Below are 230,686 nucleotides of genomic sequence, written 5' to 3'. Positions count from 1 at the left end.
GAAGGATCTTTCGAACGGGCCTTCTCGCGCACCATCATCCATCAATTCAATGAGGAGCAGAACTAGATAATGGCCTTCCGAAAACGCCAACGAACGATGCCCACGCGGACACCCGGAGAACTCGATGCGATGCAGGCCGCAGGGGAGATCGTGGGGAAAGCGCTCCAAGCGGTCCGTGCTGCGGCCGCCCCCGGCGTCAGCACTCTGGAACTGGATGCGATCGCTGAGGCGACGATCCGGGAGCATGGGGCTCATCCCACGTTTCTCGGGTACCACGGCTTCCCGGGATCGATCTGTGCCTCGGTGAATGAGGTCATCGTTCATGGCATCCCGAAATCGCAGACGGTCCTGGCACCAGGTGACCTTGTTTCGATCGATTGTGGTGCAACACTCGACGGGTGGGTGGGTGATTCTGCTTGGACCTTCGGAATCGGGGAGCTCGATGACACCTCTGAAAGGCTCAACGATGCGACGAGATGGGTTCTCGACGAAGGGATGAAGGCGATGATCCCGGGCAATAGGCTGACCGATGTGTCCCATGCGCTCGGCCGGGCCACCGCCGTCGCCGCCGAAAAATTCGGGGTCACGCTCCATATCGTGGACGGGTACGGGGGCCACGGAATAGGGCGGGAGATGCATGAGGACCCGTTTCTCGCTAACGAGGGGAGGCCCGGAAGAGGACCCGTCATCGGCGAGGGGAGTGTGCTCGCGATCGAACCAATGCTCGCGGTCGGTACGCCGGACTCAGCGGTGCTGGAGGATGACTGGACGGTGGTGACACTCGATGGTTCCCGTGCCAGCCATTGGGAGCACACCGTTGCTGCGACTTCCGGGGGACCCCGGATTCTCACGCCCCGGTACTGATTAGAGTGGTGGTATCGGCGGGGGAATTCCACGTTTACACGGTTACGGACTAGGATAAGCAGCCATGTACCCAGCTATCACCAGCAGAACCGCGGGGACGTCAGTGCCGCGCCGTCGAATCGCCGCTGTCGTTGTCACCGTCGCCCTCGGTTTCCTGTTCTCCCCGGCAACGGCGATTGCCGCTCCAGATGTGGGGTCATCGGGGGGGTCCAGTAATCTCAATGATGACGCCTGGAACGTCCGTAATGATATTCATCAGCGTTCCGCCGGATTGCCTCCGGTCATCGGAGATGGGGTCCGGGCTTTGACCGACGGTACCGTCGATGTGTTTTTCCCCGGTCTGATCGCTCAGCGCGAAGCGGAGCAATCTGCACGGCAGGAACCCGCTCCGGCCGTTACTGAACCCGCTTTCGACCGGGGATCCTGCCCGCCGGCGGCGCGTGCGTGTATCGACCTGACGAAACAACGGACGTGGCTGCAGGAGAACGGTCGCGTCACGCATGGTGCTGTACCGATGTCCTCGGGGGCCTCGGGCTGGGAGACTCCGAAGGGCACACATTACGTGAATCGTAAGGTACGGCACGAGATCTCCCGCGAGTTCAATAATGCGCCGATGCCTTATTCAGTGTATTTCACGAACACCGGAATCGCTTTTCATGAGGGTGATGTGAACTTGTGGTCGCACGGTTGCATACACCTCAATCACGATGATGCCGTCCGATATTTCGATACCCTTCAGGTCGGGGACATGGTGTACGTCTACTAACCTGCGGTGTCTCTCCAGATGGGTCTACCCCGGTGATTCACTGAATCACCGGGGTAGACCCATCTGTGCCGGGATTGCGCTACTGGACTGTTCCGCGTATTGTCAGACGTTGGTGTGCACCATCATGCGCACCGCTTGTCGGAATAGGCAATGCAGTCAACTATCTACCGGAGAACGCCTCACAATATGTGCGGTACCGGAGAAACGTGGAGGATATGGCTAAGAAGGAAGGCGCCATCGAGGTTGAGGGCCGAGTAGTCGAGCCTTTGCCGAATGCGATGTTCCGTGTCGAACTCGACAACGGGCACAAAGTTCTTGCACACATCAGCGGCAAGATGCGCCAGCACTACATCCGTATTCTGCCGGAGGATCGCGTCGTCGTGGCTCTGAGCCCCTACGATCTGACCCGCGGACGCATCGTCTACCGCTACAAGTAAGAAAAACATCAGCCTCCACACTCACCGCACGTGTCCTGCGCTGTACTGATTCCCTGGATCAGTCATCATGCGCTCCGTGACACGTGCATCATGCACCTTCGGCATCGGTGGCCGAAGCCCCGTGTACCCCTGATCCACTTTCCGGCATCCGCCCGGATGAAGCATCAGCAGACGGGGACGGGTGTGGGGAAAACCACCGGACCAACCGGAAGGAAACTGCCATATGGCACGCCTTGCTGGAGTTGACCTCCCGCGCAACAAGCGCATGGAGGTAGCTCTGACCTACATTTACGGCATCGGGCCCGCCCGAGCCAAGAAGCTGCTGGAAGAGACCGGCGTCTCTCCGGACCTGCGCACCGACAACCTCACGGATGAGCAGATCGCTGCTCTCCGTGACGTGATCGAAGCAACCTGGAAGGTCGAGGGTGACCTCCGCCGCCAGGTTCAGGCGGATATCCGCCGCAAGATCGAGATCGGTTGCTATCAGGGGCTGCGCCACCGTCGTGGTCTGCCCGTCCGTGGCCAGCGCACCAAGACCAACGCACGTACGCGTAAGGGTCCGAAGAAGACGATCGCCGGAAAGAAGAAGTAACTCATGCCTCCTAAAGCACGCTCTGGCGCGCGCCGCACTGGCCGCCGCGTCGTAAAGAAGAACGTGGCGCACGGCGCCGCACACATCAAGTCCACCTTCAACAACACCATCGTGTCCATCACGGATCCGAATGGTGCGGTCATCTCGTGGGCCTCGTCCGGCCACGTTGGCTTCAAGGGGTCACGTAAGTCGACTCCCTTCGCTGCCCAGATGGCTGCCGAAAACGCCGCCCGTAAGGCGATGGAACACGGAATGAAGAAGGTCGACGTCTACGTCAAGGGCCCGGGCTCAGGCCGCGAAACCGCTATCCGTTCCCTCTCGGCCGCCGGCCTTGAGGTCGTCCAGATCACCGACGTGACGCCTCAGCCGCACAATGGCTGCCGTCCGCCGAAGCGCCGCCGCGTCTAGCAGGGAAAGGAAACAGACACACTATGGCTCGTTATACCGGCCCAGTCACCCGTAAATCCCGTCGCCTCCGCGTCGACCTCGTCGGCGGAGATATGGCCTTCGAACGCCGCCCCTACCCTCCGGGGCAGGCTGGCCGTGCTCGCATCAAGGAGTCCGAGTACCTGCTCCAGCTCCAGGAGAAGCAGAAGGCTCGCTTCACCTACGGCGTCATGGAGAAGCAGTTCCGTCGCTACTATGCTGAGGCGAACCGACGCCCCGGTAAAACCGGCGACAACCTGGTCATCCTCCTCGAGTCTCGTCTCGACAACGTGGTTTACCGCGCTGGTCTCGCTCGGACTCGTCGTCAGGCACGTCAGCTCGTCTCCCACGGACACTTCACCGTGAACAACAAGAAGGTCAATGTACCGTCTTACCGGGTTTCGCAGTACGACATCATCGACGTGCGACCGAAGTCCCGCAAGATGGAGTGGTTCGAAGACGCACAGGATCGACTTGTCGATTCCGTCGTCCCGGCCTGGCTTCAGGTTGTTCCGGACACCCTGCGCATCCTCGTGCACCAGTTGCCCGAGCGTGCTCAGATCGATGTTCCGCTGCAGGAGCAGCTCATCGTCGAGTACTACTCGAAGTAATCGGCTTGTCCTCGGCTTCTCGGCACCGGGAAGCCGGTCACAGGACAGTCGTCGCGTGGCTTTTGCCACACCGTCATCTGTCTGCCTATTGACGTCAAATAGTGGGCGTCACCAAAGGAGATCGTCACCACATGCTCATTTCAACGCGTCCGGAGCTTCACGAGGAGTACATCGACTCGTCTCGTTCCCGGTTCACCATTGAACCCTTGGAGCCCGGCTTCGGGTACACCCTCGGCAATTCCCTGCGCCGTACGCTGCTGTCGTCCATCCCGGGTGCAGCGGTCACGAGCGTCAAGATCGAGGGTGTCCTCCACGAGTTCACCACGATCTCGGGTGTCAAGGAGGATGTCAGCGACATTATCCTGAACATCAAGGGTCTCGTACTGTCCTCGGATTCCGAGGATCCCGTCGTCATGTACCTCCGCAAGGAGGGGGCTGGTGTGGTTACCGCAGCGGACATCGAGCCTCCGGCGGGTGTTGAGGTCCACAATCCGGACCTCCACATCGCAACGCTGAATGAGCAAGGCAAGATCGACATCGAGCTGGTCGTCGAGCGTGGGCGAGGTTATGTGCCCGCCACCCTGACCAGTGATTCCGGAGAGATCGGTCGGATTCCGGTGGATCAGATCTACTCTCCGGTTCTCAAGGTGAGCTACAAGGTCGAGGCAACCCGTGTCAAACAGCGCACGGACTTCGACAAGCTGGTCATCGATGTTGAGACGAAGAACTCAATCACCGCCCGTGACGCCCTGGCGTCAGCAGGCAAGACACTGGTTGAACTGTTCGGGCTCGCGCGCGAACTCAATACCAATGCGGAAGGCATTGATCTCGGTCCCTCAAACCAGGAGACCGAGATCAACGCCAACTACAGTATGGCCATCGAGGACCTGAACTTCTCCGTTCGTTCCTACAACTGCTTGAAGCGTCAGGAGATCCACACCGTCGGTGAACTCGCGGAGTGCACTGAATCGGATCTGCTCGACATTCGGAACTTCGGTCAGAAATCGATCAACGAAGTGAAGATCAAGCTGGCCAACCTGGGTCTGACGTTGAAGGACGCACCGGAGGACTTCGATCCCTCGACCATTGAGGGATATGACGCCGAGACCGGTGACTTCATCGATATCGACGGCGACGATTCCGAGTAATACCCGGGTAGCACGCCCAGGCGGCCACCGATGGTCCACGGATCGAAGGACAGTGGTCGCCGCGCTCACACACACGTACACGAGGAGTACCCCCAATGCCCAAGCCCAAGAAGGGCGCCCGTTTCGGCGGTTCGGCGCAGCACCAGAAGAAGATCCTGGCGAATCTCGCTGCCCAGCTGTTCGAGCACGGCGCTATCAAGACCACCGACGCCAAGGCGAAGCTACTTCGCCCGTACGCGGAAAAGCTCATCACCAAGGCGAAGAGCGGCACCGTCGCTGACCGTCGTAACGTCCTCAAGCTGGTCAACCAGAAGGACGTCGTCGCTTACCTGTTCAATGAACTGGCGCCGAAGTTCGCGAACCGTGATGGCGGCTACACCCGCATCATCAAGCTCGAGAACCGGAAGGGCGACAACGCCCCGATGAGCCAGATCTCACTCGTCCTCGAGGAGACCGTCTCCGCGGAGGCTACCCGTGCCGCCCGCGCCGCCGCTTCCAAGAAGACTGAGGAAGAGGTCGTCGAGGTCGAAGCTGACGAGTCCACCGACGCCCAGGCGGCTGAAGAGGCCGCTGAGGCGGAGCAGGATGACGTCCCCACCCCGGCTGAAGCGGAAGCTGAGCCGGAGAAGGTCGAAGACGAGAAGTAATTCTCGCGTGAGGTTCATCATCCTGAGGGATTGAACCGAAACGAGAACCCACCGCACGCATCTCCTCGTGGGAGAAGAGCGTGCGGTGGGTTCTCGTCGTTTTTCGGGCGCAACCGGGACATAGAAGAATCGCCATATCGCCGTCCACAGGGGCCGGTCTGTAGACTGATCCGCTGTGAAAGCTCCCCAACGCGCCCCGGATCATTCCGGGTACATTCGGCTTCGTCTCGATCTGGCCTATGATGGTACGGACTTCCATGGCTGGGCGAAACAGGTACCACGAGATGGCGAAGAGCTACGTACGGTTCAGGGAACCGTCGAAAAGGCTCTGTCGACCATACTGCGGTGTCCCGCCATGTTGACAGTCGCAGGGAGGACTGACGCGGGAGTGCATGCTAACGCCCAAGTTGCGCACATTGATGTCCCGGCCACCAGTCTGGACACCCGTTCGATCGGCAACGATCCCTCAGCTCTTGTGCGCCGACTCGCCCGACTTCTTCCCCCCGATGTTCGGGTACACCGTTGCACGAGGGCCCCCGAGGGTTTCGACGCCCGTTTCTCCGCGCTTCGGAGGCATTACGCCTACCGCGTGACCACGCATCCCCGGGGGGCGCTACCGACACGATCCAGGGACACGGCACACTGGCCGAAACCGGTGGATCTGGACGCCATGCGTGAATCGGCGCAGGTTCTCACCGGGCTCAACGATTTCGCGGCGTTCTGTCGGGCGAAACCTGGCGCGACCACAGTTCGTGATCTCCAGGCGTTCACGTGGCGGGACATCTCCACCGCTGAAGAACCTGAACTCTATCTCGCTGAAGTTACCGCGGATGCATTCTGTTGGTCCATGGTGCGATCCTTGGTTGGGGCGTGCCTGGCGGTCGGAGAAGGACGTCGTTCCCCCGGATTCACGGGTGGATTATTGAGTGAGCGTACCCGTTCCCAGCAGGTACCGGTGGCACCGGCGAACGGTTTGTCCCTCGTCGGAGTTGATTACCCGGATGACAGTGAATTGGCTCGACGGGCTGAGGAAACGCGGGGAGTTCGGATCCTGAAGGGCGAGGAACACCGGGCCCGGGGAAAGGGATGTCCGGAAGGTAACCCCTACTTCGAAGAGATATTCTAGGAGATCCCATCTGTGCAGACCCGGAGAACGGCGCGAGTCCTGCATGCGAGGGCCGCTCGGACGGTTAGACTCTTGTAGTCGAACAGTGTTCGGTTGGGTGAACCGGAACATCCCCCGTGGAAGTACACATTCGGTTCTGGCAGGGGCCGTGATCCGGTTGGCGTGGAGGTGAGGAAATTCTCGTGGACGTGTACCAGGCAGCTCTCATCGCTGTAGCTGTATTCACATTGCCTGGATTCCTTGTCTGCAGGGTCTCCGGGCTCCGGGCCCCCTGGGCTGGTGTGGCATCTGTTCCCGCGAGTTTCGGAATATACGGACTCGCCGCCTGGTTCTACGGACTCACTCCTTATGCCTATGATTTCCGTAGCGTCGGAGTGTTCACCGTGTTTATCCTCGTGCTCGCGACTGGGTGGAGACTAGCGGCGCTAGCCATGGACCGGAGGCGACGTGACCGATTCCGGGAGGTCCCGGACTGTGGTGAGGAACCGGCATCGTCAGATACCGGGGAGGATGCTGGTGGCGCGTCCGATATGTCCTGCGATGTACCACCGATCCCAGACTCTCCTCCGGAAGCCGGTCCTGAGCAGGTCGTTGCTGTGGCGCCGGACCGTTCTTTCGCACGCACCGTGGAGATGGCGTCCCATCGGGGACAGGAGCCGGATTCTCCCGCGGAAGGTTTGAACGGTAACCCGGTTCCGCGGCATCGGGTTCCGAAGGAGATTCCTCCGGAATCGGGATCCGTGGATGCGGAAGTGGCTTTGGCGAGATCGAAGCAGCGTGAGGAGCGCTGGCTTGCAGGCTCGATTCTCGATCCTGTGTGGGTCCTTCCGCTGTCCGGCGTACTGGTCGCTTTTGTCCTGCTGCTCTCACGTAGCTTGGATCTGCTGCGGCAGACCCGGTACGGAATGGAGAACATCTTCCAGGGCTGGGACGTGCACTGGCATGCGAGCGTTGTCCGGTTCATCGAGGAAACCGGGGTTGCATCACCGACGCGGATGGGGGAACTCCAGAATATTGAATCCCGTGAGGTTCTCTTCTATCCGACCGCGTGGCATGCCGGGGCGGCTCTCGTTCGGGAACTGACGGGGATGTCCGTGATCGCGTCGATTAATCTGGTTTCGGTCGTCCTACCGGCGATCCTGCTTCCGATGGCCGCCGCTGTTCTGGCCTGGCGGTTGGTCGGCAACCGGGGCGTCACGGCACAGATCGCGGCGGGGTTTGCGGCGATCATAGTTGTCCCTATGCCGGTTCTCTATTGGGTGGGTTACTACGTCGGCGCATGGCCCTATCTCGCGGCGATCGGTATGGCTTTCATCGTTCTTGCCCTGTTCATGTCGGTACCTGCTGTACCTGTTCGAGCGTTCGCCACCGTCCTTGTTTTCGTCGGGATGGTGGAGACTCATCCGTCGGCGGCAACGATTGTTGTGATCGGGCTCGGCTTGTGGTGGTTGCTGGCCCTGGTCTGGCGGCCGTCGAGGAAACCGTCGAATCGGCGGGAGGAGATATGGTTCCGGGTACGGGACTTCCTCATTCTCGCTTCGACGGGTCTTGTCGGAACACTTGTCTTGCTGCCTCAGATTCTCACTGGACTCGGGCAGAGTGAGGAGGTCAAGTCTTTTGTCGCTTATGAAGATTTGACCCGGAGTGAGGCCTGGTGGGTTGCAATCCAGATGCAGACGCGGCACGCCGGTGACTTCGGGGTTCATGAACCCCTGTTGTGGGCGGCCGCAGTGGGCGCAGTCGTGCTTATCGTGTGGCGGCGCAATTTTTGGGCCCCGTTGTTCTGGTTCCTCAGTGTCGTTGTCACCGTGAACTCACTTCTTCCTTTCGGAGATTCGTGGTGGAGTGGCTTGGCTACGCAGATCGGATCGCTGCATTACAACACGGGGCATCGCCTCGTTATGCCGGTTGCGCTACTTACCGCTGCTGCGGCGGCGGTGGCACTCGCTGCTGTCGGACGGCTGATACTGCTGGGACCGATACGTCGTTACGTGCGTGTCTCGGTGCCGTTGTCGGTTGTGGCTGCGCTGGTGGGCGGGTTCTTTCTCATGCAGGAGGCCGAGGATGAGATGCGTGTCGTCTCTGATTTTGCGATCGGGGCTGCCCGGGACGGGCGCATGGTCGATGATACGGATCTGAAGGCGTTCCGCTGGTTGGCGAAACAGCCGTTGGCCTACAGTGGAACGATCATGAGCAATCCGGCAGACGGTTCCGGGTGGATGTACGCGTACAATTCGCTGCCCAGTGTTTTTCGGCATTACCTGTGGCCAACTATTCCACTGACCAGTGCGACGAATCGGATGTACTGGAACCCGAATCGGATTGGTACCGGTAACTATGATGACCCGGATATGGAGAATGAGCTGGATCTCGCGGCGCGGGAGCTGCGCGTCCACTATATCTATGTGTCGCCACCTAGCTTCTGGGCGTTCCAGGAACCGGTCCCGGAGATGGAGGTTGAACTCTGGCATACCCCGGGTGTCACGCCGGTGTATAAGGACCGACAGGTGTCAATCTACGCCGTTAACGAGTGGTTCACCGATTCGGAGCTGGATTTGATGCGCCGTCCCGGTAATTCTCCCGAGCCGCTGCCGCCGCTTCCGACCCGCGCGGAGGTCGGGGTCGCACCGGTAGGTTCCGGTGATGGCCTACGCCCGTATCACCATCGTCCTAGTAAACCCCTGCAGGGGCCTGTGGAACATTTTGAATCGGAGCTTGAGAGAGCGAGAGCTGCGGAGGAAGGCCCGTTCGCTGACGCAGCGTGACAACGCCTGTGCTTGCCCGAGAACAGAAGATGCCTTCAGGCTTCATGTTCGATACAATCGTGGGGGAGGCATCGGTGAATGGGGTCGAGAATCCTCGGTCTCGTTCTGGCATACAAGGGATGAGCCGGGGGTGGAACGGTGGCCGCGTGATCAGGGGCGCGTGGGCCGCGTGTACACCCACACCGATGTTTATGTTTCTCTGTCCCTTCTGTTTTTCAGACACCGGAGCCCTTGATGAACCAGTTCCCGCTGCCCACCACCCGCGCACAGGTCACCGGCCACAAGTTTCTCGCCAGACGCCTCGAACATGGTCTGGTCACCGGGGATACGCGGCTGATCCATGATCCACTCGGCAGACGTCGGCGGGGCATGCTCGTCGGGGTTGCGGGATGTGTGCTCGCAGGTCTTGTTGCGGGGGCGATGGCGTTTTTCATCCCAGAACCGGATCCCGGTGATGCTCCGGTGATTCGTGCGGAATCGGGAGCGCTCTATTCCCGTATCGACGGTCGGCTCCACCCCGTGAGCAACCTGACCTCGGCCCGGTTGATCGTGGGCTCGAATGTCGACCCCGTCGATGCTGCGGACTCTGTTCTGGCGGAGCTGGATCGGGGGGTTCCCGTAGGAATACCAGGCGCTCCGGGGATGGTGGCCCGTACGGTTCCGGAGGGCCTGATGTGGAGTGTGTGCCAAGTGGATACTGACGTGACGGTGACGGTCGGGCGACCGCCTCCGGAGCCGTCATCTCACACGGCGGTTCTGGCCACCGTCGATGGTGTGGATCATGTGATCACAGCCAGAGGTCGGGTGACGTTGCCGGATCCCACCACGCGGTTCGGCAGGGTGCTGCGCAGGCGCCTTGGAATCACTGTGGGGACACCAGCCTGGTCTCCACCACATGAGATCCTCAACGTGATCCGTGAACTGCCGGGCTACGAACTTCCTCCGAATTCCGGAGTGCTTCTCGGAAACGGGAGGGAGTCCTGGCTGCTGCGTCCTGACGGAATCCTCCGGGTGACGCCTCTCCAGCGGGGAATACTCCTCGATCTCGGGGCCACTGAGCGTGCGACCCCCCAGGATGGCCCGGCAGCACGACCGGACGCTTCTCCGGAAGAAATCAGGCTCCCCGAGACAAGATTCACCTGGGTTGATCCTTCCACTACGACAATCTGCGCAGTAGGGGCGGATGGACGTCTGGGAATCATCGAGGAGGCAGCCGATCGAGGTATTTACGCACGGGGAGCGGGTGTAATGCTCTCCGGAGACTCTATCGCCACCCGCTACGCACCGGTCACCGCCACCGGAATCGGTACCGACACCGGGAACGGTTACTACCTGGTTTCCGACACAGGACGCCGACATGCTGTCGGTACCGTGGAGGAACTCGCGGTCATCGGGGTGGAGAATCCGGTGTCTGCGCCCTGGTCGATTCTCCGGTTACTGCCTGCCGGTGAGTCGCTGACCCGTGAGCGGGCAGTGGAACCCCGCTACTGACCGTTCCGAGAACGTCGTTGTCTCCGGCTGTGCATGATGATGAAGGCCGGGCCGATGAAACACAACAGTGAGATGAAGGTCGTGATTGTTCTTCTATGGAGTGCGGTGGATGGCGGATCGGGTGCTGTGATCGTGACTGGATGGGGAGTGCCCCGATAGTCCGCCGCCAGGTGAGTCACGACCTTGTCCGGATTGACGGCTCCGGTCGCAGGGTCGACGGCGGATGCCAGTCTGGCTCTGATTCCGGCTGCAGAATCAGTGGGATGCAATTCCATCAGCAGCGCTGCGGTGCCACTGACCACCGGTGCCGCAAAGCTGGTCCCCTCGAATGCTCTGACACCGGTACCGTCTGTGAGACCAGCAGCCAGTCCGGTTCCTTGGGGTGAGACAGCCACGGGGATACGACCGGATGCTGATAGCAGGGGACCGGGGCCTTCAACCGAGTACCCGGAGATGTTGTGCGGAGTGTCGAGAGCCGCGACAGACACCACCGTGGGCCGATGTGCCGGGAGCACGGTGCTGCCCGGTGGGCACTGGGCACTGACGTTGCCAGCGGCGGCGACAACAACCACCCCGAGTTCCTCCGCACGGTTGAGGACGGAGTCGAAGTCGCGGGTGTCAACCTTGTCGGCGAGCGCGGGATGTAGGCAACTCGTCAAGGAGACGTTGATGATCCGGGCACCTTGATCAATAGCCAGGTTGAGCGCCGAAGTGAGCGTAAGGAGGTTTCCTCCGGAGCCGGGGGACTCGGCGGCACGGCTCCGACTGGTCTGGCGGATGCTGAGCAGCTCGATCCCGGGAGCGACTCCGAGGACGCCGTCTTCGGGAGATGGTTGTGCGGAGAGGACTCCAGCGACGATGGTCCCGTGTCCGTCGCAATCATCCAGAGCGCCGTCGGGAAGAGGCGGAGCCTCGGGTCGACGCTCGCGGGGAACCACGAGATCGCCACCTGCGACGGGAGGTGGCAACCGGGGATGCGGTGAGATCCCGGTGTCAATCACCGCCACCCTGACACCAGCTCCTGTGGCGAACCGGTGTGCCCTGGTCAGGGAATCGGGAGGAGGTCCGAGTTCCATGATGAGCGACGGTGTCGCGGGTACCGGGACGGCACAGTCTGGGTCGAATTCTGGTGGGGCGGCGAAGATCGGGGTTGGGATCACCATCATGAGAACGATGATCGCTCCGGTGCAAGTGATGTGATGCCACCTCATCAGAGACCCCTGATCAGGATGAAGACACCGAGGATGTGTGCGGCCAGGGGAAGCACCACTGCGACGGCGAGTGTTTCCAGCCGCTCCAGCCAGTTGACCGCGACGGGCCGGAGTTCACCGACTCTCGGCCCCCACAACGGAAGGGTGAGGATGGTGAGCGCGACAACCGAGCTCACGGATGCCACGCCGACTGAATCATCTAGGACCCCGGATAGCACCACTCCTACCGCGGCACACAGTGACCAGACCCATAGTGCCCACACCGCGAGCGGATTCCGGTGGCGGAGTGCGTGCAGGACAGTGGCGACGGTCGTTGCAAGACACAGAGCCGCAGAAAAAACACCGCCGGACCATCCGACGATCAGGACACAGATACCGGCAACCACCGAGGTTCCGGCGAGCGCTCCGGAGAGCACTGAACGGGCGAACCTGGCACGCTCATCGATGTCCGGTGCCGGGTCCTCTGGTAACCCGATGTCCTCCCCGGCAGGTGGCAGCCGAGGAACCGTCAACCCGGCCACACGGACGGCCACGGAGGGAAGGACCGCCACCACAATCAGTGCCAGTGCCAGTGTCGCTGCGGCTGCACCCGGATACCCGCCGGGGAATGGCAACGTGCATGCGCCCAGGGATACGAGGAAGAGACTGTTTCCGAGTGCAGCGGTGAGCGCCGGAGTCATCCGACAACAGAACCAGCAGACGGTGAGTACCACCCCTCCGGTGAGGCATCCGCCGACAACCGCGGCACTCACCGCGGGATCCGGACCTGCTGTGAGCTCTGCTGCGCCGCGGAGGATGCCCGAGATCACGGCGACGCTGACCGACGCGACAGCGCCGACCACCAGCACTCCGGTGGTGGAGACCACGTCGTTGTCATTGTCCCAGCGCCGAGCGCTGAGCCGGGAGGCGACCACGACGCAGAGAAGGGCGAGCATGGCCAGGCGGAGAGCGGGTGGTACACCATCACTCCCGGGTACGGTTCCCGTCACCGCGAGGAGAGTGCAGGCGATCAGTCCCCCAGCTACGGCGACTGTTCCGAGGCCTCGGAATGATCCCTGTTTCTCTCCGTCCGCGAGTACCTCGGCGGCATCTCGGAGAACCGGGGCTTCCGGAACGGTACCTGGAGAGAGTACGAGGATTCCACCCTGGCGGAGGGCGGTGTGGGTTAACGGGACAGCGGTCTCCACAGGTACACCCACTGCTGTGGACGCCACCCACGGGCCGGGGTGCCCGGGGAGACCTGCGAGATCAAGGATGTCCGGAAGAATCTCGGCGATACTGGCCCGCACCGGAAGCGCGAGTTCGATCTCCGGCGGTGGGAGTCCCGGTGCGTCCGGGTGGAGATCGACGGCGTCCGGAGCGATCCGGACGGTGATACGGAGAGCGTGGTCGATGGCCACTATATCCCCCTGTGCGGTGGTTGCGAACGGCATGGTCAAATCACCTCACCGCTTGACCCGGATACCGGACGGAGTGGCGGAGAGGGTGATGTAGAACCTGTGCAACCTTCTCAAGAATGACCTAGAATCGTCTTCGTGTCCAACCGGATGTGGGGATCCGGGTACGTTTTTCCGTCGGACACCGTTTCTGCGTCATTCATCCTCCGGTCCGCCAGGACGGGGGTGAGTCTAGGTGTGCAGAAGATCGGTGCGCCTTCGGAACCGACCCCGGAAAGCACGAGGAACAGCCGTGCCCGCTCCCCGCAGTGACGGAATCGTCGTACCCCGAAGCCCTGCTGAACGCGAACCCGGGCCACCTCCACCGGTGGGCGAACTGACGGTCGATCCGGTTCCACCGGTGGCCAGGCCTCGACCGGTCCCCCTCGTACGTTTGCTAATGCCGCTGATCATGGTGGTCGTTGTCGTGGCGATGGTGGGGGTGATGATGATGAATGGCCGCGGGCTGAATCCGGGGCTGTTGGTTTTCCCGTTGATGATGATGGTCAGCGTGTTCGCCATGGTGAATCCCCCCGGCGGGGATGATCCCGATGAGCAGCGGAGGGTTTACCTCCGTCATTTGGCGGCCGTGACGGACCAGGCACGTCGCAACGCGAGGGAACAACGGGCGTATGAATTTCACCGGCACCCGGACCCGGGGACTCTTCACAGTCGTGCCGGGTCGTCGCGGATGTGGGAGCGGCGTGCAGTGGACCCCGATGCGCTGGAGATCAGGCTCGGGCTCGGTCCCGTTCGTTTGTGCACTCCGGTTGCCGTCGCGGATTCGGGGGCTCCGGAGGATCTCGATCCGGTCTGCATGGTTGCCCTACGACAGATGATGCATACTGTCGGCGTCGTGCGGGACGTTCCGTTCTCCCTTCATCTGGGGGCCTTTCCCGTGATCGGGGTCCATGGCCCGGATGCGGAGGGGCTCGTGCGTGCGATGGTCGCGCAGATGGTTTTCCATCACGGCCCCGAGGCCGTCGGGGTCACCTCGACTCTGCCGCAGTTCGAATGGATGAAATGGCTGCCCCATTCGCGGAGTCCGGGTAATGCAGACTTCCGGGTTCTGATCACGGGCCCCGGACATCGGGGAGGAGTGTCTGTCGGTGGTGCGGGAACCACCGTCATCGACATCGACTCACGTCCCGGTACCGAACTCGGGAACATCGCCAGGGCTGAGGGGATCCTCCTGCACGTCGATGGTGTCGTCAGCGTCGATTCAGTCGTGGGGAGGGAAGAACTCGGGATCGCCGACATACTCACAGTGGACGAGATCACGGCGCTGGCGCGTGCCATCACTGGCTATCGACGTCCCCTTTCTGAGGCGACGTCTGACACAGGCTCCGACCTGCTTTCGCTACTGGGGATCGGTTCGGTTTCCGAGCTCTCTCAGTCGCCCGTCTGGGAGAAACGGCGGGAGAACCGACTCTCGGTACCCATCGGGGTCGACGATAACGGGACGCCACTGGTGCTGGACATTCGGGAAGCAGCTCACGGGGGTGTTGGTCCGCACGGACTCTGCGTTGGAGCTACGGGGTCCGGGAAGTCAGAGTTGTTGAGGACGCTTGTCGTTGCTCTCGCAGCCACCCACAGTCCCGTGGAGCTCAACCTGGTGCTCGTGGATTTCAAAGGCGGGGCGACGTTTCTCGGACTGGAAAGGTTACCGCACACCTCGGCGGTGATCACGAACCTGTCGGATGAGGCACATCTCGTGGAGCGCATGCACGACGCGATCTCCGGCGAGATCAACCGACGTCAGGAGGTGCTACGTCGTGCCGGTGGCTTCGCGAATGTGACCGAGCACAATGCGGCGGCGGAAAAGCGTGATGATCTGGAGCCGTTGCCCGCGCTGCTCATCATCGTAGATGAATTCTCTGAGCTGCTAGGTCAGCATCCTGACTTCGCGGATCTGTTCACGGCTGTCGGGCGTCTCGGGCGGTCGTTGCAGGTGCATCTGCTGCTGGCCAGCCAGCGGCTCGATGAAGGGAGGCTGCGTGGACTGGAGTCCCATCTGTCGTACCGGATCGGGCTGAAGACCTTCTCCGCTGCTGAATCACGGCAGGTACTGGGAGTACCGGACGCCCATTTTCTCCCGTCACGCCCAGGCACCGGATATCTCCGGGCGGAAGCTGCACAGCTCACCAGGTTCCGCGCCGTTTATGTGTCCGCTCCGATCTCGGTGGGACAGACGGGGCTTCCAGCGACGGTTGCTTCCGTGCCTGTGGTCCGGAAATTCGATTCCTGGGCGGATGTGGATACTGACCCGGGACAGGAGGAGAACGGGGATCCCGATGTCTCGGCCGCACTCAGGGGGGATGGGCCGACACTTCTTGACGTTGTGGTCGGGGCTGCGGTGACGGCCGCCGCAGATCAGGAAATGTCGGCGCACCGTATCTGGTTGCCTCCGTTGCCATCCTCGCTCGGCCTTGGGGAGGTGCACCGGACGGCGGGGCTGTCGGACGTGTGTCACCGCCCCGGTACCGTGGGTTTCCTGGCCTGCGTACTCGGAGTGATCGACAGACCGTTTCTGCAGCGCCAGGATCCGCACCGCGTCGACTTCACGGGTACTGGTGGGCACATTGCGGTGTGTGGTGGGCCACAGACCGGTAAATCGACGGCGCTGCGCAGCATCGTGCTCTCCCTCGCCGCTACGCATGACTCCGCGGACGTTCGTTTCTACGTGCTTGACTATGGTGGGCGCAGTCTCGGTGACCTGGCTGTTCTCCCCCATGTGGCAGGGTGCGCGGGTAGAGGTGAGCCGGAGAAAACCCGGCGCATCGTCGATGAGGTACTCGGGTTGCTCGATGGGTACGAACACCGTCACACATTCCTGGTCGTGGATGGTTGGCAATCGGTTTCCGAGGTGTCGGAGGACCTCCGGGACTGCTTCGCGCGGATTGCGGCGGAGGGGCCGGGCAATCACGTCCATCTTGTCGTGTCCACACAGCGATGGACATCGATTCGTCCTGCGATTCGTGATCTGATCAGTCATCGCCTGGAATTGAAACTCACCGAACCCCTGGATTCCCTCATCAACCGGAGGACCCAGGAGAATCTTCCGGCATTGCCCGGGCGTGGTGTCACAGGGGACGGGGAACCGATGCTCGTGGCCAACTCGGGGGCACAGGATCTCGCCCATGTACTCCGGGTATCCCAAGCGGCGGGGTTCGTACCGGTGCCCCGGCTCCGTGAACTGCCGAGGGACGTCCTGCTCACAGATCTGCACCCCGGGGGACATGCGCAGGATGCTCCAGCCGGGATCATCATTGGGGTGGGTGGCCCGAGACTGGAGACTGTCACGTGGGATCCGGAGGTCGACGGTCATCTGGTGTGTCTCGGGTCCCGGGGATCTGGGAAATCGACCCTTGTTTCGACGGTTGCCGCGGGTGTCACGGCGCTTGGCCCTGCCACGGCAAGAATGGTGATGATCGATCCGCGCCGCACTCATCTCGGTGAACTCGACGAGACGATGGTCGCCTCCTATGCAGCCACGACGGATGCCATAGCGGCAGCGGTGGCGAATACTCTCGCGACTCTCACGGGACGCCTTCCCGGTACCGAGATCACTCCGCAGGAACTGCGGGCGAGATCCTGGTGGTCAGGCCCGGACATCTTCCTCGTCATAGACGACCACGACCTCCTCGTGGACGGTGTCCTGTCACCCTTACGGCCGTTGATTCCACACGCACGAGACATCGGGCTCCATGTCGTTCTCGCCCGTAAAGCGGGAGGTGCTGCACGAGCGATGTATGACCCGTTCATCGCCGAGCTGCGGGATCAGTCTCCGGCGGTGCAGCTTCTCGACGCAGACCGTGAGGAAGGCTCCCTCTTCGGTATCCGTCCGCTTCCCCAGCCTCCGGGGCGGGGTACCTGGATGACCGGAGGCAGCGTTCACGGTATCTGCCAGATAGCCCACCCCTAATTCCAGGGCATCACCGACCCGACAGAAAGGCATCCCATGCGTATCACCATCCTGGATACCGCCACCGTTTTCGAGATGACGGACCCCAACGGGGAACCAACCACGATCTGCCGAAACGATCTGGTCCCCGATGACAGCACACTCTGGCTCGATGCCGTTGTTGATCAGGCGAGAGACCTCGTCGGTGGAGATTGGAACGACAACCCGGTCACCGTCGTTGCTACCGACCCAGGATCGGCCACACTACTCGCCGATATCCTCGTCGCCGATGGTGCTGAGGTTCAGTTCGGCCGACTTGCCCGGCCGGATGATGAAGGAATCGTCGGTTCTGAGTCTGGTGCGCCCACGGAGGTGGCATTCCGGATCAGGAGACCTCGTACGGGTAGGCGACACCGCTCCACGTTCCGCCCGACGCTCTTTCATATCGCGGTCGTTGTCATTGTGCTCTGTGTTGCGGGTGTCGCATGGTGGAGTGCGGCTCCTGATGCGGAGGACACGGACACCGTCGGGGGCACCGGAGTTCCCACGAGTTCCGTGACACGTCCAAGCGCTGCGGCGGAAAAGATTCTCCGGGGGCAGCCGATGGAACCGACTCCTGACCCCCCTACACCGGTACCTGCGCCGGTGGGCGGCGTTGTTCTCGAAGCGGGCAACATACGGGTGATGACACCGGCCGGATATGTCCTCAACCCGGGAGACCGGGGCGGAGTCACAGCCACCGGTCCTGATCCGGATCTCCGGATACACCTCTCTGCGGATCCACTGCTCGGAACTCCCCCGGGGATCGTTCTCGAGGAGGTGTCGATGCAAGTGGAGACAGACCCTGTTTTGCACCGTTCCGACCGTGCGGGACGGAGACCCGGAGCTGAGGTGGTCACCTACCGGGAGTCCCCGGGGGACGGGTCTTTCGTGGAGTGGATCACCTGGGTCGAGGACGGGCACCAGATGAGTGTGGGCTGCCATACCCGTATCTCCTCCACAGTCTCACAGCGGGCGATCTGCCGTATGGCCACGGACAGCGTTGGCCTGCGAAAAGAAGAAATTCCTGAATTTTCTCCTGAATGAGGGAACCGTGAAGGCCTCGGACGGGTCTCACCATGGTGAAAGAGCAGAACAGGCCCGCCATGGTGGACAACGGACTGCTTTTTCCCCGGACTCCGGGTGACAACGGAGAACGCATGGGTCGTGTTCCAGGCAACCCACACAACCAGGAAGGCTAGAAGTGAGTCAGATATTCCGTACCGAAGCCGCTGTGATGAAACAGGCGGCAGCCAACGTCGATGCGACGAATGACGACATTCGTAATGAGCTTGGGCGACTCCGCTCGGTGGTCGAACAGGTTCGTGGATCATGGGACGGCGCTGCGCAGGTGTCCTTCGATGAGCTCATGGGTCGGTGGAACACCGCAGCCGTAAAACTCCAGGAATCCCTGGGGAGCATCTCCGAGAACCTCCGCGGTAACGCCGGAGCCTTCGAGAACGTCGAAGCCCAGAACGCAGATGCCCTCCGCCGAACCGATGTCGCCGGATTGCAGCTCTAGGTACCCGGTCGAACACGAGACAGACAAAGGAAACAAGTATGGAATCCATGATCCGTTACCAGTTCGGTGAGATCGCGACTGTTGTCGGGGACATCCGCGCGACATCCGGCCGTATCAGCCAGCAACTGGAAGAGATCAAACGTCAGATCCGCCCGATGACCGAGACCTGGGAGGGAGACTCGGCCGCTGAATACCAGGCCGCCCAGCAGAAATGGGACAACGCCGCCCATGAACTCACTGTCATTCTCGATACGATTGCGCGAACAGTGGGGGAGGGGAATGACCGTATGAGTGACATTAACCGTCGTGCGGCCGCGAGCTGGAGCTGACGGTGTTTCTTTCTGGTCCCCGGGGTGTTGAGGGAGGTGACGCCACGAAAAATCTGTTCAACCCATGAAATTCCCGTCCATCGGATCCGATGAGTTCCTGTGCAACCACACGTCGCCCGTCGGATCCCCGATACCGAATCTGCGTCACCGATGGTTCTCGTCCCTTGATTAGTCTCCACGAACATCCGTGGAGCGGAGAACCGCTCCGGTGCTGCTCCCCGTTCCCGGTCGCGGTCGCGGTGCATCCGTGGCCCAGCTTTGCACCCGTCTCATCCTGGCCCGGGAGAGAGGTCCTGACCACGTCCGGTCTCCGGTGTCCCCCAGCACTGTCATGGAGACCTCGTGGGCGTGGGCGTCTCATCCGGTCCCGCAGTCGGGATGGGTGGCTGCTCCTGTGTCCGGTGTAACCGGGAAGAGATGATGACACCGCGCCACGATCGGCTTCTTTTTCTTTCGTGTGCGGGTATGCCCGGACCACCTGCCTGGTGTCGGCATCGTCAATGGTGGTACGACGTTAGGGGTTGGAGATTCTGCTTCCATCCCCTAAGCTGATGTGTCTGTGTGTGGAGTCCCCTGTTGACATCATCGCGTTCCTCCTGTTCCGGTTTCGCCGGAGGGATACGGGATTGCTGTTCGGGGGACAGCGGGTCGCTACGGGTCTCCACCGGCCGCCGTATCCGATCATCCGCATGTTGATTCGTGGCCGGCAGTTTTCGACACAACGCTCTTCAAAGGAGTCATTTTGTCTACTTACCACCCGAGAAGCGGTGACATCACCCGTAAGTGGTATGTCATCGATGCCACCGACGTGGTGCTCGGCCGTCTGGCCACGCACGTCGCTGACCTGCTGCGCGGCAAGGGCAAGCCCCTTTACGCGCCGAACGTCGACTGTGGTGACTATGTCATCGTCATCAACGCCGACAAGGTCCACATCTCGTCGAACAAGCGGGACCGTGAGTTCCGTTACCGCCACTCCGGTTACCCGGGTGGTCTGAAGACCATGACCCTGGGGCGCTCCATGGAGCTGCACCCCGAGCGCGTCGTCTTCGAGGCGATCGAGGGCATGATGCCGCACACCAAGCTCACCCGTGCGTCGGTCAAGAAGCTGCGCGTTTTCGCCGGCTCCGAGCACCCGTACGCTGCCCAGAAGCCCGAGACCTACGAGATCAAGCAGGTGGCCCAGTGACCGAGAACAACACCAACGAGCCCCAGGCCGCTGAGGCCTCCGACATCGCCGCCGCGCAGGCAGCGACCGAGGAGTTCACCACCACGATCGGCGACGCGATCGCTCCCGAGGCGACCGAAACCGACATGGATGCCCCGGTTGCTCCCGCTGAGCTGGATCACCAGATCCAGACCGTCGGACGCCGTAAGCGCGCCATCGTGCGTGTGCGTATGACCTCCGGCTCCGGCCAGTTCTTCTGCAACGGCCGCTCCCTGGAAGAGTACTTCCCGAACAAGCTGCATCAGCAGTTGATCAAGGCCCCGCTCGCCCTGATCGACCGGGAAGGTCAGTTCGACATCCACGCCAACCTGCACGGTGGTGGCCCCACCGGTCAGGCGGGTGCTTTCCGGCTGGGCATCGCTCGTGCGCTCATCGCCTACAACCCGGCTGACCGCGATGCGCTGAAGAAGGCGGGCTTCCTCACCCGTGACGCCCGTGCCGTCGAGCGCAAGAAGGCTGGTCTGCACAAGGCCCGTCGCGCTCCGCAGTACTCGAAGCGCTGATCTTTTCCCCGGATCCATGCCCCGTCTACCGAGGGTACGGTGCGAGCCGTCGTTTCCTTTCCCGGGAACGGCGGCTTTCGCCGTTCCCGGTGCAGGGCGTCGCAGGAATCAGGGGAGGGCTGGCTGTGCAGCACCACTCTCATCTGCGGTGATCCGTGCCTTCTGATGGCCTGTTCGCCGGAGAAAAACCCCGGCTGACCTTCCGGTGTCGGTGGGCGGGCATAATGGACACATGACTCGACTCTTCGGAACTGACGGCGTACGCGGACTCGCCAACAAGGCGTTGACGGCTCATCTGGCCCTGCGCCTCGGTGTTGCCGCAGCACATGTCCTCACCAAGGAAAACCGCACCTCCAAAAGGCGCCCGATGGCCATTATCGGACGGGACCCGCGGGTGTCGGGGGAGATGCTCGCCGCAGCTCTCGCGGCGGGCATGGCGAGCCAAGGAGTCGACGTGCTCAGGGTCGGTGTCCTGCCGACCCCGGCCGTGGCTTTCCTGACCGATGACTACGGTGCCGATATGGGCGTGATGATTTCGGCCTCGCACAACCCCATGCCGGACAACGGAATCAAGTTCTTCGCTGCTGGCGGGCACAAGCTCGCAGACGAGGTTGAGGATGAGATTGAGGCGGCCATGGCACGTCTGCCGGAAGGTGGCCCCACCGGGCACGGGATCGGTCGAGTTCTCGAGGAGGCGCATGACGCCCAAGAACGGTATCTGCAGCACCTGTCGCGGTCAATCGCCCGTGATCTATCGGGCATCAAGGTCGTCGTCGACTGCGCCAACGGCGCAGCACACGAAGTCACGCCGCTGGCTTATGGAACCGCTGGTGCTGAAGTCATCGCTATCCATGATGAACCGAATTCCTACAACATCAATGACGGATGCGGTTCCACACACATCGACCAGGTGCAGCAGGCCGTGATCGAGCACGGAGCGGATATTGGTCTCGCTCACGACGGTGATGCGGATCGTTGTCTCGCCGTCGATGCGGAGGGGACCGTCGTGGACGGGGACCAGATCATGGCTATTCTCGCCATTGCCATGAAGGAGAACGGTGAGTTGCGCAAGAACACGCTCGTCGCCACGGTGATGAGCAACCTCGGTCTGAAGATCGCGATGGAGGAAGCCGGTATCACGTTGCGTACCACCAAGGTGGGGGACCGGTACGTTCTCGCTGATCTCAATGCCGGCGGATTCTCACTTGGCGGTGAACAGTCCGGCCACATTGTCCTCCCCGACTACGGGACCACCGGTGACGGAACCCTGACGGGCCTCGCACTCATGGCACGGATGGCGGAAACCGGAAAGTCCCTCAAAGATCTTGCCGCTGCGATGAAGGTACTACCGCAGGTTCTCATCAACGTTCCCGTGTCGGACAAGACCACGATTTCCGGGAACACACGGGTCTCGGAAGCGATTACGGCCGCAGAGGGGGAACTCGGAAGTACCGGGCGTGTTCTCCTTCGTCCTTCCGGGACTGAGGAACTCTACCGGGTCATGGTTGAGGCTGCTGATGCGGAGACAGCGCGCCGGGTGGCTGGGCGACTGGCCGCAGTCGTCGCCGAGGTCTGATCAGTTCCACTTGAGGTGGTCGTTCCGCCACTGGCCGAGAATACCCCTGAAAATACCCCCACGCTGAGGAGATATATTTCCTTTTGTGCAGGTCACTGTATTTTTCATGGTTTCTCGTACCAGCGTGTCCGCAAACCGGATCCCTGTGGGAACCATTCGGTGCTCGTTCCCGGTCTAAGAATCAACAATGATGATGGGAACCCCTCGCCCTCCCCGACGAGCTTCTCCGGCGCGGAGCAGGGCACCGAAGAATGAGGTCTGAACGTGGAAAACGGTTACTCTCCCGGTGCGCAGGTGACGAGCACCACGGCATCTGTGTACGTCGACAGCAGTACCGTCGAAAAGCTCAGGGAGCTCCTGGACGAGGTAGTCAAGCAGCAGCAGGAGCACATGTCAGCGTCGCCCGCACCGGTGGGGGGGAACCTGGGCCGGGGGTTCGGGGACTTCGCGGGGGAACTGGACCGGCATCTTACGGCGCTGCACCAGGCTACCGCCTACCGGCTGGAGGCCATCAGAGCGGCTACAGTGGCTGCTCTGGAACAGATCGATTTGATGGTGGCCGAGGACGAGGCATTCGGTGACCAGTTGAAGGGACGCCTCCAGTGAAGGACGGAACGGCTACTACGTTCGAGGATGCCGGTACCGGTGCACGTATGCTCCAGGTGGCGGTGGAGAATTACTGTGAGGTGGTCGCTGATCTTCGTACCGCAGCACGGGGCACCTGGTCCGGGCCGCAGGTGACACCGGAAGAACTGGCGGAGAACACCGGAACCATCGCAGGTTTTGAGCCGCAGGTTGTCCTGGACACTGCCGCAGCGGTCCGAGGGAAGACAGATCCGGGAGCAATCGTCGCCAGGTTCGCTACGGCGGCGAGTGTACTCGGGGAGGAAGGACTGGGTGGAGTCATCGCCCGACATCTCGGGCTTCTCGTCGATGACTTTCGGGCGCACTGCGTCGCACAGGATGAGATACTGGCCAAAACCTTGCGGGCGATGTCGGCGAACGCGACACTGTGCCGGATGTCCGGTGAAGTAGCGGGGGTGACTGTGCGGGCGACGCTCTCTGCCATCAGGGCGCAAGTCAACATGATTGACATCGCACATGGTGACGGGGACTGGGAGTGTTTCCGGGAACTCGTGGGAGCAGCAGCGGTACTGGTCGATGAATGTGCCCGTGAGATCTGGGCACTCTGCGTCGATCGTGATGAGACGATGTGCGAGGGGCTTAACCATCTGATGACCGGGCAGGCAGCCGTCGCGGGTGCGCCCCCGGTTCCGCTGCCACCGGCAGCGGAGGCACACTTCGACAATGACCACTATTGTGCGGGTTCACACGAAGTCGATGAGGTGCAGTCGAGTTCCGTGGTAACCGCTGAGTCATCTGTGGGAGCTTCTGGAGGGTTCTCCGCCACCGCACCGGAAGTCAGTGTCACCCCGGAACCGTGTGTCGGAATTCTCGGTGCGGTCGGTCTGGGAATCGCATTGATTAGTGTCGGGATACTCGTCGAACTCGCGCACTGCGCGGTGGAAGAATGTGGTGATGTGGCGTGCGGGCCGGAGCCGGATCCCGTCGCGGAGAGTGAAACTGACACGACCCCCTGCCCTGAACCCCGGGAAGTGCCGGAGCCGGTGTCCGCCCCAGTCCCGGAAACGGTACCGCAACCCGGACCGATGTCGGCGTCTGAACCGGAGCCGGTGCCTGAGAAGAAGCCTCAGCCGGTGCCAACTCCCGAGCCCCCCGCACCAGGGTCCAAGCATGACGGTGGTTTCCGATCCGGTGAGGGAACATCAGGTACCACCCGGAAAGCGGGGCAGTGGTGAGTGACGAATTCGACCGGTTCATCGCACAGTTCGAACAACGCTCCATACAGCGGTTGACCGAATTTGAGAAGGCGCTCGACCGGGTCCACCGCTCGGCGCGTGAAGCGGCAGAAAAGAAAGCGCGGGAAAGGCACCGGGACGGGGAACCGCCATCCGGCATGCGGAGCGCCGGTGGCCCCCGGGTACCGGATCCTGCGAAAAAGACCGTTCCCGCTGCCATCCCCCGGTCACGGGCTGCAACCAGGGGCGTGCTCCGCCGGGGATGGAGCTGACACCTCCGGGATCGGGTGCTTGAGTTCGGGAAACCTGCAGAGCGCTCGGGCCTGCAGCGGTGGACACATGCCCCCGATGATGGTGTAGCGGCGGCGCGGGTGCTCTTGAGTGAGTTGATCCCTAAGAGCCGTGTTCCCGAACCACCCGGCTGAAATGTGCCTGTGGTCCGCGTAGCTGGTTCTGGGTAGCTCCACTGCTATAGTGTGGGAGGCGCGCAGTGCTGTCAATACTGGGGGTGCAGCCCACCTCCCCGTGCAATTGGGTAGATCAACCACAACCACCACGGAAGGCTGACGATGCCGCTAGACGAGACCTTCGACAGCGTGCTCTCCGAATACACGGTCAGCATCCCGAACAGGGAGTACCCAGACGGCCCCAGGATTCCAGTCAAAGGGGCGGGCTCGCTCCTCGATCTGCTCGGCAAGCTCGCGCAGGAAGCCACGACAGTGAACGGGGTTCCTCCCCTGGCGGAGGAAGTGCTCGCAGCCAGGGTCGATGGAAGATATCTCAATGCTGACGTGTACGAGCGGGCGATCCGCGAGACGGCTGCATCCCTGTACCGGGTGAATGCGGACGACGTCGTCGTGAAGCAGTGGGGTGTTCCACCGGTGGAGAATCGGAAACGGGAGCGGCGCAGAAGCTGGTTCCGTGGGATCACCATCGTCATGGCCGGTCTACTCATTCTCGAGGCCCTCAAGGTGCTCGGGGGACTCGGGATGATGGTGTTGTTCTTCTTCTACTGACGGGAGCGCGCCGAACCGAGGTCGACGGGATGTGGCGTTTCCATCGGAGGCTGGCGCGCCCACCCTGTGTACCGTACCGGGTGGGGATGACGGTTTTCCGGATCACCACCCGACGATCAGGAGATCGGGGACTCGGCTTCCTCCGCTACTTCCTCTGCGGTGTACCCGGTGACACGCTTCCCGGGGTCAGCCTCCGGGTCGGAGAACTCGGCGAAGTTCTTGTCGCCGCCCAACTGGTGGAGAAGGAAACCGGTGAGTAGTGCACGGGCCGCCTCCTGCGCGGAGAATTTCGGAAGACCAACCCCGATCAGAAGATTGGTGCGGATGCGCTCAGGGAAACTGAACTGGGTTCCTTTGTCCACCGTCCTGTACACGACATCGTCACTGCCCCAGTTCGCGGCGATCTTTGCGGGGCTTCCGGCGTCGATGAGGAATGCCCGCCCTGACCCGACGATGAGACCGGGGACGGTCATGGCTTTCGCCGCTTCCTCACAGGATGGACTCGTGGCGGCGGGATAGAGTGCACCCACCGCATGTACTGCGGAACGGTCCACGGCCGCGAGGATCGCGCAGCCGGCCCCCATTCCGTGCCCGGCCAGGCCGAGTTTTCCGGGGGCGACGGTCACTTTTCCGGCGCCGAGCTTCACTCCGCCGAGGATCTGGAGGCAGGTCTCCATGTCGGCGACCAAGCCACGGTGATCCGGGATCATCCCCCGTTCGGTGTCGGGCGCGGCCACCGCGATCCCCCAACTGGCGAGGTGCCGCAATGTCCGGTGGTACTTGTCGACACCGGTCATCCAGTCATGCCCGAACACGACACCGGGGATTCCATCTCCCTCGGCGGGGGTGTATAGCTTGCCAGGGACACCCGCGACGTCGAGATTACCGACCATCACTCGGTGCGGTCCGCGCCTAGACAACTTGGACATCTGCTTCTTCAGTTTCTGAGCCACGCTCCCCAGGATAGTTCACGGTCGCACATCACCATATTCTTCACATTCACAATGTTCGGCCGAGGTCGGGTGATGCACGGAGACGGCGAGGGGACGCCAGGGTGACAGAAGAAAGGGGCATTGATACACATGCGGGCCAGACCGGGGACTGTTCTCCACTACTGTTGATCGCATGTGTGGAATCGTTGGATATGTAGGTAAGCAGCAGGGGCTCGATGTGGCGCTGGAGGCACTGCGGCGGATGGAGTACCGCGGGTACGACTCCTCCGGGATCGCGGTCATCGGCGACGACGGCGGCCTGCAGGCCGTCAAACGCTCCGGGCAACTGGCGAATCTGGTGGACAAGATTGCGGAGACCGGGCGCGATCATTTGGGAGGTCATACCGCCATCGGGCACACTCGGTGGGCCACACACGGGCGCCCCACCGATGAGAACGCCCATCCTCACGTCTCCTTCGACGGTCGGGTCGCCATCGTGCACAACGGCATCATCGAGAATTTCGCCCCACTCCGGGAACAGCTTGAGCGCGATGGCATCGAGATGCTCTCCTCCACCGATTCCGAGGTCGCCGCGCACCTACTTGCACAGGCGTACAACAACGGGGAAACCGCCGGTGATTTCCGGGCCAGTGTCCTGGCGGTGCTGAACCGTCTGGAGGGTGCGTTCACCCTGCTTTTCACCCACGCGGACCACCCGGGTGAGATCATCGCTGCACGCCGCTCGACCCCGCTGATGGTGGGAGTCGGGGAAGACGAAACCTTCCTCGGCTCCGACGTCGCCGCATTCATCGAGTTCACCCGTGAGGCCGTGGAACTCGGGCAGGACACCGTCGTCGTCATCAACTCCGATGGTTACGAGCTTCTCAACTTCGACGGTAGCCCGGCAGAAGGCAAGCCCTTCACCATCGACTGGGACCTAGCCGCAGCGGAGAAGGGCGGATACGACTCCTTCATGATCAAGGAGATCCACGAGCAGCCCGCCGCTGTACGCGACACCCTCGCCGGGCACTTCGTCGACGGGCGCATCCGGCTTGACGAGGACGGCCTCACGGACGATGATCTACGCAACCTCGACAAGGTGTACGTCGTCGCCTGCGGTTCGGCCTACCACTCCGGCTTACTCGCCAAGTACGCCATCGAGCATTGGGTCCGCATCCCCGTCGAGATCGAGGTAGCCAGCGAGTTCCGCTACCGCGACCCGATCCTGGACAAGCGGACCCTCGTCATCGCCGTTTCCCAGTCCGGGGAGACCGCCGACACCCTCGAGGCCGTGCGTCACGCCAAAGCTCAGGGCGCGAAGGTCCTCGCCGTCTGCAACACCAACGGCGCGCAGATCCCTCGCGAAGCCGACGCTGTGCTCTACACCCACGCCGGGCCAGAGATTGGTGTCGCCTCGACGAAGGCGTTCCTCGCGCAGGTTGCCGCGAACTACATCGTCGGCCTCGCCCTCGCCCAGGCACGCGGCACGAAGTACCCGGACGAGATCACGGACATCTGGGAGGATCTCGAAGCAATCCCCGCGAAAATCGAGAAACTACTGAGTTGTGATGAGAAGGTCGCGCAGATCTCAGACGCTCTCGGAGCGATCCGCACCATGCTGTTCCTCGGGCGTGGTGTCGGATTCCCCATTGCTCTGGAAGGCGCACTCAAACTCAAGGAACTCGCCTACATCCATGCGGAAGGGTTTCCCGCCGGTGAACTCAAGCACGGCCCGATCGCGCTCATCGAGGAGAACCTGCCCGTTGTGGTCATCGTCCCCAGCCCCAGCGGGGTGAAGGTCCTGCACTCCAAGATCGTGTCCAACATCCAGGAGATCCGTGCCCGGGGCGCGAAGACCATCGTCATCGCCGAGGAAGGGGACACCGCCGTCGAGCCGTTCGCGAACTGGCTCATCCGCATTCCCGAAACCTCATCAATTATGCAGCCGCTGCTCGCCACCGTGCCGCTGCAGTTCCTCGCCGCCGACATCGCCCGGCACTGCGGTAACGATGACATCGACAAGCCACGGAATCTCGCGAAGTCCGTCACCGTGGAGTAGTCTCCCCCTTCGTCACCGACCGTCGCGGCTCACGCGGCGATGTCACGGTACGCCCCGCGCCACCTCTGGCCGCGGGGCGTACTCGCGCGCGATCCAGCCGAGGAAAGGAATCGACAACGTTGTCCGACACCGCCGACCGCACCCCCTGGGCGGGAATCGTCATGCTGGGTCTGGGAATCTTTGTGATGACCACGATGGAAGAACTGCCCATCGGTGTCCTGACCCTCGTCGCCGATGACCTCGGCACCTCCCACGGCACGGTCGGTCTGGGCGTCACCATCCCCGGAATCCTTGCGGGAATCGTCGCGATCTTCGCCCCGAAACTCGTCGGGCGCACCGACAGACGGTTCATTCTCGCCGGGGCACTGGCCGCGAACGCGATCTCGGGAGTGCTCTCGGCGCTCTCTCCCACCGCCGGATTCTTTCTGGCCTCCCGCATCCTCGTCGGGGTGGCTCTCGGCATGTTCTGGGCGCTCCTCGGTGCCACCGTCGTCCGCGTTGCCGCGAAAGAGGACGCCGCGAAAGCACTCACGGTCGCTTTCTCCGGCGCGGCGGCCGCCATCGTACTCGGCGTCCCCCTGGCGACCTGGCTGGGGGAACGCACCTCCTGGCAAGAAGCATTCCTCGTTGTGGCGGGTGCCGCCCTCCTCATCGCGGTTGGCCTGATCCTGCTCGTCCCAGCGGCCACGACCACCACTGCGGTCAGCCTGGGCGACATCGCGGCGACCGCCCGCCTGCGTGGTGTCCAGTTCGGAGTGGCTTACACGCTCATCCTCGTCACCGCGCACTTCACCGCCTACACCTACGCCTCACCGCTACTCCAGGACCTCGGTGAGGTACCCGTCACCGGGATCAGCACCCAACTGTTCATCTTCGGGATCGCCGGACTCACCGGAAACTTCCTCGCCGGGCCCCTGATGAAACGCTCCCTCAACGCCACCGTCGTCATCATCCCCGCCGGAGTCGTCGCTGCCCTGCTCGCCTTCGCTCTGTTCGTCGGCTCACCGCTGTCCGCCGCGCTCGTCATGCTCGCCTGGGGGTTGTTCGGCGGCGCGATCTCCGTGGTCTCCCAGGCATGGGTGCTCCGCGCCGCAGGAGATAACGCCGAAGCCGGATCCGGCCTCAACTCCGGGGCCTTCAATATCGCCATCGCGTCGGGGGCATTCATCGGGGGACAGGTGGGCGAACATCCCCTGCCTTTGTTCACCGGCGGTACCTCCGGTGGGAGTGAGACGATCCTGCTCGTCGCCGGAGTCGGTGTCGCCGCGGCCTGCGCACTCGCCGTCACCGGGGCGCGCGTCACGCGGAAGCGGCGACGGGCTCGGGTGCAGGTCGGATGAACAGTTCTACCATGGATTTCATCGCCGTCACCTTCCAGGAGATGAAACCATGATCCCCGTCCACATCCCGGACACCGTCCGTGCCGCCGAGCGACCGCTGCTGGAGAAACTTGGTGGGGGCCTCATGAGGCGTGCGGCGCACTCTCTGGCGGTGGACTGCGACCGTATCCTGCGCGGCCGTCGAAGCCCAGGTGCCGCCGGCGCGAAGGTTCTGGTCCTCGCAGGCTCCGGGGGAAACGGCGGTGACGCGCTGTTCGCCGCCGCCGAACTCGCCCGCCGTGGTGCGGGTGTCACCGTGTGGCCCGTCGGCTCGACACTGCACGGGGAGGCGTCCACATTCCTCGGAACCCGCGCCCGCTGGCGTGCCCCCGGGGAACAACCGGCCGGAGACGTTCGGGATGCCGACCTCATCATCGACGGGATCGTCGGAATCGGCGCATCCGGCGGTCTGCGGGGGCACGGTGCGGACGCGGCCCGGATCATCCGCGGCTGCGACACCGGAGACCCGGACACCGGTCCGACCGTCGTCGCCGTCGACATCCCCAGCGGTGTCGACCCGATGACCGGGTACGCCCACGACGACCATCTCCCCGCCACCCACACCGTCACCTTCGGGGCACTGAAACCCGTGCACATGTTCGGCGCGGAACACTGCGGAACCGTCATCTGCCACGGCCTCGGGATCGACCGGGAACTGGAGAACCACACCCCGTACGCCCGCCTCGTCGAACGTGGGGACCTCGCAGCCTGGCCGCGGCCCGGTCGTACCTCGGACAAGTACACCGGGGGAGTGGTGGGCATCCACGCCGGGTCCGGGCAGTACCCGGGGGCGGCGGTGCTCGCCACCACCGGGGCGCTACGTGCCACCTCCCCGATGGTTCGCTTCGCCGGAAGCTGCCACGACGCGGTGATCACCGCCCATCCGGAGATTATTGGCACACCGACGATCGCCGAAGCGGGCCGGGTACAGGCGTGGGCGGTGGGGCCCGGAACCGGAACCGGGGAGGATGAGGCCACGATTCTCGCGGACCTCCTCGCCACCGACCTACCGGTGCTTCTCGACGCCGATGCACTCACCCTCGTCTCCTCCCGCGCGGAGCTCGCCGACATGATCACCACCCGCGGGCACCGGGGTGTATTCACCGTGCTCACCCCGCACGATCGGGAGTTCGAACGCCTCACCGGTACCGCCCCGGGGTCCGACCGAATCGCCGCCGCCCGAGCTCTAGCGGAGAAACTGAACTGCTGCGTCCTGCTCAAAGGGCGGGTCACCGTTGTCGCCACCGCCGAAAAGTGTTTCCTCGTCGACGCCGGATGCTCCTGGGCCGCCACACCCGGCTCCGGGGACGTACTGAGCGGGATCATTGGCGCCGCCATCGCCCACCGCGCCGACCCAGAGATGGTCGCGCTCGCGGCGAAGGTCCACGGGGAGGCGGCACTGGCCTGCCGCGGTCCCATCCCATCCAGCGATATCGCCGATGCCGTCCGGGATGTTGTCCGGATGGCAGTGAATCCCGTTAGATAACGGGCAGCATCGGGCACGGACGGGCGTCGACAAGTGGGGCGACGTGAACGCGAGAGCCAGTTTCCCGCGTGGCAGAATGGACAACCATGAACTTGCTCACCGCCCGTATCGACCTCGCTGCCATCGCGTACAACACCAGACTGCTCAAGAAGCGTGCGGGTGCGGCGCAGTTGATGGCCGTGGTCAAAGCGGACGGATACAACCACGGCGCAGCGAAAGTCGCACAAACCATCGCCGACAACGGCGCCGATCAATTTGGTGTGGCCACCCTCGCCGAGGCACACGAACTACGGGCGGCAGGCATCACGCAACCGGTACTGTCCTGGATCTGGACGCCTGAGCAGGATCTCCGGGCCGCGATCTCTGACGGCATCGACCTCGGCGTCAGCTCCGTGGAGCAAGCCCACGCCGTCGTCGCCGCCGCCCGCGCGTGTGGGCGTACCGCCCGGGTCACCGTCAAAGCCGACACCGGCCTCCACCGCGCCGGAGTACCCCGATGCGAATGGAACGGAGTATTCGGGCTGCTCGCCGACGCGCACGATGCCGTCGACGTCACCGGGATATTCTCGCACCTGGCGTGCGCCGACGAACCCGGAAACCCCGAGAACAATGCCCAGGCACAACGCCTCAAAGACGCCATCGCGGCCGCCCGGGAAACCGGACTCAACCCGAGCGTCAACCATCTGGCGAACACCCCGGCAGTACTGACCCGGGATGACCTCGGTTTTGACATGGTACGACCGGGACTGGCGCTCTACGGCCTGGAACCCGTTGCGGGATGGGACAACGGACTACGCCCGGCGATGACACTCGCCGCGACCGTCACCGTCGTGAAACCGGTCGACAAAGGTGAAGGAGTGTCCTACGGGCTCACCTGGCGCGCCGGGCACAAAGGCGTACTCGCCGTCGTGTCCATGGGATACGCGGATGGGCTCGCCCGCGGTCTGGCCGGCACAATAGAGGTCACCATTAACGGACACCGGTACCCGCAGGTCGGCGTCGTGTGCATGGATCAGATCGTCATCGACCTCGGATCGAACCCGCACGGGGTCACTATGGGGGACGAAGCCGTGATCTTCGGCCCCGGTACCTCGGGTGAGATGACCGCCTACGATCTCGCACGCGCCCTCGACACCATCCCCTACGAGATCATCTGCCGCCCGCACGGGCGCGTGGTCCGCGAGTACGTGGGGCAGTGACCGTGTCCCTCATGCAGCACACAGTGGGAGAAGACCGATGAAGTCCACGTTCCCGACCACCGGAACCACCCGGCTGGAGACCGCTGCCGACACCCGCGCGTTCGCTGCGGAACTCGGCGCAGTGCTCGAAGCGGGGGATGTGGTGATTCTCGATGGTCCGCTCGGCGCGGGCAAGACGACCTTCACTCAGGGCCTGGCGGAGGGGATGAAGGTGAAGGGCCGGGTCACGTCCCCGACGTTCGTCATCGCCCGCGTGCACCGCTCACTCACCGGAGGCCCCGACCTCATCCACGTCGACGCCTACCGGTTGTTCGGGGAGGACCCCGACGCCGAGGTCGATGCCCTCGGGGCCCTGGACTCTCTCGACCTGGACACTGAACTCGACGATGCTGTCATCGTCGCCGAATGGGGCGGGGGGCTGGTGGAACAACTCACCGACACCTGGCTCGAGGTCACCTTCGACCGGGAGAGCGCCGTGCGGGAGGACCCGGAGTCGGAGGCACGGATTGTGGAGTGGCGGCTGCGTTAGTTTCCGGCCCACCGGTGGCGGTGGTCCTGGAGGACCCGGATACGCAAGTGGGATTTCTGGAAAAGGGGTGGTAGCAAATAGTCTAGTCGTGAAAATATAGTGCCATGAAATCTCGTACCCGGGTGAAGATCTTTGATGCACTGCATAGGTCTCGTATGCAGCCGTATCTTGTTCAGACCGGTGGGAACGAGAAAGACGCGTTGCGTCTCTACCGGTGGAATCTGGAGCTGACTGCGGCGGTGCACGAGGTTCTCGGTGTCACGGAAGTGGTCCTGCGCAACGCTATGGATCGGGAACTCCAGGCATGGAATGTGAAGCGCACCGGCAGGAACGGGAGTTGGTTGCTTCAGGAGCCAGCCACCCCGCTACGTGGTCTAACTGCTGGTAAACGGCAGAGTGCGCTTAATCGTGCGCAGAAAGAAGCTGGTAGGCGGGCGGTGGATCATCCCCGTCACGGAGTTCCCGTCAGTCACGATGATGTCCTGGCGCAGGTCATGTTCGGAATGTGGAAAGACCTGTTGCCCAACCACCATCCCCAAGCCTCCCGATCATCTCTGGATAACAGTAATCGTCGACTCCTGTGGGATGACGCTCTGAAAAACTCATTTCCCAACGAGGTTGACCCAGAGGGGGAGAAGGCCTACTGGAGAGTCGTCCATATTCATCATTTACGGAACCGTGTTTCCCACATGGAACCATTGCTGGGAATTGACGTGGGGGATCGTATGCGAGAGGCCTTCGCACTCGTTCGTAGTATCGATCCTGCTGTTGCAGAGTGGGTGAGCGGGATCAGTCGAGTTCAGGATGTCGCCGGTAGGCGCCCTGGAAGATGAAAAAAGCCCATGGACGCTCTGGGTTCCATGGACTTTCTTCACTCGTGATGAGGGATCTTGTCCTCACCTTCTGTGTATCTCAATCTAGTGAACACGGTCATTGCCTGCAAGTTGTGCCAGCTACCTGGCCACCACGCGGATTTCTCACGATAGGTTGTGCCGATCCATCCACTACAGTGTCCCCCGTGCACATCCTCGTCATCGACACGTCCACACCGACCATCGTCACCGGTATCGTCGCCGCCTCCGACGCGCCGGTCGACGGAACCACCGCCCCGACTGCCCGCTCCGTTGCCGAGCGCATCCTCCCGGACTGCCGCCAGCACGGTGAGCGTCTGACGCCGTCGATCCTGGAGTGTCTCGACGAGGCCGGTGTGAAGCCTGCGGATCTCGGCGCGGTGGTCGTCGGATGCGGGCCGGGGCCGTTCACCGGTCTGCGGGTGGGGATGGCGACCGCGACCGCCTTCGGGGAGGCGCTCGGTATCCCGGTGCACGGTGTGTGCTCGCTGGACTCGATTGCGATCCAGCTTGCGGAAAAGAATCCCGGACAGCCCCGGCTTCTCGTCGCCACCGATGCGCGTCGGCGGGAGGTCTACTGGGCCAGCTACGAGTGCACTGACACCGGTGCGGTACCGGTCCGGGTCGAGGGCCCGGCGGTGAACAAGCCCGCCGACGTCGCTGAACTCGTCGGTTCCGTCGATGCGCTTAACGTTCCGGCCAGTCTGGCCGAAAAACTCTGCGTTGGTACACTCGCCGAGGTCCCGGCGTTCGACCTCTCGCCGTCGCCGGTGTCGCTCGTCCGCGCCGCCGATCTGACCCGTGAACCGGAGCCCATCGTCCCGCTCTACCTGCGGCGCCCGGACGCGGTGCCGCCGAAGCCGAAACCGATCAGCCCGGCCGTACCGGACGTGGAACTGTGATGGGTTCCGTCATTATCCGGCGTCTCTCCCCGAGCGACGCGCAGCGGTGCTCCGAGCTTGAGCGGATCCTCTTCCCCGGGGATGATCCGTGGAGTGCTGCGGCGTTCCGTTCGGAGATGGGCAACCCTTTCTGCCTCTGTCTCGCGGCGGTGGAGACCGGGGGCGCGGATCAGTCCGGTGGTGCGGGCGCCATGTCTGAGGGAACGGGCGAGCTCGTGGGCTACGCGATCCTGGCCATGGTCGGCCCTCCGGATGACCCGGAGTTTGAGGTGCACACCATCGGTGTGGACCCCGCACACCAGCGCCGGGGAATCGGCCGCCAGTTGCTGGAGGCCATGCTCGCCGCCGCTGATGAACGCTCCGGGCCGGTGTTCCTGGAGGTGCGGTGCGACAATGAACCGGCCATCACCCTGTACGAGCGGTACGGTTTCGTCCGCCTGGGTGTGCGCCGCAACTACTATCAGCCGTCCGGTGCGGACGCGTACACCATGCGCCGAGATCCCGTATCAACGTGGACGGCCACCGAAGACAACCTGTGAGGACACGACCTGTGAACACGTCGACCATTCCGGAACCGGCACAGAACGGTGACGACACGATCCGCCGCACCATCGTCATGGGCGTCGAGAGTTCCTGTGACGAGACGGGCGTCGGCATCGTGCGCATCACCCACGGTCCCGGGGTGACACCTGAACTGGAGATCCTCGCGGACGTCGTCGCCTCGTCGATGGATCAGCACGCCCGTTTCGGCGGTGTCGTGCCCGAGATCGCGTCGCGTGCGCACCTGGAGTCGATCGGTCCGGTCACCCGGGAGGCACTCCGGCAGGCGGGCATCGACCGCCCGGATGCCGTGGCCTGCACCATCGGCCCCGGGCTCGCCGGTGCGCTGCTCGTGGGCGCGAGCGCGGCGAAGGCCTTCGCGGCGGCGTGGGGGGTGCCGTTCTACGCGGTCAACCACCTCGGCGGGCATGTCGCGGTGGCGACACTCGATGGCCGGGACCTGCCGCATTCGGTGGCGCTGCTGGTCTCCGGTGGTCACACGCAGTTGCTCGAGGTTGACGGCGTCGGGCTGCCGATGCGTGAGCTGGGATCCACGCTTGACGACGCCGCGGGTGAGGCCTACGACAAGGTGGCGCGTCTGCTCCGCCTGGGGTATCCGGGTGGCCCGGTCATTGACAGGTTGGCGAAGCAGGGGAATCCGAGGGCGGTGGACTTCCCGCGGGGCATGATGCGCCGCGATGATTCCCGCCACGACTTCTCCTTCTCCGGGTTGAAGACGGCGGTGGCCCGCCACGTCGAGGCCGCCGAGCGCGAGGGGCGGGTCATCGACGTGCCGGACGTGTGCGCGTCCTTTCAGGAGGCCGTGGTCGACGTGCTCACCCGGAAGGCGGTGCGCGCGTGCGGGGATGTCGGGGCAAAGGTGCTGCTTCTCGGCGGGGGAGTGGCCGCGAACTCCCGGCTGCGGGAACTGGCGGAGGAACGCTGCCGTGCCGCTGGTGTCGAGCTGCGGGTTCCGGAGCTGAAGCTCTGCACAGATAACGGCGTGATGATCGCGGCTCTCGCCGCGCACCGGATCGCTGCGGGTGCTGGGCCGAGTGAGCTGTCGGCGGGGACGGACCCCGGCCTCGATGTTGAGATCCCGCAGGTGTAACCCCGGGAAACAACCGGGTACGCGCCGGTGAATTGTCGGGGAAGATGTCCCGACACCGCCGTTTCCGGTGCGTCGGACGGGATACCGTGGCTTCGTTGAACTTTTGTCTGTCCCGACGAAACCCCTGGAGTATCTCCCGCATGAGCATCGGTTACCTGGTCTACCCCGATCTGACCAGCCGCACCCTGACCTTCGAGATCGAGGAGGCCGCCCGCTTCCTCGGAGACTTGGAGAATGACCGCGTCTATGTCGCGTTCCAGGATGACGGCGAGACTTTGGCTGCGCTGTACTCGGCGGGGGCGAAAGCGAATGGCGCCGAGCCGAATCCGGTGGCGTCGATGGCCCGGAACCAGGCCGCGACAGGAAACTCCCGATTCCTCACCGATCCGGTGTCGGCAATCTGTGGGCCGGTCATCTTCATCGGCGCGGACGGCGCGGATGTCACGGAGAAGGATATCGCGAAGGTTGAGCGCGGTATCCAGGCGGTGCGCAACTATCGGGAGGATGAACCCGATGAATACGCCCTCTGGCGCGGTGCGGTACTGAACATCGCTCGCCGGGATGTTGAGGCGGGGAACGGGTAGCCCGGCATGGCGTGGTTTCCCCACTAGTATCGCGGGGGAATGATTCGCCATCCCGAGGAGGTTTCCGTGTCCCGCAGTAGAGTGATCCGTTCGGTGTGCGCGGTGTTGGTGGCCTGGGGGATGGTGGGGGCCGGGAGTCCCGCAGTGGCTGGTACCGTGTCGGATCCGGTGGTTCCGTTTTGTCCGGACCCCATGGTCTTGGCAGCCCGGGGTTCGGGGGTCGGAAACACAGGTTCGCGTGAGTATCCGGGTGCTGCGGGCCCGTCGACGGGGTGGGAGGGCACGGGAATATCCCGGCTGCTTGAACGGGCTGATCTTCACGGGTTCACCGTGTCTGCTCTGGATTTGGATGAGTATCCGGCGGTGGAGGCGTGGCGATTCGATGAACTGCTGGAATCCGTTGAACGGGGCAGAAGATCGGTGGTGCGGCGTGTCGGTGATCTCCAGCGTTCCGGCTGTCAGCCGGTGGTGATTCCTACCGGTTATTCACAGGGGGCGATGGTGCTCAATGCTGCTGAGCATGCGCTGTCGAACTCCGTGTATCTTCCGGGTGTGTTTTACCTGGGCAATCCGCTTCGTGATGGCCAATCGCCTCGCGCTGTGGGCAGTGCGCCCCTGCTTCCGGGGAGGGCGGTGCTGTCGCAGACGCCGTGGGAGGCTCCCGTGCCGGGGTTGAGCGTACCGGGGCAGGACGGGATCGACTACTGCTACCGGAATGATATCTTCTGTGATCCTGGTGGGCTGTCGGTGCAGACGCATCTCAGTTATTTCACGGATCTTCCCGGTGAAGCGAGCGCGGACCGTGCTGTCGTGGATGCCTTCTCCGATTGGACGGCGCAGGCGCAGGAGCGAATCTCCGGGGCTGGACGGGCGTCGGTGACACGCCCGGTGGAGGGCGTACTGATCTTGGATACGGAGGATCCGGTGGTGCTCGCTGATCTTGCGCGCGGGGCATCGCGGATTGTGCGGGAAGTGTCCGATTCGCATCCGGATGCGCGGATCGGGATCGCGGTGCGTCGGGATGGTGAGGTTCGGTGGCTTGTGTCCCCGACCCGGGACACTTCTGAGTTGCTGTCCGCCCTGCTGCACCCGTCTGGTCTGCTTACGGGGGATAGCGTTGCTGTTTCCGCGCCGGATTCCAAGCTGGTGCGGGAGATGATCACGGTCGGGGATGCCACCGTCTCGGTGGGGGAGCGCACTTTTTCATATTCGTTGGCTGGGGTGTCCGGTGCGGTGCTTGCGGCCTTCGAGACTATTGCGATGGCCCCCAATGCGGTCCTTGATGCTCCGGGGATTTGGTTCTCCGGCAGAACCGCGGGGTTGACGGGAATGCTCTCCCGGGTGTTCACAGGGGGGCCTGTACGCCAGTATCTGGATTTCGGGGACGGCACTGGCGCGGTCATCCCGGCGGATGACTACGTTGAGCATGTGTGGCAGCGCCCCGGAACGTATGAGGTGACGTTGACGGTGACGGACTCCGCCGGGCGAACCGGTACTGATCGCAGGTGGGTTCGGGTTTATCCCGGGGATGGTGTTGAGTTGTCGGCTGGAGTCGGGTCTTCGTCTGGGAGTGCGTGAGGTGGGTGATCGAACCACGGTGGCACCCCACACGGTTGAGTGCTGGCACTCGCGAGGGTAGAGTGCCAGTAGGTTGTTTGACACACAGTTGTTCACCCGCGACGACGGCTGTGCTGGGCAAGCTCAACCGGCACAATCACATTCAACTTCCCGAGCACATGGAGGAATTCATCGTGGCGAACGTCAACATCAAGCCCCTCGAGGACAAGATTCTCGTCCAGATCAACGAAGCTGAGACCACCACCGCATCCGGCCTGGTCATCCCGGACTCCGCCAAGGAGAAGCCGCAGGAAGCCACCGTCGTGGCCGTCGGCCCGGGCCGCTTCGATGACAAGGGCGACCGCATCCCGCTGGACGTCAACGAGGGTGACACCGTCATCTTCTCCAAGTACGGCGGCACCGAAATCAAGTACGCGGGCGAGGAGTACCTCATTCTCTCGGCCCGTGACATTCTCGCCGTCGTGACCAAGTAAGAGGGTTTTTTCATGGCTAAGCTGATCGCATTCAACGAGGAAGCCCGGAAAGGCATCCAGGCCGGCGTGGACACTCTGGCTGACGCGGTCAAGGTCACCCTCGGCCCGCGCGGCCGTAACGTCGTGCTGGACAAGCCCTTCGGTGGCCCGACCGTGACCAATGACGGTGTGACCATCGCCCGCGAGATCGACGTCGACGAGCCTTTCGAAAACCTCGGAGTCCAGTTGGTGAAGTCCGTCGCGGTCAAGACGAATGACATTGCCGGTGACGGTACGACCACTGCGACGCTGCTGGCGCAGGCCCTCATCAGGGAGGGGCTGCGTAACGTCGCGGCCGGTGCCAACCCCATCGAGCTGAACCGCGGCATCGCGGCCGGTGCTGAGCGCACCGTCGAGCTGCTGCTGGAGCGTGCGAACGAAGTCGCCTCCACATCGGACATCGCGAATGTCGCGACGGTCAGCTCCCGTGACCCGGAGGTCGGCGAGATGGTTGCCGGCGCGATGGAGAAGGTCGGCAAGGACGGTGTCGTGACCGTTGAGGAGTCCCAGTCGATGGACACCACCCTCGACATCACCGAGGGCATCTCCTTCGAGAAGGGCTTCCTCTCTCCGTACTTCATCACCGACATCGATGCGCAGAAGGCGATCCTGGATGACGCACTGATCCTCCTGGTACGCAACAAGATCTCCTCCCTGCCCGACTTCCTCCCCGTTCTGGAGAAGATCGTCGATTCCGGCAAGCAGGTCCTCATCGTCGCCGAGGACATCGAGGGTGAGCCACTGCAGATGCTGGTGGTCAACTCGATCCGGAAGACGCTGAAGATCGTCGCCGTGAAGTCCCCGTACTTCGGTGACCGTCGCAAGGCGTTCATGGATGATCTCGCCGTCGTCACTGACGCGACGATCGTCGATCCGGAGGTCGGCATCAACCTCTCCGAGATCGGTCTCGATTCGCTGGGGTCCGCACGCCGCATCACGGTGACGAAGGACTCCACCGTCATCGTTGACGGCGCGGGTAGCTCGGAAGCGGTCGAGAATCGTCGTGGCCAGATCCGTCGAGAGATCGAGTCCACGGACTCGTCCTGGGATCGGGAGAAGGCACAGGAGCGTCTGGCGAAGCTGTCCGGCGGTATCGCCGTCATCAAGGTCGGCGCCGCCACCGAGACCGAGGTCAGCGAGCGCAAGCTCCGCGTCGAGGACGCCATCAACGCCGCTCGTGCGGCTGCGCAAGAAGGTGTCATCGCTGGCGGTGGTTCCGCACTCGTGCAGATCGCCCACGAACTCAAGGTCTACGCTGAGGAGTTTGAGGGGGACGCCAAGGTTGGTGTCTTGGCGCTGTCCCGGGCACTGGTGAAGCCTGCCTTCTGGATCGCAGAGAACGCCGGTGTCGACGGTTCCGTCGTCGTCGCCAAGACCACCGAACTGCCGAATGGTGAAGGCTTCAACGCCGCCACCCTCGAATACGGAAACCTCATTGAGGCGGGCATCATTGATCCCGTCAAGGTCACCCACTCCGCAGTGGTCAACGCCACCTCCGTCGCCCGTATGGTGCTCACCACCGAGGCATCGGTCGTGGAGAAGCCCGCCGAGGAAGAGGATTCTCAGGCAGGTCATCATCACTAGGTCGAACGCCTGACACCGGCAGAGGCCCGGCCCCACTACACCGAACGTCCGAAGTTCGGTGAAAGGAGGGCCGGGCCTGCTGCATTCCATGGGGAAACCGTATTCTTGGTTCAGTCAACAGAGACCGTCCGAGAAAGGTATCGAACGATCCATGAGTCAGCCCGATGACGTACGCGCCGAAAGCCACAACTTCCAGGTTGATCTCGGCGGGATCGTCGAGATCCTCAGCCGGAACCTCTATTCCGGGCCCCAGGTCTTCATCCGGGAGCTTCTGCAGAATGGGGTCGACGCGATTACCGCGCACCGGGCCATCGACCCGGACTGCCCCGCAGAGATCCGTGTGATTACCGACGGCACCACGATCAGCGTCACCGACACCGGCGTCGGCCTGACCCCGGAACAAGCGGAGGGGCTGCTCGCCACCATCGGTGCCTCATCGAAACGCGATGAATGGGGGATGTCCCGCAGCGACTTCATCGGGCAGTTCGGTATCGGACTGCTGTCCTGCTTCATGATCTCCCCACAGATCACCGTGCACAGTCGCTCCGCGACGACTCCGGGAAAACCGGTGCGCTGGTGCGGGTCCAACGATGGAACATGGTCCTCGACCGTGGTCACCGACGATGAAATCCCACCCGAGCTCGTCGGCCCTGGCACCACCGTGACTCTCGAAGTCATGCCGGGAGAACGGCACGCCGAGCATGAGGTACTGCGACGCAGGATCGTGTCCTACGGCAGTCATCTTCCGGTCACCGTCACGCTCGCCCGCAGAGGAGCGGAACCGGAGTGCCTCAGCGAGACCACCGCGCCCTGGGAGATGAGTCATGCCGCCGCCGCACGCTGGTGCCGCGACGAATTCGGCTTCGACCCCTTCGACCAGGTTCCCCTCGACGTTCCCGCGGCAGGTCTCCACGGGATCGCGTTCGTGTCCGCACGAGCGGGGCATCCTGGCCAGGAACAGCACCACCGCGTGTACCTCCGCAGGATGCTGCTGTCCGACCGGGCCTATGATGTCGTGCCGGAGTGGGCGTACTTTGTCCGTGTCGTCGCCGACGCCGAGCATCTCAAACCGACGGCCTCCCGGGAGGGGCTGTTCGATGATGAACTGCTGGAGGAAACCCGGGACGGTATCGGCGCTGCGGTCCGGAACTGGATGAACACCCTCGCGGATAAGGAACCCGCGCGATTCCGGGAGTTCCTCGCCCTCCACCTCACCGGTCTGAAGGCGCTCGCCGTGACCGACGCGGAGACCCGGACGCTCGTCGCCTCCAGCGTCCCCTTCACCACTTCTCTCGGGATGCTCACCCTCGATGAGGTTTTGGACCGATACGGGAGGATTGCGTATACCGCCACCGATGATCGTTTCCGCGCACTACGCCCAGTGGCCGAAGCTAATGATCTCTGTATCGTCAATGCTGGTTTTTCCTACGATGAAGAGGTCATCGATCAGGTCCGGCTAGATCGCCCGGAGGAGGACATCGCTGAACTTGATCCCCGCGATGTTCTCGGTGTGCTCGAGAATGTCGAGCTGGGGACGGAGGCGGCGTTGATCCCCCTGGTTGATGCGGCGGAGCAGGCACTTGAGGGACAAAAGTTGAATATCGTGGTACGGAAGTTCCTTCCGGCCACGATGCCTGTGCTTTTCCTGCCGCATCCGGACGCCGCAGGTCGGGCGCTTGAGGAGCGTCAGCGCCGTACCGAGGGGTTGTTCGCGGGGTTGGTTGATCTCATGCATCCGGAAAAATCTGACGATCATGCGCCCCAACTGATCCTGAACGCCAATGCCGCGATCATCCACCAACTTGCGGGTGCCGCGGTTGGTGGCGGACGATCTGTCGTCGTTGAATCCTCGGTCAGAGGATTCTACGTCCAGGCTCTGTTGAGCGGCAGACACCGTATGGACGCCCAGGTGCGGGCCTGGTCCTCCAATCTCTTCACCGAGTTGATCAGTGCATCACTCGGTGACGGCGGCAGTGTATGAATCAACTACCCGACAATACAGGAGAAAACCCATGACTGACTCTGATAATCAGCATGATGAACTTCGCCTTCTCATGCACCGTGCCGACAGCACACCGTGGGGAAGTACCTGCAGTGAGCTCTGGGCGGAGGCAGCTCAACTTGCCGTCGACAGTGAGCGGCTTGAAGAAGCGCTGATTTGTCACGCCGAACTGTGTACGGCCTATTGCATGGACGGGCGGAACTACCGCTGTATCGCCCCGTTCTCCTACGTTGAGGAGATGCGGTCCCACCGCCCCGACCTGTTCAGCACCGAACTCCATCACAAGCACGCCTGGAATCTGAAGTACGTGTTGTCTGCGGTGGCGAACAACCCTGACGTACCCGTGGCACAGTACCGCTCTCTCCTGGATCTGATGGCGGAATACTACCGGGAACTGGGGGATCCGGGGCGTGCGGTCGCGATGCGGCGCCTGGGTTTCCTCCGGAACACCGGCGGGAGTGGAGTAGAAGATACCTACGCAGAGTGGCTGGACCTCCCTGACTCCGAACTCGCTGATTGTGTCGGCTGCAGCCCAGAACAGCGGGTCGAGTACCACGCCAGTCGTGGTGAGTGGGAGACCGCCCGGGAGATCGGCGAGGCTGCTCTCCCCGAGATGGAGAACAGTTGCTCGTCACAGCCCGAGGGGCTGTTGACCGAGATGCTTGAGCCGTGGCTGCGAACAGGGGCGGATGACCGCGCGTGGTCCGCTCACGTCCGTGGATATCGCCGTTACCGCAGAAACGCGAGTGATCTTGCGCAGCATTCTGACCACATTCGTTATCTGGCGCTTTCCGGTGCGGCTGGCCGCCCGGAACGATTGGAGCGGGCGGAGAGCATCCTGATCCGCCATCTTCCCTGGTGGGAACGCGCCGAGGACCACCGGGACCTGCTGAATCTCGCCGCCGCCGCCGTCGTACTCATTGACCGGTTGCCTGGTGCCACGGACCGCAGACTGGACGTCACGCTGGCGGGTGAGAACCTGCCGTGGGTGACCGGCATCGAGACACTCACTCGCCCGACCCTCTCCGAGGCGCGAGCCTGGTTCCTCACTCTCGCAACGTCGATCGCCGAACACTTCGACGCCCGCCCGGGCATGGAACACGCCGTGCACGTCGCGTCGCTGCAGAGGCTCATCAACCCGGAACCCGTCGCCCCACTGCCCGCACCGGCAGAGGGGGCTGTCGCCGATGTGTCCGGCATGTTCACCCCAGATGAAGCCGACTACAGGGTCGTTACCCCCACGGAGGCCACCGCCGGTCCCGCTGCGGACGTGGCACCCGGCCCGGATGGTGACGAGGATGGTGAGCCTCCCGTGGTCCCCATCGATATCACCGGCTGGTGGCGTGGCAACGATCTCGCGGAAGCCCTCGCCGCGAACGCCGCGGTGGGGAACGAGATCGAGACCGTCCACTGGCACCACGCGGTCCACCTGCTCCTCGACCATCCCGGGCTGCGCACCTCAGCGGAGGCCGCCGGTGTACCAGGGGAATTGGAGCATGCTTGGCGGCGTGCTGTCCAGGATGCCGAATGGTTCCTCGGTGTCGATCTCGACGCCGAGTCTGAGGAACTCCCGGGTACGACCGGGGACCCCGCGTACCGGTTGATCGAGGATGCAGCGGCTTCCCTCCGTTCGGGGCAGGTCATGGAGGCCTGCCAAGCCGCGGACACCGCGATGCGAACCGGGTCGGCTGAACCCGTCGGTGTCCGACTGGCGGCGTTGCAGTTCCTCGCGAGAGGTGCACATGACGCAGGCTACGTCGACGAAGGCATCGACTGTGCCCGGCAAATGCTCAATCTCTGCGCTGCCGCGGAACTGCCCGGACTGACGTTCATCGCCGCACAGACACTCGCGGAACTGCTGATCTCCGCACGTCGGTACCATGAGGCCGCGGAAGTTCTCGAGACCTCGCTGATGAAGATCTCTGAGTATCCCGGATCGCGTGCCGAACTGGATCTGCGGCATTCGCTGGTCCGGGTTTTCGCCAAACTGGAGTTCCACGACGAAGCGGGAGAGGAACTGCTCAAGATCGCTGCACACATGGTTCGTAGGAATGAACGGGAGCGGGAGCTCGGGGCACTGCAACAGGCGGCCGTCGCGTTCGACCATGCCCAGGAAACCCGCCGCGCGGTGTCGACCTGGCATCGGATCATCGAGGTGTCCCACTCCATGTGGCAGGACGCCGTTAACGGTCTCTCGGTGGGGGACAGTGTGGACGGGCAGATGCAGGAGCAGGTGGACAAATACCGAGAGGCATACGCTCTGGCGCTCTACAAGTGCTGTGCCACGGCGGTGAATCAGCCAGGATATGTCGGTGACGCCGACATGGCGGTGGTTGACGATCTTCTCGACACCCTGCGTGCCCTGGTCAACGATCCCGAACACCCTGGGCCGAAGACCCAGGCATGGCGGGAGGCTGATTGGTTGGTCGACAAAGCATACATGAATCTCTGTGCTATGCGGTTCCTCTCCGCAGTGGACTATGCGAATGCGGCGGCCACCGGGTTCGAGAGCCTGGAAGAACCCGCCGATCAGGCGAGGGCGCTGATGATCGCGTCTGACGCCCGGTTCTACGGGGGTGAACCGGAAGCTGCGGCAGAGATTGCCCGTGACGCTGTGCGGGTGCTGTCAGCGAGGCGTTTCATCGGGCACCCCGTGCGCCGTGCCGCCGAACACCGGATTCGGGAGGCTGGCACGGCCTGATTTTCCATCTTTCCGGACAATGCGACATCTAGATTTGCTGCGGCAAACTAGAGTGGACTCTGTATGAATGACCCCGGCTTTTCGATACAACGACCGGGAACCGCATGAAAGGAAATACCATACATGGCGTTACCCAAGGTTACCTTCACCCGGGTGGAGAATTTCCTGAAATCCGAGGAGCTCAATTTCGGCAGGGATGATGACAATGACATCGTCGTCGGTTTTGATGGACTCACCTTCTTCATTACCGTCCAGGAGGATCTCCTCCGCCTGTCCGGTTGGTGGCACGCACAACTGGGAAATGATGATGCGGTGGGACGGGCAGTTTCTGCAGCCAACTCGCTGAATCAGGATCTCGTGATGCCCAAGACCGTTGTCGCCGGAAGCGGCCCGAGCATCATTTTCGAGAATTCACTGAAAACCGCCACGGGGATGACAGACGAGCAGCTTGGTTCATTCATTGTCACGTCATTCCAGTCAAGTTTCATGGCGGCAGAGAGACTAGCTGCCGATCTGCCCGATCTCGCGCCCGTCGTCGAAGAGGAGAACAACTGATGGCATGGTTCAAGTCCAAGGGCGCGGTGGACGCGCCCACACCGGTCACCCCGGAACGCCTGGAAGCGGCCCTTTCGCGCCAGGAGATCACAGCGGATCGGGCGGATGATGGTGCTCCTCGCTTTTACTGTTTTATCAACGGTTTCCCTGTCGTGTTCGATGCCTCCTTCGATTTCTCGGTGGTGGTCAGTGCAGCTACGTTCGAGCGCCTGTCGGAGTCTCGGGAAGAAGAGGTTCTCGGCTGGGTCAAGTCCGTGAATGCCGACACCCACTTTGTTACCACCGTGCAGAATCGTGACGAGAACGGTGTTTTCGTGGCTGCTGATGGTGCCATATTCACGAGCCAGGGGCTCACCGATGAACAACTCGATGATCAGCTTGAACTCATGCTCGTCGGTGTATTGAGTACCATGAGCCGTTTCTACGAGGAGTTTGACATCACTCCCGAGGACCCCGGGAACGACAACTGATCCCGGTAACGGATTCCGTCATCCCCGGGTACAGGTCGGGTGGGACATTCCTGTGGATGGAACGGTGATCTGTGAGTATGCGTCCCTCCCCTGGATGGTTCACCCGACGGGATGTGATCGGGAGATGGCTGAATTGGGGACCCCGGTGGTGAACGACGCTGGTGGGGTGCGTAAAAAGTCTCATCTCATGCGTCTCGGGCGGTACCTGTTTTCCACCGATCTCCGGTAAGACTGGCTGCGTCGGGCCCCTTCGTCCGCTTCGTGAACTAGAATGACCAGACAGAAAACTCCGGTGGGGTTTCAGGCAGCTTCTTCCTCTGGTCCATTCGGGGTGGCTGGTGTCCAGATTTTCGATGAAGCAGGGGTCTACGGCGTGAATGATGCGGAGAGCGAACTGGCGGCACTCGTGCCGTTGGCGGCCGGTGGTGACCGGTCTGCTCTGCAGCGGATCATGGAGATTATTCACCCGATGGTCCTGCGCTACGCTCGCGCCCGGATCGGGGGTGGGCGTCATCCTGCGCCGGAGGACGTTGCCCAGGAGATCTGTCTGGCGGTGGCGACCTCGGTGGCGAACTATGTGGATCGGGGGCGTCCATTTATGGCGTTCGTCTATGGTATCGCCTCCAATAAAGTGGCGGACGCTCACCGGTCGTTGTCGAGGGATCTGTCGAATCCCACCGATGATGTTCCAGATTACGTGCGCGATGGGGATACTCCGGAAGACTATGCGCTGGTCAGCGATGGTAGTAACAGAGTGCGTGAACTTCTCGATTCATTGAGTGACAAGGCACGCGAAATTATCACCCTACGGGTGTTCGTGGGTTTGTCTGCGGAAGAAACCGCGCGAATTGTGGGGAGCACCCCAGGCGCAGTCAGAGTGGCCCAGCATAGGGCGCTTGCAGCACTGCGGAAGAAGCTGAATGAGCAGGAGCATCAGGCATGAGTGACCGCCGATCCGAGGGCGCAGGTGCGCATGGGGGACAGGGAAATGACCGGTTCCTCGTTGACGCCTACCTTGACGACCTCGCCCGGGGTATCGATCCTTCCGGAGGGGAGGACGCCCTCGCCGGGCTTTTGCTTGGCCTCAAAGCAGAGGTTGATGAACCGATGCCTCCAGCGCCGAGGCTCCCTGAGTGTGGGGTACCGGGGGCTGGACCTGTCACGACCCGATTCGCTCCCGTTACCGCTGCTCCCGTTCAGGAGAGCCCTGTTGTGGAGGGGGGCGCCCGAGTGATTGATCTTGAGGAGCGTCGGAGAATTGTGCCGGGTTTCGTCCACGGAATGATCGGCGCGGCTGCGGCGACCCTCGTTATCGCAGGTGGTGGAACGGCCATCTACAATGCGGAACCCGGTAGCGCACTGTGGGGGGTCAACGCCGCGATGTTCGGAGACCATGCCTCCGTCGTGGAACTCGCCAGTACTCTGGAAGAAGCCGACAACCGTAACGCGAACGGTGATGTCGCCGGAGCGCTCGAACTGCTGGAGCAGGCGAAACTCATGGCGAAGGAGATCAATGCACGCAACACTGACAAAATCGACGCGGACAAACGTCCTCCGGCTCCCCGCACCGTGACGGTCACTGTAACACCGGAACCGCAGCCCCCGGTGGAACCGGAGACGGTCACCATCACCACCACGGTCGGTACTCCTCCGCAGCTCCCGAGTAGTACTGTTCCACCGGTATCGTCGGTCATTCCGTCTCCGTCGGTGACCCCTCCGACGACATCACCGCTGCCGGTGCCTGATGACGTTGGTGAGGTCACCGAGACTTTCTCAGTTCCTGATGGTGACGGGGAGAACGCCGATAACGTCGGAGCTTCAGTGAATGAACGGGGAGGCTCCCGGCAAGCGCCCGGTGCGGGCGAAGATCGATGAGCTGATTTTTGGAGAAGGAAAAGCCCCGTACCTATTTCTAGGGTACGGGGCTTTTCCGTGCCCGTGTATCGGACGCGTGTGCGTGCGGAAGTACTACTTCGCGTCCATTCCGTCGAGGAAACCGAGGCAGTAGTCCCAGGGGACGTATGCGGCGGGATCAGGGCGTGCGGATGGTTCGTGTACCGGCGACAGCTCCCCGGCGAGCGTGGCGCGCATGTTGGCAGCCATGATGTCCCAGTCGTAGTAGTGCTGCTCGTCGCAGTCCTCGCACATGAAGAACACCCCGAGGACACCTCGGGGTTCCAGAGCCCGACGGAATTCACCGACGAGTTCCAGGTCCTCGCGGACGCGCTCACGGTCTTCGGCACTGAGTGGCGGCATCGGTTCATCCGCCTCAAGGAACGACGCGGGATCGTTCGGGTCACCCGCGAAGGGGTCCGGCGGCATCATCGAATCAAAGTTCACACAGGCCACACTAAGGGTGCAGCCGGTAAACGGCAACCAAAGACAGGTGAAATGACCCTGCGGCCGGTGACCCCCGTGACCGCCCCGCGCGCTACTGTTGTATGTTGTGACACCCTCCCGTCCGATGACGCCCCGGGGTCTCGTTCCTCGCTGCGGGGATTCCGGGGTTTCCGGGGCGGGTGGATGCGACGTGTCGATCCAGCTCCAGTTCCACCCTAGATAAAAAGGATGACCCACCTTGACTGACAATCACGTCTCCACCGGGGGCGACGACCCGAACAAGGTCGCACTCATCGGCCTCACTTTCGACGATGTTCTGCTGATCCCGGATTCCTCCGACGTGATCCCCAGTGAGGTGGATACGTCCTCACAGCTCACCCGGAATATCCGGCTGAATATTCCGTTGATTTCCGCTGCGATGGACACGGTGACGGAAGCGCGCATGGCCATCGCCATGGCGCGGCAGGGTGGCATGGGTGTTCTGCACCGCAACCTGTCCGTGGAGGACCAGGCTCAGCAGGTGGAGATGGTGAAGCGATCCGAGTCCGGTATGGTCACCGATCCGGTTACCTGCACCCCGCACATGACGATCGGTGAGGTGGATGCACTCTGCGCCCGTTACCGGATCTCTGGTCTGCCGGTGGTGGATGAGGCGCGGCGGCTCGTCGGTATCTGCACCAACCGGGACATGCGTTTTGAGCAGGATTACTCTCGGACGGTTGCCGAAGTGATGACGGCGATGCCGCTCGTCGTGGCGAAGGAGGGCGTGAGCAAAGAGGATGCTCTGCAACTCCTCAGTGCGAACAAGGTGGAGAAGCTCCCGATCGTCGATGATGAGGGGCGTCTGGTTGGACTGATCACCGTCAAGGACTTCGTCAAGACCGAGAAGTACCCGGATTCATCCAAGGATTCTTCTGGCCGGCTGCTCGTCGGTGCTGGTATCGGTACCGGTGAGGATTCATGGGGCCGTGCCGCCGCGCTCGTCGATGCGGGGGTCGATGTCCTTGTGGTGGACACCGCACACGCTCACAACCGGGGTGTTCTGGAGATGGTGTCCCGGGTGAAGAAGGAGTTCGGGCACAAGGTCGACGTGATCGGCGGCAACCTCGCCACCCGTGCTGCAGCGCAGGCCATGATCGATGCCGGTGCGGATGCCATCAAGGTCGGCATCGGCCCCGGTTCCATCTGTACCACCCGCGTCGTCGCGGGTGTCGGTGCGCCGCAGATCACCGCGATCATGGAGGCCGCAGTACCCGCCAAAGCGGCAGGTATTCCGATCATCGCGGATGGTGGCATGCAGTTCTCCGGTGACATCGCCAAGGCACTGGCAGCCGGCGCATCCACCGTGATGCTCGGTTCCCTGCTCGCCGGAACCGCTGAAGCACCGGGTGAGACGGTGGTCGTTAACGGGAAGCAGTACAAGATGTACCGCGGCATGGGTTCTCTCGGTGCGATGCAGGGGCGTGGCCTGAGCGGAGAGAAGCGGTCCTTCTCCAAGGACCGCTACTTCCAGGCGGACGTCAAGAGCGAGGAGAAGCTTGTCCCGGAGGGTATCGAGGGGCGTGTCCCGTTCCGTGGCTCCATCGATGCGATCACCCACCAGCTCGTCGGTGGTCTGCGCGCAGCCATGGGCTACACCGGTTCCGCTACCATTGAGGATCTGCAGCATGCGCGCTTCGTCCAGATTACGGCGGCTGGTCTGCGGGAATCCCACCCGCATGATATCCAGATGACCGTTGAGGCCCCGAACTACTACCAGCGCTGAAGCCACCGCTTCGCCCACCGGGAGTTGATTGCCCGGTGGGACCCAAAACATCCAAGGAGCATCACCCATGCGTGACATTGTCGAAATCGGAATCGGGCGCGAGGCCCGCCGCAGTTACGAGCTTGCGGACATCCAGATCATCCCCTCCCGTCGGACACGGTCCTCGAAGGACATCGACACCTCCTGGCACATCGACGCCTATACCTTCGATAACCCGTTCCTGTCTCACCCGACGGATGCGTTGGCCTCACCGGAGTTTATCGTGGAGATGGGGCGTCAGGGTGGTCTCGGAGTCATCAACGCCGAGGGACTGTGGGGGCGTCATACCGATCTCGATGCCGCAATCGCCAAGGTCGTGGAGGCCGGTCGCATGGAGTTGACGGAGATGTCCGATCCGCTGGGCTTCGGTTCCCCGAGCACCAGGGTCCTGCAGGAACTGCATGCTGCACCGATCGACGAGGAACTGCTCTCCGCGCGGATAGCCGAGGTACGCGCCTCCGGAGCTACCGTTGCCGTCCGGGTCACTCCGCAGCATGCTCGGGAACTCGCGCCCGTAGTCATCAAGGCGGGTGCTGAACTGCTGTTCATCCAGGGCACGATGATCTCCGCAGAGCACGTCGCAACGGGTGGTCAGCCACTCAATCTCAAGGAGTTCATCGGTTCACTGGACGTTCCCGTCATCGCTGGTGGGGTTGCGGACTATACGACCGCTCTGCATCTCATGCGCACTGGAGCTGCGGGGATCATCGTCGGGGGCGGGACGAACACCAACGACCTCGCGCTGGGCATCGGTTGCCCGATGGCCACAGCGATCGCGGACGCCGCTGCAGCCCGACGTGACTACCTTGACGAGACGGGCGGCCGCTACGTGCACATCATCGCCGATGGGGAACTCGATTCCTCCGGGTATGCGGTCACCGCAATTGCCTGCGGTGCCGACGGGGTTATGCTCGGCCGTGCACTCGCCCGGGCCCGCGAAGCCGCTGCGGGTGGCTACTTCTGGCCACACACGGCGGCACACCCACGGTTCCCCCGTGGCGCTGTCGAGCCCTCTTGGGCGCACATCGTCGAGTCAGCGGAAGAGTCCGGTGACAACCTCGACCAGATGGCGCGGCAGCCCTCCCTGGAGACGGTGCTGCACGGCCCGTCCACCGACCCCAATGGTTTGCTCAACTACGTCGGCGGGTTGCGCCGGGCGATGGCCAAGTGCGGGTACACGGACCTGAAGAGCTTCCAGAAGGTTCAGTTGTCCGTCCGTTCCACCGTTTTCTGATCACCGACGTTCTATCCATTGGTGCGGCGCAGTACCGGAGAAGCAGAGCGCGGCTCTGGGTGCGGTAAAGTACGTCCCGTGACTGACTCAAAGCAAGCTACCGCAACGAATCACCGCCCGGTGCTCGTCGTCGACTTCGGCGCCCAGTACGCGCAGTTGATCGCACGCCGGGTGCGTGAGGCTCGGATCTACTCCGAGGTTGTCCCGCATACCGCCACGGTCGAGGAGATCAAGGCAAAGAACCCGGCCGCGCTGGTACTCTCCGGCGGCCCGGCGTCGGTCTATGCGGATGGTGCGCCGGAGCTACGCGCTGAGCTGCTCGATCTGGGTGTCCCGGTGTTCGGCATCTGTTACGGATTCCAGGCCATGACCCACGCCCTCGGGGGCACCGTTGCTAACACGGGTGACCGTGAATACGGCCGCACCGACCTGAGCATCAGCGGCGGTACCCTGCACAAGGGGCTTGAGGCGACGCACAAGGTGTGGATGAGCCATGGTGACGCCGTGCACGCCGCACCGGAGGGATTCACCGTTACCGCCACCTCTGCGGGTGCCCCGGTTGCGGCCTTCGAGTGCCCCGAACGCTCGATGGCTGGGGTCCAATATCACCCGGAAGTCTTGCATTCCCCGCACGGCCAGGAGGTGCTCACCCGCTTCCTCACGGAGATCGCAGGGCTCGAACAGAACTGGACCGCCGTGAACATTGCCGACGAGCTCGTCGAGTCGATTCGTGCGCAGATCGGCCCGGAGGGGCGTGCTATCTGTGGTTTGTCCGGCGGCGTTGATTCCGCCGTGGCCGCAGCGCTAGTGCAGCGTGCCATCGGTGACCGGCTGACGTGTGTGTTCGTCGATCACGGTCTGCTGCGGGCGGGGGAACGGGAGCAGGTTGAGCGGGACTTTGTTGCAGCGACCGGAGCGACACTTGTCACCGCCCACGAACAGGACGCTTTCCTGTCGAAGCTGGCCGGTGTGACTGACCCCGAGGCCAAGCGCAAGGCCATCGGTGCGGAGTTCATCCGCTCCTTTGAGCGTGCCGTCACTGGTGTACTCGAGTCTGCACCAGAGGGATCGTCGGTGGACTTTCTGGTGCAGGGCACCCTTTACCCGGACGTCGTTGAGTCCGGTGGTGGATCCGGTACCGCGAACATCAAGAGCCACCACAACGTCGGTGGTCTACCCGACGACGTCGAGTTCGAGCTCGTTGAGCCGCTCCGACTGCTGTTCAAGGATGAGGTCCGTGCCGTGGGCCGGGAACTGGGGCTGCCACAGGAGATCGTGGGACGTCAGCCGTTCCCGGGACCGGGTCTGGGCATCCGCATCATCGGTGAGGTCACAGCCGAGAGATTGGAAACGCTGCGTGCCGCTGACCTGATCGCCCGCACTGAGCTCACTGCAGCAGGTCTGGATGAGGAGATCTGGCAGTGCCCCGTGGTGCTGCTCGCGGACGTCCGTTCCGTCGGAGTCCAGGGGGATGGTCGCACCTACGGGCACCCGGTCGTGCTGCGCCCCGTGTCCTCCGAGGATGCGATGACCGCTGACTGGACCCGAATTCCCTATGACGTGCTGGAACGTATCTCTACCCGTATTACCAACGAGGTCGCCGACGTCAACCGTGTCGTTCTCGACTGCACCTCGAAGCCCCCGGGAACGATCGAGTGGGAGTAGGCTCCGGCCTGCCCCCCTGACAGAGAGGGCCCCATGCGTAGCGTGGGGCCCTCTCCCGTGTGTTGCCTGCAGTGGAAGATTATTCGCAGGCGATGCCATCCCCGTCACGATCGAGTTTGCGGCTGTACCCCGGGTTGCCCGCGTAGAGTGGTGCGGCACCGGCGGCGCGAGCCTCGCCGCAGTTCGCGAAATAGGTGGCTGCGGGTGCCGGTGCAGTGGCCGGCACTGGTGTGGGGGCCGGTGCTGGTGCGATGAAGCCTTGCATCTGATTGTTGCTTTCCTCCACGGGTGCTGGGGCGGGAGGCTCTTCTGAATTCGTCGTTTCCGTTGTCGTCGTTGTTGTTATCGAGTCGGTTGTGCGCTCTGTGGTGGTTTTGCTGGATGTTGTGGTGATCTCTTTGTCGCTTCGGGTGGACTCATCGGAGTCGCAGGCGGTGAGCATGCTGATCGCCATGATGGCGCCGAGAACGGCGGACGTCATTTTTGCGGTGTGTGTGCGGGTGGGCACAGTTTTCCTCTTTTCGGGTCGGCGCATCGGAGTGACAGGAGGGAACGGTGAGAGCGTCAGCTCTCTACCGTAGGGGACGGGGAGACCGAGTTTTTGTTTTTTCCTGGAAAGGGGAGTAACTCGGGGGTATCTTCTCCGTAGCCGCGGGATGATCGGGATAGATTCTTGGACGTCGGGCATGGGTTACTATGGAGAAAAAGCCACCGTTCGAGGTGGTCAGCTCTGATCCCGGGCGCCGGATTGGTGTATGCCTGGGCCGATACCCGTCGAAGAAGAGGTGGCAGTCAGCGTGGACAGAAACCCCGCACGTATCGTCCTCCCCGGTGTGATCAGTGCTCTGATCGCGGTCGTCGTGATGATCTTCATGCTCCTGGTGGTCGAAGGTGGCTCGATCGCCACCGCGATGCGGCTGGGGTATTCCGGGCCGACGCTCCAGGCGACGGCAACAGGTACCGGCGACCTCGATCCGGAGGAGCAGGTGGAGCTGCAGCGCGAGATCGCCGACCTGGCGGATTCCCGTGGGGTGTCGGTGTTGGCATCTCGTAGTGATGGTTCGGGGGTGTTCGCGGTGCATGACCCGGACGGTCGTTTCCACGTCGAGGGGGCGGGTGAGCTGGATGCTGCGCTTGGGAAGGATCGCACCCTGGTCTCCACCGCACTACCGGAGAACTTGAAGGATGCGCCGTTCAACTCGGAGCTGTCGGGTGTGTGGTTCATTTATGTGGCGGTGTTCAACGGACTGCAGGACGATCCGATCGCGGGAACATTCCCCGCCGGTGCCCTGGTGGGCAAGACCCCGGTCGTGGCGCTGCAGGGCTTCGAGGTCCCGGGCCCCCGGGACACGTGGCTGTTCGCCGGTGACGGGGCACCCGAGCTCGCAGGCACCGTCGGGGATGTTCTCCGGTCCGCCGGTCTCGACGACGTGGAGACCACCGTGGCGCTGCCCCGTTCCGGCAGTGACTTCGCCGGTTCCACGTTCGGGAAGTTCAGTGTCGCGACGATGCTGCTCCTGCTTGCCGTGGGTGTCGCTCTCAGCGTGAGCCAGCTACGTCGTGTCGACGGCCGGGCAGGGCTGATCCGGTTCGCTTCCGTGCTCGCCGCGGGTGCCGGGGCCGGGGTGCTCGCGGTGTGGCTGGTGTACCTCGTCAGGCTCAGTGCGACGACACTCGTCGGTTTCGGCACGGTGTTCACCGTCGGGCTGCTGTCTCTGCTGTTGTGTGCCGTGATTTGGGCGGTGATCATCGGGGCCGTCCTGATCATCCCCGCGAAGATCTCCCTCGGCGACCTCGGGAAGGGGAGAGCTGTGGTGGACCGGAGGCGTGGTCTGCCCGGGGACCTGGCGTCTGTTCCGGGATGGGCGGTGCTCTGTGTCGTCGGTGGTCTCGTCCTCGGTATGGCGCTCACCTTCGCGACCGCCCGCAGTGGCGGGGAGATGAGGGAGCTGGGGGTCGTAGCGAATGAACCGGACCGGCCCGTCAGCGTGCTGCGGACATCCGACGTGGATCCCGAATTCCAGGCCCAGATGGAGGAGATTTCGAAGGCGTTCGAGGTACGCCCCGATCTACGGGTGCTCGCCGGGGAGATGGAGGAGGATCCGCGGCTCACCGCACAGATCCCCGTCGCCGACGACAGAGTCCTGCTCATCGTCGGGCAGCCGGAGGCGATCCCGGCCACCGGCCAGCTCCGCCAGGGGGTCGCCGTGGTGTGGGGGGACACGGAGGCCATCACCGATTCCGGTGTCACCGACGGCCTCACCGTCATCCGGGAGGGGAACGATCCCGCGGCGGTGTCAATGCTGGACGGCACCGGTGCACCGAACCGTCCGGACAACCGGCCCATCGTGGCCCTCACCCCGCGAGACTTCGAGCGTCTCGACCCCGACCTGCTCCCGGGGACACGTGAACTCGCCGAATCCGTCACGTGCCTCTGCGCCCCGGAGGAACTCGACCGGGTGGCGTCTCCGCTCACGGCCCTGGCAGGCGGCGGGCTATCGGACAGCTATATCTATCCCATCGCGCGTGACGGCGTGTACACCGATGTCCAGCGGTCCTCGGCCACGGCGGCCCTGCTGACCGCGCTGCTGTTCGCGGTGGCCCTCTCCGTGTTCTACCTGCTGACACTCACCGCCGGTGCCCGGATGTGGGAACGCCGTCGTGCCGACTACGCGGCGGACCGGGACGCGGGGGTCAGTGGTTTCGTGCTGCACCTGCGTCGTCAGTTGTTCACCGCCGTGCTCATCACGGTTCCCGTCGCCGCTGGTTTCATGGTGGCCTACCGGCAGATCGCGGGCGGTGATCCTGCCCCCACGTTGTACGGTGCGCAGCTCGCGGGAGTGTGGGTCGCTGTGTTCGTCGCGCATCTGCTGGTCGGTCTCCCGGGGTTCGTCCGGGTCAGAGAGCTGCTCCGTATGGAGGGCGGTGACTCGGAAACCGGCCACGACGGCCGAGACCGTGGTAGCCGGTTCGACGGTCTGCGGGAGCGGTTCCGGGCCGTTCTCCGTGGACGGGAGTGACCCGCCGGTTATTTGGTGTGGACCACGACCGTGCCGATTCCGTTGCTGATGTCGAGGGTGAGTCGTTCGCCCTCGGCACCGGGGTTGTAGTCACCCGGGGTGCACACCAACTTGCCGACCCCGTTCGAGCAGGTCACGGTGACTGGCACATCGGTCGGCAACCACACGGTGGTCTTTCCTACCCCGTTGGACACCTCCACCTTCCGGCTTTCGGCCAGGGGTTGCAGTCCGCGCAGGTCCAGTTCGGTTTTCCCGACGCCGTTGTCCACGTCAGCGGGGAGAGTAGCCCCGGACGTTGGGGCGATGCGGGTCGATCCGGTGTCACCTCCGACCTTGAAGTTGATCCTGGGGGTATTGCCGACTGTGATGGTCAGGGCCACGAGGGCGCCGATTCCCAGGATCAGTGCGGATTTTCGTAGACCTCCTCGGGAGAGGAGCCCCACGCCGATCCCGGTTCCCCCGATGAGTGCCCCGAGACAGGACGTCCAGGCCAGAGTAGGAATGGCAAGAGCGAAGAATGCCGTGCCGACGCTGAGCGAGATCAGCCCGATCCCGCCCGCAGCCCCGATCATGAGGGCGATGATCCCGCCTGCGGTGAGCCACCGGCTCCTGGTGGGTGGCGGTGTCGGGACGGGACCCGGCTCCGGGAGGTTCCACAGCTCGGGTACCGTGCCCAGCGGATCCCAATCGGGCGGCACCGGCTGTGCGTCCGGAATGTCGTAGCCCTTGGCAGGCTTCAGGTGCACGAGACCGGGGTTCGGCGAGACCTTTATCCGACTGTCTCCGGAGTCCGGTGACGGGTTTCCGGTGGCAGGGCCTGCTTCGGTGTCGGAGGTTTCGGGGGAAGTGACGAGCAGCCCCTCCGGGGGGACCGGTTGACGGCTGTGCAGCAGCCACCATATGGCGAAACCGATGAGCGTCGTGAGCAGAGTCGACGAGGACAACAGGTCGGAGGAACTGGCAGGCCAGGCGATCAGTAGCATCACGATGATCAGCGTGTAACCGAGTGAACGTTCGCTCTTCAAACGGGGATCGGAACTCGCTCGGACGATCGCCTCGACCGGGGACACCGGGACGGACCAGCGCGGCATGATGAGCCATGCCAGGAGATAGAGCAGCACTCCACCACCGCACAGGGCGGCGACGACGAAGGCGATACGAATGAGCGTGGGATCGACGTTGAAACGGGTACCGATTCCCTCGCAGACGCCGGCTATCTTTGCGTTTCCACCCTGGTCGGAGGGAATACGGGGCGGGCGTGTCGTCCACATGTCGCGCAGGGTGTCGCTGAGGTCACGGGAATCGGGGGCCGTGGGGGGAGGTGTGCTGTCCATGTCTTCATTTTGATCCCCGGCCCGGTGGCGGCACATCGGGGACCACCCTGAAAAACAGGAAATCAGGGTGGTCCCCGATGCCCTCTGACGGGGCCGGTGCGATCATTGACATCATGGCGACGCCCCCTGCTCCGGCCCAGACACGACCACGGCCTTATCCCCGTTTCACCCGGGTCCGTCAGGGGCGCGTCATTGGGGGAGTTGCGACAGGGCTGTCCCGGCATTTCGGGGTCGATGTTCGGATCGTGCGGTTGCTGCTCGCCCTCAGTTGCCTGCTCAGCGGTGCGGGTGTGCTCTGCTACGCGTTGATCTGGGTGCTGTTCAGTCAGACGGACGGAGAGCCTGTCCCGGGGTCGCCGGAGACATCACGGACGGATCATCTTCTGGTCGTGCTCGCCATTATCGGTGCGCTGGTGGCCTTCGCGCTTGTCACCGGTTCGACGGCGGTGAGATGGTGGCCGCTTCTGATCATTGGTCTCGGAGCCGTCATTGTCTGGCGCACCTATGACCGCGGCATGGATTTCTCGGAGCTGCGTGGTGGAGTACCCACGCTCCTGGCTGGCGGGACGCTCGTGCTCACCGGCATCATTCTCGTTCTGGTGAACTGGGAGAATCGGCAGGCCTTCGGGACGACTCTCATGGCGGTTCTGCTCACTCTCGCGGGAGTCGCGGTTCTCGGGGTGCCGTTGTGGTTGAAGATGTGGGAGGAACTCACCCGGGAACGTGCGGAACGTCTCGCGGCTGCCGAGCGTGCCGAGATCGCCTCCCGGCTGCATGACTCGGTCCTGCAGACACTTGCGCTGATCCAGAAACGCGCCGGGGAGGACACTGAGATCGCCGGACTCGCCCGCAGTCAGGAACGTGAACTCCGGCAGTGGTTGTTCGGACAGCAGGAGAACGCCGCGGCAGGTGCCGCCGCCACCGTGTTCGCCGCGCTGGAACTCGCGTGCGGGGAGGTGGAGGACACCTACTCCGTCCGGATCGCACCGGTCACCGTCGGCGCGGACAGCCCTCTCGCCGAGACCACCCGCGCGGTCATCCTCGCTGCCAGGGAGGCCATGGTCAACGCTGCCCGACATTCCGGGGTAAGGGAGATCGATGTCTACGCCGAGAACCTCGCGGGGGAGCTGTCCGTCTACGTTCGGGATCGCGGATGCGGATTCGACCCGGCGAAGGTCCCGGACGGACACCATGGGTTGGCGGAATCGGTGCGGGGTCGGGTCACCCGCGCAGGTGGCACCGTGCAGATCAGATCCGCCCCCGGGGACGGGACCGAGGTCATCCTCCGCGTACCTGTAGACGGGTAATCTCGGGGGTGGGCAGATGCGGCAGGTGAGGTGAATGGAGCGGGCATGATCACGGTGTTTCTGGTGGACGATCACTCGGTGTTCCGCGCTGGGGTGCGGGCGGAGCTGGCTGGGGTGGTGGACATCGTCGGGGAGGCGGGCACCGTGGCCGAGGCCGTCGAAGAGATCATCTCGACGAGTCCTGACGTCGTTCTCCTTGATGTCCATATGCCGGATGGTGGTGGATGCGCTGTGATCCGGGAGGTCAGACGCCGGTGTCCGGACACGGTATTCCTTGCGTTATCCGTATCTGATGCCGCCGAGGACGTGATCGCCGTGATCCGTGAGGGTGCCCGGGGTTACGTGACCAAGACGATTTCCGGGGAGGAACTCGCGGACGCGGTGCGTCGGGTTAGGGACGGAGATGCGGTGTTCTCCCCGAGACTCGCCGGATTCGTCCTCGACGCCTTCTGTGCACCGGACGCCGGAGCCGGTGTCGGCGTGGTGGATGCCCCCGAGGCGGACGAGGCGGTCGAGAAGCAGCGGGGTGCGCCGTCGTCGGATCCGCTCGTCGATGCGCTCACCCGCCGGGAACTTGAGGTTCTGCGGTTGCTCGCCCGCGGCTACACCTACCGGGAGATCGGTGCGGAACTGTTCATCTCGATCAAGACGGTGGAGACCCACGCCTCGAATATCCTGCGCAAGACCCAGCAGTCCAACCGGCACGCACTCACCCGGTGGGCGCACTCCCGTCAACTGGATTGACCGAACTCTGATCTGGTTTATCTGCAGCGAATCAGGGCTCCACGGGTGGAGCTTGAAATCGGCCGCATGTTCCAGTTGACTGGCCGTATGAATGGCACATATGTTCGAGGGCCGGGCGGTGTGTCGCAGGTTCCCGATCTGACCGGGCTGAACCGTCAGGAGCGCATCCGTGCCCTGAAATCGACTCTGCTGGCGATGGATGGCACCGTGGGACGGGCACGCCCGGTGTCGCCGTATCGTGCCGCGATGATGACAGCGATTGAGCAGGGGGCGGTGATCGCGGTACCTGATGGACTATCCGGATTTCTGCCGGGCGGGGGCCTTCCACGGCAGGCGGTCACCACAGTGGGGGACTGTCCGGCACTCGTGGTGGAAATCCTCGCTGCCGCGACTCGTGCGGGGGCCACGGTTGCGGTCGTCGGCTGGCCGGACCTGATTCTCACCGGTGTGGTTGATGCTGGTGGTGATCTTGATCGGGTCGTGGTCATACCTGACCCGGGGGACAGGCCACTCGTCGTTACCGGAATGCTCGTAGAGGGGATGGATCTCGTCGTGCACTATTCCCGGGAGCCGATGAGGATCGGTGCGGGAGGATCGAGAATCCTGCTGTCCAAGGTACGTCGTGGAGCTGCCGCGCTGGTCACCGTAGGTTTTCAGCTCTCTTCCTCGAGGCTTTGTATCTCTGCTGATGTGGTCGCCTATCACGGTATCGAGGCAGGTGGTGGGCGGATTCGGGCAGTGGACCTTGACGTCTGTATCTCCGCTGGGGGTGCTTCGGTGCGCCGTACCCGACTCCGGATCGGGCGGATTCCTTCGGTTGCGAACACGGTCGCCGGGGAGATTCTGCGGGTGGATGATCTCCCCCTGGAATCATCGGGATTGCGTCGGACGGTGCGGGTGGGATGAACTGGGACAGAGTCATGGCTCTATGGTTCCCCGACTGGCCCGTCCATGCGGCACTTCTCTCTGGCACGACTCCGGTATCTGGCAGTGACAGTGCGGTGGTGGTCGCAGGTTCGGGCACATCCTGTGGAAAGGTGAAGGTGTGTGGACCACAGGCCCGGGCTGTCGGGATCAGACGTGGGATGCGGTTACGTCAGGCGCGGGCCGTGTGTCCCGGGCTCACCGTGTTCGAGGACTGTCCTGACCGTGATGCACGTATCTTCGAGCCTTTCGTCGCTAGTGTCTCGGGTATCGCGGCCACCGTCGAGGTGCTCCGCCCCGGACTTATCATCGTCGATGCCGCTGCCGCGGGGCGCTATCACGGTGGTGAGGACGCGGTCGCGCAACAGCTCATCGATTCCGTGGGGATCGCGGGTGTGGACTGTCTCGTGGGAATCGCAGACGAGATTCCCACCGCGCTCATCGCCGCCCGAGTGGGCGCGGTCGTGCCAGCCGGGGGATCGCGGGTGTTTCTCGCTCCGAGGCCCATCCGGTTAGCTGCGGCGGAGGAAACCCTCGGCTGTGATCCAGACGTGGTCACCGTTCTTGCGGAACTGGGGGTGTCGACGTTCGGGGAGCTCGCTGCTCTTCCCGCGACAGCGGTGACCACCCGATTCGGTGTTCCGGGTGAGAAACTCCACCGTTTGGCGTGTGCGGAGAGTGACCGTACTGTTCTGGTACGGCAACCGACCGCACCACTCCAGGTGGCTCACCGTCCTGATTCTCCCGTGGGAAGAATCGATGAGGCGGCATTTCTGGCGCGTTCTCTGGCTACCCGACTACACGGGAAACTGGTATCTGCGGGATTGTGCTGTCAGCGATTGAAGGTCCGGGCCACGATTCTCGTCGGAGGAGAGGAAAGCGTCCTCGAACGGATCTGGCATACCCGGGAACCATTGACGGAACAGGCCACCGCGGAGCGGGTGCGGTGGCAGCTTGACGGTTGGCTCACCGCTCAACTCGCGGCGGGTGATGGTACCGAGGACACCGTGGATTCCGGCATCGTGGAGCTTGTTCTGGAACCCATCGAGGTCATGCTTCCGGAAGATGAGGGTTTGTGGGCTGCGCGGGGCTCGGATGATGGTGGTGCCCGGAGGGTGATCACCCGGGTGCAGTCGATACTTGGAATGGAGGCTGTGCTCCGGCCACAACTCACCGGAGGGCGGAGTCCAGTCGAACGTATCAGGTACGTGCCGGTCGGAGAGGATCGTTCTGTGACAAAGGATCCGCGGGGGCGATGGCCGGGAATGCTGCCGGGGCCGCATCCCGCGCGTCGTGGCGGTGGTCCGCCGAACCCAGACTCAGGTATCCGTCTCGTGGATGCTGGTGGGAAAGGCGTGCGGGTGACGGCGGAGGCGTTACTCGACCGGATCCCGTGCACCGCATACGTGGGTGCGACCCGTTACCGGATCACCGGGTGGGCGGGACCGTGGCCCGTTGATGAATTGTGGTGGGAGCCGGAGTCCGCCCACCGGTGTGCGAGGATGCAGATCATCGCGGAGGCTGTCTCCGGTTGTGATGACCGGGCGTGGCTTGTCGTGTGGGGGTCGGGAAGCTGGCGGATCGAGGCGAGTTACCGTTGATCCCTTCAGCTCTGTTGCAGGTGGATCAGCCCTGGAGAATATCGATGACGAGGCGGGTCGGGTTTGTCAGTACCTGTGCGGAGTAGGGTCGTTTGCCACCGTTGACGCCGATGACGAATTGGGTGCGTCCCTCGAAGGCGCCTGCGGAACTGACACCCGCGACGATGGGGCCGGGGCCTGTGACCTCGCCGAGTTGCGGTTCCTCCATGTCGAGCGCGAAGGCGTAGGTCGTGCCGTCGATGTTCACCTCAAGGGCTGTGTCTCCGAGGAATTCGATCGGGAAACCACTGCCCTGCTGGGTGGGGCGATCGGTGTAGTTGATGAACCAGCCGGGCGATCCGTTTCCGGCGAAGTCGAAGACGACGCGGTCGAAGCCCTCATGCGTGCCGAGCCGCACGCCGGTGACCACGAGCTGCGCTGCGGGCTCCGGACGGAGTGTTTTCATCGTGATGTCTGCGTCGCCCAGGGGGGTCAGACCTGCATCGGCACGAGGGGTTCCGGTCGCGTTCGTTGATTCCCGGCTCTCCGGCGTAGATGTCTCTGTCACCGTGGAGGTCACGGTGCCGTTCGAGGTGAGGGTCTTCAGCTCGGGAGTGTTCTCGGGTCCGGTGCCGCAGGAGGTCAGCGTGAATGCCGTGATCGCCACGAGCGCCGTGAAAGCGCGCCGCGGCAGGCACCGTGGCGTTGTGGTCAGTGGCGTGGTAATCATGTGTCCACGGTAACTGTGTGGGGGCCGTGACGGAACTGAATAGGACGTTCAGCAGCGGATCGTGAGGGAATCGTTGTAAAACCACGGTCTGGGCGAAACGTCTGCGGGTGATGCTTTTCGGGTGGGGTTATTCTGGGCGTATGAGTTCCGAGCCTGAATCTGGCCGTACACCACGGTGTTCTGATGCCCGCGGTGAACCGCTGCCCGGAACCGCGAAGAAAGGGAGGATTTATCTCATTGTCGAGCATCCACACGGCTGGGGCCGTGACGTGCTTGATGGTGAGGCACTGGGAAAGGATCTCGCGGACCGGATCTCCGCGAAGATGAAGAAAGCGGGCGCTGCATTCCACCTCATCCGCAGGCCCGGAAGGGGCCGGGGCACGACAGATTCCCGCCGTGCCTACCTGGCTTTCACCTCAGGTCCTGACCCGGACGCACCTCCACCGAGTGTGGAGGCCTTTGATCTTCCCGGTGGTGTCACCGACATCTTTGACATTGATCTCTCCGGACCCGGGCGAAACACCGGGCTGGGTGCCCGGACTGTCACACATCCGTTGGTTCTGGTGTGCACCCACGGTAAACGGGATGTGTGTTGTGCGGTGAAAGGACGCCCCATGGCCAGTGCAATGCGGGCGGCAGCCTCGTCCGCGGAGGGACTCGTCCGACGTCTCTCAGAGGCTGCCTGCGGTATCGGCGGAGTAACGGCTGAACCCACCGTGGACACTGAGACTGCGGCTGACACCGTGTGGGAGTCCTCGCACACCGGGGGGCACAGGTTCGCGCCATCGATGATCCTGCTGCCCTGGGGCTACTCCTATGGTCGGATGAGCACAGATCAAGGGATGGCTATGCTGGGTACTCTCGCCCGTGGTGAGCTGCCGTTACCGGGGCTGCGGGGGCGGGGCTGCGTGGATGGTCCAGGTCAGGCTGCAGAGGTTGCTGTCGCCGTGGAATTGTCCTCTGCTGGGTGTCCGGCTGCTCCGGGGGAGCTGGTGATCACGGATCCGGGCGCTGGGAACGTCGAATCCGTGGTGCGTATGGTCACCCGTGCTCGAACCGGTGAACAGTGGTTGGTTCACCTGGAACACCGTTCGCTGGGGGAGGTGTTGAAATCCTGCGGTAAGCCCCCGGCGGCAGCCGATGCGTGGGAGGTTACCGCGATCAGTGGCGTTCGGAATGTGAGGTGACTGGGGTGGAGTGATCCGTGGGGAAGAAAAAAAGGGGGCCGACGTGGTCATCATCCCACGTACGGCCCCTCATTGCTGACGGATCAGCGGCGCATGACTTTCTTGGACAGCCAGTTGCCCAGGAGCTGGGCGATCTGCACGATGATGATGATCGCCAGTGTCGCCACCAAGGTGACAGACCAGTTGAAGGACTGGTAGCCGTAGGTGATGGCGAAGTCACCGAGCCCGCCGCCGCCGATGATGCCGGCCATCGCGGACATGTCGACCACGGCGATGAACAGGAACGTGTAGCCCAGGATCAGTGGGCCGAGTGCTTCGGGGATGATCACTGATGTGATGATCTTCAGGGGAGAAGCACCCATTGCCCGTGCGGCCTCGACGACACCGGGGTCGATGGACACCAGGTTCTGCTCGACGATGCGAGCCACGCCGAAGGTTGCTGCGATGGACATCACGAACATGACCGCATTCGTGCCCACGGTTGTACCGATGACCTTGAGCGTCAGTGGGCCGATTGCGGCGATGAGGATGATGAAAGGGATCGGGCGGACGAAATTCACCAGCAGGTTGAGTATGGTGTAGACGAATTTGTTACGCAGTACTCCCTGATCACGGGTGCTGTAGAGCAGGACACCGATGATCAGTCCGAAGAATCCGCCGACGACCATGGTCACGATAACCATCAGCAGTGTGTCACCGATCGCATCGATGAATGTGCCGCCGAAACGGTTCCAGTCGAAGTCCAGTGCATGGGTGGTGATGGTCATCGGAGGATCTCCTCGATGTCGGTGGTACGGTCCAGGGAGGCCCGGAACTCCTCGATGGGGGCGTCATCGCCGGTGAGCCGGACGGTGATCTTCCCGAAGGAGTGCTGTTCCAGGGTTGTGATACCGCCGTGGACGATGTTGATGGACACACCTGCCGAGCGGGCGGACGCGGCGGCGGTGAAGAACCCGGAGTTCTCGGTGAGATTGATGGTGAACAGGCGTCCCTCACCGGCGAGGAGATCATCGGCTTCGACGTTATCTGGTGTGTTGCGTAGCGTTGTGGCCACGAATTTCTTCGCGACCTCCGTCTTCGGGGCGGAGAACACCTCGTAGACGCTGCCCCATTCGACGACTTTGCCGTTCTCCATCACCGCGACCTTGTTCGCGATCTTGCGTACCACGTCCATTTCGTGGGTGATCACCACGATCGTGATGCCAAGTTCCTGGTTGACCTTGTGCAGCAGATCAAGTACGTCGTGGGTGGTTTCGGGATCCAGCGCGCTGGTGGCCTCATCCGCGAGTAACAGTGACGGGTTGGTTGCCAGAGCACGGGCGATACCGACGCGCTGCTTCTGCCCACCGGACAACTGTTCGGGATAGTTGTCGCCTTTGTCACTCAGGCCGACGAATTCGAGGAGCTCCTGTACCCGGCGCTTACGTTCCGAGGCACCCACCCCGGCGAGCCTCAGCGGATAGGCGATGTTTCCGGCTGCGGTGCGGGAGTTGAACAGGTTGAACTGCTGGAAGATCATGCCAATCTGACGACGCAACTGGCGTAGCTTCTTTTCTGGCATCCCGACGACATCGACGCCGTCGAGGAGCAGTTCCCCGGAGGTCGGGGTATCCAGTCCGTTGATCATCCGGACCAGTGTTGATTTACCGGCGCCGGAGTACCCGATGATGCCGATGATCTCACCCGGTTCAACGGTGAGGGAGACATTGTCGAGGGCGGTCATCGAGGTTTTGTTGTTGGTGAACACCTTGGTGATGTTCCGGAATTCGACCCTGGTTCCCGGCTGTGAGGTGTCGGTGTCTGCCACGGTGTGTGCTCGATTCTGTGGGGAGGAGCAGGTTTGTTGTTGGGGATGCCGCGGGTACGGCGTGCCTCCGGCCCCGGTGAGTGTTCCACCGGGGCCGGAATGCCTGGTCACTGTCCTTCGTTGAGGATTGTGACCTGCGAAAATATCTGCCTTACTGGTTCTTCAGTTTGTCCTCGAGGCGCTTCAGAATCGCCTGCAGATCAGCAGCGGAGCGCTTGACCGGTACGGACGTGCCCTTGGACTCTTCAGCCACGGCTTCGGTGACGGCGTCGCCCTGCCAGATCTCGACGAGTTCCTGGATGTTTTTGTTGTCGGCGTCCTCGGCGCGGACAACAAAGGCGTTGATGTATGGCTCGGCTTCCTCGGAGGAGGGGTCATCGGCGAAGACGGAGGACTTCGGATCGATGTTGGCGCGATCCAGGAAGGTGTTATTGATGATGGCCGGCTTGCCCTCGTGGTAGACCGTGGTGGTCTGCGGGGCGGAGACGGGAGTGACCGAAACCTTGGACTTCGACTCGTCGATATCTGCCGGAGTCGGGGTGATGAGGCCGTCTTCCTTCAAGGTGACCAGATCGGCTTGAACGAGGACGTTGATGGCGCGTCCCTGGTTCGAGGAGTCATTCGGGATGGCGACGGACTCACCCTCGATGCCGTCGAGGGAGTCGTGGTTCTTCCAGTACAGTGCCAGCGGAACGATCTCGGTGGAACCGACGGGGGTGAGGGTGTCACCGGTGCCGTTGTTGTACTCGGAGAGGAACTTCAGGTGCTGGAAGAGGTTGACGTCGATCTGTCCCTCGGACAGGGCCTTGTTTGGGGTGTTGTAGTCCGAGTAGTTGACCACGTCCAGGTCGATACCGGCCTTCTCTGCCTCCTCCTCGAAGACCTCCCACGCTTTGCCGCCGGCGTCGGTGGTGCCGATGGTGACCTTCGTACTTTCTTCACCGGTGGCGGAGTTGGTGGAGTCGGCCGAGTCGTTGCCACAGGCGACGAGGGAACCCGCGGCGAAGATGCCGACGGCGGCGATGGTGGAGAAACGGCGGAGGTTCATGGTTCAGGCTTTCTGTCGGGGTCTGACTGACATCTGTTTCACCCGTTGTCGGGGTGAATGAGCTGCACGGAACCGCTCCGGTGAAGGAGCTAGACAGAGCATTCTGTCGTTCCATTCGTATTACCGTAGCAGTGGATGCCGTTCATGTACAGCTTTGTCTAGTATCTGATCTCCGACCGGCGTCGAAGGGTGGGGCTGAAGCCCTTTCTGGACTGTCCTCCGGGTTTCATTATTCGCTAATATGTTCTATATGGAATGGGATGCAGGGTTGGCAGACGCCGGAGGTTTGCCGATGGACTGGCGCATGCTGGAGCGCATGCTCTCCGGGGAGATGTGGAAAAGGAGCGGTTCTGGTTCTTGCGTGGATGAATCGGGTTCGAATAGGGGGAATCCCACTCGTTCCGCATGTTTCACCCCGTTCGCGGAACTGCGTGCGCAGAGTTCCTACAGTTTCCTCTCCGGGGCGTCGGATCCGGAATCTTTGGTCGAACGTGCAGTCGATATCGGGCTGGAGGCCCTCGCCGTGACAGATCGGGACGGGTTCTACTCTGCGGTCCGCTTCGCTGAAGCCGCAGCGGGAACCGGGTTGGGAACGGTCTTCGGTGCGGAACTTTCTCTTGGTGGTGGAGAGACGGAGGTTCTCTGTGTGCTCTGTCGGGGAGCGGACGGCTACCGGCGACTCAGCCGCACCATCACAGCGGCTCATATGGGTGCAGGCGGCAAAGGGAAATTATCATACCCGGGTCTCACAGACCTCGCCGTGCTGGCGGAGGGAACATGGCAGATTCTCGCCGACGTCACCTGGGCTGACCGTTTGTCTGAGCTGATTGATGCATTCGGTGTCGAGCAAGTGGCAGTGCAGGTGTCTTGGACGATGTGCCCCGGGGACGCGGACGCAAACGAGCATCTGCTCGCGGAGGCCCGGCGTCTCGGGCTGCGTGCACTGGTCAGTGCCGTGCCCAGGGCGGCCACCCGGCACGATGCCCGGGTGGCTGGGGCGAAGCACGCACTCCGGCTCCGTTCGGGCCTGGCAGGTGCGGTCGCTGATCTACATCCGATGGGAGGTACCTGGCTGCGGAGCGGGGCAGACATCGAACGCGCACTGCCCGGTAGTGATGAACTGCGGAGAACGGCATTGGAGATAGCCGCAGAATGTGCGTTCACCCTCGATCTCCTGACACCGGGGCTGCCCCGTTTCGGTACTCCCGTCGGGTACACGGAGATGAGTTGGCTCCGGGAACTGACGGCACGACGTGCCAGGGAAAGGTATTCAGGCAGGGGAGCAAGCCTGCGGGTCCTCGCCGGGGCGCAGATGGAACACGAATTGGACATCATCGAGAAGCTCGACTTCCCCGGTTACTTCCTCATCGTCTGCGATCTGGTGGATTTTTGCCGGGACCGTGGCATCCTCTGCCAGGGGCGGGGTTCTGCGGCGAATTCCGCCGTCTGCTTCGCACTCGGCATCACCAACGTTGAACCTGTCGGGGTGGGACTGCTCTTCGAGCGTTTCCTCTCCCCGGAGCGGGATGGTCCACCGGACATCGATCTGGACATCGAATCCAACCGCCGGGAGGAGGTGATTCAGTATGTCTACTGCCGTTACGGTAGGGACAACGCCGCGCAGGTAGCGAACGTCATCACGTATCGACGTCGTGGGGCGATCCGGGATGCCGGACGGGCGCTGGGATATCCGCGGGGAGCGTGTGATGCATGGGCGAAAGAGGCTGTTGAACCACCCACGGATGTCATCACTCTCGCGGAGCGGTTCATCGGTCAGCCCAGGCACCTTGGGATACATTCCGGGGGGATGGTTATCTGTGACCGCCCCATCGCCGATGTTGTGCCCGTGGAATGGGCACGTAAGGCAGGGCGCAGCATCGTGCAGTGGGACAAGGACGACTGTGCGGTGGCGGGCCTGGTCAAGTTCGATCTCCTCGGTCTCGGGATGCTTGAGGCACTGCACCACATGATCGACCTCGTCGCCGAGCACCACGGCAGAACCGTCAACCTCTGGGAACTCGATCCGGACGAACCGGAGGTCTACGCCATGCTCGCGCGTGCCGATGCCGTCGGCGTGTTCCAGGTGGAGTCCCGTGCCCAGATGTCCACCCTCCCGCGGCTGAAACCCCGGGAGTTCTTCGATCTGGTCGTCGAGGTCGCGCTCATTCGCCCCGGACCCATCCAGGGTGGCAGCGTGCATCCCTACATCCGACGACGTAACGGGGATGAACCAGTCACCTACGACCACCCCTGCCTGGAACCCGCGCTGGCCAAGACTCTCGGTGTGCCGCTGTTCCAGGAACAGCTCATGCAGATGGCGCGCGACGCCGCCGGTTTCACCGGCGCCGAGGCGGACACACTTCGGCGTGCCATGGGATCCAAACGCTCTCCGGAACGCATGGCGCGCATCCGTGACCGGTTCTTCACCGGACTCAGGGAGAATAACGGCATCACGGGGAAGACCGCGGAGAATCTCTGGAACAAGATGGTCGCCTTCGCAGCCTATGGTTTCCCCGAATCACACTCCCAATCATTCGCGTCCCTGGTCTACTTCTCTGCCTGGTTCAAGTACCATTATCCGGCTGAGTTCTGTACCGGCCTTCTGCGGGCACAGCCGATGGGTTTCTACTCCCCGCAATCTCTCATCGCTGATGCCCGGCGTCACGGAGTCCAGGTCGATCCGGTCTCCGTCAACGACTCCGGTACCGTCACGGACTGCCCCGGCGGGCGGATACGGCTCGGCCTCGACTTTGTTCGAGGACTGGGGGACAAGGCGGTGCAACGGATCATCGCGGCCCGGTCCACAGGTGGGTCGTTCACCGGGGTCGCGGACCTCGCCAGACGCGCGGACCTGAGCATCGCACAGACCGAGGCGCTGGCCAGATCCGGTGCCACGGACTGTCTCGGGATCGAACGTCGTCAGGCCCGGTGGGAAGCCGGCGTCGCCGCAACGGAGAAGAATGGGATGCTGCCGGGGATCTCCGGGATCGCCGCTCCCGCACTGCCCGGAATGACCGCCTTCGAACTACTTGCCGTCGACATCGCCGCGACCGGCGTCACCCACGACAGGCAGCCGGTCGCTCTCTTACGTACCGCGCTCGATGCCCGGGGCATCATCCCGGCAGATCGGCTGCTCGAACAGCGGGACGGGGCCCGGATCCGGGTCGCGGGCATCATCACCCACCGGCAACGCCCCCGGACCGCCAGCGGCGTGACCTTCCTCGGGATGGAAGATGAGACCGGGCTGATGAATATCATCGTCTCACCCGGGCTCTGGGCCCGGCAGCGACGACTCGCCCGAACCGCCCACGCTCTGATTGTCCGGGGCATCGTCCAGAATGCGTCCGGTGCTACGGCGATACTGGCGGACCAGCTCGAACCGTTTCCCGCTGCGGAACTGCTCTCCACGGGGGCCAGGGACTTCCGGTGATCCCTGCGTGGAGGACATGAATTTCGGCATAGTGGGGCCATGATTGAGGCGCCTGATTCGACCCCGCTCAACCGGGTATCTCCCGAACTTGCGAAAGCCCGACTGCTCATTATCCTCCCTGTCCCTGCCGCCGTGGCGTTGGGCTGCGCGGGCGCGGCCTTATGGTGGACCCCCTGGCTCTGGATCGGTGTTGTCCTCATGCTCATCATCACGGGGTATCTCGCCTGGTTGATACCCGCGCAGGTCCGTCTCCTCGGGTGGGCGGAGACAACGGATGAACTGCTTATTACCAAAGGAAGGATCTGGTGCACGTTCACCGTCGTACCCTACGGGCGCGTGCAGTTCGTCGACGTCAGCTCCGGGCCGGTGCAACGCCGGTTCGGGCTGAAGACCCTCACCCTGCATACCGCATCATCAACGTCGGACAGTGAGATTCCCGGACTGGATTCGGCGACGGCTGATGCCCTCCGGGATCGTCTCGCGGTCAAGGCCAGAGAGAGGATGAGCGGGCTGTGAGCGGCGTAGGAGAATACCGGCGGGTGCACCGGATCAGCCCACTGTTGCACTTCTGGACGGTCCTGCTCGCGCTCGGGGCCATTGCGGTGGGAAACATGGGGGAGTCGGTGTTTGAGATTTTCGGGGGCCTGATCTCCGGGCAGATTCACGTGGATGTTCGTCCCCTGTTGATCGGGGCCAGTGGGTTCATCGCGGTGTGTGCACTGATCTGGCTGTTCTCCGGCATCTGGTGGCGGGCCATGGGATACCACCTCACCGGAGAAGAGATCGTTCACCGGCAGGGGGTGGTGAGTGTCCGGGTCCGTACCGCCCGCTATGACCGTATCCAGGCGGTCGACATCGTGGAATCGGCCATCGCCCGGCTCTTCGGACTCGCGGCGGTCCGCATCGAGACGGCGGGTGGGGAGGACTCCGTCATCGAGATTTCCTATCTGCGTAAGAAGATGGCTGAGCAGCTCCGGACGGAGATCCTCGGTTTGCTGAGAGGAGAGACCGTCGGAGAGGACGCACAGGAGGCCCCGTCGACTGGATTCCCGAATACGGAATCTGATTCGCTGTCGGCTGCCGGTGACATCGTCGTGGCCCCGATTCCTGTTGCCAGGTCGCTCGCCGCTGCATGTCTCTCCGGGTGGTTTCTGTTTGCGTTGCCGGTGCTCATCATCGTCATCATCCGACCGGGAGCACTGGGGATGCTGTGGCCCGTATTCATCGGTTCGCTTCCGTCCACATGGAACATCATCGACAACTCCTGGCGTTTCACCGTCCGTCGAGAAGGCGGGGAAGACCTGGATATCACCTACGGGCTCGCTGATCGCCGTCGACAGACACTGAAGCTCTCCCGGGTGCATTCCGTGGAGGTCCGGCAACGGGTGTTCTGGCGTCTCCCCGGGTGGTGGTCGGTACGCGTCTGCGTGGCGGGCTATGGGATATCGGAAGGAGCCGGGACGACGAAGATCCTCCCGGTGGGTACCCGGGAAGAGGCGATCCGGATTGCTACGCTGCTCAGCCCGTTGACAACTCCGGAGGTCGAGGAATCAGCGCAACCGGAGGGGTGGACGCGTCCGGTGTTGCGGAGCCCGCTCCGGGCCAGGTGGGTGTCACCGATCTGTTGGCGTCGCCGGGCGGTGACGTTTGCTGGTGGACGGGATCTGCCGGAGGCCGTGATTCTTCACGGAGGTCGGTTCTCCCGCCGGGTGTCGATGGTCGCACTGCCGCACATTCAGGAGATCACCCTGGAAACAGGGCCGGTCGGCCGGTTGCTCAACCTTTCCTCGGTGAAGATGCACCTGGTGGAGGGGCCGGTGCTGATGGTGGCGGACAACCTGGAAACCGAGGACGCTGTGTGGCTGCTGGAACTGCTGCGTCATCGCCGGTTACCTGCGTTGACTGCTGGCGGAGGTGGGTGTTAAAGGCTGATGCGGTGTGTGGGTGGCCCCTGAATGAGGGGGCTGCAAATCTCTTCGCAGCGATTTTGCAGTGTTTTGTGCTGGGAGAATGGCGCATTTACATGTGGGATCTGCAGTATTGTCCTCAATAAGTTCAACGGCTTGAAGATTTGGGTTTGTTTAACTGGTGCATTTGGGTATGGTTATCATGTACTTACTGGTGGGTGGCTCCCGTGAACTCCCGAGTGGGCTCTGCGGTTGTCGGCCCGGAACTGCTGAAAAGAGACTGCGAACCATGAAGCTCGGAAAAGCTGCGGCTATCGCCGCCTGCACCGCTGCATCGCTCGTCCTGACCGCATGCGGCTCGGATTCCGGATCCGGCAGTGCCGGAACCGGGGAAGTTGAGAAGGTGTCGGGTGAGTCGGTGAAGGTGGTGGCCACCACCACCCAGATCTGTGACTACGTCACCCAGATCGCGACTGATGAGTCGGATGACGCTGAGCTTTCCTTCAATAAGACCGGCTCGGACGGGAATACCACACATTTCGGTGCTGAGCCGAACAAGGCCAAGTCGGAGCTGGATCTGACCTGTATCCTGGCCCCCAATGCTTCCGCGCACGATCACGAGATGACGCCGCAGCAGATGCAGGCGATGGGTGAGGCGAACCTCCTCATGGTCAATGGCGTGGATCTGGAGCACTTCCTCGACCGTGCTGTCGAGGCATCCGGATTTGGCGGCACCCTGGTTGTTACCAGTGGTTTCCTCACTTCGGGCGAGAAAGACAACGAGAAGGCCGTACTTGAGGCTGAAAAGGAACTGCCCTACAAGGTCTACCGTGGTGTGGAGCAGGTCGATATCAACGAATGGCCGTTCGCTGCACCCGAGGGCGAAGAGCCAGAGTTCATCTACGATCCCCACGTCTGGACCTCACCGCACAATGCGATGGTCCAGGTGAGGAATATCGGTGCTGCACTGGAAGAGGCATCCCCCGAGAACTCTGCCCTGTTCAAGGAGCATGTCGGACGCTTTGAGAAGGAACTCGATGAACTCGACAAGTGGGCCGCTGAATCCTTCGCTTCGGTTCCGGACTCAAACCGGGTGCTGTTCACCTCTCATGATGCCTTCGGTTACCTGTCCAAGGAATTCGACATCAACTTCATCGGAACGGCACTGACTGACTTCAATGATCAGGCTGATGCCACGGCTGAGCACATCGCCTCCGAGGCTGACAAGGTCCGGGCATCCGGCGCCAAGGCTTTGTTCGCGGAGAATTCAAACAACTCCAAGTCGATCGAGGCTATCGCGAGCGCTGCCGGTGTCAAGGCTGTCATCGGGGATGACGCTCTCTACGGAGACTCGCTCGGTCCGGACGGGACCGATGGTGAGACCTACATCGGTTCCATCATGCACAACGTCACGAACCTTGTCCGTGCCTGGGGTGGCACGGTGGCTCCTGTTCCGGAGATCCTCAAGGCTTACACCCCGAAGGACCTGTAGACAGGCTCTTTCCTCACGTTGAAGCGAGTTGGCCGCGTCCCGTTCTCCGGGATGCGGCTCTCGTGCGTTCGGGGACTTAACAGCATTCACTTTCACCAATAATAAATACAGGTTCCATCAAGGGAGAATGTTCATGGCAACAACACAGTCTGCTCCGGCGCTGCGCTACGTCGATGCGAGTTTCAGTTACGGTGGCCCCCCGACGCTGACCGGAGTCACCGGTGAAATACAGCCCGGGGAAGCGCTCGCGCTCATCGGGCCAAATGGAGCGGGTAAAACCACGCTGCTGCGTGGCATTCTCGGGACTGTCAGTGTGTCGGGAACGATGGAGATTCTCGGGCGCACGGACGGAAAGGTCCCTAAGGGATCCATCGGATACGTACCCCAGGTAGCAGAATTGGACACCACGTTTCCGGTCACTGTCCGACAGGTTGTGATGATGGGTCTCTACGCGGAACTCGGTTGGTTTCGTCGCCCCGGTGCAGCGCACCGTGAGCGTGTTGATGCCGCCCTCGAGAGGGTCGGCATGTCCGACCGTGCGAATTTGAGGTTCGGTCAATTGTCCGGTGGACAGCGTCAGCGGGTGCTGCTCGCCCGTTCCATCGTGGCCTCTCCGAAGATGATCCTCCTCGATGAGCCGTTCAACGGTCTCGATGAACCCAACCGTGAGGCCCTGCTGGGGATCATTCACTCGGTCAAACGGGAAGGTGTGGCGGTGGTGGTGTCCACCCACGACTTCAAGCTCGCCTACGAGTGTTGCGAGGATGTTGCGCTGCTCGCCGGGCGACAGATCGCCTTCGGCCCGATAAGTCGGGTTCTCACACCGGCCAATCTTGAGCAGGCGTACGGCAGTCGTAGCACCGACCAACTCGTTGGATCGGGACTCGAGGAGGAACTTCATGTGGGATAGCGTCATCGTCGGCGTCACCGATGCCGTCGAAGCCCTCCGGTTGGCCGTCGTGGATGTTCCGGGTCTCCAGACGGTTGCGGCCGCGCCGTATCTCTTCCGTCCCTTCCTCATGCTCATGTTCCTCGGCGTCGTCGCAGGCCTCGTCGGTGTCATCATCAATCTCCGCTGCCTGGAATTCAACGCCGAAGCGATGGTGCACTCGGTGTTTCCGGGTATTGTCGCCGGCGCGGTCTATGGTGGACTCGATATGATCATCCCCGGTGCCGCGATCTGCGCGGTGTTCATTGTCATTGCACTCACCGCCGTTGGCAGGCGTAACACGAAAGTCTCCGAATCCGGAACCGCCGTCGTGCTCACCTCATTTTTTTCCGCTGGTATCGTGCTCTCCCTGTACAAGGGTGACCGATCAGGTCAGCTTGAGGCACTGATGTTCGGGCGCCTCCTCGAGGTGACCCCTGATCGGTTCGTCGAGTCCATCGTCGTGTGCCTCGTTGCACTCACCATCATCACCCTGTCCTGGAAGGAACAGATCTTCACGGCCTTTGATCGTGACGGTGCCCGTGCCGCGGGGATCTCGGGCTTCACCGTGGACCTCATGGTCAACGCCGCCATCGCTGCCGTCGTCGTGTCTTCCGCCTCCGCAGTGGGTGTACTCCTCGTTATCGGTTATCTCGTGGTCCCCGGTGCGACCGCCCGACTTCTGGTTGATCGCGTTTCGTTCATGATTCCAGTGGCTATCGCAGTCGGCGTCGTCGGCGGTTATGCGGGCATGATCATCATGACATTGGACACCCCGCATCCGGTTTCTCCCCAGGCATCGGTTGCACTGTCTGTCATCGCACTGTTCTTCCTTGCACTTCCGATCCGGTGGATTCGTAGCAGGTTCGTCGGGAACAAAGTCCCCGTTGATCAGGACGAGACCACCAATCCCGTCAGAATTCCCGCCGGAGGTGCAGTATGAGCTTCTTCGATTCCACCTTGTGGACGATCCTCCAGCTCCCGATCCTTGAGATCGTCGTCGTCGGTGTGCTCGCTGGTCTGGTCGGTGTCCTGGCGGTGCTCAACCAACGGGTCTTCTTCGTAGAGTCAGTTGCCCACGGTACTTTTCCCGGAGCGATCCTCGGTGTTGTTCTCGGCAAGGGAATCGCCGCAGACTGGAACCTGGATAATGATACGCAGCATGCAGTGCTATCGCTCTTCCTCTTTGCCGGTGCACTCCTGGCGTGCGTTCCCCTGTCCTGGCTGATGCACCGGCTGACCCGCATCTCCGGGCAGTCTTCCCAGGCGTCGGCGGGCATCGTCCTGACTCTCGGGTTTGCCCTCGGTTACTTCCTGAGCAAGTGGTTCCAGCCGTTGCCGCTGAAGATCGAGTCATTTCTCACCGGATCGGTGCTGAGTGTCAACCGGACTGACGTTCTCGCTGCAGTGGTGGTTCTCGTGATCACTCTCGTGGTTCTGGGGGTGTTCGGGCGCCAGTTGATCTTCTATGCTTTCGACAACGGTGGCTACCGCGCCGCGGGGCACAGTGCCGCGGTTGCGGAGGGAGTGATCCTGGGGCTGATCTGTGCCACCATCGTCGTGGTGATCCCCGCGGTGGGGACCATTCTCTCCATCGCCCTTGTCGCCGCTCCCGCTGCTGGGCTGCAGCCTCTCGTGCGTTCGACCAGGGCGCTGTTCATCGCGGCGCCCATCGCGGGGGTTGCGATCGGAGCAGTGGGTCTCATCTTCGCCGTCAAAGCCAATCTGTCGGCCGGTGGGATGATCGCATTGACCGCGGGCGTCTTCTACGTGGGGTGCCTGGTTGTCGGACGGTTCCTCGTCCGTCGCGGATAGGACCATCTCCAGGGAAGGAACACATAGTGGCAATGAGCCTTGCGGATCTGCCTGACAGATCCCAGGACTACCTCAAGGTGATCTGGGACATCTGCGAGCGAACCGGCGAAGCTGCGGCGCTGAAGGATGTCGCGGCACAGACCGGGCAGAAGACCTCGACCGCATCTGAGGCGGTTCGCCGCTTGACCGAACGTGGTTTGGTGAGCCACCGTCCGTACTCGGGGGTGACCCTCACGGAGGAAGGCACCCGCCTCGCGCTGGGGATGATGCGCAGGCACCGACTCCTGGAGATGTTCCTCTGCACCACACTCGGGTACACGTGGGACGAGGTCCATGAGGAAGCTGACGTTCTGGAGCACTCAGTCTCGGAGAAACTCATCGAGAGAATAGATGCTCACCTCGGGCACCCGGCACGGGATCCCCACGGCGATCCGATCCCTGACACTGACGGGGAGATGATAGATGATGTCTCTGAATCGCTCACCGGTGTCGAGGAAGGAAATCGCGTCACCGTTGACAGGGTCAGCGACCGGGACCCTGAACTGCTGCGCTACCTCGCGGACCACGGCATCCGCCCGGGGGCCAGACTGACGGTTCTTTCACCACCGTTCCCGGGGATGTCTGTGGTCCGGGTCGATCGCCCCGCAGGGGCCAAGGAAGAGCAGACACCTGTTGAGGTACCGATGACGGCTGCGGGCATCGCCGCCATCTCCGTCACCCGCGGCTGACCCGGCGATTACACCGCACCCGGATAACCCATCTGCCGCCAGGCCTCGTAGGTAGCCACGGCGGCACAGTTGGACAGGTTCATCGACCGACGTCCAGGTAGCATAGGTACCCGGACCTGTTCGGTGATGCGGGCGTCAGCCAGCGCGGCGTCGTCAAGTCCGCTGGTCTCCGTGCCGAACAACAGGATGTCCCCGGGACGGTAGCTGATGTCCCCGTACCAGCGTGCAGCGGATGTGGTGAACGCGAAAACCCTGGCCTCCGGTAATGAATCAAGCGCCGCCGTCCTGTTCGGGTGGACGCTGACGCGTGCCAGATCGTGATAGTCGAGCCCCGCGCGCCGGAGATTCTTCTCCTCGAGATTGAACCCCAGTGGCCCCGCCAGATGTAGGTGCGCACCCGTTCCGGCGCACATCCGGATCGCATTTCCCGTGTTTGGCGGGATGCACGGGCGGTCGAAGATCACGTGTAGGAACGGGGAAACACTGGCCTCACTCATGAAAACCGATCCTAGTGTCCGGTGCCCAGATATCACGGTACAGCTCGGAACCTGCGGGATTCCGGTAAGGCGTGGAATAATGACCCGTGTGACTGCACAGAAACTTGACGGACAGCTCTACCGGGACGAGATCTTCGATGACCTGAAGAGGAGAGTGGAACGACTCGCCGAGCGTGGCGTTGTTCCGGGACTTGCCACCGTGCTGGTCGGCGATGATCCGGCGAGCCACAGCTACGTCAAGATGAAGCACCGGGACTGTGAACAGATCGGTGTGAACTCCATCCGGCGCGATCTCCCCGCTGATGTGAGCCAGGAAGAACTCAACGCCGTTATCGACGAACTCAACGCCGATGATGCGTGTACCGGGTACATCGTCCAGTTGCCGTTGCCGAAGCATCTCGATGAGAATGCGGTTCTTGAGCGCATCGACCCGGTCAAGGACGCGGATGGCCTCCATCCCGTGAACCTGGGCAAGTTGGTGCTCAACGAACCTGCACCACTGCCCTGCACCCCGAACGGAGCGATCCACCTGCTCCGGAGGTTTGGCGTGGAACTTAACGGTGCCAAGGTCGTGGTGATCGGCCGTGGTGTGACCGTTGGTCGGCCGATAGGCCTGATGCTCACCAGGCGCAGTGAAAACTCGACTACCACGCTTTGTCATACAGGGACGAAGGATCTCGCGGCGGAGACACGTGCCGCCGATGTCATCGTAGCCGCAGCGGGGGTACCGCACATGCTCACGCCGGACATGGTCAAACCCGGTGCTGCGATTCTCGACGTCGGAGTTTCCCGAAAGGATGGGAAACTTGCTGGTGACGTCCATCCGGATGTCTGGGAGGTGGCAGGGGCAGTATCCCCGAACCCCGGTGGAGTCGGGCCGTTGACCCGAGCGTTTCTCGTACGTAATGTCGTGGAGCGTGCTGAACTCCTGGCTGGAGTAGAGTGATCCCGGAAGTAGGTCAATGATGACCTCTCCCTACATACCGGGTGTGGATAATCCGCATGACGTCGGTTTGCCCCCGTCCAGGCTCCCGCGTGTTATCCAGTGGACTTTTCTGGTCGTATTTCTGAGTGCACTCTTGATCGCCGTTGGCTTCGCGGTGACTGAGCATTGGCGCCGCGCGACTTTTCTCCTCGGCGGTGCGCTGATCTGGCTCAGCCTCCTGCGTTCTCTCTGCGATTCCCGGGTACTTGGGGTTCTCGCCGTTCGATCACGGCGTTTCGATGGTTTTTTCACCTTGTTTGTCGGTGGCGTCATGGTGTTTCTGGCGGTGTCCGTCGATCCGCTCGGTAGTTGAATCCATTGGTCCAGCTACTGGCTGTCCTCCACGTCGTCCATGAGGAGAAGGAAGCGTCGTAGTATCCGCGCGACTTGACGGGTTTCCGTCAGAAATGCGTCGTGTCCCACAGGTGAGACGATCTTCGCCATTCCCAGTAGGTTCCCGACATTCCGGGAGATGTGTTCCTGCTGGTGGTAGGGGTAGAGGATGTCGGTGTCCACGCCTGCGACGAAAGTGGGAACGATAATTCCCGAGAGAGCCTTGTTCAACCCGCCCCGTCCACGGCCGATGTCATGCCGATTGAGGGCCTCGGTCAGTGCGACGTATGATCCGGCGTCGAAACGTTCGACAAGTTTCCGTGCCTGGTGGTCAAGATAGCTCTGGACCGCGAAACGCTGCTCCGGACTACGGAATTCTCCCAGAGGATTTTCGCCGCGTTGGGCATCCGCTCCGAAACGTTCATCAATCTCCTGCTCACCGCGATACGTCAGGTGCGCTATCCGACGTGCCGCGGCCAGCCCCTGGTGGGGGTATCCGTCGGATGAATGATAATCGCCGTTCAGCCATTCCGAATCGTTCGTTATCGCGGATATCTGCGCCGATTGGATGCCGATCTGCCAGGCGCTGGCTCGTGCCGAAACTGCCAGAACCGCGGCGGCCCCGATCCGCTCCGGGTGCATGAGGGACCACTCCAGTGCGCGTGCCCCGCCCATGGAACCGCCCACGACCGCAGCAACCCTGTCAATACCCAGAACATCGAGAAGCTGACGTTCCGCAGTCACCAGGTCGCGGATGGACAGAGCCGGAAAGCGGGAACCCCAGGGTTGTCCGTCCGGATGGAGTGACGATGGACCTGTCGATCCGGAGCAGCCTCCGAGGGCATTCGTGCATACGACGCAGAACCGATCCGTGTCCAGGGACTGTCCAGGGCCGATCAGTCCGTTCCACCAGTTCACGGCGTCAGAGTCACCGGTGAGCGCATGCTCGACGAGGATGATGTTCGTTGATCCGTCGGGTTTCCGGTGTAGATCGCCCCACCGTTGGACGGCGATCATGGCGTCCTGGATCAAGCCACCCGCCTCGGTACGGACGTCCCCGACCGGGTACAGCGCCACTTCTCCCGGTGTGGGCAGAGGTAACGGTCCCGGTGACGACGTGGACTGTTCCACGTGTGCGCTGTTCATTGGGGGCCTCCGTTGGATAGACGACGCATGCGCCCATCCTAGATGTACCGCTCTGTCTAGTTCAATATCTCTCGGGGAGTTCTGAAAGGTCGGGTATTTTCGCTGTTTGACGGGTGTTTGGCGGGATGGTGGAGCGTGGCGGCTCCTCTTGTGAACTAAGCGGTCTGTTCCTGGTCGGGGGCGGGGTGCGAGGGAAAGACCGTGGTGGAGTCATCGTCGCGGGAATCGTTTTCCGGAGTCCGGCTCGACCAGGCTGGGGACATGCCGGGCATGAACCAGACGATCGCCGCGACCAGGGCCGCCGCTCCTCCCGGCGCCCAGGGGAACCAACTGCCCGGGGTGAAGAAGAACACCAGCCCACAGATGACCACCGAAATCGCCCAGAGCACAGGTACCAACAGGTCAAGGCGTAGATTTCGGACTACCGTGTACTCCGCCCAATCTTCCGCGGGGAACCTTGATCGCGCTTCGTTTCGGATCTTCCGGTGTATTTTCAGACTGTTCGCCACGAGGCAGAACATCAACAGGCCGAATCCGGTTCCCGCCACGATGAGATCCCCGGCCGCGGCCCCGAACGCGAATAGTGCGGCAGACACCGTCATGCCGAATCGTTCTCCCCTGGTCGGAGGTAGCGGAACGGTTGGGTCGATGTCGGGGTAGAGCCGGTCAAAGGTGGGGTCGGTCATGGCTTGTGTGACTATCCTTGGTGCAGGGGGACGGGGTGTGGTGGTCGATGTGCAAAGTAAAAGCGTTAGGTTAGTCTAGCCTGGTGCAATGTGAAGTGTGCTCACCTTTCATGACGGATACTCCGATAGCGGAGGCCCGGTGCCGCATTTCGTAAAAGACTTTTCTCTCGGACGTCTTCCCTGACCATCCCTCCGAGAGTTCACCATCCAGAAAGGACGGCGCATGATCCTGCGTTCGCCATTCACCCGCCCCGGACGGCGCACCACCGCCGTGATAGCCGCCGCGGCGGCAGCGGGGTTCATGGTCTTCCCGGTTCTGTCCGCCGATGCCCAGGACTGCTCCGAGTCCTACACGAAGATCGACGGTGCAATGCGGTGGGGATTCAAGCAGTCCTTCCGTAGCTACATCAAATCCGGAGGTACCCGGGGAGGTTGGGACCTGAACGGCGTCGGATATGAGGATGGGGCGGGGCAGTTCATCTTCACTCCGGACCCGAACGGAATGAGGGTCGTTGACGCGGACACCGCGACAATTCCGTTGCAGGGTTCCCTCCGATTCTTCGGCCATGAAGGAGAAGGCGGGCGTGGCCCCGGTGAGTATGCCCTCGATTTTACGCTCTCCGACATGAAACTCGTCGTCGACGGATCCGCAGCGACACTCGTCGTCGACTACAGGGGCCTCGAACTCGAAGATGGAACCACACAGGTTAAGGGTGAAATCAGCGCGGATGACGCGAATTTCATGGATATCCAGCTCTCGAAAACCCCGGACTTCACTTCCGATTCACTGGATCTCACCGGAAGCGTGAATCTCTCTACTGACGGTGCGGGAATCTTCGGCGGGTTCTACGATGCCGGTCAGGAGTTCGATGATCTCGCACTGAACGCGAAACTGGAGAAGGTCTGCGGAAAGCAACCCGCCCCAGGGGGCGGGACCAGCGGTGGAAAGAACACCGGGACCAAGTCCGTCGGTATCAATGTTGTCAATTCCGTCAACGATCACCTTGACGCCCTGAACAACCTCATGGGGACCGCCGACAAGTTCATGGGGAACAGCGACAAGCTGTACAAGCGTTTCACGGAGGACCGGAACTCCCTGACCGGTGGCCGTGGGAGCGGAACCGGTGCGACCGGAACCGGCGCTTCTCCGGGGGCCGGCGGGAAAACCGGCGCCGGTGGTGGCGCGATGACGGGAGTCGGCACAGGTACCGGATCCAGAGGGGGAACCTCCGTTACCGCAGCACGCGGAACCTCGGGAAACGGAGGTGCAACTTCGGGTGCCGGGGCCAACACGGGGAGCGGAGACGTCTGCACGGACGATGGCTCACTCGGGGTCGTTGAGGCGCAGGCCGCATGGGCCGTCAAGACGTCATTCCAGACCTACATTTCGGGCGCGATCGCCAAAGGGGGCTGGGATCTCAACGGTGTCGGGCATAGCAACGGTCAGTTCCTTTTCTCGGGTAACTCCGGTGCGGTGAACCCGACTGCCGGGACCGGCTCACTCCTCATGCCTGGCTCGGTCCATTTCACCGGCCATGGTGGAATCCTGGATCTCACCATCGCGGATCTGGAAATCCAGTGGAACGGAAACTCGGGTGTTCTCATCGCGAATGTGAGCTCCAATGACATGGAAGGCGCCTCCAACGACTACGGCCGCATCGCGGTGGCCAACCTGGCGTTCAGCCAGTTGGATGTCTCTTCGACGGCTGTCGAGGGCCAGACCAGTTCCGTCACCCTCACCCAGGCGGGGGCCTCCGCCTTCGCCGATTTCTATCCGGTTGGGCAGGAAATGGCGCCACTGAGTTTTGCTGCGGCACTGGGCGGATCCGCCAGTTGTGCGGCAGGTCAGGGGGGCAGCACTACGGCGTCCGGGGGAACCGGTGGGGCCAGCGGGGGAGCTGCGCGGGCCGGAGCGAAAAAAGATGGAACGTCCGTTTCACCGGCAACGAAACTGGGTCGTTCCGGTTTGGGGAGTTCGGTGAGTGGTGAGAACAATGACGGCTTCACTGCCGGGAAGGAGGGGACCGGACGGTTCAAGATCAAGTCCTCCGGTTCCGGGTCCCATGATACGGAGAATGTGGCCGCGAGTAGTGAGACCGGTACATTGACCACTCCGCTCCTGCTCATCCTCGCGGCCTTCATCGTTGCAGGCAGTACCCTGACCTCATTTGTCTCCCGGAATCCCGCCGGATAGCGCAGAAATCAGTCCGCCATGGCGGCGGGTATCCGTTCCACCAATCCCAGCGAAAGGCCCCACGTGTTGACCTCACGAACACGACTCAGCTTCCGATCACGGTTCTTCGGAAAAGCCCGCGTGATGCTCGTCATGGTGGCGTGCACGGCGACCGCTCTGGTCGGTTGTTCGGGCCCTGATAGCGGACCCGGAGTGGCTGGTGGAGCCGCTGAGCCCGGTATCAGTGCCGAGCTACCTCCGTTGCCTGACCCGGCGGACCTGCCTGATCCGCGGGCCCTTACCGGGGTTAACGCTGTGACCGGCATAGGGGAACCCCTTCCTGTTACTGATAATCCACAGCCTTCATTACCTGTTGAGTTGACCGATGCAGACGGTTACGACGTCGTGGTGGATGATGTTTCCCGGATCCTTGCACTGGACATTTACGGTGCGTATACAAAAACCCTCATCGGACTGGGTATGCGTGACGCCATCATCGGACGTACCGTGAGCTCCGATGAGCCCTCGCTGGCGAACCTTCCGGTGGTCACCCAGGGTGGGCACAACATCAACGTCGAAGCGGTGCTTGAGCTAAACCCCAGTCTCGTCATCGTCGATCACTCCATCGGACCGCGTGAAGCCATTGATCAGATCCGCGACGTCGGAGTTCCCGTTGTCGTCATGGAACCGCTGCACACTGTTGATGGTATCCGTGAGGACATCCAGAATCTTGGGTCGGTTATCGGCTTACCCGATGACGCGGAGATGCTCGCGGAGCGTTCCGTCAGGGAATATGAACGCGCGGTCGAGAACATTCGCACGATCGCTCCGGAGGATCCTCTGCGCATGGCGTTTCTCTACGCCCGTGGCACCGGGGGAGTCTTCTTCATCCTCGGTGAAGAAGACGGAGTCAACGAGTTGATTACAGGTGTCGGTGGTATCGATGTTGCAACCGAGAATGGAATCCGTACTGCGTCCCCCGCGAACGCTGAGGCTCTCGCGAAGCTCAACCCTGATGTGTTCATCATGATGGAGAAAGGACTCGAATCGACACACGGCATTGACGGTCTGCTGGAACGGCCCGGTGTCGCCCAGACCATTGCCGGACAGAACCGTCGTGTGGTCACCGTCCCGGATGGTCAGGCCCTCGCGTTCGGTCCACAGACCGGTGATCTTCTCCAGCGTCTCGCTCTCGAACTTTATGCGCCGGAGTCGAGGTAGATGGCGGCACCGGTCAAATCCGCCGGGCGAGGTGAAACCGGGGCACCCGTTCGCGGTGACGCATTCCAGGCAAGGAGACGCAACCGAATCATCCTCTTCGTGATTCTCGTGCTCTTGCTGCTCGGGACCACGGTGTTTTCCGTTATGGTTGGGCAGTACACGCTGAAAGCCTCTGAGCTCCCGGGTCTTTTCGCCGCAGGCCCCGGGCAGGATTCGATCCAGCAGTCGGTCCTGTGGAACATCAGGTTGCCCAGGCTTGTTCTGGGAATCATCGTCGGGGCTGCTCTGGGGGTTGCCGGGGCACTGATGCAGGCGGTGTTCGCCAACCCGCTCGCCGAGCCGAGCGTCATCGGGGTCACTTCGGGTGCTGGTGTCGGCGCCGCCGTGGTGATCGTCTTCAACTGGACGTGGTTTGGTACCTCGACAGTGCCTGCGGCGGCATTCGTCACGGCAGTGATCACCACGGTTGTGGTCTATCAACTGGCCAGACACGACGGTCGGGTGCACGTCCTCAACCTCATCCTGACCGGAATTGCGGTCAACGCCGTTTGTGGGGCCGCTATTTCACTGCTGGTCTACATTGCTCCGGCGACATCCAGGGAACAGATCATCTTCTGGCAGATGGGTTCCCTCAATGGGGCCCAGTGGAAGTACGTCACCGTAGTATTTCCCATCATCATCACGGGAATCCTTATCTCACTGTTTCTCGGTGGTGCCCTGGACATCCTCGCACTCGGGGATAAAGCTGCCGGGCACATCGGCGTCAATGTACACACCGTCCGGATCGCGGCGATCGGAGCATCGACTCTCCTGACAGCCGGTGCCGTGGCCTATGCAGGCCTCATCGGGTTTGTCGGGCTGATCATTCCACACCTCCTCCGTGGGATCACCGGCCCGTCGAACAAGATCCTCATGCCTGCCTCCGCCCTGGCTGGAGCGGTACTCATCGGGCTCTCGGACATCGCGGCACGGACACTGATCCCCTTCGCAGATCTCCCGATCGGTATTTTCACGGCGATCGTCGGAGGCCCCACCTTCTTCATTCTGCTTCGCCGGATGATGCGCCGAGGAAGGGCATGACATGAGCATCCTGGAAACCCGCGATGTGAGCATCGCATTCGGGGAACGAGTTCTGTTGCGAGATGTCTCGATCACCGCCAATGCCGGGGAGGTGCTCGGCCTGATCGGCCCAAACGGGGCCGGCAAGTCGACGCTGCTCTCCGCCATCAGCGGTGATATTCCTATATGCGGTGGACGTATCTCCGTCAACGGTCTCGACCCATCAACAGCCACTCCTCTCGAGTTGGCCAGAACCCGATCGGTCATGCTCCAGGACGTCTCGGTGTCCTTCGCTTTTCTCGTCCGCGATGTCGTCGCCATGGGGCGCCGTCCGTGGGCGCGTACGAAACGGGCCCGCAACGATGAGGCATTCATTGATGCGGCACTGAAAGCCACAGAGGTGGAACACCTCGCTGAACGTGACATCATGACGCTTTCCGGTGGAGAACGGGCACGTGTGGCGCTGTCCCGGGTGCTCGCTCAACAGACTCCCTTGGTCCTTCTCGATGAACCCACCGCCGCGCTCGATATCGGGCACCAGGAACAGGCGCTCGGTCTCGCGCGGGGGATGGCCAGAGCGGGGGCTGCGGTCGTGATCGTCCTGCACGACCTCAATGCAGCCGGAGCTTACTGTGACCGAATTGCCTGCCTCGCCAAAGGCGGTGTGGTTGCACAAGGCACCGTCGGAGAGGTGTACACCGAAGAGATCCTCAGTGATGTCTACGACTGGCCGATCCAGGTCCTTCGCCCGACGGCAGACCAGTTCCAGGTTGTTCCGGAGCGTGGAATGGGAAAGAAAATCGGTGCCGCCGTCGATGAGTTACTCGACCTCATGAATACCTGATCACCCACACCAGGAACTACCGAAAAATGGAGAGAACAATGAACATCATCGGAAAAAGGTCCGTGGCTGCAATTACCGGAGTCGCCATGGGTGTTCTGACACTGACTGCTCCCGGTGCGGTTTCAGGGGCGGTGGAACCGGAGTGCGTCGTGACGGCGGGTTCTGCGTCGTGGTCGATCAAGGATAGTTATCTCAGGTACTTGAAGTCTCCCGCGACCAACGGTGAGGTGATTGTTTCTGATGGTGTGACTATTGATGATCCGGGGAAGGGGCCGTTCGTTTTTGGGGTGGATGCTGAGCGTTCGTCGGTTGAGTCGGCGTCGAAGGCGGTGTTCGGGCTCAATGGCACGATTGTGATTCACGGTCACAAGAATGGTGATAAGTGGGAACTGGATCAGAAGATCTCGGATGTGAAGGTTGCGGTTGACGGTAAGTCGGGGCAGATCATCGCTGATTATTCTTCTGTGAAGTATCCGAATCGGGAGGGGGATGCGCCGTTCGTTGCTGATGATGCGGTGATTGCGAACGTGACCTGGGATGCGGCGCCGAATCTTGTTGCTGGTGATGTTGATCTGTCCGGTGCGAAGGTGCTGTTGACGGAGAAGGCTGCTGCCGAGTTGTTCTCTGGTTTCTATCAGAAGGATATGGAGATGGCTCCGCTACAGGTCAAGACGAAACTCAGCGGAACCTGTGCGACACCCGGGGCAGTCCCAGAGCCTGCACACCCAGAACCGACACCCCCGGTGATCGATGAAGGGGACGGCGGGATGCGGGGCTCGTCCATTGGTCCGGAGCTTTTCAAGACACTCCTCACCAATCCCGTCAATGGAGTCATGAGTATTTTCGTGATGATCGGAGCGGCAGCAGTCTTCGGTGTCGTGCTGCAGCATCTGGTGGCGCTGCTTAGAAGATGATCGAGGGTGATTGGTGGAACCCCGAAGAGGGGCAACCTTCCGGCTCCGGAAAGATGTTGTTGATGGGGTATCCGGCTCCGTTGCCGCAGACTTCCGGGGTTGACCTGCCACAAGCGGGGGTGAATTCGGAAAATCAGTGTTTTACTGTTGACCATCCTGGATCCCCTAAGTACGGTTAGCCTAATCTAAAAATCTGTCGATCACTCTGGTTGGCATGTATCTCCAGGAGTTTCCTTTGAAAAACACTGTTCGTTTTAGCGCTGGCGCTTTCGTAGTGTCCATGGCCGCTGGTTCCCTTCTCGTGCCTGCCGGGATCGCGGTGGCCGCTGAGCAGCCGAAATGCGTCGTTTCGGTCGATGAGGGTTCTGCGTCGTGGTCGATCAAGGATAGTTATCTCAGGTACTTGAAGTCTCCCGCGACCAACGGTGAGGTGATTGTTTCTGATGGTGTGACTATTGATGATCCGGGGAAGGGGCCGTTCGTTTTTGGGGTGGATGCTGAGCGTTCGTCGGTTGAGTCGGCGTCGAAGGCGGTGTTCGGACTCAATGGCACGATTGTGATTCACGGTCACAAGAATGGTGATAAGTGGGAACTGGATCAGAAGATCTCGGATGTGAAGGTTGCGGTTGACGGTAAGTCGGGGCAGATCATCGCTGATTATTCTTCTGTGAAGTATCCGAATCGGGAGGGGGATGCGCCGTTCGTTGCTGATGATGCGGTGATTGCGAACGTGACCTGGGATGCGGCGCCGAATCTTGTTGCTGGTGATGTTGATCTGTCCGGTGCGAAGGTGCTGTTGACGGAGAAGGCTGCTGCCGAGTTGTTCTCTGGTTTCTATCAGAAGGATATGGAGATGGCTCCGCTGCAGGTCAAGACGAAACTCAGCGAACAGTGCGAGGATCCGAAGGATCCGTCCGACCCCAAGGATCCGTCCGACCCCAAGGATCCGTCCGACCGAGGTGGATCGAGCGTCGGTGGCGACGGCTTCAATCAGGTCGTGGACAATCTGAAGGACATGCTCAACAAGCTCTTCAAGAACAACGGGGTTGTGGCTGCGCTTGGTATTGGTGCTGCAATCGCCGCCATCGCTGCAATCGCACACCATATCAACATGATGATGCACCGTTGATCCGGAGATTTTCTCTGAGAGTATGACGACGCAGTGAAAAGTGGCCCCGGGATAATTCCGGGGCCACTTTCATCTTCTCCGGGTTACATCATTTTGCGGGACAGGGCGGATCGGCGAGGACTCGAGTGGCTCGCCGCTACTTCGTCGTCGGTAGGTGTGGAACAACTCCCTGGTGGTTCTTCGCGGTGGAGAAGGCTGTTCGTCGATACCTGATTCGATATCAACCTCTGAGGGGTACCCGTCATTGTCCCGTTCCTGGTTTCAAGGCGCTGACCGGGGCAGGAGGGGTCATGTGGAGGGATTCGGCGAGACGGTGAAAACTAGTTACTGCACGGATGGAGAAACAACACGTTATCGGGCGTCTGGCAGTGTCTTTTTGAACGTAGTGGTTTCAGAACGTGGCCCCGGGTCCGTTTGGTGTGGAGCCGGGGGTGTTCTAGGACTGGGGTTCGGGATCTATTTGATCGCGTCGAAACCGCGCTTCAGATCGGAGAGGATGTCATTGATGTCTTCGATTCCGACGGAAAGTCGGATTGTTCCCTCCGTGATTCCGGCGCGCAGCAGCTCGGCTTCATCGGACTGGGAGTGAGTGGTGGATGCCGGGTGGACAACCAGTGAACGGACGTCGCCGACATTGGCGACGTTGGAGTGCAGCTTGAGGGCGTCGATGAACGCCCAGGCCTCTTCGCGGCCTCCGTTGATGGTGAAGGAGAGGACAGAACCTGTGTATTTCAGTTCGAGCTTTTCCTTCACCTTGTTCCACGGGGACTCGGGGAGGCCCGCGTAGTTGACTGCAGTGACGTTCTCATTTTTGGCGAGGAATTCGGCGACTTTCGCCGCATTTTCGTTGTGACGCTCAAGACGCAGCGACAGCGTGTCCAAGCCCTGTGCAGTGATCCATGCGTTGAACGGGGAGGGGGCAGCCCCGGTGTCGCGGAGGAGACCGACACGCGCCTTCAATCCAAACGCTGCTGCGCCCAGATCCGTGTATTTCAGGCCGTGGTAGGCCGGATCGGGGGTGACGAAGTCGGGGAAGATGGGTTCGCCATTGCGTTCGACGGTCCAGTCGAATTTACCTCCGTCGACCAGGATTCCACCGAGTGCTGATCCGTTTCCGGTGTAGAACTTCGTCGTTGATGCGACGACGATATCGGCGCCGAGGTCTAGTGGCCGGACGAGAGCTGCGGTGGCGAGGGTGTTATCGACGATCAGCGGGACGTGGTTGTTGTGTGCGACCTCGGCGATGGCGGGGATATCCAGGACGTCGGCTTGTGGATTGGCGAAGGTCTCGCCGTAGAAGGCGACAGTGTTGTCTTGTACCGCGGACTGCCAGGAGGCCGGGTCATCTGGATCGTCGACGAATGTTGTCTCAATCCCCAGTCTGGGAAGAGTTACGCCCAAAAGGGTGAGCGTTCCGCCGTACAGGCGTGGTGAGGCCACGATGTGGGAACCTGCCCGGGCAATATTGAGAATTGCCGCGGTCTCGGCTGCCTGTCCGGAGGCGAACAGTACGGCGTGTACCCCACCTTCGAGAGAGTTGAGACGGTTCTCAACCGCTTCCACGGTCGGGTTCGTGAGGCGGGTGTACACCGGTCCCAGGTCCTCGAGGGCGAAGCGCTGCTTGGCGTGTTCCGCTGAGCGGAAGACGTATGAGGAGGTCTGGTAGATCGGCAGATTCCTGGCTGCGGTTTCTGAATCGACCGGCTGCCCGGCGTGGACGGAGCGGGTATCGAAGCCCCAGGAATCGGCGATGCTGTTGTCGTACTGGGTCATGGTGATCGGTGTCCTTCGTCAGAATCGGAGGTGTTTTCGGCGTTGTTTTGCGCTGGTGATCACCGTAGTTCAGGAACGGAGAAAAAGTAAACAGCTTGGTCTATTTTTTGGCAAAGATAAAGGTAGATGGGGTGAAAAAAATAGACAGATCGGTTCTTTGTTGGGGCGTGTTGGAGCGTTTGCTCAGTCACGTGAGTGCCGGTTTTTTCTGCGGGCGTTCTTTATTGCCGTTAGGACGGTCGCGAGGAGTGCTGTCAGCGTGATGGCCCCTACAATCCAAATCCATGTGGGGAGAGGAGTCGCCTTCTTCAACTCGTCCGCGCAGTCGAGCAGGCTGTTCCTCAGGTGTTCCTGGGTTCGGTTGTACTCTGCGGCCCTGTCATTGAAGAGTTCCGCTTTGATCTCATCGAGGCGGGTTCCTGTTGCAGCCTGGCTCCGCAGCGCATCCCTGATCTGTGCTGCTGGATCTGTGGCAATCGCTGCGGCTGCGGCGCGAGTCTCCTGCTCCGTGTATTCGGTCTTATGATCGGCAGCGGAACTCTCCACGCCCGCATCTTCGGCGGTTGTGGTGGTTAGCATTCCGAGGCCTTCTGCTCCGCCGACTGCGCCTATTCTCCGTTGAAGGTCGGTGGGACTCGGGATATCAGGTGCGTCGGTTGAGGAATCGTATTTCTCGATCGCGGAGCGTAGTCCCGGGTCGAGTGCGTCCAGCTCATTCAGTCGCTTATTTCGGGCTTCCTCTTCGAGTGTCGTCCAGAACCGTACAACGTCGGAGTTCTCCTCTTCTGGATCCACTGTGCAGACCATGCGGGTGGTGTCCGCTGTGACGGTGTAGGCTCCTGCGGGCGTTATCCATGGTGTACATAGTGTGAATGTGCATGTTGCGATAGTTGTTCCGGCGAGGATCGACACTCGGGGTGGGAGGGGTGGGAGGGGTGGTGGTGTGGTTATGGGGGACGTGCGTCGGGGCATGTGACCATTATCCGTCCAATTCCTGATCTGGGCATCGGTGGACTCTGTGTGGCGAGTTTCTGGCTACGGTAGTGATGCGCCTAAGTATTCTCGATCAGGACATGTCACGTATCCATTTTGTTCACCATTTGTTCAGTCTTCAACTCTAAGGTCTCCCTGGCACTCTCCTCCCGGAATAATGAGAAATGAAAGAGAATATCATATGTCGACAGGCACGCTAGAAGCCGTCTCAAAGGTCGTACAGGCCGATACCCGGGCGGATAAGTGGTGGCACATCGGATTCGGCTCAATGCTTGCCATCGCCTTCGTCACTTTTACTCTCTGGTCCCATGGGTACGTCGGTGAGGGTGCGAACACGATTGTTCTGTTGACCGCCATCGTGTTCGCCATGTTCATGGCGTTCAATATTGGTGGTAACGATGTTGCCAACTCTTTTGGTACGTCCGTTGGCGCCGGAACTCTGTCGATCAAGCAGGCACTCATCGTTGCCGCCATCTTTGAGGTCGGCGGTGCGGTTATCGCTGGTGGTCAGGTCACTGACACCGTGCGAAAGGGAATCGTCAACCTGAACGGCATCGAACTGGAGCCGATGCAGTTCGTATGGATAATGATGTCGGCACTACTCGGTGCTGCAATCTGGCTGCTCATCGCAACCAGGATGGGGCTGCCGGTTTCCACTACTCACTCCATCATCGGTGGTATCGTCGGCGCTTCACTGACCCTTGGATTTACCACCGGTGTAGCGGGTTGGGAGATGGTGCAGTGGTCTCAGATCGGTCTTATCGCCCTGTCGTGGGTACTCTCTCCTCTCCTTGGAGGGGTCGTTGCGTTTGGACTTTTCTGGCTGGTCAAAAAGCATATCCTCTCCTACAATGAGCGAGCCGACCAGCGACTTCGGGAGGTTAAAAAGGAGCGTGCGGAACTCCGTGAACGGCACAAAACCTCTTTCCAGCGATTGAGCGAACTCCAGCAAATCTCGTACACCAATGCGATGGTGCGGGACTCCGCACTCATCGAACAAGGTGAGTACGATCCTGAGGAGTTGGAGTCCGAATACTACCGCGAACTGCATCGCATCAATTCCCAAGCGGATGATGTTGAGGCGCATAAGGCATTGGTGACCTGGGTTCCGATCCTTGCTGCCCTCGGATCCCTAGTTATTGGATCCATGTTGCTGTTCAAGGGGCTGAAGAACCTGCACCTCGGTATTTCATCGGTCGGCAACTACCTCATCCTCGGAATGGTTGCTGCAGCCGTCTGGATGGCGGTTTTCATCTTCGCCAAGACTCTGCAACGGACAAATCTCTCCCGGTCCACATTCCTGTTGTTCTCCTGGATGCAGGTATTCACTGCCGCCGCATTCGCGTTCTCCCACGGTTCTAACGACATTGCAAACGCCATCGGTCCGTTTGCTGCGGTTATCGACGTGTTGAAAACTGAGACGATCAACTCCAAAGCCGCGGTTCCGCCGCAGGCGATGGTAGCCATGGGCGTCGCCTTGATTACGGGCCTCTGGTTCATCGGCCGTTACGTGATCAAGACGGTCGGCTCCGACCTGACGAAGATGCACCCAGCTTCCGGATTCTCTGCGGAACTCGCCGCTGCGGGCGTCGTGATGGGTGCCTCGGTTCTCGGACTCCCGGTTTCCTCCACGCACATCCTCATTGGTGCGGTGCTTGGTGTCGGCGTCGTCAACAGGGCTGCTAACTGGAAACTCATGAAGCCCATCGCCCTCGCCTGGGTGATCACTCTTCCATGTGCGGCCCTGGTCGCATCCACCACCGTTCTCGTGCTGCCGCTCATCTTCGGGTGATCCTGATCGGTAAGTGACCCGGCGCTCACACACTCCCGGGTCTGCGGGATTCGATGAGGGGTTGTGGGCCTCTGTCCGTTTCCCGGGATCCAGGGCGGTTACATCCTGCACAGGGGTACGAGAAACCCGCCACTCCGAATCGACGGGGTGGCGGGTTGTTGTTCTATGGGGGCTGAAGACGGTTACTTCTTCAAACCATCGATGATGCTGTTGAACTTCTCACTCGGGCGCATGACGCCGGAGGTCTTCTCATCGTTCGGCTGGTAGTAGCCGCCGAGGTCGACGGGCGCGCCCTGGACCTCGATGAGAGTGGCGTCGATCTCGTCGATCGCGTCTTTCAGTTCGCCGGCGACGGTGGTGAACAGTTCGGCGAGTTCGGTGTCCTCGGTCTGCTTGGCCAGCTCGTCCGCCCAGTAGGTAGCGAGGTAGAAGTGCGAGCCACGGTTGTCGATCTCGCCGACCTTGCGCGAGGGGGACTTGCCGTCGTTCAGGACGCGCTCGGTGGCGCGGTCCAGGGCACCAGCGAGTACGTTGGCGCGCTCGTAGCCACTGCGGGCGAAGTGGCGCAGTGATTCAGCGAGTGCGAGGAACTCACCGAGAGAGTCCCAGCGGAGGTGGTTCTCGGCCTGGAGCTGCTGGACGTGCTTCGGGGCGGAACCACCGGCACCGGTCTCGAACAGGCCGCCGCCGGCCATGAGCGGCACGACGGAGAGCATCTTGGCGGAGGTGCCGAGCTCGAGGATCGGGAAGAGGTCGGTGAGGTAGTCACGCAGGACGTTGCCGGTGACGGAGATGGTGTCCTCGCCACGGCGGATGCGCTCGACGGAGAACTTGGTGGCCTCAACCGGGCTCATGATGCGGATGTCCAGGCCCTCGGTGTCGTGCTCGCCGAGGTACTTCTCGACGAGTTGGGTGAGGTTGCGGTCGTGCGCGCGCTCCGGGTCGAGCCAGAACACGGCGGGCATGCCGGACTGGCGGGCACGGTCCACGGCAAGCTTGACCCAGTCACGGATCGGGGCGTCCTTGGCCTGGCAGGCGCGCCAGATGTCGCCGGTGGCGACCTCGTGCTCGATGAGAGTTTCACCTGCGGAGTTGGTGACCTTGACGACGCCGTCGGCGGCGATCTTGAAGGTCTTGTCGTGGGAGCCGTACTCCTCGGCCTTCTGTGCCATCAGTCCGACGTTCGGGACGGTGCCCATGGTGGTCGGATCGAAGGCGCCGTTGGCGCGGCAGTCCTCGATCACGGCCTGGTAGACACCGGCGTAGGAGGAGTCGGGCAGCACCGCGAGGGTGTCCTCTTCCTGGTCATCCGCGTTCCACATGTGGCCGGAGGTGCGGATCATGGCGGGCATGGAGGCGTCGACGATCACGTCGGACGGGACGTGCAGGTTGGTGATCCCCTTGTGGCTGTTGACCATCGCGAGTGACGGGCCCTCAGCCAGCGCCTTGTCGAAGGCGGCCTTGATCTCGGCGCCGTTGTCCAGGTTCTCCAGGCCGGAGTAGATCGCGGCCAGACCGGACTCGCCGTCCAGACCTGCGGCCATGAGCTGCTCACCGTAGGTGGCGTAGACGTCTGCGAAGAAGGTGCGCACGACGTAGCCGAAGATGATCGGGTCGGAGACCTTCATCATCGTGGCCTTGAGGTGCACGGAGAACAGGACGCCCTCATCCTTGGCGCGCGCGACCTGGGCGGCGAGGAATTCCTGCAGCGCGGCGGCGCGCATGACGGTGCCGTCGATGACCTCGCCCTCGAGGACCTTGAGATTGTCCTTCAGGACCGTCTCACTGCCGTCGGTTGCGACGTGCGTGATGGTGAGGGTGTCGGCGGCAGGCATGATGACCGACTTCTCGTTGTGGCGGAAGTCGCCGTCCTCCATGGTGGCGACGTTCGTCTTGGAGTCGGCGGTCCAGGTGCCCATCCGGTGCGGGAATTTACGGACGAAGTTCTTCACGGCCTCCGGCGCGCGGCGATCGGAGTTGCCCTCACGCAGGACCGGATTGACGGCGGAACCCTTGACGGCGTCGTAGCGTGCGCGGACGTCGGCGTCCTCGTCGGTCTCGACCTTGTCCGGGTAGTCGGGCAGATCGTAGCCCTGGGACTGCAGCTCGGCGATCGCGGCCTTCAGTTGCGGCACCGACGCCGAGATGTTGGGGAGCTTGATGATGTTGGCCTCTGGCGTCTTCGCCAGTTCGCCGAGTTCGGCGAGAGCGTCATCGACGCGCTGATCCTCGGACAGACGATCCGGGAACTGCGCCAGGATGCGGCCTGCGAGGGAGATGTCGCGGGTCTCGACGTCGATGCCTGCGGTGGAGGCGAAGGCTTCGATGATCGGCTTCAGCGAATAAGTCGCGAGCAGAGGTGCTTCATCGGTGCGGGTGTAGATGATCTTAGCCAAGAGGTTCTCCCAAAATTATCGGACAGGGTTCAACTGTCCAGAATACCTGTTCAACATTCGGTCGGTGGTGTTCTTACCCTTGAAAAGGGTGGAAATCAGGATTCATCGCCGTCCAAGGCAAACGACCGCGATGGCGCGGAAGTGGTGCCACTAACCCGGTTCGGGGGTTTGACCCGGTTCGGTGCACACCGCCCTCCCGGACATTGAATTAGTCACGATCACCTTCCACGGTGCAGCGTGTCAAACTGCTCCGGAGTAGTGTGCGACCGTGCAACTGAGAATAATCCGCGAACTCACAGAACCCAGACGCCGTCCGATTCCCGTCCAGACGGAGATTTCGGAAGCTCGACGCCGATGGACGATGCTCGCCCTTGCCGCAGGTGCCTTCGGTATTGGTACCACCGAGTTCGTGTCGATGGGACTGCTGAATCTCATTGCCGCCGACTTCCAGATCGGGGAGGATTCCGCAGGTCGGATCATCTCCGCCTATGCGCTCGGGGTTGTCGTCGGCGCTCCGCTGATCACGGCGGTAACCGGAATGATCCCGCGACGGCGGCTCCTGCTCCTTCTGATGCTCGCCTTCACCGTCGGCAACGGCCTGTCGATGCTGGGGGAAAATTACCACCTGTTGCTCGTCGCCAGGTTCATAGCGGGGCTGCCGCACGGTGCGTACTTCTCTGTGTCGGGCCTGGCTGCGGCATCGCTGGCTCCGGAAGGACAACGTGGCCGTGCCGTGGCTTTTATCGGCCTCGGATTGTCCGTCGCCACAGTTGTCGGTGTACCTGCCGCCCAGGCACTCGGGGAACAGTTGGGGTGGCAATTCGCCTACGCGCTCGTTGCGGCTATCGGCACGGGAACTCTCGCCGCGTTGTGGCGTCTCATGCCGCACATGACCAGGATGCCTGCGACCCATCCGGCAACGGAACTTGGTGCTCTCACAAATGCCCAGGTATGGCTCACTCTGGCGATCGGAACCGTCGGTTTTGGTGGCATGTTCGCCATCTACACCTACATTACTTGGACCATGACGGAACACGCCGGGATGCGCTCTGACCTGGTCTGGCTGGTGCTCGCCACCTACGGTATCGGGATGGTGTTCGGAAACATCGTCGGTGGTCGGCTGGCGGACCGGAATCTGGAACTCGGTATCGCCGTGTCACTCGTGTCCATCGCGGTGGCTCTACTCATTTTCTCTGTCGCCTCATCCGACCCGTGGCTCGGCACGATCAGCTTCGGGGTGGTCGGATTCTGTGGATCCACGCTGGTGCCTGCCCTGCAGATTCGGTTGATGGATGTCGCGGGTCGGGCGCAGACGCTCGCGGCGGCGCTCAACCACTCGGCGCTCAATGCAGCGAATGCCTCCGGGGCTGCGATCGGTGGTGCAGTCATCGCCTGCGGTCTCGGTTACTCCGCCCCGGCGCTCGCTGGTGCAGCTCTGGCTGTCATCGGGCTCGGAGTGTGGGGGCCTGCGTATCTGTTGCGACGCCGCGCTCTTCGGTGCAAGTAGGAGCGTCTATGAAGATGGTGCCACGGCCCCGGTCCATTCACCGGGTGAAGCCGTAGAATACGGTCACCAGAAGTACGGTGAGAAACGGCGACAGTACGCCGAGGACCCCGAGTGGGATCCACCGGTACCGTTTTGTGACGGTACTGACCAGGACACTGACAGCCCCGAGCACAATGCTGATCGTGATGGAATGGTCCGCGAGTGGTCCGCTGAAACTGGTGAAACCGATGATCCAGGGGAACACGATACTGAGGCCTGCGGTGGTGATGATGACGGGTAGCGGCCAGCGATCTGGACAATCCGCGGTGTAGGTCATGGCTGTCCTTCCGGGTGGAAATCTCGTTGTGTCGTGAACCAGTGTCCGCGGAAACACAGGCCTCCTCAACAGGCGGGGCATCTGTCCCCGGGGCCGGTCGCTGACTATCGTGGTGGGCATGTCTTTCACCGTTACCACCGTCAACGTCAACGGCATCCGAGCTGCAGTGAAGAAACGCAGTGAGGAAAATCTGGGACTGCATGCCTGGTTGGATCATTCGAATGCCGATGTGGTTCTCATGCAGGAGGTTCGAGCCAGCGACAAGCAGGCCCGCGACGCCCTCGCTCCGGCGCTCGACGCCGGTTGGCACTGGATCGGTGCGGAGTCGGCAGCTAAGGGGCGCGCCGGAGTCGGAATTCTCTCTCGGACTCCTCTGACGGACGTGGAGATCGGTTTCGGTTCCTTCGCCGATTCCGGCCGATGGATTGCGGCGAACATCGAGGATCACGATGTCCGGGTGGCGTCGCTCTATCTTCCCTCCGGTTCGGCGGACACAGCCAAGCAGGATGAGAAATATCTTTTCCTCGATGAGTTCACGGGTGTTCTCGCGGAGCAAGCAGCCACCCACGAGCGGATGGTGATCGGCGGGGACTGGAACATCTGCCATCGCCGCGAGGATCTGAAAAACTGGAAGACGAACAGGAAGAAGTCCGGCTTCCTGCCGGACGAACGCGCGTTCATGGATTCCGTCTTCGGCACCTTCCCCGATGATGCCACCCAGGTCGAAGGCGCAGGTAGCTTTGCCGGAGCCGTCGATTACGTTCGTGATGCGGTACTCCCAGAGCGCCGAATCCCCGATGAGCCGCAGTGGTTCGACGTGGCGCGTCGGCTGCAGCCGGAAGGCGACGGCCCCTACACCTGGTGGACCTACCGGGGGAAAGCCTTCGACACCGACGCCGGGTGGCGCATCGACTATCAGGCGGCGACGAAGGCGCTCCTGGACCGGGCCGAGAAGAGCTGGGTGGACAAGGCGGAGGATTATGCACTGCGCTGGTCCGACCACTCGCCCCTGAATGTCACGTACCGGTGAGAGAACAAGTCGGCATATTTCACCGGTATTTCACCGCCGGTGAAACAATCTAACTCCCTCCGAGCTCACCAGGGGCGCGGGCGCGTTGATTTTCGGATGACGAGTTCGGCGGGGAGTTGGCGGTGCCGGCGGGGTTCCCCGGCGATGATCCTGTCGAGTTCCTCCAGTGCCGTTCTGCCGAGGGCGGTGAAATCCTGCCGGACCGTGGTCAGGGACGGATTCTGGAACTTGGCCTGGGGGATGTCATCGAAGCCGACGACGGAGACGTCGTCAGGGACGCGGACACCCGCTTTGTAGAGGGCGTGCATTGCTCCGATGGCGATGTCATCGTTTCCGGCGACGATGGCGTCGGGTAGCCCCCGGGAGAGAAGTTCCTCGCCCATCGCGTAGCCGCTCGCGCTCGACCAACTGTCGCCGATCAGCCAGTCCGCTTCGGTATCGTTTGCTGTGCATACCGTCTGGAACCCACGGAGCCGGACCTGTGCATCCTGCCAGCGGAGATCGCCGGTCAGGTACACCGGGGCCGAACAACCGATGTCGAAGATGTACTGGCTCGCGGCGATGGCGCCGTCGTACTGGTCGATGGAGACGGTGGACACCCGATTCGTCTCGTGTCTGCCAGCGATGATCACGGCGCAGGGAACCTGGGCCTTTGCCGCGATCACGGGGAGAATGTTGGAGGTGCGGGCCAGGACCACGAGGCCATCGGGATTGGTTCCGTGCAGGTAGGAGATCGCCCGCCGCAGTGAGCTGGGGTTATCGGTGGGGGAGGTTGCGATGACGATGTGCCTGCCGCGGGCCGCCAGCTCCGACTCCAGTGCGGAAAATAACCTGGCGACGCCGTGCCGGATCTCACCGGTGACGAGAAGTCCCGTGGTCTTCGATTGTTTTGACGCGAGTGCTCGTGCGGCGAGGTTGACCTCATATTTGAGCATTGCTGCCGCGTCCTGGACCTGTTTCCGCGTAGTCTCGGATGCTGGGCCAGAGTTGTTGAGAACTCGCGAGACCGTCTGGACGCTGACTCCCGCGAGAGCGGCAACGTCGCGCATGGTCGCGCGGTTGGATGCGGTTGTCACGTTGATCGTCTCCGTGGTGCCTCGGTGCCCTGGGGTGCCTATTTTAGTCCTGTAGTTAAAACAGATATGCAGCACCCTACGTTAGAGAACATGGGGTGCTGCATGAGGACTGATGCCGTCGTCAGACGACGACACCCTTCTTCAGGATGATGTTGCCGTAGAGGGCTGTCTCGCCGGTGATGAGCACGACCCGTGCTTTGCGGGCCTGGTCGTAGAAGTCGAAACGGTCGAAGTGTCCTTCCGTGTGGTTCTCGGGTTCGGCGCGTTCGATGATCTCGCGGTAGGTCGGCCAGATTTCTGGGGTCGGATCATCGCCCAGGGTGTTCATCAGCGCGAACTGCCAGTCGTTGTACGGGTCGAGCGGCATCAGTTCGAGAATAGCCTCGAGGATTTCCGGGATTCCGTGGCCGTCGGCACGAAGGACGTTGTCGTTGAACTCGGCTCCGGGGAAATTGGCGTCGGCGACGACGATCTCTTCGCCGTGCCCCATGTCCATCAGGACATGGACCAGATCCGGGCTCAGTATCTTGGGGATCTTGCGCAGCATGATGGTTGCTCCTTGTCTGCGTCTGTGATTGGTCTGGGATTCTCCGTTGAGCGGGAGTTACTTGGTGGCGAGTGCTTCAGCCGGGATGTCCGCGCGTTCCTGCCAGTACTCCTCGATCTCTTCCAGGGACTTGCCCTTGGTCTCGATGACCTGGGTCAGGATGAACCAGACGGCGAGGCCACTCATGATGGCGAAGAGGAAGAACACCCAGGTACCGATTGCCGCGATGAGATCGGGGAAGATGAGCGACAGTAGGGCGTTCATCGTGTACTGCGCGAAGGTTATGATGCCGACGCCCAGCGCGCGTGCGCGCAGCGGGAAGATCTCGGGGACGTAGGTCCAGAACACCGGGCCGAGTCCGAACCCGAAGGAGAACACGAAGAGGAAGACCGCGATGACGGCGAGCGTGGCGTTGGATTCCGCGAAGAACGTGAGGATCAGCAGCGGCGGGATCTGTCCGGCCAGGGATACCGTCAGCAGCTTCTTTCTTCCCCACCGGTCGATGAATGCCAGGGACACGAAGGTGGAGACGACTAGCGCGATACCGACGCCGTAGTTTGCGGCGATACCGGCGTTCGCACCCATGTCCAGGTGCTCGAAGATCTTCGGTGCGTAGTAGACGGCCGCGTTGATGCCGGTGAACACCTGGAAGATCACGAGGACGAAGGCGAGGATGACGACGGGACGGAAGGTACCGAACAGTTCTTTTATCCCGGCGCTCTGTTGCTCCAGGGACTTCTGGATGTCGGCGACCTCGCGGTCGACCTCTTCCTTTGTCTCCCGGACCCGGGAGAGGGTCTTACGGGCACGTTCGATCTGCCCGTCCCGGATCAGCCACCTCGGGGACTGCGGTGACAGGGCCATCCCGATACCGAAGATGAGTGCCGGGACGAGGCCGAGGCCAAGGGTCCACTGCCAGCGGTCGGTGAGTGAAAAGTAGTGGCCGACGGCGTAGGAGGTCAGAATACCGAAGTTCACGGAGAGCTGGTACAACGAGGCCATCATGCCGCGCAGATGCGCCGGAGCGATCTCCGAGAGGTAGATCAGGCCGAACATGTTGGCGATACCTGCCGCCATGCCGAGCATGAAGCGGAACGCCATCAAGGTTTCGGGGTTGGGGGCCAATGCACAGCCCAGTGAGCCGACTCCGAAGATTGCGGCACCGATGACCAGGAGATTACGGCGCTCGATCTTCTTCTCGAAGGCCGTGGCAACCGCGATCGAGGGGAGTGCACCGAAGAGCAGGAAGGAGACAATCAGGCCTTCGGCGGTCGGATTCAGTCCGAATTGGCGAGTGATGTCCGGCAGCGCCAGTGAGATGGCGCCGGAGTCGTAGCCGTACAGCAGACCTGCGAGGCCGCCGAGAACGGCGAACACGTAGACGATCGGCTTCGTCCGCGGCGGTGTGGTGTCCGCGGTACGTGCTGTGGGAGGAGATGAATGCGTCATGGTCTTGTCCTTCAACGACCTGGAGTGGAGGGGGGAGAGTGGACCTTAGAGTCCGTACTGGGCGCGCATACCGATGAGCTTCTCGATCTCATCGGCGGGAAGTTCGCGTTCGCCGTTGATCATGCGGGTGAGGAAAGTCAACTGGGCGGTGTATTCGAGGCGTTCCATCTGGAAGTAGGCGTCCCACACGTCGGAACCCCAGCTCAGGGCGCCGTGCTGTTCAAGGAGTGCGACCTTGTGGGTGAATGCGAAGGGCTCCACGGAATCCGGGACGGCTTCGGTGGACGGAGTTCCGTAGGGAGCCAGCGGGATCTCCGGCATGGCGATGACCGATTCCGGCATCATCTTCTTGGTCAATGCCTCACCTTTGATGGCGAAAGCGGTGCCGTGCAGCGGATGGGCGTGTACGCATGCCTTGATGTCGGGATTCACCCGGTACATCCGCAGGTGCATCTTCACTTCGCTGGTGGGCTTGTGGATACCGCTGGGAGCTGGCTCGATGATATCGCCGTCCAGGTTCATGACGATCAGTTTGTCGGGGGTCAACTGGCCCTTGGAGACGCCGGTCGGTGTGCTCAGGATCAGGTTGTCATCGACCTTCGCGGTGATGTTGCCGTCGTTGGCGGCGACCATGGTCCGCGACCAGAGCATGTATCCCACCTTGCAGATGGCGTCACGCAGTTCCTGGTGGGAGTACTCGGAGTTGGACATGAGATGTTCCTTTCAATCTGTCGGGTTGAGTCGTGGTGTCACCGCGTGGCGACACTGGGGTGTGCGTGATCAGTGCGTCGCAGCGAGCCGGTGGCGCATGTCGTTCCAGCGGGTGGGGTCATGGGGTTCGAAACGCAGGGGAGTGAATGACCGTTGGATGATGCCGTCGCGTTCGCCCGGTTCTATCGCACCGATCGCTTCGAACTGGCTCAGTAGGTTGCCTGCGGCGGAAGCTTCGGCGGGGCCGCTGAGGACCGGTAGCCCGGTGGCAGACGCCGTCATCTGGCAGAGCAGACCATTCCTGGATCCGCCACCGACGATGTTGACCACTCGGGGCCTGACCCCGGTCAGTTCAGACACTTCTGAGACGGCGTTAGCGTGGGCGATGGCGAGGGATTCGAGGATCAACCGGATGAGTTGGCCGGTGGATTCCGGCTCACGTCCGTAAAGCTCACGCATCCGCATGTGGATCTTCTCGGGCATGTTCCCGGGGGTGGTGAACGCTTCGTCATTGGGGTCGAAGACCAACCCCATGCTGGGCGATGCTTCAGCGGCGACCAGCAGTGCGGGGAGGTCGGTGTTCTTTCCGGCCTGCTGCCATGCGCGCATGCAGTCCTGGAAGATCCACAATCCGGTGATGTTCTTGAGTAATCGAACTCCGCCGTCGATACGCACCTCGTTGGTGAAGCCACTGGTGAAGCAAGTGTCGCTAAGTACGGGTTCATCGGTGTAGGCACCCACCAAGGTCCAGGAGCCACACGAGATGAACACCGATTCGGTGTCCGTCGCCTCCTCGTGGGGGATCGCATGGACGGCACAGGCGGTGTCATGACCACCCGGGCGAACCATGGGGATGCCCGTGATCGTTTCCGGACCCAGCACCACGGAGTCGCGGGCAATGTCCGAGAACCAGTGCGCCGGGATTCCGAGTGCGTCAAGTACCTCATCCGACCACGTGGTGGCCCCCGGAGTGGCCAGGCCCGTGGTGGAGCAGATCGCGCGGCCGTAGGCCTGTTCCCCGCACAGCAGGGACGCGAAGTAGTCGGGGAGCAACTGAACACGTTCGACTGAGTCGACGAGCTCCGGGTGCTGCTGAAGGTCGGCGAAGAGCTGATTTGCCGTATTGATGTCCGCAGGCTGGATGCCGGTGAGCTCGAATGCGCGCCGGGCGGGCAGTGCCTGTTCGAACTTCTCCCGGTGTTTCGCCATTCGGGTGTCTCGGTAGGACCTGACCGGCAGTGCGACCTGCCCGTCCTTTTTGACGAGCGCGTAATCGACACCCCAGCTATCTACGCCGATGGAACTGATCGGGATCGGGACGCGGGTGCGGGCGATGGTGATGCCTGCGATCGCGCCGTCGAGCAGACGGTCGATGTCCCAGGCCAGCGCGCCGTCAACGGTGTCCACCTTGTGCGGGAAGCGGTGTGCCTCCTGCATCTTGAGGGTGCCGCCGTTGAGCACTCCGACGATCGCGCGGCCGTTGGAGGACCCGAGATCGAGGGCAACTGCGGCGTACTGGCTCGGGGACATGACAGTCTTCCTTACTTCAGTTGGATGGACGGGGGATCAGCGGTACAGGGGTCCGAAGTTCGCGCAGGCCCGGAAGTCCGCGCTCTCCAGATCGGTGGTGCCGAAGCTGGACCATGCCCGCGGGCGGAAGATGCGCTCGGGTTCGATGTTGTGCATGAACACCGGGATGCGGAGCATCGATGCCAGGGTCAGCAGCTCGTCGCCGAAGTGGCCGTAGCCGGTCGCCGTGTGGTTGGCGCCCCAGTTGTCCATCCAGTCGTAGACGCTGCGGTGTGCGCCCTCGCCCGTGAGACGCGGGGCGAAGAAGGTGGTCGGCCAGGTCGGGTTGGTGCGGTCGGCGATGGTGTCGCGGACCTCGTCGGGAACCATGACCGTCCAACCCTCGGAGACCTGGAGTGCGAGACCCAGGCCGTCGACCATCACCAGGCGTGACGCCGTGACCGGGAGGTCACCCGGGGTGTTGAAGTGGGTGGAGAAGCCGCCGCCCGGGAAGTATTCCTTGATCGCGGCGTGGAAGGTGCTCGCCTTGATGTCAGCCTCGATGTCTTCCTCGGTCATCTCCCACCAGGGCTTGATGGTGGGATTGCCGTCGGCGTCCTTGGCACCGCAGGCACCGTCCAGCGCGGTGGCACCGGAGTTCCGCAGATCCACGAAACCGTGGGCCGCATGGCCGGTCAGCTCGTATCCGGTGACCCGCTTGACTGCCTCGGGTGACCAGTAGGTACGGACGTCGCTGAAGAGCTGCGCGCGGTTGGTCAGCAGGTTGTTGAGCAGCATGGCCAGGCCGTTGAGGACGTCGCCCTCGGTGGCGAGGATGGACGGTTGACGTTTTCCGTTCCAGTCGAAACTGGTGTTGAGGATGGTCTCCAGCAGGTCGCCATTGGGCTTGTAGTCGGTCCACTGGCGCTGTCCCTGGAAACCGGCGGCAATGGCGTCATGGCCGTGGGACTCCTCGGTGAAGCCCATCTCGGCGAGCTTCGGATTGCCGTTCATGAGGTCGTTGGCGACGAGGGTCATCTTGGTGATGTAGTCCCACTGCTCCTCGTACTCGGCGTCGGTGAGACGCTTGTCCTCGGGGTTGGGGTTCTCGCCCTCGACGAGATTTTCCCGCACCCACTTGCGGGCGATCTCGTACTCGTCTTTGTCGTAGATGCCCTGGGTGATGCGGCGGTCGAACTCGATCATGTCGATGTACTCGGACTTCAGGCCCAGGTACTTGAGGATGTCGACCTCGGGGACGCGGCAGCCCGCGATACCCATGGATACCGTGCCCATGGCGAGGTAGCTGCGGCCCTTCATCTGGCCGACGGCGATGGCGGCGCGGGCGAACTTGAGGATCTGCGCGACGACGTCATCGGTCAGTCCGTCATCGGAGGCGTCCTGGACATCGTGGCCGTAGATGCCGAAGGCGGGGATTCCGAGCTGGGTGTAGGCGGCGAGTGCCGCAGCCAGGGTCACCGCGCCGGGACGCTCGGTGCCGTTGAATCCCCAGATGGCGTGGGGGATTGAGGGATCGAGGTCCATGACCTCGGTGACGTAGTTCCAGGACGAGGTGACGGTCAGGTCGGCGCCGACGTTGTGGGCGGCGAACTTCCGCTTGCAGGCGGCAGCTTCTGCGGCGCCACCGATCGTGGTGTCCGCGATGACGACCTCGACAGGCTCTCCGTCGGTGTAGCGGACGTTCTCGCGCAGGAGCTTCGCGACGTTCTGGGCGAGTTCCATCGTCTGCTCTTCGAGGGACTCCCGGACGCCGCCGAGACGACCGTCGATGAGGGGTCGGATACCGATTGCCGGATGGTTGATCATGATTGATCCTTTCCAGAGTGTGTGAACGATCTCACGGCCAGCAATCGCATTGAACAGGTCTTAATGTGTCTACTTGCCGCTGCCGTTCACTTGTGTGAACGTTCTTAGTGCAAGTGTGACGTTTATTGGGGCACCCTGTCAAGGGTGATGGGTATCACTTGATCATTGATGCAGGTGGAGTTGATTTACCAGGGGATTTCTATGCAAAATAGTAGGTTTTGAAAACAAACTGATAGCGATAACAATTGATCTTCTGCGCACTCCACGTCAACGCGTACTGCGTGGATCGATATGGGGATGTCTCTGGGGTGTGGTTGCACCTGGGTCGGGACCCGGTGAGGGCTGTCCAAGCCGGTGGTGGCTGCGGGAGTGGGGTGAGCAGGCTATTCCCCGGTCCCGCGGTTTGATCTTTTTCGGCCTGCAAGGTGCGGCATTTTCGGGGATTTGCCGATTCCGGCTCCTGGCTCAGGGGATCGCCGTTGCATTCGGTGGGGTGTGTCCCGATCGTGCCGTGCGGCCTAGCTCCCGGTGGCTTATCGAATGCAGTCAGATTCGGTTCGGGACTCCGGGCGCGGGGAGGCTGTGCGCCCACGGGGTCTGGACACGGCAGAATCGCGTCTCGTGGGGTTGCGGTGTCCGGGTGTGCGGACGGTGTGAACTACTTCTCCCGGTATCGGAAGAAACGATTATAGCCCTTGGTGACCAGTGCGAACACGAGGATTGAGAGTGCCGAGGTGAATACCACGTAGCCGAGAGATGTGAACGGGTGGGCGGTGTCGATGAAACCTGCCGACCATGACAGGACAAGTGCGAATGCGATACTTGCGACCGTCAATTCGACCTTGGTGATGCCCGTTTTCCGTTTCATGGTGCTCAAGCGTAGCAAGTGGAAGTCGGGGACCGGTTTTCGGGATCTGCGGGATGGCGGTGTGGGTGCGTTGAGCGGTGTAGGGGGAAACCGTAGGTTTACGTGATTCCTGACACTCTCGTGGGGCTGGGGTTGCCCCGATTCGGTGGTAGAGTTAGCTTAGCCTGTGCTGATGGTGAATGGATTCTGTACCGTGGTGTCCCTTCTCCAAGCACTCCCCCTTTTTTGAAGACAACCTCTATTAGGAGTTTTTCGTGAGCGTAATGCCGCATCATCGTTCCGGTCGGCGGGCCCTTGCCGCACTGGTTACCACCACACTTCTCGCGGGTGGTATCGCCGTCGCCGGACCGAGCGCCCTGGCACAGGAGACCGCCGCCGTTGAGACCACGGCTGCCTCGGAAACTGCCACGGTCACCGCTACCGGAATCAATCGTGGAACTGTTGCCGTAGCGAAAGTTTCTGCAGGTGAAGGTGCCTTCCCCAAGGATGCTGATGTGACCGTGACCGTCGCCGGAAAAGCCGCAGAGTTCTTCGTCGTTGTCGACGGCAAGGGCACCGCAGTTAATTCTGTGAAGGCATCCGAGACCGGTGCGTTGGATGCCGTGGTGATCACGCCGGCATCCAAGGACACTGACGGCAAAACTCTTTCTGTCGTGTTCACCGCAGGTGAGGTGACCCGTAACGTTGATGTTGAATTCGTCGGTGGCCGTGCGGCCCGTCAGTCCGTCCTCTTCGGACGCACCGAGGCTCCCGCCATCGAGTACACCTCCCTCGGAAGCACTGTCACCGCGACGTTGCAGAACCTTGAACCCGGTGCGACTCTGGTCGCCGTCGGTGTCGAAGGCCAGAACTGGCTTCCGGACGGGGTCACGTACACCGCTGATGATGACGGCGCTATCGTCGTCCCCGAGGTCAATATCCCCAACGATGAGTCGCTCATCGGCAAGGGTATTGGTGCTACGCTGCGGCTCATCGACGGTACCGAGAAGACCCTCGTCGCCCGCCGCAACGGTGTGACCCCGGCTGTTGACGCGATGAATGAGAGCAGGATCAACGTCCTCGCGGAAAAGAAGGTCAGCCCCGGCCTCTACCAGTCCGTGTATTCGAAGGGCCTCAATGCTCTGTTCGTCACCCGCGCGCCGTTCAACCTCGATGAGCACTCCCAGATCCTCAAGCTGAATCCCGATACCCTCGAGGTTGACCCGAACTTCAACCCGATCGTCACCCCCGAAGGCGAGGTCACTCCCCGCGAGGACAGGGCGTTCGGTATTGCCGTTGACGAGAAGAACAACACCCTGTGGGTCGGGCGTACCCTCGGTGGTTCTGTCACCGCGTACGATGCCACCACCGGAAACGTGAAGAAGGCCTTCCCCGTCAACGTGTCGGGCATGTCCCACCCGCGTGACATCGTTGTTGATGAAACGACCAGCCTCGTCTATGTCGGTGATGTGACCTCCAAGAACACGTCAGATGTCTCCGAGAACAACATTCGCATCTTCGACGGTAAAACTCTGGAGGAGAAGGGCTCGATCTCGATCCCGAACTTCCAGAAGGGGCCGATGGAGCTGAATCTCGATCAGGCCAGCCGCACGATCTACACCGTTGACTTCACCGGAAAGACGGCCGCGAAGATCGAGCTTGGCGCCGACAACAAGGTCACCACCTACGACCTTGGCAACCCGGAGGTCCAGGGGGATCGTGGTGCTGGTGTCGCCTACGACAGCAAGCGTAACCGCCTCTACGTCGCCACGCAGGCGCCTTCCTGGGTCAAGGTCATCGACCTGAACACCGGAACGGTTATCTCCACGATCACCACCGGAGCTAGCCCGCTGGATGTGCTCTACGATTCAGTCAATGACGTGGTCTACTCCATCAACCGCCTCGGCGCCACGGTGAACCTGATCGATCCGGAGACCTTCAAGGTCACCGCGACCCGCCGGATCGACTACCTGCCCAACCAGCTCTCCACCGACGGCAACGGCAACGTGTTCATCACCACCAAGCCGTCGCGGGACTTCGGCGACAACGACACCATCTACAAGGTCACCGTCGGTCGCGAAGGAAATGGTTCAACCGACATCAAGGGTTCGTCGGAGGCTCCCGTCGGCTCCTCTGACGTGAAGAGTTCCAGCGTCGGCTTCGCAGGTGGTGGACTGTTCGCCATCCTCGGTGTGCTCGCCGCCCTCGGTGCACTCATCGGCGGGCTGTTCCACGCGGTCCAGGCCGGACTCCACGCACACTTCAACCTTCCGAAGCTGTAGGAGTTAACGGTGCGTTCCCTCGAAGCGACTGAGGGAGCGGTTGCCGTAAAATGTTTAAAACGAAGGACCGCCCCGGGTTGATGTCCCGGGGCGGTCCTTCGTTTTACTTCCTCCGTCAGCGGATGAAGAGAATTGGGATCAGAGCAGCGACGCGTAGATCTCCCGGATCTCATCCCGGGTGGCTTCCCGCGGATTGCCGGGGGTGCAGACGTCAGCAAAGGCGTCGTCAGCGAGCGCGTCGAGACCTGTTTCGTCGACCCCGACCGCGGAGACCGTGGTCGGATTGCCGACCCGAACGGTTAGATCAGCCACCGCGTCGCATGCAGCAGTGCGTGCCTCGTCGAGAGGCATGTCGTAGGCGTTCTTCACACCGAATGCGTCCGCGATGTCCCGGTACTTTTCTCCGGTGTACTCCGCGTTGTACCGCATGACCGGAGCGAGAAGAATTCCGTTGGCCACCCCGTGCGGTGCGTGATAGCGCCCGCCGAGTGGATGTGCCATGCCGTGGACGAGTCCGAGCCCGACGTTGGAGTATCCCATACCTGCGATGTAACTGGCGTAGGCCATCTTCTCGCCGGCCTCAGCATCGCCGTCGAGAGACTTCTCCAGATTTGCCGCAACCATCCGGATGGCGGTCATATGGACGGAGTCGGACAACTCCCAGGCCCCCTTGGTGATGTACCCCTCGATGGCGTGCGTAAGGGCGTCGAGGCCGGTGGCTGCCTTGAGGCCACGGGGCATCGAATCGGTCAGGTCCGGGTCGACGATGGCCAGGACCGGAATATCGTGAGGGTCAACGCACACGAACTTCCGCTGATTCTCCGTGTCGGTGATGACGTAGTTAATCGTCGTCTCCGAAGCGGTGCCTGCCGTGGTCGGGATACCGATGATCGGGATGGACGGATTCTTCGTGTCCGCCACGCCCTCAAGGGAAAGAACATCGGAGAACTCAGGGTTCGCCGCGATGATACCGACCGCTTTCGCGGTGTCCTGCGGGGAACCACCACCGAGACCGATTAAGGCGTCGGCACCGCACTGCTTGAACACCTCGACTGCGGCCTTGACGTTCTCCACCGGAGGATTGGGGCGGACGTCACTGAAGATCTCGTAGGGGAATCCGGCCTCGTCGAGCAGATCTGTGATCTTTGCCGTGACACCCGTCTCCAGGAGAATGGCGTCTGTGATCAGCAGAACCTTGTTCAGATTGCGGGAACGCAGCTCGGGAACGAGATTCGAGATCGCGCCACGCCCGAAGTAGGACGTCTGGTTGAAGATCATTCTGTGTGTCATGGTTTCTTTCCAACTTTCTGGATCACCACGTGTGATCCGGACAGGTCCACATATCGCCCGGGTTGTCGGGCGGGGCACCCGGAGATGGTGGGACCTGTCTCAACCGCATGCAAGAAACAAGTCCGATGATCCAACTGGGCGCAGAAACAATTATACGCCGTAGGGATTCGGTTATCCGGAGGGCCGGGAGACTCCATCGCGCGGGGAGGGGGTAGGTGTCCGGAGCGTGTGAACCACCAGATTCTTACGGTCGGCCCACCCCGGTCTTTCGGATGTGCCGGGCGGGGACAACGGTAAGTGTCAACTAGGCATAACAAAGCAATGGGCATCGCTGTACTATCCAGAGTGATCTGCGTTATAAGTCATTATTCACTGTGACTTCGCCCCTATATCTTTGTGAAGGGAAGCCCACCATGAGCAGTTTCCTGAAGAAGTTCCGACGTGCCGCCCTGTCCACCGCAGTCGGAACTGCGGTCCTCGTGTCTTCCGTTGTTCCAGTACAAGCGGTTGTCGGTGGATTCAACTCGAATCAGGCCGCCACCGTGAAGCTATGGGCCTACGGATACAAGGCCGCTGATCTGTTGTGCAGTGGCAGCCATATCGGCCAGGGATGGGTACTCACCGCGAAACACTGCGTGGACGACATTGGAGTCAACACGGATTCCACGCAGGTCGTGTGGGGCAACCCCAACATCAACTGGGACACCGATTACTACTCCGGACCGAGTTCCTCGGTCGATGAGATCGTGACCAGTCCCGACCCGAAGAAGGACCTCGCACTGGTCCATGTCCCCGGACTGGACCAATGGTGGGCACCCAGATACAACCTGCGGTGGGGTGGACAAGCCGAAGGACTGCAGAACGCCAACTGCATCGCCTACGGATACGGGCTCTGGCAAGATGACTTCTACGCAGACGGGGCGTACGCAAAGCACCAGCGTGGACTGAACTTCCGGATCACCAGAGCACACACCAACATCACGAGTGCGAACGCTTCCCAGCTCCGTGGAAAAGGGCAGAACGGTGGATTCCTCAACACAGGTGACTCCGGGGGATCTCTCATCTGCAACGGTGTGCTGTCAGGTGTGACCGTCGCGTACTGGCCGAACTCAAACACCAACACGTTCATGTCCATCTCGGACGCAGAACGTCAGTGGATCACCGACGTCACAGGTATCTGATCACGACCCCGGGAACCGATGCGGTATCCGTTGGTCGGGAGCGCCGGGATGAATCTCCGTCACCGTCTCGACCAACTATTCCGCCTCATCACATCGCCGCAGTCCGGAGCCAGTCGACATCTCCTCCCGGACGGCCACGGTGCCCCGGGCCGCGTCGCCGACCTCGTCCCCGGCCCGCGTTCAGTGGAACGACATCCACGCTGTGGACGTTCGATGAGAGTTGACGCATGGCCCGCACGGCATCGGCGCGGGCGGCCTCTTTTCCCGTGGCGTGGAGACCGACGTTCGCGGCGCCGTCCGTGAGGATCAGTCCGCGGACCCGTCCGGGATCCTGCCTTCCGGCGATCTGGGCCGCCAGCAGCAGCGCCGAGGCCAGTGGTGTACCGCCGCCGGTGGGCAGGGAACGCACGCAGTCACGGGCACGGGAAACGGACTTCGTCGGCGGGAGCCCGACGTAGGCCTCCCGGCCGCGGGCGATGACGATCGCCACCCGGTTCCGCTGACGGTAGCCCTGTTCGAGTACTCCCAGTGCCACGGCCTTCGCCGTGCGGATCGCCCCGACGCCCATCGAGCCAGAGGCGTCGACGACGATGACGACCAGCTCGCCGCCCCGGGACAGGCGCACCTGGGTGCGCAGATCGTCCCGTTCCAGGAGTACACCGCGGGGATCGTCCGGGTTCCCGCGTCGCCGAACGGGTTGCCAGGGGGCCGCGGTCGCGAGCGTCGGCAACAGTGCGAGTGATTCACCCGGGTTCCGCATCGCCACGGAGCGGCGCGGTCGCCCGCGTGTTCGGGAAGGCTCGAGTGCGCCCCCGTCGCCCGGCCAGCGCGGTCCGCGGGCCCGCCCCCGGCCGAGTCGCGGTGGCTGGGGAGGGGACTCCTCCCCGTCGGCGTCCTGCGCCGGTTTCTCATCGTCCCGGGGACGCGGCGGTTCCGGTTTCTCTTCCGGTTCCTGATCCGGCTCTGTGTCCTCCGGAGGGTCCGGTTCCTCTGTGGGCTCGTCAGGTGGCGGCGGTTGCTGCGCCGGTGGCGGGGCGTCCGGAACCCGGGGTGCGATGATCAGCGCGTGCACCGCGGCGAGGATTTCATCGGCACCGGCACCGGTCCGGGCGAGTGCCGTGGCGAAACGTGCGGCGGGGACGTCGAGGCAGTGGGCCGCGAGGCCGGAGGCGGTGAGAAGGTCCACGATCCGCTCGACAGGGACTTCCGCACTGGGAGCCGTGGTGTCGGCGTTGTTACTGATGACGCCGCGGGTAGGGGGGCCGTCGAGAAGCGAGCGGAGCACCGTGACCGATTCATCGCCAGCGTGGTCCGTCAACGGAAGGATCAGGTGGCAGCGGTCCAGCAGCGCGCCTGGCACCTCATTCAGGTTGGTGGCGCGGACGAGCACCCGGGGGCTCGTGATCGCGGCGGCCTGCTCTGCAGCGAGCACGTCACCGTGCGCCACCACCGCCGTCGGCGTGGACCCGGTGGTCCGGTTGATCTCCGGAAGCTCCATCCCGGGCGTGATCGACACACCCCCGGCCAGTTCCCGGAGCGTCGGCCAGGCAGCGTCGACGAGGGCCGGGTCCCCGGTGACCACCAGCCCCACCCGCAGTGCACGAGCCCAGGCATCCAACCAGCGGCGCAGCTCGGAGGAGATCACGCCAGCACCGAATCCAGCCGTTCCTCCACGTCCGCGGGCGTCTCGAAGGCCTCGCGGGCGACACGATGCCGCAGACACAGCTTCGCGACGGCATGCACGTCCCGATCCTCGACCGAGGTCCTGGCATCGAGTGCGGCGTGCGCCGCGGCGGCCCGGCTGACCACGAGTTCAGCCCGGTGCCCGACGGTGCCCGCGGCGGCACAAACCTCGATGATCCGTGCCAGTAGTCCGTCATCGAGTGTCACCTCGGGCAGCAGGTCGCGGGCGGACACCACCCGCTCACCCAGCTCACCCTGCCGGGTGGACACGGACTCCAGGAAGGAATCCGGGTCACGGTCGAAGGCCAGACGGTTGCGCACGATTTCCAGGCGGACCGCGGGATCGGTGATGGTGGTGACCCACGTCGCCAATCCGAACCGGTCCTGCAACTGCGGCCGCAGATCACCCTCCTCCGGGTTACCCGACCCCACGAGCACGAACCGCGCCGGGTGGGTGTGCGACACGCCCTCACGCTCCACGATGTTCACCCCGGACGCCGCGACATCGAGGAGCACGTCCACCAGGTGATCGTCCAGCAGGTTGATCTCGTCGATGTAGAGGAAACCGCCGTGCGCGTCGGCCAGCAGCCCCGGGCGGAACTTCGTCTCCCCGCGCGCGAGGGCGGCATCGATGTCGAGGGAACCGATCACCCGGTCCTCCGTCACACCCAGCGGCATGTCCACCACCGGAGTGCTCAGCCCCGCCCCTTCCAGAAGGGCACCGAGGGCACGCACCGTGGTGGTCTTGCCCGTGCCCCGGTCGCCGAGCGCGAGCACGCCGCCGATCAGCGGATCCACGGCACACAGCAGCAGAGCGGACTTCATCTCGTCCTGGCCGACGATTCCGGTGAACGGGTAAGTGGGCACTGGTCAGGGGCTCCTAGTCGGGGGACAGCAATGTACGGCATCAGGGTACCTTGCCGGGGCCGTGGCTCCGGCGAATGCGGTACCCGGCGCACCCGACGTTGCAGGGTACTGTCCGTGGTCTGCGAGGATGAGAATCGCAGGCGCGGTCCCCGGGGTACCGCGCGGGAACGGTCGATCACACCGGCGCGGATGGGAATCTACCTGGCTGCCGCCCAGGGGGACGGTGATCGGGTACATGCACTGTATCTGTGGGACCGTGAGCTGGCGGCGGCTTTCTTCGCGGACCTCGCGATCCTCAAGGTGGCGTTGCGCAACGCGATGTCCGCCCGGCTGGAGGATGAATGGGTCTGTGAGTGGTACAGGAACACTTCGATGACCAACCCCTGAACACCCCCAGTACGCTGACGGAGAATCACGGAAAAGGCCGCGGACAGGCTCGTCGCCCAGTGCATGTTCGGCTTCTGGCGCGGACTGCTCGACGAAGGGGGCTATGCGGGAAAGAAACCCCGGAGAATCAAATGCGACTACGAGGTGCTGTGGCGTGGTGTCCTCGTCAAGGCTTTCTCGGTGCCGTTCTCTGGCGAGGGGCCGAGAACCAACGCTGGAACCGGGAGTACGCCTTCGCCGTTGTCAGCAGGGTCAACGAACTCCGTAATAGGGTCGCCCACCATGAGCCGTTGATCAACGGGTTTCCCCTGCCGGGGCAGCGGATACGTGTGTACGCGAAGGCGGCGCATGAGGACACCATGCGCCTGGCCGCGATACTCAACCGGGATCTGCACACGGTCCTGAGTTACCGGTCCAGGGTGCGGGAGATACTTGACGCCAAGCCGTGACGGTCTCCCAGCGTCGTGTCCCGGGGCACTCCGTCCCCGCTCACATCTCCTCGATACCCTCCAGCACCCCATCCAACTGGTCGGCGATGTCTTCCAACTGGTCGAGCGTGTCCGGGTCGGCGTCCCAGAGTCCCCGGTCGGCGGCCTCGAGCAGGCGGTTGGTCATGGAGTTCACCGCCGCTGGGTTGGCCCGCTGCATGCGCTGGCGCATGTCCTCGTCGAGGAGGAGGTTCTCGGCGGCGCGGTCGAAGACCCAGCCGTCGACGGTGCCGGTGGTGGCCTGCATGCCGAAGGTGTTCTCGAGCCTGGTCCGAACCTGTGCGACACCGGTGTAGCCGTGGGCGAGCTGCCCCTCGACCCACTTCGGGTTGAGCAGCCGGGTGCGTGATTCGAGCTGCATCGCGTCCCGGAGCGTGCCGACGTTGACGTCGGCTGCCCACGACTGGGAGACGAAGGATGCTGGGGCGTCGCCCCGGAGTTGGGTGATGGCACTGGTCACCCCGCCGAGGAACTCGAAGTAGTGGTCGATTCCGGCGATGGAAGTCTCTGCCGAGTCGATGTTCTGGAAGGTCGCGTCGACGGTGCCGAGCACCTTGCGCAGAACAGTGCCCGCGTCCGCGCCGTCGGCGCCGGTGCCCCAGGCGTGGCCCATGCGGGTCAGGTACATCTCGGCGAGATCCTCCTCGCCGTCCCAGTCGCTGGCCTGCACCAGCTTGTTCACCCCGGTGCCGTAGGACCCGGCCGCCGCGGAGAAGATCCGGGTCGCGGCCTCCACCGCCGTGGTGTCCATCTCCTCGGCGTGGGCGCGGGCGTGGGCGGCCAGGGGGTTGAGTTCATCGGGTTCGTCGAGTGCCGCGACGGCGCGCACCGCCTCGTCGAGGAGCTGCACCGGCTGCGGCAGCACGTCGCGGCACACGCCGGACAGGGTGCACACCACATCCACGCGGGGGCGCCCCAGCTCCTCGGGGGAAAGGATGCGGAAGGTGTCCACGCGGCCCCGGGGTCCGGCGACCGGTTCCACGCCGAGTAGCGCGAAGGCCTGGGCGAGGCCCTCGCCGCCGGTCTTGATGTTGTCGATGCCCCACAGCACGATCGCCACCGACTCCGGATAGCTCCCGTGCGTGTCGACGTGCGCTGTGATGAGCTTCTCTGCGGTCTTCCTGCCCCGTGCGATGGCGGAGTCGGAGGGGACGGAGACAGGGTCGATGGCGTGCAGGTTCCGCCCCGTGGGCAGGGCGTCGGGGCGGCGTGCCGGGTCACCGCCGACGACCGGTGGGGTGTAGCCGCCCGCGAGTGCCCGGACCAGGGCGTCCAGTTCGGTGTTGGACTGCAGTTTCTCCTCCAGGTCGGCGAGGATCGCGGTGCGCTCCGCCTCGCCGGTGTCCGCGAGGTACGTGGCGGCGAGTTCCAGGGAGCGGGCCGTCTGCTGCTGCTCCATCGGACGACCCACGGTGTGCAGGCCGAGGGCGATGGGGGAGCGGCGTACCCGTTCCAGTTCGCGCCGCAGCGCGACCGGATCCTGTGCTTGGTCCTCGGTGAAGTCGGCGCGGAGCGCGGCGTCGATGATCTCCTGCGGCACTGGTCCCGGTCCCGTGTTGGAGTACAGGTGGGTGTCGAGAAGTTCGGCCAGTTCGTCCAGTGCGCCGTACAGTCCGGCGTCCGCCAGCGGCGGGGTGAGGTAGGTGATGAGGCTCGCCGCGGCGCGTCGTTTCGCGATGGTGCCCTCGCCCGGATTCGCCATCACATACAGGTAGTGGTGCGGAACGGAGCCGGTGAGCAGGACCGGCCAGTCGGCGGCGGCGAGCCCGGTCTGGCGGCCGGGCATGAACTCGAGCGCGCCGTGGGTGCCGAAGTGCAGCATCACGTCGTGGCCGAAGACGTGTTCCAACCACAGGTAGTAGGCGGCAAAACTGTGCGACGGCGTGGAGTCGTTCGCCATGAGCAGCTCAGCCGGGTCGGAAACGTCCCCGAACTGCGGCTGCACGCCAACGATGACGTTGCCGAAGCGGGCGCCTCGGATGATCAGGTCACGCCCGTCGGTGTCCACGGTCCCGGGCAGCCGTCCCCAGGGGGTGTCGATGCGCGCGGCGTGCTCACCCAGCACCCTCGCGTACTCGGTGGCCCGCCAGCGAGCGAGTTCGCTGGCCTGCGAGCGTGCTCCGCCTGCGCCGTCGCCAACGAGGATGTCCGTCAGTTCCTCGATGGTGTCCGGTACCTCGACGGTGTAGCCCTCGTCCTTCAGGCGATGCAGGAATGCGTGGAGGGAGGCGAAGACGTCGAGCTGCGCGGCGGTGCCGATGGTGCCGTCGCCGTCGTAGCCGAAGATCGTCACCGACACCTTCCGGTCGGCGGGCCGCGCCCGGCGTAGGTCGATAGTGCGGCGTACCCGTTCCGCCAGGCGCGTGACCGCCGTGTCGTCCGGGGTGAGGTGGTTCGTGTCTGCGTCGCGGCCCATGAACACCCACGGCACGGTGGCTCCCTCCAACTCGGGCACGGCGATGTTCATGCTCACCGCCGCGGGCCACAAGCCGACCGGCCCGGGGTCCGCGTGCCAGTCCGATAGCGTGCCACGCTGCAGAGGGACCGGGGTGAGCAACGGTGCGTCCGTCTCCTCGGCGAGCGCCACGCCTCTGTCGGTGGCGGGTGTCCCGTGATTACCGCAGGCGGTGAAGCCGGTGAGATTCAGCCACACGTCTACCCGGTCCTTCATGTCCTTCGGCATGTCCTCCGGGGAGCCGAGCCACGTGTGGGTGCCGACGCCCCGCCGGTGCAGGGCTTCCGCGACCGTGCGCAGGTAGCTGTCGTCACCCGCGGCGACGTTCAGGCCGGTGCCGATGATCCCGCAGGTGCCCACCGGGTGCTCTGGCCCGCGACCGGTGTCGAAGAGCCCGCGTGGGATGTCGTCGGGCATCGGTCCCGGGTCGATATCGGTGTGGCCCGCGACTAGGGCCGACAGTCGGCCCGCGTACACCAGTCGGCCCGGTGTGACCAGACGCAGCGCGAGCGCTATCCGCGCCTCCGGCGAAGGATCGCGTGGTGGACGCCCCATCCCGGTGCCGTGTGCCGTGGCGATCTGGAGGGACTGCGCCACCGGCGGGGAAGAGAAGAGGGGGCGCTCACCGACGGCGTCGAGAACCCGCTCCCCGAGCATCGGGCTCATCGCACCCTGGACCCACACCACGTCGGCCTCCGGGGGAAGATCATCGTCAAGTGGCACACGGATCAGGCGTACACCGTGCTCCCGGGCCAGTTCATCTGCGGCCCGTCCGATGGTGAGCAGTGCCGGGCCGGTGAAACCCCAGGCGACGATGGTGGTGGTCATGTGTGGTGCAGCTCCGTGTGGATGCGGTGGGTGGTGATCGTTCCCTACCTTAGTGGCCTCAAAATCAGTCGATGGACAGCTACCGACCCAGTCGGTCAAACTCTCGCAGAGGTTCACCACATCCCTGCGCCGCCGGCTTACTCCCGAAGTGACGGCTAACTGATCCTCGACTCAGCGGGAACACTGGCGGTCACCTTCTGTTGAACTCCGCCAACAGCCCCGGACTACAGTGGTGTCCATGAGTGAACAGAACCCTTCCGAGCAGAACCGATCCACGAAGAAGCAGCGCGTGCTGTCCGGTATCCAGCCGACTGCCGACTCCTACCACCTGGGTAATTACCTGGGTGCGCTGAAGCAGTGGATCAACCTGCAGGATGAGTTCGAGGCGTTCTATTTCATCCCTGATCTTCACGCGATCACCGTTGACCAGGACCCGAAGGAACTACGCGCCCGTACTGTCGGCGGTGCCGCGCAGCTCCTCGCACTCGGGATTGACCCGGAGAAGTCCGCACTCTTCGTTCAGTCCCACGTACCGGAGCACGCTGAACTCGCCTGGGTGCTCACCTGCCTCACCGGATTCGGTGAAGCGTCGCGGATGACGCAGTTCAAGGACAAGTCCACCAAACGTGGTGCCGACCGTACCTCCGCAGGACTGTTCGCCTACCCGATGCTCATGGCCGCTGACATTCTGCTCTACCGTCCGCAGCTCGTGCCCGTGGGCGAGGACCAGCGCCAGCACCTGGAGCTCACCCGCAACCTCGCGGAGCGCTTCAATGGCCGGTTCAAGAAGACGTTCCCGGTGCCCGACGGATTCATTCCGACCGGTGCGTCGAAGATCTATGATCTGCAGGAACCGACCGCGAAGATGAGCAAGTCCGGGGACAACCCCAAGGGCCTGATCAACCTGCTCGATGACCCGAAGGTCTCCGCCAAGCGGATCCGCAGCGCCGTCACCGACAATGACGGGGAGATCCGCTTCGACAAGGAGAACAAGCCGGGTGTCTCCAATCTCCTGGTGATCCAGTCTGGTCTGACGGGCACGAGCATCGATGATCTCGTCGCCGGTTACGAGGGCTCCGGCTATGGCGAGTTGAAGAAGGACACCGCCGAGGCTCTGGAGGCGTTCGTCACTCCGCTGCGCGCGAAGTATGACATGTACATGTCGGACCGCGCCGAGCTGGAGCGCGTGCTTGCGCAGGGCGCAGATCGGGCGCGTGAGGTGGCCTCCCGCACGCTCGCCGACGTCTACGAGAACATCGGGTTCCTGCGCCGCACCTAGCCCGGTTTGTACGTGTCGACGGCCGCGCCTCCCGGAGGTTCGCGGCCGTCGACACGTAGTGAGGTTAGCTCCCGGCGACCTCGTAGTGAGCCCAGATGCGCTGTTGTCGCCCGTCGAGGGTGATACGCCCGCCGTAGGGTACGACCAGTTGTGGCAGGGTGTGCCCGAAGGGAACCCCGAAGCAGCACACCGCGTGCGGGGCATAGTGGGCAATGGTGCCGAGAACGGTATCGCGCCAGGTGTCCGGGTCCAGGGTGTGCCCCTCGATATTGGTGGTGGGCGGCGCGGCAACGAGGACGCCCACCACCTGCCGGAGGAAACCGCGTTCGCCGAACGCCCGCACGATGTCATTGATACGCCCGGCGGGGGTGAGCTCTTCGGACGCCTCGAGCAGGAGCACCGTGCCGTCGATACGCTCTGGCAGTCGTCCGGCGATGGCGATCTGGTTGAGTACCTCAATGCACCCACCCCAGGTGCGGCCGCTGACGCGTTCCGCCGAGCCGGACCACTGCCACGGGATCGGGGCGTGGCGTGGGCCGTCCTCGGTGAGTGATCGGGGATCCTCCCAACTGATCCCCACGCTCGCTCCCCACGAGGGAGCGGTCAGTTCGATGCTCTCCCCGGCAAGAGCGGCGCGCAGGGTGCGGAGGTGGGCGTCGTCGATACCGCTGCCCGATCCCAGGTGCACCTGTGTGGAACCACCGTAGATGCTGGGGATACCCAGGTTGTGGAGGAAATTGTGCAGGTTGGTGTTGTCGCTGTAGCCGAAGAACGGCGTGGGGTGTGCCGCAATCAGGTCGGCGTCGAGATGCGGGATCACGGTGATCTGATCGTTGCCGCCGATGGTGGCGAAGATAGCGTCGATCGAGGGATCGGTGAACGCCGCGTGGATGTCGGCGGCCCGGTCCTCGGGCGTTGCGTTGAGTCTCCTCGTCGTGGGGTACTCGACGGGTTCCCAGCCCAGTCCTCGCATCCGGGACATGGCCTGCTCATGGATGTCGGGGAACACGGCGGGCACGGCGAAGGCAGGGGAGAGCACGGCGATTCTCATGGAGGTCAGTGTAAGGGAGAGAATCGGGTCTCATGTCGGTGGGAACAACAGCTATGGCCCGGCACGATGTGTGCCGGGCCATAGCGGAGAAGCGGTCAGGAAGAGGTATCAAGCCTTTCCGAAACCGAGTCCGGCGAAGAAGCTCTGAATTGCGGCAAGGATCTTCGAGAGGGTGTCCGTGAACGATGCAAGTCCCAGGAAACCGAACAGTTTCTGAAGGAAGGAACCTGATTCCCCGGCGGAGGATCCTCCGGGCAGGGTGGGATCGCCGGGGGCGCCGGGCCCGGGGACCACGACGTTGCGGGCTTCCACGGTGAAGGTCAGCGGTTCAGACTGAGAAGGCGTGTAGGTCGCGGTGGTGATGCCATCGGTCTGGACCTCTCCACCTCCGAATAGCGCATGGACGGTGACGTCGCCGGGGCTGCTGAAGACATGCCGGAAGGCGGCGGTTTTCGATGCGGGGTCGAGATCTGCGGTTCCGAGAAGGACATCGTCGGCGTAGAAGGACACGGTTCCGCTGATTGTGTCGTTGCCGGTGTCGACGGTTGCCGTGAACTCTGCTTCGTCACCGGCGGTGAGCTTGCTGCCCTCGACGGGAACGGTGCGGGTCAGTGTGGTCTGGGAGGTGTGGGTTTCCGGGCCGTCGACGGTCAGGGTTCGACCATCTGATTCCGCTGAGCTGTAGTGGCGGTTGTCCCCTGCGATACGTTCTGGGGAGAAAGCGGTGAAGGTGATGTCACCGGACTGGCGGATCTGATGGGTCAGCGTGGCAATTCCGTCTCCATCGGTGGTGGCGGTCCCGATGCGTACACCGTTGCTGCGGAAGATCACCTCGGCGCCCTCGGGTGTGCCTCCGAACGCGGTGTACTGTGCCCGCAGCGTCACGGTGTCACCGAGTGATGCTTGTTTTGGCTCAAGGTTCAGCGTGATGTCACCCTGTGCGACGGGGACGATATCTACCTGGGTATCTGCGGTGGCTCCCGTGAAATGTACGGAGTCTGTCGTGTGGTCGTTGACCGTGGCGGAGACGGTATGTCTGTGCGCTTCGTTGGTCACGAACGCCAGGAAAGAAGCCGTGCCATTGTTGACTCTCACACTACCGAGATTGATGTCGTCGATGCGGAAATTCACGGTGAGCCCATCAGGGAGTGCAGACCCGTCATCGGACCCGACCGTGGCAGTGAGTATTACCGGTATATTCGTGACGTCCGAGATGAGCAGGTCGTCATAATCGGGAACAGCGTTGAGGGAGATGGTGCCCTGAACTTCATCCAGGGCTTTGGGAGCGACAATGACAGGGACTGTCTCAGAGGCGGTGGAAGGGCGGTAGATACCATCCACTCCGAGGTAGGTGGCCGTTGCCTCATAAACGGCAGGCTCCCTGCCTTCAGGGACCGGGAGTTGGATGTCGGTGATTCTGGCGCGTCCGTCAACCACCTCTACCTCTTCACTCTGATCGCCGACGGTGAAACGCACCTTACCGTGTGAGATCGCTGAACCGTCCGGGTGGTTGACCTTGACAGACAGGTCATTTGAGATGAGGTGGGGGTTGTCGTAGAAAAGTTCGATTGGATCGGTCTTGATGAAGGTAACGGCGGAGTCCACTGGGCCGACGACCATGTTGCCCAACTCAGCACCGGCGGCGTCGGCCGTGCAGTTGATACCGTCATTGTTGAAACCCCACCACGAACCCGGGCGGACTTCGATCAGGGAGAGGGTGGATACCTTGTCGCCGCCTCCCGCGTTACGGAGCCCCGTGGTGATGGTTGTACCGGAGGTCTCCGGGGCGGTCATGGTGATCATCACGCCGGGCAGGCGGAAGTGAGCGCCCTTCTCCGCGGTGAGTCCCGTGGCCGCGTTGTTGCCGTTGTCCGCCTTGGGGCCGTTGTCGATGGTGAGGTTACCGGCGGAGATGCGGGCGAAACGGCCGTCAGGTGTTTCCTCCCCCTTGTCGTTCACCCGGATCACGGAAATCTCGGCGTTGGTGCCCTGCACATTGCTTCCCTGGTCTGCAAGCTCCACCTTCTGGATGGTGCCGGTGGTGGGGAGCGCAATGTCGTAGCGGATGCGGCCGAGCTGTTCCTCGGTGCTCCACTCCCCGGGCTGCAGTGTGATGGTGAAGGTTTCTCCGGGTTTGACGATCTCCGGATAGGTGGCGCTGATCATTTCAGGACTCAGGGACACATCCTGCTTGTTATTTCCCCAAAAGGCGAAATCATGCTCGCAGGAATAGGTGACCTCGGTGTGCCGCGTGGTGCTCTCGAGCTCGGCGGCTGCGGCCGTGGCCTGACTGATTCCCAGCACCAGGCACAGCGCAGCTCCCGCTGCTGTGGTGGTGCGAATAATGGCGTTCATTGTTGCTCAGTTCTCCCGTGGAGTGCGTGGTGTGAATGATGGAGGGTGTTTTAGGAGGATCCGCCGAAGAGCTTCGCGAAGAGGCTCTGCAGCCACGCCCAGAAGGGGGCGATGAGGGCGAGCAGCGCCGAGAAGGGGTTCGTCCCTTCCTCACTGGTGGGGGACCCGGAGCTGATGGTGATGTCGGAGCTGCCGCCCGGTGCCTGCGTGCCTCCGGTGACGGTGACCGTGTGGGTTCCGGTCGCGGTGACACCGTTGTCACCGGTGAACGTGACCGTGACAGTGCGTTCACCACCGTGGACGAAGGTCAGGTTGACCGTGGACTTCCCTCCGGACACCGGCATGGTGATGGCCCGGCCCTCACCGTCGACCAGCTCTTCACCGTCGACCGCGAAGGAGAGGGAACCGGATACCGCCTGCGCCGGTCCGCTGTCCGGGGTGACGGTGACGGTGAGGGGGAGCGGGGTGTCGGCTTCGATCGTCGATGGCGCCTCGATGCCGACGCTGGCGGATTCGAAGTTGACCGTCGTGACCTCGACGGTGATGGATTGCGTGACTCCCTTAGTCGAGGAGCCTTCTGCCGGAGTGAAGCTGAGAGACACCGGCTGGGTACCGCTGCGCGTGAACGTCAGCGGTAGCGTCGCGGTACCGGCGGTGACCGGAACGGACGTGGAGCGGCCCTCGTGGGTGGCGGTGAGGGTTCCGTCGGCGGCGGGAGTCACGGTGACCCCGAATGATGCCTCCTCGAAGGGGCGGACCAGATCCGGTGCCTCAAGCGCGAACGATGATTCCGTCGCTGCCGCGGTGAGCGTGAACTCCGAGGTGGCTGCCGTTTGCGTGTCGTCGCCGGGAGCGAATGCCGCGGCGATGGTGAAGGAATCCGCCCGGTCCGGGGTGAAGGTGAAGGTGGCGGTGTTGTCGCTCACCTCGACCTTGCGGCTGGTTCCGTCAACGGTGAAGGTGACGGTGCCGGTTGCGGTGGTGGTGCCGTCGACGGGCTGGAGTTTCGCGATGATCGTGGTCTGTTCGCCCGGTCGGACCGTACTCTCCGGTCCTTCGAGTGTGAGGACGGTGTAGGTGGCGTCGGTGATGGTGATGTTCGAGCGTATCTCTGCCTCTGCGAACAGTGATCCTTCGGCAGGGGTGAACGTGGCGATGAGTTCATTCTCACCGGGCGTAGTCGGAACAGTCAGTGACGTGCTGGCGCGGCCGTTCTTCACGGGGACAGTCACCGCGTCGTTGTCATCGAAGCGGAAGGCGATGGTTCCGCTGGCGGTGGGGTCCACTGTGGCAGCCACGGTGATGGAGGTGTCCGCCCGGGCGGCATCGGGAGCCACGATCGAGAGTTTCGAGTCCTGTCCTTGTACCTGGACCCGTGTGGTGGAGGTTGAGGGATTGAACCGGCGGGGCTTGCCCGGGGTGAATGTGGTGGTGAGCTCATGGGTGCCCACGGAAGGGAACGTGAGCTCGGCGGTGGCGGTGCCGTTCGCCACCGGAGCCTGGACCGTGGAGCCTCCGATGGCGAAGGTGACTGTTCCGTTGGCCTGTTCAGGAGTCACCTGTGCGGTGACGGTGGTAGGAATGCCCGCCGTGGCTTCGGAGGCGGATACGGCCAGGCCCGTGTCGACGGCGGGTCCGCTGTCGACCACCCGGACTGTCGCTAGCGCGGAAGCCTGGGGTGCAATCGCGGCATCCTTGTTCTCTCTCGGGGTACAGCGTGTCGGCGCCCAGAAGGTGCCGCCTACGAAGGGAACTGGGACATTGATCTTGGCGAGCATCGTGAGGAAGTTCTCGTCGGAGCCATAATTTTGTGCGGCTCCGGCAGTCCTTACCCCCAGGGGTACTGTGCCGGCCTGCTCTGCGCGGAACCTGAGCGTTACGACGGGAAACCTCATATCGATTTTGCCGTTCTTCACCACATGTTTGACCCCACCCGATGCATCTGTGCTGGCGTTGGGGCCATTACCGATGGTCGCGTTGTCTGCACTGGTTACACGAAGGAACCGTCCGTTTTCGTCCTCCCGTCCCCGCTCGTTGATCCGCTTGATCTGGAGGCCTGTGAGGTTGGAATCACTGGTGTCCAGGCTGTTGTCCAGGTAGGTCAGTCCATCGGGAATGGCTACATCGAGTTTGATGCGGGAGAGCTCGTTGATCGTGGCGCCCGCGGGGAGCCCGCTGACGTTGATCTGTACGGGTCGGATAGAAATCTGTGCCGTGAAGTCCTCCCCGATGTCGACGGATTCGGGGGCGATGATGTCGACGGTCACGCCTTCTGCACCAGTGGAGAAGTCCTGTGCTCCGGCGAGGCTGGTCTTCGGGATTGCCTGGCATGTGAGGGGGATTGTCGTTGTGGTCGTGCTCTCCGCGGCGAAGGCACCCGGTGCGAGTAGAAGGCTGCCGACCAGAGACACAGTTGTAACGGTGGCGAGGTGGGGGATCCGTGGCATGTGTGAGTGTCCTTGGGTAGGGAGACGAAACTGAGACAGAGTCATTGTGGTCATTATGCCCGCTTATACATAGAATAAAAGTAGTATTTAGGGGCGGAATACACTCTTCCTCTCGTTGAAAGGGCACGTTAATCCCATGGAAATACTGTTAGCTACATGGTTAGATGGTGTTTATCTTCAGTGTTGCGAGCTGTGTTCTGGGTGCATTGTCTGACCCCCCTGTGTATTCCCCTATATAGGGGTTCGGTGCGATCTGATGGTTGGCCGTGAGTCCCGGGTTTTCCTTGAGCGGGTCCTATGCCTAGGCTGGGGTTGCTCCATCTCCACAACCAAAACCCCGCGAAGGACAATACGCCGTGGCCTCATCCAAGACAGCTCCAAAGCAGACCGACGAGTTTGGCATTGAGCGGGTCAATCAGGACGATCCAGGGTTTCTACAGCAGTACCGGGACAAATGGCCCTGGTTCGATCACATCATGCGGATGCAGGAGCGGTATGGGGAGATGGGCGGAAACCAGTACGCCGCCGGTATCACCTATTTTTCGGTGCTCTCGATGTTTCCCATCCTGATGATTCTCTTTGCCACGGTCGGTTTCATCCTGGCGAATAATCCGGATGCTGTCGTTCAATTGCAGCAACGGATCAGTGAGTCGGTGTCCGGTGACGTCGGAGAACCCGTGAACCGGATCCTTGAGACAGCCATTAGTCAGCGCTCCACTGTCGCAGGTATCGGTGGTCTGACTGCACTGTGGTCCGGTCTGAACTGGATGAACCACCTCCGCTACGGTGTCTCCAAGATGTGGAAGTGTGATCCTTCCGAAGGAAACATCGTGAAGCGCAAGCTACGGGATCTCGCCGGGCTTATCGGGCTGTTGCTGGCGCTGATCCTTGCGTTCGGTGTGACCGCGGTGGGGGCTTCTGGTCTAACGGTGACGCTCTTGGAGAAAGTGAATCTCGATGGTATTCCCGGTATCTCGGTGATCGTCTATCTCGTCGCGCTCATCGTGGGCCTGATCACCAACTTCTGTGTGTTCTTCTGCCTCATCAAGTTCCTGCCGCGCACCGGCGTCCCCAGGGTTTCCGCGGTCAAGGGTGCGCTCATCGGTGCCGTGGTCTTCGAGGCGTTCAAACAGATCGGTTCGGTGTTTTTCTCCAAGGCACTGAGTAACCCGGCAGGCGCTACCTTCGGTCCGATCATCGGCGTGATGGTCCTCCTGTTCTTCGTCTGGCGGATCCTGCTCTACTGCTCGGCGTGGGCAGCAACGACGGCGGAATCGCTGAAGAAGACCCGGACCCCGATCCCGGAACCTGCGGTCATCCGGGTACGTAACGACGTTGACCCAATTCCGGACACAAAGGCGTCCGTTGCTCTGGTGGGGGCCGGTGCGGCGATCGGTGCCGTCGGAATCGCCGTGGTGAAGAAGATGCTGCGGCGATAGTTTTCCGGCATTGTTCGTCCTAGGGGCGGGGCGGAGGTGCAGCGTGATGGCGACCTTCGGCCTCTTTTCCGATTTTAGCGCCGGGGCACCGATCCAGGGCGACGATCTGTGCGGCGTGCACGGTTCCTCTTTGATAGCACACGGTTCAGTGCGATCCCGAACAGGAGAGCTCCGAGGAAGATACCTCCGACGGCCATCGCGGCCACCTTCCATGCAGGAAGTCGGAGGGTCACGGTGCGGGGGTCGGTCTCCGCACCGGACGTTGATGGTGCGGGCTCCGGTGTCGGTGACGTCATGGTGGAGGCAGTCGACGTCGGGGCAGCGGGGGCGAGTTTCTCGACGACGCCGACACTCTGCTGTGGTGGTACGGCGTAACCGGCGTTGAGAAGGCGCTGTGCCTGTTCCCACGGGCGCCCCTTGTCCGTGGTGGTGTCCAACACGACCGTCGCCAGACGTCGGCCGTGTCGCTCCATCGCACCGACGAACGTGTGCCTGGCGTCATCGGTAAAACCGGTCTTTCCGCCGATGGAGTCCGAATCGTTGAGCAGCAGATGATTGTCATTCCACACCTGGTAGCTGTCACCGTCGGGCGCTCCGGGGAAGTCCACATGATCGGTGCGGACAATGCGGGCGAACACCTCATTTTCCCAGGCGGCCCGATAGGCCAGAGCCATGTCGAACGCCGAGGTCGACATTCCGGGTCCGTCAAGACCGGAATATGTGGCGACCCGGGTGTCCTGAGTCCCCAGGTCCAGTGTTTTCGTATTGATGAGCTCTAGCGTGCGCTCGTCGCCACCGAGTTCCTGAGCGAGGGCGTGTGCCGCATCATTTCCTGATGCCATGAGCAGTCCCTGCAGGAGTTGCTCGACGGTGTAGCGGCCACCTTCCACGATTCCCACGCGGGAGCCCTCCATCGCTGCGGAATCGTGTCCGATGGTCACTTCGCGGTCCAGGTCAAGGCGGTCCAGAACGACGAGGGCAAGGAGAACTTTGATGATTGATGCCGGTCGATAGCGACCGTGCGGGTCCTTGGCCGCGAGCACATCGCCGGAATCGAGGTCGAACACAATCCAGGAGGTGGCAGTCTGGTCCTCCGGCACGATGAAAGCCGGAGCCGCCACGACACCGCATGCAGACATCTGCGGTCCGCCTGCGTGTGTGGCGGGAACCGGGAGGAGACTCGGTAGGGGAGCGCCTGCAGCGGGAACTTCCGAGGCGTCGACTGGTGCTGCCGGAGTCGTTGCCCAGGGGCAGTCATCGGTGACCGGTGCCGTGAGACGTCCGGAGAGGGCGGTCTGCGGAGGAGCGGTCGGTGTCGCCAGGGTGCCATCTTGCGCATGAGCTGCACCTGTGAAACCGGTGGCGAGGATCAGGAGCGAGGATGTCACGGCGACGGTGACCGGAGCTCGGCGAACATGTGGAGACATGCTTAGCCACGATAGTCCCGTTCAGCTCCCATGCGGATTCAAACTCCCCACGAACCGGGGACGGCACTGTTCGGGTCGAGTACTCCTCGCCCCGAACGCCAGGTAGATTGTGTCCATGTACTCGATCGCGCAAGGTTCTCCCGAATACAGCCCCCGGCACAAGCGACTCAGTCGGGAGACTATAGCCGCACTACCGAAGGTCGTTCTGCACGATCATCTCGATGGAGGGCTACGTCCCGGCACAGTCATTGACCTGGCCGCTGACTGTGATTACAGAGGTCTGCCCACGGGGAATCCTGAGGAGCTCGCCCGTTGGTTCGTCAACTCCGCGGACTCGGGGTCACTGCCCGCGTATTTGGAGACGTTCGCACACACCTGCGCGGTGATGCAGACCACGGCTGCGCTGCACCGGGTGGCCCGGGAAGCAGTGGAGGATCTCGCCGCAGATGGAGTTGTCTATGCGGAACTGCGATTTGCCCCGGAACAGCATCAGGAACAGGGACTCGGGCTGCAGGAGATCGTTGACGCAGTCGTCGACGGGTGCATGGAGGGGGAGAAGACCTCCCATCTGTCCGGGCACACGATTCACGCACGGGTGATCCTGTGCGCGATGCGGCACGCGGACCGGGCCCGGGAGATTGCCGAACTTGTCGCCTCCAACACAGGTTCCGACTCTCCCGGACGTGGGTACGTCGTCGGGTTCGATATCGCCGGAGCGGAAGCTGGTTTCCCACCCGCGTGCTGCGCGGGAGCATTCGCCGTACTACGGGAGGATCTCGTTCCCTTCACCATTCATGCCGGGGAAGCCGCAGGCATTGATTCACTGGCGGACGCAGTTTCCCAGGGAACCTGGCGGATCGGGCACGGCGCACGGTTATTCGAGGATTTCAGCGCGGGTATCGACGGTATAGATCCCGGCCGCGTTTCATCCTATGTTCGCGACCGTGGGATCGCCCTGGAGCTGTGCCCGAGCTCCAATGTCCAGACGGGAGTCATCGACGAGATTACGGACCATCCACTTCCCCTGCTGCACGGACTTGGATTCGCCTGTACCGTCAACACCGACAACAGACTCGTCTCCGGAACCTCCATGACGGAGGAGATGATGTTACTCGTCGAGACGTTCGACTATGGGATTCCCGAACTCTTTGACCTCACCGTCACCGCGATCGCCTCGGCCTTCATCCCTGAACTTCAACGGCGGGAGATCCTTGAAGAACTCATCGTTCCGGGATGGGAGAAGACGACGATTGACGATGCGGCCAGTGATGAGGAGGAGTCAGACAGATCGACGGACTCGGAGAGAAGCGGCTCTGTTTCCGCTTTTGAGGGGATAGATCCCGGGCTGCTCGCGGAACTCGGGATCGACCCGACAGATCTGGATTAGTCACTTGCTGGGCACGGGGAAGGCCGTCCGTGCCACTCACCGCCGCCACGGAGCCACTGCAGGATATCGTCAGCGCTCCCCCGTGGCGGCGGGCGGTGATCAGAACCTGCTGAATCGGCCCACGAGGCCGTTTTCCAGGCTTCTCCAGCCTTCGGCTTCCGCAGTGTACGGGGCTGAGGGGATGTATCCGGACGATCCCCCCAGCATGTAGGAGATGTACTCCTGCAGTGCGGGATTCGCTACGAGTACGGAGTTCACGGCATCGTCACGGGCCCAGTCCGCCGCGTCCGCGAGGAGCTCGTAGGCCTGGCGCATCTGCTCGGTATCGACCGCGTTCGGCCCCTTCATGATGTCTTCTGTCAGTCCGGTGAACACATAGGTGTTGTCGGCGTGTGCGGTGACGTCAAGTGTTCCACCATTGACACCGTCCATGATCTCGGACCAGGTAGCGGTCGCAGCCAGGTCGTGCTCGTCGTGTTCTGCGAGCCAGCGAAGCATCGCCCTGCGATTGCTGAAGGTATAGATCTGGCCGAAATGTCCGAGGAACACTGGCTGCCCGTCGACGTAGGTGCGCAAGGTGTAGAGTGTCCGTCCCTCGATGGCGATCTTCACTGGGTCGATGCCCGCTGTACCCCACAACGAGACGTCGTACGGATCGACCTTCTCCGCTGCGTTTTCGACGGCCGACTCTTCCTCGATGCGGGCCTGTTCGCGGGCTTCCACTGCGGCGTCGACTTTTGCCTGCGCGGCGTCGACCACTGAGGAGTCCTGCTCGGGGATGATGTAGCAGCCGTCAAGTTCGTCGACGATCCGGTCCCAGTTGCTGAGAACAGCACGACCGACCGCGGACCATTCAGAATCGCCGTTCTCCACCGCATAATGGTCCGCGCCACGTTCGACGTTGGCGAGCACCGAATACGAGGAGAAGAAAGAACCGATCGTGGTGGAGCCCGTTACATCGCCCAGTGAACGTGTGACGGCGAACGCGCGCTCGACACCGGTGACGTTGTCATGACTAGGACGCCCCGCGAGGAGTTCGGGCACGCCGATAATGTCACAGTATCCCCGCTTGCCGGGAACGACCCGCGTCGAATCCTCATGCTGGAAGGCGGACCACTTCGGGTGATCCCGCAGATCGTGCCGGGAGTCGGACTCGATGAATGCAAGGAGTTCTCCCGTGGACCGGAAGAGATAGACATCATCCCCGTCGCCGAGGAACGCCTGCCATTCCTGGCCGTGTTCCCTCCACTTCGGAGCCCAGAGGGTGAGGAAGTCTCCCTCAGTTAGGGAAACGGTGATCGGGACGATGCCTTGTAGTGCCATGGCTGTAAATCCTAGCCTGACGTTTCCTACGCCGTCACCCACCCCACCCCGCAGTGGATGCGTCACCCGGTGGGCCGCCAGAATCCGTAGAAATCCATCCCACCGTTGGTGGTGCGCAGCGGTGAAATCTCTACCGGGCTCCCGGCTTCAACGATTCTTCCGTTTCCGATGTACATCGCGACGTGCCCGTTCCACACCACCAGATCACCTTCGGTGAGCTCGTCCGAGCTGACCTGCCTGCCGACGGTCTGGTGCTCAGCCAGACGTGGGAGCTCGACTCCCGCCTGGCGCCATGCCCAGCTCGTCAAACCGGAACAGTCGAAACCGTCGGGGGTAGATCCACCCCACACGTAGGGCGTGCCCACCATCGAGAGAGCCGCCTCTGCGGCACGTCGGCCTGCACCCGAATCCGAGGGAGAAACCCGGCCCGGGTTCGGTGAGAGGGGGAACGTTTTGCCCAGAGGGGCCGGTGCGGATCCGGGACCATCGGATGGGACAACCTGCGGCAGGTGTGTTTCCGTGGCAGCGAGTTCACGGAATCTGGACACATGCGGGCGAAGTTCCGCCTCCATTCGGAGAACTCGGGCCACCGCCGCGCTGATCGCTGCCCCGGTGATCGTTGCGATGCGGACTACCGCAGAAAGGGCGGTGGCCGGATTCGGGGTGAGGACGAGGGGCGCGACGAGTCGGACGTCACGAAGTGCCGCGGTGGCGATCCCGGTGAGGTCCAGCCGGGCGGCATTGAGGACCACCGCCGCCCGGACGGTGGTTGTGGCGAAGGAAGCGCAGTCCGCAGTCAGTGACATGGTTTCGCTCACGAGCTGCTGCGCATCGGTGCCGAACATCTCGGCGAGTGGGGAGGCCGAGGAAACATCGGGTACATCGAGTACGGGTGGGTGGAGTTCCGGTGGCAGTAGTGAAGAGATGGTGTCCAGTCCGCTGAAGACACCGGCCAGGGGGTCGAGGGTAGGGAGGATCGGGTTCATGCCCTGAGCCCCGCCGCCAGCCCTCTGTCTGCCTCCACGGCTGCGTCGATGTGCCCACCGGGACCCCCGTGTACCTCTACGAGAGCACGGATGTGGTCGGTCACGGTGGTTCGACGTCGGTTCAGCGTCCGGGATGCATCGGTGAACGCGGAGATCAGATCGCTGGTCCCGGGAGTCTGGGGTGGAACACGTGTTTCGCAGTTGGGGGTTGTGGCGGCACGGTGGGCAAGATCACGCACCAGAGCACGGGCGTGTTCGGGATCGAGTCTGAGAGTGTTCATGCACCATGAGACCGGAAGTAGCGTGAATGAGGTTCCCGACGGATTTCCGGTGTGCCTGGCGTGGCTTAGGATTGTGCTCATGGACATCACAATCGTCGACCACCCTCTGGCGGCAGCCCGCCTGACCATCATGCGGGACCGCCGCAGCGACAACTCCGTGTTCCGTGCGGCGCTGCGGGATTTGGGCGCGATGCTCATCTACGAGGCAGCCCGGAATCTGGCGGTGGAGACGTTCAACACCGAAACCCCGGTGTCCACCGCAACCGGAACCAGGCTCCGTAAGCCTCCGATCATCGTGCCGGTGATCAGGGCGGGCCTCGGAATGATTGACCCCGCGCTCTCAATGATCCCCGACGCGCAAGTGGGATTCATCGGCATCGCCCGAGATGAGGAGACTCACGAGCCGGTGCCGTACCTGGAGGCTCTTCCCGAGGATATGTCCGAGGAGACGGTGTTCATCGTCGATCCGATGCTTGCCACCGGGGGGTCTCTTCTGCATTCCCTGAAACTCCTGTGTGACCGCGGAGCAACGGACATCACCGCCGTTTGCATGGTGTCCGCACAGCCCGGAGTTGATGCGCTGGCGGAATCGGGGTATCCGGTCCGGTTGGTCACCGCGACCATCGACCCGGATCTCAACTCCGCCGCCTACATCGTCCCTGGCTTGGGTGACGCCGGGGATCGGCTCTACGGTCCGCGCAATATTCACTTGTAGGATGTACCGACCCCTGGTGCAAGTGAGATACCACGGCCGGGGGTGTGACCTCGCGAACAGAGGGGGTGGGCCGTTCTCATGGCGAGGTACGGTGCCTTACGGCATCTGCGCCATCGCTGATGTTCACCGTTCGCCGGGTGGTTGGGGCGGTGCAGGCTGGTTCAGCCGTCAAATATAGAATTACGGAGGAACTGCCGGACGGTTCCCGCAGTGTGCGACGGAGGGTTCCCACGGGAGTGGTAACTCCGTCACATTCCAGGGTTTCGCCCGCGTGGTCGAACATTTACGTATATCCGAAAGCGTGAGAGGATCAGATGAGTATCCGGGCACAGGTCGACGGTTGGCTGACCGAGCACACCGATGAGCTGACCCGGTGGCGGAGGCACCTGCACACGTATCCCGAGCTGAGCCACATGGAGTATGGCACCACCGAGTGGATCGCGGAGACCCTTGCCGGATACGGGATGGAACCGAAGCTGTTCCCGGGAACCGGGCTCATGGTCGACATCGGGCCGGACACCGGGCACCGGATCGCTCTACGTGCGGACATTGATGCGCTCCCCATCGAGGAGAAGGCACCGGTAGCCTTCTCATCCAGGACAACCGGTGTCATGCATGCCTGCGGGCATGACGTGCACACTGCAATCGTGATGGGGGCGGCGTGCGCGCTGCATGCCGCCGACCTCAATCACGGGGTCCGGATCATCTTTCAGCCCGCTGAGGAGGTCATGGACGGCGGCGCCCCGGATGTGATCGAGTGGGGCGGGCTTGAGGACGTCTCATCGATCTTCGCTGTCCATGTCGAGCCGAAGTTGCGGACCGGGAAGATCGGTCTGCGCACGGGTGCGATTACCTCGGCGGCGGATATCCTTGAGGTTAACGTCCACGGGCCGGGCGGGCACACCTCCCGTCCACAGATGACCGCAGATGTCGTCTACGCATTGTCGAGTGTGGTTACCCAGCTTCCGGCGCTGTTGAGCCGTCGACTTGATCCGCGAACGGGGACTGTTCTCGTTTTCGGTTCGATCAACGCCGGTTATGCAGCGAACGCGATCCCCGAGGACGGCCGGATCTCCGGGACTCTTCGGACTGCGGACATTGGGGTATGGCGGTCTGCGGAACCACTGATCACGGAGCTGATCGGGCAGATCATCGCCCCGACCGGGTGCACGTATGAGGTGGTCTACACGAAGGGTGTGCCCCCGGTGATCAATGATGACGTGGCGACGGCGCTGATGGCGAACGCCGCCCGCGGTATCGACGCCCACTCCATCGTTGCCGCTCCGCAGTCGTCGGGTGGTGAGGATTTCTCCTGGTACCTCGAACATGTTCCGGGATCGATGGCGAGACTGGGCTGCTGGTCCGGATCTGGCCGCCAGTTCGATCTGCACCAGGGTGATTTCGTGGTGGATGAGCGGTGTCTCGGAGTCGGGGTGCGGTTATTCGGTGCCGTTGTGGATGGTTATTCACGCGAGATGAACAAGGACGTCCAGCGTCCTGTCGGACCGGACGGTTTTCTGCCCACCAGGTGACCCCGAGAGGGGCGGGTGCAGGGGAGCCTGCACAGCCGGTGCATTACACTGCTCCCAGGGCAGCCCACACAGCCCGTGGGGCGGCTTTGCCGCGCGCACGTGGAGTGGCCCGAAACTGACGCACTGACTACACCCGAAGCGTATCTGGAGGAGACCTGTGTCCAAACGAATAGTGATCATCGGCGGTGGCCCCGCCGGCTACGAAGCCGCGCTCGCAGGCTCGAAGTACGGCGCCGACATCACCCTGATCGAGGACCAGGGGCTCGGTGGGTCCGCGGTTATCCATGACTGTGTTCCCTCGAAGTCCTTCATCGCTGCGACGGGTATCCAGACGGATCTCCGTCGTGCGGATGACATGGGATTGGAGCGAACGGACACCTTTAACCTGCTCCAGGTCAGCGAGATCAATGAACGTGTGAAGAACCTCGCGTCAGCGCAGTCTTCGGACGTGCGCAGGCAGATGGTGTCCGCCGGGGTGCGGGTGATTGACGGGCGTGCACGTTTCGATGATTACAAGCCCAAGCAGAGCACCCACTACATCGCTGTCACACCGAATGACGGTGGCCCTGATCAGGTTATCGAGTGTGACCTCGTTCTCCTCGCAACAGGTGCATCGCCGCGTGTTCTCCCGGGGGCTCAACCTGACGGGGAGCGGATCCTCACCTGGCGTCAGGTCTATGACATCGATGAGCTTCCGGAACACTTGATTGTCGTCGGCTCCGGTGTCACGGGGGCCGAGTTCGTCTCCGCCTTTGCAGAGCTGGGGGTGAAGGTGACCATGGTTGCCTCCCGGGATCGGATTCTCCCGCACGATGACGCGGATGCTGCCGATGTCCTGGAAACCGTGCTGGCTGAACGCGGTGTCTCCCTGGAGAAGCACGCCCGGGTGGAGTCCGTGACGCGCACCGATGACGGTGGGGTCTGCGTGCGGACAACCGACGGCCGCGAGATTTTCGGTTCCCATGCTCTGATGACCGTTGGCTCTGTGCCAAACACACGGAATCTCGGGTTGGAGAGCGTCGGTGTCGAAACCTCTCCGTCTGGGCACATCATCGTTGATCGGGTGTCGCGCACCTCCGTGGCGGGTATCTACGCAGCGGGTGACTGCTCCGATCTTTTTCCGTTGGCCTCAGTCGCAGCCATGCAGGGGCGTGTGGCGATGTACCACGCGCTCGGTGAGGGAGTGAGCCCGATCCGGCTGAAGACAGTGGCTACCGCGGTATTCACCCGTCCGGAGATCGCTGCGGTCGGGCACACTCAGAGTGACATCGAATCCGGGGAGGTCACAGCCCGGACCATCGTGCTGCCGCTCACGACGAACCCGCGGGCCAAGATGCGTTCCCTACGCCATGGTTTCGTCAAACTCTTCTGCCGCAGGAACTCCAGCCTCGTCATTGGTGGTGTCGTCGTCGCGCCGACCGCGTCTGAGTTGATTCTGCCGATCGCGGTTGCTGTGACCAATCGGTTGACGGTCGACGATCTCGCGAATACCTTCTCGGTGTACCCGACGCTCTCCGGATCGGTGACGGAGGCGGCTCGTCAGCTCGTGGCTCACGATGATCTGAGCTGACTTCCCAGGTCTTCCTCAGCGGCGGCAGTTCCGCAGGTTTTCTCCGGAGGGGGTGAAGGCGCGGTAGGGCTCATCGGGGGAATAGCGTTCGTCGATGTCGAGGGTGAGTCCTGTCGCGGGGAATGCTCTCTGCCGACAATGCCCGCGGGGGCAGGTGCGGCAGCCGGAACCGATGGGGGTCGCGGAGTCCGGGCTGAGATCCAGTCCACGTGAATACACCAGTTTAGGGGCCTGATCGAGGTCGCATCCGAGCCCGATGGCGAATTCGCGCGGTACCTCGCCGTAGGACCGGCTGCGACTGCGGATGGTTCGTGCGACCCAGAGATAAGTTCGACCGTCGGGCATCGACGCGATCTGGCGGACGATGTGTCCGGGGTTCTCGAATGCCCTGTGGACGATCCACAGCGGGCAGGATCCTCCGGTCCTGGAGAAATGAAATCCGGTTGCCGACTGCCGTTTCGAGATATTGCCAGCGCGGTCCGTACGGACGAAGAAGAAGGGAACGCCCTCCCGTCCCGGGCGCTGGAGAGTGGACAGACGGTGCGCGGTGGTCTCGAACCCGGTTCCGAAGTGTGCGGCGATTCGGTCGATGTCGTTGTCTGTGGTTTGTGCGGTGTTGAGGAACTCGGTGTACGGCATGACGACGGCTGCGGCAAAGTACTGTGCCAGACCGAAGCGCCCGAGTTCCCGTGACTCCGTGGTGGGGAGTTCTGGGTCGTCCGCCAACCGTGTCAGGAGATCTCCGTGGACCAGGAACGCGAGTTGGAGAGCGAGTTCAAAGGTCTGCTGGGCCTCGGTGAGATCTGCCCGGAGGCGGACCTGCCTGGTTCCGTCGTCGAAGATACGGCGGGGGCCGTGGTCATGGGCGTTGAGACGGACGGTGACGCCGTGGGCTTCGTCGAGTAAGGCGAGGAGTCGGGTGAGCCGTAGACCTGGCCGCCCCAGGGTCGCCGCGAATCCTTCTGCGAGGTCATCCAACTCGGTGATGTGATTCCGGCGCGCGTAGAAGTAGTCACGGACATGCTCATAGGCGGATGTGCTATCGGCTGCAAGAGTCCTGTATTGAATCTCTCCTGGTGTCATGGGGGTGGAAGTGGGGGAGGCATCCGTTTTCTCATCGCCCGTGGGTAGACGTTGGGTCAGTCGGAGGATTCCGCGTGCCATTTCCGGATGGCGCTCGGCGAACTCCACGAGTTCCGCGTCATCGAGTCCGGAGGTTCCGGCAATGGTCATTACTTCCTTGAGGGCGGCGACCATGCGGGAGTTTGACTCTGGGGCGAAGTAGGAGACGTCGACGTTGAAGGTGCGGACGAGGGCCATCAACGCGGTAGCCGTCAACGGGCGGGCATCATTCTCCAGTTGATTGAGGTAGCTGGTGGACAGTCCGATGCGCCGGGCCATCTCCGCCTGGGTGAGGTTCTCCGCTCGGCGCAGCGTCCGGATGCGTGCCCCCGCGTACATCTTCTCCATGGGTGTCACTTCCTGATAATGCTGCCGTGGCCTGACATTTTTGCGAACTTTGCGAAAAGGCCTGTTCGATACCGCATATTTACGCACTTTTCGCAGATGGGAGGTTTCGATAATCACTGTATAGTCGGCCATCAAGATATCCGTTTCATACCTCCGAACGGGGGTGTGACGGAGACTGATTGCCCGTGACGCGACGACGCGCCAGCCCCGACCCCGATAGGACAGCCCATGGAGAACATCGAAGTCCGCACTCGCCGTTCCGCGGAGGAGTTCCCCCGCAGTGAACACCTCGCCCAGCGGATCGCCGACGTGGCGACCGATCCGGTGGAGGTTCCGGACGACACCCGGGAAATGATCATCAACCGGATCATCGACAATGCCGCAGTGTCCGCGGCTTCCGTCCTCCGCCGACCGGTGAGCGTCGCACGTCGGCAGGCCACGGCCCACCCGACGAACAAGGGTGGGGCGAAGGTCTTCGGTGTCTCCGGCACCTACTCGGCGGAATGGGCGGCTCTGGCCAACGGCACCGCCGTACGTGAACTCGACTTTCACGACACCTTCCTCGCCGCCGAATACTCGCACCCCGGTGACAACATTCCGCCGATCGTCGCGGTCGCCCAGCACCGTGGCGCAACAGGACACGACCTGATCCGAGGCATCGCCACCGGATACGAGATTCAGGTCGACCTCGTGCGCGGCATGTGCCTCCACGAGCACAAGATCGACCACGTTGCCCATCTCGGCCCCTCCGTTGCGGCCGGTCTCGGAACGCTCCTCCACCTGGATGGCGAGACGATCTACCAGGCCATCGGGCAAGCACTCCACACCACGACCGCGACCCGTCAATCCCGTAAGGGACTGATCTCCTCCTGGAAGGCCTTCGCCCCGGCGTTCGCCGGAAAGATGGCCATCGAATCCGTCGACCGCGCCATGCGTGGCGAGGGTGCCCCGGCCCCGATCTGGGAAGGTGAAGACGGGGTCATTGCCTGGATGCTCGGCGGCCCCGAGGTGAGCTACACCATTCCACTGCCCGCCGTCGGTGAGGAAAAGCGCGCCATTCTCGACACCTTCACCAAGGAGCACTCCGCCGAGTACCAGTCCCAGGCCCCCATCGACCTCGCCCGGCGGATGCGGGAGCGGATCGGAGACCTCGCTCAGGTCGAGAAGATTGAACTCCACACCTCCCACCACACCCACTACGTCATCGGCACCGGCTCAAACGATCCGCAGAAGTTCGATCCGGATGCCTCCCGCGAAACCCTCGATCACTCAATCATGTACATCTTCGCGGTAGCTCTCGAGGACGGTGACTGGCACCACGAGCGCTCCTACGCCCCCGAGCGTGCGCACCGCCCAGAAACCATCGAACTGTGGCGGAAGATCTCCACCGTGGAGGACCGCGAGTGGACCCGCCGTTACCACGCCGAAGATCCGAATGAGAAGGCGTTCGGTTGCCGCGCAGAGGTGACGCTCAAGGACGGGACCGTCATCACCGACGAGCTCGCCATTGCCGACGCCCACCCGCTGGGTGCCCGTCCCTTCGCCCGTGAGCAGTACATCACCAAGTTCCGGACCCTTTCCGAGGGCGTTGTCTCCGACGCGGAACAGGACCGCTTCCTTGACGCCGTCCAGCGGCTCGACGACCTCGGCGCCGGTGAACTCGACCAGCTCAACATCGAGCTCTCCGATGACGTGCTCGCCCGTGCACCCGAGACCCCGGAGGGGCTGTTCTAGATGACCAACTTGTTCTCCGCCGCCACCACCCCCGCCGAACGTCGCCAGGCATTCCGCGCGGGACTCGCAGGTGACCGAATCCAGCGACTGCCCGGGGCCTTCTCCCCGCTGGTGGCTCGCGCGATCACCGATGCCGGTTTCGAGGGTGTCTATGTCTCCGGTGCCGTCGTCGCGGCCGATCTTGCGCTCCCCGACATTGGACTGACCACCCTCACCGAGGTCGCAGGTCGCGCACGGCAGATTGCCCGTGCCACGGAACTACCAGTCCTCGTCGACGCCGACACAGGATTCGGTGAGCCCATGTCAGCAGCCCGCACGATCAGTGAATTCGAGGATGCCGGACTGGCTGGCTGCCACCTGGAGGACCAGGTCAACCCGAAACGGTGTGGACACCTCGACGGCAAGGAGGTCGTCCCCACGGAGGTGATGGTGCGCAGACTCGGTGCTGCGGTCTCTGCGCGCCGGGACGACAGTTTCGTGATCTGCGCCCGGACTGACGCCGCCGCGACTGAAGGTATCGACGCAGCCATCGAACGAGCCAAGGCCTACGCTGACGCCGGTGCGGACATGATCTTCACCGAGGCACTCCGGACACCAGCCGACTTCGAGAAGTTCCGGGCCGCCGTCGACGTTCCCCTGCTGGCCAACATGACCGAGTTCGGCAAGACCGAACTGATCGGCGCCGAACTACTCGAGGACATTGGCTACAACGCGGTGATCTACCCGGTCACCACCCTGCGGATCGCGATGGGGCAGGTCGAGGACGCCCTCGCCGACATCGCCGCGACGGGTACCCAGACCGGGTGGCTCGACCGGATGCAGCACCGCTCCCGGCTCTACGAACTCCTGCGTTACGCCGAGTACAACGTCTTCGACCAAAAGCTGTTCACCTACCGCCGACCTCCAGGCGAATAGGTGGACGGGCCGGTCCCGTTCCTGACATTTCGGGACCGGCCCCACAGACTTCTCCGGATGCCGCCACGAGCGACCCGGACGCGGCACCGCGACCCACGCGGGTGTCGCCACGCACCACAACAACGCCCATTACCCCAGCTCATCTCCAAGGAGTATTCGCCATGTCCGAAAACACACAGCCGACCATCCACAAGGGCCTCGGTGGCGTCGTCGTCGACTCCACCGCCGTGTCCAAGGTTGTCCCCGAAACCAACTCACTCACCTACTGCGGCTATCCCGTGCAGGATCTCGCCGCGAACTGCAGCTTCGAGGAAGTTGCCTACCTCCTCTGGAATGGTGAGCTCCCCACCCCCGAACAGTTGAAGGAATTCTCGGACCGTGAGCGCTCACTCCGTGAACTCGAGCCGGGCCTGGTGGACCTGGTCCGCGGTCTTCCGACCACCTGTCACCCCATGGACGTGCTCCGCACCGCGGTGAGCTGGATCGGCACCCAGGACCCTGATGCCTACAGCCGCGACTCCGAGCACATCCGGGACAGTGGCATGCATCTGCTGGCCAAGCTGCCGACCATCGTTGCACTGGACATGCGTCGTCGTCAGGGGCTGGACTTCATCGCCCCCGATCCGGAGCTGGGCTTCACGGAGAACTTCCTGTCCATGTCCTTCGGACGTGAGGAAGGCTCCCCGGCCCTGAACCCGGAGGACATCCACGCCTTCGATGTGTCGATGATTCTCTACGCCGAGCACTCCTTCAACGCCTCCACGTTCACCTCCCGTGTGGTCACCTCGACGATGTCGGACAGCTACTCCGCCATCACGGCCGCGATCGGAGCCCTCAAGGGCCCGCTTCACGGCGGCGCGAACGAGGCCGTCATGGAGACCATGCTCGAAATCGGCGATCCCGAAAAAGCCGAGCAGTGGGTCACCGATGCACTCGCCGCGAAGCAGCTCATCATGGGCTTCGGCCACCGTGTCTACAAGAAGGGCGACTCACGGGTTCCCACGATGGAGGCCGCTTTCAAGGCACTCGCCGAGAACCACGACGGTGCCAAGTGGGTCGAAATGTACGACCGGATGGCTGCCACCGTCGATGAGGCCAAGGGAATGAAGCCGAATCTCGACTTCCCCTCCGGCCCCGCGTACTACCTGCTCGGCTTCGAGGTCGAGTTCTTCACTCCGCTGTTCGTGATGTCCCGGATCACGGGTTGGATCGCGCACATCATCGAGCAGAGCGAGAGCAATCGTCTGATTCGTCCACTGTCCGCGTACCACGGTCACGCACAGCGGGAGGTTCCGGCCGAGCGCGGTGCCTGATTCCAGGTTTCTTTGTTCGTCACCCCCGGGTGACCCCGCCCAGGGGTGACGAACATGACCAAAACAACTGCGGATGATGCCCGTCGCTTGCTAGATTCAAAAGTGTCCTGCGCCACTGTCGCTCCGACGGTGGCGCCGCGGTGTTTCACCGAGGCCGCCGTCGTCGGTTCCGGTGCCCACCTGCACCCGTCACGGACGGTTCGGCCCACCCCTGATTCACTGTTTTAGCCCCAAGGAAGAAGCAGACGAGATGCTGAAGAAGATTCTGGTAGCCAACCGCGGTGAGATCGCCGTCCGCGCGTTCCGCGCAGCGTACGAGGTCGGAGCCGCCACCGTTGCGGTCTACCCCCAGGAAGACCGCAACTCCTTCCACCGGAGTCACGCCTCTGAGGCGTATCTCATCGGTAAGGGAGACTCCCCGGTAAAGGCATACCTCAACATCGACGAGATGATCCGCGTCGCCAAACTCTCCGGGGCTGACGCCATCTATCCGGGATACGGATTCCTCTCCGAGAACGCGCAACTCGCCCGCGAATGCGCGGAGAACGGAATCACTTTCATCGGCCCGTCACCCGAGGTTCTCGATCTCACCGGCGACAAGTCACAGGCTGTTGCTGCTGCGCGGAGGGCTGGGCTACCGACCCTCAACGAGTCGCCACCGACGGATGACATCGACGAGATCGTCCGCCAGGCGGAGGGTCAGGACTACCCGCTGTTCGTCAAGGCTGTCGCTGGTGGCGGTGGTCGTGGCATGCGTTTCATCGAGTCCCCGGACAAACTTGCCTCTCTCGCCGCCGAGGCATCGCGTGAGGCAATGAGCGCATTCGGTGATTCCCGGGTGTACATCGAGCGCGCGGTGATCAAGCCGCAGCACATCGAGGTGCAGATCCTCGGTGATCACACCGGTGAGGTTGTCCATCTCTTCGAACGTGACTGCTCGGTGCAGCGCCGCCACCAGAAGGTGGTGGAAATCGCGCCTGCGCAGCACATCACCCAGGAGCAGCGTGAGGCGATCTGTGCCGACGCCGTGAAATTCTGCCGCTCCATCAACTACACCGGGGCCGGCACCGTGGAGTTCCTCGTCGATGAGCAAGGTCGACACGTATTCATCGAGATGAACCCCCGCATCCAGGTCGAGCACACCGTCACCGAGGAGGTCACCCTTGTTGACCTCGTGCGTGCCCAGTTGCAGCTTGCTGCGGGGGCGACGTTGAAGGAACTCGGCCTGACGCAGGACCGGATCGAGCTGAAGGGAGCGGCGCTGCAGTGCCGCATCACCACGGAGGATCCGGGTAACGGGTTCCGCCCCGACACCGGCATCGTCACCGCATACCGTTCGCCGGGGGGTGCTGGTGTTCGTCTCGACGGCGCGGCACAGCTCGGCGGCGAAATCACTGCACACTTCGACTCGATGCTCGTCAAGATGACCTGTCGCGGCGGTGATTTCACCGCCGCTGTCTCCCGCGCCCAGCGTGCCCTGGCTGAGTTCACCGTCGCCGGTGTCGCCACGAACATCGGTTTCCTCCGGGCACTGCTCCGGGAACCTGACTTCCAGGACAAGCGTATCGATACCTCCTTCATCAATGAGCACCCCTGGCTGCTCGCGGCACCGCCGGCGAACAATGAGGCGGGCCGGGTACTGACGTTCTTAGCCGACAACACGGTGAACAGGCCCCACGGATCCCGCCCCGATGCGCCGCTTCCCGCGGATAAGCTGCCCCCACTGGATCCTGATGTTCCGCTGCCGAAGGGATCCCGTGACCTGCTCCTCGAACTTGGGCCGAAGGCCTTCGCGGAGCAGCTTCGGGCACAGTCCGCCGTTGCGGTCACGGAGACGACGTTCCGTGACGCGCACCAGTCGTTGCTGGCCACCCGGGTACGTTCACGTGCACTCGTTGCCGCAGCCCGGCATGTCGCCCACTCCACCCCGGGGCTCCTCTCCGTTGAGGCATGGGGCGGCGCGACCTATGACGTCGCCATGCGTTTCCTCTACGAGGACCCGTGGGAGCGGCTCGATCAGTTGCGCAGTGCCATGCCGAACGTGAACATCCAGATGCTGCTGCGTGGCCGGAACACGGTCGGCTATACGCCTTACCCGGATAGCGTCTGCAACGCCTTCGTCGAGGAAGCCGCACGCAGTGGCGTCGACATCTTCCGCATCTTCGATGCGCTCAACGACGTCTCCCAGATGCGTCCGGCCATCGACGCAGTACTGTCTACGGGAACTACCGTTGCCGAGGTCGCAATGGCCTACTCGGGTGACATGAGCAATCCCAAGGAGAAGCTCTACACGCTGGACTACTACCTGAAGCTCGCGGAACAGATCGTCGAATCCGGTGCGCACATCCTCGCCATCAAGGACATGGCGGGACTCCTGCGCCCGATCGCCGCCGCGAACCTCGTTTCGGCGCTGCGCAGCGAATTCGATCTCCCGGTGCACGTCCACACCCATGACACCGCTGGTGGTCAGTTGGCCACCTACATCGCCGCAGTGACCGCAGGTGCCGACGCGATTGACGGTGCCTCGGCACCGCTGTCGGGTACCACGTCGCAGCCGTCGCTGTCTGCCATCGTCGCCGCGTTTGAACACACGGAACACGACACCGGCCTGGACATGCGCGCCGTCTGTGACCTCGAGCCCTACTGGGAAGCCGTCCGTCGTGTCTACGCGCCGTTCGAATCCGGAACCCCGGGGCCGACCGGCCGCGTCTACCACCACGAGATCCCTGGTGGACAGTTGTCGAATCTCCGTGCCCAGGCCACGGCGCTGGGTCTGGCTGACCGCTTCGAGCTCATTGAGGACAACTACGCCGCAGTCAATGAGATGCTCGGCCGCCCGACGAAGGTAACCCCGAGCTCCAAGGTTGTTGGAGATCTTGCCCTGCATCTCGTGGGGGCCGGTGTTGACCCGGCTGATTTCGTCGCGGATCCGCAGAAGTACGACATTCCCGATTCGGTGATCGCGTTCCTGCGCGGTGAACTCGGCACTCCGCCCGGTGGGTGGCCCGAGCCGCTGCGTTCCCGTGCTCTCGAAGGGCGTGCGGAAAAGCCCTCCACCCTCACTCCGGTTTCCGATGATGATGCCGCACTACTCGCGGACGATGACCGGATGGTTCGTCGGGCAACCCTCGACCGGCTGCTGTTCCCCGCCCCGGCACGGGAGCTCGCCGAGCATCGCCGCCTGCACGGTGACACGACCGTGCTCTGCGACAACCAGTTCTTCTACGGCCTGGAGCACGGTGAGGAGATCACGGTACGGCTACGTACCGGCAAGGACATCACCGTACGCCTCGATGCGGTCTCAGAAGCTGACGCCAAGGGCATGTGCACCGTCGTCTGCACGGTCAACGGACAGATCCGGCCCATCCGGGTCCGAAACCGTTCAGTGAAGTCCGAGACCCCCGAAGCCGAGAAGGCCGACGCTTCGAATCCGGGCCATGTCGCGGCTCCGTTCGCCGGTGTCGTCACCGTCAATGCTAAGGAAGGCGACAGCGTCAACGCGGGAGACCCGGTGGCAATCATCGAGGCAATGAAGATGGAGGCCACCATCACTGCACCCGTGGCCGGCCGGATCAGTCGTGTCGTTCTCGGAACCTCGGTCAAGGTGGAGGGGGGTGACCTGCTGGTGGTCATCGACCCAGCGGAGTGACTCTGCCATGAGACACACCGGGTGCCTCTCACCCTGGCGACCAGCGTCGGGGAGGGAGGCACCCGTCTTCGTTGGAAAGGGAACGTCGGCCGACGGATCTGTGACCGCATCCGTGAATGGCTGCGGAAGCTCCATGACATCGACATGTTCTCCACTCGCCAGCCGCGCACGGATCCCCGCCACATACCGGGAATCGTTGGTTCCGGAGACATGAGGTGCGACGCGGTGCTTCCCGAGGGACCTGTTTGCCTAGATGGAAGCGGCGACCCCGGAAATCGTCTGCTCTGACGCCGCCCGGCACACCTCTCTGCGGTTCCGCAGCGAGGCCAGGGGGCTCATCACCCGGAGCGCACAACCTGGAGATCATGGGCCGGTTCCGTGGTGGACCCATGTGGATCGGATTCCGGCACGGGGCCTGCCGGACGTACCCCGTATTGGAATTGATGGACGAGGACGCTGAGGGGATCTGATGCAGAGGGCTTGGTCAGTCCACCCAGTTCAGTGTTCGTTCGACCGCCTTGTGCCACCCCGCGTACAGGGTTTCGCGCTCGGTGTTCGGCATCGTCGGCTGGTAGGTGTGTTCCTCCCGCCACAGTGTGCGGATCTCGTCGGTGGAGGAGTAGATCCCGGCGGCGAGCCCGGCGGCGTATGCCGCGCCCAGAGCGGTCGTTTCGTGTACCGCAGGCACCGTCACAGGAACTCCGAGTTGATCGGCCTGGAACTGCATCAACAGTTCATTGGACACCATGCCGCCATCCACCCGTAGCGCGGTCAACGGAACCCCGGAGTCGGCGTTCATCGCCTCCACGACCTCCCGCGTCTGGTAGGCCACCGCCTCGAGCGCGGCGCGGGCGATGTGCCCCTTATTGTTGAAGCGGGTCAGTCCGGCGATCACGCCGCGGGCATCATCCCGCCAGTGCGGGGCCAGCAAGCCGGAGAACGCCGGGACGATGTAGCAGCCGCCGTTGTCATCGACGGTCCGTGCCAGTTGCTCCACCTCGGGGGCCGTGCGGATGATCCCCAGGTTGTCCCGCAACCACTGCACCAGCGAACCTGTCACCGCGATCGAGCCCTCCAGAGCGAATACCGTGGGTTGGTCGTCGATCTTGTAGCAGACGGTGGAGATCAGTCCGTGCTCCGAGCGTTTGACCTCCGTACCGGTGTTGAGAAGGAGGAAATTGCCCGTACCGTAGGTGTTCTTTGCCTCGCCAGGTTCCAGGCACGCCTGACCGAAGGTAGCGGCCTGCTGGTCACCCAGAATCCCGCCGATCGGCACCCCGGAGAAGTCACCTTTCCGATTGACGGTACCCAGGTGGCCTGATGACGGGAGGATCTCGGGGAGCATGGATTCCGGGACGCCGAGCGCGGCGCACAGTTCCGGGTCCCACTCCTGGGACTCCAGATCCATCAGCATGGTGCGGGAGGCGTTGGTGACGTCGGTGATGTGGCGTTCCCCCTTGGTCAGGTTCCACACCAGCCAGGTGTCCATCGTGCCGACGAGCAGCTCGCCGGATTCCGCGCGGGACCGGGCTCCGGGAACGTTGTCCAGGATCCAGGTGATCTTCGGTCCCGAGAAGTAGGTGGATACCGGTAACCCTGTCCGGGTGAACAGGTCGGGGTCGAGTCCTGTGCAGACCTTCTTCGTGCGGGTGTCCTGCCACACGATTGCGTTGTGGACCGGTTTGCCTGTCGCCGCATCCCAGACGACGACGGTCTCCCGCTGGTTCGTGATCCCGAGGGTCGCGATGTCCCCGGGATCGACATCGGAGCGCGCCACCGCATCAGCCAGCACCCGGCGACTGTTCGCCCAGATCTCCGTCGCATCATGTTCCACCCATCCGGCTCTGGGGAAGATCTGGCGGTGCTCCAGTTGCGACGTCGCGAGCGCGTTACCGCGAGCGTCGAAGAGAATACAGCGTGTCGACGTAGTACCGTGGTCCAGCGCCGCGATGATGGCGGAACTGTCCCGTTCCCGGTGGTTCCGCTTCCTCCGGCTTCTCCCGGTGACTCGGCCGACCATCTCGCCGACCTCGCTCATCGTTCCTCTCCCGGTATTCACCGAAGATCCAGCCCGCAGTAACCGTGAGCCCAGCGTTCGATGGTTCCGGTGCCCTCGATGACACCGTCTCCCACTGACTTTGGCGGGAGCGTCGGATCATTCGGCAACATCCGATCCGGGTCACCGGCTGGCAACACCTCCAGGCTCGCTGTACCGTCTCCGTGGAGTGTCAGGGTAGCGAGCGCGAGCATGAACACGGAGGTCTGCTCGCAGATTGCCCACGTGTAAGCCCTGTCGGCTGTCCAGCCCGCGCGGGCCCTCTCGACGAAATCCGGGTCCACGGGTCCGCCGAACACCTCTCCGAGTGCCGGGCGATCGTCGATGCGGTCGTCATCGTGCAGGGGGCGGGCGTAGAACCTGCCGCCGTTGATCTCCATGGGTTCCATGTGTCCCAGTCTACGGAACGACACATCCCGGAGAATGTGGTTGCGGGGGAGACCGTGTTATTCCCCGTGGTTCCCGTCGGGATGATGGTTACGACGTTCGAGCTGTCGCAGCGAGGGGGTGTACCACCTGTCGGGACCGACGTTGAGGATGAACAGTGCGATCGCCGCGAGCACCCAGACGATCAACGGCAGCGGGTTCCCGGCCGTGGCACTGGCGGTCATGCAGAGCACGCCGATGAGGAGGAAAATTCCGATCCGGGTGCGGAGTCCGGAGACGCGAGCTGACACCGGACGTGCGGTGGCGGACCGTGATACGTCTCCGTGCATGGGGAGATCCGCGAGTATGACCTCCAGATCACTGATCGTCCGGCAGCCGGGGACCGCCGCGGAACGTTCCTCGAAATCGGAGATCGTGAGATGGCCCGTTTCGAGGTATCCCGCGAGTAGGTCCAGGGCCCGTGTGCGTTCGGCGTCACCGATACGGGTCTCCCGTGACGGGGGAATGTGACCGGGATCGGGCGGCTGTCTGGGGACGTCATGATTCATGGGTCCAGTGTATGACTGGGTGGTGGATGTGAATGGACCCCCCTCTCCCGGAAACCCCGGGGGGGCGACGGCACGTACCGTGTTACTTGATCTCCATCAGGACAGCGCCCTTGTTGACGCCGACGCCGGCTTCGCAGGCGAGGCCTGTGACGGTTCCCGATTTGTGGGCCTTGACCGGGTTCTCCATCTTCATGGCCTCGAGCACGACAACGGTGTCGCCCTCGTTGACTTCCTGGCCTTCCTCAACGTTGACCTTGATCACGGTGCCCTGCATGGGGGCGGCGACAGCGTCGCCGGAAACAGCTTTCTTCGCACCACCCGTGCGACGCTTCTTAGGGCGTTTCTTCGCGCCGCCGCCGCCCAAGGCGAGGTCTCCGGGGAGGGCGACTTCGACGCGTCGGCCGTTGATCTCGACGACGACCTTCTTGGTGGGCAGTGCCTCGTCCTCGTCCTCCGCATCCGCGGGATCGACGAAGGGTTCGATGGTGTTCTCCCACTCCTCTTCGATCCACTTGGTATAGATGTCGAAGCCGTTCCCATCACCGACGAATGCGGGATGCTCCACCATGTGACGGTGGAAGGGCAGAGCGGTGGGCAGACCCTCGATGACGTACTCGGCCAGCGCACGGCGTGACCGTTCCAGAGCTTCGGTACGGGTCTCGCCGAAAACGATGAGCTTGGCGAGCATGGAATCGAACTGGCCACCGATGACCGAGCCCTCGACGATGCCGGAATCCATCCGGACACCCGGGCCCGAGGGCTCGACGTACTTTGTGACCTTGCCGGGGGCCGGCATGAAGTTGTTGCCGGCGTCCTCACCGTTGATGCGGAACTCGAAGGCGTGCCCACGGGGTTCGGGATCTTCCTTCAGATGCAGCTCCGCCCCCTCAGCGATCCGGAACTGTTCCCGGACGAGATCCAGGCCGGTAGTGGCTTCGGTGACGGGATGCTCGACCTGGAGGCGGGTGTTGACCTCCAGGAAGGAGATCAGACCGTCGGCGCCGACGAGGTACTCGACCGTGCCGGCACCGTAGTAGCCGGCTTCCCGACAGATGGCCTTCGCGGACTCGTGCAGCCGATGGCGCTGATCGTCGGTAAGGAAGGGAGCGGGAGCCTCCTCGATGACCTTCTGGAAACGGCGCTGGAGGGAGCAGTCACGAGTGCCTGCGACGATGACGTTACCGTGCTGGTCGGCGAGGACCTGGCACTCGACATGGCGCGCCTTATCCAGATAACGCTCCACGAAGCACTCACCGCGGCCGAAGGCGGAGGTAGCCTCGCGGGTCGCGGAGTCGAAGAGATCCGCGACCTCATCCATCGTGTAAGCAACCTTCATGCCGCGTCCACCGCCGCCGAAAGCGGCCTTGATCGCGATGGGTAAGCCGTGTTCCTCGGCGAACGAGACACATTCCTCGGCGTTCTTCACGGGTTCCTTGGTACCCGGAGCCATCGGTGCCTCGGCTTTGAGTGCGATGTGCCGTGCGGTCACCTTGTCTCCGAGTTCCCGGATCGACTGGGGGGAGGGGCCGATCCAGATGAGTCCCGCATCGATGACGGCCTGTGCGAACTCTCCGTTCTCGGAGAGGAATCCGTAGCCCGGGTGGATGGCATCTGCACCGGATTTCCTGGCGGCATCCAGGATTTTGTCGAAGACGAGGTAGGACTCGGCGGAGTTCTGCCCGCCGAGAGCAAAGGCCTCATCTGCCATGGTCACGAACGGCGCATCGGCGTCCGGTTCGGCGTAGACGGCGACGCTGGCGATACCGGCATCCCGGGCTGCCCGGAAAACACGAATGGCGATCTCGCCGCGGTTGGCCACCAGAACCTTGGTGATCTTCTTCGTCTCGACGGTCACTGAAAACACTCCTGATAGTTTGCTGCGCCACCCACGCCGTGGTCCCGGTCAAGGGAAGGGTATGGGTGGGCCTGACATTTTTACCGTGGGGTCACTCACAACACATCGTGTGCGACCTGCGGGATTCCCTCACATTCTTGCACAATGTGGTGGCTGGTTTGGTCGGGAATACTGTATCTCGGTAGTTTTTCCCGCGATGTCGGGGGGATCGATTTTCCGGTCTGCCGTGTGAACAGCAGAGTTGAACATTGTTCATCTCCGGTTGGGGGAGGTGGGGGTGATCTTTGGTGGGTCTCCGGGTTCCGTCCCCAGGGTGATCGGCATCCGGACCATGTTCCCCCACTCGATCCACGAACCGTCATAATTCCGGATGGCCCGGAAACCCAGCAGATGCTTGAGTACGAACCAGGTGTGGGCACCGCGGTCACCGACCCGGCAGTACACGATAGTCGGCTTCTCCGGATCAAGGTCCGAATAGATTTCCTCGAGTTCAGCACGAGAACGGAAGCGGCTGTTCGGATGGACGGACCGGTTCCACTCGATGTTCACTGCTGTTGGGATGTGACCTCCCCGCATGACGAATTCCCAGGGGGAGGATTCCGGGGGTACTTCCTCTCCTGCGTATTCGGACGGAGAGCGGACATCGACGAGCGGACCGTTGCCGATCTGGGCGAGAGTGTCGTCGACGAAGGCCCGGAGTTCAGATTCGTTGAGTTCCGGCACCGGATAGTCGGTACGGGGATAGTCTGGCACCACGTAGGAGGTTTCGCGTTCCTCAGCCATCCACGCGTCACGGCCACCATTGAGGAGACGAACGTCCGGGTGGCCGTACAGTTCGAACACCCAGAGCGTGAAGCTGGCCCACCAGTTGGACTTATCCCCGTAGATCACCACCGTATCGTCCCTGGAGATACCCTTGGTACGCATCAGTTCGGCGAAGGCCTCCGGGCTGATGAAATCCCGTTTCACAGGGTCGTTGAGCTCCCGGCGCCAGTCGATGCGGATTGCGCCCGGGATATGGCCGATGTCGTAGAGCAGCAGATCTTCGTCGGATTCGACGACCTTCAGCCCTTTGCCACCGAGGCGGGCGCTCAACCAGTCCGCCTCCACCAAGCGTTCCGGATTGGCGTACCCCTTCTTCTCTTGTGGTCCGGTGGTGTCGGTGGGTGGAGTCTGATCGGATGCTGTGGACATGGGTTCCTCTTCTCCGGTGGCTCTCGGGTACCGCACCCGACGGTGGTTGCCGGGTACGGGTGCTGTGTGGCAGACGTGAGTTCCAAGCATATTATGTCGTACACCTCACGGCACGCCCGTGGATGTGGTGTGGGCTTAGTTACGTTGTGTGCCCATCGTGGGTGCAGCTTATTGATCTGACATAGCCTTGAGATGTCCGGACTGTACACCGGATGTGGCTCCGACTGTCCGGAGCGAGCGTCATCACAGTGGCCGGACGCGCGCGCCACACCATCTGAGGCACCCTGAATCACCCGAAGAAACACACAAGGAGAAAACACGTGCACAAGAGCATCGTCGTATTCGAGGTCGAAGGCGGCTCCGACAAGTTCATCGACGGCCATCGCAAGGACACCATGCCCATCGTCCGCGCGATCCGTGAGAAGGGATGGAACGCCGAGGTCGTGTTCTACCGACCGGAGTGGGCCGATGCCCTCTTCGAGTACGTATCGAAGAATTTCGACGCCTACATCTCCCGGGTCAACCCCGGGAACATCCCCGGAGGCGAGCGCGGCTACTTCGATCTGCTGACTCGACTGTCCGATGAAGCGGGACTCGTGGGCATGTCCCGCCCCGACGAGATGATGTCATACGGTGCCAAGGACGCGCTGGTGAAGCTCGCTGACACCGATCTCGTCCCCGAGGACACCTACGCCTACTACGACGTGGAGAACTTCCACAAGACCTTCCCCTCTTCCCTTTCCTACGGTGAGCGGGTCCTCAAGCAGAACCGTGGTTCAACCGGATCCGGTATCTGGCGTGTCCAGCTCGTCGACAAGGAACTCGCCGCTTCCGTTGAACCCGGCACAGCCCTGCCCCTTGACACGAAGCTCAAGTGCACCGAGGCGGTGGATAACCACACCGAGGTCCGCGAACTCGGCGAATTCATGGATTTCTGTGACCAGTACATCGTCGGTGACAACGGGATGCTCGTGGACATGCGCTTCATGCCTCGAATCGTCGAGGGGGAGATCCGTATTCTCCTCGTCGGACCGCATCCCGTTTTCGTCGTGCACAAGAAGCCTGCCGCCGGTGGCGACAATTTCTCCGCGACCCTGTTCTCTGGGGCGAAGTACACCTACGATAAACCGGAGGCATGGCAGGAACTCATCGACCAGTTCTCCGCCGCCCGCCCGGTCATCGCTGAGAAACTCGGTGGCGACAACATCCCGCTGATCTGGACCGCTGACTTCATGCTCGCCGATGCCGTCGACGGTGAAGGGGACGCCTACGTCCTGGGTGAGATCAACTGTTCCTGCGTCGGATTCACGTCCGAACTGGACATGGGCATCCAGGAACTTGTCGCGGACGAGGCCATCAAACGCGTCGAAGAGAAGCATCACGCCTGAGACCGAACGGCTGGATCTCCGTGATCACCGCGAAACCGTCCACCTGTGCGGCAGCACAATCGTGGGCGGTTCTCCGTCGGGACGTCAGATATCCAGGAGTGTGGTGACGCTACCGGGATCGCAGTCGGAGAGCAGGGCACGACAGCGGTCGTATTCATTGTCCTCGCCGATCAGACGGGCAGCGCGGGCAAGGGCGGCGATAGCCCTCAGCACACCTCTGTTGGGCTCATGTGAGTACGGGACCGGACCGAACCCCTTCCAGCCGTTACCGCGGAGACGATCGAGCCCCCGGTGGTATCCCGTGCGGGCGAGGGCGTAGGCAGTTATTTTCTCGGTGTCCGTCGCCGATTCCGCCTCCGCGGTGGACAGCGCGTGTTCGGCCAGCACAGCCCAGATCAAGGGAGAATCCGGGAAACGCTGCGCCTCGATGGCCAGCGCCGGAAGATCATTCCTGGCAGCGGCGACGGTCGATGCCGCAGGATCGGAGGGAAGGGTGACTGGTGGTGGAGCGAGCATGTCCTTGAACTGGTTCATACACCAACCTTACGTGTCGGACCCGGTTCGACGGGTGTAACCGCGTTATCCGCGGGAGTGTCAGTGGAACCCACTGGATCCGGGGTCGCCACCACGGGGCCGTGCGGTCGGCGGGTGTGCTGCGACTGCATCCCGGCGTCTCTGTTCCAGACAGTTCTCCAGGTAGATTCTCTGGATCACCCGATCTCTGTACTCAAAGACCCAAGCCAGGTTCAGGTTCTCCGCTGCGCTATAGACGGCATAGCGCCGACCGTTCGAAGAGCTGTAGCCGTGTACCGGGCGGCCGTAGACACTTGAAGCCTCCGCGAGGCTGGAACCGGGGCGGATCCCCTGCGGGGTATGGGGAACGCGGATCCGGGTGATCGTCCCATCCACCGCGTAATATTCGGTGTTCTCGAAATCGTACCGGGTACGGACCTCACCGGTTTCGAGGAACACGGAGACACCGGTCTCCGGGAAATCATCGTGCAGTGCCCGAATCTCGTCGAGTGGCTGGCCCACGGTGATCCCGTTGATGTGGACGTCATCGAGTCCGTCGGTGAGGATGATGGTGGGAGCGTCCGGGAGTGCTACGGGGCTGAGCTCGTTCTCCGCCGACGCCGGTCCGGTGAGAAACCGGGCGATGAGTGCCAGCACCGTACCGAGGGCACCGAGGAGGGCCAGGAACTGCTGCATGACTCCGAGCCTAACAACCGTGGCCCGCTACCGCAGCGCCTTCACCCCGGCCCACCCGTTGCAGCCATCGTGTTCAGTTTACCGTGGCGTGTTCGATCCGAACCTCTTCTGCCGGGGCACCATCAGCACTGCCACCCTCGGCACCCTTCTCCGCGATCTTTTCCAGTACCTTCATTCCCTCCGGTTCGATGGTGCCGAAGAGTGTGTAACTCGGGGGTAGAGGGGAATCGTCGTAGTTCATGAAGAACTGGGAGCCGTTCGTACCGGGCCCTGAATTGGCCATGGCTAGGGTTCCTGCGGCATAGAGAGGGGAATCCCCGGACCCGACCGGGTACTCGTCAGCGTAGATGAATCCAGGGCGGCCCGTTCCGGTGCCCGTCGGGTCGCCGCACTGCAGCACGTAGATGCCCGAGGTGGTGATGCGGTGGCAAACGGTGTCATCATAGTATCCGGCCTTCGCGAGGTGGGTGACCGCGTTCACGGTGCACGGGGCACGGTCACCGTCGAGCTTCAGCGGGATGTCCCCGGCGCTGGTTTCCAACGTCATGGAGACAGTGCCGCGCTGGGCCTCGGACGGCGGGAGGTCCACCTCGGACGCGGCCTTCCCGGCCTCGGTGTATGCGCAGGTGACCGGGCCGGTGGTGGAGTCTCCACCCTTCGCGTCGACACCAGCCGGATCCGTGCCGGTGTCCGGTGAGCCACAGGCTACGGCGAGAAGTGCGGTCGCGGCGATGATCCCCGATAGTGCTGTTCTGGTTTTGTTCATGCCCGGATTCTATCCGGCTACCGCGAACATCTGCTGGATCTGTGATTGGGGTTTCACTTCCAGTCGGGGCCCGGACGTAGATTCCACAGTTCGCTCACATCATGACCGAGTTCGTAGATCGCGCGTCGGACGACGGGGAGACTCAGACCGATAACGTTGGAGGGATCTCCTTCGATCCGGTCGATGAACCAGCCGCCGAGTGCCTCCAGGGTGAATGCCCCGGCGCACTGCCACGGCTCCCCGGTCGCGGCATATGCCTCGATGTCCGTGTCCGACGCATCCGCGAACGTGACAGACGTGCGTGAGACCGTACTGGTGCCGCGCCCACCGGGCCCGATGATGCAGTGCCCGGTGATCAGCTCCGCAGTCTTCCCGCGTTGTTCGCGCCAGCGTTCCACCGTTGCCGCGGCGGTACGCGGTTTACCCTGGAGTTCGCCGTCGAGAAGCAGCATCGAATCACAGCCGATGACGATGTCGGACGGATGATCCGGCGCCACCTTCCGGGCCTTCGCCTCAGCCAGCGCGGAGACAACCTCATCGGGGGTGGACCGCGGCATCCCGGTGATCAGTGCGTCTTCGTCGATGTCGGCGGGATGGATGACAGGCTCCACCCCCGCCGAATTGAGAATCGAGCGACGGGACGGGGATGCGGATGCGAGGACGATGTTCATGCCCCGACTCTATTGTTCGCTCATCCGGAGGGGCAACGGGAATCGGGTGCCGCGAGCGATCCATCCTTCAGATGGCGAAGAGGTGAGTGTCCTGAGCGGCTGGACAGTCGATTCACGAAACGCGACGCGTTCTCCGGCCAGTCAGCGGATCTAGGTGTGCCATGCCATCGCCTACACCGCCGTCGGTGTGCCTGGAGCATTATCTCGTCACCATCGGGCTGCTCCTACGCAGGACCATCACTACGTGGACACCATCGTGGCAGTTGTCTCAGCCAGAGCCTCGCGGAGCGGAGTCGGTACGATCCCCAGTTCTCCGCGTAGCGCGGAATCATCCAGCACATACCGAGAAGTGTGCTGGTGGAGTACCGCGTGCACCTCACGCGCCAGTGGGTTCACGAAACCCGCCGCCCGAATCGCCGGTGCCGGGACCCTGTTGATTCTGCTGGTGCTCCGACACATCTCCGCTATCTCCCGGATGCTTGCGTCACCGGAGCTCGGTCCCGTCCAGATTCGGCCCGATACGTCGTGTTCGGTTGTGGCCAAGGCGGCCAGAGTGGTGCCGATATCGGGGAGGTAGGACCAACTATGGACGGCATCGGCGTCGCCGGGGATCCAACAGGTGCGGTCGGTGAGCAGTCGCCGGAAGAAGCTCTCCCCGAGGATCGCGCCGGAATGTGCGTCGGCTCCGAAGTAGTCGCTTGCCCGGAGCTCCGTGGCGACGAATCCGTGTTCGGACCCCGCGGCGAGCAGACGGCGGGAGATCTCCGCGCGTGTCCTGCCCTTGGCTTCGGTGGTGAGTTCGGGGGAGTCGGGGCGCATGCGTACTCCGCCGGGATCCCCGTAGGGGTAGAGATTGCCCATGAGCACCACGCGGCAGCCGGTGCGTGCGGCGGCGGCGATGACCGACTCGATGAGAGGCGGCCAGTCGGTCGGCCAACGGTGGTAGGGGGGATTCGTGCAGACGATGATGCCGGAGTGGTTCCCGGCGACGCGGATCATCCGTTCGGGGTCGGTGGCGTCGAGGGCCGTGGTGGCGCAGTCGGGGACGTGGCTCCCGGACCGCGTGCCGACCGTCACCTGTTCTCCCGAAGACAGCAGCGCGGTGGCGGCCGCCCGCCCGATCGGACCTGCGCCGAGTATGAGGTACCTGTTCATGGTCGCTTCCCTTGCGTGTGAGTGTGAACGGTGTTCTCGAAGTGTAATGGGGGCCGTGGGAAAAATACAAGAACACTGTTCTCGCTTTCCTCGAATTCGTGGGGGTGGGATACTCCTGAGCATGGGTTCGAGACAGTCGCCGCCACGAAGGAACCGGGCTGAACATCGTGCAGAGATGGAAGAGACGATTCTCGTTACGGCAGAGCACCGGCTGGCGCAGGACGGAGCCACCGGACTTGGTCTGCGCTCAATCGCCCGGGACATCGGAATGGCGCCGTCCGCGATCTACCGCTACTTTGACGGTATCGACGCCCTACTCACCGCGCTCATCATCAGGGCTTACCGGGACCAGGCCGCCGAAGTTCGGTCCGGACTGGAAGAGGTGTCGGTACCTGCGGGCGCATCCGCGACCGAACGCGCGGTCGAAGAGATAGTCACCATGCTGGTTGCGGCACGCCGGTGGGCTGTGGCGAACCCCCACCGCTACGCGCTGATCTACGGTTCCCCGGTCCCCGGATACACCGCACCTGCGGACACCATCGCCCCGGCCAGCGGGGTCGGTGAACTCATCATCGATAGTCTCAGCCGTGCCTTACGTCCGGAAGGACCCCGCCTGAAGCTAGCCGATCTGACTGAGGAGACCATCGGGTTCTGGGCACAGAGCTACGGAATGATCAGCTTCGAGTTGTTCGGACATTTCGCGGGAACCGGTGTCGATCCTGAATCCCTGTTTCTTCGGTCGGTTCGTGAGGGGGTGATCCGCGTACTCGCCGGCTATGGTCGTGCCGACGCCTCCGTTGACTGATGTGCGAAGACCCCAACCCTGAGCATCACAGATGTCTGGGCTGGGGTCGGATGCGTTTTATACGGAGGTCAGTAGAAGCTGACGTTCTGAAACGCGGTTGGGTTGTGGGTCACGGGGCGGCGCAGGCGCTCCTCCAGGTTTCCCCACAGGTTCCTGGACCGGACCGGCTTCTCCTCCGCCGCGGCAGCCTGGGCGGCCAGTCCCGCGAACAACACCATCAGCGCTGCGGTCTCCGTTTCATCCGGATTGCCGCTGATGATCCGAAGGGCTGGCTTCGCTGCGGCCGTCTCGGTGGTGTCGGTGTCCGCGGATGCGGTGGTGGTGTCAGACATGGATCCTCCGGTTGTGTGTTTTTCGCTAACGGTGCTGTGGTTTACAGCGGGATGTTGCCGTGTTTCTTCGCCGGTACGTTGACGACCTTGCGGTCGAGCAGCCGCAGCCCCTCGACGAGTTGTCCACGGGTCTGGGACGGGGGAATGACCGCGTCGACGTAACCGCGTTCGGCGGCCATGTACGGATTGCACAGGGCCTCCTCGTACTCTTTCTCGTACTCCTTCATCACTGCGGCGACGTCCTTGCCTGCGGCTGCGGCTTCCTTCAGTTCCTTGCGGAAGATGAAACCGACGGCACCGGAGGCGCCCATGACCGCGATCTGTGCAGTGGGCCAGGCGAGGCAGATGTCTGCGCCCATGTCCTTGGAACCCATGACACAGTAGGCCCCGCCGTAGGCTTTCCGAGTGATGACGGTGATCTTGCCGACGGTCGCCTCAGCGTAGGCGAAGAGCAGTTTGGCCCCGCGGCGGATGATCCCGTCATACTCCTGGCTTGTGCCGGGGAGGAACCCGGGGACGTCGACGAACTCGACGATGGGGATGTTGAAGGCGTCGCAGGTCCGGACGAAACGAGCAGCCTTCTCGCTGGCCCGGATGTCGAGACAGCCGGCGAACTGCATCGGCTGGTTCGCGACGAACCCGACGCTGCGGCCTTCGATGCGACCGAATCCGATGAGAATGTTCTCGGCGTAACCCGACTGGACCTCCAAGAACTCACCGTCGTCCACGACGCGGGTGATGACTTCTTTCATGTCGTACGGCTGGTTCGGGGAATCGGGGATGATGGTGTCCAGTTCACGATCCGAGTCCGTGACATTGTCCACGATGGACCCCTCCATCAGCGGTGCCTCCACCCGCGGTGCCTCCGCACGATTGTTCTGCGGCAGGTAGGTGATGAGCTCGCGGACCCAGTCGAGAGCGTCTGCGTCATCGGACGCCGTGTAGTGCGAGGTTCCGGACATGGACATGTGGGTGTTCGCACCACCCAACTCTTCCTGCGTGACGTCCTCCCCGGTCACGGTCTTGATGACGTCAGGGCCCGTGATGAACATCTTGGAGGTCTTGTCCACCATGACGATGAAGTCTGTGAGCGCCGGGGAGTAGACGTGCCCGCCGGCGCAGGCCCCCATGATCAGTGATATCTGTGGGATGACACCGGAGGCCATGGTGTTGCGGTAGAAGATCTGGGAGTAGAGACCGAGGGAGACGACGCCCTCCTGGATGCGGGCGCCCGCACCTTCGTTGATTCCGATCAGGGGGACACCGGTCTTGATGGCCAGATCCATGATCTTCACGATCTTCTCTCCGTAGACCTCGCCGAGAGCGCCGCCGAAGACGGCACCGTCCTGCGAGAACACGCACACTTTGCGGCCTTCAATGGTGCCGTATCCGGTGACGACACCGTCTGTGACCGGTCGCTTGGCATCGAGTCCGAAGTTCTTCGACCGGTGGCGTGCAAGTGCATCCACCTCAACGAACGACCCGTCGTCGAGGAGGTACTCGATACGCTCACGGGCGGTCTTCTTGCCCGCCTGATGCACACGTTCGATGGAGGCTTCGCCCATGGGCGCCACGGTCTCGGTGAGTCGAGCGCGGAGATCGGCCAGTTTTCCTGCCGTGGTTTTCAGGTCAGGTGTGGAGTTTGCGGTCGTCATACTTTCCAAGTTTATAGGGGTGGCGCCAGGTCAAGGAGTGAAAGACGTCCGGTGTTCTTCGGTCGAGGAGTATCACCGGTGGCGGAGGTTCGCGGACAGAGACACTTTAGCAGCGTCGCCCGCGCCCTTGGCCCGCTGCAGGTGGCACTTGTGCAGTACTTTTGTTGCGGAGAACGTTCCGGGAGGCGGCATATGGAAGACGCCTTCCCCGCTTCCCTGACGGGTGGTGGGGAGGCGCCGTGATCCATCCTCCGTCGCCACAATTACCCCCGTTCCGGGGATTTTGCGGGTTTCCAGCGTTGATGAGTGCGTCCGATTCCTGTTCTACAGGGGGATGTTTCCGTGCTTGCGTGCGGGCCGATGGACATTCTTGCCGGCAAAGAGGCGCAGGTTGCGGGCGATCTGTCCGCGGGTCTCGCTCGGCAGGATGACGGCGTCGATAAGTCCGCGTTCCGCGGCGAGATACGGGGTCAGCATGTAGTCCTCGTACTCGCGCTCGAAGGAGGCTGCGAACTCGGCGACGTCGAGGCCACGATCGGCGGCGTCCTTCAACTGCTTGCGGTAGATGAAGCCGACCGCGCCCTTGGCGCCCATGACAGCGATCTGGGCGGTGGGCCACGCCAGGTTGAGGTCCGCGCCGAGGCCCTTGGAACCCATGACGCAGTACGCTCCGCCGTATGCCTTGCGCATCGTCACCGTGATCTTCGGGACGGTGGCCTCGCCGTAGGCGTAGAGCAGCTTCGCGCCGCGGCGCAGGATTCCCTCGTACTCCTGGCCCGCTCCTGGCAGGAAGCCGGGGACGTCGACGAGCATGACGATGGGGATGTTGAAGGCGTCGCAGGTACGGATGAAGCGGGCAGCCTTCTCACTGGCGTCGATGTCGAGGCAGCCGGCGAACTGGGTCGGCTGGTTGGCGACGAAGCCGACGGACTGACCCTCGATGCGACCGAATGCGATCACGACGTTCGCGGCACGGTCCTCCTGGATCTCCAGGTAGTCGCCGTCATCGGTCAGGCACTCGATGACCTCGCGGACATCGTAGGGAGTCGTGGGCGAATCGGGGATGATCCCGTCGAGCTTGAGGTCGTCGGCGTTGAGATTGTCGTTGATCGATCCCTCCTCGCGGTCGTGCTCTTCGAGCGGGGCGAAACTGCGGTTGTTTGAGGGTAGATAACTGACGAGTTCCTGGACCCACTCGAGGGCGTCTTCGTCGGTGGCGGCGGTGTAGTGGCTGTTGCCGGCAGTCTCCATGTGGGTGCTGGCTCCACCCAGTTCTTCCTGGGTGATCTGTTCGCCGGTGACGGTCTTGATCACGTCGGGGCCGGTGACGAACATCTTGGAGGTCTTGTCCACCATGACGACGAAATCGGTCAGGGCTGGGGAATAAGCGTTACCGCCCGCGCAGGCCCCCATGATCACGGAGATCTGTGGGACGACGCCCGAGGCGTTGATGTTCTGGTAGAAGGTCTGCGCGATGAGATCAAGGGACACGGCGCCGTCCTGGATTCGTGCACCTGCACCCTCGTAGAGGCCGATGAGGGGGCGGCCCGTCTCGATGGCCAACTCCATGATCTTGATCATCTTTTCGCCATAGACCTCACCGAGGGCGCCGCCGAAGACGGTGCCATCCTGGGAGAAGATGCAGACCTCGCGGCCGTCGATGGTGCCCCATCCGGTGACGATCCCGTCGGTTGCGGGGCGGCGACCTCCCATGCCGAAGGCCGTGGTGCGGTGGCGGGCAAGCTGATCGGTCTCGATGAAGGAACCTTCATCGAGGAGGAAATCCAGGCGTTCGCGGGCGGTGAGACGTCCAGCCGCGTGTACTTTCTCCACCGGGGCGAGGCCCATGGGGAATGTGGCCTCGGCACGGCGCGCCTTGAGGTCCGCGATCTTGTCTGCGGTTGTCATGGGGCCGGTCATCGAGGAAACGTCGATCAAAGGTGAGGAAATCGTCATGTTTTGGGAGTCTAAAGCAGCAGTTTTAGTTTGCAAAGTAAAATCATGGTGATCTGCATCACATGTTAGGGAACGTGCTGGTGAGTCGCTTTTTCCGGGGTGCTGCGGAGTTTCGGTGTGTCATCGGCTCCATCTCGCACGCGCTATCGTGACAGGTATGATTTCATCGACCCCACGCACTCCGGTTGACTCCGATGCACTGCGTCGCCGCTGTGTGGACGGTGGTCCATACAACCGGATCGATCACACCCCGGAGACAGGTTCCACGAATACGGACCTGGTCGTGGCCGCTGGGCGGGGAGCGCAGGAGTGGACTGCGGTGGTTGCTGAGCATCAGTCAGCGGGCCGTGGGCGGCACGGGAGGGTCTGGACCGCGCCGGTCGGCAGTCAGATCACTCTAAGTGTTCTCATTCGCCCGCCCCGATCGAGCCTTCGGCGACTGGGTACCCTGCCGTTGGCTGCGGGCCTCGCGGTTGTCGATGCCGTCGCCGCGGCGGAAGACATCTCCGGGAGAGCGGAGCAGGATCAGGTGCATGCTGTCCTGAAGTGGCCGAACGACGTTCTCATCGGAGGTCGAAAACTCTGCGGCATACTGGCTGAGGCCGCCAATCTCTCCGATGCCCCGGCTGTGGTTGTCGGGCTGGGCCTCAATGTCTCTCTGACCGAGGATGAGTTACCTGTTCCGCACGCGATCTCCCTGGATCTCGCGGCGCCTGGACGCGTTTTCGACCGGACCCGGTTGACTGGCGATGTCCTTATCGCTCTCCACCACCGACTCACCCAGTGGGCTGCGGGTGACCCCGGGCTTCTCGGGGACTACCGACGGGTCTGTGCGTCGATCGGTGCCCGAGCCAAAGTTGTCGTGCCGACTGCGGAGGGGGAGCGGACCATCTACGGCACCGTCACCGGGGTCGCCGACGACGGGCGACTGCTGTTTTGTGATGAGGACGGAACTAACCACGAGCTGGCGGCCGGGGATGTCACCCATCTGAGGTCCGTATGAGTGGTCGGATGTCTCTAGAACCCGATGAACATATCCTCGTTGATGTGCGGGCGCCGCTCCGGGAGATGATCTTCCCGTTTCTGGAGACGATCGTGATCACAGGTGTGCTGTGGATCGTCATCGGCTGGTTCGACGCTGCAGATGCCGGGCGATACGGGGTGGGGCCGCTGCGCCTGCTGCCGGAGTGGCGCAACGGCTTCGTGTTCCTTTGGGGGGTGTTGGTCCTCTGGCGCTTCGTGATCCCACTCCTGCGGAAGCGTCGTCGCCGGATGATCGTCACCGACCGGCGAATCATCTTCCGGGCGGACGGCTTCCGTGCACGTCCCCGCTCCCTCGCCATGTCTGCGGTGACCTGGGCGGAGAAGGAACGTGGACTGCTCGCCGTGTATCTGCGGGACAGTGATCTCCCCGTGTACTACCGCGGCCTGCCGAAGGTTCGGAAGATCGCCCGGATGATCAATGATCCTCTCGCCTGATCCGAACGACTCCACGGCTATAGTTATGCGTTGTGAGTAACCATCCCCGTGATCCCCTCCCCGCCGGTGGAAACCCGGAGGCGCATGCCGCGGGCATGCCTGTCGTAGCCGTCGTCGGTGACGGGCAGCTCGCCCGGATGATGCAGACCGCAGCCATTGAACTGGGCCAGTCCGTCCGGCTTCTGGCCGGTTCATCAGGGGCCTCGGCAGCCCAGGTCGCGGCAGACGTCGTCATCGGGGACTACACAGATCTGGATGCCCTGCGGGTCGTTGCTGAAGGGGCAAGTGTCGTCACCTTTGACCATGAGCATGTTCCTTCAGAGCACCTGCGCACGCTCATCGAGGCGGGTGTCAACGTTCAGCCGGGGCCAGGTGCCCTGGCACATGCACAGGACAAACTCGTTATGCGGGAACGGCTCCGGGAATTCGGCGCCCCTGTGCCGCCGTTCGCTCCGGTGGAGTCAGTGGCCGATGCCACGGACTTTTTCGCCGCCGTGGATTCCCGCGTGTGTCTGAAGGCGCGTCGCGGTGGATACGACGGCAAGGGGGTCTGGTTTCCTGGTACCCGGGAGGAGCTTATTCACCTGGTGAGTGGACTCCTCGGTCGAGGCGTACCGCTCATGGTGGAGGAGAAGGTGCGTCTGGACCGGGAACTCTCGGCGATGGTGGCGCGGACTCCCTCCGGGAGGACCGCAGCCTGGCCGGTGGTTGAGTCGGTCCAGACCTCGGGAGTGTGCACTGAAGCCGTTGCCCCAGCCCCAGATCTTCCGTCCGAGTTGGCGGCTGAGGCCGGAGAGCTGGCCGCACGGATAGCCACGGAACTCAATGTCACCGGGGTGCTGGCCGTGGAGCTCTTTCTCACTTGCGGTGATGTCGAGGAAAGCCCCCGGATTCTCGTCAATGAGCTCGCCATGCGCCCGCACAACACCGGACACTGGACTCAGGATGGTTCCCGGACAAGCCAGTTCGAGCAGCACATCCGTGCAGTCCTCGATCTTCCACTTGGTGCCACTGATCCGGTCGGGGGTACGACGGTCATGGCCAATGTCCTGGGGGCGGAGGAGGACCCGGCCCGGAACTTCCACGAGAGAATGGTTGAAGTATGGACGCGCTTTCCGGAGGCGAAGATCCACATGTACGGAAAGGGGTGGCGCCCCGGACGTAAGATCGGACACGTCAACATGACTGCGGTCACCGGCAGCGAAGGGGACGTGGCTGAACTGCGGAGGAAGGCACGGCTTGCCGCCCACTACCTTGTCCACGCAACCTGGGCTGACGGTTGGCTTCCCGACTGACAACAGCACACACCACCATCACCCAGTTCATGAAAGACGGTCATGTCCATCAACACCACACACAGCGCACGGAACGCCAGCCCCCTGGTGGGACTCATCATGGGATCCGACTCCGACTGGCCTACCGTGGAACCGGCGGCTCAAGTTCTCGCTGAATTCGGGGTTCCCTTCGAAGTCGGGGTTGTCTCCGCGCACCGCACGCCGGAGAGGATGCTTGATTATGCACGCTCGGCGCATACCCGGGGGTTGTCCTGCATCATCGCATGTGCAGGCGGTGCCGCACATCTCCCTGGAATGGTTGCAGCGGCGACGCCACTTCCCGTCATTGGTGTCCCGAGGGCGCTGGAGACTCTCGACGGCATGGATTCCCTACTGTCCATCGTCCAGATGCCGGCGGGGGTGCCCGTCGCCACCGTGAGCATCGGTGGAGCGAAGAACGCCGGACTTCTCGCAGTCCGGATCCTCGGAGCGGGAAACCCCGGATTGATCGAACGCATGGCGGATTACCAGGCCGAGATGCGTGACGCTGTCCTTGCCAAGGACGCGGCTCTGCGTGAGCGGTTGCTGGGACAGTGATCCCGCATGTAGCGGACGGTTGCCCGCCGCTGCCTATCGTCATTCTCGGATGCAGGCTCCGTGATGGCCGCCCCGGTCGGGCGCTTGAGCAGCGGCTCGTTGCTGCGCTCCCGGTGGTCCGGGAGCACACCGGTGCGCCGGTCGTGGTCACCGGGCTCGGTGAGGCCCCGGCCATGAGAGACTGGCTCGTGGACAAAGGAGTGGAACCGGCGCGGATCATCACCGAGGAACGGGCCACCTCAACGAACGAGAATCTGGAGAACACCCGCGAACTCCTGTCCGGGTGGCCGGACTGGATCGTGGTCACCAACGAGTTCCACATGCCCCGGGTGAAGCTCTGGGCGTGGCACCACGGGTTCCGCGTCCGGATCGTGGCCGCAAGGACCCCTCCGATGCGGATTCCCCACTTATGGACCCGTGAGGTGTTCGCGTTGCTGCATTCGGCGCTCCGAATCATCTGGCGGAGAATACGCCGCTGACGTCCGGCCGAAGGCACCGTCACCTCCGGCCGGACCTCCGTAGCCATACCGCTGAGAGGACGAGGACGAGGGCGAGGACCGCGGGCCACACCTCGGGTTCCGGGCGGGTGACGTTGATTACCGCCTGGAGCAGCGCTACCGCCGCGAAGAAGGACACGAAGCCCGTGCAGGTGTCGCGCTGCAGTTTACGTCGACGGGCCTCGGATGGGTCGGACCCGGAGGGACATGTGTTCACGAGAATCCCTTTCGGTGGGTGGTACCCAGATCAGGCCTTGACGCCGCCGGCGGTCAGGCCCGCGACGATACGACGCTGGAACACCAGCACCATGATCACCAGCGGGACGGTCACCAGAGCCCCGGCCGCCATGATTGAGGTATACGGGTATTCGAACGCTGAGGGGCCAGAGAAACGTGCGATGGCGACGGTGACGGGTTCGGTACCGGTGGTGGAGAGCTGCTTCGCCAGCATAAATTCGTTCCACGCCGCGATGAATGCGAGAATCGCTGTCGTGAACAGCGCGGGTGCCGCGAGCGGCAGGAGCACGAGCCTGAAGGCCTGCCCGCGGGAGGCACCGTCGACCCGTGCTGCTTCCTCCAGTTCCCACGGAAGCTGCTGGAAGAAGCTGACCAACGTGTAGATGGTCAACGGCAGCGCGAAGGAGATGTTCGGGATGATGAGTGCCCGGTAGGTGCCAATCCAACCCAGGTCACCGAACAGTTGGAACAGGGGGGTGACCAGCGCGATGCCGGGGAACATACTCGCCGCGAGGACCACACCGGTCACGATGCCCTTACCGCGGAAATCGAGACGGGCGAGTGCATAGGCGGCGAACACTCCGACGAGCACACTCGCCGCCGTGGTGACCAGTCCGATGATCAGTGAGTTCCCGATCGCCGCGAGGAAGTTGTTTCCCGCATCCGTCGCCAGAGCATTACGGAAGTTGTCGAGGGTGACGTGTGTGGGCCAAGGAGTGGTGTCGAAAGTCCAGTCTGAATCCCGGAGTGCGGTAACCAGCATCCAGTAGAAGGGTGCGAGTCCCCAGACAAGAATCGCCAGTACCCCGAGGTAGTTTCGGATGTTTTTCAGCATGCTGCGTCTCCTTCGGGGTGATTCCGGCGGGGGGCGGCTGTCTGCTGGCACCCACCCGGGGAGGCCAGGACGAGCGGGTTATCGGCAGGGGGAGCATCATCGACGGGGACGTGGACGGTGGCCGTCGACGCCCGGGAAGCACTGCGGATATCTGCACCGAGGAACCGGATCATCACGAACGCCACCGCGAAGATGAACAGGAAGATGAGGGTCGACAGCGCAGATGCTGAGTTGAAGTGGTTCTGTCTCATGTCCTCCACCACGAGCTGCGAGATCGTGGCAGTCGGGGAACTGGACGCCCCGGAGATCATGATTACTGGGAGATCGTACATGCGCAGTGCGTCGAGGGTACGAAACAGGACAGCCACCATCAGCGCCGGACGCACCAGCGGGAGGGTGATCCTGGTGAAGATTTGCCACCGGGAGGCACCGTCGACGCGTGCGGCCTCGTAGACGTCCTTCGGGATCATCTGCAGCCCGGCGAGGATGAGCAGCGCCATGAACGGAGTCGTCTTCCAGACATCCGCAAGAATGACCGCCATCCGGGCCGCCCACGGGTCGGTGGTCCACCGGATGTTGAGTCCGAGGACGGCGTTGACCACACCCTGGTCAGCGAAGATGAACTGCCATAATTTAGCGGTGACCGCAGTTGGGATCGCCCACGGGATCAGCACCGCAGCACGGAGCAGACCACGGCCGAAAAACTCCCGGTTCATCACTGTCGCCATCCACATGCCGAGGATGGTCTCCAGACTCACGGTGACCACGGCGAAAAAGAGGGTGATCCGGAGTGCAGGCCAGAAATCGGTGGACAGCACTCCCGGGGGACAGGTGCTGAACTCTCCTCCACCCGCAGGGCAGCGCTGTGTGAGCCAGTACAAGTAGTGCTGGAGTCCCGCGAAACCACCTTCGACGAAGAACCCTGTCGTCGGATCGAGGCCCTTGTCAGCCTGGAACGACAACCAGATGGCCCGGATGATGGGGTACCCGATGACGATGGCCAGCACGATTATCGTTGGTGCGATGAGCACGGCCGCGGAGCGGGTCTGCTTCAGCCTGGACATGGATCTCCTCGGTCCGGTGGGGTGGGAGGATCCGGCGATGATTCGTCCCGGACCCGGTGGAAGGTACCGCCTACAACATCTACCCGCCGGCTCCCGGACAAGTGATCTCTCCCGGATACTGGGGGTGCTGTGGGGGAAGGGAATGAGGGCCCCTTCCGGTACATCAGCGTACCGAAGGGACCCTCATCGTCGAGCTTCCGAAGTCGTGGCGTGCTGCGCTACCACGACCATGGATGGACTAACGGCTGGACTGCTCCATGGCCGCCTGCATGTCGGAAGCGGCGTCATCGACGCTCTTCTCACCCGTCAGTGCGGCATAGGAGTTGTCCTGGATCGCTTTGGAGATCGCCGGGTAGAAAGGGCTCACCGGGCGCGGGACCGCGTTCTCGAGCGAAACCTTCAGGGCCGGCATGTAGGGGAATTTCTCGATGAGATCCTTGTCATCGTAGATCGATGCGAGAACCGGCGGGAAGGACGCCTCGGCAAAGCTCATCTGGTTATCCTCGGAGATGATGAACTCGATGAAATCACGTGCTGTGTGCTTGTGCTCTGAGTAGGCCGAGATCGCGTTGTTGTAACCGCCGAGGGTGGAGACACCGACACCGTCCTTGGCGACCAGCGGTTGCACCTCGAACTCACCCTTGACAGCGGAGTTGTCCTTCTCCGCATTGCCGTACATGTAGGGCCAGTTGATGGCGAAGGCCGTACGTCCTTCGGTGAATGCGAGATTGGTCTCTTCCTCGGTAGCAGAGATCGAGTCCCCGGCGATAACGCCGTCATCGTAGGCGTCCACGAGGGCCTGCAGGCCTTCCTTGGCCTCATCAGAGTCGACGACGGGCTTCTCGTTGTCGTCGATGACGTGACCACCCCACCCCTCGATGAAACCGACCGTGTTCACTGTCAGGCCCTCGTACTTCTTGAGTTGTAGGGTCAGGCAGTCCTTGTCCTGCTCGGAGACCTTCTTGCAAGCTTCGGCGAGCTCCTCGAAGTTTTCCGGGGCCTCGGGGGCAAGGGACGTGTTGCGGAAGAGCAACTGACCGTTGGTGTTCTGCGGTACCGCGTACAGCTTGTTCACGTAGGTTGCGGAATCGACGGTGGACTGCAGTAGCCCGGAGGTGTCCACGGCCAGATCGCCTTCGAGTGGCTCCAGCCACTGGTTCGCGGCGAACTCGGCAGTCCAAATGACGTCGAGTGCCATGACGTCGTAGTCGGTGCTCTTCGCCTGCAGCGCCTGCTTGAGGGTGTCCGCCTGCTCATCAGCTTCACCGGCGAGTTCCTTCAGTGTGACCTTTTCGTCCGGATGCTCGGCGTTCCATTTCTCGATGATGGGCTTGAGCTTGTCGGTGTCGTTCTTACCCATCGCGAAGGTGATCGGGCCGCGGCCCTCCTTGTCGGAGGTCGCCTTCTTCGCCGCGGACGAAGCTGCAGAGCTGCCGGAGGTGACAGCGTCCCCGGCCTTTTCTGCCGCGTCATCTGAGGAGCAGGCTGTCAGGGCGCTGGTTGCGATAACTGCGGTCGCTGCGACGGCGGTGACGGCCCTGCGATTGAATCTGATCGTCATAAGGTGGATACCTCTCGTTCGGTGTTCCCCTCCAGTGCGGGCGTGCATCACGCTGAAGCAGCGTGGATGACCTGCGACACATGCCGGGGCGGTTGTGATCGACTATACCTTCGCTTTCGCCCGAATCGGGCGCGTTCGGCCTGTTCCATGCCGGATGTGGGGGGAGCCACACCGATGGGACAGGGGCAGGGAATCCGGATTCCCTGCCCCTGTCCGGTGATCCATCATCGCGGAACCCTGGCCTCGGCACTAGCCGTGGAGATTCCCGGAGGTGATTCCCCGCTGGAGGCGCTGCCCGTTCTCAGCGTCGAACCAGTGGGCGTGAGTCATGTCCAGACTGAGCCGGACATGGTCTCCGCGAGCGGGCACAGCCACGGCACCCAACCGGGAGACCACGGTCACATCCGGTGCGTCGACCCGGTGCGAATAGAGGTAGGACTCAGCCCCCAGTTCTTCGACGAGATCCACGACGACGTCGAGCACCGGTTCGGAATCCGTGGTGGAAGGGGCGTCCGCGAGAACATGAACGTGCTCTGGCCGGATACCCAGAATCACCCGGCCGAATTCGGGATCATCCGCAGTGATGAGATTCATGGAGGGCGAACCGATGAAGCTTGCGACGAATGCGTTGACGGGGCGTTCGTAAAGCTCCCTCGGCGGCGCGACCTGCTGGAGGACCCCGTCCTTGAGCACCGCGACCCGGTCCCCCATTGTCATCGCTTCTACCTGGTCGTGTGTGACGTAGACCGTCGTGGTTCCGAGTCGTCGCTGCAGTGCGGCCAGCTCGGTTCGTGTCTGCACACGGAGTTTCGCGTCGAGATTCGAGAGCGGTTCATCCATCAAGAAGACACTGGGCTTCCGAACGATGGCCCGGCCCATGGCGACACGCTGACGCTGACCACCGGAAAGATCTTTGGGCTTACGGTCGAGGAAGGGGATGAGTCCGAGCAGCTCGGCGGCCTCCCGCACCTTGGCTTTGATCTCGGCTTTGGGCAGTTTCGATAGTTTCAAGGAGAAGCCCATGTTCTCCGCGACACTCATGTGCGGATAGAGCGCGTAGTTCTGGAACACCATCGCAATGTCCCGGTCTGCGGGCTCTTCCCGGGTGACATCGCGTCCGTCGATGATGATGCTGCCGCTCTCGACGTCCTCCAACCCGGCGAGTGCCCGGAGGGTCGTCGATTTGCCGCAACCGGAGGGACCCACGAGAACGAGAAACTCCCCGTCCCCGATCTCCAGGTCGAATCCGTCGACGGACGGATGCTCGGCGCCGGGGTATCGGATGGTGACATTGTCGAAGTGAACGGTAGCCATGGGGAGAATCTATCAGCGGTCCGGGAACTTCACCGGTGGGTCACCCGTTCGGCGGTGGCAATGGCATCGAGTCGGATGGAATCAACTGGACCGCTGACCACCACGACAGAGCCACCGGCTGCGAGTGGGGCGAGAACCCCAGAGGTGAAACCCTTGTCATCGCTCCATCCTGTGATCAGCGTCCGCGCCCCTGTCGGGGGGCGGGGCACAGCGGAATCGACGAGAGCGTTGAGGGTCTTTGTCGGGTACGGGAACTGATCGCCGTAGAACCGGACCACCGGACCGAAGTCGACGATGCCGTCGGGAACGGTACCGCCACATTCCTCGACACCGCGTCCGAAAGGATCATCCGTGACCACGGCGACGTCACCGGTGAAGGTGCCGTCCGCTCGGTCTGGAGAAGTGAACAGTACCTCGGCGGAGGGATCGGGGCCGATCGTGTAGCCGATCCCAGAAGCCAGGGCCCCGAGGACCACCGCCACTGCCTGCCAACCAGCCGGCAGGTCGACGGCGATACGGGAGCCGGGCTGCAGATCAAACTCCTCGTAGAGCATGTTCCCGACCTTCGCCGCCCAGTTGTCGAGGGTCTGTGCGGAGAAATCCAGACGGGCGCCGGTGGTCTCGTTGTAGACGGTCAGGCGGGGCACCCCGGGGTCAGCGGCTAACAGGTCTCGGAGCAGGTCCATGCCATAAGGGTAGGCGAAAGCCGTCGGCTCGGTTCTAGTTGACGCACCGAGGTCCGTCGCCACCCGCATCGATGACTGGTGCAGCGGGGGCACTGTCCGGACCTGGCTGGCCGACGGTGGTTCCGTCCTGGGGTGAGGAACCGTCGACGGGTTCATCACCCACTGGTCCGGACCAGTCTGCGGCAACCGCGATGACGGCCTCTCCATTGACCAGTGACGAGGACTCGGTGATCTCGAGACCACCGAGTTGCTGCGCCAGGAGCACGATGGCCGGGTCTGTCGCGTTCGCCGCGATGAGCACACTCTCCGGGTAGAGACCGTCGGGTGCGTTACTGACTTCCCCGATCCGGTAGCCGAGTTCGTTCACCGCACCGGCGACCCTGCCAGCCTTCCCCGTGATCGTGGTCGCATTGAGGACGTGGACATCCAGTTCCGGCACCGGCTTTCGGTCCTCGCCGGGATCGGTGGGGGCTGAGGACGAGCCTGCCCTGCCCTCTTCGTCTCCCAGGAGCGTGTCGAAGAAGTCGTGGACTGACTCGACATCGACGGTGACGACAGACTCACCGTAGTCGCCGACACCGTCAATTGAAGTCACCGGAATCGTCGTGAACTGGACCCGGCCTCCGGCGAGGTTCTGGAGCTGATTGGCGAAACTCATCACGTCCCAGTCCTCATCGATGATCACGGAACGGCTGACCGCTTCCCCGAGCTGGGTCAGGGTTCTGGGGTTGGAAAGAGTTCTACTGCTCAACACGTTGTTGACCAATGACGCCATGTAGGACTGCTGGCGGACGATCCGGTCCAGGTCGCCGCGGGGAAGGCCATGGCGCTGTCGAACGAAGGACAGGGCGTCGGGTCCGGAGAGCTTCTGTCGGCCCGCGGGGAAGTCGGCACCGGAGAATTCGTCGTAGACCGCTTCGTTGAGGCAGACCTCGACTCCGCCGACGGCGTCGGTGAGTAGGACGAATCCGAGCAGTCCCACCTCCGCGTAGTGGTCGACGGTGATGCCGGTGAGATCTGCGACTGAATTGATCAGTGCCTTACGGCCGGCCTCCTTGGACTGTTCCTCGAGACTGTTTTCGTCGGTGACCCCGCGGTTGATGAGTTCTTCCTTACGCTGGGCCTTGTAGGCGCCGTAGACACCGTTGATCTTGGTGTTTCCCATCTCATCGTCGTGGATGTAGGTGTCGCGGGGAATTGAGATTGCGGTGGCTGAGGAACCATCGTTGGGGACGCGGATGACCATGATGGTGTCAGTGTTGTCATTGGCTTCATCGCCTGCCCGGAGCATCGCGATCTCCTCCGGGGTCAGGGGGTTGCCCTGTGCGTCTGAGCGGGAGTCGGATCCAACGAGCAGGATATCGGTGGCTCCGTCGAGTTGTTCCCCCTTCCTGACCTTGGTGCCGCCACCGAGATTCAGGTTACTTGCGCCGGTGACCGTGTTCCCGAGCCTTCCCACGGTGGCATAGCCCAGCCCGGATACGGTGAGGACGGCGACCGACATCAGGGCGAGCAGAAGTCGCAGTGGTCGGGGACCGGTCTGCCGGAGTTCCGGGACAGGAGACGGTGGAGGCTGGATGTCGCGTACCGGGCGGTACTGGTCGGTCACGGGCAAGCTCCAACTGCATCGGCGAAAAAGGTTTTAATGGGCGGAGGGGAAACCGGAGCACCGGGCACCACCCGTCGACGTGGAGTGCACGTCGTCGTCAGAGAAGGAGTCTATGTCATGGACGTTGTCGTCACCGGAAGCAACGGACAGGTTGCTTCCGCGCTGAAGCTCACTGTTCCGGACGGAATGCGGGTCACCTGGCTCGACAGGGAGGGGCTGGACGTCACCTCGGCGGACACTGTCGGTTCTTCGGAGGTGTTGGGTGCGGCCGACGTCGTGATCAACACAGCGGCCTTCACCGACGTGGATGCAGCGGAGGACCCGCGGCGACGCTCAACGGTGGAGGCGCTCAACGTGCGTGCCCCGGAGCTACTGGCGCGCCGGTGCGCGGGTGCGGGGAGTAGGCTTATCCACATCAGCACTGATTACGTCTTCGGTGCATCCGGGGTGCCGGGGGGAGAGCCACTGCGTGTCGACGCCCCGACCGTCCCGGACAGTGTCTACGGCAAGACCAAACGTGCCGGGGAGATGGCGATCGAGCAGATCGTCGAGCACACCGACCTCCGGGCGACGGTGGTGCGTACCGCCTGGGTGTACTCCGGTGCCCTGCTTCCGGGGCACCGTGACTTCGTGGGGACGATGCTGAGGCTCGCCGCGGGGGATGGGCCTATCCGTGTGGTGGACGACCAGGTGGGGAGTCCCACGTACGCCATCGACCTGGCCCGTGGATTGTGGCGGCTCGCCGCCGACGACGCTGACCCGGGGGGAGTGCTCCACGCTGCGGGGGAAGGTTACACGAGTTGGTTCGGCCTGGCGCGTCGGGTGTTCGCGGCGGTGGGCGAGGACCCGGATCGCGTGCACCCATGCACCAGCGCGGAGTATCCCCGCCCGGCCCCCCGGCCGTCGTGGTCGGTCCTCGACACCGGCGACTGGTGTGCACGAGGTTATGGGGAACTGCCGGAGTGGCGCTCCGGAGTCGACAGGGCCGTAGGCGCTAGACTCTGACCCCGTGAACCTCCCTCTTCCCGTCGTTACCGTGACCTATTCGCCTGGGCGGCACCTGGGCGCTTTCCTGCGTTCGGTGCCTGCGGCGAGTTCGCGGGATCTGCATATCATCCTCGCCGACAACGGTTCGACGGATGGGGTGCCGGAGAAGGCCGCTGAAGAGTGGGGAAACGTCGAGCTGGTCCGTACCGGGGGGAACCTCGGGTACGGCAGCGCGATCAACGTTGCCGCCCGAATATTGCGGGATCGCCGTGAGGCGGGCAAGGTCGACCCTGAGTTTCTGTTGGTGGTCAACCCGGATGTCACCTTCGACCCGGGGAGTATCGATGAGCTGCTGGACTGCGCGGGCAGGCATCCACAGGCGGGTTCAGTCGGACCCAAGATCCGGCAACCCGATGGCGGGACGTATCCGTCGGCGCGCGCTGTGCCCACGTTGCGTAACGGTATCGGGCATGCGTTATTTTCCGGTTTCTGGCCGGGAAATCCCTGGACCGCGGCGTACCGGGCGGACGCGGACATGGATACCGAGCGTCCCGCGGGCTGGCTCTCCGGCTCCTGTCTGTTGTTGCGGTGGGAGGCCTTCGATGAAATCGGCGGATTCGATGAGCGTTACTTCATGTACATGGAGGACGTTGATCTGGGTGATCGGCTCGGGCGGTCGGGTTGGGAGAACATCTACTGTCCCACCGCCCAGATTGAGCATGACCAGGGACATTCCGCTGGTGCACATCTCGGGCTCATGCTTCCCGCGCACCACGATAGTGCCTACCGTTTTCAGGCTGACCGACACCCCTCGTGGTGGATGGCACCACTCCGCGTTGTTCTGTGGCTCGGGTTGAAGATGCGTGCAGTGGTGGTTCTCGGGATGTCCGGGAAGCTACCACGACTCCGTTGACGGGTTCCACGAAACAACGGGGAAGGTGCGGTACTGTCAGCCGGAGAACCGATCGGAAGAAAGAGATCAGATGACTGACCCGCACCAGCTCGCCAGGCACACCGACGCCGTTATCCTCGTCGGAGGCAAGGGGACCAGGCTCAGGCCGTTGACGGTGTCCACACCAAAACCCATGCTCCCGACAGCCAATGTGCCCTTTCTCGCGCACCTGCTCGGTCGGATCCGGGCGGCGGGTATCACCCATGTGGTGATGGGGACGTCTTTCCGCGCGGAGGTGTTCGAGAACCACTTCGGCGACGGCGCAGAGATGGGGCTGGAGATTGAGTATGTCGTAGAGGAGACCGCACGGGGTACGGGTGGGGCGATCCGGAACGTCTACGACCGGTTGCGGAACGACACGGTCATGGTGTTCAACGGTGATGTTCTCGGAGGTACCGATCTGGGATCGATTCTTCATACCCACGCTACGAAGGACGCTGATCTGACCATGCACCTGGTGCGGGTCGCGGATCCCAGGGCCTATGGTTGTGTGACCACCGACGGTGACGGGCGGGTACGGAACTTCCTGGAGAAGACCGAGGATCCGCCGACGGACCAGATCAACGCCGGGTGTTATGTGTTCCGGCGCGAGTTGATCGAGCAGATTCCTGAAGGGCGGAATATATCGGTGGAACGGGAGACGTTCCCGCGGCTCCTCGAGGAGGGGTGCCGGGTGTTCGCACACGTTGACAATGCCTACTGGCGGGATATGGGTACGCCCCATGATTTCGTGCGGGGCTCCAGTGACCTGGTCCGGGGTATCGCACCTTCTCCTCTGCTTGAGGGACGGACCGGGGAGTCTCTCGTCCACGAGTCAGCCGGGGTGAAGGACGGCGTGCTCCTGCTCGGTGGAACATCGGTCGGGCGTGGAACTGAGATCGGTGCCGGTTGTCGCCTGGACGATACGGTCGTCTTCGATGGTGTCACTATCGAGCCGGGGGCGATCATCAAGAATTCGATCATTGCCTCGGGTGTGCACATCGGCCCGAACGCGCGAATCTTCGACGCTGTGATCGGTGAAGGGGCGCAGATCGGAGCACGCTGTGAGTTCCGCCATGGGATGCGGGTCTGGCCCGGTGTCGTCGTACCGGACAGTGGGATCAGGTTCTCCTCGGACGCGTGAGGGGTGGGCTTTCGCCGCTTCGGGCCTGGAAGGTGTCCTAACATCTTTCAGGCCTTTTCTGTGGTTGCGACACGCCGCGGTGCACGCCACTTGCGGTTTGTCAGGTGTGGAGCTACTACATGTGGCGCCCCCTCACTTTACCCCCAGTATCTGCTCGCTGTGACGTGTGTGATTGGTGTGGTTTGCTTCCTGCGTAAATGCACCTGCGGGTAGAGATAGAGCCTGAGTGGGTTGACGATATCTAGGGGTGCGTGTGTAATCACACGTATGTAACCGGCGGGTACCGGACGAGTTCCGTGCCCTATCTGGAAGATTCAAAGGCGCGCCTTCCGGGGTGTGTGGGCATCGGTGTCATCGGTGTCATTTTGGTCAGTGTCAGTGCCGTCCGTGTCTATCAGTGAGAGGGGAGCGTCCATGGGGGATTATGCGTCCGACGCGCCACTCCGCAGTGTGGACGGTGGTGGTGATGCTGCAGCGCACCGTTCTTCCGGCTCTTCCGTTAGGGGTGTGAACCTGCCCTTGGATGCATTGTTCGGTGCGGTCGAACAGGAGTGGCAGGAGCAGGCACTCTGCGCCGAAACTGACCCGGAGGCGTTTTTTCCGGACAAGGGAGGCTCAACGCGGGAGGCTAAGCGGATCTGTCAGGCGTGCGGGGTCAGGGATGAATGCCTGGAGTACGCGCTGGAAAATGATGAGCGTTTCGGTATTTGGGGTGGGCTCTCCGAACGTGAGCGTCGGCGTCTGAAGAAACAGCTCGGTTAGTCATTCCTCCTCATTTTCCCGTTTCGTGGCTGTTCCAGCGGAGTCGCCGGATTCTCGTGTTCTGAAGTGTCAGTCATGGAACCCCGGGTCAATATCAGTCGGATCCATGTTCAGGTGGGCGGCCACCAGTTGCGTGAGTACCCTGCGCAACAGTTCGGTGCGTTCAATGACTCCGGTGCAGCGTTGTTCCACGGGTTTCCGGAATATGACTATTCGCGCTCGCGTGGGATGCCCCTGTGAATCCACTCCGGCGGGGATCACCCGTCCGAGTGGAACTGGCCCGTCAGCGGCGATCTCCTCGGGGAAAACAGTCAGGTCAGGTCGGAGCCTCATGCGCGGAATGGTGTCCACGGCCACATCAAGATTGAGGAGCTGCTCAGGGTAGGCGTCGAGCAGTGGGGTGTAGGCGTCCACGACGGCGGCATCGAAACGTTGACTGACGCTTCGGTGTCGTGGGGTCCCGGGCGGGATCAGGGGGCCGCGGATGCCATGGCCCCTCCGGTCACGAGACGACTGGACTGGCATGTGCTCAGCGTAATACGTGGTGCGGATCTTCCCGGTGGGGCGCGCCGGGAGGACGTACTACCTAAACCTCAACCAAGGGTCTAGACTTTGTGTCTGTGAGCCAATTTCGACGCTGTTCCCGCCCGGGCTGCGGTAAACCCGCCGTGGCCACCCTGACCTACGCCTACGCGGAGTCGACGGCGGTGATCGGGCCGCTTGCACCGAACAGTGAGCCCCACAGTTGGGATCTTTGTGCCCATCATGCGGGATCCATTACCGCTCCTCTCGGGTGGGAACTCCTCCGGTTCAATCACATTCACCCCGAGTTCGGGGAAGACGATGACCTCACTGCGCTTGCCGAGGCGGTCCGGGAGGCAGGGCGTTCCACCTCCGGTCTCGTTCCTGATCCTGGTGAACCCGGTTCTGGAGAGGATCTGGAGAGGCACCCGGCGCGTCGCATGCCCCGGATTCGTGCGGCTCGGCAGCGTCGTCGTTCGCATCTGCACATCGTGCCGGACCCTGATGAGGGGAATTCTGACGTCCCCGGCTCCAGTGAAAGTTGAGCGCACTTCCCGAACCCCGGATCTGTCGGCTACGGATGTGGGAAAGGGTTGACCCGTTCCATGCCCTCCGATTGCGGAGTGAGACCGCTCACGTGGGTTTGTTACTGCGGGATGACCCGTTCGGGCGGCGGGTATGATCGGGCGGAACGAAAAACGGAACGGATTAGAAAAACCGGATATGCGGAACCACGTGCTCGTGGGGTCGCTCCGTTTTGTGCCGCACCCTCAAAGGAGAACCTGTACATGCGTACCCGTGAATCGGTAGACGCCGTCATCAAGGCCTACGACATCCGAGGCGTCGTCGGGGACGGAATCGATGCCGATTTCGTCCGTGACACCGGCGCGGCCTTCGCCCGCCTCATGCGAGGGGAAGGGGCGACGGTGGTCGCCGTCGGCCATGACATGCGTGATTCCTCCCCGGAACTCGCGCGGGCATTCGCCCGCGGAGTAACCGAGCAGGGACTCGATGTGGAGCTGCTCGGGTTGACCTCGACGGATGAGCTCTACTATGTCTCCGGTAGTCGAGATTGTCCCGGGGCGATGTTCACCGCCAGCCATAACCCCGCGAAGTACAACGGGATCAAACTGTGCCGTTCGGGTGCGCGCCCGGTCGGTCAGTCATCCGGGTTGGGCGTCATCGCCGATGACCTCGTAGCGGGGGTTGAGGAGTTTCCGGGTGATGCAGGTTCCGTCACCGAGAACGACGTTCTAGCGGACTACGGTGCTTTTCTCCGATCGTTGGTCGATCTCACCGGGATACGTCCGCTCACGGTCGCGGTGGATGCCGGAAACGGGATGGGTGGACTCACTGTTCCTGCCGTGTTCGAAGGTCTTCCGATTGAGATTCGTCCACTCTATTTCGAGCTCGACGGCTCCTTCCCCAACCACGAGGCGAACCCTCTTGAACCGGCCAATCTCCGGGATCTGCAGCAGTTCGTCATCGACACCGGTGCCGACGTCGGGCTTGCTCTCGACGGCGATGCTGATCGTTGCTTCGTCATCGATGAGAAGGGACAACCGGTGAGCCCGTCAGCGGTGTGTGCGATCGTCGCGGAACGGTACCTGGAGAAACACCCCGGAGCTGCGATCATCCACAACCTCATCACTTCCAGGGCGGTCCCGGAGATCATCGGGGAGAATGGCGGACGCGCCGTGCGGACCCGTGTCGGGCACTCCTTCATCAAGGCCACCATGGCGGAGGAGAACGCAGTGTTTGGTGGTGAACACTCCGCGCACTACTACTTCACTGAATTCTTCAACGCTGATTCCGGTCTCCTCGCCGCAATGCACGTTCTCGCGGCTCTTGGTCAACAGGATGCTCCAATGAGTGAGATGATGGCCCGGTACAATCGTTATGCGGCATCCGGGGAGCTGAACTCCCGGTTGGACAGTGCTGCAGCGCAGACCGAGCGAACCGAAGCTGTCATCGCTGCATTCGCGGACCGTACCGAGAACATCGATCACCTTGACGGTGTCACCGTGGAATTACGGGACACCCCGGCCTGGTTCAATCTGCGGGGATCCAACACGGAGCCGCTTCTACGCCTGAACGTCGAGGCTCCTACGGCTGCTGAGGTGGATGCTCTGACGGAGGAGATTCTAGGTATCATCCGGGCCTAGCACGGAGTCCCCGAGAGGACCTCTGCCGCAATTTCACCGTTCCGCGCTACCCTGGAGTTTTGAACCGAAGCGGTATGCACCGCCCGTTAGGGTGACCCGATACCGGGATGCTCCGGGGGTGGCAGCTCCTCCGGAGGCGCTGTCTTCGTACCGAGGAAGGATCTCTGCGGCATGGTGGACGATACCCACGGCAACGGTTGGGTCGATGGATCGGGGTATGACGGTGATGCCGTCAGATTCTTTGACGTCGCCCATGAGGGTGCTCAGGTGAGATGTGTGGCCGGATTCATTGCGGAGGGGGCACTTGGTGATCTCGCGGGAATCCGGCCCCGCAGCCTAATCATCGTCGCGGGAGACACCCTGTCAGCCCGCGCCGCGCAGCTCGCGGTCGCTCTGCGCTCTCCACTGCGCCAGCCGATGGTAGTGGCGGATGTGCTGCCCTCCTATGCTGGACCTCTTGATGTGGTGATCATTGCCTCGGGGCGCGCGGATTCCCCGGAGTGTGCCCGCGCGATGTCGGCGGCGGTGAGTCGCGGATGCGTGACCGTCCTCATCGGTCCCTCGCGTGGGCCGCTCACCGAAGACGCCCCTGCCCGGGTTGTGGTTGTCCCGGAACCACCGACCGTTCAGGCGACATCCCCTGCGAGGGTTGCAGCGACCGTTGACGCCGTTCTGGATCTACTGGAGCAGGATCGGACGCTTGTTGTGGATTCCCTGGAGCGCGTCGCCGATGAGATCGACACGGAGTTGATGTCCGTGAGACCTGAACGTGATGAGCTGGTTAACCCCGCCAGGAGACTGCGGGACAGCGTCGAGGGGCGACGGATCATCCACTCTGCGGAACATCCGGTCGGGATGGCGGTCGCATCCGTTGTCGCTTCGATCTGGGATGTGGCGGGACTTCCGGGGGCCGTGATTTCTCGGCCTGAACTGGGCATGGCTCTACCTGCGCTACGACCGTCGACAGTGGATCTGTTCTATGACCCGCATCTTGACGACGCCCCTGCGGTGCTATCCTTGAGGATCGTCATCTGGGCCGCTGACGACACGCAGCTACCGGATGCGGTCGCTCAGGGGTGCGGGGATCCCGCGCCCGGGCGGCTCGCGGGCGCACTGCGCCTTACCACCCGCGGCTGGGCCGCATCCATTTACCGCGCCACCGAATGAGGACGTGACTTCAGAAACATGCATCTGTTGACAGGGACGATCCGTGCCTATCCGTGGGGATCCCGTACGGCCATCGCGGAACTCCGGGGGCTGCCGACACCGTCGGCTCGGCCCGAGGCGGAACTGTGGTTCGGGTCGCATCCCGGTGGTTCCTCCACGGTGGGGGACACACCGTTGATCGACATCATCGCGGTGGACCCCGAGTCCGCTCTGGGGCCGAGGGTCTGCGCCCAGTACGACGGTAGGCTGCCGTTCCTGATGAAGATTCTCGCCGCCGCGGAACCACTGTCCCTTCAGGCGCATCCGTCTCTGGAGCAAGCTAGGGAGGGCTGCGCCAGAGAAGACGCTGCGGGTTTGTCTCGGACCGCGAATAACCGCAACTACCGGGATGACAATCACAAACCCGAGTTGATCGTCGCGCTCACAGATTTTGAGGCGCTGGCAGGATTCCGTCCGCTCAACGAGACGGTGCGGGTCTTCGATGCCATAGCCTGTCCCGAACTTGCGCGGTACCTCACCATGCTGGACACTGACCCGGAGCATGAGGAAACGAACCTCCGGGCATTGTTCACCACGTGGATCACCATTCCGGCGGCCACGCGGTTAGCTCTCATTGAGAGCGTCACCCGCTGTATCCGATCGGCCCTGGATCGAGGGGACAGTGAAGCGTGGATCCTCGACGTACTGCGGAACATCCTGGCGCTGAATGAACGCTACCCCGGTGACGTCGGTGTTCTGGGTGCGCTCCTGCTGAACAAGATCAATCTGAAACCGGGGCAGGCGGTATTCCTCGATGCAGGCCAATTGCACGCGTATGTTGCCGGGATGGGCGTCGAGATCATGGCGAACTCCGACAATGTGCTACGTGGTGGTCTCACCTCGAAGCATGTTGACGTTCCCGAACTGGTCAGAGTGCTCACTTTCCGGGCGTTGGCGAAACCACTGGTGGACAGTGAAGCGGACGGCGAGTCAACCCACTATCCGGTTCCCACCGCCGAGTTCGATCTGACGCGGTTCGACCTTCGTCCCGGATCGTCGACGGTCCTGGAACATGACGGCCCAGTTATCGCGCTCTGCACTGCGGGCCAGGTCACGGCGAGTCATGGTGTCGAGGATGAACCTCTCATTCTGGCTCCCGGCTCCGCTCTCTGGGTTCCCGCCTCAGACAGTGCGGTCACGGTGTCTGCTCCGGAGGGGGCGCAGTTGTTCGTGGCGAAGGCGTAGATGTCGGAGTGACCGTTCCGGGGGTGATTCGGATGACGCTGCTCTCCTGTGCTGTCGAGGTTGCGGGCGTCGGTGTCCCGTCTGATTGCTGAACTGACGTATCCGCCTCCGTGTCTGGCTCTTTCCCCGGCAGAACCAACGGTGGCTCAGGGGGTTCGATTGCAGGAGGGTCGACATCATCCGGAGCACCGGGGTCGGCAGTACTGCTTTCGGTGGGGTCGGTGTCCACCGCCGGTGTTGAGGACGGTGGATCAGTCTGCTCTTCAGAGGCGTCCTCAGATGTAGCGGTGGGCTGCTGTTCCGTCGTGGACGGCCTACCGGGGGTAGGGGACGGTTGCGCAGGGGTGGTGGACAGGTCTCTGGTTGGCGCAGGCTCGGCGGAGGGGCGGAAGGTCATGGTCGGCTGCGCTGTACGGGTAACACCGACCCCGGATTCCGGAATGAAGGCGTTCGGAGGCAGTAGGGGGTCAGATCGGTCGACGATGACTCGATTTGTGCCGGGGGTACGCGCCTCGACGGGGCCTTCCCGAGGATCTGTGGCGGGTGGTGAAACGGGTGCGACCTGTGTTTGTGATGCCGTTGTCGGAAGCGGTTCCGCAGCCTCTGGTGTGGTGGTTGCAGAACCCCGTGCAGTTGTGGCTAAGGTGGGGGCTGGAGCCGTTGAACGCCAGACTCCGAAGCCGATAGCGGTGGCGGTGAGACAACCGATGGCGGCGAAGGTGAGGGTCTTCCCCATCTCTCGTCTCATCGCATTCTCCTCGGAAAACCTGTCCATCGCTCGGAGAACCAGGTCTGTCGCCGGGTGGAAACCGCAGGTGGCGGCTCTATGACAGTAAAAACACTAGCATGGTGCCCGGTCCGGGAACCCCGGTCAAGGGTGTTGTTGCCCTCGAGAGAGCAGGAGAAGTCCACATGGGTGTATGGGATAACAAGATCCTCAACGATCCGGCAAACACGGACTTTCTGGATGAGTTGGCCACCCTCGACGGTGATGACATCGTCGAGGCGGTGGCGGATTCCTGCAAGTTGTTGCTGGGGGATCCGCACGTCACGGACGACGATCGGTTGAACGGACAGTGCGCTGCCACGATCGCTGCGATCTGGGCCGGTGCCCCGTACTCCGCCGGTGATGTGGTCGAGGAGTACCCGTTCATCCGGGAGCTCATTGGGCGAGGGGATGAATCGCTCTACGATGACGCCACCGCGATCCTCGAGGAGGTCGATGAGGAGTACGACACTGAGCCCTATATCGAGGCGCTCGGCGTTGTTGCCTGATCCGGGCCACCATTTCCATGATCGTCAGTATTGAAGGTATCGACGGGGCAGGAAAGAACACCCTTGTCACGGAGCTCCGACGCCGGACGGTGGCGAAGGTCCTGTGTTTCCCACGTTATGACAGTTCAGTGCCTGCACGCCTGGCTGCCCGGGCACTGCACGGGGAGATGGGGGATCTCACGGACAGCATCAGCGGAATGGCAACGCTGTTCGCCCTCGACAGATTCGGCGCCAGGGATATTTTGGATGGGTTTCAAGGGGGGCCAGAGCTGCTTCTGCTCGACCGTTATGTGGCGAGTAATGCGGCTTATTCTGCTGCCCGGGCCGATGATTTCTCACAGTGTGCGTGGATCGCTGAACTGGAGTTTGGGGATCTGGGTCTGCCGGTTCCCGATCTGCAGGTGTTGCTGGACACCTCGGTGGACATCGCCGCCACGCGGGCGGCTTCGAGGGAGGCTGCGGACAGTTCCCGTACGCGCGACCGGTACGAGTCCGATCGTGGTCTGCAGGAGCGGACATTGTCCGTCTACCGTCGGCTCGCGGAGGAATCGTGGTATGGGCCCTGGCTCATCGTTTCACCCCGGGATACAGGCGAAGCTGCGCGGTTGGTGCTCGATGCGCTTGCCACCATCCGAGGTTCGGGTGAGGGCACCGGAAGCCGTAAAACAGACGTGACGGGTAAGCCTGGGTAGTATCTGGGGAGTGAACCGCGCGGCACCATCGTAGGTTGGGTACTTTCCCGTATCCCGGGGCCGCCGCAGGACAACCCCGGACACAGACGTGAAGTAGGACAGATGAACGCCAAGATTCTGGTGGTCGATGACGACCCCGCCATCTCAGAGATGCTCACCATCGTTCTCCAAGCCGAGGGTTTCGATACCGTCGCGGTCATGGATGGTACGAAGGCGGTGGCTGCAGCGGAGCGGGAGCAACCGGATCTGATTCTCCTGGATCTCATGCTTCCCGGTATGAACGGCATCGATATCTGCCGGATCATCCGGAAGAAATCCACGGTGCCTATCGTGATGTTGACGGCGAAGACGGACACCGTCGACGTTGTCCTGGGGCTGGAGTCCGGAGCGGATGACTACGTCAACAAGCCCTTCAAACCGAAGGAGCTGGTCGCCCGGATCCGTGCGCGTCTTCGTCGTATCGACGATGAACCGGGTGAAGTGCTTGAAGTCGGTGATCTCACAATCGATGTTCCCGGGCACATGGTGAAACGTGGAACCGAGGAGATTCAGCTCACTCCACTCGAATTCGATCTTCTCCTGCAGCTTTCGCGTCGGCCTCGTCAGGTGTTCACCCGGGAGGAACTCCTGGAGAAGGTATGGGGGTACCGGCATGCATCTGATACCCGCCTCGTCAATGTGCACGTTCAGAGGCTTCGGGCGAAAATCGAGAAGGATCCCGAGAATCCGCAGATCGTACTGACGGTTCGTGGCGTTGGGTACAAAACAGGAGCCGGAGACTAGCGGCACCGTATCAGGTGCTGGTGGACGGGAACATGAGGGAGCGGGACAGTTCTAGAAAGACAACTCACGGGTGTGCGGAAGCGGCTCACGGAGGCGTGGCGTACCTCGCTCCAGGTTCGGGTCATCGGTTCGATTTTGGCCGCGTCAGCAGCGGTGGTGTTGATTCTCGGGCTCGCGATGGTGAGCATCGTCGCCCAGCGGCTGATCGAGTCCAAACTGTCGATAGCCACGTCCGAGATTGACCGCGCCCGGGGAATCGTCGAACAGCAGGTGGCGGCGACGGACACCTCGAATTCGACGCAGGTGCGTATCAACTCCGCCCGCGCGGCGTTGACCAATCGGGGTGCGGGTGCGACTGCGGAGTCCGTGGCGGTGTTCGAACCCGTCCTCGTCGTCACGGAGAACGGGAACGTCATGGCGACATCTCCGGAGGCGTACCGAATACCTGACCGGCTCCGGACCTTCGTCTCGGAAGGGCAGATCTCCTACCAGTACGCCACGATCGACCGGGCCGATGGTTCGGTGTACAAGGCACTCATCATCGGGACACCGACTGAGTCGGATATCCCAGGTCTGCAGCTTTATCTGGTTCTTCCCCTTGAGAACGAGGAGGCGACGCTCGCTCTCATGCGGGGGCTGCTCTCATTCGGCGGAGTGGTTCTCATTCTGCTCCTCGTCGGTATCGCGTGGTTGCTGACCCAACAGGTCACAGCGCCGGTACGGTCCGCGTCCCGGATCGCGCAGCGTTTCGCTGCCGGGCACCTGCGGGAACGGATGCGTGTGGACGGTGAGGATGAGATGGCGCGATTGGCCATGAGTTTCAATGCCATGGCGGAATCCCTGTCGAAGCAGATCCGTCAGCTTGAGGAGTACGGGAACCTCCAGCGACAGTTCACGTCTGATGTTTCCCACGAGTTGCGCACGCCGTTGACGACGGTGCGTATGGCAGCCGACATGATCGCGGATAGGGCGGATGAGCTTGATCCCTACACTCGGCGTGCCGCAGAACTGATGGTTCGGGAGCTTGATAGGTTCGAGTCCCTCCTCACGGACCTGCTGGAGATCTCCCGGCATGATGCCGGGGTGGCGGATCTTTCTGAGGAACGTATCGATCTGCGGACGTGTGTCGCTGCAGCGTGGCAGCAGGTGCAGCATCTCGCGGAAGAACTCGGGGTCGACGTCACCTTCGATCACCCCTCCACTCCGGTTGCACTCGTGGGGGATTCCCGCCGGATCGAAAGGATCCTGCGAAACCTCCTGGCAAACGCAGTGGACCATTCGGAGGGTAATCCCGTCCATGTCCGTATCGGCACCGGAGATAATGTGGTAGCGGTCACTGTCACAGATCACGGCGTCGGACTGAAACCAGGACAGGAGGCTCTTGTGTTCAACCGTTTCTGGCGGGCTGATCCGTCGAGGGTCCGGCATTCCGGTGGAACCGGGCTCGGCTTGGCGATCTCCCACGAGGACGCGGTGCTCCACGGAGGGGCGCTGGAAGCGATTGGCGAGATCGGCGTGGGGTCCTGCTTCAGGCTCACCCTTCCCATGACCCCGGGATCTGTCTGGGTCGGTGATCCTCCACTGCCATTGTCCGTTGAGGACGACACGGATCCGCCGGGTCTGCCCGATGACGTCCAGGAACAGGCTCTGCCGCAACCGGAGCCTACAGTTGGTGTCTTTCCCCCGATACCGGATACCGATGGCGAGGATGAGCGCAGTTGATGAACCGACGCCTACGTTCGTTGTGTGCCCTGCTGATGGTCCCGACTGTGCTTTCCGGATGCACGAGTCTCCCCGGGGATTCCGCTCCGCAGGCGATCCGTTCCTTCGAGAGAACCCATCCGAACGGGGATGAACTCGCTCCGGTTCCAGGCCAGGAGCCGGACCTCCTGCTTCGGGGATTCTTCACTGCCGCGGGAAACCCGGCCCAGAAACATCAGGCGGCGAGAGTGTTTCTCACTGAATCGATGGCCACCAACTGGGACGATACCGCGGCAACCCTAATCCTTGATCGTATCGATCTCAACGCTGAGCCGGGGGCGACGAATCAGTCGATCTCCTACAAGGTTCGTGGAACCGTCGTCGGAACCCTGGGGGCGGGTGGCGTCTATACCCCGGAGAACGGTGAGTATGAGGCCACGATGGAACTGGAGCGGGTGAACGGTGAGTGGCGGATCTCATCTCTTCCACCGGGAGTGGTTCTTGAACGGACGGAACTCCGCAATAAGTTCAGTCCCTACGAATTGTTTTTCTTCGCCCCGACCGGAAAATTCCTGGTGCGCGACCGGCGATGGGTGTACAACGGGCAGGCATCGCTGGATACCGCCCTGCTTTCCCTCCTCATGGAGGGACCGCAGCATGATCTGGCTCCCGGTGTAGTCAATGAGATTCCACCGGAGGCTGTGTTCACCGGAATGGAGGGTGGAGTCTACCGTTTCACCGGATTCGGTGACCTCGACATCGATCAGCGTCACAGGTTCGCGGCGCAGGTCGTCTGGACCCTCGCTCATGCGGGCACCCGCGGCCCCTACCGAGTTGAACTTGACGGAACTCCGGTTGATCCGGTGCACGAGGCACTCACGGTGGAGGATGTTGCGGAGTTCAATCCCAATGCGTTTGCCGGTGCGATCAGTCCGCTCTACGCGTTGAATGAGGGATCGCTATTCCTCGTCGATGGGGCGACGTCGCGGCCTGTCGCAGGCCCGCTGGGTGAGGCGGGCACCATCGCGTCCGCGGAGATCTCGTCATCCGGCGGGGTGGTCGCGGTCGTGGAAACCCGGAAAAGTACGGGCGAACCGGGAGCGGACGGTGACACGGATTCGGTGCCGGCGCCGGTGGCCGGTCTGGGCAGATCACGGCTTCTGCTGGGGCCGGTCGGGGGCCAGACCACGGAGGTGCTCACGGCTGGGACGCTGACACAGCCGAGCTTCGAGTACGAGGCCACCGCCCTGTGGACCGTCCTGGACGGGCGAACCATCGCTCGTGTCGCACGTTCGACGTCCACGGGGGAGCTCTCCCAGGTGGAGGTTGCAGCCGGGGTACTTGATGAACCTGACAACGGGGGTCCCGATCAGCTCATCTCTGTTCTCCGTCTCTCCCCGGATGGCGTGAGGGTCGCGATGATCCGCAACGGCAGGGTGTGGGTGGGAACGGTCGCCCGGCCCGCGCCGGGAGAGCGAAAGATCGTGCGGCCCGTGGAGATCGCACCGGCCATCGGCGATACGGCACTCGCCCTCTCATGGCAGCCGGATGGTTCGTTGTTGGTCGGTACCTCCTCACCGGACACACCTGTCTGGCGGGTCGAGGTTGACGGTTCTGCGGTGACTTCTCTGCCGACCGGTAACCTCACTGCTCCGGTCGTTGCGGTCGCAGCATCCTCGAACACCCTTTATGTGACTGACGCTCATGCGATGCTCCAGCTCCCGTCGTCGACACCGTCTGCAGCGTTCTGGCGTGAAGTTCCGGCGCTCCAGGGAACTCGCGCGGTGCCTGTGGTCGCGGACTAGAGGAATCCGAGCTGGGGTGTGTCCGTGTTTGAACTTCTGCTCCCGAGGCGGTGTGTCGGTTGTGGATCAGCAGGGGTGACATTGTGTGAACTTTGTCGGATGGTCTGGCGGACGCCCCCGTTCCGTGTCGACCCGCGGATCGATCCCCGGGTGACGGTGTTCGCATTGGGGCCCTGGGGTGGTGTACACCGTTCGACGATCCTGGAGATCAAGGAGCGTGGCAGACGCGACGCTGTCCCGGCGATCGGTGCAGTACTGGGATCCGCGATTCGTTTTCTCGCTGCCCGGGGAGAATTGCCGGACCCGTCCTTTCTTACCCTTTCACCTGCGCCTACCCGCAGGCGGATGGCTCGGTTGCGGGGCGGTGATCCGGTAACTTCGGTGTGCCGCGCGACTGGATTCACTGTGGTGCCACTGGTGCACCTCCGTGCGTCCACCGCCGATTCGGTTGGGCTCGATGCGGCGGCTCGGCGGGCGAATCTAGCGGGTGCAGTCCGCTTGAACTCCCCTGATCCCAGGGGCCTGAGAAGCCCGGAGTCGGTGGTTCTCGTTGATGATGTGGTGACAACGGGGGCAACCGTATCTGCCACAGTTGAGTGCCTCGCTACCGCCGGAATAAAGGTCATGGGGGTAGTTGCGCTTACCGCTGCTTAGGCTCCGGGGGTATTCGTCTCAATGGTTATGACCGGAAGGTAAACTTGAGGTTGCAGTAGTCCCCGTCACCGTGGACGTCGTGGGTAATCCCACCCACTTCTGTGCGGTGGCCGATACCGGGAGGTAAGAGCAATGACCATGCCTGCTGACAACAAAGACGGCCTGCGTCCTGAGACTCAGGTGAGTATTACAGGCCGTAACGTGGAGGTTCCGGAGCACTTCGCGGAACGCGTGAATTCGAAGCTCGCCAAGATCGAGCGCCTGGACCCGACGTTGACCTTCTTCCACGTCGAGCTCCAGCACGAGCCGAATCCGCGACGCAGTGATCAGAGCGACAAGATCCAGATCACCGCGACCGGCAAGGGCCACATCGCCCGCGCCGAGGCGAAGGAAGACAGCTTCTACGCTGCCCTGGAGACCGCACTCAGCAGGATGGAACGGTCGCTGCGCAAGGTGAAGGCACGGCGGCAGATCAGCCGTTCGGGGCACCGGGCACCGCTGTCCACCGGTGAGATTGCCGCCGAACTCACCGCGAAGCCGAAGGAAGTTGAGGAGCCGCAGGGTCCGTTCGATGTTGATCCGTACGCGGACAGTGTCCAGGACGTAGTTCCCGGCCAGATCGTCCGTTCGAAGGAACACCCGGCTGTGCCGATGAGTGTTGATGACGCGCTATCGGAGATGGAGCTGGTCGGACACGACTTCTACCTCTTCGTGAACGAGGAGAACGGTCAACCGTCGGTGGTCTACCGTCGTCGTGCATTCGACTACGGCTTGATCACACTGACTGAACCGGAGGAGTGATCTCCGCAGATTTTCACCGTGTTTCTCGTGCGGTACTGATGCTCTCTACAGGGTTGTGTTGACCCCGTCGGGAGGTGCCCGGCACCCGTCGCCCACACCGGATGTGAGGTGGCGGGTGCTTCCCATGTCTGGGAGGGCGCGTAGAATGATCGGGAATCTATCCGCTTGAACCCCAAAAGACAAAGGACGACTGCCCGTGTTTGGACTGTCCCGGATCCTCCGAGTCGGTGAGGGGCGCGCCGTGAAGCGCCTGAAGAAGATCTCCGACGAGGTCATCGCCCTTGAGCCGAAGTACGCCGATGTGAGCGATGAAGAGCTGAAGGCCTTCACGGACCAGTTCCGGGAGCGTCTGGCGGCGGGGGAAACCCTCGACGATATCCTGCTGGACGCCTTCGCGGTGGCCAGGGAGGCGTCGTGGCGGGTACTCGGTCAGAAGCACTACCCCGTGCAGATCATGGGTGGTGCCGCGCTGCATTTCGGTAATGTCGCGGAGATGCGCACCGGTGAGGGCAAGACCTTGACCTGTGTGTTGCCGGCCTATCTCAATGCTCTGGAAGGCAAGGGCGTCCACGTGGTTACGGTGAATGACTACCTGGCCAAGCGTGACTCCGAGTGGATGGGGCGTGTACACCGTTTCCTCGGACTGGAGACGGACGTGATCCTCTCCAACATGCGGCCGGATGAACGCCGTCGTGCCTACAACGCTGACATCACTTACGGAACCAACAATGAACTGGGCTTCGATTATCTGCGGGACAACATGGCACAGAGCGTTGATGCCCTGGTGCAGCGTCCGCATCATTACGCCATCGTTGACGAGGTTGACTCGATCCTGATTGACGAGGCCCGGACACCGTTGATCATCTCGGGTCCTGCGGACGGCTCCAGTGAGTGGTATTCCGCTTTCGCCACGATCGTCCCGAGAATGCGCCTCGACGTCCACTATGAGGTGGATCACCGGAAGCGGACCATCGGTGTGCGGGAAGAGGGGGTCGAGTTCGTCGAGGATCAGCTCGGCATCGACAACCTCTACGCACCGGAGCATTCCCAACTGGTCAGTTACCTGAACAATGCGATCAAAGCGCAGGAGCTGTTCACCCGTGACAAGGACTACATCGTCCGCAACGGTGAAGTGATGATCGTTGATGAGTTCACCGGCCGTGTGCTGCCCGGTCGCCGCTACAACGAGGGCATGCACCAGGCGATCGAAGCCAAGGAAGGGGTAGAGATCAAAAGCGAGAACCAGACGCTCGCCACGATCACCCTGCAGAACTATTTCCGACTCTACGACAAGCTCGCCGGTATGACGGGTACCGCCGAAACTGAGGCTGCTGAGCTACACCAGATCTACAAGCTCAACGTGGTGCCGATCCCCACCAACCGGCCGAATCAGCGCGAGGATCTCACGGACCTGGTCTACAAGACTCAGGAGGCGAAGTTCGCGGCGGTGGTTGACGATATTGCGGAGAGGGTCGAGAAGGGGCAGCCCGTTCTCGTGGGTACCACGTCTGTTGAGCGCAGTGAGTATCTCTCCAGCCTGCTCCAGAAGCGTGGCATCCGGCATCACGTGTTGAACGCCAAGCACCATGAGCAGGAGGCTGAGATCGTTGCCCGGGCCGGTCTTCCCTCCGCAGTCACCGTCGCCACCAATATGGCCGGTCGCGGTACGGACATCGTGTTGGGCGGTAACCCGGACATCCTCGCCGACATTAACCTGCGTGAGCGGGGGCTCGATCCCGTGGAGAATCCGGAGGAGTACGAGGATGCGTGGGATGAGGAGATCGCCCGGATGAAGGCGAAATCCGAGAAGTTCGCCGAGCAGGTTCGGGAGGCCGGGGGCCTCTACGTCCTTGGTACGGAGCGTCACGAGTCCCGCCGCATCGACAATCAGTTGCGCGGTCGTTCGGGGCGTCAGGGTGATCCTGGTCTGACGCGCTTCTACCTCTCCATGCGTGATGACCTCATGGTTCGTTTCGTCGGTGCGACGATGGAGAACATGATGAACCGGCTCAATGTGCCGGACGATATGCCCATCGACGCGAAGATGGTCTCCAACTCGATCAAGGGCGCACAGGCGCAGGTCGAAAACCAGAACTTTGAGATGCGCAAGAACGTGCTCAAGTACGACGAGGTGATGAACGAGCAGCGCAAGGTCATATACCGTGAACGTCGGCAGATCCTCGAGGGCCGGGACGTCGGACCCCAGGTGCAGGCGATGATCGATGACACGGTCACCGCGTATGTCGCGGAGGAGACGTCGAACGGGTATGTGGAGGATTGGGACCTCGATCGTCTCTGGAACGCACTGGAGAGCCTCTACGGGCCGTCCATGTCCTGGAAGAGTCTCGTCTCTGGGAGTGAATACGGGCAGCCGGGAGAACTCACCGCGGAGCAGTTGCTGGATGCCGTGCTCAAGGATGTGCACGCGCAGTACGACGAGATGGAGGATTTCGTCATCACCCAGGGCTCGGAGGAGCAGATGCGTTCCGTTGAGCGTATGGCGATCCTCAGCGTGGTTGACCAGAAGTGGCGGGAACACCTCTATGAGATGGACTATCTGAAGGAGGGTATCGGTCTGCGTGCGATGGCACAGCGCGATCCACTGGTCGAATATCAGAAGGAGGGCGGCGACATGTTCCATGCGATGAAGGACGGCATCAAGGAAGAGACCGTCCGCAAGCTGTTCATCCTACGTAAGCAGGCACTCCCGAAGATTGAGGAAGAGGGAACCGCTGACCTGAACAAAGACGGCAAACTCGATGGAGATGACCTGATGGATTACGTCGAAGACAGTGAGCCTTCGGTCCCGGACTCCCTCCGGAAGGAATCCTGATTCCCTGACCGGTTGTGGTCCTCCGATTCCCCGGAGGTGGTGGCGCGGATGTGTGCCGGTCGGATGGCCGGTGAGCGCATCCGCCACCGTGATAGGTGATGGAGCTGCGCAGGCCTGGGAACCTCCTGAGCGGTCAGAAGAGTTTGAGGACGGCCATCCGCCAGGGGCGGGACTCGGATTCTTTTTCTAGTCGGGCGGCGAATGCCCATCTCCGCCCGACTGCTTGTGCTGATCCACAGATTTCCAGGACGGTGCCCCGGGAACCGTCCGAGGTCCCGGGGTGGTGATCCTCTCTCCGGATGTGGAGGGAAGTCAGTGCTACCCGGCCACCCGTCGTCCCACGGGCGCGGAGTGCCCTTCTGTGTCGGATCTGTACGAGTTGTCGGACCTGCGCCGAATATTCAGACATACGGAGTTGGGAGGGGGAACGGACCGCGAACGCGGCCTCGAGGCTGATCATAGTGAGGCGGTGGCTCGCGCGCATCGCCTCCTGGGACGCCTGGGTTGAGGGACTGAAGGATCTGCGGGCGACCGCCCGGTGGGAGGAGAAGCCTCGGTGGCTCGGCTCGGGAAGGGTTTTCAGGTGGATGTGTCCTGGTAGTGTGCTCAGCATCTTCTGCTCCTGGGTACTGGGAGGGGACTGATCTGTTGTTATTGACCGGGTTCAGGTGCCTTCAGGTTCCCTGTGGGGGCAGGGTTGAGCATGTGTAACGGTGTTCTCCCGGGATCACAAGTGGTCATCGGATGCTTCGGGGCGACAGGCGGGGTAGTGACCGACTACCTTGGTGGTGCCGGGGTTACGGGCATCGGTTGATGTCCGCCCGTCGGCACGCGCCGACCGGGTGGTCGGGTGCGCAGAAACGTGTTCGAGGAGCGGAGAGAACAAAAGTGCGTGGACTGATCGTCGATTACTGTGGTGTCCTGGACGGACCTGAAGAAGACCAGCGCCGTTGGCGTAATCTGCTGGCTGCAGCCAAGAGCAACGGTGTGGCCACGGCTGTGCTGTCGAATGACCCGGGCGGCCCGGGAGCGGAGCCGATCCGGGAGTTGGAGTACCGGGGCGTCGTGGATGCTGTGGTGCTCTCCGGTGAAGTTGGGGTGGAGAAACCTGATGAGGCGGCATTCCAGGCTGCGGCTGACGCAATCGAGCTGAGGCGTCAGGATTGCGTCATGGTCGATGATTCCATCCTCAACGTTCATGCGGCGGTGCGCGCGGGACTGGTCGGTGTTTATTATCAGCAGTTTGATCGCGCTGTAGTGGAGATCACCGGACTGTTCGGCATCGAAGGAGAGTTCTGACCCGTGCGTGTCTATATTCCGGCGACTTTCGACATGCTTGCGGAACTCGCGCAGGAGCGTGTTCTCTCTGCGCGGGGAGGCTGGGGTTTTGCCGTTACCCCGGCGCTTCTCGAGTTCTACACTTCCGGAGATGAGGAAGAGATTGCCCACCTGGCTTTTCTGGATGCCGCGCGTGCCTCTTTACGTCTCTTGGCTACCGGTGAGCAGGAGCGTTTTCCGCATCGTCGGGTGGTGGTCTCCGCAGACATTGATGATGACGCTGTCTCGTTTTCCGCTGAATCGGGGGAATCCGTGGTTCGGCTGGATCCACCCCGGGTGAACCTGGATGACGTCGTGTGCTTCCATGTTGATATTGCGGGAAGTGAGGGGGCGACGGCTGCGGCGGTACAGGTTGTGGATGCTGCGGATCTCGGAGATGAGGATGCGGAGTTGACTGTTGGCGACGCTCTGGACAATTTCATGGCGTGGTACGAGGTCCAGGAGCTCGGAGCGTTGGTCGAGCTTCTCTGATCCGTGCCGGGTAGTCCTCCAGTGGGGGTGGCGGGGTTATCAGTCAATGTTGCGGCTTGATTTTTTGGTGGCGTTGTTCCCGGTCAGAGGCTGCAGATCATCCGCTCGCCCTGATCTTGTGTCATGTCCTGCATGGACACGGTAACCTACGATGCCGTAAGCTACGGTGTCGTACGAATATTCGGGAATGCGTAAGGACAGTGAATCACCTGTGGTAACAAAAGCCGCCAGAGCACGGGACGGCCTCGGCGCCCTGCGCCATGTACTACGACGTTTCACCACTCCACTCCTGCCGGACGATTACACCCAGTTGGTCAACCCGCTGTGGTCGGTGCGGGAACTGCGGGGGCAGATCGTCAGTGCCTCCAGGGCCACGGAGGACACCATCAATCTCGTCATTCGTCCAGGGTGGGGTGTACCCGTCGATTTCGAGGCGGGACAGTACATCGGGATCGGGGTACAGATCGACGGGCGGTACGTCTGGCGCTCCTATTCGTTGACCTGTAGCCCCCGCCCGGCGGGGGATCTGCTCTCCATCACCGTGCGCGCGGTTGAACGGGGAAAACTGTCCAACCACCTGGTGGGTAGCGCCCACCCGGGCATGCTGGTGCGCATCGGTGCTCCCGCGGGGGATTTTCATCTGACCGACCCCATCCCGGAGAAGCTACTGTTCATTACCGCGGGGACGGGTATCACCCCGGTGATCAGTATGCTGCGTACCCTCGCCGACCGGAGTCAGTTCGGCGACGTCACCCTGATCCACTCGGTGCGCACCGAAGAAGATCTGCTGTTCGCGGATGTCATCGAGAAGTTCCGTGGTGACTACCCTGGTTTCACGGCCATTGTGCGCATCACGGGACGGCAGGGGCGGCTCACCCCGGAGGCGGTTGGGGAACTCGTACCCGACGTAGCTGAGCGCACAGCCTACGCTTGCGGCCCGAACGAGATGCTTGATGCCCTGGAAGCATGGTGGGCTGGTCTCGACACCGAGGAGGAACTCCGGACTGAGCGTTTCACCCTCGACCGGAGCAGTGAAGCGACTGGCGGCGAGATCACCTTCGGGCACCGTGGAACCTGTCACGCGGACGGAGCGACGACACTGCTCGAAGCGGCGGAAAGCGTGGGGATTCAGCTCACCTTTGGCTGTCGGATGGGTATCTGCCAGACCTGCGTCCGGCCCCTGACCGGCGGGCATGTCCACGACCTGCGGACTGGGGACATCCACGGGCCGGGTGAGCGGATCCGTACCTGCGTATGCGTCGCCGCAGGCGACGTCGCCATTGACGTCTGACTCCCGGGCACCGACCCGACTGCGTTTTCTCCACCCGTACATCCTGATATCCCGAACACACACAAGGACACTCATATGGCCATCGACAATATCCGGGCATACTCCCATCTGACCGACGAAGACATCGCCGAGATCGGGCGTCGACTCGACGCGATCAAAGCGGAGATAGAGGCGGATCTCGGGGAGCGGGACGTCCGGTACATCAAGGGACTGATCCGTTTCCAGCGTTCCCTGGAGATCGCCGGGCGGGCTACTCTCCTGTTCAGCCACAAGAAACCGCTTTGGTGGGCAGGCAGTGGGATGCTTGCGGTTTCCAAGATCCTGGAGAACATGGAGATCGGGCACAACGTCATCCATGGGCAGTGGGACTGGATGAATGATCCGGAGATTCATTCGACCACCTGGGAATGGGATATGACCTGCCCGTCCTCCCAGTGGATGCATTCCCACAATTACGTGCACCACAAGTACACCAACATCATCGGCATGGACAATGACGTGGGATACGGCATTCTGCGGGTGACCCGTGACCGCAAGTGGACCCCGCAACACGCGTTTCAGCCGGTGACCAACGTGGTTCTGGCGTCGTTTTTCCAGTGGGCGATCGCCTTCTACGATGTGGAGCTCGGCCGCTATTTCGCGGGTAAACAGGGATGGGATGAGACGAAGGTCCGCTTCTGGGAGGCGGTGCACAAGTCGAAGCGGCAGGTGGTCAAGGACTACGTCATGTTCCCTGCGCTCTCGGGACCGAACTATGTGCACACCGTCACCGCGAATGCCTTCGCCAACTGGATTCGCAGCGTGTGGGCGTACCTGGTGATCTTCTGCGGGCACTTCCCCGACGAGACGGAGACTTTCACGAAGGAGCAGTACGCCACGGAGGACCACAACGAGTGGTATCTGAGGCAGATGCTTGGCTCGGCGAATTTCAAGGGCGGAAAGCTGTTGACGATCCTTTCCGGCAACTTGAACTACCAGATCGAGCACCACCTGTTCCCGGACATGCCCTCGAACCGGCTTGCGGAGGTAGGGAAGCGGGTCGAGGAGATCGCGCGCGAATTCGAGTTGCCCTACAACACCGATTCCTTCCCGATGCAGCTTCTCAAGGTGCAGCGGACGTTGCTGAAGTTGTCGCTGCCGAACAAGTATCTTGCGGCTGACCCGGACAATGCTCCGGAGGTTCGGTCGAACGCGGCGTTCACGAAACACCCTGAGGTGGAGGAGAAGCTGCACGTCGGCGTCGCTGCCGATGGTGTCCGCAAGGGGCTGCGCACCGGTCTGAAAATGCTGGAGAAGCTGCGTCCGTCGGTCGTCGAGGGGATCCGGGGACTCTCGGGTCGGAGTGTCTACCGCACACCGGTCACAGGTCGCGGCTGATCCGTCCGGTCCCGACTGTCGACGCCCGCCCCTTCCGTACCCCGTATGAGGAGCGGGCGTCGCCCATTATCAGGGTTTGACGGAGGCTTCACTCGTCCATGCTGCGTAGGTGAACGGTAGTTGGCGTTGATCCTTGTTCACGATGAGACCCCACACCCGGACGGCGAGTGCGGCGGTGATGACGGCGACGAACATGGCCAGGTATCCCTGGGCAGGGAGGTCAGTGAACTCAACGGCCGCGATCATGCCGAACATCGGGGCCGCCATCGTAGTGGACAGGAACGCCCCTGCGCCGAGGAGCGCGAAGGCTGCGACGGGTACGTCGGGGAACAGTGGTTGGCAGATGATGCCGATGACTCCGCCGGTCAATGCTCCGAGTGCAAATGCCGGGGTGAGCGTACCGCCGACGGTTCCCGCTCGGAAGCAGGCGAGGATGATGACGCCGCGGGCAATGCCGAGCAGGACCAGAATCCCGATGGGCAGGCCCGCCGTGAATACGGTCTCAGCAGCCCAGCGCCCGTTCGCGGACACACCGGGTAGGAAGTAGGCGGCGATTGCGCACAGGGTGAACACGAACGGCATTTCCCAGAGGATGTTGGCATCCCGGGGCCGTGACGCTGCGGCTTTCCGCGCGAGAATCCCGAACCAGTGGCCGGATATCCCGGAAACCGCGCCGACGAGGATCGCCGCGAGGAGAGTCCTGGGGTGTTCGTTGAGCGGCACCGTGTGGTAGATGGGGTGCGGTTCCACGAAGAGTGCCGTGGTGGCGACGGCGGTGGCGGAGGTCAGCATCGTCGTTACGACGGTGCGGGTGGACATCTCGACGAGCAGCAGTTCGAGTGCGAACAATGCTCCCGCGAGGGGCAGGTGGAAACTGGCAGCGAGCCCGGCACCCGCTGCAGATGCCACGAGGATACGCCGGGCACCGGCATCGATGGATAGTGCCGTGGCCAGCCGAGACGCGACCATCCCGCCCATCAGTCGGGGAGCGTTTTCCCGCCCGACGGGTGCTCCCGCAGCGACGGAAACGACCTGGGTGAACGCGGAGAGGGAGGTCTCGAACAGGGGCATGGGGTTGCCGTGCATTGCCCCCGGGACCGACACCGCGGGCCTACCGAAGCGTTCGAGGAGATACCAGATCCAGGAGGTGACGATACCGACGCAGATGAGGGTCAGAGCGAGCCGTCCCGGAGACACGTTACTGCCGGGATCGAGGACGATGAGGTGGTTGGCCCCGTAGATCCATTGTTCGGTCAGGACGATAAGGTGGTTACCCGCCGCGACGAGAACCCCGGTCAAGGTACCGGCGATGATGGCCATGACGGCGAGCCGGTTGAGCGGGGTCTCCGTCATCGGTGGACGGGGAACGGGGCTGGCCCCGGGTTCACGGGGGTGGGTGTCGCGGTCGTGATGGGCGTCGGTGAGCTTACGCTCGGTCAACGGATTACCCTGCTTGTCCTGCTCGCGGGAGTGCCCGCTTCCTACCCACCATCCCATGACCTACTCCTGTCGCTCCCAGTCGTCGTTGCTGCGTAGAGCCACGAGGAGGTTGCGAACGGCCGTGACTCGGCGGGCACTGGCTCCCACCAGGGTATCCAGGGCGCATTCAGGATCTGCGGGCGGGCCTGCGTGCGTGCATCCCCGGGGACAGTCCGCGGCCGCGTTGGCGAGATCACCGAACACCCCGACGACGCTGTCCGCGTCGACGTGGGCGAGACCGAAGGAACGGATGCCTGGGGTGTCGATGATCCAGCCGCCGTCCGGGAGCGGGAGTGCCACCGACTGCGTGGAGGTGTGCCGTCCCTTCCCGACCCCGGAGACCACACCGGTGGCCCGATCGGCGTCGGGTACGAGGCGGTTCACCAGCGTTGATTTACCGACCCCCGAATGCCCGATCAATGCGGTCACGGAGTGGTCGACAATCTCCCGGATGGGGTCCAGCGGATCATTGATGCCGCAGATCACGACGGGTACGTCCAGATCGCGGAACTCCGCGGCGAACTCGGAGGGGTCCGCGAGATCGGACTTGGTGAGGCACAGAATCGGTTTCAGCCCGCCGACGAAGGCGGCGATCAGCGCCCGTTCGACGAAACCGGACCGGGGAGGGGGATCGGCGACGGCGGAAACGATGAGTAGTTGACGGGCGTTACCCACCACTATCCGTTCGTAAGGGTCGGTGTCGTCTGCGGTCCGCCGCAGGACGCTGGTCCGGTCCTCCAGGCGCACGATCCTGGCGAGTGTCCCGGGGTTACCGGAGGTGTCTCCGACGACCCCGACACGGTCACCGACCACGATCGCGGTGCGGCCGAGTTCCCGGGCACGCATGCACACCAGGGGAGTGGAGTGCGGATCGGAACCGTCGAGGACGACCCCCCAACGGCCACGATCCTTGCTGACGACCATTCCGAACTCGGCGTCATCATGGGTCGGGCGTTCCTTGGTTCTCGGCCTGGTTCCCCGACGGGGTGGGCGGACCCGGACATCGGACTCGTCCCAGTCTCGCCGGCCCCTACCCACGCTCGGACGCCTCCTCATCCGGTGCGAGCATCTCCGCCCACATCCGTTCGAATCCCGGCAGAGTCTTGCTGGTGGTTGCGATGTCGACGACCTCGACACCGGAAACCGCGAGGCCGAGGATCGCTCCCGCGGTGGCCATGCGGTGATCATGGTGGGACTCCCACACCCCGCCATGCAGCGCAGACCGGCCCGTGGGGCGGATGCGCAGACCGTCGGGAAGTTCGGTGCAGTCACCGCCGAGAGCGTTGAGACCGTCGGCAAGTGCCTTCAACCGATCCGTCTCATGACCGCGAAGATGTGCGATACCGGTCAGTTCGGAGGGGGAAGACGCCAGCGCGGCGAGGGCCGCGACCGTGGGGGTCAGTTCTCCGATGTCCCCCAGGTCGCGGGAAATGCCGCGCAGCTCACCATCAGCGGGGCCGGTGACCGTGAGCGACGTGTGACCGGTCCGGGAATCCACGGCGAGCTCCGCCCTACAGCCCATCTCCGCGAGGATTCCTCGAATGGCGTCCCCGGCCTGGGTGGTGTGCGCGGGCCAGTTGTGGATGCGCACACGACCACCCGTGACCGCCGCCGCAGCGAGGAACGGGGTCGCATTGGACAGATCCGGTTCTACGAGCCACGCCCGGGCCCCAACCCGTCCAGGTCGGACGGTCCAGCGGTTCGCCGCCGAACAATCGACACTGACTCCCGCCTCCCGCAGCATCGCGACGGTCATCTCTATGTGCGGCTGACTCGGTAGCTTGTCACCGGTGTGTACGACGGTGAGTCCGGCCTCGAAACGTGCACCGGCAAGGAGGAGACCGGACACGAACTGGCTGGAGGCTGAGGCATCGATCTCCACGGTTCCCCCGTGGGGTGTACCGGATCCGACGACGGTGAAGGGCAGACGGTCGCCGGTTACCTCAACACCGAGATCACGCAGAGCATCGAGAATGGTGGACATGGGGCGTTTACGTGCTTGCGGGTCACCGTCGAAATGAACCGGGGCTCCCGCGAGTGCCGCGACCGGAGGCACGAAACGCATGACGGTGCCCGCCAGACCGCAATCGACCTCGCCGCCACCGAGCTGGCCTGGATCGACCGTCAACGTCGTGCCGTCGTCGGATGGGGTGATGCTGATACCCATGCCGCGCAGCGCGTTGATCATCAGCTCCGTGTCCCGGGACCGCAGTGCCCCACGAATCGTGGAGGGGCCGTTGGCGAGAGCCGCGAGTACTAGCGCCCGGTTCGTGATGGACTTCGAACCGGGGACCGTGACCTCGCAATCGACGGGGGTGGATGCGACGGGGGCGGACCACAGGGGTGGATCAGAGTGCTTCAGGGAATTCACTCCTCCATGATAGGGAATTATGTGCGGTCGTTTCGTCCTCTTCACCACATCCGAAGCGCTTATCGGGGCAGTGACTGATCTGCCGGGTATCCGTTCCGTTGCCGCGCCACACGGAACGCCCCCGCCCCGGCACAACATCGCCCCCACACAGATCATCCCGATCCTGCGCATGGTCGGGCACGTTCCGGCGGGGATCGACGTCGAGATCTCCCCCGCCCGGTGGGGCTTGTTGCCGCACTGGAAAACAGACGACGGAGGGCCGGTGCTGTTCAACGCCCGCGCCGAGACTGTGCAGGACAAACCCTCATTCCGGGATGCGTTCGTCCACAGGAGGTGCGCGATTCCGCTCAACGGCTGGTACGAGTGGCGGGAGAAACGACCGTACTACGTGCACCCGATGGACGGGGAACCGGCGATGTGGATCGCCGGACTCTGGGACACCGGCCTGGACAACGTCTCCGCCACGATCATCACGACCACACCAGTCGGTGAACAATTGAGCTGGCTGCACGACCGCATGCCCCGGATTCTCGCCCCTGAGGAGGTGGCGACGTGGATCGGTGGTGCTGCGGAGCAGGCCCGCGAGCTGCTCTGCCCGGCCCGCCCGGAGATGGTGTCTGGGCTGTCACTGCGGGAGGTCGACCGCGCGGTGGGAAATGCGCGCAACGAGGGGCCGCAGTTGATCGACGACATCGGGCGGATCACCGGGTGACGGTCCTCACCGCGCGGCGGGGCCGGTGGAGAGCCACCGCGCAGGTGACGACGGCGACCAACAGCACCGTGGTTACCGCCCCGTAGGTCACCGTGAACGTTGTCCCGGAACCCGCGGCACCGGAAATCTGGAGAAAGACGGAGCCTCGTACTGAGGGGCAGTCTCAGCCCCGGGCCCAGATCCTCCCGTCCTCGTCCCACGACCAGCGCACCGGGTCATCGACCGCCACATCGGTCAGCCAGTATGTCTCGCCGGGGTTCCAGCCGGCGATCACGGACGCTGTTTCGGCGTCCACGTCGATGGCTCTACCGGCGGCCGACAGATATCCGAGATGGGTCAGGTGCACGGCGTCATAGTGCTCCGCGACGGCGGCCCAGTCCGGGATCACCCACCGCCCCCGACGCCCCGTGGTGCGGTGCCAGTCGTGGTAGCGCTGCCGGGTGACCTCCACCGGGAACCGCCGACAGAGATCCGCCCACGAGTCGGCACCGGTGAGCTCGAGGATCCTGGCGTCTCCCGGGACGACTATCCGGCGCGTCTCCCGGGGATCGAGGTCGAAGGAGTCCTCCTCGAACCAGAGAGCGGAGGGGGCACCGTCCGGGAGCGGGGCCGTGGTGGCCGGTGCTCCTATCGGAGCAGACCACCAGACCCCCGACACTTCTTTCTCCGGGTCGAATGTCGCCGCCGCAGCGGCCTCCCGGGCGATCAGTCCGTCACGTTCCGCGGTGAGGCGTTTCCCGACCCCCGATGTCAGAGCGGTGGAGCCCCGCACCGACAGCGTCCACTGCCGCTCTGGATCGAACGGGGCCGTGAGGACGTCCATCAGTGGGGAATCGGTGAGTTCCCCGGCGATCCGGAGCAGTGGTCCGCGCATCTCCGGGGCTGCCGCGAGGATCTGGGCACCGTACGGTTCCTGCCAGTAGGCGGCGTTGTCGACGGAGCAGGCCAGTGCGTCGCGCAGCACGGGCCACGTGATCTCCGCGAGTTCCACACCCCGCAATGCGGCGGCGATGTCCCCGACATCAACGACGTCAGGGAGGTGGACACCGGCACTGCAGTCGTGGGAAACCGGTTTTCCCGGCGACGGGGAGGAAGAAGGGAAGTAGATGGTCCCCGCCCCAGATTCGACGTCGAGAGTCGTCGCCGCCCTGTGAAACAGGTTCAAAGGGCCTGACGGGCCCGTGTTGTCCTCCAGATTCAGCAGCAGGTCCCGGCCCCGAGGGCCGGAAACGAGCTGTTCAGCGGGATTCATGGTGGTTCCTTTCAGCTCCCTCCGAACGGGGTTCCCGGGTCCCGGGCCCGGTGGAGTCGGGACGGTCAGTGTGCTCCCGGTGCCGCGACCGCTGCGAACCGTGCGCCGGTCACCGCCGCGAGATCACCGGGGGTGAGCTGGACATCCAGGCCCCGGCGCCCACCGGAGACCAGGATCTCGCCGAACTCCAGCGCGGAGGAATCGATGACGGTGGGCAGGGCATTCTTCTGGCCGATGGGGGAGATCCCGCCGGTGACGTAGCCGGAGGACCGCTCGGCGTCGCGCGGCTCGGCCATGCAGACCTTCGGCACATCGAACGCGCGCGCGGCGGCCTTGAGATTGACGTGGCCGGTCACCGGGACGCACACCACCCCGAGCCTTCGTTTCGGCCCCGATCCGGCGGTCAGGTCCACCACCAGGGTCTTGAACAGTTGCCCCTCGTCTATCCCGAGGGGACCGCACAGCTCGGCCGCGGCCTGCGCCCCGAAATGGTCGTGGCCGGACTCGAAGGTGTGCACCGTGTGGTTCACGCCCGCCTCGTTCAGCACGACGAGGGCGGCGGTTCCTGCTCCGGGTGACTTTGACTTACGCTTCGACATACCGCCAGTTGTACGCGGGGGAACAGTGTTTTTCTACAATGGGATGGATGCGCGCGTCATTGCAAGACGCGCCTGCCGGACGCCGAACCCCGCCGCACACCTGCGGGTGGGAGGGCCTCGACACGCAGAGGGAAGGGACGCCAATGCCGGACACGATGACCGGTGCCGCCGAACAGGCGGCCAGATTTGAGCGGGAGGCGCTGCCTTTGCTCGACCAACTTTACGGTGGTGCCCTCCGGATGACGCGTAATCCCGCCGATGCGGAGGACCTCGTCCAAGAGACCTACATGAAGGCCTTCCAGAAGTTCAGCTCCTTCACCCCGGGAACGAACCTCAAGGCCTGGTTGTACCGCATCATGACCAACACCTACATCAACTCCTACCGGAAGGCGCAGCGTCAGCCCTCGCAGTTGCCGACGGAGGAGATCACCGATCACCAGCTCGTCGAGACGTCGTCGCACACCTCAGCCGGTCTCGAGTCGGCGGAGGTCGAGGCGTTGAAGAAGCTGCCGGACGTGCAGATCACGGAGGCATTGAACCAGCTTCCAGAGGACTACCGCATGGTGGTGTTTTATGCCGATGTGGAGGGTCTCGCCTACAAGGAGATCGCCGGGATCATGGATACTCCGATCGGGACGGTGATGAGCAGGCTGCACCGGGGAAGAAAACAGCTTCGCGGATTGTTGAAGGATGTGGCCCGCGAGCAGGGCATCGGACTGAACCATCCTGATCTCGCGGATGGGCAGAAATCCTTGTCGGGAGACGCGGAGGCGAAGAAGGCACGGAATGGAGCGGACAAATGACGCGGCGGGATGAGACGTGCGGCCAGACATCGGGTATGGCTGATTGCGGTGAGGTCTACGAGTCACTGTTCGAGCTTCTCGACGGCGAGACCACGGCAGAGCGCCGTGCGGTACTCAGGGCCCACATCGAGGCGTGTCCGGGGTGTTTTGCGAAACTCGGTATCGAGGAGGAAATTCGTGAGCTCATGCGTCGGTGCTGCTGTACGCATGCACCTGTGACGCTGCGGGAGAAAATTGTCCTGCGTCTGAGGATAGAGCGTTACCGGGGGTGAAATCGGGCGCCGTATTCAGCACAGGTCTTCAGGAATAGGTCAGGGCCGTACGAGAAGAGCCACCTGCTGGGAAGCAGGTGGCTCTTCTCGCGGCCTCACTGGGACGTGGCCGTGCGGGTCCAATCCGGATCAGGAGTTGGGCCGCTTGCCGTGGTTGGCCTTGTTCTTGCGACGGTCCTTACGCTTGCGTCCACGCTTGCTCATGGTGTTCCTCCAGAAGGGTATCGGGGTATGCCACGGCGGGGCCGCAGCATGACGGTCAGGGGTATCCTGCCGCGTACATCTTGTGATCGTCGCCGGACCGGCCAGATGGATCCGACACAGCCCCACAGCGACAAATGCTGATGATTATACGCAGGGGGACGTATCGTGTGAAATATCCGGTGCGGTGGTGCCGGGTGGGGAACCTCGTTACCGAATATTTCGGGGTTTTCGTGTGTTACTTGACTGCCGCGCGGGTACGTGTGCGGCCGCGGTTGCGACGGCGCTTGAGTGCGCGACGCTCGTCTTCGCTCATGCCACCCCAGACGCCGGCGTCCTGGCCGGACTCGAGGGCCCAGGTGAGGCACTCGGAGGTGACGGGGCACCGGTTGCAGACGACCTTCGCGGTCGCGATCTGGGCCAGAGCGGGCCCGGAGTTTCCGACGGGGAAGAAAAGCTCGGGGTCTTCGTCGCGGCAGACTGCCTTGTGGCGCCAATCCATGGGTGAATCTCCTTCAGGAAAATAAGTGATCTGTGTCAGACGATCGGCATGGGCTGAACTACTCTCCGACATCTGGTTGCGTGATGTGCCGGAAGCCGGGGATGGTTACCCGTGCTGTGTCAACGGGGTCGACGGTGTGGTCACCCACTCCGCGTCGCAGGCCCGGCATCATGCCAGAAAATGAACCCGGGTTTAACGCCGGGTGTCTGTGCTACCGGAAGATAATGACACGTACACATAGATGTCCGCTAGGGTTCCACCTCTAAAAGTGTTGAGGATCACACCTTCTCATTGTCTGGAGATGACACAACATCAATGACATCGGCAAAGGAGCGAAGTCGCAGATTTTTAGTTTTGCCCGCATATTCACCGTCTACCTGCCATTTCAGCGCCCTAGGGGAGGTGAGTGTGAGCTCACTAATATCGTCAACTCGGATCTCCCGCAGATCCACCCGCAGTGTCGGCCAGCGCCTGTTACCGACCCCCAGACTGTGCATCAGGGCTACCAGTCCGCCGGGCCCCTCGATGTCACGCAAGGCATAGAGGGAGAGCCCGGCATCCAGTTTCTGCTCGGGATTCGTGACCACAGGAACCGGTCCCGCGTATGTCCACGGGTTGGTGTTGGACACGATGAGCAGCGGAACGCCACCGCCGGTCTGTAGGCCCTCCGTGGAATGGGCCACATAGGAGATCGCGGGCGGGTGCCGACGCAAACGTTGCCATGCTGTCGCGGCAACCGCCGCATATCGCCACGGGGTGGCGGATTTACCGGAGTCCCGGAGATCTTCCATCATGTCGATGACGTTCGCATCCAGGCCGAAACCCGCATTCACACAGAACCATCGGTCCTCGATCCTGCCGAGGGGAAGGCGTCGAGAGGTATCTGAGAGCATGAGATCACGTAGCTGAGCTGCGGCCGCGGCAGGTTCGTTGGGGAGTCCGAGGGCCCGGGCGAACACGTTCGCTGACCCGGTGGGAACGACCGCTACCTTCGGTAGATCGCCTGGATCGGGCCGGTGCTCGGGGTCCGGGCCGATGAGTCCGTTGATCACCTCGTTCACCGTGCCGTCTCCGCCGACAACGATCACGGTGTCTACGTCCGACCGTGTCAGACCTCTGCATATATCCTCCGCGTGCCCCGCATACTGGGTGAACGCTGAGGTCAGTTCGGTTGCCTCCAGGAGTGGGCCGACCACTTGTCGGGTGACCTGCGACGTCAGGGTCGTGGAGTTCGGGTTGGAGAGCATCAGGCTACGCATGGCGTCGAGTGTAACCCCGCACACACGGAACCTGTGCACCCACGCGGTAGGCTTGAGCGTGTGACTGATTCATACCGCGACGTGCCCCGTTCCAACACCGGATCCCGGGATGCCGCACATGCGGCAGAGCATCAGGGTCCGCCGGTCGACATCCGTAGAGCGGGTGTACTCGGAATCGGTGAGTCTCTCGTCGGGCTGGCCTACGCCGTGTTCCTGATCTTCCGTGAGATCACAGGGCAGCATGACTACGGCACTGTCAGTACCGATGGCAGCGAGAACATCTTCGTCGGATACGGAACCGCGGCATTCTTCATTGTGGTGTTCGGAACCGTCGCCGCAGCGGGGTTCGCACTTCGCCGGGGACGGCGCTGGGGAAGAGGGCCGGTTGTCATCCTCCAGATGTTGCTGCTCCCCATCTCCTGGTACATCTTCTCGGCGGGACTCATACTCCCCGCCCTCGTGGTTTCGGTGTGTGCCCTTTTGGGCCTCTACCTCACGTTCAATCGGAGATCACTTAACTGGGCGGCGGGAGTGTTTGGCTGACCAGGGCGACGAGGGTGCCGCCGTTGGTAGCCCGCTTCTCCAGGACCACTCCGGCTCCCCCCACGTAAGCGAGGGCGACCGGCCCGGTGTAGGCCCCCCGGTCCACGGGTATGGTCCGTTCCACGACGCCAGTATCCCAGTCGGCCACGGCGATACCGTCCGCCGTGGGGTAGAGGAGACGCCCTTCGACGGCGATCCCAGTTCCCAGCGCATCGGTGAACGTCTGTTTGAGCTCCAGAGTTGAAGGGTGGAAGAGATAGAGCCGTTCCCCGTCGAACCAGGACATGTGATGGGGAAGATCTGCTGTAGCGGGCGCGAACACTCCCCGGACGGACGCCACGAGAGGTGAGGCGGGGAGCTCCGTGACTGAGGTCTGTACACCTTCGAGATCGTAGACCTCGATTCTGGGGGGTTGGGTCTCGGAACCCGCCAGGTACACTCCGGCGCCATTCTGTCCGATGACAACTATCTCCGCCTTCTCGGTACCCAGGAACGCCTCCGCAATGATCTCCGGTTTCCGGGAATCCTCCGGATCCCGTTTCTGGAGCCGTAGCCAGTATCCGGCACCGTGTTCATCGGATGCCGGACAGTGCTCCACCACCGCGAGGTTACCGGTCCGGGTCAACGCCGAGTCGATCACGCAGTCCTCGTTTGGCTGCAGGGCGGGTTCCTGTTTCGCCTCCACCTCGCCATATTCGACGGTTCGGACGAGGTCATTGCGCCATAGCTCGACGCGTTCCGCGGAGACGGTTCCCACGGCATCGTTGGAGCGGATGGGAACCGTCTCGTCCGGGGCCGGGGAAGACCGGGCCGCGCGATACTCGCCCGTGGATGCCTCAAACCCAATGACGTCCCCGCATCCCGCCTGGGTGAGATAAGTTGCGTACACCCGATCGAAGGCTGCACCGAGGGAGCAGATCGGGTGGTTGTCCCGCCGGTAGCTCCAGACAGCGTCACCCGAGTTCGGATCGCGGGCGGTGAGGACACCATCCACCGCCGTCAGTACGAGACCTGCTGCTGTCACCGGGCGGGCCTGGGCAGGTACCGCCGCGTCCGCCGCGCGCCAGGCCTCATGGAGATCAAACGGAATTGACGCGTCGGTGGTGGTGGACACAAAGGATTCCGGTGCCGTCGTCAGGTGAGCTGCGCCTGATTCGGAGTTCGCCCAGACCACACCGACGGCAACCAGGGAGACCCCTGCTATGACAGTGGTGGCGATGAGATCGCCCCGGGTGCGGCGGAGTGGGCCACTCCCGGAGGCGACGTGCACCCGGGTACGGGAACTCATCGGCGGGTGCCTCGTGTAGATCTGTTCCGGCCCCCGGCTCCGGGCGCGGAGTGGTCACGCTGCGGGCGCCGCCCGCCCTGTCGGGGCCCCGCGGGTTTGGTGACGGAGGGGCCGCCGAAGACCTTGCGTGCCGGGCCGATGTTCTCCCCGGCGCCCTCGGGAATGTCCAGAGCCTCGAAGAGCTCCGGTGACGTGGAGAACCATGCTGGAGGATCAGGTTGTTCGAGGCCGAGTTCCTTGTTGATCAGTTCCCATTTCACCATCTCGTCATAGCCCACGAGGGTGATTGCGATGCCGGTGTGTCCGGCGCGGCCTGTCCGGCCGATCCGGTGCACATAGGTCATCTCGTCATCGGGTGTCTGGTAATTGATGACGTGGGTCACGTCATCAATATCGATGCCCCGGGCCGCGACGTCCGTGGCGACCAGGATCTCCACAGTTCCGTTGCGGAATGCGTCCAGTGATTTTTCCCGGGCGGGCTGCCCCATGTCCCCGTGCACCGCGCCAACCGCGAATCCTCTCGCTGCGAGATCCTCCGCGATCGTGGCGCAGTTTCGTTTCGTCCGGGCGAAGATGATCGTTCTTCCACGATTCTTGCTCTGGAGGACTTTAGAGAGGATTGCGGTCTTGTCCATCCTGTGAGCCTGGAACACGACCTGTCGGGTGCTCGCGTGGGTGGCTGCCGCGCCCACCTCCTCGGCGCGGATGTGTACGGGACGGTCCATGAAGGTGCGCGCCAGAGAGATGATCGGCCCCGGCATCGTCGCAGAGAACAGCATCGTCTGATGTTTGTGGGTGAGTGCCTTCAACAGTTTCTCGATGTCGGGGAGGAAACCGAGATCGAGCATCTCATCGGCTTCGTCGAGAACCAGTACCGCGACGTGATCGAGCTGGAGGCAGCCCCGATTGTAGAGGTCGATCAGACGTCCCGGTGTACCGACAACCACGTCTATCCCCGCATCCAGTGCCTCAATCTGTTCGTCATAGGGCCGTCCGCCGTAGATAGTCAGGATTCGGATCGGAAGGTTGGTTGATGCCCTCCGAAGATCCTCGCCGACCTGGACCGCCAGTTCGCGCGTCGGCGTCACTACCAGTGCCCGCGGGGTTCCGTCCAGCTCCTCCACGTCCGCGTCATCGAAGACCCGATCCAGGAGGGGCACGCCGAAGCCCATCGTCTTGCCCATGCCGGTACGGGCCTGTCCGATGAGATCCTTTCCGGCGAGCGCGAGCGGCAGAGTCAGTTCCTGGATGGCGAAGGTCCGGACCATGCCGGATGAGGCCAACGCATCGGTGATCTCCTTGGCGACGCCGAGTTCGGCGAACGTGGGCTTCAGCTTCTGTTCAGACACCCCTCCATAGTATCCTCGTCGGCGATCACCGGGCACCCTGGACCCGCTGCGGGCACACCCCGTCACTCCGCTTTGTTACCGGTGGTGTCATCGTCGCCTGTGGCCCTCCCGGCGTCGCCGCATCATAGTGGCTGACCCCGGGGCCATGTGCGCTCGAATGTCCGTGCGCGTAGGCTCCCCGGTGGAAACTCAAACCCCATGTCCCGTGTCCCAAACGCACCGGTAGGTCCCGGGGGCACGATGACATCTGACGAAACCCGAGGAGACACACCGTGGACATCAAGATCGGTTTTTCCGACACCGCCCGCGAAGTGGTGGTCAGCAGCAACGAAGAGCAGGACGCCGTCGTCACGCAGGTGTCTGAGGCACTCGCCGATGACAACGGTATCCTTCGTCTCACCGATGACAAGGGCCGTGTTGTTCTCGTACGCAACAGTCGCATCGCCTACATCGAGGTCGGCACAACGACATCCCGCCCCGTCGGATTCCTGCACTGATCATCGGTGACACCTGACCGGCCGCCGTACCTGGAGAGACCTGAAGAGACGTGGAACCGATGCTTGTACGCTTCGCCCGGGAATACGGATGGCGCGCCTATGCCATCCCGGTGCTCATCGTGATCACCGTGTGGGTTCTCGTCAGCATCTTCACCACGGACGCCCACGAACCTGCGCCAACTGGTGTAGCGCCGGAATCTGTTACCCGGGGCACGGCGGAAGAGAAGTCCGGGGACCGGCCCGGGAAGGTGTCGTCGGAGGCTGCAACCTCGGGGCCGGGACACGGACTCGGGGACAGTCCGAATCCCGCCTACGCCACCCGTCCGAATCTTCCGAACGGCGAATTGCCCCCGGGTGCCCCGTACTCGGAGAAAGGCACCGGAGAGTTTCGCACGGTCGGTTTCGCCGGGCCTCCGGTAGGCAGGGGGGAGAAGACCTTCACCTATGTCGTCGAGGTTGAGGAGGGGTTGGATCCCGCCGTCTACGGTGGGGATGACGCGGTCTCCGCAATGGTGGATGCGACGCTTTCTGACCCGCGCGGCTGGATCGCGGATACACGTTTCGCGTTCCAGCACATCGACGGCAATGATCCCCGAATTCCGGATCTCCGTATCCAACTGACCTCCGTCGGCACGACCCATGAGGTCTGTGGGCATTCGCTTGAGATGGAGACGAGCTGCTTCTATTCCGACGGCAACCGGGTTTTGCTCAATGAATCCCGGTGGATTCGCGGTGCGCTCCCTTTCGACGGGGATATCGGATCCTACCGTCAATACCTGGTGAACCATGAGGTCGGACACGGCATCGGATTCACCGCTCACGAACCCTGCGGCGGTGCCGGGGAGCTAGCTCCGGTAATGATGCAGCAGACACTGTCACTGTCCAATTCGGTGCTCGCCGGAATCAGTCCCACCGAGGTGTACCCCGATGATGGCGCGGTATGCCGATACAACCCCTGGCCTTATCCTTATGCCTGAAACATCGTCATTGCAGCCCACATATTCCGAACAGTCACCGGGCCTGCCCGTCGAACCCGTAGCGCTTCCCCCGGGTGCCGCGGCCCGCTACGCCCGGCATCTGAGCCTGCCCGGAATCGGCATTGTCGGGCAGCAGCGGTTGGCGGGAGCAAGGGTTCTCTGTGTTGGAGCGGGTGGGCTCGGATCCCCGGTTCTCCAGTACCTCGCGGCAGCCGGAATCGGAACTCTCGGAATCATCGACGATGACGAGGTCGATGTGAGCAATCTCCAGCGTCAGGTCATTCACCCCGCAGCAGCGGTGGGTACCCCGAAAGTGGACTCGGCAGCCGGGTTCATCACGAATCTCAACCCGCTGGTGTCCGTAAGAACCTGGAACACGAGGCTGGTCGAGGCTTCCGCTGACAGGATCCTCGACGACCTGGAACCGCATGTCGTCGTTGATGGGTCAGACAATTTCGCCACCCGGTACCTCGTCGCCGACATCTGCGCGGACCGGGGGATTCCTCTGGTCTGGGGCTCGATCAGTCGTTTCTCCGGGCAAGTTTCCGTGTTTAACGACGGATACACACTCCGTGACCTCTACCCGGAGCCACCGGCTCCGAACAGTGTGCCCACCTGTGCTGAAGGCGGGGTGTTCGGTGTTCTGCCGGGAGTGGTCGGGACGATCATGGCCACGGAGGTGATCAAACTGGTTACGGGGACGGGAACCCCGTTGGTTGGTCGGCTCGCGCTCTGGGACGGGGCGGAGGCGACGATGCGTATCGTCCGCTTTGAACGACAACCCGGTTCTGCTGCACTGCGGCACAGTGCTCCACAGGAGGAACACGACGGCTGCGCTCCGCCGGTGTCGAATACCGGGGACGGGATCCGCGAGACGGATGTGTCGTACTGGCCCACGCTCGTCGACGCCGGGGTGCGGCTGGTCGATGTCCGGGAACCCCACGAATGGGCCGGTGGTGTCCTGGGAGACCCGGTCCAGGTACCGTTGAGCGCGCTGAAAAAGGGAGAGTTCGGTCCGTTGACGGACGTTCCTCGGACGACTCCGTTGGCCCTCTACTGTGCGGCGGGGGTCCGATCGAGGGCGGCTGCGTTGCTGCTCGAACGAGCCGGATTCACAGATGTGGTCTCATTGTCCGGGGGGATCAACACCTGGTGGCTCCGGCAATGAACCGGCACATCCGGTCCCGTGCAGTCGTCCACGGGCGGTAACCTGGCAGACATGGACAATACTCATCCTGAGCTGCCTGACTACGTGTGCGGAATCTTTCGTGCATCAGGCCCGGCCCCGCAACCTGTCGGCCCTGCCTGGGACAACGGTTGGCGGGTGGGGCAGACAGTGATCAGTCGTGTCCTCGACCCGGTCGCCGCGAGCTGGTCGGCGAAGGTCCGGGAGCACCTTCGCCCCGACGGGGTCCGCCCGGCACGCCCGGTGCGCTCGACCGACGGACGTTACGTCGTGTCCGGTTGGCGTGCCACGACCTTTCTGGAGGGGGAACTTCTCGCCAGGGTGGATGAGACGGTCGCCGCGGCTCTGCGGTTGGCTGACGCCCTCGCAGAGCTTCCGGTTGCGGAGCATCTCACCGCGCCAGTCGGTACCCCGGATGGTGTCACCGATCTCTTCGCGATCGCGGATCGTGCTGCGTGGTCTCCGGATCCGGCTGCGGTGCTGGCCCCGGCGCTCGGTCTGGATTCGACAGCGAGTGAGACCCAGCGGGCTGGGATGACCATGGCGGCGTTGGTGTCAAGAACGCTGGAGCCGGTCGGTGGCGTGCGACAGGTCGGGCACGCTGACATGTTTGCCACGACGCTCTATTCCGGGAGTCTTCCGCCGGTGGTCACAGACATCGTCGGGGTCGCTCACCCGCACGGGTACACGGCGGCACAGGTCATCGTGGACGCCCTCGTTGCCGGTGCGGTCGATGATGGCATCATCGCGCGTTATTCACATCTGCCTGATATCGGGCAGCTCATGCGACGGGCACTGCTCTACCGGCTGTACCTCCACGCGTTGCTCGATGATGCGGACCCGAACGTCAGTGCGAAGCTTGCCCGAGTGGTGGATCTTCTTCTGTCCGGGGTGTCTGACAGACTGTGATGCATGTCTGAACCCCGTTCTACCGTCGGTGGGGGATCCTGGAATCATCTCGCGCCCCCACCGAATCCCATTGTCCGTCTGCGTCGGCTGACGGACACTCCGGGGCGTCTGCGGCTGACGTGGTCTACCGAAGCAGCGAATCTGATCACTGGGGGAACCGGGATCTGGCGGGTGACCGGCGCTGCGGGGCATGGGGTCAGTTCATTGTTGGTGGAGACTGCCCTGGCGAGGCTCCGCGCGGGGGTGGATCCCGACGGTTTGCTGATGATCACGCCGTCGAAGGAAGCTGCCGGGCGGCTTCGCAGGGTTCTCGCGGACCGTTTGCGGGACGTCCCCGATTTTGCGGGCTCCACGCCACTCGTCCGGTCTGCCCCCTCTTTCGCCTTCGCACTGCTTCGGGCTGCTGCTGCCCGTTCCGGGGAACAGTCTCCCCGGTTGATCACGGGTGCTGAGCAGGACGCCGTTATCCGGGAACTGTTGGCCGGGCACGCGGAGGACGAGTTGGGTACCTGGCCTCCTGAACTCCGGCCCGCATTGACGATGGTCGGGTTCGCTCGTCAGCTCCGGGATTTTCTTCTCCGTGCGGTTGAACGCGGTCTGGGTCCGGAGGAACTCGTACGGCTCGGTATCACACACAGACGACCTTCCTGGAGCGCGGCGGGCGAGTTTCTCCGTGAGTACGAGCAGACGATGGCACTGGGCGGGGTACGTCGTTACAATGCCTCCGAGTTGGTCACCGTGGCCATCGAGTCCCTGGCTCTGGATGATGGCCTCCTGGAGCGGCAGCGCGCGGCACTTCATACTCTGCTGATCGATGACGCCCAGAATCTTGATCCGCGGACCGCGGAACTCCTGGAGTTGTTCATCCCCTCGACCCGGTTGACCGTCATCGCCGGAGATCCCGGGCAGGCGGTGTTCCGTTTTCGCGGCGCTGACCTCGATTTTCTGACCCGCTATCCGTGCACGGGGGAACTGGTGCTGGACACACCGCACCGAACTCCTCAACACCGTGAAGCCGTGATCTGTGACAGCGCCACGGCGCAGGATGTGGTGGTGGCGGATGTCCTACGCCGGGCGCATCTCATGGACGGGGTGCCCTGGCCGCGAATGGCTGTGGTTGTCCGTTCCACGGGTGTCCTCGGCCCGATCCGGCGTGCACTGTTGGCGGCTGGGGTTCCGGTCCAGCTTGATCCGACGGACACGGTTCTGGCGGAGCAACGGATCGTCGCGGCCGTCCTGTTGGCTGCGCGTGCGCTCGATGCTCCGCTCGAACGTACGGAGGTGGAGGAACTGGTACTCGGCCCGGTGGGGGGCGCGGACCCCGTCACCCTGCGTCGGCTCCTCCGGGGGCTGCGGCAGAGCGAGCTCCGTCGTGGTGGAAAGCGCCGTGCCATGGACGTCCTCGCGGATCTTGTGCTCCCGCACGGGGCTGCGGCCGGGGTGCTGAATGGTGCCCCGGAATCAGGAGATGCCTCCGCGACGGATTTCCTCACGGAGCGGGAGACGGACATCCTTGACCGGGTGCGTTCGGTCCTTGCCGCGGGTGCCGCGGCGCAGCGTTCTGGTGGATCCGTGGAGCTGGTTCTGTGGGAGCTGTGGAATGCCACGGGTCTCGCCGACCGACTCTCCGCGGCGTCGCTGCGCGGTGGGACCGCAGGTTCCCAGGCGGATCGGGATCTTGACGCGATGATGGCGCTGTTTGATGCCGCGGGTGACTTCGTTGAGCGTCGTCCCACGGCAGGGCTCGCCAGCTTTGTCCGTCACATTACCGAACAACAGTTGCCGACCGGTGCCCGGGACCGGCGCGGTGTTGAACCGGACGCGGTGCATCTCCTCACCGCACATGCCGCCGGTGGCCGGGAGTGGCACACGGTCGTCGTCGCGGGTGTGCAGGAAGGCACTTGGCCGACGACCTCGGAAACCGGAACCCTATTCGGGCAGGAGGAGCTCGTGGATCTCCTCGATGACGGTATTGATCCCGACGTCTACATCTCCCGTTCCGTGGAGCGGCTGGCGGAAGAGCGTCGACTGTTCCATCTCGCGTGCACCCGTTCCACGGATACCCTGCTGGTCACGGCACTCGATACCCCGGAGGGAAACGAGGTGCTGGAGCCGTCGCGGTTCCTTGACGAGCTTGGTGTGGAGGTACGCCGCGCAACGGGTGTCGGCCCGGTCGACCCTGGAGCCACGGATGCGGGGCCTGATGACGGTGTCGCGGTGGGCACCCGGTTGCTGTCTGTGCCTGCCATGGTCGGTGAACTGCGCCGGGTGGTGTGTGATCCGGGTGCCCTCGGGAGTCGACGGAAACAGGCGGCCCGCCAACTCGCCCGGCTCGCGGATGCGGGGGTTCCGGGTGCTGATCCGGAACAGTGGTGGGGACTCGCCGGGCCGTCGACCGACGCCCCGGTCCGGGCGGTGGGAGAACGGGTGACGCTGTCACCGTCGCAGATCGAACAGATAGCGGCGTGTCCGCTGCGTGCCGTTCTCGGTCGCGTGGATACCGACGATGAGATCCCGCTGCACCTCATCGCAGGTATCCTCGCACACGGGTTCGCCGAGGCGGTGGGTGATGGCGCTGACCGGGATACCGCCGCGCGGATGGTGCGTGACGCTTACACCCGCGTCCTCGAACTCACTGGAACCCCGGCCTGGCGCACCCCTATCGACCTCGCCGCGTGGGATCGACTCATCGAGCGCACCGCTACCTGGTTGACGGTGTCCCGTTCGGTGTTCACCACCGTGGGGGTGGAGGTTCCGGTGTCCGTCACGGTGGGCACCACCGGGGATGGTCGGGAGCTGGTCGTCACCGGCCGGATGGACCGGTTGGAGCGCACCGAGGACGGCGCCCTCGTCGTCGTCGACCTGAAGACCGGTGCCAACCCACCAACCCAGAAATCGATGGGGGAGCACGCGCAACTCGCCGCCTACCAGCTCGCCCTGTCGAGGGGAAAGGTCGTCCCCGACACCACCACCGACGGCGGGCCCGGGCGGGTCCGGGTCACCGACGCCGATGACCCGGACGCCGTGGCAGCGGTCGGCGGCGGAGTGCTCGTCTATCCGGGCACCTCCTCGGCGAAGATCACCACCCGCGACCAGGCCGCCAAAACCCCGGAGGAGCTCGCGGATCTCGCCGCAACGCTGCCGAAGCTCGCCGCGTCCGTGCGGGGCCCCCGCCTTGCCGCACGGATCAACGATTCCTGCGAACGGTGCTCACTGCGCCGCATGTGCCCCGCGCAGGAGGAAGGACGGGTGCTCACCGATGCCCGCTGAAAAACTCTCCCCGGTGCTGCTGTCCCGGTGGCTCGGGCAGGAGCACGCCCCCACGGAGCAGCAGGCCGCCATCATCAGTGCCGATCCCGGGCCGTTGCTCGTCGTCGCCGGGGCCGGTGCGGGCAAGACGGAGACGATGGCCGCGCGTGTGGTGTGGCTCGTCGCCTCCGGTCTCGCAGCTCCCGACCAGGTTCTCGGCCTCACATTCACCCGGAAGGCCGCACAGCAGCTCTCCCAGCGTATCCGTGCGCGGTTGGCCACCCTCGCCGGGATCCCCCGGCTCCGGGATCTCGACCCCACCGGGGCCCTGGAACACAATCTCCGGGCCATCACCCCGACCGTGTCCACCTATGATTCCTACGCGGGTCGGCTCATCGGAGAATACGGGCTACTGCTCCCCGTGGAGCCCTCCGCCCGCCTGATCACCCGAACCGAGCTCTTCCAGATCGCGTGGGATCTCGTCGGTTCCTACCGCGGTGACCTGCCCATGGAAACGGGACGTGCCCACGTTGTCGATACGCTGCTCGCCCTGTCCGCGGACATGGACAACCACATGGTCGACGCCGCCGGCATTATCGAGGAGACCGACCCCTTCGTCAGTCTCTTCGATGAGCTCCCGCCTGGGCCACGGCAGAAGGAGAAACTCGCGCAGAAGACCGCGAACATCCGTGACCGGCAGCTCCTGCGACTCTCGCTCCTCCCGCTCGTCGAACAATTGCGCGCTGAACTCACCCGCCGCACCGTGATCACCTTCGGGGAACAGATGTCGCTCGCGGCCCGGCTCGCCGCCACACACCCGGAGGTCGGCTACAGTCAACGCCGCCGCTTCCGCGTCGTCATGCTCGACGAGTACCAGGACACATCGCACGCCCAGCGGGTGCTGCTGTCCAGTCTCTTCGGGGGAACCGACCCCTCCCTCACGGTCACCGCCGTCGGCGACCCGATGCAGTCGATCTACGGCTGGCGCGGCGCGACGGCGGCGAATCTCACCCGCTTCGTCACGGACTTCCCCCGCATCGACCGGCACGATCCGACCGCCCCGCCACAACCGGCACCGAAGATGGAGCTGGTCACCAGTTGGCGCAACCCACCCGAGATCCTCGCCGCGGCGAACGCGGTGTCCCGCAGTGTCCTTGGGCCGGAGAACACACCACACCGGGCGGTGCAGCCACTCCAACCCCGGCCGGGATCATCCGCAGGTGCCCTGCGGCTGGGCTGGTTCGCGGATTCCACCGCCGAGGTCGAATGGCTCGCTGACCAGCTCGCCGCCGATTACACCGAGCGCCGGAGCAGCGGCAGGAAATTCACCGGTGCCGTCCTCGTGCGCAAGAGGAAACACTCAGCAGCCATCGCGACGGCACTCGGGGAACGGGGCATCCCCGTCGAGATCGTCGGCCTCGCAGGGCTCCTCGACATCCCCGAGGTCGCCGACCTCGTGGCCTTTGCGACAATGCTGGTCCGCCCCGGGGACAATCAGGCGGCGCTCCGCATCCTCACCGGCCCGTACGTCGGTCTGGGAGTCGCTGACATCCTGGCGCTCGCCGACCGGGCGACGAATCTCACCGGTCGAGCCACGGGATCCGCCGCGCAGCGGGATGAACCCGCGGAGCCGGTCCCCGACACCGGGGACGGGATTCCCGAGGATCCGGTTCTCGCCCGACTTCACCGGATCATCACCAACGTCCTGCCCGCCGGGGACGACACCACCACCGCCGGGCTCACTGACGCCGTCGCAGATCTCGGTGAACCCGAGCGTTACAGTGTGGAGGGGCTCGGCCGACTCCGTCGCCTGGCCGCGCACCTGCGGTACCTGCGCACGCGTTCCCTCGGATACAACCTGGGGGAGATCTTCGGTGACATCGAACGGATCACCGGGATCCGCACCGAAATTCTGGCCCGCGCCGACCCCGGTGCGGACGGAGTCACAGGGACGGTGCACCTCGACCGTTTCCATGAACATGTCGCCGCTTTCGCACAGATCCCGGGTGCGTCACTGCGCAGCTTCCTCGACCATCTCTCCCTGGCCCGGGAACAAGAGGACGGACTCGAACCCGGCGAGGTCCGGGTCAATGCGGACAGAGTGCAGATCCTCACCGTGCACAAGGCTAAGGGACTGGAGTGGGACACCGTCGCCGTGCTCCATGCCGACAACCGCACCTACACCGATGCCACCTCACCCCGGGTCACGGTGGAGACCTGGCTCACCGATGTCACCAAGGTGCCTGCCACGCTGCGCGGCGACGCCCGCGAGGACGCGACCGACAGCGTCGGAAGCCCCGTCCTGGATACTGTCGACGCGGAGAACAGGAAAGATCTGGAGAATGCGATGGAGGAACACCGCAGCCAGTTTCGCGCCGCGCTCGAGGAGGAGAACACCCGGCTCTTCTACGTCGCACTGACGCGTTCCGAACGACTGCTCTACGTCACAGGTTCCGAAGTGAGCGACACCGGAACGACCGCCGCGCCGTACGTGCATTTCGACGAGATTCGCCGTATTCAGCCGGGATCTGTGGCGCACTGGCACGAACCGGATACCGTGCCGGAGGAGAAGAACACGGCGACCCCGGACAGTGATGTCGAGGTCTCCGACGCGGTGTTCCCCCCGGGCCACCTCGGGGCGCGGGCTGACACCGTGCGCCGTGGCGCCGAACTCGTCCGAGCCGCCGCTGTCGACCCGCCCGCGCCGGGCCGTGACGGGGACATCGAGGAACTCTGGGAGCAGGAAGTGACCGCGTTGATCGAGGAACAACGGCGCCTGGATACCCCTGTCGTCGACGTGGAAATCGGCCGCGAGCTCACGGCCTCTGACCTGGTCGCTGTAGCCCGGGATGCCACGGCCTTCGCCCGCAGGCTGCGGCGTCCGGTGCCGTTCAAACCCAATACCTACGCGAAGCGGGGAACCGCCCTGCACCAGTGGATCGAGGACCGGTACGGTGCCACCAGTCTGCTGGACGAGGATGAACTCCCGGGGCTGGGGGAGGAGGAGATTCAGGGCCCGGAGCTCGCACGCCTGAAGGAGGCGTTCCTCGCCAGCCGTTGGGCGGATCGTACCCCCGCGTACGTGGAGCAGCCCTTCGAGATCACCATCGGCGGGCACGTCGTTCGTGGCCGGATGGATGCGGTGTTCCACGAGGGCACGGTTCCGGACAAGGGCTGGATGGTCGTGGACTGGAAGACGGGACAACCACCGACCGGACGAGACCTCGATGCTGCCGTTGTTCAGTTGGCAGTCTACCGCCTGGCCTGGGCCCAGTTGCTGTCTAAACGGATGGGACGCGCTGTTGATCCGGGGGAGATCAGGGCGGCTTTCCATTACATCGGACCCGACCACACCCTTGAGCCGGGTAAGCTACCAGACGCCGGAGAACTGGCGCTGTTGCTGTAGGGTGCCTCACCGTCGGGTGGGTACATCCCGGACACGGTTCACCGGCACCGCGAGACGAACAGAACACGGAGACGAGATGCGCAAGAGCTTCCGCGAGCGATTCCGCAGCGACACCGAACTCGATGATCTTCCCGATCATGCGCTGCTCAACATCATCCGTATCCCCGGGCAGCGCTACTTCTCCCCGTGGACACTGATCGCGCGCAGGGTTGTGTACGCACTGATTCTGCTGGCGCTCGTCGCCATGATGGTCTACGCGGACAAGGACGGGTACTCCGAGGATCTCACATTCATTGATGCGGTCTATTATTCGGCGGTGTCGCTGTCCACGACCGGGTACGGGGACATCACCCCGGTGACCCAGAACGCCCGTCTGATCAACATCATCATCATCACCCCGATCCGGATCGCCTTCCTGATCCTCCTGGTCGGTACCACCCTGTCCGTGCTCACCGAGGAAACCCGGCGGGCACTGCAGATCCAGCGTTGGAGGAAGCGCATGCGCAACCACACCGTCGTTGTCGGTTACGGCACGAAAGGGCGTTCCGCCGTCGCCGCTCTCATGGCCGACGGAACCCCGCCCAGCCAGATCGTCGTCGTCGACACGGACCGGCACTCCCTCGACATGGCGTCCAGTCAGGGGCTGGTCACCGTTCACGGTTCCGCCACGAAGGCCGACGTCCTCAAACTCGCGGGTGTCACCCGGGCCCGGGCCGTCGTCGTCGCCCCCAACATGGATGACACCGCCGTCCTCGTGACCCTGAGCGTCCGGGAGATTGCCCCGGCCGCGACGATTGTCGCCAGTGTGCGGGAGTCCGAGAACTTGCACCTGTTGAAGCAATCGGGCGCTGACTCCGTGGTGATCTCCTCCGAGACCGCCGGCCGGATGCTCGGCCTTGCGACCGTCACCCCGTCCGTCGTGGAGATGATGGAGGATCTGCTGTCCCCGGACGAGGGCTTCTCCATCGCCGAGCGGCTGGTCGGGGAGGACGAGGTCGGCGCGAACCCGCGTCATCTCGCGGACATCGTGCTCGGTGTCGTGCGCTCGGGTGAGCTCTACCGCATCGACTCACCAGAGGCCGAAACCGTTGAACCGGGGGACCGGCTGCTGTTCGTGCGCCGTGTCTTCCGGGAGGATGTGTCCGGTAAGTGACGCTCCACGAACCAGATACTCGCCCCTGTGAACCGGCGGCAACGGTGCCCGTTGTGCACGAGAACCATCTCTGTGTGACCGTGCGGGACACGGCTCTGATGTCCGGGGATCTCACCGCCGTGTACCTGACGACGCGCCAGCTCACGGCCCTCGGGGTGCCCACCGACGGTCGAGTGCTGCTTGAGGTGGGCACCACCCGGGGGACCGTTGACCGTGACTACGCTCTGCGCGTCGACGACGCGGCAGCTACCGTGATTAGATCGCGGACGGAGGCGACCCGCGAGGTTGCTCCCCGGGATCTCGATCGTCGCGCCTGGTTCCGTACCGTCGGCCGGGCCGTGGCCGTCCTTCGTACCACCGAACGCCTCCGCTTCGATCCGCGCGACGGATCGGCACTGACCTGGAACGATACCGGGAGTCGGGCGGTTAACGGTGCCGGAGGAGAGTACTTCCCCCGCTTGGATCCGGCTGTCATCGGGCTCATTGAACTTGCTGGGAGCGAGCGGATCCTGCTCGCCCGGAACGCCCGCAACGATTTCTTCTCGCTGGTGGCCGGATATGTGGAACCGGGCGAGAGCCTGGAACAGGCTTTCGCCCGCGAGGTCGCGGAGGAGACCGGGAGAAGGTGTCGCGACATCCGCTACGTCGGTAGCCAGCCGTGGCCCGTCTCGGATTCGGTGATGATCGGGTTCACCGCCGTCACCGATGACGTCGATGCTCAGTGGGGCACCGACGGGGAACTCGCGGAGATCATGTGGGCCGCTCCGAGAGATATCCTCGATGAATCGGTGGTCATCGCGCCGCCCGGTTCCATCGCACACCGCATGATCGTCGATTGGGCCCGGACCCGGGCCGCCGCCACGGACACCGAACACTGATTTTTGAAGGGATACCATGGCGATCAACCTGGACGAACTGGACCCGGACCAGCGGGTGGCCGCGACCGCGCCGCGCGGCCCGGTCTGCATTCTCGCGGGAGCCGGGACCGGCAAGACCCGCACCATCACCTACCGCATCGCGCACCTCATCGATCAGGGGTTCGTCAGTCCGAATCGGGTGCTCGCCGTCACCTTCACCGCCCGTGCCGCCGGTGAGATGCGGCACCGGCTGGCCCGCATGGGCATCGGCGGGGTGCAGGCGCGCACCTTCCACGCCGCAGCCCGCCGACAGCTCCGGTACTTCTGGCCGCAGGTCGCCGGTGACCTCCCCTGGCATCTGCTCGACAACAAGTTTCCGCTCGTCGGACGCGCCACCCGCAGCGTCGGGGTGGACTCCAGCACGGAAACGGTCCGTGACCTGCTGAGTGAGATTGAGTGGGCGAAGGCCTCACTAATCACCCCGGATGCCTACGCGCAGGCGATCCAGGGCACTCACCGCACCCCGCCGGTGGCCGCGGAGAAGGTCGCGGAGGTCTACCGCCGCTACGAGCAGGCCAAAACCTCCGAGGAGGGGATGCTCCTCGACTTCGACGATCTTCTCCTGCACACCGCCGCCGCCCTGGAGAACGCCCCCGCAGTCGCCGAGGAGTTCCATGAGCAGTACCGCAGTTTCGTCGTCGACGAGTACCAGGACGTCACCCCGCTGCAGCAGCGGGTGCTCGACGCGTGGCTCGGTGACCGTGACGATCTCACGGTGGTTGGTGACGCGAACCAGACCATCTACTCCTTCACCGGGGCCACCCCGGACTTCCTGCTCAACTTCACCCGGAAGTACCCTGACGCGACCCTGACCAGACTTGAACGCGACTACCGCTCCACCCCGCAGGTTACCCGGCTCGCCAATGCGGTGATCGGCCGGGCGAAGGGCCGGGTGGCCGGTACCCGGCTCGAACTCACAGGTATGCGGGATCCGGGGCCGGAACCGGATTTCTCCGTCTACGATGACGAACCCGCGGAGGCGGCCGCTGTGGCGAAGAAGATCGCCGATCTGATCGATTCCGGGGTTCCACCGGCCGAGATCGCCGTGCTCTACCGCATCAACGCCCAGTCCGCGGTGTTCGAGCAGGCGCTCTCCGAGGCCGGAATCGTCTACCAGGTGCGTGGTGGTGAGGGATTCTTCAACCGTCCTGAAGTTCGGAAGGCCATCACCGAACTGGTGCGCGTCGCGCAGCGCGATGACCTCCCGGATGAGGCGGTCGGTCCCGGGCTTCGCATCATCGCCCGTGCTGCGCTCGCACCTCTCGGTCTCACCCCGGAGGAACCGGAGGGAGCACAGGCCAGAGAACGCTGGCAGTCACTCAACGCCCTCGTCGAGCTGGTCCACGAACTCGGCCTCGCGACCCCAGACCTGGACATGAACGGTCTGCTCGTGCAGTTGAAGAATCGGGCCGAGGCCAAGCATCCGCCGACGGTCCAGGGGGTGACGCTGGCGTCCCTCCATGCGGCGAAGGGGCTGGAATGGGATGCGGTGTTTCTCGTCGGACTCGTCGAGAGCACCCTGCCCATCAGCCACGCGATCAAGGCGGGTGACCACCAGATAGAGGAGGAACGCCGACTGTTCTATGTCGGTGTCACCCGTGCCCGCATCCACCTGTACTGTTCCTGGGCACTCGCCCGCCAGGAGGGGGGACGGAAGTCGAGGAAACGGACCCGTTTCCTCGACGGGATCGTCATCGATCCTGAGCCGGTGGAACGGAGTGCACCCCGCAACCGCCCGAAACGGTGCCGGGTGTGTGGCACGGAGTTGGAGAGTCCCGCGGAGAAGGTTCTCCGACGCTGTCTCGACTGCCCCGGTGGTGCCGATGATGAGCTCTTCGAGCAGTTGCGGGCCTGGCGCGCGGAGACCGCCCGCGAGGAACAGGTACCCGCCTACATCGTCTTCTCCGACGCGACCCTCATGGCGATCGCCGAGGCCATGCCCACCGATGAACGCGAACTCCTCGGGGTCAGCGGCGTCGGCCCGGTGAAGGTGGACAAGTATGGCGGTCAGGTATTGGGCATCATCAACGGCGTAGCCGATTGATGTTGGTCGGCACTCACCGCTAAGCAGCGGCCCAGCAGGCCGGGCAGTGGGGGTGCACCCCGAGTGAATCGTGGGTGGTGGTGAACCGGTGTGGATCAATCGTGAGCACCGTACCTGCGGGTGGAAGACACCGTTCTGGTCCGGGAGATGGTGTGGTGAGCCCGGCGCAGCGGAGGGCGAGAGCTGCTGCTGCCGCGGCCGCTGTCCGCACGATGACGGGGTCGGGCGGTACCCAGGAGCCGTTGGCGTAGCGGGGGGCTTCCCGGGGAGCATCGGGGTCGGTGTCGATGCGGTGCAGGGCAGCACAAAATGAGCACGGACCCGAGCCGCTGAATCGGATCGGCCCCAGGACGACGCGACCGTCGATGACGGTTACGGGGATGACATCTCCACCTCGTTGTAGGACGGGCTCCGCCAGTTCGTGTAGGTGATCTGGTGCGCCGGTGATCACCACCGGCGCACCAGGGCTGAATGTGCGCAGGAATCCACCGGGGCGTTCGCCGGGGCGCCGTCCCGAGACTTCCGCTCCGTATCCGGTGATGAGTTCACGGACTTCGTCGGCGATACAATCCTCGCCCAGAACCCCGATCCGGGTGTTCTCCGGTGCCACGGGAACCAGCATGCCGTAGCCGATCAGTTCATCCACGAGGATGACTGCTGCTGTCGGATCCACGCCCGCAGTAGTGAGGACACCGGTCAATCGGTCAGGGGAGAGCGGCACGGTGACGGAGGAGAATATCTCACGGACCCGGCGGGCGGTGTCCCCGGGGAGCGTGTCGACGACCCCGGCCCACCGTGCGTCCAGTCCGAACTGAAGTGAGCCGTCGAGACGGAGGTGGACTCCGACGGTGGGAGCCAGGCGGATCAGATTTTTGTTGTCGGGCACGGATACCTCGCATGTCTGTTGTCCACAGGTCGCATCACGGTAACGGTGCAACCCCTGCATCACAGATAGACTCTGTTTCCATGGCTCACCGTTCCACACTCCCCGAGATCGAGGTGATCCGCTCGACCCGTCGGACCCGGACGGTCTCTGGTCGGATCATTGACGGGAAGATTGTCGTGCGGATTCCCGCGCGTCTCACTGCGGCACAGGAAGCGGAGGCGGTCGCGGATATCGTCGCGAAGGTGCGGCGGCGCTCCACCTCCGTACACACCGGGGACGTGGAGCTTGAGGCTCGCGCCCGGGAACTGAATCGCAGGTTTCTTGACGGCCAGGCGACCTTCACCTCGGTCCGGTGGGTGGGTAACCAGGCCCGTCGGTGGGGTTCCTGCAGTCCAGACACCGGGGAGATCCGCATCACGGATCGGCTGCGCGAGGTACCCGGCTACGTACTCGACGCCGTACTCGTGCATGAGTTGACGCACACCTTCATCCACTCGGGACATGATGCGTCCTTCTGGGAGTGGGCGGACCGTGCTCCGCACGCGGAGCGGGCGAAAGGCTATCTGGAGGCATACCAGCGTTTCGGGTGACGCGTGGTGGCACGTCCTCGAAGGAACCCGCAGACCGTCAGATCAGCGGGTTCCGGGTGACGGGAAGATCAGGAACGTGGCTCGTCGCCTGTTCCATCGTCCCCGTCGGCGTCCGTCTCGTCCGATGGACCCTTCCGATCGGCTTCCTCGGCGAGCATCTTCTCTAGGGCGTCGATCTCGGCGATGGGGTCGAAGTCATCCACCCCGCCCTCGTCGAGCAGGCCGTCGATGAACTCCGCGGAGTTCTCCAGATCGGAGGCCACCGGCAGGAAGTCGGGGTGGTCCCAGACGGCGTCGCGGCGCTTCACCCCCACGGCCACCTCGACGCGGCGCCACAGCTCCATGGCCTCTGCGACCTTGGGCGCGGCGAACTCGATGCCGACGACCTTCGAGAATGCCTGCTCCGCAGAACCTCCGGTGGCACGCCGCCGTCGCCAGGCCTCATTCATCGCGCCCGTGGAAGGGATGCGGTCACCGATGGCCTCGGTCACGACGAGCTCGACCCAGCCCTCGACGAGCGCGAGCATCGTCTCCAGGCGGGACGCCGCACCCGCGTTGCGTGAGGAGATCCGGGGAGAGAGATCCATGCCCTGCAGGCGCTGCATCGCGTCCTGGATCTGCGCCGGGTCTCCGCTCTCCAGATTCAGCTCACGGGCCGCCTCCTCGATGTGGGAGGTATCGATCACCAGCCCGGCGGCGTATTCCTCGACTGAGGAGACGAGACGCTCGACCAGCCACGGGACGTGCTTGAACAAACGCTGACGGGCTGCTTCCCGGACACAGAGGTAGAACAGTGCTTCCTGCATCGGGACGTCGAGGCCCTTCGACATTTCCTGCAGGTGAACGGGGAGAACGGCGGTGACCCCGGCCGGTGCGACGGGGAGGCCGAAGTCTGACCCGGTGAGGGCCTGGCGTGCCAGATCCCCCAGAGCGTTGCCGAGCTGCATTCCGAAGTTCATGCCGGACATCTGGTTCATCATCTGCAGCATCGGGCCGATCATCTGCCGCGCCTCCTCGGGCAGCGACTCCAACTGGGCCTCATTCATCCGCTCGGCCACGGGAGTAACCATCCGCTTCCATACTGGAAGGGTCTGCTCCAGCCAGGTCTCGGCGTTCCAGGCCTCTATTCGCGTCGATGCAGTGGGAAGTTCGGTTGCATCATCGAGCCAGAGTTCAGCGAGCCGCACGGCATCGGTCACGGCGGTGACCCGGTTGGCGGGAACCGGTTGAACACGGCCGATCTGCTGGCGGGCGATGCGCTCCGCGAGGGCGTAGTTCACCGCGCCCTGGCCATCGGGCGAGTTCATGGATGAACCCATGCCCGACAGCATCTGGCCGAACTGGTTCAGCATGTCGCCCAGGCCGCCACTGCCCATGTTGCCTCCGCCCATGCCCGGACCGAAGCTGAAGAAACCGAAGTTGCCCTGACCGTCGTTGCGGTCGTCATCGTCATCATTACCGGGTCGGAAGCCAAAACCATGGTTGTTCATGGCTCCAACCTACCGGCGGCCGCGAGAGCTTTGCCATTGCAGAGACAACGCTGTCAGCGAACAGTGGCCGCGACCCCCTGGGCGTCGGTGTGCCGACGGTTCGGGGACGGGAACGGGGTGACGGGACTGTATCGTTGGGAGGCGTGAATCGACGAACAAGCACCGTTCTGGCCGGAGCTCTCCCCGTGGTCGTGCTGACCTTCCTCGCTATGGCGGATCATGTCCCGGGGACAGGGATCGATCTGACCGTCCCCTACGCCGCGGAGGGGCCGGGGCCCACATTCAACACTCTCGGTGAGTATCGGGGCGTGGAGGTTGTTGATGTCGTTGGTGCCGATCTCGATGAGACCGAAGGCAACCTCAACATGACGACGGTGGAAGTCCGGACAGGGATGACGTTCGCGCAAGCGGTGCGGCGCTGGTTGTCAGAGGACACCCTCGTGCCCATCAGCCACTTCATTCCACCGGGAACGACCCTGGAAGAGATCACGGAACGCAATGAGGTTCAGTTCTCCGACTCGGAGGCCGCGGCGACGATCGCTGCCATGGACTACCTCGATCGCCCAGTGGAGGTCCGTGTACTCGGTACCTCACCCGATTCCGCAGCCGACGGTGTCGTACGGGAAGGGGACGTCATCCGGGCCGTCGATGGCAGGGAGGTTACCCAGCCCGTAGAGGTACGGGAACTCGTGCTCGAAAAGTCCCCGGGAGATCAGATAAGACTTGATGTTGTCCGCGAGGGTCGCCCGGAGACTCTTGATCTCACCCTCGGCAGCCACGGCGAGGACTCCGATGTGCCCCTGCTGGGGGTGTTGATGGAAGTCACACCGGCAGATGGGGTCACCGTCACGTTCAATCTGGATGATATCGGGGGGCCGAGTGCCGGAATGATGTTCAGTCTCGCCGTCGTGGACAAGCTCAGCCCCGGACTTCTCAACGGCGGTCGTTTCGTGGCCGGAACCGGGACCATCGACGCGGACGGTACGGTGGGGCCCATCGGTGGGATCGTGCACAAGGTCCGTGCCGCCCGGGACGCCGGGGCGGAGGTGTTCCTCGCGCCGACGGCGAACTGTGCGGAGGCGGTCAGCCGTGATCACGGTGAGATGACGGTGCTGAAGGTCGACAGTCTCTCTGATGCGATTGACCAGATGGCCGCGTACGACGCTCACCCGGGTAGTGCCGTCACCTGTGAGGATCAGCTCTCCGACTAGTCGGAGACACGGCTGGTGGCGGGTACGGGTGAGCTCTCACCGGTTTCCGTTGATGCCGTGACCGAAGGGGCGCTCGTTGTCGTCGTGGGGCGTCTCGCGAGTCCGAGTTCGAGGATGCGCTCCCGTGGGTCCTGCTCATCGGTGGATATCATCTGCTGCAGGACGACGCCGCGGGCATTATCCACCACGGTGATGATCGCCACGGTACCGATACTGGACCAGCCGACGATGACGTCCCCGTCGTCCTGCACGATCCGGGCGCTGCGCAGTTCGGTCAGCAACTGGGTCGTGGAGGCGGCCTTGCTGTCGTTGTCGAAGAACTGGAACTGCCCGACCTCTTCGCCGGAGCACGCCGAAGAGTCGGCGACACCGTTCGGCATGCAGGAGTCGAACTTCTCGAATAGTGATCGTGGAGCGAGGCTGCCGAAGTGCTCATAGGCCTCCTGGACGCTACGGGGCAGTTTCCGGGGGCTTCGTTCAGGACTCGTCGTTGTGCGTGAGCTACTTGTCACCGGGGTGGAGGATCCTGATTCAGACGCCAGTACGGAGGACGCTGGTGTTGTCACTGTCACCGAGGTGTTCTCATCCCGGGTGGTGGACCCAGGTTCGGGGTTCTCAGTGGGGTTTCCACCGGTCGCGGTGCAGGCGGAGAGAACCAACGTGGCCGCGAGCACGGCGGTGGCTCGGAGACCACGGACGGAGTGGAACATGGGCGGGGCGGAGACGGACATCAGTGTGTTCCTCGTCGTGGGGGCGGGTGCACCGGTCGGATCGCTCATGGGTTCAGTCGATGACCTGCTGCTCGAAAGTGTAGTGAAGGGCGGCGATGACGCCGGGAGCGACGCCCGGCCCCCCGCGCAGGCTGATCTCATCCTCCGCGAAGGGCCCCGCTGCCGCGAGTTCCTCCTCGGTGGGGCGCAACTGCAGTAGAGTCAGCTCTTCACCGCTGCGAAGCACCCCCGAGAATAATCTCGCGGGTTTCGCCTCGATCAGGCCACCACCACCCGGTTCGGTATCCTCCGGGTCGGTTCCCGCCGTGTCACGGAAGAGGATCTCCTGCGCCAGGATGACCCCCGTGACCTGCTCGGGCCACGCGAGTCTCGAAATGAAGTCACCGAGCTCATCGGAACCGCCCTCGATGTGCGGAGGCAGTGCCTCCTGCTGTACCAGGGTCAGTGGGGCATCATCCTCCACGAGGTCAACCACCCCAACTTCGTCGATGAGCGTCGATGTCTCGACGAGGGCGAAGAGAATGGGGGAGGAATCCCAACCTTCGGCGTGGACGTGCTCGACCGCCTCCATCATGGCCTTGTTGAGGGCCTGCTGGGTGCGGGGGGACTCCGGTGTCACTGGCATGGAGATGGATGCTCCCGTTTGTCTCGGATAAGGAAAAAGAAAGTACTGTTGAATACTATCCGTCACGCGCACGTTAATTAAAGGAGTTGGCTTGTCTAGCGGCCTTAGCCCCCAGAAGCCGTTCAAACGACCCCCACGGGTAGTCAGCGGAATCATTTTCACCATTACTCTGTTCGTCTTCGTTGCCCCGATGCTCGTCGGTTACTACACCGACTGGCTCTGGTTCTCCGAGGTTGACTTCCGGGGTGTGTTCACCCGCGTCCTGTTCACCCGGATCATCCTGTTCCTCGTGTTCGGGGCTGTTGCCGCGTTCATCGTGTGGCTCGCGGGGTTCCTGGCATTCAAGTACCGCCCCAAAGACATCACCGATGGTTTCAATTTTGATCCGGATAACCCGATCCGCGCTTACCGTGCCGCTATCGAGCAGTCACTCAAGCGCGTCCTGCTCGGTGTCCCGCTCTTCGTCGGTGTCCTCGCCGGAGTGGTGGGCCAGGCGAATTGGACGACCGTATCCCTGTTCCTCAACGGTTCGCCGTTCGGGGTGAGCGATCCGCAGTTCAACCGAGACTACGGCTTCTACGCCTTCACTCTCCCGATGCTCAGGTTGGTTGTGGGATCACTGTCCTCACTACTCATCGTCGCGTTCCTGGTGGCTCTCGTTGGGCACTACCTGCTCGGTGGAATCCGGGTGGGAACCAACGGTTTCTCGGAGCGGGGGAGCATGTCCAACCCGGCCCGCATCCAGCTCGCCGTCACCGCAGGGCTGTGGATGCTGCTGCATGTTGCAGGCTACTGGCTCGACCGCTACGACCTGCTCAGCGTGCAGCACAGCGGAATCCAGGGCAGCTCCTTCTACGGTGGTTCCTACACGGACATCAACGCTATTCTGCCCGCGAAGATCCTCCTCATGGTCATTGCCGCCTTCGTCGCGGTGGCCTTCTTCTCCGCGGTCGTCCTCCGGGACCTGCGCATCCCGGCGCTGGCGACGGGACTCATGGTACTGTCCGCGCTGATCATAGGAACTGCCTGGCCGATGGCCATCGAACAGTTCTCCGTCGCACCGAACCGCGCCGAGAAGGAATCGAAGTACATCGCCCGGAACATCGAGGCCACCCGCTACGCCTACGGCGTCACGGATGACGAGGTCACCTACGTCTCCAACTGGGGGGCGGAGGGAGCCTCGGAGGAATCCGTCGCGGATGATGTCGCCACGCTGTCGAACATCCGCCTGCTCGACCCGCAGATCCTCTCTGACACATTCACCCAGCAGCAGCAGCTCAAGAACTTCTACGGCTTCCCGAACAAGCTCAACATCGACCGCTACACCGTCGACGGCGAGCTCCGTGACTACGTCGTCGCGGCCCGCGAGATCGACCCGAACTCACTGAAGGGCAACCAGCGGGACTGGATCAACCGGCACACGTTCTTCACCCACGGCAACGGCCTCGTGGCCGCCCCCGCGAACAAGGTCGACGAGGTGGCCCGCGATGTCGGATCCACCCGCGGTGGCTACCCCGTCTACACCGTGAGCGACCTGCAGAGCCTTCAGCGCCGCGCCGAGAACGAGGAGGCGGAGAAGCTCGGTATCGAGGTCACCGAGCCCCGTGTCTACTTCGGCCCCGTCATCGCCTCCGGTCCGGAGTCGAGCGACTACGCCATCGTCGGGGCGAAAGGCCCCAACGGTGAGGCGCTTGAATACGACGCCGACGGTCAGAGCTACACCTACACCGGATCCGGTGGCGTCTCCATCGGAAACCCCGTCAACCGTGCGGCTTTCGCGCTGCGCTACCAGGAGATGAAACTGCTCCTGAGCGATCGGATCGACGGTAACGCGAAGATCATCTTCGAACGTGACCCCCGCTCGCGTGTGGAGAAGGTCGCCCCCTGGCTGACCACCGACTCCACCACCTATCCCACCGTCATCGACGGGCGCATCAAGTGGATCGTCGACGGCTACACCACCCTCACGAGCCTGCCCTACGCCCAGCGCACCACACTCACCGAGGTGACGCGTGACTCACTGAACGCCAGCGGCACGAACCAGCGTCTCCTCACCGACCAGGTCGGCTACATCCGCAACTCGGTGAAGGCTGTCGTCGATGCCTACGACGGCACCGTCGAACTCTATGAATTCGACGAATCCGACCCGGTGCTCAAGGCCTGGGAAGGAGTGTTCCCCGGCACCGTGAAGCCGAAGAGTGAGATCTCGGACGATCTTCGTGAACACCTCCGCTACCCGGAGGATCTGTTCAAGGTTCAGCGCGAGATCATCGCGAAATACCACGTCGATGACGCCCGCGTTTTCTTCACCGCCGATGACTTCTGGTCCGTTCCCAGCGACCCGAACGCCTCCAAGGGGGTTGAGGGCGTCAATCAGCCCCCGTACTACGTCGTCGCAGCCGATCCGGAGACCCGGGAAGCCGGATTCCAGTTGATCACCCCGTTCCGTGGCCTGGAGCGTCAGTTCCTCGCCGCACACATGTCCGTGTCCTCCGACCCGGACAACTTCGGCAAAATCACCGTTCGGGTTCTGCCAACCCAGACCCAGACCCTCGGCCCGGCTCAGGCACAGGACACGATGATGTC

The 230,686-nt window shown here is 63.0% G+C and carries 200 protein-coding genes and 2 pseudogenes (1 of these 202 running past the window's edge); 130 read left to right on the top strand and 72 right to left on the bottom strand.

Annotated features, from left to right (window positions below; translation table 11 throughout):
- Window positions 1-69: 69 nt before the first annotated feature.
- The 11 genes from map to eccB all read left to right on the top strand — a co-directional run bounded on the left by map (window position 70) and on the right by eccB (window position 10,873).
- On the top strand, window positions 70-864 hold the full coding sequence (gene map, locus QWU44_RS04605; RefSeq protein WP_370914541.1) for a type I methionyl aminopeptidase: 795 nt from the start codon (window positions 70-72) through the stop codon (window positions 862-864).
- A 64-nt stretch (window positions 865-928) separates the two neighbouring features.
- A complete protein-coding gene (locus QWU44_RS04600) occupies window positions 929-1,630 on the top strand; it encodes a L,D-transpeptidase (RefSeq protein ID WP_370914540.1) in 702 nt (233 codons plus the stop codon).
- Between the two features lie 215 nt (window positions 1,631-1,845).
- The gene (gene infA, locus QWU44_RS04595) at window positions 1,846-2,067 is read left to right on the top strand and encodes a translation initiation factor IF-1 (RefSeq protein WP_075724780.1); all 222 of its coding nucleotides are present in this window, start codon (window positions 1,846-1,848) and stop codon (window positions 2,065-2,067) included.
- A 223-nt stretch (window positions 2,068-2,290) separates the two neighbouring features.
- Window positions 2,291-2,659: a 30S ribosomal protein S13 gene (gene rpsM, locus QWU44_RS04590; protein ID WP_198734920.1), complete on the top strand. Its 369-nt coding sequence runs from the start codon at window positions 2,291-2,293 to the stop codon at window positions 2,657-2,659.
- A gap of 3 nt (window positions 2,660-2,662) precedes the next feature.
- Window positions 2,663-3,067 (top strand): 30S ribosomal protein S11, encoded by a 405-nt coding sequence (gene rpsK / locus QWU44_RS04585; RefSeq protein ID WP_370914539.1) that lies wholly within the window; start codon window positions 2,663-2,665, stop codon window positions 3,065-3,067.
- A gap of 23 nt (window positions 3,068-3,090) precedes the next feature.
- Entirely contained in the window at window positions 3,091-3,696 is a 606-nt protein-coding gene (gene rpsD, locus QWU44_RS04580; protein ID WP_370914538.1) for a 30S ribosomal protein S4, read from the top strand.
- 131 nt (window positions 3,697-3,827) lie between these two features.
- A complete protein-coding gene (locus tag QWU44_RS04575) occupies window positions 3,828-4,844 on the top strand; it encodes a DNA-directed RNA polymerase subunit alpha (RefSeq protein WP_370914537.1) in 1,017 nt (338 codons plus the stop codon).
- 95 nt (window positions 4,845-4,939) lie between these two features.
- A complete protein-coding gene (gene rplQ / locus QWU44_RS04570) occupies window positions 4,940-5,491 on the top strand; it encodes a 50S ribosomal protein L17 (protein ID WP_370914536.1) in 552 nt (183 codons plus the stop codon).
- A gap of 175 nt (window positions 5,492-5,666) precedes the next feature.
- On the top strand, window positions 5,667-6,617 hold the full coding sequence (gene truA / locus QWU44_RS04565; protein ID WP_370914535.1) for a tRNA pseudouridine(38-40) synthase TruA: 951 nt from the start codon (window positions 5,667-5,669) through the stop codon (window positions 6,615-6,617).
- 182 nt (window positions 6,618-6,799) lie between these two features.
- The gene (locus QWU44_RS04560; RefSeq protein WP_370914534.1) at window positions 6,800-9,382 is read left to right on the top strand and encodes a DUF6541 family protein; all 2,583 of its coding nucleotides are present in this window, start codon (window positions 6,800-6,802) and stop codon (window positions 9,380-9,382) included.
- Between the two features lie 234 nt (window positions 9,383-9,616).
- The gene (gene eccB, locus QWU44_RS04555) at window positions 9,617-10,873 is read left to right on the top strand and encodes a type VII secretion protein EccB (RefSeq protein WP_370914533.1); all 1,257 of its coding nucleotides are present in this window, start codon (window positions 9,617-9,619) and stop codon (window positions 10,871-10,873) included.
- On the opposite strand, the gene QWU44_RS04550 is transcribed toward eccB, so the two are convergent.
- Window positions 10,867-12,084: a S8 family serine peptidase gene (locus QWU44_RS04550; RefSeq protein ID WP_370914532.1), complete on the bottom strand. Its 1,218-nt coding sequence runs from the start codon at window positions 12,082-12,084 to the stop codon at window positions 10,867-10,869. The genes eccB and QWU44_RS04550 overlap by 7 nt on opposite strands.
- The gene (gene eccD, locus QWU44_RS04545) at window positions 12,084-13,517 is read right to left on the bottom strand and encodes a type VII secretion integral membrane protein EccD (RefSeq protein WP_370914531.1); all 1,434 of its coding nucleotides are present in this window, start codon (window positions 13,515-13,517) and stop codon (window positions 12,084-12,086) included. The genes QWU44_RS04550 and eccD overlap by 1 nt, the downstream gene beginning before the upstream one ends.
- A gap of 256 nt (window positions 13,518-13,773) precedes the next feature.
- Here eccD and eccCa point away from each other — a divergent pair, with 256 nt between their 5' ends.
- From eccCa to QWU44_RS04490, 11 genes are all read left to right on the top strand, one after another.
- On the top strand, window positions 13,774-17,445 hold the full coding sequence (gene eccCa / locus QWU44_RS04540) for a type VII secretion protein EccCa (protein ID WP_370914530.1): 3,672 nt from the start codon (window positions 13,774-13,776) through the stop codon (window positions 17,443-17,445).
- 36 nt (window positions 17,446-17,481) lie between these two features.
- A complete protein-coding gene (locus QWU44_RS04535) occupies window positions 17,482-18,510 on the top strand; it encodes a type VII secretion-associated protein (RefSeq protein ID WP_370914529.1) in 1,029 nt (342 codons plus the stop codon).
- A 157-nt stretch (window positions 18,511-18,667) separates the two neighbouring features.
- A complete protein-coding gene (locus QWU44_RS04530; RefSeq protein ID WP_370914528.1) occupies window positions 18,668-18,985 on the top strand; it encodes a WXG100 family type VII secretion target in 318 nt (105 codons plus the stop codon).
- Between the two features lie 38 nt (window positions 18,986-19,023).
- Entirely contained in the window at window positions 19,024-19,314 is a 291-nt protein-coding gene (locus QWU44_RS04525) for a WXG100 family type VII secretion target (RefSeq protein ID WP_370914527.1), read from the top strand.
- A 742-nt stretch (window positions 19,315-20,056) separates the two neighbouring features.
- Window positions 20,057-20,500 carry a 50S ribosomal protein L13 gene (gene rplM / locus QWU44_RS04520; protein WP_200253810.1) on the top strand — a complete coding sequence of 148 codons (444 nt, stop codon included), beginning with the start codon at window positions 20,057-20,059 and terminating at the stop codon, window positions 20,498-20,500.
- Window positions 20,497-21,042 carry a 30S ribosomal protein S9 gene (rpsI, locus tag QWU44_RS04515; protein WP_370914526.1) on the top strand — a complete coding sequence of 182 codons (546 nt, stop codon included), beginning with the start codon at window positions 20,497-20,499 and terminating at the stop codon, window positions 21,040-21,042. The genes rplM and rpsI overlap by 4 nt, the downstream gene beginning before the upstream one ends.
- Before the next feature lie 232 nt (window positions 21,043-21,274).
- On the top strand, window positions 21,275-22,618 hold the full coding sequence (gene glmM, locus QWU44_RS04510; protein ID WP_370914525.1) for a phosphoglucosamine mutase: 1,344 nt from the start codon (window positions 21,275-21,277) through the stop codon (window positions 22,616-22,618).
- A gap of 294 nt (window positions 22,619-22,912) precedes the next feature.
- On the top strand, window positions 22,913-23,224 hold the full coding sequence (locus tag QWU44_RS04505; protein ID WP_370914524.1) for a hypothetical protein: 312 nt from the start codon (window positions 22,913-22,915) through the stop codon (window positions 23,222-23,224).
- Entirely contained in the window at window positions 23,221-24,438 is a 1,218-nt protein-coding gene (locus tag QWU44_RS04500) for a hypothetical protein (protein ID WP_370914523.1), read from the top strand. Before QWU44_RS04505 ends, QWU44_RS04500 begins: the two co-directional genes overlap by 4 nt.
- Window positions 24,435-24,710, top strand: a complete 276-nt coding sequence (locus QWU44_RS04495) for a hypothetical protein (protein WP_370914522.1) — start codon at window positions 24,435-24,437, stop codon at window positions 24,708-24,710. The genes QWU44_RS04500 and QWU44_RS04495 overlap by 4 nt, the downstream gene beginning before the upstream one ends.
- 297 nt (window positions 24,711-25,007) lie before the next feature.
- Window positions 25,008-25,454, top strand: a complete 447-nt coding sequence (locus tag QWU44_RS04490) for a hypothetical protein (RefSeq protein WP_370914521.1) — start codon at window positions 25,008-25,010, stop codon at window positions 25,452-25,454.
- 116 nt (window positions 25,455-25,570) lie between these two features.
- On the opposite strand, the gene QWU44_RS04485 is transcribed toward QWU44_RS04490, so the two are convergent.
- A complete protein-coding gene (locus QWU44_RS04485) occupies window positions 25,571-26,407 on the bottom strand; it encodes a dienelactone hydrolase family protein (RefSeq protein ID WP_370914520.1) in 837 nt (278 codons plus the stop codon).
- A 172-nt stretch (window positions 26,408-26,579) separates the two neighbouring features.
- Between QWU44_RS04485 and glmS the strand changes: the two genes are divergently transcribed.
- The 19 genes from glmS to QWU44_RS04390 all read left to right on the top strand — a co-directional run bounded on the left by glmS (window position 26,580) and on the right by QWU44_RS04390 (window position 48,303).
- On the top strand, window positions 26,580-28,445 hold the full coding sequence (gene glmS / locus QWU44_RS04480) for a glutamine--fructose-6-phosphate transaminase (isomerizing) (RefSeq protein WP_370914519.1): 1,866 nt from the start codon (window positions 26,580-26,582) through the stop codon (window positions 28,443-28,445).
- A 119-nt stretch (window positions 28,446-28,564) separates the two neighbouring features.
- Window positions 28,565-29,785, top strand: a complete 1,221-nt coding sequence (locus QWU44_RS04475) for an MFS transporter (protein WP_370914518.1) — start codon at window positions 28,565-28,567, stop codon at window positions 29,783-29,785.
- A 49-nt stretch (window positions 29,786-29,834) separates the two neighbouring features.
- Window positions 29,835-31,310 (top strand): NAD(P)H-hydrate dehydratase, encoded by a 1,476-nt coding sequence (locus QWU44_RS04470; RefSeq protein WP_370914517.1) that lies wholly within the window; start codon window positions 29,835-29,837, stop codon window positions 31,308-31,310.
- 86 nt (window positions 31,311-31,396) lie between these two features.
- Window positions 31,397-32,509: an alanine racemase gene (gene alr / locus QWU44_RS04465; protein WP_370914516.1), complete on the top strand. Its 1,113-nt coding sequence runs from the start codon at window positions 31,397-31,399 to the stop codon at window positions 32,507-32,509.
- A 37-nt stretch (window positions 32,510-32,546) separates the two neighbouring features.
- Window positions 32,547-33,038 carry a tRNA (adenosine(37)-N6)-threonylcarbamoyltransferase complex ATPase subunit type 1 TsaE gene (tsaE, locus tag QWU44_RS04460; protein ID WP_370914515.1) on the top strand — a complete coding sequence of 164 codons (492 nt, stop codon included), beginning with the start codon at window positions 32,547-32,549 and terminating at the stop codon, window positions 33,036-33,038.
- Window positions 33,039-33,142: 104 nt separating this feature from the next.
- Window positions 33,143-33,871: a hypothetical protein gene (locus QWU44_RS04455; protein WP_370914514.1), complete on the top strand. Its 729-nt coding sequence runs from the start codon at window positions 33,143-33,145 to the stop codon at window positions 33,869-33,871.
- Between the two features lie 185 nt (window positions 33,872-34,056).
- On the top strand, window positions 34,057-34,791 hold the full coding sequence (tsaB, locus tag QWU44_RS04450) for a tRNA (adenosine(37)-N6)-threonylcarbamoyltransferase complex dimerization subunit type 1 TsaB (RefSeq protein WP_370914513.1): 735 nt from the start codon (window positions 34,057-34,059) through the stop codon (window positions 34,789-34,791).
- Window positions 34,791-35,330: a ribosomal protein S18-alanine N-acetyltransferase gene (gene rimI / locus QWU44_RS04445; protein ID WP_370914512.1), complete on the top strand. Its 540-nt coding sequence runs from the start codon at window positions 34,791-34,793 to the stop codon at window positions 35,328-35,330. The genes tsaB and rimI overlap by 1 nt, the downstream gene beginning before the upstream one ends.
- A 77-nt stretch (window positions 35,331-35,407) precedes the next feature.
- Window positions 35,408-36,442, top strand: coding sequence for a tRNA (adenosine(37)-N6)-threonylcarbamoyltransferase complex transferase subunit TsaD (tsaD, locus tag QWU44_RS04440; RefSeq protein ID WP_267173330.1), 1,035 nt, complete (start codon window positions 35,408-35,410; stop codon window positions 36,440-36,442).
- Window positions 36,443-36,582: 140 nt separating this feature from the next.
- Window positions 36,583-37,026 (top strand): hypothetical protein, encoded by a 444-nt coding sequence (locus QWU44_RS04435; RefSeq protein WP_370914511.1) that lies wholly within the window; start codon window positions 36,583-36,585, stop codon window positions 37,024-37,026.
- Window positions 37,027-37,092: 66 nt separating this feature from the next.
- Window positions 37,093-38,604 carry a PKD domain-containing protein gene (locus tag QWU44_RS04430; protein ID WP_370914510.1) on the top strand — a complete coding sequence of 504 codons (1,512 nt, stop codon included), beginning with the start codon at window positions 37,093-37,095 and terminating at the stop codon, window positions 38,602-38,604.
- 173 nt (window positions 38,605-38,777) lie between these two features.
- Window positions 38,778-39,077, top strand: a complete 300-nt coding sequence (gene groES, locus QWU44_RS04425; protein WP_370914900.1) for a co-chaperone GroES — start codon at window positions 38,778-38,780, stop codon at window positions 39,075-39,077.
- A gap of 12 nt (window positions 39,078-39,089) precedes the next feature.
- Window positions 39,090-40,700: a chaperonin GroEL gene (gene groL, locus QWU44_RS04420; RefSeq protein WP_370914509.1), complete on the top strand. Its 1,611-nt coding sequence runs from the start codon at window positions 39,090-39,092 to the stop codon at window positions 40,698-40,700.
- A 151-nt stretch (window positions 40,701-40,851) separates the two neighbouring features.
- Complete coding sequence (locus QWU44_RS04415) at window positions 40,852-42,681, top strand: HSP90 family protein (protein ID WP_370914508.1); 1,830 nt, start codon at window positions 40,852-40,854, stop codon at window positions 42,679-42,681.
- A 31-nt stretch (window positions 42,682-42,712) separates the two neighbouring features.
- Window positions 42,713-45,403, top strand: coding sequence for a hypothetical protein (locus tag QWU44_RS04410; RefSeq protein ID WP_370914507.1), 2,691 nt, complete (start codon window positions 42,713-42,715; stop codon window positions 45,401-45,403).
- Between the two features lie 123 nt (window positions 45,404-45,526).
- Window positions 45,527-45,958 (top strand): YbjN domain-containing protein, encoded by a 432-nt coding sequence (locus QWU44_RS04405; RefSeq protein WP_370914506.1) that lies wholly within the window; start codon window positions 45,527-45,529, stop codon window positions 45,956-45,958.
- On the top strand, window positions 45,958-46,428 hold the full coding sequence (locus QWU44_RS04400) for a YbjN domain-containing protein (RefSeq protein ID WP_370914505.1): 471 nt from the start codon (window positions 45,958-45,960) through the stop codon (window positions 46,426-46,428). The genes QWU44_RS04405 and QWU44_RS04400 overlap by 1 nt, the downstream gene beginning before the upstream one ends.
- A gap of 373 nt (window positions 46,429-46,801) precedes the next feature.
- A complete protein-coding gene (locus QWU44_RS04395; protein WP_370914899.1) occupies window positions 46,802-47,371 on the top strand; it encodes a sigma-70 family RNA polymerase sigma factor in 570 nt (189 codons plus the stop codon).
- Window positions 47,368-48,303 carry a hypothetical protein gene (locus QWU44_RS04390; RefSeq protein ID WP_370914504.1) on the top strand — a complete coding sequence of 312 codons (936 nt, stop codon included), beginning with the start codon at window positions 47,368-47,370 and terminating at the stop codon, window positions 48,301-48,303. Before QWU44_RS04395 ends, QWU44_RS04390 begins: the two co-directional genes overlap by 4 nt.
- Before the next feature lie 93 nt (window positions 48,304-48,396).
- Here QWU44_RS04390 and QWU44_RS04385 read toward each other — a convergent pair whose 3' ends face one another.
- Window positions 48,397-48,768: a DUF5319 domain-containing protein gene (locus QWU44_RS04385; RefSeq protein WP_370914503.1), complete on the bottom strand. Its 372-nt coding sequence runs from the start codon at window positions 48,766-48,768 to the stop codon at window positions 48,397-48,399.
- 238 nt (window positions 48,769-49,006) lie between these two features.
- Here QWU44_RS04385 and guaB point away from each other — a divergent pair, with 238 nt between their 5' ends.
- From guaB to guaA, 3 genes are all read left to right on the top strand, one after another.
- Window positions 49,007-50,533 (top strand): IMP dehydrogenase, encoded by a 1,527-nt coding sequence (gene guaB / locus QWU44_RS04380; protein WP_370914502.1) that lies wholly within the window; start codon window positions 49,007-49,009, stop codon window positions 50,531-50,533.
- A 67-nt stretch (window positions 50,534-50,600) separates the two neighbouring features.
- Window positions 50,601-51,806, top strand: coding sequence for a GuaB3 family IMP dehydrogenase-related protein (locus QWU44_RS04375; protein ID WP_370914501.1), 1,206 nt, complete (start codon window positions 50,601-50,603; stop codon window positions 51,804-51,806).
- Window positions 51,807-51,884: 78 nt separating this feature from the next.
- Window positions 51,885-53,471, top strand: coding sequence for a glutamine-hydrolyzing GMP synthase (guaA, locus tag QWU44_RS04370; RefSeq protein WP_370914500.1), 1,587 nt, complete (start codon window positions 51,885-51,887; stop codon window positions 53,469-53,471).
- Window positions 53,472-53,550: 79 nt separating this feature from the next.
- Here guaA and QWU44_RS04365 read toward each other — a convergent pair whose 3' ends face one another.
- Window positions 53,551-53,952: an excalibur calcium-binding domain-containing protein gene (locus QWU44_RS04365; protein WP_370914499.1), complete on the bottom strand. Its 402-nt coding sequence runs from the start codon at window positions 53,950-53,952 to the stop codon at window positions 53,551-53,553.
- Between the two features lie 274 nt (window positions 53,953-54,226).
- Between QWU44_RS04365 and QWU44_RS04360 the strand changes: the two genes are divergently transcribed.
- Window positions 54,227-56,491 (top strand): hypothetical protein, encoded by a 2,265-nt coding sequence (locus QWU44_RS04360; protein ID WP_370914498.1) that lies wholly within the window; start codon window positions 54,227-54,229, stop codon window positions 56,489-56,491.
- Window positions 56,492-56,499: 8 nt separating this feature from the next.
- Here QWU44_RS04360 and QWU44_RS04355 read toward each other — a convergent pair whose 3' ends face one another.
- Entirely contained in the window at window positions 56,500-57,825 is a 1,326-nt protein-coding gene (locus tag QWU44_RS04355) for a PspC domain-containing protein (protein WP_370914497.1), read from the bottom strand.
- Window positions 57,826-57,902: 77 nt separating this feature from the next.
- On the opposite strand from QWU44_RS04355, the gene QWU44_RS04350 reads away from it, so the two are divergent.
- The 4 genes from QWU44_RS04350 to QWU44_RS04335 all read left to right on the top strand — a co-directional run bounded on the left by QWU44_RS04350 (window position 57,903) and on the right by QWU44_RS04335 (window position 62,401).
- Window positions 57,903-59,132 (top strand): PspC domain-containing protein, encoded by a 1,230-nt coding sequence (locus QWU44_RS04350; RefSeq protein ID WP_370914496.1) that lies wholly within the window; start codon window positions 57,903-57,905, stop codon window positions 59,130-59,132.
- 48 nt (window positions 59,133-59,180) lie between these two features.
- Window positions 59,181-59,876, top strand: a complete 696-nt coding sequence (locus QWU44_RS04345) for a response regulator (RefSeq protein ID WP_370914898.1) — start codon at window positions 59,181-59,183, stop codon at window positions 59,874-59,876.
- Between the two features lie 87 nt (window positions 59,877-59,963).
- On the top strand, window positions 59,964-60,782 hold the full coding sequence (locus QWU44_RS04340; RefSeq protein WP_370914495.1) for a hypothetical protein: 819 nt from the start codon (window positions 59,964-59,966) through the stop codon (window positions 60,780-60,782).
- 14 nt (window positions 60,783-60,796) lie between these two features.
- Window positions 60,797-62,401, top strand: coding sequence for a DNA polymerase Y family protein (locus QWU44_RS04335; protein WP_370914494.1), 1,605 nt, complete (start codon window positions 60,797-60,799; stop codon window positions 62,399-62,401).
- Window positions 62,402-62,426: 25 nt separating this feature from the next.
- On the opposite strand, the gene QWU44_RS04330 is transcribed toward QWU44_RS04335, so the two are convergent.
- Window positions 62,427-63,110 (bottom strand): hypothetical protein, encoded by a 684-nt coding sequence (locus QWU44_RS04330; protein ID WP_370914493.1) that lies wholly within the window; start codon window positions 63,108-63,110, stop codon window positions 62,427-62,429.
- Between the two features lie 140 nt (window positions 63,111-63,250).
- Between QWU44_RS04330 and QWU44_RS04325 the strand changes: the two genes are divergently transcribed.
- Window positions 63,251-64,297, top strand: a complete 1,047-nt coding sequence (locus QWU44_RS04325) for a sucrase ferredoxin (RefSeq protein ID WP_370914492.1) — start codon at window positions 63,251-63,253, stop codon at window positions 64,295-64,297.
- Window positions 64,298-64,380: 83 nt separating this feature from the next.
- On the opposite strand, the gene QWU44_RS04320 is transcribed toward QWU44_RS04325, so the two are convergent.
- The 3 genes from QWU44_RS04320 to QWU44_RS04310 form a co-directional block, all read right to left on the bottom strand.
- Window positions 64,381-65,058: a methionine ABC transporter permease gene (locus QWU44_RS04320; RefSeq protein ID WP_370914897.1), complete on the bottom strand. Its 678-nt coding sequence runs from the start codon at window positions 65,056-65,058 to the stop codon at window positions 64,381-64,383.
- A 2-nt stretch (window positions 65,059-65,060) separates the two neighbouring features.
- On the bottom strand, window positions 65,061-66,104 hold the full coding sequence (locus QWU44_RS04315) for a methionine ABC transporter ATP-binding protein (protein ID WP_370914491.1): 1,044 nt from the start codon (window positions 66,102-66,104) through the stop codon (window positions 65,061-65,063).
- Between the two features lie 151 nt (window positions 66,105-66,255).
- On the bottom strand, window positions 66,256-67,152 hold the full coding sequence (locus QWU44_RS04310) for a MetQ/NlpA family ABC transporter substrate-binding protein (protein WP_370914490.1): 897 nt from the start codon (window positions 67,150-67,152) through the stop codon (window positions 66,256-66,258).
- 241 nt (window positions 67,153-67,393) lie between these two features.
- Here QWU44_RS04310 and QWU44_RS04305 point away from each other — a divergent pair, with 241 nt between their 5' ends.
- From QWU44_RS04305 to QWU44_RS04265, 9 genes and pseudogenes are all read left to right on the top strand, one after another.
- The gene (locus tag QWU44_RS04305) at window positions 67,394-70,582 is read left to right on the top strand and encodes an error-prone DNA polymerase (protein ID WP_370914489.1); all 3,189 of its coding nucleotides are present in this window, start codon (window positions 67,394-67,396) and stop codon (window positions 70,580-70,582) included.
- Window positions 70,583-70,621: 39 nt separating this feature from the next.
- A complete protein-coding gene (locus QWU44_RS04300) occupies window positions 70,622-71,098 on the top strand; it encodes a PH domain-containing protein (protein WP_370914488.1) in 477 nt (158 codons plus the stop codon).
- 95 nt (window positions 71,099-71,193) lie between these two features.
- Window positions 71,194-71,556: pseudogene (locus QWU44_RS04295) on the top strand (PH domain-containing protein); the annotation flags it as partial.
- A 231-nt stretch (window positions 71,557-71,787) separates the two neighbouring features.
- On the top strand, window positions 71,788-72,507 hold the full coding sequence (locus QWU44_RS04290; protein WP_370914896.1) for a PH domain-containing protein: 720 nt from the start codon (window positions 71,788-71,790) through the stop codon (window positions 72,505-72,507).
- A gap of 271 nt (window positions 72,508-72,778) precedes the next feature.
- Window positions 72,779-73,981 (top strand): metal ABC transporter substrate-binding protein, encoded by a 1,203-nt coding sequence (locus QWU44_RS04285; RefSeq protein ID WP_370914487.1) that lies wholly within the window; start codon window positions 72,779-72,781, stop codon window positions 73,979-73,981.
- A gap of 133 nt (window positions 73,982-74,114) precedes the next feature.
- Entirely contained in the window at window positions 74,115-74,891 is a 777-nt protein-coding gene (locus QWU44_RS04280; protein ID WP_370914486.1) for a metal ABC transporter ATP-binding protein, read from the top strand.
- Window positions 74,881-75,852, top strand: coding sequence for a metal ABC transporter permease (locus QWU44_RS04275; protein ID WP_370914485.1), 972 nt, complete (start codon window positions 74,881-74,883; stop codon window positions 75,850-75,852). The genes QWU44_RS04280 and QWU44_RS04275 overlap by 11 nt, the downstream gene beginning before the upstream one ends.
- Window positions 75,849-76,724 (top strand): metal ABC transporter permease, encoded by an 876-nt coding sequence (locus tag QWU44_RS04270; RefSeq protein WP_370914484.1) that lies wholly within the window; start codon window positions 75,849-75,851, stop codon window positions 76,722-76,724. Before QWU44_RS04275 ends, QWU44_RS04270 begins: the two co-directional genes overlap by 4 nt.
- Before the next feature lie 32 nt (window positions 76,725-76,756).
- Window positions 76,757-77,452, top strand: a complete 696-nt coding sequence (locus QWU44_RS04265) for a metal-dependent transcriptional regulator (RefSeq protein ID WP_370914895.1) — start codon at window positions 76,757-76,759, stop codon at window positions 77,450-77,452.
- Window positions 77,453-77,460: 8 nt separating this feature from the next.
- Here QWU44_RS04265 and QWU44_RS04260 read toward each other — a convergent pair whose 3' ends face one another.
- Window positions 77,461-77,949, bottom strand: a complete 489-nt coding sequence (locus tag QWU44_RS04260; protein ID WP_370914483.1) for a tRNA (cytidine(34)-2'-O)-methyltransferase — start codon at window positions 77,947-77,949, stop codon at window positions 77,461-77,463.
- Window positions 77,950-78,037: 88 nt separating this feature from the next.
- Between QWU44_RS04260 and QWU44_RS04255 the strand changes: the two genes are divergently transcribed.
- Window positions 78,038-78,895, top strand: a complete 858-nt coding sequence (locus QWU44_RS04255) for a bifunctional methylenetetrahydrofolate dehydrogenase/methenyltetrahydrofolate cyclohydrolase (protein WP_370914482.1) — start codon at window positions 78,038-78,040, stop codon at window positions 78,893-78,895.
- Window positions 78,896-78,914: 19 nt separating this feature from the next.
- Window positions 78,915-79,247, top strand: coding sequence for a DUF3017 domain-containing protein (locus tag QWU44_RS04250; protein WP_370914481.1), 333 nt, complete (start codon window positions 78,915-78,917; stop codon window positions 79,245-79,247).
- Between the two features lie 14 nt (window positions 79,248-79,261).
- Here the strand turns inward: QWU44_RS04250 and QWU44_RS04245 are convergent, their stop codons facing one another.
- Both QWU44_RS04245 and QWU44_RS04240 read right to left on the bottom strand, forming a co-directional pair.
- Complete coding sequence (locus QWU44_RS04245) at window positions 79,262-80,413, bottom strand: homoserine O-acetyltransferase (protein WP_370914480.1); 1,152 nt, start codon at window positions 80,411-80,413, stop codon at window positions 79,262-79,264.
- Window positions 80,414-80,568: 155 nt separating this feature from the next.
- Window positions 80,569-81,099: a hypothetical protein gene (locus tag QWU44_RS04240; protein ID WP_370914479.1), complete on the bottom strand. Its 531-nt coding sequence runs from the start codon at window positions 81,097-81,099 to the stop codon at window positions 80,569-80,571.
- A gap of 223 nt (window positions 81,100-81,322) precedes the next feature.
- Between QWU44_RS04240 and QWU44_RS04235 the strand changes: the two genes are divergently transcribed.
- The 6 genes from QWU44_RS04235 (at window position 81,323) to QWU44_RS04210 (ending at window position 88,439) form a co-directional block, all read left to right on the top strand.
- Window positions 81,323-83,293 (top strand): HtaA domain-containing protein, encoded by a 1,971-nt coding sequence (locus tag QWU44_RS04235; protein WP_370914478.1) that lies wholly within the window; start codon window positions 81,323-81,325, stop codon window positions 83,291-83,293.
- Window positions 83,294-83,416: 123 nt separating this feature from the next.
- Entirely contained in the window at window positions 83,417-84,493 is a 1,077-nt protein-coding gene (locus QWU44_RS04230) for a hemin ABC transporter substrate-binding protein (protein WP_370914894.1), read from the top strand.
- Window positions 84,494-85,573 (top strand): FecCD family ABC transporter permease, encoded by a 1,080-nt coding sequence (locus tag QWU44_RS04225; protein WP_370914477.1) that lies wholly within the window; start codon window positions 84,494-84,496, stop codon window positions 85,571-85,573. It abuts the gene before it with no gap.
- A 1-nt stretch (window position 85,574) separates the two neighbouring features.
- Complete coding sequence (locus QWU44_RS04220; RefSeq protein ID WP_370914476.1) at window positions 85,575-86,396, top strand: heme ABC transporter ATP-binding protein; 822 nt, start codon at window positions 85,575-85,577, stop codon at window positions 86,394-86,396.
- 38 nt (window positions 86,397-86,434) lie between these two features.
- Window positions 86,435-87,310, top strand: a complete 876-nt coding sequence (locus QWU44_RS04215; RefSeq protein WP_370914475.1) for an HtaA domain-containing protein — start codon at window positions 86,435-86,437, stop codon at window positions 87,308-87,310.
- Between the two features lie 280 nt (window positions 87,311-87,590).
- Entirely contained in the window at window positions 87,591-88,439 is an 849-nt protein-coding gene (locus tag QWU44_RS04210; RefSeq protein WP_370914474.1) for an HtaA domain-containing protein, read from the top strand.
- A gap of 456 nt (window positions 88,440-88,895) precedes the next feature.
- Here the strand turns inward: QWU44_RS04210 and QWU44_RS04205 are convergent, their stop codons facing one another.
- Together QWU44_RS04205 and QWU44_RS04200 are read right to left on the bottom strand one after the other, a co-directional pair.
- Complete coding sequence (locus QWU44_RS04205) at window positions 88,896-90,212, bottom strand: O-acetylhomoserine/O-acetylserine sulfhydrylase (RefSeq protein ID WP_370914473.1); 1,317 nt, start codon at window positions 90,210-90,212, stop codon at window positions 88,896-88,898.
- Between the two features lie 183 nt (window positions 90,213-90,395).
- Window positions 90,396-91,019, bottom strand: coding sequence for a hypothetical protein (locus tag QWU44_RS04200; RefSeq protein ID WP_370914472.1), 624 nt, complete (start codon window positions 91,017-91,019; stop codon window positions 90,396-90,398).
- 367 nt (window positions 91,020-91,386) lie between these two features.
- On the opposite strand from QWU44_RS04200, the gene QWU44_RS04195 reads away from it, so the two are divergent.
- Complete coding sequence (locus tag QWU44_RS04195; RefSeq protein WP_370914471.1) at window positions 91,387-92,997, top strand: inorganic phosphate transporter; 1,611 nt, start codon at window positions 91,387-91,389, stop codon at window positions 92,995-92,997.
- A gap of 182 nt (window positions 92,998-93,179) precedes the next feature.
- On the opposite strand, the gene QWU44_RS04190 is transcribed toward QWU44_RS04195, so the two are convergent.
- Window positions 93,180-95,393 (bottom strand): NADP-dependent isocitrate dehydrogenase, encoded by a 2,214-nt coding sequence (locus QWU44_RS04190; RefSeq protein WP_370914470.1) that lies wholly within the window; start codon window positions 95,391-95,393, stop codon window positions 93,180-93,182.
- Between the two features lie 268 nt (window positions 95,394-95,661).
- On the opposite strand from QWU44_RS04190, the gene QWU44_RS04185 reads away from it, so the two are divergent.
- On the top strand, window positions 95,662-96,900 hold the full coding sequence (locus QWU44_RS04185) for an MFS transporter (protein ID WP_370914469.1): 1,239 nt from the start codon (window positions 95,662-95,664) through the stop codon (window positions 96,898-96,900).
- 37 nt (window positions 96,901-96,937) lie between these two features.
- Here the strand turns inward: QWU44_RS04185 and QWU44_RS04180 are convergent, their stop codons facing one another.
- Complete coding sequence (locus tag QWU44_RS04180; protein WP_370914468.1) at window positions 96,938-97,216, bottom strand: hypothetical protein; 279 nt, start codon at window positions 97,214-97,216, stop codon at window positions 96,938-96,940.
- 118 nt (window positions 97,217-97,334) lie between these two features.
- On the opposite strand from QWU44_RS04180, the gene QWU44_RS04175 reads away from it, so the two are divergent.
- Window positions 97,335-98,246, top strand: coding sequence for an exodeoxyribonuclease III (locus QWU44_RS04175; protein ID WP_370914467.1), 912 nt, complete (start codon window positions 97,335-97,337; stop codon window positions 98,244-98,246).
- A 65-nt stretch (window positions 98,247-98,311) separates the two neighbouring features.
- Here QWU44_RS04175 and QWU44_RS04170 read toward each other — a convergent pair whose 3' ends face one another.
- The 7 genes from QWU44_RS04170 to QWU44_RS04140 form a co-directional block, all read right to left on the bottom strand.
- A complete protein-coding gene (locus QWU44_RS04170; RefSeq protein WP_370914466.1) occupies window positions 98,312-99,322 on the bottom strand; it encodes a LacI family DNA-binding transcriptional regulator in 1,011 nt (336 codons plus the stop codon).
- Window positions 99,323-99,443: 121 nt separating this feature from the next.
- Window positions 99,444-99,869: an RbsD/FucU family protein gene (locus tag QWU44_RS04165; RefSeq protein ID WP_370914465.1), complete on the bottom strand. Its 426-nt coding sequence runs from the start codon at window positions 99,867-99,869 to the stop codon at window positions 99,444-99,446.
- Between the two features lie 57 nt (window positions 99,870-99,926).
- Window positions 99,927-101,318, bottom strand: a complete 1,392-nt coding sequence (locus tag QWU44_RS04160; protein WP_370914464.1) for a sugar porter family MFS transporter — start codon at window positions 101,316-101,318, stop codon at window positions 99,927-99,929.
- 45 nt (window positions 101,319-101,363) lie between these two features.
- Window positions 101,364-102,029 carry a class II aldolase/adducin family protein gene (locus QWU44_RS04155; RefSeq protein ID WP_370914463.1) on the bottom strand — a complete coding sequence of 222 codons (666 nt, stop codon included), beginning with the start codon at window positions 102,027-102,029 and terminating at the stop codon, window positions 101,364-101,366.
- 69 nt (window positions 102,030-102,098) lie between these two features.
- A complete protein-coding gene (locus QWU44_RS04150) occupies window positions 102,099-103,559 on the bottom strand; it encodes a rhamnulokinase family protein (RefSeq protein ID WP_370914462.1) in 1,461 nt (486 codons plus the stop codon).
- Between the two features lie 36 nt (window positions 103,560-103,595).
- Window positions 103,596-105,365, bottom strand: a complete 1,770-nt coding sequence (locus QWU44_RS04145; RefSeq protein ID WP_370914461.1) for an L-fucose isomerase — start codon at window positions 105,363-105,365, stop codon at window positions 103,596-103,598.
- Between the two features lie 658 nt (window positions 105,366-106,023).
- Window positions 106,024-106,233 (bottom strand): hypothetical protein, encoded by a 210-nt coding sequence (locus QWU44_RS04140; RefSeq protein WP_370914460.1) that lies wholly within the window; start codon window positions 106,231-106,233, stop codon window positions 106,024-106,026.
- A 254-nt stretch (window positions 106,234-106,487) separates the two neighbouring features.
- On the opposite strand from QWU44_RS04140, the gene QWU44_RS04135 reads away from it, so the two are divergent.
- Complete coding sequence (locus tag QWU44_RS04135) at window positions 106,488-108,494, top strand: YncE family protein (protein WP_370914459.1); 2,007 nt, start codon at window positions 106,488-106,490, stop codon at window positions 108,492-108,494.
- Window positions 108,495-108,632: 138 nt separating this feature from the next.
- On the opposite strand, the gene fucO is transcribed toward QWU44_RS04135, so the two are convergent.
- Window positions 108,633-109,784, bottom strand: a complete 1,152-nt coding sequence (gene fucO / locus QWU44_RS04130; protein WP_370914458.1) for a lactaldehyde reductase — start codon at window positions 109,782-109,784, stop codon at window positions 108,633-108,635.
- Window positions 109,785-110,197: 413 nt separating this feature from the next.
- On the opposite strand from fucO, the gene QWU44_RS04125 reads away from it, so the two are divergent.
- Complete coding sequence (locus QWU44_RS04125) at window positions 110,198-110,965, top strand: trypsin-like serine protease (protein WP_370914457.1); 768 nt, start codon at window positions 110,198-110,200, stop codon at window positions 110,963-110,965.
- A gap of 88 nt (window positions 110,966-111,053) precedes the next feature.
- On the opposite strand, the gene QWU44_RS04120 is transcribed toward QWU44_RS04125, so the two are convergent.
- Both QWU44_RS04120 and QWU44_RS04115 read right to left on the bottom strand, forming a co-directional pair.
- On the bottom strand, window positions 111,054-112,610 hold the full coding sequence (locus QWU44_RS04120) for a VWA domain-containing protein (protein WP_370914456.1): 1,557 nt from the start codon (window positions 112,608-112,610) through the stop codon (window positions 111,054-111,056).
- Window positions 112,607-113,515, bottom strand: coding sequence for an ATP-binding protein (locus tag QWU44_RS04115; RefSeq protein WP_370914455.1), 909 nt, complete (start codon window positions 113,513-113,515; stop codon window positions 112,607-112,609). Before QWU44_RS04115 ends, QWU44_RS04120 begins: the two co-directional genes overlap by 4 nt.
- 114 nt (window positions 113,516-113,629) lie before the next feature.
- Here QWU44_RS04115 and QWU44_RS04110 point away from each other — a divergent pair, with 114 nt between their 5' ends.
- Together QWU44_RS04110 and QWU44_RS04105 are read left to right on the top strand one after the other, a co-directional pair.
- Window positions 113,630-113,902 (top strand): hypothetical protein, encoded by a 273-nt coding sequence (locus QWU44_RS04110; RefSeq protein ID WP_370914454.1) that lies wholly within the window; start codon window positions 113,630-113,632, stop codon window positions 113,900-113,902.
- Window positions 113,903-114,033: 131 nt separating this feature from the next.
- Window positions 114,034-114,351, top strand: a complete 318-nt coding sequence (locus QWU44_RS04105; protein WP_370914453.1) for a hypothetical protein — start codon at window positions 114,034-114,036, stop codon at window positions 114,349-114,351.
- A gap of 40 nt (window positions 114,352-114,391) precedes the next feature.
- On the opposite strand, the gene QWU44_RS04100 is transcribed toward QWU44_RS04105, so the two are convergent.
- Complete coding sequence (locus tag QWU44_RS04100) at window positions 114,392-117,673, bottom strand: cobaltochelatase subunit CobN (RefSeq protein ID WP_370914452.1); 3,282 nt, start codon at window positions 117,671-117,673, stop codon at window positions 114,392-114,394.
- Window positions 117,674-117,911: 238 nt separating this feature from the next.
- Between QWU44_RS04100 and trpS the strand changes: the two genes are divergently transcribed.
- On the top strand, window positions 117,912-118,952 hold the full coding sequence (gene trpS, locus QWU44_RS04095) for a tryptophan--tRNA ligase (protein WP_370914451.1): 1,041 nt from the start codon (window positions 117,912-117,914) through the stop codon (window positions 118,950-118,952).
- A gap of 64 nt (window positions 118,953-119,016) precedes the next feature.
- Here trpS and QWU44_RS04090 read toward each other — a convergent pair whose 3' ends face one another.
- The 3 genes from QWU44_RS04090 to QWU44_RS04080 form a co-directional block, all read right to left on the bottom strand.
- Window positions 119,017-120,003 carry a S66 peptidase family protein gene (locus tag QWU44_RS04090; protein WP_370914450.1) on the bottom strand — a complete coding sequence of 329 codons (987 nt, stop codon included), beginning with the start codon at window positions 120,001-120,003 and terminating at the stop codon, window positions 119,017-119,019.
- 108 nt (window positions 120,004-120,111) lie between these two features.
- Window positions 120,112-122,358 carry an Ig-like domain-containing protein gene (locus QWU44_RS04085; RefSeq protein ID WP_370914449.1) on the bottom strand — a complete coding sequence of 749 codons (2,247 nt, stop codon included), beginning with the start codon at window positions 122,356-122,358 and terminating at the stop codon, window positions 120,112-120,114.
- Between the two features lie 50 nt (window positions 122,359-122,408).
- On the bottom strand, window positions 122,409-124,805 hold the full coding sequence (locus tag QWU44_RS04080) for an Ig-like domain-containing protein (protein ID WP_370914448.1): 2,397 nt from the start codon (window positions 124,803-124,805) through the stop codon (window positions 122,409-122,411).
- 356 nt (window positions 124,806-125,161) lie between these two features.
- Between QWU44_RS04080 and yhjD the strand changes: the two genes are divergently transcribed.
- Window positions 125,162-126,244, top strand: coding sequence for an inner membrane protein YhjD (gene yhjD / locus QWU44_RS04075; protein WP_370914447.1), 1,083 nt, complete (start codon window positions 125,162-125,164; stop codon window positions 126,242-126,244).
- A 74-nt stretch (window positions 126,245-126,318) separates the two neighbouring features.
- Here the strand turns inward: yhjD and QWU44_RS04070 are convergent, their stop codons facing one another.
- Window positions 126,319-127,671, bottom strand: coding sequence for a D-alanyl-D-alanine carboxypeptidase family protein (locus QWU44_RS04070; RefSeq protein WP_370914446.1), 1,353 nt, complete (start codon window positions 127,669-127,671; stop codon window positions 126,319-126,321).
- A gap of 115 nt (window positions 127,672-127,786) precedes the next feature.
- On the opposite strand from QWU44_RS04070, the gene QWU44_RS04065 reads away from it, so the two are divergent.
- Window positions 127,787-129,058 carry an adenosine deaminase gene (locus tag QWU44_RS04065; RefSeq protein WP_370914445.1) on the top strand — a complete coding sequence of 424 codons (1,272 nt, stop codon included), beginning with the start codon at window positions 127,787-127,789 and terminating at the stop codon, window positions 129,056-129,058.
- A 99-nt stretch (window positions 129,059-129,157) separates the two neighbouring features.
- Here QWU44_RS04065 and QWU44_RS04060 read toward each other — a convergent pair whose 3' ends face one another.
- The 3 genes from QWU44_RS04060 to QWU44_RS04050 all read right to left on the bottom strand — a co-directional run bounded on the left by QWU44_RS04060 (window position 129,158) and on the right by QWU44_RS04050 (window position 131,648).
- Window positions 129,158-130,381 carry a hypothetical protein gene (locus QWU44_RS04060; RefSeq protein ID WP_370914444.1) on the bottom strand — a complete coding sequence of 408 codons (1,224 nt, stop codon included), beginning with the start codon at window positions 130,379-130,381 and terminating at the stop codon, window positions 129,158-129,160.
- A 62-nt stretch (window positions 130,382-130,443) separates the two neighbouring features.
- Window positions 130,444-131,367, bottom strand: a complete 924-nt coding sequence (locus QWU44_RS04055) for an NlpC/P60 family protein (protein WP_370914443.1) — start codon at window positions 131,365-131,367, stop codon at window positions 130,444-130,446.
- Window positions 131,364-131,648, bottom strand: coding sequence for a hypothetical protein (locus tag QWU44_RS04050; protein WP_370914442.1), 285 nt, complete (start codon window positions 131,646-131,648; stop codon window positions 131,364-131,366). The genes QWU44_RS04055 and QWU44_RS04050 overlap by 4 nt, the downstream gene beginning before the upstream one ends.
- A gap of 79 nt (window positions 131,649-131,727) precedes the next feature.
- Here QWU44_RS04050 and upp point away from each other — a divergent pair, with 79 nt between their 5' ends.
- The 3 genes from upp to QWU44_RS04035 all read left to right on the top strand — a co-directional run bounded on the left by upp (window position 131,728) and on the right by QWU44_RS04035 (window position 135,465).
- Window positions 131,728-132,363 carry a uracil phosphoribosyltransferase gene (gene upp / locus QWU44_RS04045; protein WP_370914441.1) on the top strand — a complete coding sequence of 212 codons (636 nt, stop codon included), beginning with the start codon at window positions 131,728-131,730 and terminating at the stop codon, window positions 132,361-132,363.
- A 314-nt stretch (window positions 132,364-132,677) separates the two neighbouring features.
- Entirely contained in the window at window positions 132,678-133,895 is a 1,218-nt protein-coding gene (locus QWU44_RS04040; RefSeq protein WP_370914440.1) for a M20 family metallopeptidase, read from the top strand.
- A 157-nt stretch (window positions 133,896-134,052) separates the two neighbouring features.
- Window positions 134,053-135,465, top strand: coding sequence for an NAD(P)H-quinone dehydrogenase (locus QWU44_RS04035; protein ID WP_370914439.1), 1,413 nt, complete (start codon window positions 134,053-134,055; stop codon window positions 135,463-135,465).
- Between the two features lie 15 nt (window positions 135,466-135,480).
- Here the strand turns inward: QWU44_RS04035 and QWU44_RS04030 are convergent, their stop codons facing one another.
- The gene (locus QWU44_RS04030; RefSeq protein ID WP_370914438.1) at window positions 135,481-136,935 is read right to left on the bottom strand and encodes a short-chain fatty acyl-CoA regulator family protein; all 1,455 of its coding nucleotides are present in this window, start codon (window positions 136,933-136,935) and stop codon (window positions 135,481-135,483) included.
- A 228-nt stretch (window positions 136,936-137,163) separates the two neighbouring features.
- Between QWU44_RS04030 and prpD the strand changes: the two genes are divergently transcribed.
- The 5 genes from prpD to QWU44_RS04005 all read left to right on the top strand — a co-directional run bounded on the left by prpD (window position 137,164) and on the right by QWU44_RS04005 (window position 144,546).
- Window positions 137,164-138,669, top strand: coding sequence for a 2-methylcitrate dehydratase PrpD (gene prpD / locus QWU44_RS04025; RefSeq protein ID WP_370914437.1), 1,506 nt, complete (start codon window positions 137,164-137,166; stop codon window positions 138,667-138,669).
- Window positions 138,670-139,584, top strand: a complete 915-nt coding sequence (gene prpB, locus QWU44_RS04020) for a methylisocitrate lyase (RefSeq protein WP_370914436.1) — start codon at window positions 138,670-138,672, stop codon at window positions 139,582-139,584.
- Between the two features lie 161 nt (window positions 139,585-139,745).
- A complete protein-coding gene (locus QWU44_RS04015; protein ID WP_370914435.1) occupies window positions 139,746-140,897 on the top strand; it encodes a bifunctional 2-methylcitrate synthase/citrate synthase in 1,152 nt (383 codons plus the stop codon).
- Between the two features lie 54 nt (window positions 140,898-140,951).
- Window positions 140,952-141,125, top strand: a complete 174-nt coding sequence (locus QWU44_RS04010) for a hypothetical protein (RefSeq protein ID WP_370914434.1) — start codon at window positions 140,952-140,954, stop codon at window positions 141,123-141,125.
- A gap of 22 nt (window positions 141,126-141,147) precedes the next feature.
- Window positions 141,148-144,546, top strand: coding sequence for a pyruvate carboxylase (locus QWU44_RS04005; RefSeq protein ID WP_370914433.1), 3,399 nt, complete (start codon window positions 141,148-141,150; stop codon window positions 144,544-144,546).
- Between the two features lie 484 nt (window positions 144,547-145,030).
- Here the strand turns inward: QWU44_RS04005 and glpK are convergent, their stop codons facing one another.
- From glpK to QWU44_RS03980, 5 genes are all read right to left on the bottom strand, one after another.
- Window positions 145,031-146,584, bottom strand: a complete 1,554-nt coding sequence (gene glpK / locus QWU44_RS04000) for a glycerol kinase GlpK (RefSeq protein ID WP_370914432.1) — start codon at window positions 146,582-146,584, stop codon at window positions 145,031-145,033.
- 17 nt (window positions 146,585-146,601) lie between these two features.
- Window positions 146,602-146,991, bottom strand: a complete 390-nt coding sequence (locus tag QWU44_RS03995; RefSeq protein WP_370914431.1) for a hypothetical protein — start codon at window positions 146,989-146,991, stop codon at window positions 146,602-146,604.
- 57 nt (window positions 146,992-147,048) lie between these two features.
- Window positions 147,049-147,537: a DUF1707 domain-containing protein gene (locus tag QWU44_RS03990; RefSeq protein WP_370914430.1), complete on the bottom strand. Its 489-nt coding sequence runs from the start codon at window positions 147,535-147,537 to the stop codon at window positions 147,049-147,051.
- An 82-nt stretch (window positions 147,538-147,619) separates the two neighbouring features.
- On the bottom strand, window positions 147,620-149,392 hold the full coding sequence (locus QWU44_RS03985; protein ID WP_370914429.1) for a biotin carboxylase N-terminal domain-containing protein: 1,773 nt from the start codon (window positions 149,390-149,392) through the stop codon (window positions 147,620-147,622).
- Window positions 149,393-149,644: 252 nt separating this feature from the next.
- Window positions 149,645-150,586, bottom strand: coding sequence for a sulfurtransferase (locus tag QWU44_RS03980; RefSeq protein ID WP_370914428.1), 942 nt, complete (start codon window positions 150,584-150,586; stop codon window positions 149,645-149,647).
- 320 nt (window positions 150,587-150,906) lie between these two features.
- On the opposite strand from QWU44_RS03980, the gene QWU44_RS03975 reads away from it, so the two are divergent.
- A complete protein-coding gene (locus QWU44_RS03975; protein WP_370914427.1) occupies window positions 150,907-151,974 on the top strand; it encodes a Cj0069 family protein in 1,068 nt (355 codons plus the stop codon).
- 84 nt (window positions 151,975-152,058) lie between these two features.
- Here the strand turns inward: QWU44_RS03975 and QWU44_RS03970 are convergent, their stop codons facing one another.
- The 5 genes from QWU44_RS03970 to QWU44_RS03950 form a co-directional block, all read right to left on the bottom strand.
- Entirely contained in the window at window positions 152,059-152,508 is a 450-nt protein-coding gene (locus tag QWU44_RS03970) for a DUF3151 domain-containing protein (protein ID WP_370914426.1), read from the bottom strand.
- A gap of 60 nt (window positions 152,509-152,568) precedes the next feature.
- Window positions 152,569-153,183, bottom strand: coding sequence for a hypothetical protein (locus tag QWU44_RS03965; RefSeq protein ID WP_370914425.1), 615 nt, complete (start codon window positions 153,181-153,183; stop codon window positions 152,569-152,571).
- A 73-nt stretch (window positions 153,184-153,256) separates the two neighbouring features.
- Window positions 153,257-153,949: a peptidylprolyl isomerase gene (locus QWU44_RS03960; RefSeq protein WP_370914424.1), complete on the bottom strand. Its 693-nt coding sequence runs from the start codon at window positions 153,947-153,949 to the stop codon at window positions 153,257-153,259.
- A 53-nt stretch (window positions 153,950-154,002) separates the two neighbouring features.
- Complete coding sequence (locus QWU44_RS03955) at window positions 154,003-154,620, bottom strand: nucleoside triphosphate pyrophosphatase (protein ID WP_370914423.1); 618 nt, start codon at window positions 154,618-154,620, stop codon at window positions 154,003-154,005.
- 240 nt (window positions 154,621-154,860) lie between these two features.
- On the bottom strand, window positions 154,861-155,775 hold the full coding sequence (locus QWU44_RS03950; protein WP_370914422.1) for an NAD-dependent epimerase/dehydratase family protein: 915 nt from the start codon (window positions 155,773-155,775) through the stop codon (window positions 154,861-154,863).
- Between the two features lie 121 nt (window positions 155,776-155,896).
- On the opposite strand from QWU44_RS03950, the gene QWU44_RS03945 reads away from it, so the two are divergent.
- Window positions 155,897-156,580 carry a TetR/AcrR family transcriptional regulator gene (locus tag QWU44_RS03945; RefSeq protein ID WP_370914421.1) on the top strand — a complete coding sequence of 228 codons (684 nt, stop codon included), beginning with the start codon at window positions 155,897-155,899 and terminating at the stop codon, window positions 156,578-156,580.
- Between the two features lie 68 nt (window positions 156,581-156,648).
- On the opposite strand, the gene QWU44_RS03940 is transcribed toward QWU44_RS03945, so the two are convergent.
- The 3 genes from QWU44_RS03940 to QWU44_RS03930 form a co-directional block, all read right to left on the bottom strand.
- Window positions 156,649-156,912 carry an acyl-CoA carboxylase subunit epsilon gene (locus tag QWU44_RS03940; protein ID WP_370914420.1) on the bottom strand — a complete coding sequence of 88 codons (264 nt, stop codon included), beginning with the start codon at window positions 156,910-156,912 and terminating at the stop codon, window positions 156,649-156,651.
- A gap of 41 nt (window positions 156,913-156,953) precedes the next feature.
- A complete protein-coding gene (locus QWU44_RS03935) occupies window positions 156,954-158,567 on the bottom strand; it encodes an acyl-CoA carboxylase subunit beta (protein ID WP_370914419.1) in 1,614 nt (537 codons plus the stop codon).
- A gap of 324 nt (window positions 158,568-158,891) precedes the next feature.
- Window positions 158,892-160,523, bottom strand: a complete 1,632-nt coding sequence (locus QWU44_RS03930) for an acyl-CoA carboxylase subunit beta (protein ID WP_370914418.1) — start codon at window positions 160,521-160,523, stop codon at window positions 158,892-158,894.
- Window positions 160,524-160,683: 160 nt separating this feature from the next.
- On the opposite strand from QWU44_RS03930, the gene QWU44_RS03925 reads away from it, so the two are divergent.
- The 5 genes from QWU44_RS03925 to QWU44_RS03905 are packed head-to-tail and all read left to right on the top strand — an operon-like array spanning window position 160,684 to window position 164,352.
- Window positions 160,684-161,526, top strand: coding sequence for a biotin--[acetyl-CoA-carboxylase] ligase (locus tag QWU44_RS03925; RefSeq protein WP_370914893.1), 843 nt, complete (start codon window positions 160,684-160,686; stop codon window positions 161,524-161,526).
- Window positions 161,527-161,534: 8 nt separating this feature from the next.
- Window positions 161,535-162,002, top strand: coding sequence for a hypothetical protein (locus tag QWU44_RS03920; protein WP_370914417.1), 468 nt, complete (start codon window positions 161,535-161,537; stop codon window positions 162,000-162,002).
- A gap of 32 nt (window positions 162,003-162,034) precedes the next feature.
- Window positions 162,035-163,297, top strand: a complete 1,263-nt coding sequence (locus QWU44_RS03915; protein WP_370914416.1) for a 5-(carboxyamino)imidazole ribonucleotide synthase — start codon at window positions 162,035-162,037, stop codon at window positions 163,295-163,297.
- Between the two features lie 42 nt (window positions 163,298-163,339).
- The gene (gene purE, locus QWU44_RS03910; RefSeq protein ID WP_370914415.1) at window positions 163,340-163,873 is read left to right on the top strand and encodes a 5-(carboxyamino)imidazole ribonucleotide mutase; all 534 of its coding nucleotides are present in this window, start codon (window positions 163,340-163,342) and stop codon (window positions 163,871-163,873) included.
- The gene (locus QWU44_RS03905) at window positions 163,870-164,352 is read left to right on the top strand and encodes a YdcF family protein (RefSeq protein ID WP_370914414.1); all 483 of its coding nucleotides are present in this window, start codon (window positions 163,870-163,872) and stop codon (window positions 164,350-164,352) included. Before purE ends, QWU44_RS03905 begins: the two co-directional genes overlap by 4 nt.
- 19 nt (window positions 164,353-164,371) lie before the next feature.
- Here the strand turns inward: QWU44_RS03905 and QWU44_RS03900 are convergent, their stop codons facing one another.
- The 7 genes from QWU44_RS03900 to QWU44_RS03870 all read right to left on the bottom strand — a co-directional run bounded on the left by QWU44_RS03900 (window position 164,372) and on the right by QWU44_RS03870 (window position 171,676).
- Window positions 164,372-164,587, bottom strand: coding sequence for a hypothetical protein (locus QWU44_RS03900; RefSeq protein ID WP_370914413.1), 216 nt, complete (start codon window positions 164,585-164,587; stop codon window positions 164,372-164,374).
- A gap of 30 nt (window positions 164,588-164,617) precedes the next feature.
- Window positions 164,618-165,442: a carbohydrate ABC transporter permease gene (locus tag QWU44_RS03895; protein ID WP_370914412.1), complete on the bottom strand. Its 825-nt coding sequence runs from the start codon at window positions 165,440-165,442 to the stop codon at window positions 164,618-164,620.
- Entirely contained in the window at window positions 165,436-166,506 is a 1,071-nt protein-coding gene (locus QWU44_RS03890; protein WP_370914411.1) for a carbohydrate ABC transporter permease, read from the bottom strand. Before QWU44_RS03890 ends, QWU44_RS03895 begins: the two co-directional genes overlap by 7 nt.
- A gap of 238 nt (window positions 166,507-166,744) precedes the next feature.
- The gene (locus tag QWU44_RS03885; RefSeq protein WP_370914410.1) at window positions 166,745-168,067 is read right to left on the bottom strand and encodes an ABC transporter substrate-binding protein; all 1,323 of its coding nucleotides are present in this window, start codon (window positions 168,065-168,067) and stop codon (window positions 166,745-166,747) included.
- Between the two features lie 249 nt (window positions 168,068-168,316).
- Window positions 168,317-169,381 (bottom strand): ABC transporter ATP-binding protein, encoded by a 1,065-nt coding sequence (locus QWU44_RS03880; RefSeq protein WP_370914409.1) that lies wholly within the window; start codon window positions 169,379-169,381, stop codon window positions 168,317-168,319.
- Between the two features lie 29 nt (window positions 169,382-169,410).
- Window positions 169,411-170,067: a TIGR03089 family protein gene (locus QWU44_RS03875; protein WP_370914408.1), complete on the bottom strand. Its 657-nt coding sequence runs from the start codon at window positions 170,065-170,067 to the stop codon at window positions 169,411-169,413.
- Between the two features lie 34 nt (window positions 170,068-170,101).
- Window positions 170,102-171,676 carry an LCP family protein gene (locus QWU44_RS03870; protein WP_370914407.1) on the bottom strand — a complete coding sequence of 525 codons (1,575 nt, stop codon included), beginning with the start codon at window positions 171,674-171,676 and terminating at the stop codon, window positions 170,102-170,104.
- 36 nt (window positions 171,677-171,712) lie between these two features.
- Here QWU44_RS03870 and rfbD point away from each other — a divergent pair, with 36 nt between their 5' ends.
- From rfbD to QWU44_RS03850, 4 genes are all read left to right on the top strand, one after another.
- The gene (gene rfbD, locus QWU44_RS03865; RefSeq protein WP_370914406.1) at window positions 171,713-172,681 is read left to right on the top strand and encodes a dTDP-4-dehydrorhamnose reductase; all 969 of its coding nucleotides are present in this window, start codon (window positions 171,713-171,715) and stop codon (window positions 172,679-172,681) included.
- Between the two features lie 4 nt (window positions 172,682-172,685).
- Window positions 172,686-173,576, top strand: a complete 891-nt coding sequence (locus tag QWU44_RS03860) for a glycosyltransferase family 2 protein (RefSeq protein ID WP_370914405.1) — start codon at window positions 172,686-172,688, stop codon at window positions 173,574-173,576.
- Between the two features lie 70 nt (window positions 173,577-173,646).
- On the top strand, window positions 173,647-174,738 hold the full coding sequence (locus QWU44_RS03855) for a sugar phosphate nucleotidyltransferase (protein ID WP_370914404.1): 1,092 nt from the start codon (window positions 173,647-173,649) through the stop codon (window positions 174,736-174,738).
- 414 nt (window positions 174,739-175,152) lie between these two features.
- Complete coding sequence (locus tag QWU44_RS03850) at window positions 175,153-175,500, top strand: WhiB family transcriptional regulator (protein WP_370914403.1); 348 nt, start codon at window positions 175,153-175,155, stop codon at window positions 175,498-175,500.
- A gap of 69 nt (window positions 175,501-175,569) precedes the next feature.
- Here the strand turns inward: QWU44_RS03850 and QWU44_RS03845 are convergent, their stop codons facing one another.
- On the bottom strand, window positions 175,570-176,025 hold the full coding sequence (locus tag QWU44_RS03845; protein WP_370914402.1) for a metallopeptidase family protein: 456 nt from the start codon (window positions 176,023-176,025) through the stop codon (window positions 175,570-175,572).
- Between the two features lie 95 nt (window positions 176,026-176,120).
- Here QWU44_RS03845 and QWU44_RS03840 point away from each other — a divergent pair, with 95 nt between their 5' ends.
- From QWU44_RS03840 to secA, 13 genes are all read left to right on the top strand, one after another.
- Entirely contained in the window at window positions 176,121-176,567 is a 447-nt protein-coding gene (locus tag QWU44_RS03840) for a DUF3499 domain-containing protein (protein WP_370914401.1), read from the top strand.
- 243 nt (window positions 176,568-176,810) lie between these two features.
- Window positions 176,811-178,187: a phosphomannomutase/phosphoglucomutase gene (locus QWU44_RS03835; protein ID WP_370914400.1), complete on the top strand. Its 1,377-nt coding sequence runs from the start codon at window positions 176,811-176,813 to the stop codon at window positions 178,185-178,187.
- Window positions 178,188-178,358: 171 nt separating this feature from the next.
- Entirely contained in the window at window positions 178,359-179,354 is a 996-nt protein-coding gene (locus QWU44_RS03830) for a hypothetical protein (protein ID WP_370914399.1), read from the top strand.
- An 18-nt stretch (window positions 179,355-179,372) separates the two neighbouring features.
- Window positions 179,373-180,578 (top strand): mannose-6-phosphate isomerase, class I, encoded by a 1,206-nt coding sequence (gene manA / locus QWU44_RS03825; protein ID WP_370914398.1) that lies wholly within the window; start codon window positions 179,373-179,375, stop codon window positions 180,576-180,578.
- Window positions 180,579-180,799: 221 nt separating this feature from the next.
- Complete coding sequence (locus tag QWU44_RS03820; RefSeq protein ID WP_370914397.1) at window positions 180,800-181,408, top strand: hypothetical protein; 609 nt, start codon at window positions 180,800-180,802, stop codon at window positions 181,406-181,408.
- Between the two features lie 82 nt (window positions 181,409-181,490).
- Window positions 181,491-181,853, top strand: a complete 363-nt coding sequence (locus tag QWU44_RS03815; protein ID WP_370914396.1) for a hypothetical protein — start codon at window positions 181,491-181,493, stop codon at window positions 181,851-181,853.
- A gap of 17 nt (window positions 181,854-181,870) precedes the next feature.
- Window positions 181,871-182,545: a dTMP kinase gene (locus QWU44_RS03810; RefSeq protein WP_370914395.1), complete on the top strand. Its 675-nt coding sequence runs from the start codon at window positions 181,871-181,873 to the stop codon at window positions 182,543-182,545.
- A gap of 102 nt (window positions 182,546-182,647) precedes the next feature.
- Complete coding sequence (mtrA, locus tag QWU44_RS03805; protein ID WP_370914394.1) at window positions 182,648-183,328, top strand: MtrAB system response regulator MtrA; 681 nt, start codon at window positions 182,648-182,650, stop codon at window positions 183,326-183,328.
- A 72-nt stretch (window positions 183,329-183,400) separates the two neighbouring features.
- Window positions 183,401-185,050 (top strand): MtrAB system histidine kinase MtrB, encoded by a 1,650-nt coding sequence (mtrB, locus tag QWU44_RS03800; protein WP_370914393.1) that lies wholly within the window; start codon window positions 183,401-183,403, stop codon window positions 185,048-185,050.
- Window positions 185,050-186,834, top strand: coding sequence for an MtrAB system accessory lipoprotein LpqB (gene lpqB / locus QWU44_RS03795; RefSeq protein ID WP_370914392.1), 1,785 nt, complete (start codon window positions 185,050-185,052; stop codon window positions 186,832-186,834). The genes mtrB and lpqB overlap by 1 nt, the downstream gene beginning before the upstream one ends.
- 150 nt (window positions 186,835-186,984) lie before the next feature.
- Window positions 186,985-187,488, top strand: coding sequence for a ComF family protein (locus QWU44_RS03790; RefSeq protein ID WP_370914391.1), 504 nt, complete (start codon window positions 186,985-186,987; stop codon window positions 187,486-187,488).
- A gap of 132 nt (window positions 187,489-187,620) precedes the next feature.
- Window positions 187,621-188,289 (top strand): ribosome hibernation-promoting factor, HPF/YfiA family, encoded by a 669-nt coding sequence (gene hpf, locus QWU44_RS03785; RefSeq protein ID WP_370914390.1) that lies wholly within the window; start codon window positions 187,621-187,623, stop codon window positions 188,287-188,289.
- Between the two features lie 196 nt (window positions 188,290-188,485).
- Complete coding sequence (gene secA / locus QWU44_RS03780; RefSeq protein WP_370914389.1) at window positions 188,486-191,122, top strand: preprotein translocase subunit SecA; 2,637 nt, start codon at window positions 188,486-188,488, stop codon at window positions 191,120-191,122.
- Between the two features lie 133 nt (window positions 191,123-191,255).
- Here secA and QWU44_RS03775 read toward each other — a convergent pair whose 3' ends face one another.
- Complete coding sequence (locus QWU44_RS03775) at window positions 191,256-191,735, bottom strand: hypothetical protein (RefSeq protein WP_370914388.1); 480 nt, start codon at window positions 191,733-191,735, stop codon at window positions 191,256-191,258.
- Between the two features lie 131 nt (window positions 191,736-191,866).
- Here QWU44_RS03775 and QWU44_RS03770 point away from each other — a divergent pair, with 131 nt between their 5' ends.
- From QWU44_RS03770 to QWU44_RS03755, 4 genes are all read left to right on the top strand, one after another.
- Window positions 191,867-192,421 (top strand): HAD family hydrolase, encoded by a 555-nt coding sequence (locus QWU44_RS03770; RefSeq protein WP_370914387.1) that lies wholly within the window; start codon window positions 191,867-191,869, stop codon window positions 192,419-192,421.
- A gap of 3 nt (window positions 192,422-192,424) precedes the next feature.
- Window positions 192,425-192,931, top strand: coding sequence for a hypothetical protein (locus QWU44_RS03765; RefSeq protein ID WP_370914386.1), 507 nt, complete (start codon window positions 192,425-192,427; stop codon window positions 192,929-192,931).
- 187 nt (window positions 192,932-193,118) lie between these two features.
- Complete coding sequence (locus tag QWU44_RS03760) at window positions 193,119-194,222, top strand: ferredoxin reductase (RefSeq protein ID WP_370914385.1); 1,104 nt, start codon at window positions 193,119-193,121, stop codon at window positions 194,220-194,222.
- Window positions 194,223-194,297: 75 nt separating this feature from the next.
- Window positions 194,298-195,599: a fatty acid desaturase gene (locus tag QWU44_RS03755; protein ID WP_370914384.1), complete on the top strand. Its 1,302-nt coding sequence runs from the start codon at window positions 194,298-194,300 to the stop codon at window positions 195,597-195,599.
- A gap of 69 nt (window positions 195,600-195,668) precedes the next feature.
- On the opposite strand, the gene QWU44_RS03750 is transcribed toward QWU44_RS03755, so the two are convergent.
- From QWU44_RS03750 to aroA, 3 genes are all read right to left on the bottom strand, one after another.
- Window positions 195,669-196,952 carry a chloride channel protein gene (locus QWU44_RS03750; RefSeq protein WP_370914892.1) on the bottom strand — a complete coding sequence of 428 codons (1,284 nt, stop codon included), beginning with the start codon at window positions 196,950-196,952 and terminating at the stop codon, window positions 195,669-195,671.
- Between the two features lie 147 nt (window positions 196,953-197,099).
- Window positions 197,100-198,134, bottom strand: coding sequence for a ribosome small subunit-dependent GTPase A (gene rsgA / locus QWU44_RS03745; protein WP_370914383.1), 1,035 nt, complete (start codon window positions 198,132-198,134; stop codon window positions 197,100-197,102).
- The gene (gene aroA, locus QWU44_RS03740) at window positions 198,109-199,449 is read right to left on the bottom strand and encodes a 3-phosphoshikimate 1-carboxyvinyltransferase (RefSeq protein WP_370914382.1); all 1,341 of its coding nucleotides are present in this window, start codon (window positions 199,447-199,449) and stop codon (window positions 198,109-198,111) included. The genes rsgA and aroA overlap by 26 nt, the downstream gene beginning before the upstream one ends.
- 19 nt (window positions 199,450-199,468) lie before the next feature.
- Here aroA and QWU44_RS03735 point away from each other — a divergent pair, with 19 nt between their 5' ends.
- Window positions 199,469-200,161 (top strand): SOS response-associated peptidase, encoded by a 693-nt coding sequence (locus tag QWU44_RS03735; protein ID WP_370914381.1) that lies wholly within the window; start codon window positions 199,469-199,471, stop codon window positions 200,159-200,161.
- A gap of 163 nt (window positions 200,162-200,324) precedes the next feature.
- On the opposite strand, the gene QWU44_RS03730 is transcribed toward QWU44_RS03735, so the two are convergent.
- Both QWU44_RS03730 and QWU44_RS03725 read right to left on the bottom strand, forming a co-directional pair.
- Complete coding sequence (locus QWU44_RS03730) at window positions 200,325-201,413, bottom strand: hypothetical protein (RefSeq protein WP_370914380.1); 1,089 nt, start codon at window positions 201,411-201,413, stop codon at window positions 200,325-200,327.
- Window positions 201,414-201,478: 65 nt separating this feature from the next.
- On the bottom strand, window positions 201,479-202,012 hold the full coding sequence (locus QWU44_RS03725) for an aminoacyl-tRNA deacylase (RefSeq protein ID WP_370914379.1): 534 nt from the start codon (window positions 202,010-202,012) through the stop codon (window positions 201,479-201,481).
- Window positions 202,013-202,155: 143 nt separating this feature from the next.
- Here QWU44_RS03725 and QWU44_RS03720 point away from each other — a divergent pair, with 143 nt between their 5' ends.
- On the top strand, window positions 202,156-202,815 hold the full coding sequence (locus tag QWU44_RS03720; RefSeq protein WP_370914378.1) for a sigma-70 family RNA polymerase sigma factor: 660 nt from the start codon (window positions 202,156-202,158) through the stop codon (window positions 202,813-202,815).
- Window positions 202,812-203,087: a mycothiol system anti-sigma-R factor gene (gene rsrA / locus QWU44_RS03715; protein WP_370914377.1), complete on the top strand. Its 276-nt coding sequence runs from the start codon at window positions 202,812-202,814 to the stop codon at window positions 203,085-203,087. The genes QWU44_RS03720 and rsrA overlap by 4 nt, the downstream gene beginning before the upstream one ends.
- A gap of 129 nt (window positions 203,088-203,216) precedes the next feature.
- Here the strand turns inward: rsrA and QWU44_RS03710 are convergent, their stop codons facing one another.
- Together QWU44_RS03710 and QWU44_RS03705 are read right to left on the bottom strand one after the other, a co-directional pair.
- Window positions 203,217-203,291, bottom strand: a complete 75-nt coding sequence (locus QWU44_RS03710; protein ID WP_014300525.1) for a 50S ribosomal protein bL37 — start codon at window positions 203,289-203,291, stop codon at window positions 203,217-203,219.
- Window positions 203,292-203,526: 235 nt separating this feature from the next.
- A complete protein-coding gene (locus tag QWU44_RS03705; protein WP_198737105.1) occupies window positions 203,527-203,790 on the bottom strand; it encodes a WhiB family transcriptional regulator in 264 nt (87 codons plus the stop codon).
- Between the two features lie 25 nt (window positions 203,791-203,815).
- On the opposite strand from QWU44_RS03705, the gene QWU44_RS03700 reads away from it, so the two are divergent.
- Window positions 203,816-203,974 (top strand): hypothetical protein, encoded by a 159-nt coding sequence (locus QWU44_RS03700; RefSeq protein ID WP_370914376.1) that lies wholly within the window; start codon window positions 203,816-203,818, stop codon window positions 203,972-203,974.
- 94 nt (window positions 203,975-204,068) lie between these two features.
- Here QWU44_RS03700 and QWU44_RS03695 read toward each other — a convergent pair whose 3' ends face one another.
- On the bottom strand, window positions 204,069-205,049 hold the full coding sequence (locus QWU44_RS03695) for a diacylglycerol kinase family protein (RefSeq protein ID WP_370914375.1): 981 nt from the start codon (window positions 205,047-205,049) through the stop codon (window positions 204,069-204,071).
- A 60-nt stretch (window positions 205,050-205,109) separates the two neighbouring features.
- On the opposite strand from QWU44_RS03695, the gene QWU44_RS03690 reads away from it, so the two are divergent.
- Complete coding sequence (locus tag QWU44_RS03690) at window positions 205,110-205,592, top strand: hypothetical protein (RefSeq protein ID WP_370914374.1); 483 nt, start codon at window positions 205,110-205,112, stop codon at window positions 205,590-205,592.
- On the opposite strand, the gene QWU44_RS03685 is transcribed toward QWU44_RS03690, so the two are convergent.
- Together QWU44_RS03685 and QWU44_RS03680 are read right to left on the bottom strand one after the other, a co-directional pair.
- Window positions 205,564-206,880, bottom strand: a complete 1,317-nt coding sequence (locus QWU44_RS03685) for a PQQ-binding-like beta-propeller repeat protein (RefSeq protein WP_370914373.1) — start codon at window positions 206,878-206,880, stop codon at window positions 205,564-205,566. The genes QWU44_RS03690 and QWU44_RS03685 overlap by 29 nt on opposite strands.
- Window positions 206,877-208,229 (bottom strand): DEAD/DEAH box helicase, encoded by a 1,353-nt coding sequence (locus QWU44_RS03680; protein ID WP_370914372.1) that lies wholly within the window; start codon window positions 208,227-208,229, stop codon window positions 206,877-206,879. Before QWU44_RS03680 ends, QWU44_RS03685 begins: the two co-directional genes overlap by 4 nt.
- 272 nt (window positions 208,230-208,501) lie before the next feature.
- On the opposite strand from QWU44_RS03680, the gene QWU44_RS03675 reads away from it, so the two are divergent.
- From QWU44_RS03675 to QWU44_RS03635, 9 genes are all read left to right on the top strand, one after another.
- Complete coding sequence (locus QWU44_RS03675; protein ID WP_370914371.1) at window positions 208,502-208,726, top strand: DUF3107 domain-containing protein; 225 nt, start codon at window positions 208,502-208,504, stop codon at window positions 208,724-208,726.
- A 59-nt stretch (window positions 208,727-208,785) separates the two neighbouring features.
- Window positions 208,786-209,703, top strand: a complete 918-nt coding sequence (locus QWU44_RS03670) for a DUF3152 domain-containing protein (RefSeq protein ID WP_370914370.1) — start codon at window positions 208,786-208,788, stop codon at window positions 209,701-209,703.
- Window positions 209,696-210,871 carry a ThiF family adenylyltransferase gene (locus QWU44_RS03665; RefSeq protein WP_370914369.1) on the top strand — a complete coding sequence of 392 codons (1,176 nt, stop codon included), beginning with the start codon at window positions 209,696-209,698 and terminating at the stop codon, window positions 210,869-210,871. The genes QWU44_RS03670 and QWU44_RS03665 overlap by 8 nt, the downstream gene beginning before the upstream one ends.
- A gap of 51 nt (window positions 210,872-210,922) precedes the next feature.
- On the top strand, window positions 210,923-211,798 hold the full coding sequence (locus tag QWU44_RS03660; RefSeq protein WP_370914368.1) for a TIGR02569 family protein: 876 nt from the start codon (window positions 210,923-210,925) through the stop codon (window positions 211,796-211,798).
- A 3-nt stretch (window positions 211,799-211,801) separates the two neighbouring features.
- Window positions 211,802-215,068 (top strand): PD-(D/E)XK nuclease family protein, encoded by a 3,267-nt coding sequence (locus tag QWU44_RS03655; protein WP_370914367.1) that lies wholly within the window; start codon window positions 211,802-211,804, stop codon window positions 215,066-215,068.
- Window positions 215,058-218,453, top strand: a complete 3,396-nt coding sequence (locus QWU44_RS03650; RefSeq protein WP_370914366.1) for a UvrD-helicase domain-containing protein — start codon at window positions 215,058-215,060, stop codon at window positions 218,451-218,453. The genes QWU44_RS03655 and QWU44_RS03650 overlap by 11 nt, the downstream gene beginning before the upstream one ends.
- 76 nt (window positions 218,454-218,529) lie before the next feature.
- Window positions 218,530-219,606: a TrkA family potassium uptake protein gene (locus tag QWU44_RS03645; RefSeq protein WP_370914365.1), complete on the top strand. Its 1,077-nt coding sequence runs from the start codon at window positions 218,530-218,532 to the stop codon at window positions 219,604-219,606.
- A complete protein-coding gene (locus QWU44_RS03640) occupies window positions 219,603-220,484 on the top strand; it encodes an NAD(+) diphosphatase (protein ID WP_370914364.1) in 882 nt (293 codons plus the stop codon). The genes QWU44_RS03645 and QWU44_RS03640 overlap by 4 nt, the downstream gene beginning before the upstream one ends.
- Window positions 220,485-220,500: 16 nt before the next feature.
- Window positions 220,501-222,567 (top strand): ATP-dependent DNA helicase UvrD2, encoded by a 2,067-nt coding sequence (locus QWU44_RS03635; protein WP_370914363.1) that lies wholly within the window; start codon window positions 220,501-220,503, stop codon window positions 222,565-222,567.
- Window positions 222,568-222,586: 19 nt separating this feature from the next.
- Here QWU44_RS03635 and QWU44_RS03630 read toward each other — a convergent pair whose 3' ends face one another.
- On the bottom strand, window positions 222,587-223,453 hold the full coding sequence (locus QWU44_RS03630) for a TOMM precursor leader peptide-binding protein (protein WP_370914362.1): 867 nt from the start codon (window positions 223,451-223,453) through the stop codon (window positions 222,587-222,589).
- Window positions 223,454-223,533: 80 nt separating this feature from the next.
- On the opposite strand from QWU44_RS03630, the gene QWU44_RS03625 reads away from it, so the two are divergent.
- Window positions 223,534-224,043, top strand: a complete 510-nt coding sequence (locus QWU44_RS03625) for a M48 family metallopeptidase (protein WP_370914361.1) — start codon at window positions 223,534-223,536, stop codon at window positions 224,041-224,043.
- Between the two features lie 68 nt (window positions 224,044-224,111).
- Here the strand turns inward: QWU44_RS03625 and QWU44_RS03620 are convergent, their stop codons facing one another.
- Window positions 224,112-225,533 carry a zinc-dependent metalloprotease gene (locus tag QWU44_RS03620; protein ID WP_370914360.1) on the bottom strand — a complete coding sequence of 474 codons (1,422 nt, stop codon included), beginning with the start codon at window positions 225,531-225,533 and terminating at the stop codon, window positions 224,112-224,114.
- A 143-nt stretch (window positions 225,534-225,676) separates the two neighbouring features.
- On the opposite strand from QWU44_RS03620, the gene QWU44_RS03615 reads away from it, so the two are divergent.
- Window positions 225,677-226,744, top strand: coding sequence for a PDZ domain-containing protein (locus QWU44_RS03615; protein WP_370914359.1), 1,068 nt, complete (start codon window positions 225,677-225,679; stop codon window positions 226,742-226,744).
- Here the strand turns inward: QWU44_RS03615 and QWU44_RS03610 are convergent.
- Both QWU44_RS03610 and QWU44_RS03605 read right to left on the bottom strand, forming a co-directional pair.
- On the bottom strand, window positions 226,741-227,523 hold the full coding sequence (locus QWU44_RS03610) for a hypothetical protein (protein ID WP_370914358.1): 783 nt from the start codon (window positions 227,521-227,523) through the stop codon (window positions 226,741-226,743). The two genes, QWU44_RS03615 and QWU44_RS03610, sit on opposite strands and share 4 nt — an antisense overlap.
- Before the next feature lie 4 nt (window positions 227,524-227,527).
- Window positions 227,528-228,100 (bottom strand): PPA1309 family protein, encoded by a 573-nt coding sequence (locus QWU44_RS03605; RefSeq protein WP_370914357.1) that lies wholly within the window; start codon window positions 228,098-228,100, stop codon window positions 227,528-227,530.
- A gap of 91 nt (window positions 228,101-228,191) precedes the next feature.
- Here QWU44_RS03605 and QWU44_RS03600 point away from each other — a divergent pair.
- Window positions 228,192-230,686, top strand: a pseudogene (locus QWU44_RS03600) (UPF0182 family protein); its annotated part runs 508 nt beyond the window's last position; the annotation flags it as partial.

This window comes from Corynebacterium sp. CCM 9203, assembly GCF_041357675.1.
Classification (GTDB): Bacteria; Actinomycetota; Actinomycetes; order Mycobacteriales; family Mycobacteriaceae; genus Corynebacterium.
The sequence above is the reverse complement of the archived record's forward strand: the minus strand, read 5'-3'. Positions and strand labels throughout refer to the sequence as shown.

Coding starts and splice junctions, on each gene's coding strand:
- QWU44_RS03880 (WP_370914409.1), bottom strand. CDS start 169,381: ATGGCTACCGTTCACTTCGACAATGTCACCATCCGATACCCCGGCGCC.
- QWU44_RS04160 (WP_370914464.1), bottom strand. CDS start 101,318: ATGACGCATTCATCTCCTCCCACAGCACGTACCGCGGACACCACACCG.
- QWU44_RS03685 (WP_370914373.1), bottom strand. CDS start 206,880: ATGAGTTCCCGTACCCGGGTGCACGTCGCCTCCGGGAGTGGCCCACTC.
- QWU44_RS03655 (WP_370914367.1), top strand. CDS start 211,802: ATGTCTGAACCCCGTTCTACCGTCGGTGGGGGATCCTGGAATCATCTC.
- QWU44_RS04225 (WP_370914477.1), top strand. CDS start 84,494: ATGGCGGCACCGGTCAAATCCGCCGGGCGAGGTGAAACCGGGGCACCC.
- QWU44_RS03635 (WP_370914363.1), top strand. CDS start 220,501: ATGGCGATCAACCTGGACGAACTGGACCCGGACCAGCGGGTGGCCGCG.
- QWU44_RS03890 (WP_370914411.1), bottom strand. CDS start 166,506: ATGTCCAGGCTGAAGCAGACCCGCTCCGCGGCCGTGCTCATCGCACCA.
- QWU44_RS03935 (WP_370914419.1), bottom strand. CDS start 158,567: ATGACGACCGCAAACTCCACACCTGACCTGAAAACCACGGCAGGAAAA.
- QWU44_RS03945 (WP_370914421.1), top strand. CDS start 155,897: ATGGGTTCGAGACAGTCGCCGCCACGAAGGAACCGGGCTGAACATCGT.
- prpB (WP_370914436.1), top strand. CDS start 138,670: ATGACCAACTTGTTCTCCGCCGCCACCACCCCCGCCGAACGTCGCCAG.
- QWU44_RS04340 (WP_370914495.1), top strand. CDS start 59,964: ATGAATGGCACATATGTTCGAGGGCCGGGCGGTGTGTCGCAGGTTCCC.
- QWU44_RS03755 (WP_370914384.1), top strand. CDS start 194,298: ATGGCCATCGACAATATCCGGGCATACTCCCATCTGACCGACGAAGAC.
- QWU44_RS04355 (WP_370914497.1), bottom strand. CDS start 57,825: ATGGACAGCACACCTCCCCCCACGGCCCCCGATTCCCGTGACCTCAGC.
- QWU44_RS04260 (WP_370914483.1), bottom strand. CDS start 77,949: ATGAGTGAGGCCAGTGTTTCCCCGTTCCTACACGTGATCTTCGACCGC.
- QWU44_RS04330 (WP_370914493.1), bottom strand. CDS start 63,110: ATGATTACCACGCCACTGACCACAACGCCACGGTGCCTGCCGCGGCGC.
- QWU44_RS03610 (WP_370914358.1), bottom strand. CDS start 227,523: ATGAGCGATCCGACCGGTGCACCCGCCCCCACGACGAGGAACACACTG.
- QWU44_RS03930 (WP_370914418.1), bottom strand. CDS start 160,523: ATGACGATTTCCTCACCTTTGATCGACGTTTCCTCGATGACCGGCCCC.
- QWU44_RS04215 (WP_370914475.1), top strand. CDS start 86,435: ATGAACATCATCGGAAAAAGGTCCGTGGCTGCAATTACCGGAGTCGCC.
- lpqB (WP_370914392.1), top strand. CDS start 185,050: ATGAACCGACGCCTACGTTCGTTGTGTGCCCTGCTGATGGTCCCGACT.
- QWU44_RS04350 (WP_370914496.1), top strand. CDS start 57,903: ATGCCCTCTGACGGGGCCGGTGCGATCATTGACATCATGGCGACGCCC.
- manA (WP_370914398.1), top strand. CDS start 179,373: ATGCATCTGTTGACAGGGACGATCCGTGCCTATCCGTGGGGATCCCGT.
- QWU44_RS04390 (WP_370914504.1), top strand. CDS start 47,368: ATGAGTGACCGCCGATCCGAGGGCGCAGGTGCGCATGGGGGACAGGGA.
- QWU44_RS04005 (WP_370914433.1), top strand. CDS start 141,148: ATGCTGAAGAAGATTCTGGTAGCCAACCGCGGTGAGATCGCCGTCCGC.
- QWU44_RS04105 (WP_370914453.1), top strand. CDS start 114,034: ATGCGACTACGAGGTGCTGTGGCGTGGTGTCCTCGTCAAGGCTTTCTC.
- QWU44_RS04210 (WP_370914474.1), top strand. CDS start 87,591: ATGGCCGCTGGTTCCCTTCTCGTGCCTGCCGGGATCGCGGTGGCCGCT.
- QWU44_RS03850 (WP_370914403.1), top strand. CDS start 175,153: ATGGGGGATTATGCGTCCGACGCGCCACTCCGCAGTGTGGACGGTGGT.
- QWU44_RS03735 (WP_370914381.1), top strand. CDS start 199,469: ATGTGCGGTCGTTTCGTCCTCTTCACCACATCCGAAGCGCTTATCGGG.
- QWU44_RS04375 (WP_370914501.1), top strand. CDS start 50,601: ATGCGTGACATTGTCGAAATCGGAATCGGGCGCGAGGCCCGCCGCAGT.
- QWU44_RS04200 (WP_370914472.1), bottom strand. CDS start 91,019: ATGGTCTGCACAGTGGATCCAGAAGAGGAGAACTCCGACGTTGTACGG.
- QWU44_RS04205 (WP_370914473.1), bottom strand. CDS start 90,212: ATGACCCAGTACGACAACAGCATCGCCGATTCCTGGGGCTTCGATACC.
- QWU44_RS04325 (WP_370914492.1), top strand. CDS start 63,251: ATGAGTTCCGAGCCTGAATCTGGCCGTACACCACGGTGTTCTGATGCC.
- QWU44_RS04240 (WP_370914479.1), bottom strand. CDS start 81,099: ATGACCGACCCCACCTTTGACCGGCTCTACCCCGACATCGACCCAACC.
- tsaE (WP_370914515.1), top strand. CDS start 32,547: ATGAAGTCCACGTTCCCGACCACCGGAACCACCCGGCTGGAGACCGCT.
- QWU44_RS03645 (WP_370914365.1), top strand. CDS start 218,530: ATGCGCAAGAGCTTCCGCGAGCGATTCCGCAGCGACACCGAACTCGAT.
- QWU44_RS04435 (WP_370914511.1), top strand. CDS start 36,583: ATGAGCATCGGTTACCTGGTCTACCCCGATCTGACCAGCCGCACCCTG.
- rimI (WP_370914512.1), top strand. CDS start 34,791: ATGGGTTCCGTCATTATCCGGCGTCTCTCCCCGAGCGACGCGCAGCGG.
- QWU44_RS03845 (WP_370914402.1), bottom strand. CDS start 176,025: ATGCCAGTCCAGTCGTCTCGTGACCGGAGGGGCCATGGCATCCGCGGC.
- QWU44_RS04415 (WP_370914508.1), top strand. CDS start 40,852: ATGAGTCAGCCCGATGACGTACGCGCCGAAAGCCACAACTTCCAGGTT.
- QWU44_RS04250 (WP_370914481.1), top strand. CDS start 78,915: ATGACCTCTCCCTACATACCGGGTGTGGATAATCCGCATGACGTCGGT.
- QWU44_RS03990 (WP_370914430.1), bottom strand. CDS start 147,537: ATGAATCATGACGTCCCCAGACAGCCGCCCGATCCCGGTCACATTCCC.
- QWU44_RS03955 (WP_370914423.1), bottom strand. CDS start 154,620: ATGAACATCGTCCTCGCATCCGCATCCCCGTCCCGTCGCTCGATTCTC.
- QWU44_RS04335 (WP_370914494.1), top strand. CDS start 60,797: ATGGCTCTATGGTTCCCCGACTGGCCCGTCCATGCGGCACTTCTCTCT.
- QWU44_RS03855 (WP_370914404.1), top strand. CDS start 173,647: ATGACTGACCCGCACCAGCTCGCCAGGCACACCGACGCCGTTATCCTC.
- fucO (WP_370914458.1), bottom strand. CDS start 109,784: ATGACACACAGAATGATCTTCAACCAGACGTCCTACTTCGGGCGTGGC.
- QWU44_RS04060 (WP_370914444.1), bottom strand. CDS start 130,381: ATGGCACTACAAGGCATCGTCCCGATCACCGTTTCCCTAACTGAGGGA.
- QWU44_RS04575 (WP_370914537.1), top strand. CDS start 3,828: ATGCTCATTTCAACGCGTCCGGAGCTTCACGAGGAGTACATCGACTCG.
- QWU44_RS04310 (WP_370914490.1), bottom strand. CDS start 67,152: ATGAACCTCCGCCGTTTCTCCACCATCGCCGCCGTCGGCATCTTCGCC.
- QWU44_RS04145 (WP_370914461.1), bottom strand. CDS start 105,365: ATGATCAACCATCCGGCAATCGGTATCCGACCCCTCATCGACGGTCGT.
- hpf (WP_370914390.1), top strand. CDS start 187,621: ATGACCATGCCTGCTGACAACAAAGACGGCCTGCGTCCTGAGACTCAG.
- QWU44_RS03770 (WP_370914387.1), top strand. CDS start 191,867: ATGCTTCGGGGCGACAGGCGGGGTAGTGACCGACTACCTTGGTGGTGC.
- rsgA (WP_370914383.1), bottom strand. CDS start 198,134: ATGAGGAGGCGTCCGAGCGTGGGTAGGGGCCGGCGAGACTGGGACGAG.
- glpK (WP_370914432.1), bottom strand. CDS start 146,584: ATGAGCGAGGTCGGCGAGATGGTCGGCCGAGTCACCGGGAGAAGCCGG.
- QWU44_RS04270 (WP_370914484.1), top strand. CDS start 75,849: ATGAGCTTCTTCGATTCCACCTTGTGGACGATCCTCCAGCTCCCGATC.
- QWU44_RS03720 (WP_370914378.1), top strand. CDS start 202,156: ATGCCGGACACGATGACCGGTGCCGCCGAACAGGCGGCCAGATTTGAG.
- QWU44_RS04235 (WP_370914478.1), top strand. CDS start 81,323: ATGATCCTGCGTTCGCCATTCACCCGCCCCGGACGGCGCACCACCGCC.
- QWU44_RS04165 (WP_370914465.1), bottom strand. CDS start 99,869: ATGCTGCGCAAGATCCCCAAGATACTGAGCCCGGATCTGGTCCATGTC.
- QWU44_RS04400 (WP_370914505.1), top strand. CDS start 45,958: ATGGCATGGTTCAAGTCCAAGGGCGCGGTGGACGCGCCCACACCGGTC.
- QWU44_RS03810 (WP_370914395.1), top strand. CDS start 181,871: ATGATCGTCAGTATTGAAGGTATCGACGGGGCAGGAAAGAACACCCTT.
- QWU44_RS04230 (WP_370914894.1), top strand. CDS start 83,417: ATGCTCGTCATGGTGGCGTGCACGGCGACCGCTCTGGTCGGTTGTTCG.
- trpS (WP_370914451.1), top strand. CDS start 117,912: ATGAGTGAACAGAACCCTTCCGAGCAGAACCGATCCACGAAGAAGCAG.
- QWU44_RS04365 (WP_370914499.1), bottom strand. CDS start 53,952: ATGACGTCCGCCGTTCTCGGCGCCATCATGGCGATCAGCATGCTCACC.
- QWU44_RS03760 (WP_370914385.1), top strand. CDS start 193,119: ATGCGTAAGGACAGTGAATCACCTGTGGTAACAAAAGCCGCCAGAGCA.
- QWU44_RS03980 (WP_370914428.1), bottom strand. CDS start 150,586: ATGTCCACAGCATCCGATCAGACTCCACCCACCGACACCACCGGACCA.
- QWU44_RS04140 (WP_370914460.1), bottom strand. CDS start 106,233: ATGAAACGGAAAACGGGCATCACCAAGGTCGAATTGACGGTCGCAAGT.
- QWU44_RS04195 (WP_370914471.1), top strand. CDS start 91,387: ATGTCGACAGGCACGCTAGAAGCCGTCTCAAAGGTCGTACAGGCCGAT.
- QWU44_RS03660 (WP_370914368.1), top strand. CDS start 210,923: ATGGACAATACTCATCCTGAGCTGCCTGACTACGTGTGCGGAATCTTT.
- QWU44_RS04065 (WP_370914445.1), top strand. CDS start 127,787: ATGTACTCGATCGCGCAAGGTTCTCCCGAATACAGCCCCCGGCACAAG.
- QWU44_RS04155 (WP_370914463.1), bottom strand. CDS start 102,029: ATGTCCAACTCCGAGTACTCCCACCAGGAACTGCGTGACGCCATCTGC.
- glmM (WP_370914525.1), top strand. CDS start 21,275: ATGACTCGACTCTTCGGAACTGACGGCGTACGCGGACTCGCCAACAAG.
- QWU44_RS03885 (WP_370914410.1), bottom strand. CDS start 168,067: ATGACGATCAGATTCAATCGCAGGGCCGTCACCGCCGTCGCAGCGACC.
- QWU44_RS03725 (WP_370914379.1), bottom strand. CDS start 202,012: ATGTCGAAGCGTAAGTCAAAGTCACCCGGAGCAGGAACCGCCGCCCTC.
- QWU44_RS03835 (WP_370914400.1), top strand. CDS start 176,811: ATGCGTACCCGTGAATCGGTAGACGCCGTCATCAAGGCCTACGACATC.
- groL (WP_370914509.1), top strand. CDS start 39,090: ATGGCTAAGCTGATCGCATTCAACGAGGAAGCCCGGAAAGGCATCCAG.
- QWU44_RS04305 (WP_370914489.1), top strand. CDS start 67,394: ATGTTCTATATGGAATGGGATGCAGGGTTGGCAGACGCCGGAGGTTTG.
- QWU44_RS04535 (WP_370914529.1), top strand. CDS start 17,482: ATGCGTATCACCATCCTGGATACCGCCACCGTTTTCGAGATGACGGAC.
- QWU44_RS03875 (WP_370914408.1), bottom strand. CDS start 170,067: ATGGACCTGCTCCGAGACCTGTTAGCCGCTGACCCCGGGGTGCCCCGC.
- QWU44_RS04055 (WP_370914443.1), bottom strand. CDS start 131,367: ATGAACCCGATCCTCCCTACCCTCGACCCCCTGGCCGGTGTCTTCAGC.
- QWU44_RS04405 (WP_370914506.1), top strand. CDS start 45,527: ATGGCGTTACCCAAGGTTACCTTCACCCGGGTGGAGAATTTCCTGAAA.
- QWU44_RS03650 (WP_370914366.1), top strand. CDS start 215,058: ATGCCCGCTGAAAAACTCTCCCCGGTGCTGCTGTCCCGGTGGCTCGGG.
- QWU44_RS03620 (WP_370914360.1), bottom strand. CDS start 225,533: ATGAACAACCATGGTTTTGGCTTCCGACCCGGTAATGATGACGATGAC.
- QWU44_RS03625 (WP_370914361.1), top strand. CDS start 223,534: ATGGCTCACCGTTCCACACTCCCCGAGATCGAGGTGATCCGCTCGACC.
- QWU44_RS04285 (WP_370914487.1), top strand. CDS start 72,779: ATGAAGCTCGGAAAAGCTGCGGCTATCGCCGCCTGCACCGCTGCATCG.
- QWU44_RS04085 (WP_370914449.1), bottom strand. CDS start 122,358: ATGAACGCCATTATTCGCACCACCACAGCAGCGGGAGCTGCGCTGTGC.
- QWU44_RS03695 (WP_370914375.1), bottom strand. CDS start 205,049: ATGCGTAGCCTGATGCTCTCCAACCCGAACTCCACGACCCTGACGTCG.
- QWU44_RS04410 (WP_370914507.1), top strand. CDS start 42,713: ATGACTGACTCTGATAATCAGCATGATGAACTTCGCCTTCTCATGCAC.
- QWU44_RS04600 (WP_370914540.1), top strand. CDS start 929: ATGTACCCAGCTATCACCAGCAGAACCGCGGGGACGTCAGTGCCGCGC.
- QWU44_RS04360 (WP_370914498.1), top strand. CDS start 54,227: ATGCCTGGGCCGATACCCGTCGAAGAAGAGGTGGCAGTCAGCGTGGAC.
- QWU44_RS04050 (WP_370914442.1), bottom strand. CDS start 131,648: ATGAACACTCTCAGACTCGATCCCGAACACGCCCGTGCTCTGGTGCGT.
- QWU44_RS04180 (WP_370914468.1), bottom strand. CDS start 97,216: ATGACCTACACCGCGGATTGTCCAGATCGCTGGCCGCTACCCGTCATC.
- QWU44_RS03750 (WP_370914892.1), bottom strand. CDS start 196,952: ATGACGGAGACCCCGCTCAACCGGCTCGCCGTCATGGCCATCATCGCC.
- QWU44_RS04015 (WP_370914435.1), top strand. CDS start 139,746: ATGTCCGAAAACACACAGCCGACCATCCACAAGGGCCTCGGTGGCGTC.
- rplQ (WP_370914536.1), top strand. CDS start 4,940: ATGCCCAAGCCCAAGAAGGGCGCCCGTTTCGGCGGTTCGGCGCAGCAC.
- QWU44_RS04175 (WP_370914467.1), top strand. CDS start 97,335: ATGTCTTTCACCGTTACCACCGTCAACGTCAACGGCATCCGAGCTGCA.
- tsaD (WP_267173330.1), top strand. CDS start 35,408: ATGGGCGTCGAGAGTTCCTGTGACGAGACGGGCGTCGGCATCGTGCGC.
- QWU44_RS03895 (WP_370914412.1), bottom strand. CDS start 165,442: ATGCTGAAAAACATCCGAAACTACCTCGGGGTACTGGCGATTCTTGTC.
- rpsK (WP_370914539.1), top strand. CDS start 2,663: ATGCCTCCTAAAGCACGCTCTGGCGCGCGCCGCACTGGCCGCCGCGTC.
- QWU44_RS03965 (WP_370914425.1), bottom strand. CDS start 153,183: ATGCAGCAGTTCCTGGCCCTCCTCGGTGCCCTCGGTACGGTGCTGGCA.
- prpD (WP_370914437.1), top strand. CDS start 137,164: ATGGAGAACATCGAAGTCCGCACTCGCCGTTCCGCGGAGGAGTTCCCC.
- eccB (WP_370914533.1), top strand. CDS start 9,617: ATGAACCAGTTCCCGCTGCCCACCACCCGCGCACAGGTCACCGGCCAC.
- QWU44_RS03960 (WP_370914424.1), bottom strand. CDS start 153,949: ATGAACAAAACCAGAACAGCACTATCGGGGATCATCGCCGCGACCGCA.
- QWU44_RS04280 (WP_370914486.1), top strand. CDS start 74,115: ATGGCAACAACACAGTCTGCTCCGGCGCTGCGCTACGTCGATGCGAGT.
- rpsD (WP_370914538.1), top strand. CDS start 3,091: ATGGCTCGTTATACCGGCCCAGTCACCCGTAAATCCCGTCGCCTCCGC.
- QWU44_RS03705 (WP_198737105.1), bottom strand. CDS start 203,790: ATGGATTGGCGCCACAAGGCAGTCTGCCGCGACGAAGACCCCGAGCTT.
- alr (WP_370914516.1), top strand. CDS start 31,397: ATGAACTTGCTCACCGCCCGTATCGACCTCGCTGCCATCGCGTACAAC.
- QWU44_RS04275 (WP_370914485.1), top strand. CDS start 74,881: ATGTGGGATAGCGTCATCGTCGGCGTCACCGATGCCGTCGAAGCCCTC.
- QWU44_RS03665 (WP_370914369.1), top strand. CDS start 209,696: ATGCCTGAAACATCGTCATTGCAGCCCACATATTCCGAACAGTCACCG.
- QWU44_RS03815 (WP_370914396.1), top strand. CDS start 181,491: ATGGGTGTATGGGATAACAAGATCCTCAACGATCCGGCAAACACGGAC.
- QWU44_RS04265 (WP_370914895.1), top strand. CDS start 76,757: ATGAGCCTTGCGGATCTGCCTGACAGATCCCAGGACTACCTCAAGGTG.
- QWU44_RS04550 (WP_370914532.1), bottom strand. CDS start 12,084: ATGAGGTGGCATCACATCACTTGCACCGGAGCGATCATCGTTCTCATG.
- QWU44_RS03970 (WP_370914426.1), bottom strand. CDS start 152,508: ATGAACCAGTTCAAGGACATGCTCGCTCCACCACCAGTCACCCTTCCC.
- QWU44_RS03940 (WP_370914420.1), bottom strand. CDS start 156,912: ATGTCTGACACCACCACCGCATCCGCGGACACCGACACCACCGAGACG.
- infA (WP_075724780.1), top strand. CDS start 1,846: ATGGCTAAGAAGGAAGGCGCCATCGAGGTTGAGGGCCGAGTAGTCGAG.
- upp (WP_370914441.1), top strand. CDS start 131,728: ATGGACATCACAATCGTCGACCACCCTCTGGCGGCAGCCCGCCTGACC.
- QWU44_RS03920 (WP_370914417.1), top strand. CDS start 161,535: ATGTCTCTAGAACCCGATGAACATATCCTCGTTGATGTGCGGGCGCCG.
- QWU44_RS04090 (WP_370914450.1), bottom strand. CDS start 120,003: ATGAGAATCGCCGTGCTCTCCCCTGCCTTCGCCGTGCCCGCCGTGTTC.
- QWU44_RS03730 (WP_370914380.1), bottom strand. CDS start 201,413: ATGAATCCCGCTGAACAGCTCGTTTCCGGCCCTCGGGGCCGGGACCTG.
- QWU44_RS04220 (WP_370914476.1), top strand. CDS start 85,575: ATGAGCATCCTGGAAACCCGCGATGTGAGCATCGCATTCGGGGAACGA.
- QWU44_RS04100 (WP_370914452.1), bottom strand. CDS start 117,673: ATGACCACCACCATCGTCGCCTGGGGTTTCACCGGCCCGGCACTGCTC.
- rfbD (WP_370914406.1), top strand. CDS start 171,713: ATGGGCGGAGGGGAAACCGGAGCACCGGGCACCACCCGTCGACGTGGA.
- QWU44_RS04125 (WP_370914457.1), top strand. CDS start 110,198: ATGAGCAGTTTCCTGAAGAAGTTCCGACGTGCCGCCCTGTCCACCGCA.
- QWU44_RS04455 (WP_370914514.1), top strand. CDS start 33,143: ATGAAATCTCGTACCCGGGTGAAGATCTTTGATGCACTGCATAGGTCT.
- QWU44_RS03670 (WP_370914370.1), top strand. CDS start 208,786: ATGCTTGTACGCTTCGCCCGGGAATACGGATGGCGCGCCTATGCCATC.
- QWU44_RS04300 (WP_370914488.1), top strand. CDS start 70,622: ATGATTGAGGCGCCTGATTCGACCCCGCTCAACCGGGTATCTCCCGAA.
- mtrA (WP_370914394.1), top strand. CDS start 182,648: ATGAACGCCAAGATTCTGGTGGTCGATGACGACCCCGCCATCTCAGAG.
- QWU44_RS03995 (WP_370914431.1), bottom strand. CDS start 146,991: ATGGAACCCATGGAGATCAACGGCGGCAGGTTCTACGCCCGCCCCCTG.
- QWU44_RS03950 (WP_370914422.1), bottom strand. CDS start 155,775: ATGAACAGGTACCTCATACTCGGCGCAGGTCCGATCGGGCGGGCGGCC.
- purE (WP_370914415.1), top strand. CDS start 163,340: ATGTCCATCAACACCACACACAGCGCACGGAACGCCAGCCCCCTGGTG.
- QWU44_RS04070 (WP_370914446.1), bottom strand. CDS start 127,671: ATGTCTCCACATGTTCGCCGAGCTCCGGTCACCGTCGCCGTGACATCC.
- QWU44_RS04010 (WP_370914434.1), top strand. CDS start 140,952: ATGACCAAAACAACTGCGGATGATGCCCGTCGCTTGCTAGATTCAAAA.
- QWU44_RS04030 (WP_370914438.1), bottom strand. CDS start 136,935: ATGGAGAAGATGTACGCGGGGGCACGCATCCGGACGCTGCGCCGAGCG.
- eccD (WP_370914531.1), bottom strand. CDS start 13,517: ATGCCGTTCGCAACCACCGCACAGGGGGATATAGTGGCCATCGACCAC.
- QWU44_RS04150 (WP_370914462.1), bottom strand. CDS start 103,559: ATGTCCCCGAGCCAGTACGCCGCAGTTGCCCTCGATCTCGGGTCCTCC.
- QWU44_RS04245 (WP_370914480.1), bottom strand. CDS start 80,413: ATGAACAGCGCACACGTGGAACAGTCCACGTCGTCACCGGGACCGTTA.
- rsrA (WP_370914377.1), top strand. CDS start 202,812: ATGACGCGGCGGGATGAGACGTGCGGCCAGACATCGGGTATGGCTGAT.
- QWU44_RS03605 (WP_370914357.1), bottom strand. CDS start 228,100: ATGCCAGTGACACCGGAGTCCCCCCGCACCCAGCAGGCCCTCAACAAG.
- QWU44_RS03830 (WP_370914399.1), top strand. CDS start 178,359: ATGGTGGACGATACCCACGGCAACGGTTGGGTCGATGGATCGGGGTAT.
- glmS (WP_370914519.1), top strand. CDS start 26,580: ATGTGTGGAATCGTTGGATATGTAGGTAAGCAGCAGGGGCTCGATGTG.
- QWU44_RS04490 (WP_370914521.1), top strand. CDS start 25,008: ATGCCGCTAGACGAGACCTTCGACAGCGTGCTCTCCGAATACACGGTC.
- QWU44_RS04470 (WP_370914517.1), top strand. CDS start 29,835: ATGATCCCCGTCCACATCCCGGACACCGTCCGTGCCGCCGAGCGACCG.
- QWU44_RS04080 (WP_370914448.1), bottom strand. CDS start 124,805: ATGCCACGGATCCCCCACCTCGCCACCGTTACAACTGTGTCTCTGGTC.
- rpsM (WP_198734920.1), top strand. CDS start 2,291: ATGGCACGCCTTGCTGGAGTTGACCTCCCGCGCAACAAGCGCATGGAG.
- QWU44_RS04040 (WP_370914440.1), top strand. CDS start 132,678: ATGAGTATCCGGGCACAGGTCGACGGTTGGCTGACCGAGCACACCGAT.
- QWU44_RS03775 (WP_370914388.1), bottom strand. CDS start 191,735: ATGCTGAGCACACTACCAGGACACATCCACCTGAAAACCCTTCCCGAG.
- QWU44_RS04525 (WP_370914527.1), top strand. CDS start 19,024: ATGGAATCCATGATCCGTTACCAGTTCGGTGAGATCGCGACTGTTGTC.
- map (WP_370914541.1), top strand. CDS start 70: ATGGCCTTCCGAAAACGCCAACGAACGATGCCCACGCGGACACCCGGA.
- QWU44_RS04290 (WP_370914896.1), top strand. CDS start 71,788: ATGCTGTGGCCCGTATTCATCGGTTCGCTTCCGTCCACATGGAACATC.